Origin of the sequence: Pelagimonas sp. (genome assembly GCF_050633425.1) — a bacterium.
GTDB lineage: Bacteria > Pseudomonadota > Alphaproteobacteria > Rhodobacterales > Rhodobacteraceae > Pelagimonas.
Genome location: NZ_JBOEGM010000004.1, coordinates 293,784 through 520,147 on the forward strand (window position 1 = coordinate 293,784; position 226,364 = coordinate 520,147).

220 protein-coding genes, 2 tRNA genes, 1 pseudogene and 2 riboswitches (2 of these 225 cut by a window edge) are annotated in these 226,364 nt (G+C 55.4%); of the genes and pseudogenes, 123 read left to right on the top strand and 100 right to left on the bottom strand.

From position 1 onward, the window contains the following. A protein-coding gene (locus ACRBB0_RS03355) for an ABC transporter substrate-binding protein (RefSeq protein ID WP_431372981.1) crosses the window boundary here: on the top strand, positions 1-138 show its 3' portion. 1,404 nt of this gene lie to the left of the window's left edge; the window shows 138 of its 1,542 coding nt (coding positions 1,405-1,542); its start codon lies beyond the left edge, outside the window; it ends in the stop codon at positions 136-138. 67 nt (positions 139-205) lie between these two features. On the opposite strand, the gene ACRBB0_RS03360 is transcribed toward ACRBB0_RS03355, so the two are convergent. The 4 genes from ACRBB0_RS03360 to hslV all read right to left on the bottom strand — a co-directional run bounded on the left by ACRBB0_RS03360 (position 206) and on the right by hslV (position 3,920). Beyond that, positions 206-883: a D-lyxose/D-mannose family sugar isomerase gene (locus tag ACRBB0_RS03360; protein ID WP_431372982.1), complete on the bottom strand. Its 678-nt coding sequence runs from the start codon at positions 881-883 to the stop codon at positions 206-208. A 144-nt stretch (positions 884-1,027) separates the two neighbouring features. Then, complete coding sequence (hslU, locus tag ACRBB0_RS03365; protein WP_431372983.1) at positions 1,028-2,335, bottom strand: ATP-dependent protease ATPase subunit HslU; 1,308 nt, start codon at positions 2,333-2,335, stop codon at positions 1,028-1,030. Then, positions 2,332-3,366 carry an aldo/keto reductase gene (locus ACRBB0_RS03370; RefSeq protein WP_431372984.1) on the bottom strand — a complete coding sequence of 345 codons (1,035 nt, stop codon included), beginning with the start codon at positions 3,364-3,366 and terminating at the stop codon, positions 2,332-2,334. Before ACRBB0_RS03370 ends, hslU begins: the two co-directional genes overlap by 4 nt. Beyond that, positions 3,363-3,920 carry an ATP-dependent protease subunit HslV gene (hslV, locus tag ACRBB0_RS03375; RefSeq protein ID WP_431372985.1) on the bottom strand — a complete coding sequence of 186 codons (558 nt, stop codon included), beginning with the start codon at positions 3,918-3,920 and terminating at the stop codon, positions 3,363-3,365. Before hslV ends, ACRBB0_RS03370 begins: the two co-directional genes overlap by 4 nt. A 93-nt stretch (positions 3,921-4,013) precedes the next feature. Between hslV and ACRBB0_RS03380 the strand changes: the two genes are divergently transcribed. After that, a complete protein-coding gene (locus ACRBB0_RS03380; RefSeq protein ID WP_431372986.1) occupies positions 4,014-4,976 on the top strand; it encodes an aminoglycoside phosphotransferase family protein in 963 nt (320 codons plus the stop codon). A gap of 78 nt (positions 4,977-5,054) precedes the next feature. Here ACRBB0_RS03380 and trxA read toward each other — a convergent pair whose 3' ends face one another. From trxA to regB, 8 genes are all read right to left on the bottom strand, one after another. Further along, positions 5,055-5,375, bottom strand: a complete 321-nt coding sequence (trxA, locus tag ACRBB0_RS03385; protein ID WP_431372987.1) for a thioredoxin — start codon at positions 5,373-5,375, stop codon at positions 5,055-5,057. 75 nt (positions 5,376-5,450) lie between these two features. After that, on the bottom strand, positions 5,451-8,855 hold the full coding sequence (addA, locus tag ACRBB0_RS03390; RefSeq protein ID WP_431372988.1) for a double-strand break repair helicase AddA: 3,405 nt from the start codon (positions 8,853-8,855) through the stop codon (positions 5,451-5,453). After that, a complete protein-coding gene (gene addB, locus ACRBB0_RS03395; RefSeq protein WP_431372989.1) occupies positions 8,852-11,776 on the bottom strand; it encodes a double-strand break repair protein AddB in 2,925 nt (974 codons plus the stop codon). Before addB ends, addA begins: the two co-directional genes overlap by 4 nt. Next, complete coding sequence (locus ACRBB0_RS03400) at positions 11,769-12,440, bottom strand: nucleotidyltransferase family protein (protein WP_431372990.1); 672 nt, start codon at positions 12,438-12,440, stop codon at positions 11,769-11,771. The genes addB and ACRBB0_RS03400 overlap by 8 nt, the downstream gene beginning before the upstream one ends. Beyond that, positions 12,425-13,396 carry an aminoglycoside phosphotransferase family protein gene (locus tag ACRBB0_RS03405; RefSeq protein WP_431372991.1) on the bottom strand — a complete coding sequence of 324 codons (972 nt, stop codon included), beginning with the start codon at positions 13,394-13,396 and terminating at the stop codon, positions 12,425-12,427. The genes ACRBB0_RS03400 and ACRBB0_RS03405 overlap by 16 nt, the downstream gene beginning before the upstream one ends. Continuing rightward, a complete protein-coding gene (gene tsaE, locus ACRBB0_RS03410; RefSeq protein ID WP_431372992.1) occupies positions 13,393-13,866 on the bottom strand; it encodes a tRNA (adenosine(37)-N6)-threonylcarbamoyltransferase complex ATPase subunit type 1 TsaE in 474 nt (157 codons plus the stop codon). The genes ACRBB0_RS03405 and tsaE overlap by 4 nt, the downstream gene beginning before the upstream one ends. Positions 13,867-13,906: 40 nt before the next feature. Continuing rightward, positions 13,907-15,421: a PAS-domain containing protein gene (locus ACRBB0_RS03415; protein ID WP_431372993.1), complete on the bottom strand. Its 1,515-nt coding sequence runs from the start codon at positions 15,419-15,421 to the stop codon at positions 13,907-13,909. Positions 15,422-15,524: 103 nt separating this feature from the next. Beyond that, positions 15,525-16,922, bottom strand: coding sequence for a sensor histidine kinase RegB (regB, locus tag ACRBB0_RS03420; RefSeq protein WP_431372994.1), 1,398 nt, complete (start codon positions 16,920-16,922; stop codon positions 15,525-15,527). 75 nt (positions 16,923-16,997) lie between these two features. Here regB and ACRBB0_RS03425 point away from each other — a divergent pair, with 75 nt between their 5' ends. Both ACRBB0_RS03425 and ACRBB0_RS03430 read left to right on the top strand, forming a co-directional pair. Further along, positions 16,998-17,624 carry an SCO family protein gene (locus ACRBB0_RS03425; RefSeq protein WP_431372995.1) on the top strand — a complete coding sequence of 209 codons (627 nt, stop codon included), beginning with the start codon at positions 16,998-17,000 and terminating at the stop codon, positions 17,622-17,624. Positions 17,625-17,704: 80 nt separating this feature from the next. Next, positions 17,705-18,259, top strand: a complete 555-nt coding sequence (locus tag ACRBB0_RS03430) for an ActR/PrrA/RegA family redox response regulator transcription factor (RefSeq protein WP_431372996.1) — start codon at positions 17,705-17,707, stop codon at positions 18,257-18,259. Here the strand turns inward: ACRBB0_RS03430 and ACRBB0_RS03435 are convergent. The 4 genes from ACRBB0_RS03435 to ACRBB0_RS03450 all read right to left on the bottom strand — a co-directional run bounded on the left by ACRBB0_RS03435 (position 18,256) and on the right by ACRBB0_RS03450 (position 20,675). Further along, positions 18,256-18,717, bottom strand: coding sequence for a GNAT family N-acetyltransferase (locus ACRBB0_RS03435; protein WP_431372997.1), 462 nt, complete (start codon positions 18,715-18,717; stop codon positions 18,256-18,258). The two genes, ACRBB0_RS03430 and ACRBB0_RS03435, sit on opposite strands and share 4 nt — an antisense overlap. A 39-nt stretch (positions 18,718-18,756) precedes the next feature. After that, positions 18,757-19,470, bottom strand: a complete 714-nt coding sequence (locus tag ACRBB0_RS03440) for a hypothetical protein (protein ID WP_431372998.1) — start codon at positions 19,468-19,470, stop codon at positions 18,757-18,759. A 105-nt stretch (positions 19,471-19,575) separates the two neighbouring features. After that, positions 19,576-20,079: an N-acetyltransferase family protein gene (locus tag ACRBB0_RS03445; protein ID WP_431372999.1), complete on the bottom strand. Its 504-nt coding sequence runs from the start codon at positions 20,077-20,079 to the stop codon at positions 19,576-19,578. Beyond that, the gene (locus ACRBB0_RS03450; protein WP_431373000.1) at positions 20,076-20,675 is read right to left on the bottom strand and encodes a hypothetical protein; all 600 of its coding nucleotides are present in this window, start codon (positions 20,673-20,675) and stop codon (positions 20,076-20,078) included. The genes ACRBB0_RS03445 and ACRBB0_RS03450 overlap by 4 nt, the downstream gene beginning before the upstream one ends. A gap of 451 nt (positions 20,676-21,126) precedes the next feature. Here ACRBB0_RS03450 and ahcY point away from each other — a divergent pair, with 451 nt between their 5' ends. Then, positions 21,127-22,518: an adenosylhomocysteinase gene (ahcY, locus tag ACRBB0_RS03455; protein ID WP_431373001.1), complete on the top strand. Its 1,392-nt coding sequence runs from the start codon at positions 21,127-21,129 to the stop codon at positions 22,516-22,518. Here the strand turns inward: ahcY and ACRBB0_RS03460 are convergent. The 4 genes from ACRBB0_RS03460 to ACRBB0_RS03475 all read right to left on the bottom strand — a co-directional run bounded on the left by ACRBB0_RS03460 (position 22,515) and on the right by ACRBB0_RS03475 (position 27,413). After that, positions 22,515-24,683, bottom strand: a complete 2,169-nt coding sequence (locus tag ACRBB0_RS03460) for a response regulator (RefSeq protein ID WP_431373002.1) — start codon at positions 24,681-24,683, stop codon at positions 22,515-22,517. The genes ahcY and ACRBB0_RS03460 overlap by 4 nt on opposite strands. Before the next feature lie 257 nt (positions 24,684-24,940). Beyond that, the gene (trpB, locus tag ACRBB0_RS03465) at positions 24,941-26,146 is read right to left on the bottom strand and encodes a tryptophan synthase subunit beta (RefSeq protein WP_431373003.1); all 1,206 of its coding nucleotides are present in this window, start codon (positions 26,144-26,146) and stop codon (positions 24,941-24,943) included. Between the two features lie 164 nt (positions 26,147-26,310). Next, positions 26,311-26,715 carry a peptidoglycan-binding protein LysM gene (lysM, locus tag ACRBB0_RS03470; RefSeq protein WP_431373004.1) on the bottom strand — a complete coding sequence of 135 codons (405 nt, stop codon included), beginning with the start codon at positions 26,713-26,715 and terminating at the stop codon, positions 26,311-26,313. A 95-nt stretch (positions 26,716-26,810) separates the two neighbouring features. Next, the gene (locus ACRBB0_RS03475; protein ID WP_431373005.1) at positions 26,811-27,413 is read right to left on the bottom strand and encodes an HD domain-containing protein; all 603 of its coding nucleotides are present in this window, start codon (positions 27,411-27,413) and stop codon (positions 26,811-26,813) included. A gap of 213 nt (positions 27,414-27,626) precedes the next feature. Between ACRBB0_RS03475 and ACRBB0_RS03480 the strand changes: the two genes are divergently transcribed. Together ACRBB0_RS03480 and ACRBB0_RS03485 are read left to right on the top strand one after the other, a co-directional pair. Then, entirely contained in the window at positions 27,627-27,968 is a 342-nt protein-coding gene (locus tag ACRBB0_RS03480) for a DUF2853 family protein (RefSeq protein WP_431373006.1), read from the top strand. 66 nt (positions 27,969-28,034) lie between these two features. Continuing rightward, positions 28,035-28,385: a GFA family protein gene (locus tag ACRBB0_RS03485; RefSeq protein ID WP_431373007.1), complete on the top strand. Its 351-nt coding sequence runs from the start codon at positions 28,035-28,037 to the stop codon at positions 28,383-28,385. A gap of 192 nt (positions 28,386-28,577) precedes the next feature. On the opposite strand, the gene ACRBB0_RS03490 is transcribed toward ACRBB0_RS03485, so the two are convergent. The 5 genes from ACRBB0_RS03490 to tsaD all read right to left on the bottom strand — a co-directional run bounded on the left by ACRBB0_RS03490 (position 28,578) and on the right by tsaD (position 31,755). Beyond that, positions 28,578-28,976, bottom strand: coding sequence for a DUF1761 domain-containing protein (locus ACRBB0_RS03490; RefSeq protein ID WP_431373008.1), 399 nt, complete (start codon positions 28,974-28,976; stop codon positions 28,578-28,580). Between the two features lie 64 nt (positions 28,977-29,040). Further along, positions 29,041-29,460 (bottom strand): EVE domain-containing protein, encoded by a 420-nt coding sequence (locus ACRBB0_RS03495; RefSeq protein WP_431373009.1) that lies wholly within the window; start codon positions 29,458-29,460, stop codon positions 29,041-29,043. Next, on the bottom strand, positions 29,460-29,726 hold the full coding sequence (locus tag ACRBB0_RS03500; RefSeq protein ID WP_431373010.1) for a YciI family protein: 267 nt from the start codon (positions 29,724-29,726) through the stop codon (positions 29,460-29,462). The genes ACRBB0_RS03495 and ACRBB0_RS03500 overlap by 1 nt, the downstream gene beginning before the upstream one ends. A 2-nt stretch (positions 29,727-29,728) precedes the next feature. Then, positions 29,729-30,679 carry an NAD(P)H-dependent glycerol-3-phosphate dehydrogenase gene (locus ACRBB0_RS03505; protein WP_431373011.1) on the bottom strand — a complete coding sequence of 317 codons (951 nt, stop codon included), beginning with the start codon at positions 30,677-30,679 and terminating at the stop codon, positions 29,729-29,731. Next, positions 30,676-31,755 carry a tRNA (adenosine(37)-N6)-threonylcarbamoyltransferase complex transferase subunit TsaD gene (gene tsaD / locus ACRBB0_RS03510; protein WP_431373012.1) on the bottom strand — a complete coding sequence of 360 codons (1,080 nt, stop codon included), beginning with the start codon at positions 31,753-31,755 and terminating at the stop codon, positions 30,676-30,678. Before tsaD ends, ACRBB0_RS03505 begins: the two co-directional genes overlap by 4 nt. A 94-nt stretch (positions 31,756-31,849) precedes the next feature. Between tsaD and ACRBB0_RS03515 the strand changes: the two genes are divergently transcribed. The 3 genes from ACRBB0_RS03515 to ACRBB0_RS03525 are packed head-to-tail and all read left to right on the top strand — an operon-like array spanning position 31,850 to position 35,532. Then, positions 31,850-32,575 carry a uroporphyrinogen-III synthase gene (locus ACRBB0_RS03515; RefSeq protein ID WP_431373013.1) on the top strand — a complete coding sequence of 242 codons (726 nt, stop codon included), beginning with the start codon at positions 31,850-31,852 and terminating at the stop codon, positions 32,573-32,575. Positions 32,576-32,602: 27 nt separating this feature from the next. Continuing rightward, the gene (locus tag ACRBB0_RS03520; protein WP_431373014.1) at positions 32,603-34,003 is read left to right on the top strand and encodes a mitofilin family membrane protein; all 1,401 of its coding nucleotides are present in this window, start codon (positions 32,603-32,605) and stop codon (positions 34,001-34,003) included. An 11-nt stretch (positions 34,004-34,014) separates the two neighbouring features. Continuing rightward, on the top strand, positions 34,015-35,532 hold the full coding sequence (locus ACRBB0_RS03525) for a heme biosynthesis protein HemY (RefSeq protein ID WP_431373015.1): 1,518 nt from the start codon (positions 34,015-34,017) through the stop codon (positions 35,530-35,532). Between the two features lie 96 nt (positions 35,533-35,628). On the opposite strand, the gene ACRBB0_RS03530 is transcribed toward ACRBB0_RS03525, so the two are convergent. After that, positions 35,629-37,227 (bottom strand): choice-of-anchor L domain-containing protein, encoded by a 1,599-nt coding sequence (locus ACRBB0_RS03530; RefSeq protein ID WP_431373016.1) that lies wholly within the window; start codon positions 37,225-37,227, stop codon positions 35,629-35,631. A 270-nt stretch (positions 37,228-37,497) separates the two neighbouring features. Between ACRBB0_RS03530 and ACRBB0_RS03535 the strand changes: the two genes are divergently transcribed. The 5 genes from ACRBB0_RS03535 to ACRBB0_RS03555 all read left to right on the top strand — a co-directional run bounded on the left by ACRBB0_RS03535 (position 37,498) and on the right by ACRBB0_RS03555 (position 40,921). After that, positions 37,498-37,908, top strand: a complete 411-nt coding sequence (locus ACRBB0_RS03535; RefSeq protein ID WP_431373017.1) for a hypothetical protein — start codon at positions 37,498-37,500, stop codon at positions 37,906-37,908. After that, positions 37,901-38,506, top strand: coding sequence for a DedA family protein (locus ACRBB0_RS03540; RefSeq protein ID WP_431373018.1), 606 nt, complete (start codon positions 37,901-37,903; stop codon positions 38,504-38,506). The genes ACRBB0_RS03535 and ACRBB0_RS03540 overlap by 8 nt, the downstream gene beginning before the upstream one ends. Before the next feature lie 203 nt (positions 38,507-38,709). After that, positions 38,710-39,414: an ABC transporter permease gene (locus ACRBB0_RS03545; RefSeq protein WP_431373019.1), complete on the top strand. Its 705-nt coding sequence runs from the start codon at positions 38,710-38,712 to the stop codon at positions 39,412-39,414. Beyond that, positions 39,411-40,124, top strand: a complete 714-nt coding sequence (locus tag ACRBB0_RS03550) for an ATP-binding cassette domain-containing protein (RefSeq protein WP_431373020.1) — start codon at positions 39,411-39,413, stop codon at positions 40,122-40,124. The genes ACRBB0_RS03545 and ACRBB0_RS03550 overlap by 4 nt, the downstream gene beginning before the upstream one ends. After that, positions 40,121-40,921 (top strand): substrate-binding domain-containing protein, encoded by an 801-nt coding sequence (locus ACRBB0_RS03555; protein ID WP_431373021.1) that lies wholly within the window; start codon positions 40,121-40,123, stop codon positions 40,919-40,921. The genes ACRBB0_RS03550 and ACRBB0_RS03555 overlap by 4 nt, the downstream gene beginning before the upstream one ends. A 31-nt stretch (positions 40,922-40,952) precedes the next feature. Here the strand turns inward: ACRBB0_RS03555 and ACRBB0_RS03560 are convergent, their stop codons facing one another. From ACRBB0_RS03560 to ACRBB0_RS03575, 4 genes are read right to left on the bottom strand one after another with little or no spacing between them, the layout of a single operon-like run. Beyond that, the gene (locus tag ACRBB0_RS03560) at positions 40,953-41,435 is read right to left on the bottom strand and encodes a DUF6505 family protein (RefSeq protein ID WP_431373022.1); all 483 of its coding nucleotides are present in this window, start codon (positions 41,433-41,435) and stop codon (positions 40,953-40,955) included. Then, positions 41,432-42,139, bottom strand: a complete 708-nt coding sequence (locus ACRBB0_RS03565; RefSeq protein ID WP_431373023.1) for a DUF4444 domain-containing protein — start codon at positions 42,137-42,139, stop codon at positions 41,432-41,434. The genes ACRBB0_RS03560 and ACRBB0_RS03565 overlap by 4 nt, the downstream gene beginning before the upstream one ends. Then, complete coding sequence (locus ACRBB0_RS03570) at positions 42,136-43,197, bottom strand: Mrp/NBP35 family ATP-binding protein (RefSeq protein WP_431373024.1); 1,062 nt, start codon at positions 43,195-43,197, stop codon at positions 42,136-42,138. Before ACRBB0_RS03570 ends, ACRBB0_RS03565 begins: the two co-directional genes overlap by 4 nt. Before the next feature lie 3 nt (positions 43,198-43,200). After that, a complete protein-coding gene (locus ACRBB0_RS03575) occupies positions 43,201-43,404 on the bottom strand; it encodes a DUF6494 family protein (RefSeq protein WP_431373025.1) in 204 nt (67 codons plus the stop codon). A gap of 81 nt (positions 43,405-43,485) precedes the next feature. On the opposite strand from ACRBB0_RS03575, the gene ACRBB0_RS03580 reads away from it, so the two are divergent. After that, positions 43,486-44,202 carry a hypothetical protein gene (locus ACRBB0_RS03580; RefSeq protein ID WP_431373229.1) on the top strand — a complete coding sequence of 239 codons (717 nt, stop codon included), beginning with the start codon at positions 43,486-43,488 and terminating at the stop codon, positions 44,200-44,202. Between the two features lie 4 nt (positions 44,203-44,206). Here ACRBB0_RS03580 and ACRBB0_RS03585 read toward each other — a convergent pair whose 3' ends face one another. Further along, complete coding sequence (locus ACRBB0_RS03585; RefSeq protein ID WP_431373026.1) at positions 44,207-46,153, bottom strand: 4Fe-4S binding protein; 1,947 nt, start codon at positions 46,151-46,153, stop codon at positions 44,207-44,209. 373 nt (positions 46,154-46,526) lie between these two features. On the opposite strand from ACRBB0_RS03585, the gene ACRBB0_RS03590 reads away from it, so the two are divergent. The 10 genes from ACRBB0_RS03590 to ACRBB0_RS03635 all read left to right on the top strand — a co-directional run bounded on the left by ACRBB0_RS03590 (position 46,527) and on the right by ACRBB0_RS03635 (position 56,353). Further along, the gene (locus ACRBB0_RS03590; protein ID WP_431373230.1) at positions 46,527-47,063 is read left to right on the top strand and encodes a DUF3305 domain-containing protein; all 537 of its coding nucleotides are present in this window, start codon (positions 46,527-46,529) and stop codon (positions 47,061-47,063) included. Next, on the top strand, positions 47,060-47,707 hold the full coding sequence (locus ACRBB0_RS03595; RefSeq protein ID WP_431373027.1) for a DUF3306 domain-containing protein: 648 nt from the start codon (positions 47,060-47,062) through the stop codon (positions 47,705-47,707). The genes ACRBB0_RS03590 and ACRBB0_RS03595 overlap by 4 nt, the downstream gene beginning before the upstream one ends. After that, positions 47,704-48,312: a TorD/DmsD family molecular chaperone gene (locus ACRBB0_RS03600; protein WP_431373028.1), complete on the top strand. Its 609-nt coding sequence runs from the start codon at positions 47,704-47,706 to the stop codon at positions 48,310-48,312. Before ACRBB0_RS03595 ends, ACRBB0_RS03600 begins: the two co-directional genes overlap by 4 nt. 69 nt (positions 48,313-48,381) lie before the next feature. Continuing rightward, complete coding sequence (locus ACRBB0_RS03605) at positions 48,382-48,567, top strand: twin-arginine translocation signal domain-containing protein (protein WP_431373029.1); 186 nt, start codon at positions 48,382-48,384, stop codon at positions 48,565-48,567. 151 nt (positions 48,568-48,718) lie between these two features. Next, positions 48,719-51,616, top strand: a complete 2,898-nt coding sequence (locus tag ACRBB0_RS03610; RefSeq protein WP_431373030.1) for a formate dehydrogenase subunit alpha — start codon at positions 48,719-48,721, stop codon at positions 51,614-51,616. Positions 51,617-51,628: 12 nt separating this feature from the next. Then, complete coding sequence (gene fdh3B / locus ACRBB0_RS03615; protein WP_431373031.1) at positions 51,629-52,222, top strand: formate dehydrogenase FDH3 subunit beta; 594 nt, start codon at positions 51,629-51,631, stop codon at positions 52,220-52,222. A gap of 115 nt (positions 52,223-52,337) precedes the next feature. Beyond that, positions 52,338-53,555, top strand: a complete 1,218-nt coding sequence (locus ACRBB0_RS03620) for a formate dehydrogenase subunit gamma (protein ID WP_431373032.1) — start codon at positions 52,338-52,340, stop codon at positions 53,553-53,555. Then, positions 53,555-54,886, top strand: coding sequence for a c-type cytochrome (locus tag ACRBB0_RS03625; RefSeq protein WP_431373033.1), 1,332 nt, complete (start codon positions 53,555-53,557; stop codon positions 54,884-54,886). Before ACRBB0_RS03620 ends, ACRBB0_RS03625 begins: the two co-directional genes overlap by 1 nt. A 4-nt stretch (positions 54,887-54,890) precedes the next feature. After that, entirely contained in the window at positions 54,891-55,016 is a 126-nt protein-coding gene (locus ACRBB0_RS03630) for a hypothetical protein (protein ID WP_431373034.1), read from the top strand. An 8-nt stretch (positions 55,017-55,024) separates the two neighbouring features. Further along, entirely contained in the window at positions 55,025-56,353 is a 1,329-nt protein-coding gene (locus ACRBB0_RS03635; RefSeq protein WP_431373035.1) for a sigma-54-dependent transcriptional regulator, read from the top strand. Positions 56,354-56,362: 9 nt separating this feature from the next. On the opposite strand, the gene ACRBB0_RS03640 is transcribed toward ACRBB0_RS03635, so the two are convergent. Next, positions 56,363-58,312 carry a sensor histidine kinase gene (locus ACRBB0_RS03640; RefSeq protein WP_431373036.1) on the bottom strand — a complete coding sequence of 650 codons (1,950 nt, stop codon included), beginning with the start codon at positions 58,310-58,312 and terminating at the stop codon, positions 56,363-56,365. 158 nt (positions 58,313-58,470) lie between these two features. Continuing rightward, positions 58,471-59,922: an MORN repeat-containing protein gene (locus tag ACRBB0_RS03645; protein WP_431373037.1), complete on the bottom strand. Its 1,452-nt coding sequence runs from the start codon at positions 59,920-59,922 to the stop codon at positions 58,471-58,473. 151 nt (positions 59,923-60,073) lie between these two features. Between ACRBB0_RS03645 and ACRBB0_RS03650 the strand changes: the two genes are divergently transcribed. Beyond that, positions 60,074-61,732, top strand: a complete 1,659-nt coding sequence (locus tag ACRBB0_RS03650; RefSeq protein ID WP_431373038.1) for an NAD+ synthase — start codon at positions 60,074-60,076, stop codon at positions 61,730-61,732. Positions 61,733-61,739: 7 nt separating this feature from the next. Here the strand turns inward: ACRBB0_RS03650 and thpR are convergent, their stop codons facing one another. After that, positions 61,740-62,264 (bottom strand): RNA 2',3'-cyclic phosphodiesterase, encoded by a 525-nt coding sequence (thpR, locus tag ACRBB0_RS03655; RefSeq protein WP_431373039.1) that lies wholly within the window; start codon positions 62,262-62,264, stop codon positions 61,740-61,742. Between the two features lie 38 nt (positions 62,265-62,302). Continuing rightward, complete coding sequence (locus ACRBB0_RS03660; protein WP_431373040.1) at positions 62,303-63,247, bottom strand: 1-phosphofructokinase family hexose kinase; 945 nt, start codon at positions 63,245-63,247, stop codon at positions 62,303-62,305. Between the two features lie 161 nt (positions 63,248-63,408). Here ACRBB0_RS03660 and gltX point away from each other — a divergent pair, with 161 nt between their 5' ends. Beyond that, entirely contained in the window at positions 63,409-64,743 is a 1,335-nt protein-coding gene (gene gltX, locus ACRBB0_RS03665; RefSeq protein ID WP_431373041.1) for a glutamate--tRNA ligase, read from the top strand. Positions 64,744-64,811: 68 nt separating this feature from the next. Here the strand turns inward: gltX and ACRBB0_RS03670 are convergent, their stop codons facing one another. Continuing rightward, positions 64,812-65,381, bottom strand: coding sequence for a gamma-glutamylcyclotransferase family protein (locus tag ACRBB0_RS03670; protein WP_431373042.1), 570 nt, complete (start codon positions 65,379-65,381; stop codon positions 64,812-64,814). 94 nt (positions 65,382-65,475) lie between these two features. Between ACRBB0_RS03670 and ACRBB0_RS03675 the strand changes: the two genes are divergently transcribed. The 4 genes from ACRBB0_RS03675 (at position 65,476) to gcvP (ending at position 70,673) form a co-directional block, all read left to right on the top strand. Continuing rightward, on the top strand, positions 65,476-65,967 hold the full coding sequence (locus ACRBB0_RS03675; RefSeq protein ID WP_431373043.1) for an RrF2 family transcriptional regulator: 492 nt from the start codon (positions 65,476-65,478) through the stop codon (positions 65,965-65,967). Positions 65,968-65,973: 6 nt separating this feature from the next. Next, positions 65,974-66,066: riboswitch (glycine riboswitch) on the top strand. Next, positions 66,067-66,140: riboswitch (glycine riboswitch) on the top strand. It abuts the riboswitch before it with no gap. Positions 66,141-66,221: 81 nt separating this feature from the next. Continuing rightward, the gene (gene gcvT, locus ACRBB0_RS03680; RefSeq protein WP_431373044.1) at positions 66,222-67,343 is read left to right on the top strand and encodes a glycine cleavage system aminomethyltransferase GcvT; all 1,122 of its coding nucleotides are present in this window, start codon (positions 66,222-66,224) and stop codon (positions 67,341-67,343) included. 16 nt (positions 67,344-67,359) lie between these two features. Next, complete coding sequence (gene gcvH, locus ACRBB0_RS03685) at positions 67,360-67,719, top strand: glycine cleavage system protein GcvH (protein ID WP_431373045.1); 360 nt, start codon at positions 67,360-67,362, stop codon at positions 67,717-67,719. A gap of 110 nt (positions 67,720-67,829) precedes the next feature. Continuing rightward, positions 67,830-70,673, top strand: a complete 2,844-nt coding sequence (gene gcvP / locus ACRBB0_RS03690) for an aminomethyl-transferring glycine dehydrogenase (protein WP_431373046.1) — start codon at positions 67,830-67,832, stop codon at positions 70,671-70,673. Between the two features lie 41 nt (positions 70,674-70,714). Here the strand turns inward: gcvP and ACRBB0_RS03695 are convergent, their stop codons facing one another. The 3 genes from ACRBB0_RS03695 to ACRBB0_RS03705 all read right to left on the bottom strand — a co-directional run bounded on the left by ACRBB0_RS03695 (position 70,715) and on the right by ACRBB0_RS03705 (position 74,916). Next, positions 70,715-71,647, bottom strand: coding sequence for an inositol monophosphatase family protein (locus ACRBB0_RS03695; protein ID WP_431373047.1), 933 nt, complete (start codon positions 71,645-71,647; stop codon positions 70,715-70,717). A 66-nt stretch (positions 71,648-71,713) separates the two neighbouring features. Further along, positions 71,714-74,230, bottom strand: a complete 2,517-nt coding sequence (locus ACRBB0_RS03700) for an ABC transporter permease (protein ID WP_431373048.1) — start codon at positions 74,228-74,230, stop codon at positions 71,714-71,716. Continuing rightward, a complete protein-coding gene (locus ACRBB0_RS03705) occupies positions 74,227-74,916 on the bottom strand; it encodes an ABC transporter ATP-binding protein (protein ID WP_431373049.1) in 690 nt (229 codons plus the stop codon). The genes ACRBB0_RS03700 and ACRBB0_RS03705 overlap by 4 nt, the downstream gene beginning before the upstream one ends. A gap of 16 nt (positions 74,917-74,932) precedes the next feature. Between ACRBB0_RS03705 and ACRBB0_RS03710 the strand changes: the two genes are divergently transcribed. Then, positions 74,933-75,595 (top strand): arylesterase, encoded by a 663-nt coding sequence (locus ACRBB0_RS03710; protein WP_431373050.1) that lies wholly within the window; start codon positions 74,933-74,935, stop codon positions 75,593-75,595. A 10-nt stretch (positions 75,596-75,605) separates the two neighbouring features. On the opposite strand, the gene ACRBB0_RS03715 is transcribed toward ACRBB0_RS03710, so the two are convergent. The 5 genes from ACRBB0_RS03715 to ACRBB0_RS03735 all read right to left on the bottom strand — a co-directional run bounded on the left by ACRBB0_RS03715 (position 75,606) and on the right by ACRBB0_RS03735 (position 78,214). Beyond that, entirely contained in the window at positions 75,606-75,803 is a 198-nt protein-coding gene (locus ACRBB0_RS03715) for a hypothetical protein (RefSeq protein ID WP_431373051.1), read from the bottom strand. A 189-nt stretch (positions 75,804-75,992) separates the two neighbouring features. Then, the gene (locus ACRBB0_RS03720; protein WP_431373052.1) at positions 75,993-76,541 is read right to left on the bottom strand and encodes a L,D-transpeptidase; all 549 of its coding nucleotides are present in this window, start codon (positions 76,539-76,541) and stop codon (positions 75,993-75,995) included. Positions 76,542-76,675: 134 nt separating this feature from the next. Beyond that, entirely contained in the window at positions 76,676-77,320 is a 645-nt protein-coding gene (locus ACRBB0_RS03725) for a MotE family protein (RefSeq protein ID WP_431373053.1), read from the bottom strand. 8 nt (positions 77,321-77,328) lie between these two features. Beyond that, entirely contained in the window at positions 77,329-77,685 is a 357-nt protein-coding gene (locus ACRBB0_RS03730; protein ID WP_431373054.1) for a hypothetical protein, read from the bottom strand. Positions 77,686-77,698: 13 nt separating this feature from the next. Further along, a complete protein-coding gene (locus ACRBB0_RS03735; protein ID WP_431373055.1) occupies positions 77,699-78,214 on the bottom strand; it encodes a flagellar basal body-associated FliL family protein in 516 nt (171 codons plus the stop codon). A 116-nt stretch (positions 78,215-78,330) separates the two neighbouring features. On the opposite strand from ACRBB0_RS03735, the gene fliF reads away from it, so the two are divergent. From fliF to fliP, 4 genes are read left to right on the top strand one after another with little or no spacing between them, the layout of a single operon-like run. Continuing rightward, positions 78,331-79,968: a flagellar basal-body MS-ring/collar protein FliF gene (gene fliF / locus ACRBB0_RS03740; protein ID WP_431373056.1), complete on the top strand. Its 1,638-nt coding sequence runs from the start codon at positions 78,331-78,333 to the stop codon at positions 79,966-79,968. Beyond that, positions 79,965-80,573, top strand: coding sequence for an ABC transporter ATP-binding protein (locus ACRBB0_RS03745; RefSeq protein ID WP_431373057.1), 609 nt, complete (start codon positions 79,965-79,967; stop codon positions 80,571-80,573). The genes fliF and ACRBB0_RS03745 overlap by 4 nt, the downstream gene beginning before the upstream one ends. Beyond that, positions 80,566-80,853, top strand: a complete 288-nt coding sequence (locus tag ACRBB0_RS03750) for a FliM/FliN family flagellar motor switch protein (RefSeq protein WP_431373058.1) — start codon at positions 80,566-80,568, stop codon at positions 80,851-80,853. The genes ACRBB0_RS03745 and ACRBB0_RS03750 overlap by 8 nt, the downstream gene beginning before the upstream one ends. 9 nt (positions 80,854-80,862) lie before the next feature. Then, positions 80,863-81,597, top strand: a complete 735-nt coding sequence (fliP, locus tag ACRBB0_RS03755) for a flagellar type III secretion system pore protein FliP (protein WP_431373059.1) — start codon at positions 80,863-80,865, stop codon at positions 81,595-81,597. On the opposite strand, the gene ACRBB0_RS03760 is transcribed toward fliP, so the two are convergent. The 3 genes from ACRBB0_RS03760 to ACRBB0_RS03770 are packed head-to-tail and all read right to left on the bottom strand — an operon-like array spanning position 81,581 to position 84,804. Further along, positions 81,581-82,561, bottom strand: coding sequence for an aldose epimerase family protein (locus tag ACRBB0_RS03760; RefSeq protein ID WP_431373060.1), 981 nt, complete (start codon positions 82,559-82,561; stop codon positions 81,581-81,583). The two genes, fliP and ACRBB0_RS03760, sit on opposite strands and share 17 nt — an antisense overlap. Before the next feature lie 57 nt (positions 82,562-82,618). Then, positions 82,619-83,548, bottom strand: a complete 930-nt coding sequence (locus ACRBB0_RS03765) for a rhodanese-related sulfurtransferase (RefSeq protein ID WP_431373061.1) — start codon at positions 83,546-83,548, stop codon at positions 82,619-82,621. A 38-nt stretch (positions 83,549-83,586) separates the two neighbouring features. After that, positions 83,587-84,804 carry an Hsp70 family protein gene (locus tag ACRBB0_RS03770; RefSeq protein WP_431373062.1) on the bottom strand — a complete coding sequence of 406 codons (1,218 nt, stop codon included), beginning with the start codon at positions 84,802-84,804 and terminating at the stop codon, positions 83,587-83,589. Positions 84,805-84,911: 107 nt separating this feature from the next. Here ACRBB0_RS03770 and pncA point away from each other — a divergent pair, with 107 nt between their 5' ends. Together pncA and ACRBB0_RS03780 are read left to right on the top strand one after the other, a co-directional pair. Beyond that, complete coding sequence (gene pncA, locus ACRBB0_RS03775; RefSeq protein ID WP_431373063.1) at positions 84,912-85,505, top strand: bifunctional nicotinamidase/pyrazinamidase; 594 nt, start codon at positions 84,912-84,914, stop codon at positions 85,503-85,505. A 95-nt stretch (positions 85,506-85,600) separates the two neighbouring features. Beyond that, a complete protein-coding gene (locus ACRBB0_RS03780; protein ID WP_431373064.1) occupies positions 85,601-86,356 on the top strand; it encodes a metallophosphoesterase in 756 nt (251 codons plus the stop codon). Between the two features lie 15 nt (positions 86,357-86,371). Here ACRBB0_RS03780 and ACRBB0_RS03785 read toward each other — a convergent pair whose 3' ends face one another. The 3 genes from ACRBB0_RS03785 to ACRBB0_RS03795 form a co-directional block, all read right to left on the bottom strand. Next, positions 86,372-87,751, bottom strand: a complete 1,380-nt coding sequence (locus ACRBB0_RS03785) for a polysaccharide biosynthesis/export family protein (RefSeq protein ID WP_431373065.1) — start codon at positions 87,749-87,751, stop codon at positions 86,372-86,374. Between the two features lie 300 nt (positions 87,752-88,051). Then, positions 88,052-88,684: a sugar transferase gene (locus ACRBB0_RS03790; protein ID WP_431373066.1), complete on the bottom strand. Its 633-nt coding sequence runs from the start codon at positions 88,682-88,684 to the stop codon at positions 88,052-88,054. A 538-nt stretch (positions 88,685-89,222) separates the two neighbouring features. Next, on the bottom strand, positions 89,223-91,559 hold the full coding sequence (locus ACRBB0_RS03795; RefSeq protein ID WP_431373067.1) for a Tex family protein: 2,337 nt from the start codon (positions 91,557-91,559) through the stop codon (positions 89,223-89,225). Between the two features lie 231 nt (positions 91,560-91,790). Here ACRBB0_RS03795 and ACRBB0_RS03800 point away from each other — a divergent pair, with 231 nt between their 5' ends. Together ACRBB0_RS03800 and tdh are read left to right on the top strand one after the other, a co-directional pair. Next, positions 91,791-92,993: a glycine C-acetyltransferase gene (locus ACRBB0_RS03800; RefSeq protein ID WP_431373068.1), complete on the top strand. Its 1,203-nt coding sequence runs from the start codon at positions 91,791-91,793 to the stop codon at positions 92,991-92,993. Then, a complete protein-coding gene (gene tdh / locus ACRBB0_RS03805; protein WP_431373069.1) occupies positions 92,990-94,027 on the top strand; it encodes an L-threonine 3-dehydrogenase in 1,038 nt (345 codons plus the stop codon). The genes ACRBB0_RS03800 and tdh overlap by 4 nt, the downstream gene beginning before the upstream one ends. A 12-nt stretch (positions 94,028-94,039) precedes the next feature. On the opposite strand, the gene ACRBB0_RS03810 is transcribed toward tdh, so the two are convergent. Next, positions 94,040-94,582, bottom strand: coding sequence for a VOC family protein (locus ACRBB0_RS03810; protein ID WP_431373231.1), 543 nt, complete (start codon positions 94,580-94,582; stop codon positions 94,040-94,042). A 119-nt stretch (positions 94,583-94,701) separates the two neighbouring features. Between ACRBB0_RS03810 and ACRBB0_RS03815 the strand changes: the two genes are divergently transcribed. Both ACRBB0_RS03815 and ACRBB0_RS03820 read left to right on the top strand, forming a co-directional pair. Continuing rightward, a complete protein-coding gene (locus ACRBB0_RS03815) occupies positions 94,702-95,175 on the top strand; it encodes a MarR family winged helix-turn-helix transcriptional regulator (RefSeq protein ID WP_431373070.1) in 474 nt (157 codons plus the stop codon). A 57-nt stretch (positions 95,176-95,232) separates the two neighbouring features. Continuing rightward, positions 95,233-96,108: a sulfotransferase domain-containing protein gene (locus tag ACRBB0_RS03820; RefSeq protein ID WP_431373071.1), complete on the top strand. Its 876-nt coding sequence runs from the start codon at positions 95,233-95,235 to the stop codon at positions 96,106-96,108. On the opposite strand, the gene maiA is transcribed toward ACRBB0_RS03820, so the two are convergent. Both maiA and ACRBB0_RS03830 read right to left on the bottom strand, forming a co-directional pair. Beyond that, a complete protein-coding gene (gene maiA, locus ACRBB0_RS03825) occupies positions 96,105-96,722 on the bottom strand; it encodes a maleylacetoacetate isomerase (RefSeq protein WP_431373072.1) in 618 nt (205 codons plus the stop codon). The genes ACRBB0_RS03820 and maiA overlap by 4 nt on opposite strands. Then, complete coding sequence (locus ACRBB0_RS03830) at positions 96,719-97,162, bottom strand: MarR family winged helix-turn-helix transcriptional regulator (protein ID WP_431373073.1); 444 nt, start codon at positions 97,160-97,162, stop codon at positions 96,719-96,721. Before ACRBB0_RS03830 ends, maiA begins: the two co-directional genes overlap by 4 nt. 134 nt (positions 97,163-97,296) lie before the next feature. Here ACRBB0_RS03830 and hmgA point away from each other — a divergent pair, with 134 nt between their 5' ends. The 7 genes from hmgA (at position 97,297) to ACRBB0_RS03865 (ending at position 103,485) form a co-directional block, all read left to right on the top strand. Next, positions 97,297-98,655: a homogentisate 1,2-dioxygenase gene (gene hmgA / locus ACRBB0_RS03835; protein WP_431373074.1), complete on the top strand. Its 1,359-nt coding sequence runs from the start codon at positions 97,297-97,299 to the stop codon at positions 98,653-98,655. A gap of 87 nt (positions 98,656-98,742) precedes the next feature. Beyond that, positions 98,743-100,002 carry a fumarylacetoacetase gene (fahA, locus tag ACRBB0_RS03840; RefSeq protein WP_431373075.1) on the top strand — a complete coding sequence of 420 codons (1,260 nt, stop codon included), beginning with the start codon at positions 98,743-98,745 and terminating at the stop codon, positions 100,000-100,002. A gap of 75 nt (positions 100,003-100,077) precedes the next feature. Then, positions 100,078-101,028 (top strand): MBL fold metallo-hydrolase, encoded by a 951-nt coding sequence (locus ACRBB0_RS03845; RefSeq protein WP_431373076.1) that lies wholly within the window; start codon positions 100,078-100,080, stop codon positions 101,026-101,028. Continuing rightward, a complete protein-coding gene (locus tag ACRBB0_RS03850; RefSeq protein ID WP_431373077.1) occupies positions 101,028-101,294 on the top strand; it encodes a hypothetical protein in 267 nt (88 codons plus the stop codon). Before ACRBB0_RS03845 ends, ACRBB0_RS03850 begins: the two co-directional genes overlap by 1 nt. 32 nt (positions 101,295-101,326) lie before the next feature. Continuing rightward, positions 101,327-101,620, top strand: a complete 294-nt coding sequence (locus tag ACRBB0_RS03855) for a hypothetical protein (protein ID WP_431373078.1) — start codon at positions 101,327-101,329, stop codon at positions 101,618-101,620. 39 nt (positions 101,621-101,659) lie between these two features. Next, entirely contained in the window at positions 101,660-103,288 is a 1,629-nt protein-coding gene (locus ACRBB0_RS03860) for an FAD-dependent oxidoreductase (RefSeq protein WP_431373079.1), read from the top strand. Positions 103,289-103,290: 2 nt separating this feature from the next. Continuing rightward, positions 103,291-103,485 (top strand): DUF2783 domain-containing protein, encoded by a 195-nt coding sequence (locus ACRBB0_RS03865; RefSeq protein WP_431373080.1) that lies wholly within the window; start codon positions 103,291-103,293, stop codon positions 103,483-103,485. Here ACRBB0_RS03865 and ACRBB0_RS03870 read toward each other — a convergent pair. From ACRBB0_RS03870 to ACRBB0_RS03880, 3 genes are read right to left on the bottom strand one after another with little or no spacing between them, the layout of a single operon-like run. Continuing rightward, a complete protein-coding gene (locus tag ACRBB0_RS03870) occupies positions 103,482-104,438 on the bottom strand; it encodes a sensor histidine kinase (protein WP_431373081.1) in 957 nt (318 codons plus the stop codon). The two genes, ACRBB0_RS03865 and ACRBB0_RS03870, sit on opposite strands and share 4 nt — an antisense overlap. Then, positions 104,435-105,112, bottom strand: a complete 678-nt coding sequence (locus ACRBB0_RS03875) for a response regulator transcription factor (RefSeq protein ID WP_431373082.1) — start codon at positions 105,110-105,112, stop codon at positions 104,435-104,437. The genes ACRBB0_RS03870 and ACRBB0_RS03875 overlap by 4 nt, the downstream gene beginning before the upstream one ends. Next, positions 105,109-106,584, bottom strand: coding sequence for a DUF4153 domain-containing protein (locus ACRBB0_RS03880; protein WP_431373083.1), 1,476 nt, complete (start codon positions 106,582-106,584; stop codon positions 105,109-105,111). Before ACRBB0_RS03880 ends, ACRBB0_RS03875 begins: the two co-directional genes overlap by 4 nt. Positions 106,585-106,831: 247 nt before the next feature. On the opposite strand from ACRBB0_RS03880, the gene ACRBB0_RS03885 reads away from it, so the two are divergent. Genes ACRBB0_RS03885 through ACRBB0_RS03910 form a run of 6 tightly spaced genes read left to right on the top strand, consistent with a single transcriptional unit; the run spans position 106,832 to position 113,431 of the window. Then, the gene (locus ACRBB0_RS03885; protein ID WP_431373084.1) at positions 106,832-107,776 is read left to right on the top strand and encodes an ABC transporter permease; all 945 of its coding nucleotides are present in this window, start codon (positions 106,832-106,834) and stop codon (positions 107,774-107,776) included. Beyond that, positions 107,773-108,588 (top strand): ABC transporter permease, encoded by an 816-nt coding sequence (locus tag ACRBB0_RS03890; RefSeq protein ID WP_431373085.1) that lies wholly within the window; start codon positions 107,773-107,775, stop codon positions 108,586-108,588. The genes ACRBB0_RS03885 and ACRBB0_RS03890 overlap by 4 nt, the downstream gene beginning before the upstream one ends. Further along, positions 108,588-110,222: an ABC transporter ATP-binding protein gene (locus ACRBB0_RS03895; RefSeq protein ID WP_431373086.1), complete on the top strand. Its 1,635-nt coding sequence runs from the start codon at positions 108,588-108,590 to the stop codon at positions 110,220-110,222. The genes ACRBB0_RS03890 and ACRBB0_RS03895 overlap by 1 nt, the downstream gene beginning before the upstream one ends. Beyond that, positions 110,200-111,642 (top strand): aldehyde dehydrogenase family protein, encoded by a 1,443-nt coding sequence (locus ACRBB0_RS03900; RefSeq protein WP_431373087.1) that lies wholly within the window; start codon positions 110,200-110,202, stop codon positions 111,640-111,642. Before ACRBB0_RS03895 ends, ACRBB0_RS03900 begins: the two co-directional genes overlap by 23 nt. 9 nt (positions 111,643-111,651) lie before the next feature. Further along, entirely contained in the window at positions 111,652-112,392 is a 741-nt protein-coding gene (locus ACRBB0_RS03905; protein ID WP_431373088.1) for an SDR family oxidoreductase, read from the top strand. 34 nt (positions 112,393-112,426) lie between these two features. Next, positions 112,427-113,431 carry a P1 family peptidase gene (locus tag ACRBB0_RS03910; RefSeq protein WP_431373089.1) on the top strand — a complete coding sequence of 335 codons (1,005 nt, stop codon included), beginning with the start codon at positions 112,427-112,429 and terminating at the stop codon, positions 113,429-113,431. On the opposite strand, the gene ACRBB0_RS03915 is transcribed toward ACRBB0_RS03910, so the two are convergent. Next, positions 113,424-114,212 (bottom strand): SseB family protein, encoded by a 789-nt coding sequence (locus ACRBB0_RS03915; RefSeq protein ID WP_431373090.1) that lies wholly within the window; start codon positions 114,210-114,212, stop codon positions 113,424-113,426. The two genes, ACRBB0_RS03910 and ACRBB0_RS03915, sit on opposite strands and share 8 nt — an antisense overlap. Beyond that, entirely contained in the window at positions 114,205-114,789 is a 585-nt protein-coding gene (locus ACRBB0_RS03920; RefSeq protein WP_431373091.1) for a uracil-DNA glycosylase family protein, read from the bottom strand. Before ACRBB0_RS03920 ends, ACRBB0_RS03915 begins: the two co-directional genes overlap by 8 nt. 104 nt (positions 114,790-114,893) lie before the next feature. Between ACRBB0_RS03920 and ACRBB0_RS03925 the strand changes: the two genes are divergently transcribed. From ACRBB0_RS03925 to ACRBB0_RS03950, 6 genes are all read left to right on the top strand, one after another. Beyond that, positions 114,894-115,238 (top strand): ArsR/SmtB family transcription factor, encoded by a 345-nt coding sequence (locus tag ACRBB0_RS03925; RefSeq protein ID WP_431373092.1) that lies wholly within the window; start codon positions 114,894-114,896, stop codon positions 115,236-115,238. Then, a complete protein-coding gene (locus ACRBB0_RS03930) occupies positions 115,231-116,256 on the top strand; it encodes a permease (protein ID WP_431373093.1) in 1,026 nt (341 codons plus the stop codon). Before ACRBB0_RS03925 ends, ACRBB0_RS03930 begins: the two co-directional genes overlap by 8 nt. A gap of 152 nt (positions 116,257-116,408) precedes the next feature. Beyond that, positions 116,409-117,692 carry a Na+/H+ antiporter NhaA gene (locus ACRBB0_RS03935; protein WP_431373094.1) on the top strand — a complete coding sequence of 428 codons (1,284 nt, stop codon included), beginning with the start codon at positions 116,409-116,411 and terminating at the stop codon, positions 117,690-117,692. Positions 117,693-117,845: 153 nt separating this feature from the next. Beyond that, positions 117,846-118,505, top strand: coding sequence for an ABC transporter ATP-binding protein (locus tag ACRBB0_RS03940; protein ID WP_431373095.1), 660 nt, complete (start codon positions 117,846-117,848; stop codon positions 118,503-118,505). After that, positions 118,483-120,183, top strand: coding sequence for a capsule biosynthesis protein (locus ACRBB0_RS03945; protein ID WP_431373096.1), 1,701 nt, complete (start codon positions 118,483-118,485; stop codon positions 120,181-120,183). Before ACRBB0_RS03940 ends, ACRBB0_RS03945 begins: the two co-directional genes overlap by 23 nt. Before the next feature lie 73 nt (positions 120,184-120,256). After that, positions 120,257-120,346, top strand: a tRNA-Ser gene (locus tag ACRBB0_RS03950). A gap of 1 nt (position 120,347) precedes the next feature. On the opposite strand, the gene ACRBB0_RS03955 is transcribed toward ACRBB0_RS03950, so the two are convergent. The 4 genes from ACRBB0_RS03955 to ACRBB0_RS03970 form a co-directional block, all read right to left on the bottom strand. Then, complete coding sequence (locus ACRBB0_RS03955; protein WP_431373097.1) at positions 120,348-120,857, bottom strand: hypothetical protein; 510 nt, start codon at positions 120,855-120,857, stop codon at positions 120,348-120,350. Between the two features lie 87 nt (positions 120,858-120,944). Beyond that, positions 120,945-121,385 carry a recombinase family protein gene (locus ACRBB0_RS03960; RefSeq protein WP_431373098.1) on the bottom strand — a complete coding sequence of 147 codons (441 nt, stop codon included), beginning with the start codon at positions 121,383-121,385 and terminating at the stop codon, positions 120,945-120,947. 30 nt (positions 121,386-121,415) lie between these two features. Then, entirely contained in the window at positions 121,416-121,955 is a 540-nt protein-coding gene (locus ACRBB0_RS03965; RefSeq protein ID WP_431373099.1) for a hypothetical protein, read from the bottom strand. Between the two features lie 650 nt (positions 121,956-122,605). Further along, positions 122,606-123,538, bottom strand: coding sequence for a helix-turn-helix domain-containing protein (locus ACRBB0_RS03970; protein WP_431373100.1), 933 nt, complete (start codon positions 123,536-123,538; stop codon positions 122,606-122,608). Between the two features lie 222 nt (positions 123,539-123,760). On the opposite strand from ACRBB0_RS03970, the gene ACRBB0_RS03975 reads away from it, so the two are divergent. Further along, positions 123,761-124,819 carry an alpha/beta hydrolase family protein gene (locus tag ACRBB0_RS03975; RefSeq protein ID WP_431373101.1) on the top strand — a complete coding sequence of 353 codons (1,059 nt, stop codon included), beginning with the start codon at positions 123,761-123,763 and terminating at the stop codon, positions 124,817-124,819. Between the two features lie 183 nt (positions 124,820-125,002). On the opposite strand, the gene ACRBB0_RS03980 is transcribed toward ACRBB0_RS03975, so the two are convergent. Further along, complete coding sequence (locus tag ACRBB0_RS03980) at positions 125,003-125,830, bottom strand: MurR/RpiR family transcriptional regulator (protein ID WP_431373102.1); 828 nt, start codon at positions 125,828-125,830, stop codon at positions 125,003-125,005. A gap of 213 nt (positions 125,831-126,043) precedes the next feature. Between ACRBB0_RS03980 and ACRBB0_RS03985 the strand changes: the two genes are divergently transcribed. The 8 genes from ACRBB0_RS03985 (at position 126,044) to ACRBB0_RS04020 (ending at position 135,155) form a co-directional block, all read left to right on the top strand. Then, a complete protein-coding gene (locus tag ACRBB0_RS03985; protein WP_431373103.1) occupies positions 126,044-126,811 on the top strand; it encodes an amino acid ABC transporter ATP-binding protein in 768 nt (255 codons plus the stop codon). 9 nt (positions 126,812-126,820) lie between these two features. Then, positions 126,821-127,507, top strand: coding sequence for an amino acid ABC transporter permease (locus ACRBB0_RS03990; RefSeq protein ID WP_431373104.1), 687 nt, complete (start codon positions 126,821-126,823; stop codon positions 127,505-127,507). After that, positions 127,504-128,193: an amino acid ABC transporter permease gene (locus ACRBB0_RS03995; protein WP_431373105.1), complete on the top strand. Its 690-nt coding sequence runs from the start codon at positions 127,504-127,506 to the stop codon at positions 128,191-128,193. The genes ACRBB0_RS03990 and ACRBB0_RS03995 overlap by 4 nt, the downstream gene beginning before the upstream one ends. A 34-nt stretch (positions 128,194-128,227) precedes the next feature. Then, complete coding sequence (locus tag ACRBB0_RS04000; protein WP_431373106.1) at positions 128,228-129,022, top strand: transporter substrate-binding domain-containing protein; 795 nt, start codon at positions 128,228-128,230, stop codon at positions 129,020-129,022. A gap of 449 nt (positions 129,023-129,471) precedes the next feature. Beyond that, entirely contained in the window at positions 129,472-130,806 is a 1,335-nt protein-coding gene (locus ACRBB0_RS04005) for a M16 family metallopeptidase (protein ID WP_431373107.1), read from the top strand. A gap of 7 nt (positions 130,807-130,813) precedes the next feature. Continuing rightward, entirely contained in the window at positions 130,814-132,184 is a 1,371-nt protein-coding gene (locus ACRBB0_RS04010; RefSeq protein ID WP_431373108.1) for a M16 family metallopeptidase, read from the top strand. Next, positions 132,175-133,833, top strand: coding sequence for a peptidase domain-containing ABC transporter (locus ACRBB0_RS04015; protein WP_431373109.1), 1,659 nt, complete (start codon positions 132,175-132,177; stop codon positions 133,831-133,833). The genes ACRBB0_RS04010 and ACRBB0_RS04015 overlap by 10 nt, the downstream gene beginning before the upstream one ends. Continuing rightward, complete coding sequence (locus ACRBB0_RS04020) at positions 133,830-135,155, top strand: HlyD family type I secretion periplasmic adaptor subunit (RefSeq protein ID WP_431373110.1); 1,326 nt, start codon at positions 133,830-133,832, stop codon at positions 135,153-135,155. Before ACRBB0_RS04015 ends, ACRBB0_RS04020 begins: the two co-directional genes overlap by 4 nt. 7 nt (positions 135,156-135,162) lie before the next feature. On the opposite strand, the gene ACRBB0_RS04025 is transcribed toward ACRBB0_RS04020, so the two are convergent. From ACRBB0_RS04025 to ACRBB0_RS04045, 5 genes are all read right to left on the bottom strand, one after another. Further along, complete coding sequence (locus tag ACRBB0_RS04025; RefSeq protein WP_431373111.1) at positions 135,163-135,984, bottom strand: hypothetical protein; 822 nt, start codon at positions 135,982-135,984, stop codon at positions 135,163-135,165. Between the two features lie 59 nt (positions 135,985-136,043). Beyond that, the gene (locus tag ACRBB0_RS04030; RefSeq protein ID WP_431373112.1) at positions 136,044-136,340 is read right to left on the bottom strand and encodes a hypothetical protein; all 297 of its coding nucleotides are present in this window, start codon (positions 136,338-136,340) and stop codon (positions 136,044-136,046) included. Positions 136,341-136,519: 179 nt separating this feature from the next. After that, entirely contained in the window at positions 136,520-137,641 is a 1,122-nt protein-coding gene (locus tag ACRBB0_RS04035; RefSeq protein ID WP_431373113.1) for a cupin-like domain-containing protein, read from the bottom strand. After that, positions 137,638-138,090, bottom strand: coding sequence for a toxin-activating lysine-acyltransferase (locus tag ACRBB0_RS04040; protein ID WP_431373114.1), 453 nt, complete (start codon positions 138,088-138,090; stop codon positions 137,638-137,640). The genes ACRBB0_RS04035 and ACRBB0_RS04040 overlap by 4 nt, the downstream gene beginning before the upstream one ends. Then, positions 138,084-139,229: a hypothetical protein gene (locus tag ACRBB0_RS04045; protein ID WP_431373115.1), complete on the bottom strand. Its 1,146-nt coding sequence runs from the start codon at positions 139,227-139,229 to the stop codon at positions 138,084-138,086. Before ACRBB0_RS04045 ends, ACRBB0_RS04040 begins: the two co-directional genes overlap by 7 nt. 635 nt (positions 139,230-139,864) lie before the next feature. Between ACRBB0_RS04045 and ACRBB0_RS04050 the strand changes: the two genes are divergently transcribed. From ACRBB0_RS04050 to panC, 3 genes are all read left to right on the top strand, one after another. Beyond that, on the top strand, positions 139,865-144,178 hold the full coding sequence (locus tag ACRBB0_RS04050) for a beta-propeller fold lactonase family protein (protein WP_431373116.1): 4,314 nt from the start codon (positions 139,865-139,867) through the stop codon (positions 144,176-144,178). Positions 144,179-144,450: 272 nt separating this feature from the next. Further along, on the top strand, positions 144,451-145,317 hold the full coding sequence (gene panB / locus ACRBB0_RS04055) for a 3-methyl-2-oxobutanoate hydroxymethyltransferase (protein WP_431373117.1): 867 nt from the start codon (positions 144,451-144,453) through the stop codon (positions 145,315-145,317). Beyond that, positions 145,314-146,156, top strand: a complete 843-nt coding sequence (gene panC, locus ACRBB0_RS04060; RefSeq protein ID WP_431373118.1) for a pantoate--beta-alanine ligase — start codon at positions 145,314-145,316, stop codon at positions 146,154-146,156. Before panB ends, panC begins: the two co-directional genes overlap by 4 nt. A 70-nt stretch (positions 146,157-146,226) precedes the next feature. Here panC and ACRBB0_RS04065 read toward each other — a convergent pair whose 3' ends face one another. Further along, the gene (locus tag ACRBB0_RS04065; protein WP_431373119.1) at positions 146,227-147,504 is read right to left on the bottom strand and encodes an acetylornithine deacetylase/succinyl-diaminopimelate desuccinylase family protein; all 1,278 of its coding nucleotides are present in this window, start codon (positions 147,502-147,504) and stop codon (positions 146,227-146,229) included. Positions 147,505-147,555: 51 nt separating this feature from the next. Continuing rightward, positions 147,556-148,515 carry a DUF2125 domain-containing protein gene (locus ACRBB0_RS04070; RefSeq protein WP_431373120.1) on the bottom strand — a complete coding sequence of 320 codons (960 nt, stop codon included), beginning with the start codon at positions 148,513-148,515 and terminating at the stop codon, positions 147,556-147,558. A 65-nt stretch (positions 148,516-148,580) separates the two neighbouring features. Between ACRBB0_RS04070 and ACRBB0_RS04075 the strand changes: the two genes are divergently transcribed. From ACRBB0_RS04075 to ACRBB0_RS04085, 3 genes are all read left to right on the top strand, one after another. Further along, positions 148,581-149,111 (top strand): gamma-glutamylcyclotransferase, encoded by a 531-nt coding sequence (locus ACRBB0_RS04075; protein WP_431373121.1) that lies wholly within the window; start codon positions 148,581-148,583, stop codon positions 149,109-149,111. Between the two features lie 65 nt (positions 149,112-149,176). After that, positions 149,177-150,349, top strand: a complete 1,173-nt coding sequence (locus ACRBB0_RS04080) for a biopolymer transporter ExbB (protein ID WP_431373122.1) — start codon at positions 149,177-149,179, stop codon at positions 150,347-150,349. A 3-nt stretch (positions 150,350-150,352) separates the two neighbouring features. Continuing rightward, complete coding sequence (locus ACRBB0_RS04085; RefSeq protein WP_431373123.1) at positions 150,353-153,148, top strand: peptidoglycan -binding protein; 2,796 nt, start codon at positions 150,353-150,355, stop codon at positions 153,146-153,148. Between the two features lie 3 nt (positions 153,149-153,151). Here the strand turns inward: ACRBB0_RS04085 and ACRBB0_RS04090 are convergent, their stop codons facing one another. The 3 genes from ACRBB0_RS04090 to gloB all read right to left on the bottom strand — a co-directional run bounded on the left by ACRBB0_RS04090 (position 153,152) and on the right by gloB (position 157,352). After that, complete coding sequence (locus ACRBB0_RS04090) at positions 153,152-154,111, bottom strand: M23 family metallopeptidase (RefSeq protein ID WP_431373124.1); 960 nt, start codon at positions 154,109-154,111, stop codon at positions 153,152-153,154. After that, positions 154,111-156,441 carry an ATP-dependent Clp protease ATP-binding subunit ClpA gene (gene clpA, locus ACRBB0_RS04095; protein WP_431373125.1) on the bottom strand — a complete coding sequence of 777 codons (2,331 nt, stop codon included), beginning with the start codon at positions 156,439-156,441 and terminating at the stop codon, positions 154,111-154,113. The genes ACRBB0_RS04090 and clpA overlap by 1 nt, the downstream gene beginning before the upstream one ends. 149 nt (positions 156,442-156,590) lie before the next feature. Further along, positions 156,591-157,352, bottom strand: coding sequence for a hydroxyacylglutathione hydrolase (gloB, locus tag ACRBB0_RS04100; protein ID WP_431373126.1), 762 nt, complete (start codon positions 157,350-157,352; stop codon positions 156,591-156,593). Positions 157,353-157,425: 73 nt separating this feature from the next. Here gloB and ACRBB0_RS04105 point away from each other — a divergent pair, with 73 nt between their 5' ends. The 6 genes from ACRBB0_RS04105 (at position 157,426) to ACRBB0_RS04130 (ending at position 164,112) form a co-directional block, all read left to right on the top strand. After that, positions 157,426-158,175, top strand: a complete 750-nt coding sequence (locus tag ACRBB0_RS04105; protein ID WP_431373127.1) for a class I SAM-dependent methyltransferase — start codon at positions 157,426-157,428, stop codon at positions 158,173-158,175. A gap of 983 nt (positions 158,176-159,158) precedes the next feature. Further along, positions 159,159-159,725: a F0F1 ATP synthase subunit delta gene (locus tag ACRBB0_RS04110; protein WP_431373232.1), complete on the top strand. Its 567-nt coding sequence runs from the start codon at positions 159,159-159,161 to the stop codon at positions 159,723-159,725. Then, positions 159,726-161,264 (top strand): F0F1 ATP synthase subunit alpha, encoded by a 1,539-nt coding sequence (gene atpA, locus ACRBB0_RS04115; RefSeq protein ID WP_431373128.1) that lies wholly within the window; start codon positions 159,726-159,728, stop codon positions 161,262-161,264. A 12-nt stretch (positions 161,265-161,276) separates the two neighbouring features. Next, positions 161,277-162,155, top strand: coding sequence for a F0F1 ATP synthase subunit gamma (locus tag ACRBB0_RS04120; protein WP_431373129.1), 879 nt, complete (start codon positions 161,277-161,279; stop codon positions 162,153-162,155). Between the two features lie 16 nt (positions 162,156-162,171). Continuing rightward, the gene (gene atpD, locus ACRBB0_RS04125; protein ID WP_431373130.1) at positions 162,172-163,596 is read left to right on the top strand and encodes a F0F1 ATP synthase subunit beta; all 1,425 of its coding nucleotides are present in this window, start codon (positions 162,172-162,174) and stop codon (positions 163,594-163,596) included. 93 nt (positions 163,597-163,689) lie between these two features. Continuing rightward, positions 163,690-164,112, top strand: a complete 423-nt coding sequence (locus ACRBB0_RS04130; protein ID WP_431373131.1) for a F0F1 ATP synthase subunit epsilon — start codon at positions 163,690-163,692, stop codon at positions 164,110-164,112. 247 nt (positions 164,113-164,359) lie between these two features. Here ACRBB0_RS04130 and ACRBB0_RS04135 read toward each other — a convergent pair whose 3' ends face one another. After that, a complete protein-coding gene (locus ACRBB0_RS04135; protein WP_431373132.1) occupies positions 164,360-166,462 on the bottom strand; it encodes a DEAD/DEAH box helicase in 2,103 nt (700 codons plus the stop codon). Positions 166,463-166,659: 197 nt separating this feature from the next. Between ACRBB0_RS04135 and ACRBB0_RS04140 the strand changes: the two genes are divergently transcribed. Next, positions 166,660-167,010 carry an H-type lectin domain-containing protein gene (locus tag ACRBB0_RS04140; RefSeq protein WP_431373133.1) on the top strand — a complete coding sequence of 117 codons (351 nt, stop codon included), beginning with the start codon at positions 166,660-166,662 and terminating at the stop codon, positions 167,008-167,010. Continuing rightward, complete coding sequence (locus tag ACRBB0_RS04145; RefSeq protein WP_431373134.1) at positions 167,010-167,513, top strand: SMI1/KNR4 family protein; 504 nt, start codon at positions 167,010-167,012, stop codon at positions 167,511-167,513. Before ACRBB0_RS04140 ends, ACRBB0_RS04145 begins: the two co-directional genes overlap by 1 nt. 24 nt (positions 167,514-167,537) lie before the next feature. On the opposite strand, the gene ACRBB0_RS04150 is transcribed toward ACRBB0_RS04145, so the two are convergent. Continuing rightward, positions 167,538-168,548 (bottom strand): ribose-phosphate pyrophosphokinase, encoded by a 1,011-nt coding sequence (locus tag ACRBB0_RS04150; protein WP_431373135.1) that lies wholly within the window; start codon positions 168,546-168,548, stop codon positions 167,538-167,540. Between the two features lie 94 nt (positions 168,549-168,642). Between ACRBB0_RS04150 and ACRBB0_RS04155 the strand changes: the two genes are divergently transcribed. Both ACRBB0_RS04155 and ACRBB0_RS04160 read left to right on the top strand, forming a co-directional pair. Continuing rightward, complete coding sequence (locus tag ACRBB0_RS04155) at positions 168,643-169,242, top strand: 2-hydroxychromene-2-carboxylate isomerase (protein ID WP_431373136.1); 600 nt, start codon at positions 168,643-168,645, stop codon at positions 169,240-169,242. Continuing rightward, positions 169,239-169,883 carry an alpha/beta fold hydrolase gene (locus ACRBB0_RS04160; protein ID WP_431373137.1) on the top strand — a complete coding sequence of 215 codons (645 nt, stop codon included), beginning with the start codon at positions 169,239-169,241 and terminating at the stop codon, positions 169,881-169,883. Before ACRBB0_RS04155 ends, ACRBB0_RS04160 begins: the two co-directional genes overlap by 4 nt. 197 nt (positions 169,884-170,080) lie before the next feature. On the opposite strand, the gene plsY is transcribed toward ACRBB0_RS04160, so the two are convergent. Genes plsY through ACRBB0_RS04185 form a run of 5 tightly spaced genes read right to left on the bottom strand, consistent with a single transcriptional unit; the run spans position 170,081 to position 173,860 of the window. After that, positions 170,081-170,686: a glycerol-3-phosphate 1-O-acyltransferase PlsY gene (plsY, locus tag ACRBB0_RS04165; RefSeq protein ID WP_431373138.1), complete on the bottom strand. Its 606-nt coding sequence runs from the start codon at positions 170,684-170,686 to the stop codon at positions 170,081-170,083. Between the two features lie 15 nt (positions 170,687-170,701). Continuing rightward, the gene (gene pyrC, locus ACRBB0_RS04170; protein ID WP_431373139.1) at positions 170,702-171,982 is read right to left on the bottom strand and encodes a dihydroorotase; all 1,281 of its coding nucleotides are present in this window, start codon (positions 171,980-171,982) and stop codon (positions 170,702-170,704) included. Beyond that, positions 171,979-172,374, bottom strand: a complete 396-nt coding sequence (locus ACRBB0_RS04175) for a hypothetical protein (RefSeq protein WP_431373140.1) — start codon at positions 172,372-172,374, stop codon at positions 171,979-171,981. Before ACRBB0_RS04175 ends, pyrC begins: the two co-directional genes overlap by 4 nt. Then, a complete protein-coding gene (locus ACRBB0_RS04180; RefSeq protein WP_431373141.1) occupies positions 172,371-172,910 on the bottom strand; it encodes an aspartate carbamoyltransferase catalytic subunit in 540 nt (179 codons plus the stop codon). The genes ACRBB0_RS04175 and ACRBB0_RS04180 overlap by 4 nt, the downstream gene beginning before the upstream one ends. Next, a complete protein-coding gene (locus ACRBB0_RS04185) occupies positions 172,910-173,860 on the bottom strand; it encodes an aspartate carbamoyltransferase catalytic subunit (protein WP_431373142.1) in 951 nt (316 codons plus the stop codon). Before ACRBB0_RS04185 ends, ACRBB0_RS04180 begins: the two co-directional genes overlap by 1 nt. Before the next feature lie 179 nt (positions 173,861-174,039). On the opposite strand from ACRBB0_RS04185, the gene ACRBB0_RS04190 reads away from it, so the two are divergent. The 5 genes from ACRBB0_RS04190 to ACRBB0_RS04210 all read left to right on the top strand — a co-directional run bounded on the left by ACRBB0_RS04190 (position 174,040) and on the right by ACRBB0_RS04210 (position 181,068). After that, entirely contained in the window at positions 174,040-174,825 is a 786-nt protein-coding gene (locus tag ACRBB0_RS04190; protein ID WP_431373143.1) for a uracil-DNA glycosylase, read from the top strand. After that, positions 174,822-175,430 (top strand): LysE family translocator, encoded by a 609-nt coding sequence (locus ACRBB0_RS04195; protein ID WP_431373144.1) that lies wholly within the window; start codon positions 174,822-174,824, stop codon positions 175,428-175,430. Before ACRBB0_RS04190 ends, ACRBB0_RS04195 begins: the two co-directional genes overlap by 4 nt. Positions 175,431-175,589: 159 nt before the next feature. Beyond that, entirely contained in the window at positions 175,590-176,132 is a 543-nt protein-coding gene (moaB, locus tag ACRBB0_RS04200; protein WP_431373145.1) for a molybdenum cofactor biosynthesis protein B, read from the top strand. An 85-nt stretch (positions 176,133-176,217) separates the two neighbouring features. Beyond that, complete coding sequence (locus tag ACRBB0_RS04205) at positions 176,218-177,675, top strand: efflux RND transporter periplasmic adaptor subunit (protein ID WP_431373146.1); 1,458 nt, start codon at positions 176,218-176,220, stop codon at positions 177,673-177,675. 3 nt (positions 177,676-177,678) lie between these two features. Further along, the gene (locus ACRBB0_RS04210) at positions 177,679-181,068 is read left to right on the top strand and encodes an efflux RND transporter permease subunit (RefSeq protein ID WP_431373147.1); all 3,390 of its coding nucleotides are present in this window, start codon (positions 177,679-177,681) and stop codon (positions 181,066-181,068) included. A 9-nt stretch (positions 181,069-181,077) separates the two neighbouring features. Here the strand turns inward: ACRBB0_RS04210 and ACRBB0_RS04215 are convergent, their stop codons facing one another. Further along, positions 181,078-181,944, bottom strand: coding sequence for a protein-disulfide reductase DsbD domain-containing protein (locus tag ACRBB0_RS04215; RefSeq protein WP_431373148.1), 867 nt, complete (start codon positions 181,942-181,944; stop codon positions 181,078-181,080). Positions 181,945-182,106: 162 nt separating this feature from the next. On the opposite strand from ACRBB0_RS04215, the gene ACRBB0_RS04220 reads away from it, so the two are divergent. Next, complete coding sequence (locus ACRBB0_RS04220; protein ID WP_431373149.1) at positions 182,107-182,688, top strand: YqgE/AlgH family protein; 582 nt, start codon at positions 182,107-182,109, stop codon at positions 182,686-182,688. A gap of 64 nt (positions 182,689-182,752) precedes the next feature. Further along, entirely contained in the window at positions 182,753-183,097 is a 345-nt protein-coding gene (locus ACRBB0_RS04225; protein ID WP_431373150.1) for a hypothetical protein, read from the top strand. On the opposite strand, the gene ACRBB0_RS04230 is transcribed toward ACRBB0_RS04225, so the two are convergent. Further along, complete coding sequence (locus tag ACRBB0_RS04230) at positions 183,072-184,019, bottom strand: L-threonylcarbamoyladenylate synthase (RefSeq protein ID WP_431373151.1); 948 nt, start codon at positions 184,017-184,019, stop codon at positions 183,072-183,074. The genes ACRBB0_RS04225 and ACRBB0_RS04230 overlap by 26 nt on opposite strands. 123 nt (positions 184,020-184,142) lie before the next feature. Between ACRBB0_RS04230 and ACRBB0_RS04235 the strand changes: the two genes are divergently transcribed. The 5 genes from ACRBB0_RS04235 (at position 184,143) to ACRBB0_RS04255 (ending at position 188,361) form a co-directional block, all read left to right on the top strand. Beyond that, positions 184,143-185,843, top strand: coding sequence for an acyl-CoA dehydrogenase (locus tag ACRBB0_RS04235; RefSeq protein WP_431373152.1), 1,701 nt, complete (start codon positions 184,143-184,145; stop codon positions 185,841-185,843). A 9-nt stretch (positions 185,844-185,852) separates the two neighbouring features. Then, positions 185,853-186,884, top strand: coding sequence for an MBL fold metallo-hydrolase (locus tag ACRBB0_RS04240; protein ID WP_431373153.1), 1,032 nt, complete (start codon positions 185,853-185,855; stop codon positions 186,882-186,884). 116 nt (positions 186,885-187,000) lie between these two features. Next, positions 187,001-187,459, top strand: a complete 459-nt coding sequence (locus ACRBB0_RS04245) for a DUF6173 family protein (RefSeq protein ID WP_431373154.1) — start codon at positions 187,001-187,003, stop codon at positions 187,457-187,459. Between the two features lie 102 nt (positions 187,460-187,561). Continuing rightward, positions 187,562-187,696 carry an aa3-type cytochrome c oxidase subunit IV gene (locus tag ACRBB0_RS04250; protein WP_431373155.1) on the top strand — a complete coding sequence of 45 codons (135 nt, stop codon included), beginning with the start codon at positions 187,562-187,564 and terminating at the stop codon, positions 187,694-187,696. Between the two features lie 35 nt (positions 187,697-187,731). Further along, complete coding sequence (locus ACRBB0_RS04255) at positions 187,732-188,361, top strand: hypothetical protein (protein WP_431373156.1); 630 nt, start codon at positions 187,732-187,734, stop codon at positions 188,359-188,361. On the opposite strand, the gene ACRBB0_RS04260 is transcribed toward ACRBB0_RS04255, so the two are convergent. Next, the gene (locus ACRBB0_RS04260; RefSeq protein WP_431373157.1) at positions 188,346-188,672 is read right to left on the bottom strand and encodes an AzlD domain-containing protein; all 327 of its coding nucleotides are present in this window, start codon (positions 188,670-188,672) and stop codon (positions 188,346-188,348) included. The two genes, ACRBB0_RS04255 and ACRBB0_RS04260, sit on opposite strands and share 16 nt — an antisense overlap. Next, a complete protein-coding gene (locus tag ACRBB0_RS04265) occupies positions 188,669-189,385 on the bottom strand; it encodes an AzlC family ABC transporter permease (RefSeq protein ID WP_431373158.1) in 717 nt (238 codons plus the stop codon). Before ACRBB0_RS04265 ends, ACRBB0_RS04260 begins: the two co-directional genes overlap by 4 nt. Before the next feature lie 49 nt (positions 189,386-189,434). Between ACRBB0_RS04265 and ACRBB0_RS04270 the strand changes: the two genes are divergently transcribed. The 5 genes from ACRBB0_RS04270 to ACRBB0_RS04290 are packed head-to-tail and all read left to right on the top strand — an operon-like array spanning position 189,435 to position 194,163. Beyond that, positions 189,435-190,310 (top strand): formate dehydrogenase accessory sulfurtransferase FdhD, encoded by an 876-nt coding sequence (locus ACRBB0_RS04270; protein ID WP_299935931.1) that lies wholly within the window; start codon positions 189,435-189,437, stop codon positions 190,308-190,310. Next, positions 190,307-190,783 carry a hypothetical protein gene (locus tag ACRBB0_RS04275; RefSeq protein WP_431373159.1) on the top strand — a complete coding sequence of 159 codons (477 nt, stop codon included), beginning with the start codon at positions 190,307-190,309 and terminating at the stop codon, positions 190,781-190,783. Before ACRBB0_RS04270 ends, ACRBB0_RS04275 begins: the two co-directional genes overlap by 4 nt. Further along, positions 190,780-191,418 (top strand): molybdenum cofactor guanylyltransferase MobA, encoded by a 639-nt coding sequence (gene mobA, locus ACRBB0_RS04280; RefSeq protein ID WP_431373160.1) that lies wholly within the window; start codon positions 190,780-190,782, stop codon positions 191,416-191,418. The genes ACRBB0_RS04275 and mobA overlap by 4 nt, the downstream gene beginning before the upstream one ends. Then, positions 191,415-193,181, top strand: a complete 1,767-nt coding sequence (locus tag ACRBB0_RS04285; RefSeq protein WP_431373161.1) for a bifunctional molybdopterin-guanine dinucleotide biosynthesis adaptor protein MobB/molybdopterin molybdotransferase MoeA — start codon at positions 191,415-191,417, stop codon at positions 193,179-193,181. Before mobA ends, ACRBB0_RS04285 begins: the two co-directional genes overlap by 4 nt. A gap of 22 nt (positions 193,182-193,203) precedes the next feature. Further along, complete coding sequence (locus ACRBB0_RS04290) at positions 193,204-194,163, top strand: homocysteine S-methyltransferase family protein (protein WP_431373162.1); 960 nt, start codon at positions 193,204-193,206, stop codon at positions 194,161-194,163. Between the two features lie 9 nt (positions 194,164-194,172). Here ACRBB0_RS04290 and ACRBB0_RS04295 read toward each other — a convergent pair whose 3' ends face one another. The 4 genes from ACRBB0_RS04295 to ACRBB0_RS04310 form a co-directional block, all read right to left on the bottom strand. Next, positions 194,173-195,177, bottom strand: coding sequence for a hypothetical protein (locus ACRBB0_RS04295; protein WP_431373163.1), 1,005 nt, complete (start codon positions 195,175-195,177; stop codon positions 194,173-194,175). A 10-nt stretch (positions 195,178-195,187) separates the two neighbouring features. Then, complete coding sequence (gene greA, locus ACRBB0_RS04300; protein ID WP_431373164.1) at positions 195,188-195,658, bottom strand: transcription elongation factor GreA; 471 nt, start codon at positions 195,656-195,658, stop codon at positions 195,188-195,190. A 156-nt stretch (positions 195,659-195,814) separates the two neighbouring features. Then, positions 195,815-195,994, bottom strand: a complete 180-nt coding sequence (locus ACRBB0_RS04305) for a hypothetical protein (RefSeq protein WP_431373165.1) — start codon at positions 195,992-195,994, stop codon at positions 195,815-195,817. Then, positions 195,991-196,773: a DUF6502 family protein gene (locus ACRBB0_RS04310; RefSeq protein ID WP_431373166.1), complete on the bottom strand. Its 783-nt coding sequence runs from the start codon at positions 196,771-196,773 to the stop codon at positions 195,991-195,993. Before ACRBB0_RS04310 ends, ACRBB0_RS04305 begins: the two co-directional genes overlap by 4 nt. Positions 196,774-196,838: 65 nt before the next feature. Between ACRBB0_RS04310 and ACRBB0_RS04315 the strand changes: the two genes are divergently transcribed. From ACRBB0_RS04315 to ACRBB0_RS04340, 6 genes are all read left to right on the top strand, one after another. Then, entirely contained in the window at positions 196,839-198,164 is a 1,326-nt protein-coding gene (locus ACRBB0_RS04315; RefSeq protein WP_431373167.1) for a vWA domain-containing protein, read from the top strand. Between the two features lie 93 nt (positions 198,165-198,257). Continuing rightward, the gene (locus tag ACRBB0_RS04320; RefSeq protein WP_431373168.1) at positions 198,258-199,286 is read left to right on the top strand and encodes a hypothetical protein; all 1,029 of its coding nucleotides are present in this window, start codon (positions 198,258-198,260) and stop codon (positions 199,284-199,286) included. A gap of 261 nt (positions 199,287-199,547) precedes the next feature. Then, positions 199,548-201,197 (top strand): electron transfer flavoprotein-ubiquinone oxidoreductase, encoded by a 1,650-nt coding sequence (locus tag ACRBB0_RS04325; protein ID WP_431373169.1) that lies wholly within the window; start codon positions 199,548-199,550, stop codon positions 201,195-201,197. Between the two features lie 61 nt (positions 201,198-201,258). Continuing rightward, entirely contained in the window at positions 201,259-201,546 is a 288-nt protein-coding gene (locus ACRBB0_RS04330) for a hypothetical protein (RefSeq protein WP_431373170.1), read from the top strand. Between the two features lie 153 nt (positions 201,547-201,699). Next, positions 201,700-203,379 (top strand): tetratricopeptide repeat protein, encoded by a 1,680-nt coding sequence (locus ACRBB0_RS04335; RefSeq protein WP_431373233.1) that lies wholly within the window; start codon positions 201,700-201,702, stop codon positions 203,377-203,379. Further along, positions 203,369-204,184: a 4-(cytidine 5'-diphospho)-2-C-methyl-D-erythritol kinase gene (locus ACRBB0_RS04340; protein ID WP_431373171.1), complete on the top strand. Its 816-nt coding sequence runs from the start codon at positions 203,369-203,371 to the stop codon at positions 204,182-204,184. The genes ACRBB0_RS04335 and ACRBB0_RS04340 overlap by 11 nt, the downstream gene beginning before the upstream one ends. 37 nt (positions 204,185-204,221) lie before the next feature. Here ACRBB0_RS04340 and ACRBB0_RS04345 read toward each other — a convergent pair whose 3' ends face one another. Continuing rightward, positions 204,222-205,220, bottom strand: a complete 999-nt coding sequence (locus tag ACRBB0_RS04345; protein ID WP_431373172.1) for a polyprenyl synthetase family protein — start codon at positions 205,218-205,220, stop codon at positions 204,222-204,224. Between the two features lie 54 nt (positions 205,221-205,274). Between ACRBB0_RS04345 and ACRBB0_RS04350 the strand changes: the two genes are divergently transcribed. From ACRBB0_RS04350 to ACRBB0_RS04360, 3 genes are all read left to right on the top strand, one after another. After that, positions 205,275-205,490, top strand: a complete 216-nt coding sequence (locus tag ACRBB0_RS04350; RefSeq protein WP_431373173.1) for a DUF2007 domain-containing protein — start codon at positions 205,275-205,277, stop codon at positions 205,488-205,490. Beyond that, positions 205,480-206,253 (top strand): tRNA1(Val) (adenine(37)-N6)-methyltransferase, encoded by a 774-nt coding sequence (locus ACRBB0_RS04355; RefSeq protein ID WP_431373174.1) that lies wholly within the window; start codon positions 205,480-205,482, stop codon positions 206,251-206,253. Before ACRBB0_RS04350 ends, ACRBB0_RS04355 begins: the two co-directional genes overlap by 11 nt. 117 nt (positions 206,254-206,370) lie before the next feature. Continuing rightward, entirely contained in the window at positions 206,371-206,544 is a 174-nt protein-coding gene (locus ACRBB0_RS04360) for a YdcH family protein (protein ID WP_431373175.1), read from the top strand. A gap of 26 nt (positions 206,545-206,570) precedes the next feature. Here ACRBB0_RS04360 and gcvA read toward each other — a convergent pair whose 3' ends face one another. Beyond that, entirely contained in the window at positions 206,571-207,512 is a 942-nt protein-coding gene (gene gcvA / locus ACRBB0_RS04365; RefSeq protein ID WP_431373176.1) for a transcriptional regulator GcvA, read from the bottom strand. A 111-nt stretch (positions 207,513-207,623) separates the two neighbouring features. Here gcvA and ACRBB0_RS04370 point away from each other — a divergent pair, with 111 nt between their 5' ends. Beyond that, positions 207,624-207,779 carry a hypothetical protein gene (locus tag ACRBB0_RS04370; RefSeq protein ID WP_431373177.1) on the top strand — a complete coding sequence of 52 codons (156 nt, stop codon included), beginning with the start codon at positions 207,624-207,626 and terminating at the stop codon, positions 207,777-207,779. A gap of 108 nt (positions 207,780-207,887) precedes the next feature. Here ACRBB0_RS04370 and phbB read toward each other — a convergent pair whose 3' ends face one another. The 3 genes from phbB to ACRBB0_RS04385 form a co-directional block, all read right to left on the bottom strand. Then, positions 207,888-208,610 (bottom strand): acetoacetyl-CoA reductase, encoded by a 723-nt coding sequence (phbB, locus tag ACRBB0_RS04375; RefSeq protein ID WP_431373178.1) that lies wholly within the window; start codon positions 208,608-208,610, stop codon positions 207,888-207,890. Between the two features lie 152 nt (positions 208,611-208,762). After that, entirely contained in the window at positions 208,763-209,938 is a 1,176-nt protein-coding gene (locus ACRBB0_RS04380) for an acetyl-CoA C-acetyltransferase (RefSeq protein WP_431373179.1), read from the bottom strand. Between the two features lie 147 nt (positions 209,939-210,085). Beyond that, a complete protein-coding gene (locus tag ACRBB0_RS04385) occupies positions 210,086-210,913 on the bottom strand; it encodes an EAL domain-containing protein (protein WP_431373180.1) in 828 nt (275 codons plus the stop codon). Between the two features lie 242 nt (positions 210,914-211,155). On the opposite strand from ACRBB0_RS04385, the gene rpsD reads away from it, so the two are divergent. Beyond that, positions 211,156-211,776, top strand: a complete 621-nt coding sequence (gene rpsD / locus ACRBB0_RS04390; protein ID WP_431373181.1) for a 30S ribosomal protein S4 — start codon at positions 211,156-211,158, stop codon at positions 211,774-211,776. Positions 211,777-211,943: 167 nt separating this feature from the next. Here the strand turns inward: rpsD and ACRBB0_RS04395 are convergent, their stop codons facing one another. The 3 genes from ACRBB0_RS04395 to ACRBB0_RS04405 all read right to left on the bottom strand — a co-directional run bounded on the left by ACRBB0_RS04395 (position 211,944) and on the right by ACRBB0_RS04405 (position 214,844). After that, entirely contained in the window at positions 211,944-212,159 is a 216-nt protein-coding gene (locus tag ACRBB0_RS04395) for a DUF1127 domain-containing protein (protein WP_431373182.1), read from the bottom strand. Positions 212,160-212,619: 460 nt separating this feature from the next. Beyond that, on the bottom strand, positions 212,620-213,819 hold the full coding sequence (locus tag ACRBB0_RS04400) for a winged helix-turn-helix domain-containing protein (RefSeq protein ID WP_431373234.1): 1,200 nt from the start codon (positions 213,817-213,819) through the stop codon (positions 212,620-212,622). Beyond that, positions 213,819-214,844 carry a LacI family DNA-binding transcriptional regulator gene (locus ACRBB0_RS04405; RefSeq protein WP_431373183.1) on the bottom strand — a complete coding sequence of 342 codons (1,026 nt, stop codon included), beginning with the start codon at positions 214,842-214,844 and terminating at the stop codon, positions 213,819-213,821. The genes ACRBB0_RS04400 and ACRBB0_RS04405 overlap by 1 nt, the downstream gene beginning before the upstream one ends. Before the next feature lie 132 nt (positions 214,845-214,976). On the opposite strand from ACRBB0_RS04405, the gene ACRBB0_RS04410 reads away from it, so the two are divergent. Then, positions 214,977-215,053, top strand: a tRNA-Arg gene (locus ACRBB0_RS04410). A gap of 302 nt (positions 215,054-215,355) precedes the next feature. After that, positions 215,356-215,598, top strand: a complete 243-nt coding sequence (locus ACRBB0_RS04415; protein WP_431373184.1) for a hypothetical protein — start codon at positions 215,356-215,358, stop codon at positions 215,596-215,598. Between the two features lie 449 nt (positions 215,599-216,047). Here ACRBB0_RS04415 and ACRBB0_RS04420 read toward each other — a convergent pair whose 3' ends face one another. Next, positions 216,048-216,332 carry a hypothetical protein gene (locus ACRBB0_RS04420; RefSeq protein WP_431373185.1) on the bottom strand — a complete coding sequence of 95 codons (285 nt, stop codon included), beginning with the start codon at positions 216,330-216,332 and terminating at the stop codon, positions 216,048-216,050. 1,864 nt (positions 216,333-218,196) lie between these two features. Between ACRBB0_RS04420 and ACRBB0_RS04425 the strand changes: the two genes are divergently transcribed. Beyond that, positions 218,197-219,279 (top strand): Hint domain-containing protein, encoded by a 1,083-nt coding sequence (locus ACRBB0_RS04425; RefSeq protein WP_431373186.1) that lies wholly within the window; start codon positions 218,197-218,199, stop codon positions 219,277-219,279. A 341-nt stretch (positions 219,280-219,620) separates the two neighbouring features. Here the strand turns inward: ACRBB0_RS04425 and ACRBB0_RS04430 are convergent, their stop codons facing one another. The 3 genes from ACRBB0_RS04430 to ACRBB0_RS04440 form a co-directional block, all read right to left on the bottom strand. Beyond that, positions 219,621-219,992 (bottom strand): hypothetical protein, encoded by a 372-nt coding sequence (locus tag ACRBB0_RS04430; protein ID WP_431373187.1) that lies wholly within the window; start codon positions 219,990-219,992, stop codon positions 219,621-219,623. 175 nt (positions 219,993-220,167) lie between these two features. Continuing rightward, positions 220,168-220,869, bottom strand: coding sequence for a FadR/GntR family transcriptional regulator (locus ACRBB0_RS04435; RefSeq protein ID WP_431373188.1), 702 nt, complete (start codon positions 220,867-220,869; stop codon positions 220,168-220,170). Between the two features lie 20 nt (positions 220,870-220,889). Then, complete coding sequence (locus ACRBB0_RS04440) at positions 220,890-221,885, bottom strand: Gfo/Idh/MocA family protein (RefSeq protein ID WP_431373189.1); 996 nt, start codon at positions 221,883-221,885, stop codon at positions 220,890-220,892. A gap of 106 nt (positions 221,886-221,991) precedes the next feature. On the opposite strand from ACRBB0_RS04440, the gene ACRBB0_RS04445 reads away from it, so the two are divergent. From ACRBB0_RS04445 to ACRBB0_RS04465, 5 genes and pseudogenes are all read left to right on the top strand, one after another. After that, the gene (locus ACRBB0_RS04445) at positions 221,992-222,927 is read left to right on the top strand and encodes a dihydrodipicolinate synthase family protein (protein ID WP_431373190.1); all 936 of its coding nucleotides are present in this window, start codon (positions 221,992-221,994) and stop codon (positions 222,925-222,927) included. A gap of 34 nt (positions 222,928-222,961) precedes the next feature. Beyond that, positions 222,962-223,957, top strand: coding sequence for a tripartite tricarboxylate transporter substrate binding protein (locus tag ACRBB0_RS04450; protein ID WP_431373191.1), 996 nt, complete (start codon positions 222,962-222,964; stop codon positions 223,955-223,957). A 69-nt stretch (positions 223,958-224,026) separates the two neighbouring features. Then, positions 224,027-224,494: a tripartite tricarboxylate transporter TctB family protein gene (locus tag ACRBB0_RS04455; protein WP_431373192.1), complete on the top strand. Its 468-nt coding sequence runs from the start codon at positions 224,027-224,029 to the stop codon at positions 224,492-224,494. Continuing rightward, complete coding sequence (locus tag ACRBB0_RS04460) at positions 224,495-226,033, top strand: tripartite tricarboxylate transporter permease (RefSeq protein WP_431373193.1); 1,539 nt, start codon at positions 224,495-224,497, stop codon at positions 226,031-226,033. 1 nt (position 226,034) lies between these two features. Beyond that, a pseudogene (locus ACRBB0_RS04465) lies at positions 226,035-226,364 on the top strand (aldehyde dehydrogenase family protein) (its annotated part continues 105 nt past the right edge of the window); the annotation flags it as partial.

Here is a 226,364-nt window from a genome sequence, read left to right on the forward strand (position 1 = left end):
AAAGAGGGCGGCACGGTTATCCCAATGTACGCCAACTATGTTGATGCGCATTCAAACAAGCTGACCAATTCAGGCACCGTTGGTAACGTGTTCCAGATGGACAGCTCGCGTCTGATCGAACGCTGGTGGTTCGCGTAAATCACGTGCCCTAGAAACAAAGAAAGCCCCGCTGTTTTGGCGGGGCTTTTTCGTTTTTGGCGACGATTTACAGATGCGTATCGTAATCGGACACCAACAAATGCTGCGGGGTTTCGTCTTCGTCGATATTTGAAAACCGACCGATAGGTTGTTCAAAGATGTTGTCGGTCAGGTCGTCATTGACGGTCGACACTTCACCGATCAAGACATCACCGCCTTCGCCCCAAAACGCGTGCCAGGTGTTGGGAAACAGCGTGACGGATTCGCCGGGATCAAGTTTGAGCAAACCGCCCGCATCTAGCTTGCGCATCATGCCATCAACCATGACGTTCACTTCGGCTTGGCGATCAATTGCGCCGTCGCTGCCGGCGGTGAACAATTCCAACACCAGCTTGCCACCACCGCGATTGATGATGTCTTCAACCTTGACGTCATGCCGATGCATCGGACTAAGCTGCTTTTCGCGTGAAATCATGATCTTTTCCGCATATAGCATCGCGGATTTTTGCCCCAGATCCTCGTTCAACCCGTTGCGCGTGGTGAAGAGAAACAGGCCCATTTCGTCAAATTTTCCGGCACCGTAATCAGTGATGTCCCACCCCATTCTGCGGGCCTTGATCTGATCATGGTCAGCGGCGCGTAATTCTGCGGGAGACAGATAAGCAAAGGGCGGCATCACATAGCTGAACGAGCGAATAAAAGCGTCGCCTTCACGGAGGATTTCATTGATATGGGAGCGTTTCATGGAATTATCCCTTGGTTAAACGTTATATCACCCATAGCACAGGTTCGCTTGTCGCCCAGCCCCAAGATGACATCTTTGCAGCCGAGTCCGTCAGGTGCGCATGATTGAAAGTTTGGGGGGCGCTCTAGAATGCCCCCCGAAACCCTAGAGAACGTAGCGGCTCAAGTCTGTGGACTGCGTCAACTCACCCAAATGCTTCTCAACAAAGCTTGCATCGACAGTGACCTCTGCGCCAGCCTTGTCCGGGGCGTCAAAACTCAGTTCCTCAAACACCCGCTCCAACACCGTATAAAGCCGCCGGGCGCCGATGTTTTCAATCGATTGGTTTACATCAGCGGCAATTTTCGCGAGCGCCTTGATCCCCTCTTCTGTAAAGGTCACAGTCACCTCTTCGGTGGCCATCAGCGCGGTGTATTGCAAGGTCAGAGCGTTATCCGTTTCGGTCAAAATGCGGACGAAGTCTTCTTCTGTCAGGGCCCGTAGCGTGACCCGGATCGGCAGGCGACCTTGTAATTCTGGTAATAAATCCGACGGTTTAGCGATGTGAAACGCGCCTGACGCAATAAACAAAATGTGGTCGGTTTTCACCGCCCCATGTTTCGTGCTCACGGTGGTGCCTTCGATCAACGGCAATAAATCGCGCTGAACACCTTCACGGGAAACATCGCCGCCGCGCGCTTCTTGACGGGCGGCAACCTTGTCGATCTCATCAAGGAAAACGATCCCGTTTTGCTCAACCTCTTGCAGCGCGGCCAATTTGACCTGTTCATCATCCAAAAGCTTGTCAGCTTCTTCATTGATCAGCAATTCGTAGCTGTCGGCAACGGTCATCCGTTTGCGGGTTGTCCGCCCGCCCATGGCTTTCCCGAACAAATCGCCGAGGTTCATCATTCCCATTCCGCCGCCCGGCTGGCCGGGAATATCCATCATCGGGAAAGGAGAGGCGGTCTCAGCCACATCCAACTCGATTTCGGTATCATCCAGCTCCCCGGCTTTGAGCTTGCGGCGAAACATTTCGCGGGTCGCGTCGCGGGCGTCGGTTCCGGCGATGGCTTCAATCACGCGCTCTTCGGCGGCTTCGTGTGCGCGGGTTTTGACATCTTCTCGCATGAATTCACGGACCTGGATAATCGCTGCGTCAACCAGATCGCGAATGATCTGTTCCACGTCGCGGCCGACATAGCCAACTTCGGTGAATTTTGTGGCTTCAACCTTGATAAAAGGTGCCTTGGCCAATTTTGCCAAACGGCGGCTGATTTCGGTTTTGCCAACCCCGGTGGGCCCGATCATCAGGATGTTTTTGGGGTAAACTTCGTCGCGCAAGTCGTCAGAGAGCTGTTTACGGCGCCAGCGGTTGCGCAGGGCCACGGCAACGGCGCGTTTTGCGTCCGCTTGTCCGATGATAAAGCGATCCAGTTCCGATACGATTTCGCGTGGGGTCAAATCTGTCATGACAGGGCTTTCGTATAAATCTCGTCGGTCATCATGTCGTCGAACCATTCCGGGTAACGACGGGCAGGGGCTGCGGCGGTGTCAATTGCGGCGATTTCGTCATCGCTCAACGTCACACCGGTCGCGGCCAAGGATGTCTCTAATTGACTAAGTTTGCTCGCTCCTACGATCACCGTGTGATCGCGGCGTTTGTGCAAAATCCAGGCCAAGGCGATTTGGGCAGGGGTGACATCATGGGTGTTGGCCGCTGCGGTCAAGGCGGCCACGGCTGCGCCCCCTTGGTCTTTGGAAATTTGCAGGAAGTCCCCTTCGGCCAATCGGCCTTGGGTGCTGTCCAGTTTGCTCAGGTCATATTTTCCGGTCAACAATCCGCCCGCAAGCGGCGACCACGCCATCAGCCCAAGACCCATTTCCGCCGATAGTTTCAGCACATCACCTTCAATGTCACGGGCGACGGCGTTGTACAGGTATTGACCCGCGATGAACTGCTCAAACCCGTTTGAACGCTGCATTTGCACCGCCTGTGCAACTTTCCACGCGGGCCAGTTGGAAACACCGATATAGCGAACTTTGCCGCTCTCGATAACACGTTGCAGAGTGCTGAGTGTTTCCTCGAGCGGCGTGGTGAAATCCGTTTTGTGCAAGACAAGAAGGTCAATCCACTCGGTATCCAGCCGTTTCAAACAGCCCTCAACCGAGTTGAGGATATGCCCTCTGGACAGGCCCGCATCCGTGACGCGATCACTTTGACGAAACCCGAGTTTGGTGCAAATGATCGCGTCATTACGTTTATTTTTCAGCGCTTTGCCCAGAATATCTTCGGCGTCACCGCCGGAATAACCGTCAGCGGTGTCAAAGAAGTTCACACCGGCATCCAAGGCCATGTCGACCATCCGCTCAGCGTCCGCCAACCCCGTTTTGGCAACGCCTGGGATCCAATCGGACCCATGTGTAAACGTCATCGTCCCAAGCGCAAGGCGCGACACAACAAGGCCGGACTGGCCGAGCTGAGTGTAGCTCATGTCGCTCATGCTTTGATGCTCTCGACGGTCAGTTTTCCGTTTGTATAGACGCAAATATCAGCGGCAATTGCCATGGCAGCGCGGGCCACCTCTTCGGCAGATTTATCGCTGTCCATCATCGCTCGCGCGGCGGCGAGGGCAAAATTGCCGCCCGATCCGATGGCGGCAACGCTGTGTTCTGGCTCAAGCACATCACCGGCACCCGTAATCACCAGCAAATCGGTTCCGTCGGTGACGATCAGCATAGCTTCGAGCTTTTGCAGATACTTGTCGGTGCGCCAATCTTTGGCGAGCTCAACAGAGGCGCGCTGCAACTGACCCGGCGTGGCCTCAAGTTTGGCCTCAAGCCGTTCAAGCAAGGTAAAGGCATCAGCGGTCGACCCGGCAAAGCCGCAGACAACGTCGTAACCACCCGGGGACAGGCGGCGCACCTTGCGGGCTGTTCCCTTGATCACGGTTTGGCCCAGGCTGACTTGTCCGTCGCCTGCAATCACAACCTGACCGCCTTTGCGCACACCGATGATCGTTGTGCCGTGCCAGCCGGGAAATTCGTTGTCTGCCATTGTGTTTTCCTTTCGTGTCACGACCATATGGGGGCTGGACATATCCGCAGCAAGGCGGCCTATCTGAGATAGCGGAACGTTCGGGGAAATGGAATGGATCAGCTGAGCAAACAGGCGATGAAATATTGGCCGAAACTGGCCGAGCAAATGGGCATTGTGGGTGGCGCGTGGCAGATATCGCCATTGGCGCACCGCAAGGATGAGCGTGTGACGATGGTGGCGCTTAAGCTTGTGGGGGCCGACGGCCGTGCGCTGGTGCTAAAGCAGCAGGTCAAGCCGGTCGACCCCGATGGCTTTGCCCAAGCTATGCAGGGGCACATGGCGGCCCAGGAGGTCTTTGCGAGCGGGGTGCCGGAGCTGTTTGCCGTCGACCTTGAAGCGCAGGCCTGTGTGATGGCGTTTGTCTCTGGTGCGCCTTTGGCGACGCTGCTCGAAGATGCCACGATTGAAGAACAGGCCGAGATTATGCGCAAAGCCGGTCAATGGTTGGGCGAGTTTCACCAAGCTACTTTGGGCGCTCCACGGGTTTTTCAGCCAAAATATACGCTCAACTATTTGCGCGAAGTGATCCAAGAGGTGAAAGATCAAAAGCGTCAAGTCATTGACCCAAGGCGTTTTTTAACCTGTGCCGAGGCATTGTCAGGGCGGCAAACTCTCTTTGAAGGGCGCAAAACGGCGGGTGCGCAAACCCATGGCGATCTGCACATGCGCAACGTGTTGGTCGGCGAGAGCGTTCACGGAATCGACTTTTCAGCGTCCCGAGAGGTGCCCGTTGGGCATGACATCGGGCGGTTGCTGTCTGACTACGCGATACTGCGCGCGCCGCACCATGAGATACGCCCCGGTGAGGTCATCCCGATTTTGGTACGCAATGCGTTTTTCCAAGGATATGGCTTGGTTGGTCCCGAAGATCCGTCCGTGCAATTGTTGATGCGGCATCGGGTATTGGCGGAATGGTGGGGCTTGCCCGCGCAACAAGACCAGCGAAGCGTTGCGCAGGAAATGCGTTGGCAGGGTATTAAGTCACTCTCAGATAAGGTTTTTCCCGGCCGTTAAAGGCAGTTAAACGCAAGCCAATGCCCAACAAAAAGGGCCCCGCCAGATGGCGAGGCCCAAAATAGACGTGACAAAAGCTTAGATGCTTTCGTTGATCCAGCTTTGCAAAGCAGCCTTAGGGGCGGCACCTGCGCGGTTGGAAATTGGCGCGCCGTCTTTGAAGATGAACAGCGCCGGAATACCGCGCACGCCCATGGCGGCGGCGGTGTTTGGGTTGTTGTCTACGTCAACTTTGACGATTTTGACCTTGTCGCCGTATTCAGCGGACAATTCTTCCAGAGCGGGGCCGATTTGTTTGCATGGGCCACACCATTCGGCCCAGAAATCCACCACAACGGGGACATCTGAATTTTTAACTTCTGCATCGAAGGTAGCGTCGGTGACAGCGACGGTGGCCATGGGTCTCTCCTTGGATTTAGACGCCCGAAGCGGCGCCTGTCAGGTAGCGGAACCTAGGTAGGGTCGGGGCCGACGTCAAGGTGTGGAAGTGCGACCAAGTGCTTGTGTCACGAGATCGTGGGGTAGCGGCATGTAGTGGTTTGAGGCGGTCCAAAGCAACCCGGTTTCCACCTCATGATCTGGGAAAATCTCGGTCAAAGCAGCGGCATAGGCGCCCATTTGGCGCAGCAACCCTTCGGGTGTTTGGCCTGGGGTTTCGGGCACTATTCGGTTGGATTTAAAATCGACAGCGATGACTTTTTTATCACGCACAAGCAGCCTGTCGATGATCCCGTGGATTCGCCCAATGCCAGGAATTTCAGCAGAGATCGGAACCTCGGCCAAGGTCCCGGATGCAAAGAAGTGCGATAGATTCGGGGAGCTGAGGACCGAGAGCGCCTCGGACAAGATTGAGGGCAATATGTCCGAAACACCGCTTGTTTGGTAGAGATTGCCCTGCTGCTCCAACAGCAGTTTTCCCTGCGCGTCACGCAGCTCGGCAGGCAATGGTGCCAGATGTTCGAGTAGGAAATGCAAAATGGTGCCGCGGGTTTTGGCGATCTCTTCGGTGTCTCCGCGGGCACCGGGAAGGGCCTTGGCACCGCCAAGATCAGAGGGTGAGCGGGTTTCCTCATCCGTTGTGACGGCGGGCGCTGGCCTGTCAAAAACCGCTGGTAAATCTGGCTTGGAGATGACCGGTTTTTCGCTGCGGGTCAGGGTCAGATCGGACCAATCTGTTGTGCCGATTTGCCGGCCTGTGCCGCCACCATAGTCGCCAAACTGATAGTCGACATCAACCGCGCCAGAGGCCTCCATCCCGCGTTGCACCTGTTTGTACCAAACGTCTTCGCCTTTGCCCAAATCACCGGAGGCCGCGACGACCAGCCATTTTTCGGCTCGGGTCAGACCGACATAGAGCAACCGGTCACGCTCCTGGCGCTCCTTTTCCTGACGCGCTTCGATGGCATCGCGGTGTCGGGCGGGGCGGTCAGCGGCGCTTTGCTTCCACAACGCCCCGTGTTCATCGGTCAAAACCGCATCGCGCAGATCACGGCGGGGCGCGGCGCAGTCGGGGAGGATAACAATCGGGGCCTCAAGCCCTTTGGACCCATGGACCGTCATCACACGCAGGGTTTCACCGGCGCTGTCTGGCGCGCGCTTGATCTCAAGATTGTCGCTCTGCGCCCATTGCAAGAACCCGGTTAAGGACGGAACGGCGGATTGCTCATAGCTTAGGGCCTGACCTAACAGAGCGTTGACACCGTCTTCGGCCTCGGGACCAAGGCGGCCGATCAGACGGCGGCGGCCAATATGGCGGGTCAGGATTCGATCTATCAAATCATAGGGGCGCAAAAAGTCGGTTTGGCCGCGCATGTCATCGAGAATGGCCATGGTGTCGGGGAATTCATCGCGCCGATCGCGCAGGCTTTCCCAGAGATATTTTTGCCCGCGCCGATGGGCAAGATCAAAGAGCTGTTGCTCGGAAAACCCAAACAAAGGCGAGCGTAGAGCCGTGGCAAGGGCAAGGTCGTCTTCGGGCGTGGCAAGGTAGTTGAGCAAGGCCAAAATATCGCGCACCGCCAGTTCGGACATGACCTTGAGCCGATCAGACCCGGCAATGGGCAGGCCTTCTTGTTTACAGGCGCGGATGATTTCCTTGAACAAACGGGAGCGCCCACGCACGAGGATCAGAAAATCACCGGCATGAACAGGGCGCGCTTCGTAATCGCCACTAAAGCCCTTTTCGATTGGCAAAGGGGTTTCGGCTTCGATGGTGGTGCGAATAAAATGGGCGATGCGTTTGGCCAAAATCACCGAGTGATGGGTGCTTCCGATACGGTCGAGCGGCTCAAACCACGCGCCATCGGGGTCTTCTTTGATCTCTTCGACCAGCGGCCAGAGATCAACACGGCCCGGCATCCGATCTTTGAACGCAACGTGTTTTTGATCAGGGGTAAAGCCAGACGGAATCGCTCCATCAAAGGTATTGTCAGCCAGCCGTAAAATCGGTTCGGCCGAGCGAAAACTATGTTCCAGGATCATAGATTGCAGCGGGGCATCGGTGGCAAGAAGGCGCTGTTTAAAATCGTCGCGCATGCGGTCAAATTCAGAGGGATCAGCCCCTTGGAAGGAATAGATCGACTGCTTTTTGTCCCCAACCACAAAAATGGTGCGGCGCACATCGGTGCGGGCACCTTCGCCGCTGGTGAATTCCTGGGCGAGGCGTTCGATGACCTGCCATTGCACCGGGCTGGTGTCTTGGGCCTCGTCGACGAGGATATGATCAATGCCGCCATCGAGACGATAAAGAACCCAGGCCGCCACCGCAGGATCCGAGAGCAAATCACGAGCGCGGGTGATGAGATCGTCGAAATCAAGCCAGCCGCGCCGGGTCTTTTCAGCCTCGTAAGCGGGGAGGAAGCTTTGAGCGAAATTATGCAAAGCGATGTCGCGCTGGGCGGCGGCAAGAGCAAGACGTTTGTCGCGGGCATCCTCGACACGGCGCATCAAATCTTCGAGCTGATCCATACGTGGGAGCAGCACGCCTTCGCGGACGGCTTTGGTCGGAAAACTGCCTATTTTTGCGGTGAAGGGGGCCTTGGCGGAGGCACCGGTGAGCAGGGTTGTTTCCAAAACCTTTAGGGCACCAAGGCCCGTTTCGGTTATGGCCGCCAGCTTGATCGCGGCTTTTTCGTTGTTGCCGCCGGTGGGCATGAGGGCCGAGATGACGGTCGCCAGCAGCTCCATCTCGTTTCCGAGAAAGACGCTTGAGAGCAGAGCATCGACTGTCAGGTCAGGCGGGAGATCATAGGCGGTGCGAATGTTTTCCGGGCTGCACGCACCTGAAAATGCTTCGCGGTGACGGCAGAGTTCAGCGGTCAGCGTTTCGGTATCATCACCCGAAATAAACGGCACAATCCCCTGAACCAAATGCGCCTGAGGGCCATCTGACATGCGATCCAAGATTTCGGCACGGAGCAATTCGGCGGACCGGTCTTCCATTTCCTTGAACTGCGGGCTGACGCGGGCTTCGAGCGGGAAGCGACGCAAAAGTGAGGCGCAAAAGGAATGAATGGTTTGAATCCGCAACCCGCCGGGGGTTTCAATCGCGCGGGCAAAGAGCGTGCGGGCATCGCGTAGAAAGTCGTCTGAAAGGGTCGTTTCGACACCTAAGTTGTTCAATTCGTGACGCAATTTTTCGTCATTGAGCATGGCCCACCCACCAAGCCGTTTGAACAAACGGTTCTGCATTTCGGTCGCAGCGGCTTTGGTATAGGTCAGGCACAAAATATGCTCAGGCAAGACCCCATCCAGCAAGAGCCGCGCCACCCGATCGGTCAAAACGCGGGTTTTACCAGAGCCCGCATTGGCGGCGAGCCAAGTGGAATTGCCGGGATGGGCGGCGTCGACCTGACGCTGTGTGGCAAGATCGCGGATCATGTCAGCACCTCGTTCGTTGGCTCATCTGTGACGTCCCATTCGCCAAATCGCGACAGGTGATCGTAATCGGCAATGTCGGTGTCTTTCATCAGGGCGCGCCGGGCGGTAAAGCCTTTTTCAGCATCCAGATAGGTGCGGATCAGCTGTGAGAATTCTTCCCAAACCTTGTCGGTGTTGAGATCTTCGGATGGGGCCGAGACTTCCTTTGGGGCGCCGGGTTTGAGCGAAATGAAGGTCGCGCGTTCGACAAAACGGGGGTCGAGACCGTCAAAGCCGCCTTTGACCAACATCATCGCCTCAAGCAACAGTTGTTTGTCGAAATGCTCTTGTTCTTTGGGCGTTGGGGCCGCTCCGGTTTTATAATCGTAAATATGCGCGCCGCCCCGGTCGTCGATGTCGATCCGGTCGGCAGTGCCTTTGAGCGTGAACCCAAGATCGGCGATCTCGGCCTTGCCACGTACTTCGTATCTGGCAGGGCGGGCGGTGGATTGGCGGTCGTGTTCGGTTTCCACAAACCAATCGGCGATTTGCGCCATGCGCGACAGCCATAACTGGCGAATGGTTGGAAATGGCACCTCGTCGGGGTTGCCGATCAGCTCTTGGGCTTTGGCGTTTAGGGCCTCGGGCGTCATGAGCGACGGGTCACTGGTGCCGGTTTTGACGAATTGCTCCAAAACTTCATGTAAAAGGATGCCGCGCATCAAGGCGTCGGGTGCACGCATAAGCGGATCGAGGGCGCGTAATCGCAAGCTGTGGCGGGCGTAGATCGCATAGGGATCCCGGACCAAGCGCTTGATTTCCGTAACAGAAAGCTGGCGCGGGCGGGCTTCGATGGGCGGGGCGGGCGACGGGCGGGTGGCAGGCGGGCTTGGCAGAGGCGTTTCGGCGACTTGCGCCAATGCCAGCCAATGAACGCCGCGTGCGCGCATCGCCTTGAGCGCGTCGGGCCCATTGCGGTCCGGTAGGCCGGTCATCAAGTTGGTCAAACGGTTGATCCAGCGCGAAGGCACGGTTTCGGCCTCATCCGATTTGACCGACCGGGTCAGCCAGACCTCTTTGGCGGCGGCGGCCTGTTGGAAGTCATGCGCCGACAACCCAATGCGCCGTTCGGGCAGCAATAGACCCGCATCGGCCCTCATTTTGCGGTTAAGCCACGGGTCAGACCCAGGCAATTCCGGCCAGCTACCTTCGTTCAATCCGGCAAGGATGAGCAGATCGGCCCCCATCACGCGGGCCTCAAGCGTGCCCCAGATCAAGATGTGGGGATGTGGCTTGTCGCGGTCGCGTACCTCGGCCTTGGCAACAATCGCGCCGAAGAGATCGTTGTAATCGCGCGCATCCATATCGGTGCCATAGGGGGCCTCGGCGCGCAGTTCCTGGACAACTTCGGTCAGTTTGCGCCCGGCATTTTCCTGCCAGAGCGTCCCGGTTCCGTCGGCCTGCGACCCAGCAGCGAGGCCTTCAGCAAGCGCAATATGATCATCCACCCAATTGGAGAGGGCGCGTTTGCCCGATGTCTGACGGTCGCAAAACTGATTGGCCACCCATGTCGCCCACGGGGTTTGATCCACGGACGCCCCCCATGCGAGGATCAATTCAGCGCGCGGAAAGGGCCACCCCTTTTTGCGGATATGCAGTTCGAGATTGCGGGTGTTTTGCAAATGCTGGCCGCGACCATCCCCTGTATGGGTCAGAGGATGTTTCAGGAGAGTCAGCAAGGCTTCGGCGCTGAGCGGGCTGGAAAACAACGCCGCCACATGGCGTAAAAACCGGCCCGGCGGGGTGAGTTGCGCAGGGACGCCGGCACTGTCATCGGGGAGAATACCCCAGCGGTCCAAAGTCGAGGTCACTTGACGGCTGAGCATGCGATCCGGCGTGATCAGCGCGGCGGTGGTCCCGTCTTCTGCGGCTTGTCGCAGGCGCAGGGCAATAGCGATGGCTTCGTCGCGCAGGGCAGGGGCTTCGACCAAGGTGATGGCGTCTGTTGCGCCACATAGATCAGGTAGATTGGGGCCTTCGCTCATCCATTGGTGGGTCACTGGAGCAGGGCGTAACGCGAGTGAAATCAAATGGTTGCGTGCGGAATCGGGCGGCGGCGTTTGCTCCCAAAGCGCGACATCGTCGGGGGTAAGATCAAGCTGATGCATCAGCTTTGCAAACCGGAACTGCGGATGATCTTCGCCTGACAGGGGTTCATCGAGACGGTCCCACACCGCGGCAGGCATGTCGAAATCGAAGCCGGGGAGGATCACCGCGCCCTGAGGCAAGCGCGACACGGCGCGCATGAATTCCGCCGTGGTGCCGCGCGACCCGGTCGAGCCTGCGACAATTATAGGGTGTTGTGGCGGGGCGTCTTGCCACTGTGCGATCCGCATTTGCATCGCGAGGCGATTGAAGGCGGGTTTGTCAGGGGTGCCTTCGGCGTCGAAATAGTGTTGGACGATGTTAAGAAAGCTTAACGCACGTTGCCAATGGCCGGATTGATCGCTGACATCAAGATTGGCGATGGCATCAGGCGGCACGCCCTCGCCCTGCATCTCTTCCATCAAGCTCGAAAGGCTGTCGGCGAGATCAAAAAGTGCGCTTCGGGGGGCGAGATCGGGCTGGGAATCCAGCAGTTTTGAAACCAGCCCCGTGAGTTCGAGACGGCGACGCAGGCCTGGCTCTGGGCGGGGGAGCTGTGCCTTGGTCAGCGGGTCAGCAAGATCGGTGACCAGCCGGATTTGCGGAAGGAGGCTTGCCGATCCGGTGTCAAAAATACTGCGCAACCGACGGGCCATGCGTTCTGTACTGACATATAATTCAGTCTGCGCGAGATCGAGCTGAGAGGTCGCGCGCTGTTGCAGCCCCAAGACCAGCGATTGCGCAAAATCAACACCCGGTGGGAGGGCGAACAAACGGGGGCCAGAACCATTAAACACGCGCCAACATCTCCTCGGCCAAAGTGATGCCGTCTGGGTGGCCAACATCGCACCATTTTCCAGGATAAGTTAACCCGAACAAGCGCTTGTCTGCTGCCATTTGGTTCCAGAGAACATTGAGAGAAAAGACGGTTTCCTGGATATGAGCGAGACCACCGGTTTTGATGATTTGGGCACCGGTGTACACAAGATCACCTTTGCGGTGCAGCCGACCTTGGGGGTCGAGCGTAAAATCCCCACCGCCCTTGCGACCGATGGCATTTTGAAGCGGAACACAGAGCAAAAGCGCGTCCATTTCATCGGGGTTCCAAGCGGATTTGAGCAGCTCCAACCCGTTGGGACCAGCCCAAACTGCATCGGTGTTGAGAGTGAAAACAGGCCTGGTGCCAAGCCGGGGAAGCGCATTTTTGAGGCCGCCGCCAGTATCGAGAACGTCGGGATGTTCGAGAGAGACATCAAGAGATTTGCCTTGGGCGTAGGTTTCGATTTGATCGGCGTGATAATGGGCGTTGACGACGCGGGTCGGCACGTTTTCGGCTTGGATCAAGGCGTGTTCGAGCAGGGGTTTTCCCGCAACCGGGATGAGAGGCTTGGGGCGGGATTTGGTTAACGGACCCATGCGGGTGCCAAACCCTGCGGCAAACAGCATTACTGAGTTGGGCATGGGGTTTTTAACCTTTGAAGAATGTCGGCGCTGGGCGCGGGAAGGGCGCTGTCTAGGATCGATTTGATCGGGGCCAGAACAGGGTGCTGCAGATCGGTTTGCAAATGGTGCCAAACGCGCGGGATCATGTCGATATATTGCGGTTTTCCACGGGTTGCCGCCAGACGGGCAAAGACGCCGAGGATGCGCAAGTTACGCTGGGCGCCCAGCACGAAAAGCGAGGTGCGAAAGGCGGTTTCCTCGACGGACGCGTGCTGCAGGTAATGGGCGATACAGGCCTCGGATGTGGCTGGGCTGACGTCACGGCGGGCATCTTGGATTAACGACACGAGATCATAGGCCGGATGGCCGACAAGGGCATCCTGAAAATCAAGAAGGCCCGCGCGGGCGGGGCCGTCGCGATTGGGGAGCCAAAGGATGTTTTCGGCGTGATAATCGCGTAAAATCATGATGTTCTGGGCGGGCGCATAGCTCTCCAGAATCGGCGTAAAGGTTTGAATAGTTGCGTCTTTCGCATCGGATTCTTTGCAGCCAGCGCCATTCGCATAGCAATCAAACGCGACATCGATCATCTGCGCCAGAACGTCCGGTGAGGCGGTCGGAATATCTGCCGGGGCGGGATGTTGGTGCAGTTCTACCAGCGCATCAACGGCCGCAAGATAGAGCGGTTTTTCCTGCTGCGGTGCGGTGGATAACCGGGCGATGAGGCCATCGCCAAGGTCTTCAATCAGCAATAACCCCGGCGCTTGGGCATAGATTTTAGGAGCGCTAAGGCCCAGATCAAGCAGGTGATTTGACAGCCTTGCAAACAGCGCGACATCGCCGTCTGGATCTTCCATCAAAATCGCAGAGTCACCGTTTTGAGTGAGCCTTTTATAGCGCCGTGATGAGGCATCGCCGGCCAATGGAGTTTGAGTGGCTTGCCCCCAACCGGCCTGGTCCAAAAAGGCGGTCATGACGTCAGTCCATTGACCACATCGGTCCAACGCGGATCCGACCATGTGTAGATGAGGTCGCGCCGATCGTCTTGGTGGCTGTCGATCAGATGGAGGTGTAAGGCGTTTGGCGGTGTAAGGTCGGCAAGCTTGTCAGGCCATTCGACCAAGCAAATCGCGCTTTCAAATGCGTCGGTTAACCCAAGTTCCACACAGTCGTCAGCCGAGCCAATACGGTACAAATCGGTGTGCCAGACTTCGCCTTTTGGCGTGTCGTAAACCTGGACGAGAGTGAAGGTCGGAGAGGGGACATCTTCGGGCACATCCTGAAGCGATTGGATCAGACTGCGAGCGAAATGGGTTTTGCCCGCGCCGATCCCGCCTTCGAGCAAAAGAACATCGCCCGGCTTGAGGTGCTCAGCCATGGACTGGGCGGTTTTGGCCGTGGCGTCAGGAGAAGAAAGCGTGCTGCGGATGTGATGCGTGGTCATGGCGCGAAGATACCGTGCCCACACCTCGCTGCAAGGGAGATCAGCTGTTGGCGAGCTGGGAAATATTTTGAGCGGGGATGGCCTGCTGGTGGCTTGAGAATTTAACCATGGTTGCCCCGGCGGCGACGGGTTCAACGTGGCACTGAATTGCTTCGCCATTGGTTAAGGTCAGATCAACGGTCCAGGCGCTGCGATCCCTCAACGTCAGCACAAAATCCCGCAATTCAGACCAAATCGGGCTGGGGGTACAGGCGGCCTGCCAATCCTTGGTGGCATCCACAATGGTGACCTCAGCAAAGGCGCTGTCGGGGTCGCATTTCCACTGTGTCCGATAGGCGGAGTTGCTAAAGGTTAACACACCAAGCCGCGAGAAAACGGCGACAGAGTCTTCAAAACAATCAATTACGGATTGAGTAAGCTCGAGTTCAGACCGGAATCGTCGGGTCAGCGAAATTTCGGCACTGATGTCTTCGATCAAAAACGCGACGGCCCCGTCAGGATGCGGTCGTCCGGTGATTTTATAGGTCAGGCCCGATGGCAGGGTCCAGGTTTCGCAATAACGATCTTCGCGCGCGGCGGAGACGACGTTGGTTAATTTCTCTTTCCAAGTTGAGTAATTCTTGGGCTCGGGCATCATGCGATTTTCGCGCATGTGGTCAAAGAAACTAAGAAGATTTGGCTTGGAGCTTAGGAAATCCACCGGCAAATGGGTGAGGTCAACAAGCGCGGGATTGAACAAAACCAAGCGTCGCTCACGATCAAAAACCGCAAGGCCAATGGGCAAATGCGCAAAGGTCTTTGTCAGTGTCTGGACGAAATTGCGCTGGGCCATTTCCGCTTCGACAAGATTGTCGATACTGCAGGCAAAATGCATCCAGCCAAAATTGTAAGGTCGCGAACTGACTTCGTACCACCGGCGGCTGCCGTCGCCACAAGGCAGGCTCACCCGCGAAGAGCGCGGGCTGTTAGTCGTCGGGGGGGCAAGTTCAAATGGGCAATCGCGGCCAACAGTGTTGCCGGTGTCGGTGCAAATTTGCGCGTAAGCAGGGTTATGCCAAACCACTTCGCCCTTTTGATCCATCTCCCAAATTGGATTGGGCGATGTTTCAATGGCGGCTTCAAGCTTTTGATTTCTGGCGTCTTTTCGTCGGTATTCGAACGCCTTTTCAGAGGACAACGGTTTGCTATGGACCTCAAGCCGAGCGACGTCTTTGTTTTTGGTTAAGGTTAATGTTGTTTCGGTGTCATTCTCGGCGATGAAGTTCGACACGCCAGCTGGAATAACGTCGGGGAGATCGGGGAATTGATCAGACAAAGCTTCCTTGATCTCTGTCCAAGATGTGCCTTTTAGCTGGGTCTGCTCAAGGATATCAGATGCGCTCTCGGTGCTGTCGATGACAACATTTTCTTTGAAAAGGATCGCGATTTGAGGAGTGATAAGTCCGAACGTGGGTGTCGTTTTGGGCTTGAACTTGTACCATGACAGAATGGCAAATCCTGCCAACACGGCCAATCCTGCGCCGATCCCGACACCTATTGCCACAACTTCGTTCACGTTCTCCTGCCTTTCAAAAACTATTAACTCAACCTAGTTAATCAACACTGGTTAACAGTGGGTTAAGCGCGAGCCAGAATGTAGCACGCAATCTGTGGTTGAGTCAAGCTTTGAACGGTTGGTTTTCTCCAACACCGACGCCTTGAAGCGTTGGGGGCGGAACAATGAGGGCGCGCGGCCATACAACCTCGACAATTGCGCCCTTTCGATCGCCTGTGTTGCGGTCAGATTGATAGGGATCAGAGGCATTGGCAAAGCTGAGCTCGGCCCCGGTTCTTTCTAAGAGCGTTTTGGCGATAAATAGCCCCAAACCCATACCCTCATACTCCGGGCGCGCCTTTTTCTCAGAGTCACCCCGTCTGCGACGCACAAACGGATCGCCAATTCGTCCGATCAAATGCGGGGGAAAACCGCGCCCATCATCGAATATTCGAATGGAGATGACATCCTCGGTCCAAAGCGCTTCGACCCAGACAGAGGTGCGGGCAAAATCAACCGCGTTCTGGATCAGATTGCGCAACCCATGGATGATTTCCGGGCGTCTAAGTATCTGGGGTTGGGCGTTTTCACCCCCTGGACCGGGGCCATCTTCGATTAATATTTCTTTGCCGCGGTCTTGATGTGGCTCAGCCGCTTCGCGAATGACTTCGATTAGCGGAGCTTGGCGCATATGCAGATCATCTTTGCCCGCGCGCCCCATGGATCGAAGGATATCCCGGCAGCGGTCGGCCTGTTCGCGGATTAATTCCGCATCTTCCCTCAGCTCTGGTTTGTCCTCAAGCTCATCCACCAACTCGGAGGAGGTCAATTTAATTGTGGCCAGGGGGGTGCCCAACTCATGCGCAGCCGCGGCGACAACCCCGCCGAGATCATTGAGCTTTTGAGCACGAGAAAGCGCCATTTGCGTCGCGGCCAAGGCATCAGACATGGAGTGCATTTCAAGCGTAATTCTCCGCGAATACAAAGAGATAAACAACAGCGCAATGCAGATCGCGATCCATTGGCCAAAGACAAAGATATCAGGAATCCGCAGAATAAACCCATCTTCTGTCCGCAAGGGCAGGTGGAAATTGGCCATGAGCGTCACAAAAATCAGCGCTGTCGATCCCAAAATGAGTGTTGAGCGGAGCGTCAAAACCGATGCAGACACAGTGACAGGGCCCAAAACCAGCAATGAAAACGGGTTGTTTAACCCGCCCGTCAAATAGAGCAAGAAACAAAGTTGCAGCAGGTCAAACATGACCATGAGGAAGTTTTCAGTCTCGCTCAGGCGTTTGTTTTCTGGGAAAACAAAGATCGCGATCAGATTGCCAACAATCGAAACGCCAATCGCCAGATAGCACAGCCCCAATTCAAGCTGCAGATTGTACATCCTCTGCGCCACGGTGATCGCGGTGATCTGTCCGACAATCGCAACCCATCGCAGCAAGATCATCGTCCGCAGCCGAATCCAATTGCTGCGTTGGTCTTCGCTGATCAGGCCGAGTTCACTTTGTGTCATGTGCGTCCTTTCCCCTCTTGCATGGGGTGATCCAAGTGTTACCTGTGCCCAAGCTTGATTGAAAGGGAGAGAGCCATGTCGCGTCTGGCCGCCATATCCGCCTCTGTTGCCGTTGTCGCATTGATCGGGGTGACAGCCTACATGACATTGGGCGACTCTTCTGATGATCCGTTTGAGCAGTGCCGAACCGGTGCCGTTGCTGGCGGCGGGGCCACAATCGGCGGGCCGTTCACTTTGGTTAACGCCAAGGGCGACACAGTCACCGATACAGACGTGATCACAGAACCGTCGTTGGTCTATTTCGGCTATACGTTTTGCCCTGACGTTTGCCCGTTCGACACGGCGCGCAATTCAGAAGCCGTTGATCTTCTCGCTGAGCGGGGGATCAGCGCAACACCGATCTTTATCTCAATCGACCCGGAACGTGATACACCGGAAGCGGTGGGTGATTTTGCTTTCAACAACCACGAAAAGATGATTGGCCTGACGGGAACACCCGAGCAAGTCAAAGCGGCGTCCAAGGCGTACCGCACCTATTACAAAGCGCAGCCCGCCGAGGATGAATATTATCTGGTGGACCATTCGACCTTTACATATCTGGTGTTGCCGGAGGTCGGATTTGTCGAATTCTTCCGCCGCGAAACCACCCCGGAACAGATGGCAGATCAGGTCGCCTGTTTTGCCCAAGCGGCAGCAAAGTGACAAACCGGGTTTGACCATGCCAGATTGCGCATATAATACTTGGTGTTATTGGCGGGATTACGTCCGGGGAGGATAAGCATTTGGCAGAACGCAGCATCGAGGAACTCGGCGACGATAGATCTCTGCTACTTGTGGATGATGACGAACCCTTTTTGCGGCGATTGGCCAAAGCAATGGAAAAGCGCGGATTTGAGGTTGAGACGGCTGGATCCGTTGCAGCCGGTTCCGCCGTCGCCACAGCCCGCCCCCCGGCCTATGCAGTCGTCGATTTACGACTTGAGGATGGCAATGGTCTGGATGTTGTCGAAGTGCTGCGCGAAAAACGCCCCGACAGCCGTGTCGTGGTTTTGACAGGATATGGCGCGATTGCCACGGCGGTTGCTGCGGTCAAAATCGGTGCGACAGATTATCTTTCCAAACCTGCCGATGCCACTGACATCATGAATGCTTTGCTGGCCAAGGGCGATGACTTGCCGCCACCGCCAGAAAACCCGATGAGCGCGGATCGCGTGCGTTGGGAGCATATTCAACGGGTCTATGAACTGTGTGATCGCAACGTGTCGGAAACAGCGCGTCGGTTGAACATGCATCGTCGGACATTGCAGCGCATTTTGGCAAAACGCAGCCCGCGTTAAAGCGTAAATTTACGACAGATCGCACCGGGCCGGGTTTGGTAGACTTGGAACCCCATTGCTCCGTAATAGGCTTGGCCTTCGTCATTCCTATCGGCGATGGTTGCGTCTATCGCCGGGATTTTCGCGGCCTTGGCAGCGGTCAGTGTTTGTTGAAACAGGCCTCGCCCGATCCCACGGCCGCCCATGCCTTCGGCGACATATGACCCAATGATGCCCCATCCCGGTGTGACCCCATATTCGTTGTTTTCCACAGCCAAACGAAGGGATTGAAACCCGACGACTCTCTCCTGATCGAGTGCGACTGTGCACATCAGACTGTCACGGTGTTCGATATAATGGGCCAAAATGTGGTCAACGGAATAGGGTCTTGGACTATCCCATCGCTGCAAAATAGCATGTAAAAGCTGGCTCATACCAAGGGCATGGCCAGCGTTCGCGGTTTGAAAAACGATTGTCATGGCGTGAAACTAATACGTACAAGCCGAGAGGCAAGTCGATTAGAGCAAAGAGATCTGAGCCCGAGCCGATACGGCTTCTTCTTCCAGCTTGTTGGTCTCGGCGATGTACCAATCAATACCGGTTTGGCCTTGCGACTGGGCGGCAACCAACGCTTCTTTTGCTTGTCGTGCCTGTCCGGCACTCAGCGTCAGGGCTTGGGCCAATTCGCTCCGAACGGTGCGGATTTCCGATAGGCGCGCATCATATGCGGCCTGAGTCGTGGCACCATGTGTCAGGTCTGCCTTAAGCTGAGCGATCTCGGCATCTTGTTTTGCCATTAGGTTGGACACGCCACCCGCGACAACTTCCATCTGGTCGTTGGTTTTGCGCAGGCTTGGCAAAATACGGTTCAGTTCGACGAGCTCAACACGTCGATTCACCTGGGCCTTGCCAGCGGCGTTGCCCGCAACGCCACCCAAAACACCACCAACCAAAGCGGCCTGAGCGCATTTCGCTTTGGAGCCGCCAACGACCGCCAAACCGCAGCCCGCAACGGCACCAATTGCGGCGCCCTTGAACGTGGTTTTGCGCACCAAATCCTTGGACATGCGATCCAAGGCATGCGCTTGATTGGTTAACAGGCGTTCCTGATCAGATTGAACCGCAGGTAGAACATCGCGGTTCATAGACGACGCAAATGGCGTTTTGGTCTGGGCGCAACCGGCAATTGTCAAAACAAGTAGGGCGGCAAAGGCTGATTTCAGGCGAAACACAGGCGGTCTCCAATGGTGAGAGGCAGGGGAAATTCCCTTGTTGCCGTGTTTATGTCCGTCAATTGGGGCGAGATTGTGGAGAATTTGTTTCCAATGGGAGGAAAATTAACCTTTTAACGCTGATTGCAAAACATAGCGTTTGAGAATCTTGTCGACCGATTGCCCATCCGCCAAGGCCACACCCTTTTTGGTGCCGTAATCTTCAAATCCACGGCTTTGATAATAGGCGAGGCCACCATGGTTGTCGGCCCGGATATTGGCATTGATCCACGCATAGCCAAGCTGATGCGCGGCCGCTTTGGTTTTTTCGAAGAGCTTGGATCCGATGCCCATTTTGACTTTGCCAACCTTGGCAAAGGTGGCGATATCAACGGCTTGGGCGGGTAAGTCATCTTGGGGTGTGATAAGCTGAAACCCCAAAATGTCGCCTTTGTCATCCTCGGCGACATGCCACGCCGAGACCTCGGAATGGGTGGCCATCCAATCCTGAATGTCTTTGGCTGTGACGTGTTCCGTCAAAGCGGTCGTCCCGCCTTGGGCAATGATTTCATTCAATAATTCAGCCATCTGGCGGGTGTCTAAGACCCCGGCCCTTCGAACGGTTATCATGGCATTTGCCTAAGCAGAGCGTCATGGCGCGCGGTGAAATCCTGGCGGGCTTCGACCGGGGGGCGGAGACGAATATGCAGATCGGCGATGATGTCGAGGTTGGGGGCACCAAACAGTTTGTCCGCTTCTTCGCGGGTGAACCCGGCGATTTCAACCGCCTCCATCCATGCGCTGATCCGATCGGCGTTTTTGATCAGTTTTTTCAACCGAACCGGGGTCGCCGAACGCAGGCCAAACCGAATGTGAATGGCGGCGGTCAGGCGTTTGTCGAGCTCTTCGTAATCGGGGCCAACGGCGGCTTTGACGGGTGAGATCATGTCGCCAATCACATATTCGGGCGCATCGTGAAGCAGCGCGGTGAGCCGTTCTGCGGGCGTGGCTTTGGGGTGAATACGGCCAAAAAGCTCTTCGACCAACAGCGAATGTTCGGCGACGGAATAGGCAAAATCACCTTTTGTTTGCCCGTTCCAGCGCGCGACAAACGCAAGGCCATGGGCAATATCTTCGATCTCGATGTCAACCGGGGTCGGATCCAAGAGATCCAGTCGACGACCAGATAACATGCGTTGCCATGCCCGCGTTTGCTTTGTTGCCATTTCGCCACCCTCATCTTGTCGTGCTGCGACATTGCCGCCTAGCCTAAACCTTTGGGATCACATGCCGCCAACCAACACGAGACGACACGCATTTGGGTTTATGGCCGATCTGGTCCCATAACTGAACCGAGGGGGACACGGTCTTCTCCCGGCGTGCCCTCTTCTTTACCAAAGCAATAGAAAAGGCGCATGTCATGTTCAAGCGTCTGATAAAGTCGGCCCTTGATTTTTGGGACGACCGCAATGGCCCCGCACGGAACCAGGCGTTTTGAGGTCAAACCTGGTCAAACCGAAGAGGGCATTCCACGCCAGGTTTCTGATTTTGTAAGCCGAGAATTAGCCTTTATGACAGAAGTGTGAATAGCTCGCTTTGCAAGTTTATCCGCGTTGCTTGCGGGTCTTGGGAATGATAGGTCCGTCGCCAACCGACCAATCAACCGGAGATAGGCGCATGGCCGCAGATTACATTGTCAAAGACATTTCGCTGGCTGAGTTCGGCCGCAAAGAGCTCGACATTGCCGAAACCGAAATGCCGGGCCTGATGGCTCTGCGCGATGAATTTGGCGAAGCCAAGCCGCTGAGCGGATCGCGGATTGTTGGCTCATTGCACATGACCATCCAAACCGCAGTGTTGATTGAAACGCTTGTCGCCTTGGGTGCCGATGTGCGCTGGGCGTCGTGCAATATCTTTTCGACACAGGACCATGCCGCGGCTGCGATTGCCGAGGCAGGCGTTCCGGTCTTTGCAATCAAGGGGCAAAGCCTTGAAGAGCATTGGGATTATTTGGATAAATCGTTCATGTTCCCTGAGGGTGCCAACCTGATCCTGGACGATGGCGGCGACGCGACGCTGTATGTGTTGCTTGGCGCACGGGTCGAAGCCGGTGAGGTCGACTTGATCGAAGTCCCGACATCCGAAGAAGAGGAAGTGATCTTTAAGCAGATCAAAAAGCGGATGGCGGCGACCCCAGGCTGGTTCACCAAAACGCGCGAAGCGATCCTCGGTGTGTCGGAAGAAACCACCACAGGTGTGCACCGCCTCTATGACCTTGCGAAAAACGGTCAGCTGCCCTTCCCGGCAATCAACGTAAACGACAGCGTGACCAAGTCGAAATTCGACAACAAATACGGCTGTAAAGAATCGCTGGTCGACGGTATTCGCCGCGCCACTGACACGATGATGGCCGGCAAAGTGGCCGTTGTTTGCGGCTATGGCGATGTTGGCAAAGGCTCTGCTGCGTCTCTGTCGGGTGCCGGCGCGCGTGTCAAAGTGACCGAGGCCGATCCGATTTGCGCCTTGCAGGCCGCGATGGATGGGTTTGAGGTTGTTCTGCTCGAAGATGTGGTCGACAGCGCCGATGTCTTCATCACAACAACCGGCAACAAAGACGTCATCCGCATCGAGCATATGCGCGAGATGAAGAACATGGCGATCGTCGGCAACATTGGTCATTTCGACAACGAAATTCAGGTTGCCTCGCTCAAGAACCACAAGTGGACCAACATCAAAGATCAGGTCGACATGATCGAAATGCCGTCTGGCAACAAGATCATCCTGCTGTCCGAGGGGCGTTTGCTCAACCTTGGGAATGCGACAGGCCATCCATCCTTTGTGATGTCCGCCAGCTTTACCAATCAGGTGTTGGCGCAGATGGAGCTTTGGACAAATGGCGATGAATACCAGCCCGGTGTTTTCATCCTGCCAAAGCATTTGGACGAGAAGGTCGCACGCCTGCATTTGGGCCGTATCGGCGTCAAGCTGACAACGCTCTCAGACGAGCAAGCGGCTTACATCGGCGTCAAGCCAGAAGGCCCGTTCAAGCCTGAACATTACCGCTACTAAGCATTTGGGGCGGGCGTCTTGCCCGTCTCTTCAGGGCCAAGGTGAGAGACAATTGTGTCGATCAGTTTGGCCCTTTTCACTGGTTTTGCCAGAAAACCGTTCATACCCGAGGCGTGGCAGGCTTTGCGATCTTCCGGCATTGCATTTGCTGTCAACGCTAAGATCGGCGTATTGCCCGCGCTCTGGTTTTCTTCAATTCTTCGAATGATTTGCGTCGCCTCGTGCCCGTTCATTTCTGGCATGGCAATGTCCATCAAAACGAGATCGGGGTGCAAGCTTTCAAACATCTCAACGGCTTCTAGACCGTTGTTGGCCAGGTTGATCTTTACACCGGTGGTTTTGAGAAGTTTTTGGACGATCAGTTGATTGGTCAAATTGTCTTCTGCCAACAAAATTTGAATGTCTGACAAGTCGGGATCGTTGTGATTGACATTGGGTTTCTGCTCAATCGAAATTGCGGTTTTCGGATGGATCACCCTCCTGAGAATTGTCGTAAATTCCCTTAGGTTCACAGGTTTTCGAACAGATCCAGCGAAGCCCCGATCTTTAATGTCGCTGGCAGACAGGCACTGGGCGGCATGTTGCATGTAAATGCACGGGAAATCCGATTCCGGGCCCAGGGTTTTTATCAATGCCTCGCACTGTGCATCTTGCAATTCACTGTCCAGGAGACAGGCATCCGGTTTTATCCCTTGGTCACGTAATGTTTTCAGCCTTTGAACAGCATCCTTACCGCCTGAGCAGGAGACGGGCACAGCCCCCAACCGCTGCAAAGTCTTGCACAAGGATCGGTTCAAGCTTGGCCTGTCAGCGACAACCAAAACCTGTTTGCCGGTCAAGGCGCTGTGAGATTCGGCCCAGAATTCTTTACTGTCACGCGAACATTCAAGTGCCTTGAGTGGCAGGCAGATTTCGAATTCAGACCCCTTCCCAAGGTCAGACACCACGGACAGGCTTCCGTTCATAAGTTTGATCAGTTCGATTGTAATCGTTAGCCCAAGGCCGACACCGTCGAATTGCCGGGTGACCCCATTGTCAATTTGCGCAAAGGCTTCGAAAACCCGATCCAGTTGATCTTCGGCCAAACCGACGCCGGTATCGGACACGCAGATGGAAACGTCACCGTTGTCAGTTCGGCCCAGGGTCATGTTGACATGCCCGACCATCGTGAATTTGGCAGCGTTCCCCACGACGTTGAGCAGACATTGCCGAATACGCGCGGCATCCCCTTCAAAACAAAGGGTATCTGGCATGTCACTATCAATCGTTATCTCAATTGATTTGGCGGAGAGTTCCGGCGCACAAATGGCGGCAACATCTTCGCAGAGTTCACGCAAATTGAACGGCGCAGTGATCAGTTCCATTTTGCCCGAGTCGATTTTGGAGAAATCAAGAACGTCATTAATGATGCGCACAAGAGCATTGGAGCTTTGGGAGATTGTTCCCACAATCGAGCTTTGTTCAGGGCTCAAATCTGAACGCTCCAACAGGTCAAACATCCCAATAATGCCGTTCATCGGGGTCCGAAGTTCATGGCTCATCTGAGTTAAGAAAGCCGATTTGGCCTGTTCTGCGGTTTCGGCGCGGCGGCGTTCCTTGTTCAAATGTACGACCATGTTTCTCATGCGGAACCAAAGCGTTAGGACGAAGCCAAATGGAATAACCATTGCGGCAATGATCAACAAACCAACGGTGAGTATCAGTGCGGCGAACAGCGACCGCACGTCTGTCGCGGCCTCGCTGACATCAAGGTAGGCTTCGAAAACACCGATGAGCTGACCGTCCAATACAATAGGAATGTAGGCCTCTGCGTAGTGATCGGGGGCGTTAATATCATGTTGTCCATCACATATTTCGGTCGAGGGTTCACCGGTCGCCAGAACATGATTGAGGTGCGCATTGGTGCCGTCGTGATCATGATGCAAATGCGGCGCGACTTCGCCATCCCCTGATTCCAGAACCAGATGACCATGCGTGTTGTAAATTTTGAACCGAAAAACGTCGGACGAGTTCCGATAACTTGCAAACCTGGTTTGGTCCGCGGCGGAAAGGGGGGTGCCATTGATCCAGGACTGAAGCTTATCTTCTTCGATAGATAAAAACCGAAACCACATTTCTGCGGATTGCTGGGCCCGAGCCGTCATCTCACCCTTTGCAATGGACAAACTTGCCCGACTTCCCAGCCAAAGGCACAAGGAAAGCGCGGCGAAGGATACCAGAAAGACAGAGACAGTGCGTCGCATAGAGACAGTTACCTATTGGGCTTCTGTCGTTGTTAACGAAACATTCTTAATGGTCGTTGAAGCGCATCGATGGATTATCAATTTCGCGGTAAAAACTTTTTGCAATTTGTCTTTATCTAATACGGATGTGCATCAAGGTCCCCCGCGCCCGTTTGTAGGTAGGCGCGGGGAACTGTGCTTTAGAGGTCTTCGCCGAACCCAAAGGTTTCAGTGACATAATCAATGTCTTTGTCACCGCGACCGGACAGGTTGATCAAGATCGATTTGCCCGGATTTTTGGGCGCTTCGCGTTGGGCAAAAGCGACGGCATGGGCGCTTTCGAGTGCGGGAATAATGCCTTCGTGACGGCTCAGATCGTAGAAGGCTTTGAGCGCCTCTTTGTCATTTGCAGCGGTGTAATTGGCTTTGCCGGTGCGATAAAGATGCGCGTGTTCGGGCCCGACGCCGGGGTAATCAAGGCCGGAAGCGACGGTATGAACAGGCGCTGGTTCGCCGGATTCGTCCTTGAGAACCATGGTGCGGAAACCGTGAATATCGCCGTCTTCTCCGTAGGTTATGGTAGCGGCATGTTCGCCGAGCTTGGACGATGTGCCAAGCGGTTCAACGCCATAAAGCTGGACGTCATCATCAATAAAGCCCGCAAACAAGCCCATCGCATTAGACCCTCCGCCAACACAGGCGGCGACAATGTCAGGAAGCTCACCCGTCATTTCCATGAATTGCTCACGCGCTTCTATGCCGACGATATGCTGAAAATTGCGCACCATCATTGGGAAGGGGTGCGGGCCAACGACGGACCCGATCGCAAACAGTGCCTGGTCGGCCTGCGGAACATAGGCCTGAAAGGCGCTGTCGACCGCTTCTTTGAGAGAGCGACCGCCAAAACCAACAGGCACAACCGTCGCGCCAAGAAGTTTCATGCGGGTGACGTTGGGCGCTTCTTTTTCGATGTCGATCTCACCCATGTGGATCTCACATTCCATACCGAAATAGGCGGCCGCAGTGGCCAAGGCGACGCCGTGTTGACCGGCCCCGGTTTCGGCCATCAGCTTGGTTTTACCCATATGTTTGGCAAGCAACGCCTCGGCCATACAGTGGTTTAGCTTGTGCGCGCCGGTGTGGTTGAGGTCTTCGCGCTTGGCATAAATCTGGGCACCGCCGGCCAAGTTGGACAGGTTTTTCAGATGCGAAACAGGTGTTGGGCGGCCCTGAAAATGCTTGCGGATATAGCGCAGGTCGCGAATGAACTCCGACGATTTGGAGATCTTGTCATAGGCTTCACGAATTTCCTTGAAATGCGGCTCTAGCGGGGGTGGCAATTGTGCCCCGCCGTAGTCGCCAAAAAAACCGTCCTGGTTCGGTGTGTTCTTTAAATAAGACGTCATTTTGTGCCTCCCTCAAATCTGTGTCTTGTGTGCGTCTGGGGCAATACTGCGCAGGACGGCAGGCCGAACAAGCCGCGTTTTGGTCGCAGGGGGCGCGCATCGTGCAAGACAGCAAAAAGCCCTGCCAAAATGACAGGGCTGATCACGAGACATTTTTTGGGGATTTACGCAGGAATGCGCAGCACCTGACCGGGGTAGATTTTGTCAGGGTCGCTCAGCATGGGCTTGTTTGCCTCAAAAATCTCGGTGTAGCGGGCACCATTGCCAAGCGCTTTTTCCGCGACTTTCCAAAGGCTGTCGCCCTTTTCCACAGTGTGGAATTTTGGTTCTTCGCCGCCAAGGTTGTCTTCGACCTTGGTCACGCCGTCGACATTGCCCACTGCAAGGATGACTTTTTCCTTGGTTTCCTGATCGACATCGCCGGAGACGGTCACTGTTTCGCCGTCGACTTTGATCTCAACATTGTCGGCATCCAGACCAAGATCGGCGACTTCTTTTTTGAGATCGTCCGCTGTGGGGGCAACTGCGGCGACTTTCTTGCCACCTCTGAAAAAGTCAAAAAGACCCATAACCGTGTTCTCCTAATTGGTTAGCGGCTTTGTAGCGGTCGCATTGGGCGGCTTACAGGGGAAATTCGCGCCGGGTTGGTCATGCACTGGGGGCGTTACGCGGTGAGAGTGGACACAAACCCGTCGCGTAAGACGGCCGGATCATAGGCTTTGCGCGCAAAGACCTCGCGTAGCATAGGTTCAAAATGCTCTAGTGGCAGCATGTCGTAATCAGGGTCAAAGGAGGATTGATCCCAGCGCTCGCAAAAGGCGGCGCAATTGGCAAAACATGGATGATCTTTGAACTGATCGCGGGCGTTTTCATCCCAGTTATAGTGGTGCGCATAATACAGCATCTGAAAAATGCCGTGATGTTCGACCACCCAAGCCACATCCCAGCGCACAAATGGCCGGATCACTTCGGCGCTGAAACGGTCATGGTTTTGCGGCGCAAGGCCATCACCGATGTCATGCAACAACGCGCCAATGATCCAATCGATATCCGCGCCATCATTCTGGGCGCGGGTTGCGGCCTGGAGCCCGTGTTGCAAACGGTTGATCTTGTACCCTTCAAGCGAGGCAGACCCCTGTCGGCGCAATTCGTCGAGAATGCGATCTGCGGTCAGGTTCAGGTAGGGTTTTTCAAGCTCCTGCAAGAGCAGGTATTCTTCCTTTGTGCCGTCTTTCATCTGGGTGAAAGAGACTGTTTTTTTGTCCATGCCAGTGCCCCTTGTTTGGGTCAGGGTATCAGGGTTGGCCAAGGGCTGCTTGTTTTGTTGCGACCCGGTGATGGCGTAGATTGACCGGTGGGAAACCTGCGCGCTTTTCCCATTACAACGGCGCTTGGGATGATTACCCTTGATTCGGTGGGGCTTTGCAGCCATCAATTTAGAATATTTAGGGCAGAACGCCGGAAGACGAGGGAGTTACCAATGGGCAAGCGTGACGAGCTGATCGCAAAATACGCCGATGATCTGAAAAACAAATGCGGCATGGAGCCAGATATGGACCTGCTGACCAAAGTGACCATCGGTTGCGGGCCAGCGATCTATAACGACGATGCGTCAACGGTTGCCGGGTCTCAGGAATCGGAGCTGGAAACTGTAAAAAACAATTTCCTGATCAAGAAGCTGGGCCTTGCTGATGGTCCTGAGCTGATGGAAGCAATCAATCAAGCGATTGAAACATACGGAAAATCCGAGCGGAACAAATACCGCGCGGTGTTCTACTATCTGTTGGTCAAGCAGTTCGGAAAAGAGTCGGTTTACGGCTAATCTGACGTTTTTACGACTGCCTAAGGCCTCCGATGCTCGGGGGCCTTTTTCGTTTGGAGCGCTGCGATGATCAAAACGGCCTGCCATTGCGGCGCTGTTCAACTTGAATTCGATGACACGCCTGAATTTGCGGTGTCCTGCAATTGTTCGATTTGTCACCGGCTTGGGGCGCACTGGATTTATGCACAGACGTCGAATGTCACCATTCAGGGGCAGACGCAGGCCTATGCGCATGGGGATAAAAACATCGCATTTCATAGGTGTCAGACTTGCGGATGCACAACCCATTGGTCCAATTTGAATGACCCGAAAGAGGGGCGCATGGCGGTGAACATCCGGCTCGCGGATCGCGATTTAGCCTCCAAAATTCCGCTGCGGTTATTTGATGGCGCTGAGAGTTGGACGTTTTTGGATTGAACGCGGTTAACAGTTTCCATGCATAATTGCTTGAAATTGCAGATATTCGGAGTTTGCCAGAAAGCTGTGGCGCGGCTATGGTGATAAAGAACCGGCTAGAAGGCTGGGACCAAGATTCAGCTACACGTGTGGTGCGTAGGGAGCACGTGGGTGAGCGGAGGGTTCCGGTATGCTGGAATCCTCCGTACTTTTTTAAAACAGCGTCAAAACCAAGCCCATGACCGCGCAGGCAATTGTCGCATAGCCGCCATCAATCAGAGTGAGTTTGATGGGACGGCCGACATAGGCGTTGTTGATACCGATCCATGGGCTGATGAAAAACAGACCAATACCGAGCCCGGCAACAAGGCCTTTGCCCAGTGTGTCGATGTTGGCCAGTTCAAAAACATGGCGCATCATGCCCGCGACAATCAACTGAAGCAAAAATGTTGAGACATAGAGCATTGGGTTTGCGGCATTGGCGGGTTGTCCGTCGTCTCCGCGCTCTACACCTGATGCGTCCATCCATGGCTTGGACAATTTCATATAATACGCAGCGCCAACCGCAAAAGAGGCGACGGCTGCCACTAAGACATTGATGACTTCGAGCATTCTGCCCTCCTGTTCGTCACAAGACGTTCCACAAGGTCAGTTTGCCGCACAACTGTGGATGCGCCTAGGGGGAAATCCCGGCCATGGCGCAGATCACTTGCCATTCTGCGTCGGTGACTGGCTGCACAGACAATCTTGAGCTTTTGACCAAGGCCATTTCGGACAATTCGGGGTGGGCTTTGACCTGTTCAAGTGTCACAGGCGTTTTGACCGGCGCCACGGCGCGAATGTCGACACACTCCCAACGATCATCGTCGGTGGTGCTGTCAGGATGGGCCTCGGCGCAGATTTCGACCACACCAACCACGGCTTTTTCTTTTTGCGAATGATAGAAAAATCCGCGGTCGCCTATGGCCATGTCCCGCATGAAATTGCGGGCCTGATAATTGCGCACGCCGTCCCATTCTTCGCCCACATCGCCTTTGGCGACTTGCATGTCCCACGACCATGTGGACGGCTCGGATTTGAACAGCCAGTAGCGCATCAGATCACCTTGTTCCACGCAATCAGTTCGGATGAGGCAAACAGCCCAGCTTTGGTATAGGGATCATGGGCCACCCAATCTTGTGCGGCGGCCATATCGTGCAGGTCCAAAATAACCAGCGATCCACACATTTCGCCGTCATCATCCAAAAGCGGACCGGCTTGGGCAACATTGGTGGCCTTGAGGTATTCCACATGCGCCGGGCGGTGTTCGAGACGAATAGAAAGCGCGCCGGGTTTGTCTTTGGCGATAAAGGCGATGAGCATGGTTATTCTTCCTTAAGTGGGCGGTTGAGCAATTGGGTCATGATCTGATCTACGGTGACGCGCCCAAGGGTCAAGGCGGCCACTGCGCGGCAGATCGGTAAGGACATGCCGGTATCCATTGCGATGCGGTCCATCGCTTGGGCTGTGGCCGCACCTTCGACGGTGACATTTGGATCAAAGGCCTGTTTTCGGCCCAGAGCGAGGCCGAGTTTATAGTTGCGCGACAAATCTGACGTGCAGGTCAGTGCCAAATCACCCAAGCCCGACAGGCCAGCCATTGTTTCGGGTTTCGCCCCGCGCGCGGCTGCAAATCGGGTCATCTCGGCAAAGCCACGGGTCATCAGCGCCGCACGGGCACTATCGCCAAGACCCGCGCCAATCGCTGCGCCACAGGCAATGGCCATGACGTTTTTCAACGCGCCGCCAAGTTCGGCACCAACGGTATCGGTGCTGCGATAGAGACGAAGGGTCGGGGTGGACAGTTGGTGTTGAACATCCTTGCCCACGGCGTCATCACAACAGGCAAGCGTGAGAGCAGTGGGCAGACCGCGCGCAATGTCGGCCGCAAAGCTGGGGCCGGTTAGAATGGCCGAAGTGGCCTCGGGTTTGGCCGATGAAAGAATGCCAACGGGGCCCAGACCTGTGCGCAAATCGACACCTTTGCAACAGGCGACCAGCGCTTTGCCCTCCAAAGACGCCGGGACTCGATTCAACAGGCCCGACAGGCTTTGCATCGGGGTCGAGAACAGCAAGATGTCCTGCGCCAAGGCTTGGTCCAGATCGGCCGTGATGGTGATATTGTCTGGCAACACGTGGTCGGGAAGTCGCGGGCTTTGGCGGGTTTTTTCCAAGGTGGAAACATCCCGCGCCCAAAGAGCCACCGGGCCGTTTTGAGCCAAGGAAATAGCCAACGCCGTGCCGAATGCCCCGGCACCGAGCACAGAAACGCTCATGCTTTGGCCCCCTTTTTGCCTGATCCAAGCAGAGGCGCGGCGTTCTGGTCAAGCGGCCAGCGCGGGCGGGCGGACAATGTCATGTCGTTGATGTGACCTGCGTCAAACAATTCGGACCCAGCATAGGCAATCATCGCGGCATTATCGGTACAAAGCGCCAAGGGCGGCGCAGTAAATGCAAGGCCCGTTTGAGCGCAAACAGTCTCTAATGCGGCCCGAAGCGGCATATTTGCGGCGACGCCGCCAGCAACGGCAAGGGCGGGCTCAGCCGGGTTTTCCTTGAGGTATTCCATGATTGCGCGCCGTGTTTTCTTGGCCAGGACATCGCGGATCGCCGCCTGAAAACCGGCGCAAAGGTCGTTTTGATCTTGGACGGACAAACCGCCTTTTTCTGCGATCAACTGATCGCGCTGACGGAGGAGTGCTGTCTTGAGCCCCGAAAAAGACAGGTCACAGCCGGGCCGATCCAACAAGGGGCGGGGAAAGCGAAAGCGCTTTTCGTCACCCGACTTGGCGGCGGTTTCAACAGACGGGCCACCGGGCTGGGGCAGGCCCAGCAATCGGGCGGTCTTGTCAAAGGCTTCACCGGGCGCATCGTCAATCGTCCCGCCAAGGCGGGTAAATTCCTGAACGCTGCGCACGATCAAAAACTGGCAATGCCCCCCAGAGACCAAGAGCATCAAGTAGGGGTATTGCAGGCCATCCGTTAGGCGCGGGGTCAAGGCATGCCCGGCTAAATGGTTGACGCCAATCAAAGGTTTGCCAAGCCCTGCAGACAGCCCTTTGGCCATCATAACGCCCGACAACACGCCGCCAATCAGCCCCGGTCCGGCGGTGACCGCAATTGCATCGACCTCGCCGAGCGTCACATCTGCCTCGTCCAGAGCCTGTTTGATGGCACCATCCAAGCGTTCGGCATGGGCCCGCGCGGCGATTTCTGGAACGACTCCGCCGAATTGCGCATGCAACTGCGCCTGTCCCAAAACAACTGACGACAACACCGCGCGCCCACGCAAAAGCGCTGCTGCGGTATCGTCACAGCTGCTTTCCAGCCCTAGAATGAGGGGAGATTTCATCGGGTCTTTCCACTGTGTTGTCTGTGTGGGCCGTTGCCTTGTGTGAGGGCAGGGAGTACCACCCACAAAGGCGCGCGACAATCCCGGAGCGAGAATGCGAGACGCTAAGCCCATATTGCTGATGACGCGCCCAACGGCGCGGTCTGAGGCATTTCTTGCTCAGCTGCCGGACCGCTCTGCGTTTACCGCAATCATGTCCCCGGCAATGGGCATAGAGTTTATGGGCGACTTGCCCGACATGACCCGGTTTAAAGGTGTCATTTTCACATCTGTGAATGGCGTAACGGCGTATGCCCGCCAAAATGGCCCGTGTTTGCAGGCGTTTGCAGTGGGTGGCGCGACCGCCTTGGCCGCGCAAGATGCTGGGCTGGCGGTGCAGAGCGCAGACGGGAATGCCGATGATCTGGTGAATTTGCTGACTGAGCAACAGAACCCCGGCCCGTTTTTGCATGTCCGCGGGACGCACAGCACCGGCGATGTGGCCAAACGCCTAACCGACGCCGGGATCGTGACAATTGAAGCGATTTTGTACGATCAGCCGAAATTGCCGCTGTCATCGCAAGCTTGTGATGCTTTGATCGGAGAAATCCCCGTGATCGCGCCGGTTTTTTCGCCCAGAACAGCAGCACTGCTGGCAAAAAATCGCATTAAAGCGCCGCTTCTTGTCGCGGCTATGAGCGAAGCGGTGGTCAAGCCGCTTTTGGGGCTTCATATAACAGAGTTGAAAATTGCAGCACGACCTGAGTCGATTCATATGGCGAATCTGGTCACCGATCTGCTGGAATCGGTACGTGCAAGAGATTATGGGTCCGGGCAATGACCGGGTGTGTTGAAAGGGTGGCGGAACGTGGCAAAGTCCAAAAAAGGCAAAACTGACAACGTGCAGTCAAAAGCCGAAGAGATCGTTGAAGCGGTAGAAACCGAAGCGGAGGCCGTTGTTGATGACACGGTTTCGGATGCGACTGACACGGTCGAAGAGGCCGTTGAGGTTGTAGAAGAGGTCGCATCTGAAGATCCGGTTGAGGATGTCGTCGCAGAGGATGAGCCTGTGGATGCTGATGGCACGCAGGTGGATGAGCCGCTGACCGAGCCTGAGCCAGAATCAGAGATCGAGGCGGAAGACACTGTCGATGAACTCATCGAGGCTGTGGATGACGCGCTGCCAGACGAGGGGCCCACGTCAGAGCCTGACGCAGCTAGTGAACCTCAGGTCATTCGTGAAACCACCATCGAAAAGAAAAGCGGATTTATGTCGACCGCTTTGGGCGGTGTTGTCGCGGCGGCGATTGGTTTTGGCGCGGCACAATTCACCGATGGGCAGCTGCCGTTTATGGGAAAACCAGCGCCAAACCCGTTCGAAGAAGAAGCGCGCGGCGCGCTCACCGCGCAGGGCGAACAGCTTACGACATTGGCCACGCAGGTTGAAACCACCAAGAAGGCCGTCGAGATCATTGATCTGACACCGATCACCAATTCGGTGGCCGGGATCGAAGATAAAATCGCTGGAACCGAGGCGACGCTCAAGGCGATTGGTGATGAGTTGGCTGGGTTTGACAGCCGCCTGACAGCGATTGAAAAAGCGCCGCTTTCTGACGCGGTGTCACCTGAATCAATCGCAGCCTATGAGCGCGAATTGGATGCGCTGCGCAAATCAATCACTGATCAACAAGCCGCTCTTGAAGCGCAAAAAGTTGAAATTCAGTCGATGGCTGCTGATGCGGTTGAGGCCGAGTCAAACGCCGAAGAAAAAGCAAAACTGGCTGCGAGCCGCGCGGCTTTGGCTGAAGTTGTTACCCTGGCTCAGACCGGTAAGCCGTTTGCGGCACCACTTGGCATTTTGAGCGGCAACGGTGTCGCCATTCCCGATGCTCTGAGCACAGCGGCGGCTGATGGTGTCCCAACATTGGCGGCATTGACGTCTGACTTTCCGGGTTTGGCGCGCAAAGCGCTTGACGCTGCTCGCAAAACGGCCACCGGCGAAGACGGCGGCGGCGGACTTGCCGGCTTTTTGCAAACCCAGCTTGGCGCGCGTTCGGTCACACCCAGAGAGGGCGATGACCCCGATGCGGTTTTGTCACGCGCCGAAGCCGCCGTTAAGGCGGGTGATTTAGAAACAGCAACTTCCGAGATCGCCGCGCTGCCCGAAGCAGCTCAGGCGGAACTGGGTGATTGGTTGGCACAGGCCGGGATGCGCAAAGACGCATTGGCGGCGGCGGCCACGCTCGCTCAAGAATTGAACAAACAGTAAGGGTCACGAAAATGCTTTGGTCACTTATCAAAATTATCGTGTTCGCCGGCCTTGTGGCGGCGCTGACCTTTGGTACCGGCTACCTGATGGAGAGCGAAGGCGGCATCATGCTTCAAGTCGCCGGAAAGGAATATACCCTTGGTCCGGTTCTGTCCGTTTTGGCGGCGGTCGTTCTTGTGGTTGTTCTTTATGTTCTCTTTAAACTCGCGGGTTTTCTGGTCGCGCTGTTGCGGTTCATCAACGGCGACGAAACTGCCTTCAGCCGGTATTTTGATCGCAACCGCGAGCGCAAAGGATATCAGGCTTTGTCCGAAGGGATGATGGCGCTGGCATCAGGCGAAGGTCAGTTGGCCATTGCCAAGGCGAAAAAGGCAAACAAATACCTCAATAAACCCGAGCTGACGGATCTTTTGACCGCGCAGGGTGCCGAGATGGTTGGTGATAGCCAAAAGGCAGAGGAAGTTTTCAAACGCCTGCTGAGCAACGAACAAACCCGTTTTGTCGGTGTGCGTGGCCTGATGAAGCAAAAGCTTGAGGCCGGTGACACGGAAACGGCGCTGAAACTTGCTGAGCGTGCATTTGTGATCAAACCCAAGCATGGTGAAGTTGGCGATACATTGCTGCGGCTGCAGGCTGAATCCAAGGATTGGTCCGGCGCGCGCAAAACCCTGTCGACCAAGCTGAAGAATGGCGCCTTGCCGCGTGACGTGTTCAAACGGCGCGATGCTGTTTTGTCCTTGTCCAATGCGATTGAAATCAAGGACAGCGATGAAAGCGCCGCTGCTGCCGAAGCGGCCATTGCTGCGAACAAAGCGTCGCCTGATTTGGTGCCCGCTGCGGCGATGGCTGCGCGTGGTTTCATTGAGCAGGGCCGCAAAGGAAATGCGCTTAAGGTGATCAAGAAAGCTTGGGCTGTGCACCCGCACCCCGATCTCGCTGCGGCCTTTGCCGAAATCGAACCTTCTGAGACACCTGACGCCCGGCTGAAACGGTTTGGTCCTTTGCTGAAAATTCTCCCTGAGGATCGCGAAGCAAAATTGCTGAATGCCGAGCTGCATCTCGCCGCTGAAGATTTTCCTGGTGCACGCCGCGCCATGGGTGATCTGATTGAGGACGATCCAGATGCCCGCGTTTTGGCGATTATGGCGGCGGTTGAGCGAGGCGAAGGCGCGCCTGATGCGGTGGTGCGTGGCTGGTTGGCCAAGGCGGTGACGGCGCCACGTGGTCCGCAATGGGTTTGCGAAAACTGTAACACAATCCACGCCGAATGGGCCCCGCTGTGCACGGGCTGCTCGGCCTTTGACACGCTGACATGGACAAGCCCGCCTCAGTCTGAGGTGGTTCTGCCTGCTGGTGCCGATATGTTGCCGCTGATTGTGGGCGCGCTTGAGGACAAGTCAGAGGAAGAGCCCGGTGACATTATCGTTGCCAATCCTGACAGCGGCGATGCCGCCGTGGAGACCGTCGAGGCAGAGGTGATCGAAGACGCGGTGACCGTCGACGACACAGAGACTGCGGCGCAAAAGTAACCTATATTTCGGGCGGTTAGGCACATGCCCTGCCGCCCGAAATCCACAGGAAACCCCGTTGTGTTTGGTTAAGTTGTGTTTGGATAACGTGACAGCTCAGGAATGTTGATCGCCGTTTAGCCCGCTGCCTGAGATCACCATTTTCGCTTCATAGGATTTGAGCACAGGCCGCGCGGATGCCATCACGGATGCGCGCAGGTGTTGTAAATCTGGCATCACCTCAAACAACGACATTTCGGTCGATGGATCAAAGTTTCGGGCGGTTTCAGGACCGGCCTGATAGCTTTCGCTGTGCAAGCCGTCCCCGGTGATGATCTCGTGTCGGGCAAAGAGCAGGTGGTAATACGCCACCTCACCGCCAGTGGCATGTTTGGTGACCTTGACGCCGTCAACCAAATCGGTGGCCCGTGCCAACACCTCTTTCTCAAAAAACATCAACTGAGTGTTCTGGCTTTTAATGAGTATTCGATGATTGGGTGAAACCAATGTCGCGCGCCGGTTGCCAAACGCACCGGCCGCAATACGGACCGGCGCATTGATCCCCACAGCCTGACGAATAGAACGTCCAACCCAAAGAAGCGGCTGTGGACCGCTGTCATGGGTTTCAACAAGATCGCCGGCTTTCAACAGTTCAATCGGAACACCGCCCCAAGGTGTCTTGATCCGCGTCCCGTGCGTAAAACAGGGCGCGGTTGTGATCAGGTCGACAAACGCGACATCTGTATTGCCGTTGTCGTCTGCGACCGTATAGGTGAAGAAGTTATCACCAACGGTCGAGGCGGACCCGACCAAAACCACCCCTTCGGATGTGACTTCGATGTCTTCGCCAGTGGGCAGGGTGATCGTGTCGCCGACAAAGACCGGTTGGCCGTTGATATGGGTGATCCGAAGTTCTGCGCCTGTAGTGGAAACATCGTTTGTCAGGATGTCGTGGTTGACCTCTTCGCCAATGCGGACATGAATTTCGTCATCCATGGCGACAAGTTCGGTTTGCAATGAATCCGCTGCGATCAAAAGGTTACTGTCAAACTCCGCATCCCCAGAATCTGCGATTCCGATTTTGATAGAGTTGGTTACACCGGGTGTCACCGGCGCCTTGAGGGTTAGAGTGACGGTAAACCCGTCCATTTCGGTATTGTACGTGTCATCGATGGCGGCATTGTCGATATAAAGGTTGGAGTTATCAGCCGCGTTGATTTCATCGATGGAAACTTCGCCTGTTCCAACCGTCAATTCGGCCTGAACCCCGTTGACCCAAATGCCAACGGCGTCATTGTACCCGCTGTCGACGAAATCAAGATACTCCTCTGAGGAGAAGACGATTTGCATCGAAAGCGTGCTGCCCTCGGGTACAAAATCAGCCTCAAAAATGGCGGCGTCAAACGTTGCACCGCCAGCAATTCCATCAAGATCTGCATCGCCAGCGGTTCCATGAATGGTCGTTGTATTATTGAAGATATTTACATCACCAGAACTATTGGTGATGTTGGCGGCGGCCCCCGTTGATAGTATGACACCAGTATCAGAAGGCGTAATCCCCGGAGCGACGCTATCGCCATTGGAATAAACACCAGAGGCCGAAGCGGCCCCGGTATAAGTTGCTGAAACAATCGAGACACCTTCACCAAACATGGTGTTCGCCATATCCATGGCGGTCGCGGAACTGTCGATGGGCAGCTCACTTGCGGTTGGCATCGTGGTTACTCTTTATAAATTGTTCATCCTGAGTGTCGCAAAACCGACTTAAGAATTGGACAACAAACGACACCTGAAAAAGGTGCATTTCAAATACTTGTTCTAGGGCGGAATGCGCTGATATCCATTGTAAAAAAGGGATCTTTAAGGCCGGAGGCGAGAGAACCGCCAAGACGGAATGTTTCGGATAACAGTTAGTGGTTTCCCACTTGTTCTTTGGTGAAAAACCGGTCCAATGGGACGTATCCGAGCGGATTGCAGGACATTGCGATGTTGACCAAGCCAATTGCCTTTCTAAAGAAGATTTGGGCCGCCGCGCCTTTTGCAACCGTGATTTTGATCCTGGCACTGACCGCCAGTTTGGTCTTTGGCGTCAGAACGACGGTTTTTTGGATCAAACGCCCCCCGCTTGCGGAACGGTTTTTACCTGTCGCGGGTTGGATGACCCCCCGGTATATCGCCCGATCTTGGCAAGTGCCGCCTCATGAAATTATGCGGGCTATTCAAGCACCAATGCCGCCCCCCGATGGGCCGATGAGCCTTGCAGAGCTGGCTAAGTTTCGGGGCGTTGATTTGGAGCAAGTCATAGCAGAGGTGGAAGCGGCGATTGCCAAGGTGAAAATCGAGCGCGGTGATCCCGATCCGTTTGCCGCCAAGCCTTCCGAGCAATCGCATGACTGAGACAATTTTCGGGCTCGTGGCGCAATACGGTGTCTACGTGATTTTTGCGTCGGCTTTTCTATCCTGCCTGGCGCTTCCGATCCCGACATCATTGATGATGCTCACTGGCGGGGCGTTTGTGGCATCTGGGGATCTCAGCTTTTGGTCGGTTGGATTTTCGGCCTATCTCGGCGCGGTTTTGGGGGATCAGGCCGGGTATTTTATCGGCCGCACGGGCGGAGCTCCTTTGGTGAGCCGATTGTCTCGGGCCCCGTCGCGTGCGGCGGTTGTGAAACAAGCCCAAGCTCTTGTTGATCGGCGTGGAGGGCTTGGTGTCTTTTTGTCGACATGGGCCCTTGCCCCGCTTGGTCCCTGGGTCAATTTCATCGCTGGGGCGACGGGGTTACAATGGTGGCGGTTCGCGGTCTGGGACGTGCTCGGTGAAACGGTTTGGGTGACGGTCTATGTCGGCCTTGGCTATGTGTTCATGGATCAAGTCGCAACGGTTGCCGAGATCATGGGGGATGTCATTGGCCTTCTGGTGGCATTGGTTCTGGCTTTGGCTGCGGGGATGTGGATTCGGGCTGTGCTCAAGAGCCGACATAAAGCCCGCGCCTAGCAGTGCCGACTCAGTGGGAAAACATTGATTAGGTCAGTTCTTCCCAACCGCGCTAGGGCCGATGGAAAGAGATGGACATTTTGTCTGGCCAAGGAAAAACGGCGCCGGAAAACTTGAGAGCTTGCCGATTTATCAAGGCGCAAACGCTGTAACCCGTTGCGCAAGTTTGTAATACTGCCGCCATAAGAGGGGGAGTGTCTGCAATGATCGACCTGTGGGACGGGTTGTCTCGCGCGTTTTGGCTTGTGGTGACGTTGGATGCTGAACTGGTTGAGATCGCGCTGCGGTCGCTGCAAGTCACGCTCGGCGCGCTGCTGGTGGCATCAGCCCTATCCCTGCCTTTGGCGGCCTTGTTGGCGGTGCGCAGGTTCCGTGCACGTCGGGCGGTGATTGCCATTCTGAACGCGTTGATGGGCCTGCCTCCGGTTGTGGTTGGCCTTGTTGTCTATGTGATGTTGTCGCGCTCAGGGCCGTTTGGAGTCTTGGGTCTGCTCTTTACTCCGACGGCCATGGTCATCGCGCAGGTCATTATCATTGTCCCACTGATTGCGAGCATCGCGCATCAGTCATTGCGTGATCTTTGGGCCGAATACCACGACCTGTTAATTTCGATGAACGTGACGCAGACCCAGAAAATAACCACCTTGCTATGGGATGCGCGCCGCGCGCTTTTGACGGCGTCGCTGGCCGGGTTTGGCCGCGCCATTGGTGAGGTCGGGGCGATTATGATTGTTGGCGGCAATATTGACCATTCGACACGGGTCTTGACCACCGCCATTGCGCTTGAAACCGGCAAGGGGGATTTTGCTTTGGCGCTTGGGCTTGGATTTATCTTGATAGGTCTGGCGGTCTTTGTGAACCTTACGATCCACTGGCTTGGACGCACAGAACGGGAGGGCCGCTGGTGAGCGATTTATTCCCACTTTCGGTCAAAGATGCGTCGACCTCGCGGCGCGGGAAAACCTTAGTTGGGCCGGTTGATCTTGAGCTGGACGGCACGGGGACATGCGTTGTTGTCGGGCCAAACGGCGCGGGCAAGACCACCTTATTGCGACTGTTGCATGGCGCTGCGCGGCTCAATTCCGGCTCAATCACATGGGCCTGTCCCACGGAAGAAGCGCGCCACGAACAAGTGTTTGTTTTTCAGCGCCCCGTGATGCTTCGCCGATCAGTTGAGGAAAACCTGATCTATCCGCTGCGAATGCGCGGGATGCCCAAGGCTGAGGCCCGCGATCAGGCGCAGGCCTGGGCCGAGCGGGTCGGCTTGCAAGACATGCTGCCCCGCTCCGCCCCGGTTTTGTCTGGTGGAGAGCAGCAAAAGCTCGCCTTGGCCCGAGCGCTGATTGTGAAGCCCAAATTGGTGTTTCTGGACGAACCTTGTGCGTCGCTTGACGGGCGCGCAATGCGGGAAATCGAAGATGTGTTGCAAGAGGTACGTGGATCTGGGACTCGGCTTATTATGTCTACACATGACATGGGACAAGCCAGACGTTTGGCAGATAGCGTAGTGTTTATGTTCAAGGGGCGTGTCCATGAACATAGCGCCTCGCAGAGGTTTTTTACTGCGCCTGAAACATCTCAGGCGATGGCGTTCCTAAGAGGGGATATTGTGGAATGAAACGAGTGTTTGCGACCTTGGCCGCCGTATTTATCGGGACCACAGCTTGTGCTGACGACGTTATCAAAATGGCCGTCACCACGTCTTTTAACAATTCGGGTCTTGCCGATGTTCTGTTGCCGGAAATCCAAAAAGATTTGGGTCTCGAGCTTCAGCTTTTGGTGGTCGGGACTGGTCAAGCGCTCAAGCTTGGGCGGGCCGGTGATGTGGATGCCATTTTGGTTCACAGTCGCAAAGCCGAGGATGCGTTTCTGGCTGAGGGATATGGAACCCATCGCCGAGAGATCATGTACAACGATTTTGTTTTCATTGGCCCAAAGGATGATCCTGCGGTGATCAAAGGTGTGCCAACGGCGGTCAATGCCCTGCAAAATATCGCTGAGGTCAGCGCCCTGTTTGTAAGTCGTGGCGATGACAGCGGCACCCACAAAAAGGAGCTAAGCCTTTGGGGGTCTGCTGAGCTGAATGCCGATGAATTTGGTGCTTGGTATAGGGCTGTTGGGGCCGGAATGGGCGCGTCTCTGAATACGGCTGCCGGAATGGGGGCTTATATCATGTCGGACCGGGCCAGTTGGCTGAATTTTGGCAACAAAGGTGATCTTGAGCTGCTGTATTCCGGTGACCCGGTCTTGTTCAATCAATACGCCTATCTTCCGGTGAACCCGGAAAAGCACGGCCATGTTAAGGCTGATTTGGCCGCCAAGGTCGAAGGTTGGCTGGTGTCAGACAAGGCCGAAAACCTGATCAACACCTATAAAATCAACGGCGAAACGCTGTTTGTTTTTAACGCCAAATAGTCAGCTTCGCCATGATTGGGCGGTCGGCGATCTAATGTTCGTCGATCGACCCATGTATGGCAAATTGCTCAAGCCCGGCATCTTGTTGTTCGATCACGCGAAAAGCTTCGTTCACGCCGGCTTCGGTCAGTTCCCGCGAAACGGTTAGCAATGTGTTGGGCGGATGATCTTCGCTCAACTCACGCATATGGGCCAGTTCTTCGGACGCCACCGGGCGCGCGGCCTCGATAGAGGGGGCACCGTAATAGGTGACAAAATGCTGAGCGAGAATGTCGGTCAACTGCGCGAGCTCGGCCTCGGTGATCTCCGTCACGGCGACAAAGGTCACACGCCCAGCCGTTTCCAACCCGAACCAGCCATTGGCAAACGCCTGACGGGCTTTGCCGGTTAGGTCTGCCTCGGACCAGTTGGAAAATTCAAACCCACCTGGGATACACCATTCGCCGGTTCGTGCCGGGGAATGAAAGACCCGTTGGTCGGATTCGTCAAAATGGATCGCACGGGCGAGTTTCATGAGGCGTTCTCCAACAAACGTGTAAGGGGGATCAAATGGGTATCGGCGTCATCGCGCAAGAGCATGCCGAAATCTTCGTCGACACCCAGAAAAGTACCTGTGTGACCATCTTGCGCGGCGTCTTCTCCGACGCCATGGGCCAACCCGCGCCATTCGGCATGAAGCGGACGTGTGCCCTCTTCTTCCCAGCGGGAAATCCAGTTGAGCGTGTGACGCGACCAAGCCTCAAGAAGGGCCGGGGCCTGAACGTCGGCGCAACCTTCGGAGTAGAGCGCCGTTTGATCGGGATGATCGCCGGGCGTATCACTTTGCGGCCAAAGTGGCAGGGTAAAGCCCACGACCAGCCATTCGGGAATGGCGTCGGGGGCGTCATCCGAGGCCATGGTCCGAAACGCGCCGCATGAGGCCCCGTTGACCTGGATACCGCCGGCCCATTCCAAATGCACCGCGACTTCGGGCGGAGCCAAAGCACCAAGCGCGTTTTGGAACCCAATCCCGCACAGTGGCAACATGGCCATGGCTTTGCGCAATGGCACTTCGGGGGCAAAAACAAGGGCTGCTTCAAGCGTGCTGTTGCCCAAATGGTAACAGATCAACCCAGCGTCACAGCCCATGATTGCGCGCTGGCATGCAGTTTCAAACGCATCGCTGTCGCAGGCTTCGCCCGACAAAAGCGGTGGGAATTGCAGCTCTGCTTCCGTCATGCTTTGTCCCAAGCGACCAGGGCGTTGGCGATGTCGTTAAACGATCGGGCCTGAGCGCTGTCCGGGGCGCTTACGGTGATGGGCGCGCCGCCGTCTGCTGCAAGGCGAATGTCGAGGTGCAAAGGCACCTCTGCCAACAAGGGAACCCCCAGTTTCGCCGCCTCTGCCGCCACTCCGCCATGGCCAAAGACATGCTCTTCGTGACCGCATTTTGAACAGACATGCGTCGACATGTTTTCAATCATTCCGATGATGGGAACGTTTAATTGTTTAAACATATCAATACCTTTGCGGGCATCAATCAAGGCGACGTCCTGCGGTGTCGACACCACAATCGCGCCGTCGATATGGGCCTTTTGGGCAAGGGTCATTTGCACATCACCGGTGCCGGGGGGCAGGTCAACAATCAGCACATCCAAAGCGCCCCATTGCACCTGTGTCAGCATTTGCTGCAAAGCCCCCATCAACATCGGCCCCCGCCAGACAACCGCCTGATCGTCGTTGGTCATCAAGCCAATCGACATCATCGTCACGCCGTGATTGCGCATTGGCAAGATAGTCTTGCCATCCGGCGAAGAGGGGCGCCCGCTTACCCCAAGCATCCGGGGCTGACTGGGGCCATACACGTCGGCATCCAGCAGGCCAACTTTGCGACCCTGCGCCGCCAAGGCACAGGCCAGGTTGGCCGAAACGGTGGATTTGCCAACGCCGCCCTTGCCCGAGGCAACTGCGATTATTCGCGCCACACCTGGCACACGCTGGGGGCCGGATGGTTCGGCCGGTTTGGACGGTTTCAGATCCGGCGGCGCGGCGTTGGAATGGCCGGTCAAAACAATCGAAACGCTGTCGACACCTTCCAACGCTTTGATGCGTTTTTCGGCGTCGGCCTGCACCGGTTCATACAGTTTGGCATGTTCCGGCGCGATTTCGATGACAAAGCGCACAATGCCATCGCCAACATTCAGCGCCCGCATCGCGCCACTGGTGACAATATCACTTCCCGCGACGGGATCAGTGATGGATTTCAGAACCTCAAGAACGGCTTCTCTGTTTGCCACGGATCAATCCTGCCCTTTGGTTTCGCCAGAAAGCGACCCGGTGACCTCATGGGTCATGTCCAGCTCTTCGATGGTGACAACGGCTTTGACGGCATAGGTTTTTCCAGTGCTATCAGCGTCGCGCAACGCGTCTTGGATTGCCTGTTGGGAGGTCACCCCAACCTGCTTGAGAAACTTGCGCATGGACATGTTGAAATCGTCGCTCATTGTCTACTCCTATCGGACCCGTTGACGGATCATCCCACACCTGCCTACCTTATAGGCATGCATAGGGTTTTGTTCATATTGATGTTGCTTGCGCTGCCGCTGGGTGCGGCAGCAGAAGATCGTTTGGTTCGGTTGTATGCGCCTGACGGCTTGGTGGAAACCGGCTTGTTCAAGCACATCTTGCCGCGCTTTTCGCTGAAAACCCAGATCAAGGTTGAGCTCGTTGCCGGTGCCGATAAGGCGGATATGGAATTTGGCCGCAAGGGCCGCGTTTTGGTTCAGGGTGCGGGACAGCTTTGGCATATCCAGCGCCGCCGCGAAGGGCATAATGGCACGGATCGCTTGGCGAAATGGCTGCATTCCGATGTGGGCCTGCGCACGATCACCGGATTTGCCCCCGATGGTGCTGCCCTCTTTACTTTGCCGCCCGAAGAGATCGACGAGGTTGAAGACCTGTCGCTGAGCGGTGACGTGGTTTTGGGGCTCAGCCTGTCGAAAACAAAATGTGCGCGATGCCATGCGGTTGATGATGCCACGCGGCTGACCACAATTGGATCGACACCAAGCTTTTTTGTGCTGCGCAGCCTGTCTGATTGGCAGGAGCGGTTTGCGACCTTCTACGATCTCAACCCCCATCCCGCTTTTACCCAAGTTGCTGATTTGACGGACCCTTTTCCAGACGATCGACCGTCGCCAATCGTCCCCGTCTTGATGACGATTGACGAAATTTCGGCGATTTTGGCCTATGTGTCGGGGCTTCAGGCCGCTGATTTGGGAAGTCCTTTGGTGCATCAATAGGGCCTTAGTGGTCACGCCGTTTTGACAGGTAATCTTCGGTCATGCGTGGCTTGGGCCGATCCTTGCCAGCAAAGGGATTATCCGTTGAATGGAACTGAGCACTGACACGGCAATCGTCGCACATCTGGATCATCTTGAGCGCCTCAGGGCGCTGGAACATGCTGTGAGATTCGAGCTTGTCGGTGATCTTCTCGATGGTGGATTTCACCCCAAACAGCGACCCGCATTCGATGCAGGCAAAGGGCTCCTCCTCGTTCAGAACCTGCTGCGTCAATGCTGCTTCGGTCAGGTCCAGTTGCGGTAGGTAGCTGATCGCGTTTTCTGGGCAGACATGGGAACACAGCCCGCATTGCAAACAGGCGTCTTCTTGGAACCGCAGCTGTGGCAGATCAGGATTGTCACCCAAGGCCCCCGACGGACACAGCGACACACAAGACAGACACAGTGTGCAACTGTCTGTGTCGACCACCACCGCACCATAGGGGGCGTTTTCCGGCAATGGCAGCGTTTCTGACGATGGGTTCAGCGCGCGTGCTGCTTGTCTGGTGATTTGACGCCGGGTGCCCATTGGACGAACCGGAGAGGCCACAGAACGTGGGGCAACTTCGGCATATAGGCTCTCGGACATGGCATCAGGGTCGGTTGTGTCGAGCAAAGAAACACTGCCCGCGCCGCCGATCGCCAAAGCCAGGCTGATCTGCGTTTCCAGTGCAGCCGTGTCGGTTGCTGGCCCCGGCAAGAGCGTGACCGAGGCAAAACCTGCCGCTAGGGCGGCCACCGCTTCGGCATGGCCAAAGAGGTTCAGCGCAGGGACTTCCATCGGGATCACATCAGCAGGAAGGCCGCGTCCGTGACGTGCTGACAGTTGCACCATTTCGGCCCCATGGGCATCGCTGACCAAAAGGCGCGGCGCGGTTCCGCCAGCTTCGAGATATGCTTTGGCCAAGGTCTGAACCCGCTGCATGGTCAGATCGACAGGCGGGGCGTCATAGGAGATGGCCCCGGATGGGCAAGCCGCCGAACAGGCCCCGCAACCGGCGCAAACCATCGGGTCAATGCTGACATGGTCTCCGGCTGGGGAAATTGCGCCGGTCGGACACAGGTCAAGGCAATTTGTACAGCCGGTTTGTTCAGCGCGTGAATGGGCACAAAGCAGAGGCTCGGCTTTGACATACATGGGTTTTTCGAAGGTCCCGACCATGTGAGAGGCGGCCAGGATCGCCGCCGAAACTGAGGGCGCATGGCTCGGGTCGGCGCGCAGATATCCGTCGCGCTTTTCCGGTGCAGGGAACAGCGGAGTGTCCCCCGTCAAATCCAGTAAGATATCGCATTGCGTCCGCCCACCGTCGCGCGGTTCAGAGAGACCTGGCCCGCGACCACCCGGCTGAGGTATTTGCAGCGCGTCTATTGTCAGGTCAAATTGTCCAAAAGCGCCATTTGCCATGCGCAAATGCCCGACAACCACATCAAAATCGGCCGTATCGGGTAGCTCATCGCTGCTGGTCAATAGAACTGTAACGCTCAGATATTCCTTGAGCTTTTCAGCCACAGGGAGAGTGACCGACGCCTGACCCGTAATCAGACACAGCCCCTCAGAGACCACGTCTCGGGTCTTGGCGGGGGCCGCAGGAAGCAGGGCCTCGGCGATGAGGGCGGACATTTTGGGTAGTTTGGATGCGGTATCTTCGCTCCATCCGGCCCGATCACGCAGGTCGAGGAGTGGGGCATCAGGCAGGCCCGTTTCTTCGGCCAAGGCCTCAAAAACCCGGGCCTCCTGGGTGCAACAAATAATTGCGTCGCCAGCTTCTAACGCTGCCGCCGCGCGGTCAATTTGGGTGGTGCACAGCGTTGAACATGGTTTGGAGACGTCCAAACCGGTTGATTGGCGCAACCCTTCAATGTCCAACTGCATGCTTCCCATACAATCACACGTAATCAGTGACTTAGACATGTTTTCTCCACCGTTTTTTGGGCAACAACCGGCCCAAAATATCCCCCGTCCGAGCCAGATCGTAGGCATGATTCGATGCCCTCGACAACCGATTTTCTGTGTGCGGTGGCTTTGTAAGATGCCTGTTTCCTGGGCGATTCGATTGGGTGATTCGCCAAAAAATGGCCGTGTTGAGTTTCAGATGATTTTTGTCGGATTAGACAATTCGTCCAACTTGCAGTTCGGGGCCATGCACCCCTACCCAAATTGACCCTGAATACCAAAGAATACCGTTTTCAACCAATCAGCACTTTGAACAACGGCTGGTGTAACGCAAGGTTAGGTCAACGGGAGGACTTCTGGGTTGATCCACAATCCTAAAATGTATTGGACGATGCCTCTGGGGATCGTTCTTCGAAAGACGCCGGGCGTGACGCGCTGGGTTCCTTGGGTGTGGAAAGCTGTTGCGGTGTTGCCGGGCGCTGGCCCTGCTGATTTCCGTGAGATGCGCCGCGAAGGTGAATCCATCGAATATCACGCTGCAACTCTGACGCTGGAACTTCATGGTGCGGAGACCGAAGCCTATCTGCACGGGCTGACGGCCCAGGTTCCAAGCATCTATGTTGTCATGCGTGACGGCGAGGGGGACTGCCCGCTTGATATGCTGCTGGCGACGGCCTCGCCCTATGAGGCGCAGGATTACACCGACAGTGGTGAAGAACTGGTCGAAAAGGTGCCGATGCCTGCCGGGCTTGAGTCTTGGGTGCGCGATTTCGTTGAAGAATTCCACGAGGACGAGGTGTTTATCAAACGTCGCCGGGACAAAAAACGCACCGATTTGGTCGAGGATGGCATCGGTGATGCGCGGATTACGCAGGTCGCGGATGTCTACCGGTCGCCGACGGGCCGCAAGAAAGCGAGGCTGCAATGATGGATTTGTGGTCCCGCCGAAAGGCCGCTGTTGAAGCGGAAGCCGAGGCAGAAGTCAAAGCCGAAGAGGCTGCGGTTCAGGCCGACGTTGAGGCGGTTCAAGCCGAGAAAACCGACGAGGAGCTTTTGCAGGAGCTGGGCCTGCCCGATCCTGACAGCCTTGCTGAGGGTGATGATTTCAAAGCCTTTATGGGCAAGGCGATACCGGCCCGTCTGAAAACACGCGCGCTGCGTCGGCTTTGGACGGTGAACCCATTGCTCGCCAATGTTGACGGGCTGGTGGACTATGGCGAAGACTTCACCGACGCAGCTATGTGTATTGAGAACATGCAAAGCGCCTATCAGATCGGCAAGGGCATGACCGCCCATGTGGAGGAGCTGGCACGCCAAGCGGAAGAGGAAGAGGCCGCCTCAGAGGAGGTCGATGCCGTTGCTGAGGTGGAAGCCGAAGACCCTCGGATCAACTCTGTCCGTCCGCCCGAACCGCAAGACAAAGAAGCAGTGCTGGCATTTGCCGCGCAAGCCGCCGAAGATGAAGCACCGTATGAACCCGAATGGGAAGACGGTGCCGAGGATGCGGTAGAGGCTCCGACACCGGGATCACGCCGCATGACATTCACATTTGACGACCAGAGGACAGGATGACCGCAGCCGTGGACACCACCCAGATTGCTACAGAAGATCGGCTGCGCGCCGACCTTTATAACTTTGTCGGTTTGATCCTTTCGGGTCCGCCGGACGAAATGCTGCTGGCCCAAACCGCCAGCCTAAGCGGAGATGACAGCGACTTGGGACGTGCCATCAGCACGCTGGCCAAAGTCGCCAAGATCACCAAACCCAAAGCGGTAGAGAGCGAGTATAACAAGCTGTTTATCGGATTGGGGCGGGGCGAGTTGCTGCCTTATGCGTCGTATTATCTGACTGGGTTTTTGAACGAAAAACCGCTGGCTCAGCTGCGCAAGGATATGGTCGCACGCGGTTTGGAACGGGCGCAAAACGTGTTTGAACCCGAAGACAACATCGCCAGTCTCATGGAAATGATGGGTGCGCTGGTTGTGGGCCGTTTTGGCACACCGGCGACGCTCGAGGATCAAAAAACCTTTTTCAATCGGCATATCGGCCCGTGGGCATCGCATTTCTTTGCGGATCTCGAAGGGGCCAAGAATTCGATTTTCTATGCATCGGTCGGCACAGTTGGCCGGGCGTTCATGGAGATTGAAGCCGAAGGCTTTCGTTTGAGTAGTGAGTAATCAGCCCGACGTGCGGGCAATTCGAGTGGCGGGTCACCGTCAGAACACATCAAGGGGGGAGTTCCCAAGATGACAAAAGAAACCAAAGCTTCGCGCCGCGATTTCTTGAAGATGGCCGGAACAACGGCGCCGGTTGCGGCGCTGGCTGTTGCAGCCGGAACAGGCGAAGCCGAAGCGGCCGAACCTGATTTGGCATCGAACAAGATGCAGGACACGGCGCATACCCGCGCCTATTTCGACAGCGCTCGTTTCTGAACCTGTCTTAACACCGACTGCGCCCGGCCCACCCGGACGTGATCACCCCGCCTTTCGGCAACTGGTTGCGTGACGCCCGACTGTCCGAGAGATCATTCGCAATACCAAGCAAGCAGGGGCGAAACCCCATGCAAGCAAGGGAGAGAGAAACATGCTTAGGAAAAAGACCAACGGGGTTGCGCGACGCCCCCAGCGGACCAGTATCCTGTCTGAAGCGGCAAACGCTTCGGTAGACCGCCGTGCCTTTTTGCGCGGGTCCGGTCTGGCGATTGGCGGCTTGGCCGCGATTGCAGCCACCGGCGGTACAGTACAGCAGGCTTCGGCCGCGACTGCAGCGACCGGTTCGGTGGAAATCAAGAAATCCATCTGCACGCATTGTTCAGTTGGCTGTACTGTTGTGGCAGAGGTGTCCAACGGCGTTTGGGTTGGGCAAGAGCCCGGCTGGGACAGCCCGTTCAACCTTGGCGCTCATTGTGCCAAAGGGGCCTCGGTGCGTGAACACGCCCACGGTGAACGCCGCCTGAAATACCCTATGAAAAAAGAGGGTGGAGAGTGGAAGCGCATCAGCTGGGAACAGGCGATTAATGAGATCGGCGACGGCATGATGAACATCCGGGAAGAAAGTGGCCCGGATAGCGTTTATTGGCTGGGTTCGGCCAAGCACTCCAACGAACAAGCCTATTTGTTCCGCAAGTTTGCTGCCTATTGGGGCACCAACAACGTGGACCATCAGGCGCGTATTTGTCACTCAACCACAGTTGCCGGTGTTGCGAACACCTGGGGCTATGGTGCGATGACGAACTCGTACAATGACATCCACAATTCCAAAGCGATCTTTATCATTGGTGGTAACCCAGCCGAAGCGCACCCCGTTTCGCTGCTCCACGTTTTGAAGGCGAAAGAGCAAAACAACGCTCCGTTGATCGTTTGTGACCCACGTTTCACCCGCACAGCGGCTCATGCGGACGAATACGTTCGCTTCCGTCCCGGTACGGATGTGGCGTTGATCTGGGGCATTTTGTGGCACATGTTCGAAAACGGTTGGGAGGACAAAGAGTTCATCCGCACCCGTGTTTGGGGCATGGATCAGATCAAAGAAGAAGTGGCCAAGTGGACACCTGAAGAAGTCGAACGTGTCACAGGCACGCCCGGTTCTCAGCTGAAACGCGTTGCCCGTACCATGGCAAACAACCGTCCCGGCACCGTGATCTGGTGTATGGGTGGTACACAGCACACCAACGGCAACAACAACACCCGTGCATATTGCGTGCTTCAGCTGGCGCTGGGCAACATGGGCGCATCGGGTGGTGGTACCAACATCTTCCGCGGCCATGACAACGTTCAGGGTGCAACCGACCTTGGTGTTCTGAGCCACACTTTGCCGGGCTATTATGGCCTGTCCAAAGGCGCTTGGGCCCATTGGGCGCGCGTTTGGGAAGAAGACGCCGAATGGCTGGGCAATCAGTTTGCCACAACCACGGGTGCCGACGGCAAGGATAAGTCGCTTCAGAACCTCACCGGTATTCCGGTGTCACGCTGGATTGACGGTGTTCTTGAAGACCCGGAAAACATGGACAACCCGGACAAAGTCCGTGCCATGGTTCTTTGGGGTCACGCGCCGAACTCTCAGACACGCGGGCCGGAAATGAAAACGGCAATGGAAAAGCTGGATATGTTGGTCGTCATTGACCCATTCCCAACTGTTTCCGCTGTTTTGCATGACCGCACCGATGGCTGTTATCTGCTGCCGGCTGCGACGCAGTTCGAGACATATGGCTCGGTCACCGCGTCCAACCGGTCGTTCCAGTGGCGCGAAAAGATCATGGACCCGCTCTTTGAATCAAAAACAGACCATGAAATCATTGGCCTGTTCTCAAAGAAATTCGGCTTCCATGATCGGATCTTCCGCAACATTGCGATTGAAGAAGATGGCATCACGCCAAATGTCGAAGACACGCTGCGTGAAATCAACCGCGGCATGTGGACCATTGGCTATACCGGCCAGTCGCCCGAACGTCTCAAACTGCACATGGCCAACCAGCACACGTTCGACAGAACCACGCTTCAAGCGATTGGTGGTCCGGCGGATGGCGATTACTATGGTCTGCCATGGCCGTGCTGGGGCACCGCAGAAATGGGTCACCCTGGTACGCCGAACCTCTATGATATGTCCAAGCCGGTTTCTGAAGGTGGTCTCACCTTCCGGGCGCGCTTTGGCGTTGAGCGGGATGGCGACAACCTGTTGGCCGATGGTGTCTATAGTGTGAATTCCGAAATCCAGGACGGCTATCCTGAATTCACCATGCAGATGCTGATGGATCTGGGTTGGGACGGTGATCTTACCGACGAAGAGCGCGCCTCGATCGAGGGTGTTGCCGGTGCCAAGACCAACTGGAAAACCGACCTTTCGGGTGGTATCCAACGCGTCGCGATCAAGCACGAATGTGCGCCGTTCGGGAACGCTAAGGCCCGTGCTGTAGTGTGGACATTCCCGGATCCGGTTCCTGTGCACCGCGAACCTTTGTACACACCGCGTCGCGATCTGGTTGCGGATTACCCGACATACGAAGACCGCAAGTTCTATCGCTTGCCGACAATGTATGCGTCGATCCAAAAGAACGACTTCTCCAAAGACTTCCCAATCATTTTGACCTCTGGTCGCTTGGTTGAATACGAAGGCGGCGGTGAAGAAACCCGTTCGAACCCATGGCTGGCTGAGCTTCAGCAAGACATGTTCGTCGAGATCAACCCACGTGACGCCAACAACCTTGGCATCCGCGAGGGCTCTCAGGTTTGGGTCGAAGGCCCAGAAGGCGGCAAGGTCAAAGTCATGGCGATGATCACCGAACGGGTCGGCGAAGGCGTTGCCTTTATGCCGTTCCACTTTGGCGGTCATTACCAAGGTGCGGATTTAAGGGATAAATATCCCGATGGCGCTGATCCCTATGTATTGGGTGAAAGCTGTAACACCGCGCAGACTTACGGGTACGACTCGGTCACTCAGATGCAGGAGACAAAATGTACTCTCTGCAAAATCTCAGCAGCTTAAGGAGACCCAGATATGGCACGATCTAAGTTCCTATGTGACGCCGAACGCTGCATTGAGTGCAACGCCTGCGTTACCGCATGTAAGAACGAGCACGAAGTTCCTTGGGGGATCAACCGCCGCCGCGTGGTAACCCTCAATGACGGTAAAGCCGGTGAGCGTTCTATCTCGGTGGCCTGTATGCATTGTTCGGACGCGCCCTGTATGGCCGTTTGTCCAGTGGATTGCTTCTACCAAAACGAAGAAGGTGTGGTTCTGCACTCCAAGGACCTGTGCATCGGTTGTGGTTATTGCTTCTACGCCTGCCCATTTGGCGCGCCGCAATATCCACAGGCTGGCAACTTTGGCAGCCGCGGCAAGATGGACAAATGTACCTTCTGTGCTGGCGGTCCTGAGGAAAACCACTCGACTGCGGAATTCGCCAAATACGGTCGTAACCGTATTGCCGAAGGCAAACTGCCGATCTGCGCAGAGATGTGTTCTACCAAGGCCCTGTTGGCGGGGGATGGCGACGTTGTGTCGGCGATCTACCGTGAACGTGTGGTTGCACGCGGCTTTGGCGCGGGCGCTTGGGGTTGGGGCACTGCCTACGAGCAAAAAGGCGGCTGACGCTTTGGGTGGGCGGGGGATCCTCGCCCATCAACCAATCACGCGGGTCGGCCCTGTATCCCTTCGGGCTGGCCCGCACCTTATTCGAATTCAAATTCTCCAAGGAGGGTGACACATGCTACGCATGGCACTCGCACTTGTCTTTTCACTGCTGCTGACTGGTGTCGCGCAGGCCGAAGATGTGACCGGGTCACCAGCACCCGACCGATCCGCAACGGGCGGGGCGCAAACGCTTGAAGATATCATGGCCCGCCAACGCGGAGAGCCTGTGGATGACGCGTTTCGCCGTGACAATATCGGCGATCCAGAGGCCGCGCCTGGTGCCGCTCAGCTTGCCCCGTTGGGGGGGGCTTCGGACCCTGAACTGTGGCGCGCGATGCGATATGGCTCGGCTGATTTGTCGACTTCAGCCCGCGGTAGCGGGTCAGCGATGTTGATGCAGGATGGCGGGATGTGGTGGCTGAATTTCCGCCAAGGGCCGTTGATCACCTATGGTGGCTGGCTGCTCCTTGGAACGCTTGGCGCTCTGATCCTTTTCTATCTGCTCCGCGGTAAAATCGGCATTGATGAGCCGATGACCGGCCGCACCGTCACCCGTTTCAAATTCATCGAACGCCTTGCGCATTGGATGCTTGGCGGGTCCTTTATCCTTCTCGGTTTTACGGGTCTGTTTGTGTTGCTGGGTCGAAAATTCATCGCGCCGTATCTTGGGCATGAGTTTAACTCGACCTTGTTGACCGTGTCGAAACTGGTCCACAATAACGTCGCTTGGGCGTTTATACTCGGGCTGTTTATGGTGTTCGTCATGTGGGTTTGGCACAATATTCCCGACCGAACCGACATCAAATGGTTTGCCCAGTTTGGCGGAATCATCGGTAAAAATCACCCGCCTGCCAAAAAGTTCAATGGCGGTCAAAAGATCATCTTTTGGTCGGTCATCCTGTTTGGCGGGTCGATTGCAGTGTCTGGCGTGTCGCTTCTGTTCCCATATGAATTGCCTCTTATGGCGAAAACCTTTGTTTTGTTGAATGACATCGGTGCGCCGGGTTGGGTTGGTATGGCCCCCTTGCCGACTGAGTTGTCCCCGCAAGAGGAAATGCAGTTCACCCAGCTTTGGCACGCGATCATGGCCTTTGTGCTGATGGCGATCGTGTTGGCGCATATCTATATCGGCTCGGTCGGGATGGCTGGGGCGTCAGACGCGATGACCACCGGTGAGGTTGACGAGGCCTGGGCGCATCAACACCATTCCATTTGGCTTGATGAGGTTCTGGCGGCCGAAGGCAAAGAACCACGTGACGCAAAGCCAAAAGACGCCACTCCGGCCGAATAATGCGATTTCTTGCGCCGCTCATAAGCTTGGTCGCCCTTTGGGTAATGCCGGCCGTGGCGCAAGAGTTTACCACGCTCAAAGGGCATGGCGGCCCGATCATGGACATCGCTGTCGCCCCAGATGGAACCGTTGTAACGGCGAGTTTTGATAACTCGGTAGGGGTTTGGCGTGATGGGGTGCCGACATGGCTTGAGGGGCATGAGGCTGCGGTGGTTGCAATTGATGCCAGTTCACAACCAGGGGTTCTGTCTGGAGGGGACGACTTCCGCGTGCTGAGCTTGCATCCAGAGATTTCGACTGAAGATTTGGGTGTAATCACAAAGCACATGGGAAAAGTAAGTGACGTTGCCTACTCTCCTGAGACGACGTACTTCGCCAGCGCCAGTTGGGACGGTACGATACACCTTGTGTCAGTAGGTGAGTACTTGCTTAACCGATCAAACCATGGGGTGCCTTACGAAGCAAGGGTTCTCACCGGTCATTCGTCCGGTGTAACCTCGATAGGCTTTCTGCGCGACGATGTGCTTTTCTCAGCATCATCAGATGGTACCGTGCGAATTTGGGAGCGAAAGAACGACTCATTCGAAAGCCGCCCCATCGTCAAACAGGGTTTTGGTATAAACGAGTTGATCGTTTCCGATGACTGGCTCGCCTATGGCGCTGTTGACGGCGGGACTCGCATCGTTCATCCCGTAACCGGAGAGCAGATCGCGGATTTCACACTTGATCGCCGCCCGATCCTGTCGATGGCCTATCACGCCGACACCGATCAACTCGCGGTTGGTGATGGGCATGGCTACATCATGATGATCGACACCACCGCATGGAAAATCACCCGTGATTTCCGCGCCACACGCAAAGGGCCGGTCTGGGCTTTGGCGTTTTCCAATGACGGCAAAACCATTTGGGCTGGGGGGCTGGATGATGTTGCCTATGGCTGGCCGGTGGACAGCCTGGACAAATTTGACCCGGCCATGGGCCAAGACCGCAGCTTTCTGAAGGCCGCCGATACGATGCCCAACGGAGAGCGTCAGTTCATGCGCAAATGTTCCATCTGCCATGCGTTAGAAGAGGGCCCGTCGCGCAAAGCCGGGCCGACGATGCATGGCATTTTCGGGCGTCGCGCTGGGACTGTGCCGGGCTATAGCTATTCTGACATTCTGGATGGGTCCGACATCATCTGGGATGAAACCACCATTGATGCCCTGTTTGATCAGGGGCCTGACCACTATATTCCGGGTAGTAAAATGCCCATGCAGGTGATCGCGAAGCCACAAGATCGCGCTGATCTGATCACCTTTCTCAAAGACACCACCGTTCAAGGAGACTAACCCAATGAAAGCCATGTGGGCCGGGTTCGCCGCAACCGTAATCATCGCTATCGCCGCCAATTTCGCACTGGCACAGATAGGCTTTTCCTCCGAAGACCGCTATTCAGGTGCCAGTGTAAGGTTAAACTGAGGCGCGGCGTGGCAGACGAATATGGGACGAGCCTAAGAGGTGCGTCGATCCTTGTTTTGGACGACGAACCGGGCATGCGTAATTTCTTGACCAAAATCTTGGAACCGCGCTGCAAGCGGGTGGAGCAAGCCGGTTCGCCTGATGAGGCAACGGCGATGCTTGATCGCGCGCATTTTGATTTGGTCATTCTTGACAATATCATGCCTGGCAAGACCGGTCTGGAATGGGTGAGCGAGCAAAGCCGTTTGGGGCTGTTCGCCGACACGATCCTGATCACCGCCTATGCCGATTTGGAAACCGCGATAACCGCCCTGCGCGCCGGGGTTTCGGACTTTGTTCTGAAACCGTTTCGGGCCAATCAAATATTGAATGCGGTGTCGCGGACGTTGGATCGCAAATACCTGCGGCGCGATAATACACTGCTGCGCCATGAGCTGTCTTCGGACAATGCGCGCGGGCAATTGCTTGGAACGTCTGATGCCTTGGCGGAAGTGCGGGCAATGTTGCACAAATTGGCACCTTTGCCGACACCGGTCCTGTTCACCGGTGCCAGCGGCACGGGCAAAGAGGTTGCTGCGCGAACCATGCACCAACTGTCTGATCGGGCAGAAAAACCCTTTGTTGCCGTCAACTGTGCCGCGCTTGCGCCGGATCGAATTTCCCAAGAGCTCTTCGGTGTTGTCGAAGGGGCAGACCAACGCAAAGCTGGGCTGTTTTTGCTGGCTGATGGTGGGACACTCTTCCTCGACGAAGTTGCGCAAATGACCGACGCGTTGCAAGCGGCGCTCTTGCGGGTGCTTGAAGACCAACGAGTACGACCAGTGGGCGGTGAACGCGACATTCCGCTAAACCTACGCCTGTGTTTTGCCACCAATGTAGATCTGGAACGGGCCGTCGAAGACGGGCGGTTTCGCACCGACCTTTATCACCGTATCAACATCGTTAATATTGATATGCCGTTGCTCAAAGACCGGTCCGAAGACATCGTTGAGCTGGCAAGCATGTTCATGACGCATTTTTCGACGGCTTTGGGCATGCCTGCCTTGGATTTGGACGACGAAACCTTGCTCAAGCTGCGTCGCTACGATTGGCCTGGAAATGTGCGTGAATTGCGCAATCTGATCGAACGGTCAGTGATTTTGGGTGAATTTCCAGATGAATTTGCCGGGAATGGTCAGGTTACCGGATCGCAGGCCGTTGAAACGTTGGACTACGTCATGCAGCGCCATATTCTGCACGTGTTGGATCAATGTGACGGCAATCGCGCCGAAGCGTCCCGCCGGTTGGGCGTGTCTCGCAAAACGGTTGATCGCAAATGCGCGGCTTGGGGCGAATAATCCTGCCTATCAATACTCAGCAGCGGGAAGCCAGATCGAAAATTCGGCCCCTTGTTCTGTATTTTGAGCGGAAATAATCCCCCCGGCCCGTTGGATCAGGGTTTGGCTGATTGATAGGCCAAGCCCGGTTCCTTCGGCCTGTTTGGTGGTAAAAAACGGGTCAAAAACAGTGTTAAGCTTGTCTTGGGGAATACCGGGGCCGGTGTCTCGTATGATCAGTTCAGCACCGTGGGTTTCATCGCGCCTTTGCGTTCGCAAACTGATGGACAAATTTCCTTTGTCTCCCATTGCCTGCACTGCGTTAACAATCAAGTTGATCACCACTTGCTGCATCTCGCCGGGGTCGATTTTGACGGCAGGGGCCTCGCCGAAATCCAGCGCGATGGTGATGTCGCGCCTGCTTATCAGGTGATCAACCAAGACCAGGCAATCGGAAACAACAGGTTGTAATAACGTGGTTTCTTCGAAACCCGAAAATTCACCGGGGCGGGCGAATTGCAGAAGCTTTCCAACAATTGCGTCAATGCGTGACACTTGTTGATCAACCAAATCCAGCTCAGTTTTCACCTCGGCCGCATGAGGGCCGAGTGTTTCACGCATGACGTCGACATTGCCTTGAATCACCGCGACCGGGTTGTTGATTTCATGCGCCACACCAGCCGTGATTTCCCCAATAGAGGCGAGCTTTTCCGACATCACCAATTGCTTGAAGGTTTGTTCGAGCTTGGCATTTGCATCGCTGAGCTCGGATGTGCGTTGATCAACGCGTTGATTAAGCTCATCTGCCCAGGCGCGTAGCTTTTGATCGCGATCCTGCACCTGATTGAGCAGACTGTCCAAATGCGCGGCCACTTGCCCGATTTCATCGGTGGTCCCGATATTGCCATTTCGCGCCGAGAGATCACCTTTCTCCACACGTTTCATGGTGTGGCTCATGCGTTCGAGCGGCGCAAAAATACCCTTGGCAAGGCCAAGGAAAACCGGGCCGGACAAGGCCAAAACAGCGCCAAACGCGACCATCATCCAAATGTAGGCTGACCGTTTTGCCGCCGAAAACGGAGCCTCGAGAAATCCGACGTAAAGCATGCCGACACGGCGGCCAAAGCTATCCTTGAGCGGCAAATACCCGGAAATATACCAATCATTCACCACAAATGCGCGCGCCAGCCACGTCTGTCCCTCATCCAGAACCTTGTTGCGAACCGCGCCGGAAACACGCGTGCCCAGCGCGCGAACATCTTCGAACAGTCGCACATTGGTCGAGACGCGCACGTCATCCAAAAACAGCGTCGCAGTTCCCTGTCGCTCACCGCCGGTGATGGCGTTGAGGTAAACCAGAGCATTAATCGTGTCGATGAACTGTAGGTTACGGTTCAACAAAATGCCGCCCACCAAAACGCCGGTATGGCCGGGGATCATCACGGGTGAGGCGCTGTGTACCACCATGCCGCGGTCTTCAATCGTGCGATCGGTCGGGCTGGCGGCTTCGGTGTCGATCAGATCAATGCGGGCCTGAGTGGCCAATCCGCTGGAAAACGCATCGAGGTCAGACCCCGTGAATATGTCGATCTGGGTGTTGGCCATCCCGTTCAACGCGGCGCGGATGACGGGCCATTTGCTAGCGGCGTCTTCTGTTTCGGCGCGGGGGATAAAGTACAGAAAATCCAACTCCAAAGCATCGCGCTTGGCGTTGAAATAGGCGTTTTGGGCGGTGATTTTACGGTCAAGCAGGGTTGAAAACTCAGTCGATTCCGCCACGCTCAGCAGATCAGTGCCGGTTTCGGTCATCAGTCGTGCCAGATATTGTTCCGCAATTCGTAGATCGCTTTCAACATTGGCAATCAAAACCTTGTCGTAATCCGCGCTCCATCGAGTCATGCCCAGCAGCAAAAGCAACGGCATAAGCACGATCAACGGCAAGAGCGCCAGGATCAACAGGCGTAGACGGACAGAGGACATTAAGGCTCCGGTCATGGATTGCCGGGTAGCCTAGCGATGCGATGTGTTCGGCGCAAATGGGACTTTGTCACGAGGGTCGTTTGTTGTTGAAATAATGCGGGTGCGCCCAAGCCGTGCTGGCCAAGGCACCCTGTTTTGCAAACATTGGGTACGACGGGTTATTCAGACGCGGCTGGGGTTTCGGCCTCTTCTGGGGTGGCGTCGGCTTGTTCTTCCGGTTTGCCAGTCAGCGCACCGTTCACCCAATCGCCATTGGCCTCTTCGCCGGTCGCATAGCGCATGGTACCCACGCCCTGGCGTTTGCCGTTTTTGAACATGCCGGTATAGACGTCACCATTGGCATAGGTCGCAACACCTTCACCGTTGATTTCACCGCGATCCCAATTGCCATCATAAACAAAACCACCGGCCATGGTAATCACGCCTTCGCCATGGCGCTGCCCATCACGAAACTGGCCTTCGTACAAGGTGCCGTCGGGATACGTCGCCTTACCTTCGCCGTGACGCTGACCATCTTTCCAGTCGCCTTCATACCGGTATCCATCAGGATAGGTCATAATGCCAAATCCGTGGTTCCGGGCGTTGGACCATTCACCAGTATACACAAGACCGTTGGTATAGGTGGCGACACCGCGCCCCTCGATCACACCCTCTTTCCAATCGCCATCAAATGTCGACCCGTCCGGATAGGTGATTTTACCTTTCCCATTGGCCAGGTCGCCGCTAAATGCGCCCTCATAGACCGAGCCATCAGGGTAGGTCACTTTGCCCTGACCTTCGATCTGGCCGCTGACCCAGTTGCCTTCGTATTTGTAACCGTCTTTGCCAATAAACGTGCCTTGACCATGGCGCTGGTCGTTGTTGAACTCACCCTCGTAGGTGTCTTCATTGGCATAGGTGACCTTGCCGGCACCTTCGCGGCGGCCGTCAACCAACTGGCCCTCATAGATATCGCCATTGGGTTGAACGAGCTTGCCCGACCCGTCAATTTGGCCATCGCGCCAGGTGCCTTCGTAAATCAAACCGTCTGGCATGGTCAGCTTGCCCTGACCTTCGCGTTCACCGTCAGCAACGCGACCATCGTAGACCGAGCTGTCGGGATAGGTGATCTTGGCACCACCTTCTTTGACCCCATTCACCCAATCGCCATCATAAAGATAGCCGTTGGGCGAGGTCATAATGCCTTTGCCGTGGTGCAGCGCATTGCGGAACGATCCCTCATAGCGCACGCCATTTGCATAGATCGCAACACCGCTCCCGGTGATTTTGCCGTCGCGCCATGTGCCTTCGTAAGTGCCGCCATCGGCAAAGGTGATCTTGCCCACGCCTTCGGGTTTGCCCTTGGCGAATTGGCCATCATAGACCGAGCCATTCGGGAACCGGGCGACGCCATTGCCTTTGATTTCACCTTCGAACCAGTCGCCGGTGAATTCATAACCATTGGGTAATCGGTATGTGCCGGTTCCGTGCTGCAGCCCGTCCTGAAACGTGCCGACATATTCGCCGCCGTCATCATATTGCTTGGTAACAACTTCGCTATCTTGCGCGCTGATTGGCAGTGCCAAAGCCAGTGCCGCGACAAAAAAGGTGGTGATCCCTGCGGTCTTCATGCTCGTCCCGTCCCCGTTTCGGGTATTCCCCAATTGACCAAAACGTAACCAAGGCGGGGCTTAGGGGCAATCTCTTTTGCCCATTACGCTTTTCCTCAGGCGAGCATCTGCTATTTCAGGTGCGAACCGCGAAGAAATAAGGGCAGGCCCGATGAGTGATCGTTTTCGTCTGACGCTGGCACAGTTGAACCCAACCGTTGGGGATTTGCATGGCAATGCCGCCAAAGCACGGGATGCTTGGCAGCAGGGCAAAGAAGCTGGTGCCGATATGGTGGCGCTGCCTGAGATGTTCATCACCGGATACAACGCCCAGGATTTGGTGATGAAACCGGCTTTTCACGCTGAGGCCATTGAGGTGGTCAAGCAGTTGGCCGTTGACTGTGCCGATGGGCCGACGCTTGCCATTGGTGGGCCTTGGGTCGAAGGGACCGAGCTATATAACGCGTATCACATCTGTACCGGTGGCCAGATCGTGCGCAGTGTTCTCAAGCATCATTTGCCCAACGAAACCGTGTTTGACGAAGTGCGGATTTTCGACAGCGGACCGATGGCCGGGCCTTATAACGTGAATGGGGTGCGTGTCGGATCCCCGATATGCGAAGATGCGTGGCACTCTGATGTGGCTGAAACCCTAGAGGAAACCGGTGCCGAGTTCCTGTTGGTGCCCAACGGGTCCCCTTATTACCGCAACAAGTTTGAGACGCGGCTCAATCATATGGTGGGCCGGGTCGTCGAAACAGAACTGCCGTTGATTTATCTGAACATGACCGGCGGTCAGGATGATCAGGTGTTTGACGGGGGAACGTTTGTCCTGAACCCCGGTGGGAAAATCGTGCTGCAACTGCCGGTATTCGACGAGATTGTCGCTCAAGTCGATCTTGAGCGCGGGCCAGATGGTTGGCGCGCCTTGGATGGGCCATTCACCAAGCACCCCGATGCCTGGGAACAAGATTACCGGGTGATGGTCGAATCCTTGCGGGACTATTTGTACAAAACTGGGTTCAAAAAGGTCTTATTGGGTCTGTCTGGTGGCATCGATTCCGCCATCGTCGCGACCATTGCCGTTGACGCAATTGGTGCCGAGAATGTCCGTTGTGTGATGCTTCCGTCGGAATACACCTCGCCTGAATCGCTGGAAGACGCCAAGGAACTGGCTGAAAATCTTGGCTGTCGCTATGATTATGTCCCGATTGCCGAAGGGCGCGAGGCGATCACAAACACGCTTGCGCCGCTGTTTGCCGGAACCCAGGCAGACCTGACAGAAGAAAACATCCAATCGCGTTTGCGCGGTTTGTTGTTGATGGCGCTGTCGAACAAGTTTGGCGAAATGCTGTTGACCACCGGAAATAAGTCTGAGGTCGCAGTGGGTTATGCTACGATCTATGGCGACATGGCCGGTGGCTATAACCCGATCAAAGATATGTATAAAACCCGCGTGTTTGAGCAATGCCGCTGGCGCAACAGCAATCACCGCGCCTGGATGCAAGGCCCATCCGGCGAGGTTATTCCAGATCGGATAATCACCAAACCCCCCTCGGCTGAGCTTCGCGATGATCAAAAAGACAGCGATTCATTGCCCGATTACCCGGTTCTGGACGCGATTTTGCAGATTTTGGTGGATAAAGAGGGCTCAATCGCTGATTGCGTTGCCGCGGGGTTCGACCGGGCGGATGCCAAAAAGGTCGAACACCTGCTCTATATCAGCGAATATAAACGGTTTCAGTCCGCGCCCGGTCCTCGCCTGACGCCGCGTGCCTTTTGGCTTGATCGGCGTTATCCAATTGTGAACCGGTGGCGCGACACGTCTTAGGCCTGTCTTAGCTCAACGGATAGCTGGACAGGGTGTCGTAATAGGCCCCCTGATCATGCAAGGTGGATTGATACAGCCCAAAGGACGTGAGCGTCATCGGTCCGGCTTTTGCGCCGATCAAGGCGTTTAAGACCGGGGCCGGATCGGTTTTACCCGATAGGCGCGACAGGGTCACATGCGGACGAAACCGACGGCGTTCGAGATGAATGCCTGCACCGTGCAAACGTGATCTGATCCTGGATTGCAGGTCAAGAAGAGCGGGGCCACCCTCTGCGGCGAGGCCAATGGCTTGGCCAAACCGACCGCCAAAATCAGCAACGCCTGACAGGGTCAAGGTGATGGGGGCGGCGCGTAAGGTCAGCAGGGCGTCGTGCAAGGGACCCAAAATCGCCTCGTCCTGATCACCCAGAAACACCAAGGTCAGATGTAGGTTTTCTGGTGGAACGGCGCGGCCATCAGGCAGGCGGGATTGGATGGTTTCAATGTCTGAGACGGCGTGATCAGGTAACGGTAGGGCAAGAAATAAACGCATGTCTTAGGATCGCATGAATCCGACCACAAAACCAGATATCAGAGCTTGGTCAGGACGGTTTGAGGCAAAAGACGATCCCAATCGTCGCGGCGGCACAGCTGGGTGCCCGGGCTGATCACGGCGGCAGAGGCTGCAGCGGCACCATAGCGAAGCGCTTCTGGCGCGGGCTGCCCCTGGGCGAGACCCATGACAAAACCACCGACAAAACTGTCACCGGCCCCGATGGCGCTTACAACCGTTTCGTTCGAGGCGTTGACATGCCACAGCCCGTCGGCATCTGCCATGACGGACCCATCCTTGCCCCGTGCAATAATCACCAATTTCCCGGCACCGCGCTGGCGTAGCTCTTGGGCATATCTGGCGCTTTCCTCTTGTGTCGCCAACGTGCGGCCGGACAAGGTCTCAGCCTCATGACTGTCCATGCGCAACACGGCCGGGGCGGGTTGCGGCCCGTTGGCCTGAGCTTCCAGATGGGCACCAGAGGTATCGACAACCAATTGTCGCCGCGCACCGAGACGTGCGCAGGTTTGGGGGATGAAGCCCGGTTTGGCACCGGGGGGCATGCTACCCGACAGGACGACAAAGGCATCTGGGGCGGCGATATTGTCAAGCTGATTCAACATGATATCAAGTTGTTCATCCGTCCAGCTTGGGCCAGACAGGACAAACCGAAATTGTTCACCGCTGCTCTGATCGGTGACCGCAAAACTGTGCCGGGTTTCGGCAGGGGCTTCGATCCGAACGGTCTCGAGACCTTGGGAGATCAGTAAATCCTGCAATGTTCTGCCGGTGTTGCCCCCCAGCGCAACCAGTGCCTGAGCCGCGCCCCCAAGTTGCATGACTGCGCGGGCCACATTGACACCGCCGCCCCCCGGTTCGGCGGTTTCAGGACCGCAGCGCAGCTTGAGATTTGGCACCACTTGGCCAACCGATGTTGCCAAATCCAAGGCTGGGTTCAGAGTCACAGTAAGAATCGGTGTCATGGTAACCTCTTTGTTAACGCCAACATGCCAAGAGGGGCGCGCGCAGGAAAGGCCAGAATGGCGGACAATCCCGCGCGCGGCTGGACAAACCGGCGTGCGTATGAAAACACACGCGCCTGAAACTATGCCCCTGAAACCACGCCCCTGACAGGAGGCCGCTTATGACCGTTACCAGATTTGCTCCATCGCCCACGGGTTACATCCACGTTGGCAACCTGCGCACTGCGCTGTTCAACTATTTGATCGCCCGCAAAACCGGCGGCGAATTCATCCTACGTATTGATGACACCGACCCAGAGCGGTCGAAGGAAGAATATGTCGATGCGATCAAGCAGGATTTGGAATGGCTTGGCCTGACTTGGGATCGGATTGAGCGTCAGTCGACACGGCTAGACCGGTACGCAGACGCGGCGGATAAGCTGCGCGAGATGGGCCGGTTCTATGAAGCGTTTGAGACGCCAACCGAACTTGATCTCAAGCGAAAGAAGCTTTTGAACATGCATAAGCCGCCGGTTTATGACCGGTCGGCTTTGAACCTGTCGGATGCCGAGAAAGATGCTTTGCGTGCCGAGCGCGGCGATGGTGTTTGGCGGTTCAAGCTCGATCAGGAGCGGATCGAATGGACCGACGGTATCTTGGGCGATGTCTCAATTGATGCGGCGTCTGTGTCGGACCCGGTTTTGATCCGCGCGGATGGTCAGGTTTTGTACACGATCGCGTCGGTTTGCGACGATATGGATATGGGTGTGACCAATGTGGTGCGCGGCAATGACCACGTCACAAATACCGCGACGCAGATTCAGATGATCCGCGCGCTGGGCGGCACCCCGCCTGAATTTGCGCACCACTCATTGCTGACCGGTCCACAGGGCGAATCGCTGTCCAAGCGGTTGGGCACTTTGGCGTTGCGTGATTTGCGTGAGCAAGGGATTGAGCCAGAAGCATTGCTGAGCCTAATGGCGCGTCTTGGGTCGAGCCAGCCGGTTGAGCTACGCATGTCGCTCGAAGAGATTGCGGAGGGGTTTGAGACCACTCAGTTTGGCTCGTCTCCAACTAAATTTGATGTCCAAGACTTGTTCCCGTTGACCGCGCGCAAGCTGCATGGGTTGTCTTTGACCGATGTAGCCGAGGATGTGGCCGCTGCGGGTGTGCCCGACGACAAAGCAGAGCTGTTTTGGAAAGTTTGCCGCGAGAATATCACCGTGCGCGGTGATCTGGCCGGTTGGTGGACCCTGTTCCGCGACGGTGCAGAGCCAATGGTCGCGGACGAAGACAAAGAGTTTGTCGCACAGGCGATGGCGCTTTTGCCCGAAGGTCCTTTTGATGCGGAGACATGGGGCAACTGGACCAAGGCCGTCAAAGAGGCGACAGGTCGCAAAGGCAAGGGCCTGTTTATGCCTCTGCGCAAAGCGATGACAGGTCAGGAACGTGGGCCGGATATGTCGGATGTGATGCAATTGCTGCAAAGCGTGCCGGCCAGGTCGTTGGCCCAGTGATTTTGGACCAGTAATTTTGGACCAGCAATTTTGGCACGGAAGTTCTGGCACAGTCATACGGGGCTAGGTCAGGGGCGTTCAAAGATAATGGTGCTGCCCAATTGGCGCAGCGCCGCATCGACAGTCTCACGCGTTTCGCCTGAGAGTTTTTGGGCGCGCGAATAGATTGGTTTGGCCCGGTCATTCAGGATGGGGGCTTCCCATCCTTGCGTTGTCTCAAAGAAATGCCTGGCCCCGTCAGGGCCAAATTCGGTGAGATACCCATGGATCACCACATCTAGGTAAGACAAGAGAATCGGGTTTTTGGCGGTTGGCGCGGCGCGGCGATGGCCAGCGACGGAATATATTGCAACCGATGTCGATTCGCCCGGATGGTCAATGTCGTCGTTGGCGTCGTGTCGCTCATAGGCGCGTTCACGTTCGTCCAAAACAGTCCAATCGAGGCCGGGAACCGGGGCCACCAGCCCCAAAATCGACGCCTGTTCATCGCGAATCGCTGTCAAAAAGCACAAGTCCCGTTCAGGTGTCGCGCACCATATGCGCCGCCATCCTGTTGCCTTGGCAGGCTGCGCAGGGGTGTAGTCATGGGTGCGTTGGTCGACCAAGCTGCCGTAACCAAAGAAATGTGCATGTGTCATATCGCAAATATTTCCGCTGATTGACGTAAGTCAAACACATCTTTTCATGGGGCTGTCATAAGACGGGTAACCGAAGCAGCCCGGAGTGTTCGTCGTGCGCGTAACCAAAAGAACAAATATTGCCATGCGGGTACTGATGTATTGCGCAGCTAACATGGGGCGACTCGTGACAAAGTCTGAGATCGCAGCGCGATGTAACGCGTCCGAAAACCATTTGGCGCAGGTGATCAATCAGCTCGCGCAGATGGGGTATTTGCATACGCAACGTGGCCGCAATGGCGGGCTTGAGCTTGGGCGTCCGGCGACCGAGATCGTGATCGGTGACATCTTCCGCGCCTTGGAGGCCCCGGTTCCAATCGCGGAATGCTTTGCTGATGTCGATAACACCTGTCCGTTGACCGATGCTTGTCGGTTGCGCAGCGCTTTGCATGATGCGTCAAACGCCTTTTACGAAACGCTGGATCCGATCACATTAGATGCTTTGGTGTGCGACAATAGCAGCCTGCTTGAGATCATCGCGCCGCAAATTAAGTGTAATGTGACGCATTCTGACGACTCTGTTGCGAAGGCAGAAGCAATCCTCTAAGAGATACCCACCATGACGGGAGAACTGGCCTTTTGCGAGGTCAGTGCCGAAGGAGCAACCGCCCCGGAAACTCTCAGGCTTCAGGACCGCCATGGGGTACACACTCTGGAGAGAGGTGCGTTGGCACCCGCCGAAGGGATAGCGATCTCAGGCGTCAGGACAGAGGGGGCATGAGCGGCACGGATGATCCGTGTCGGTGATGCCCGGCCACGCGCGTTGGTTTGGGAAAACCAATGGGGGCGCTTGGCGACGTTATGAACGACGATTTAAAAACAACCGTGCTGAATGATTTGCATGTTGGCCTTGGGGCCAAGATGGTGCCGTTTGCGGGCTATTCGATGCCTGTTCAATACAAGGCCGGTGTTCTCAAGGAACATCTGCACACCCGCGCGGCGTCGGGCCTTTTTGATGTGAGCCATATGGGGCAGGTGATTTTGCGCGGCCCTGATGTGGCTTTGGCTCTTGAAACGCTTGTGCCTGTCAGCGTCGCCGGCTTGGCCGAAAACCGTCAGCGTTACGGCTTTTTTACAAATGATGCCGGTGGGATAGAAGATGACTTGATGGTCGCCAATCGCGGCGATCATTTGTTTGTTGTGGTCAATGCGGCCTGCAAAGATGCCGACATTGCACATTTACGCGGCGCACTTGAGCCACGCGGTATCGCCGTCGAAGAGATCGAAGACCGCGCATTGCTTGCCCTGCAAGGCCCTCAGTCCGAGGAAGTTTTGGCAAGGCTGAATCCGGCTGTGGCCGAGATGAAGTTTATGGATGTCGCTACGGTCGAGTTGTCGGGCGTGGACTGCTGGATTTCGCGGTCGGGCTATACCGGGGAAGATGGTTACGAGATTTCTGTACCAAATGAAGCGGCCCTGGCTCTGGCCGAGGCTCTTTTGTCAGATGACAGGGTTGAGGCAATCGGCCTTGGCGCGCGTGATAGCCTGCGTTTGGAAGCCGGGCTGTGCCTGTATGGTCATGACATTGATAGCAAAACCACGCCGATGGCGGCGCGTCTGCAATGGGCTATTCAAAAGGTGCGTCGCACAGATGGGGAGCGCGCAGGCGGCTTTCCCGGTGCTGACGTCATTTTGCCCGAGCTAAGTGACGGCGCTGGGATGGCCCGCGTTGGTTTGCGCCCCGAAGGTCGCGCACCTATGCGCGAAGGGGTTGAGCTGTTTGCCGCCTCTGAGGGTGGTGCGCCGATTGGGAAAGTCACGTCAGGCGGCTTTGGCCCAACCGTGGGTGGCCCGGTGGCAATGGGCTATATCCCAACAGAAACTGCGGAACCGGGAACGGTTTTGTACGGAGAATTGCGCGGTAAGCGTCAACCGGTTCAGGTTGCTGCGCTGCCGTTTGTAAAACCAGGCTTCAAACGCTGATATCAGGGAGAGCGTGATGAAATTTACCGAAGAACATGAGTGGTTGCGTGTCGAAGGTGACGTTGTGGTTGTGGGGATCACCACCCATGCCGCCGAACAATTGGGCGACGTCGTTTTTGTGGAACTGCCCGAGGCAGGCACCGAAGTTAGCGCCGACGAAGAGGTTGTTGTGATCGAATCCGTCAAAGCGGCATCCGACATTCTGGCCCCGCTGGATGGCGAAATCGTCGAAGTGAATTCGCCGATTGTCGATGAGCCAAGCAAGGTGAACGAAGACCCAGAAGGCGAAGCCTGGTTCTTTAAGATGAAGTTGGAAGACATGAGCGCGATGGACGAGCTGATGGACGAAGCTGCGTATAAGAATTTCATCGGTTGATGTGACGTGAAGGGGGCAGGGGGCGCTGCCCCCAACGCCAGACGGTGTTCCCCCGTGATATTTAGGCCAAGAAGAAACCAGGGGTTTGCGGCCCACTGGAGGAGGAAGCTATGAGCTACGATCCGATTGATTATTTGCCATATGACTTTGCCAATCGGCGTCATATCGGCCCGTCGCCGGCTGAAATGAAGTCGATGTGTAACGAGCTTGGCGTGTCTGGGCTGGACGAGTTGATCGCGCAGACGGTGCCCGAAGGCATTCGCCAAAAGGAACCTTTGGATTTCGGACGGCCGTTGTCTGAACGCGAGTTGATCCGGCGTATGCGGGTGACCGCATCCAAGAACAAAGTTCTGACATCTCTGATTGGTCAAGGCTATCATGGGACGGTGACGCCCCCGGCGATTCAGCGCAATATCTGGGAAAACCCCGCGTGGTATACGGCGTATACACCGTATCAACCCGAGATATCGCAGGGACGGCTAGAAGCCCTGCTGAATTATCAGACCATGGTCAGCGATCTGACCGGTCTTGAAGTTGCCAACGCGTCTTTGCTCGACGAAGCCACGGCCTGTGCCGAAGCTATGACCATGTCGCAACGGGTTGCCAAATCCAAATCCAAGGCCTTTTTCATCGACGAAAACTGCCATCCGCAAAACATCGCGGTGATGCAGACAAGGGCAGAGCCGCTTGGGATTGAGGTGATTGTCGGCGCGCCCGAAGACATGGATGCAAGCGCCGTTTTTGCCGCGATCTTCCAATATCCAGGCACCCACGGCCATGTCCGTGATTTCACCGCTGAAATGGACGCCCTGCATGCCAACAAAGCGGTTGGGATTGTCACCGCTGACCCGCTCGCGTTGTGTTTGCTCAAGGAGCCGGGCGCGATGGGGGCAGATATTGCCGTTGGATCGACCCAGCGCTTTGGCGTGCCGGTTGGCTATGGCGGGCCGCACGCGGCCTATATGGCCTGTCGTGACGCGTTCAAACGGGCGATGCCGGGGCGCATCGTTGGTGTGTCGGTGGATAGCCATGGCAACCGCGCCTATCGGTTGTCCCTGCAAACCCGCGAGCAACACATCCGCCGCGAAAAAGCGACGTCGAATGTGTGTACAGCGCAAGCTTTGCTGGCGGTTATGGCCGGATTTTACGCAGTGTTTCATGGCCCTAAGGGGCTCCGTGCGATTGCACAGCGTATCCATCGTAAAACCGTGCGCTTGGCCAAAGGGCTGGAGGCCGCGGGGTTTGCAGTCGAACCCAAAGGCTTCTTTGACACAATTACCGTGGATGTTGGGCTTTTGCAGCGCGGTGTTTTGCAAGCCGCCGTGCGTGAAGGGCTGAACCTGCGTCGCGTTGGTAAGACCAAAGTGGGCATCACGCTTGATGAGCGGTCCCGGCCTGAAACGGTTGAGGCGGTTTGGCGGGCCTTTGGCCTTGTTCAACAGGACAATGATTTCACTGCTGAGTACATGCTGCCCGAGGGAATGGTGCGGACATCTGAATACCTTCAGCATGACGTGTTCCACATGAACCGGGCCGAGACCGAGATGATGCGCTATATGCGTCGCTTGGCGGACCGCGATTTGGCGTTGGATCGGGCGATGATTCCGCTTGGGTCTTGTACGATGAAGCTCAACTCTGCTGCTGAAATGATCCCGGTGAGCTGGCGAGAGTTTTCGATGATCCACCCCTATGTGCCCAAAGATCAGGCGCAGGGTTATGCAGAGCTGATCAGCGATCTGAGTGACAAGCTGTGCCAGATCACGGGCTACGACGAATTCTCGATGCAGCCCAATTCGGGTGCACAGGGTGAATATGCCGGCCTTTTGACCATTCGCGATTGGCAAACCGCCCGAGGCCAAGCCCATCGCAATGTGTGTCTGATCCCGGTGAATGCCCATGGCACCAACCCGGCATCTGCCCATATGGTGAACTGGAAGGTTGTTGCGGTTGCATGCGACGAAAATGGGTCGATCGACATTGCCGATTTCCGGACCAAGGCGGAGAAGCATTCAGATAACCTTGCCGCCTGTATGATCACCTACCCATCCACGCATGGCGTATTCGAAGAAACCGTCAAAGAGGTTTGCGCGATCACCCATGAACATGGAGGTCAGGTCTATATCGACGGGGCCAATATGAACGCGATGGTTGGTCTGTCGCGTCCGGGCGATTTGGGGGGCGATGTGAGCCACCTGAACTTGCACAAAACGTTTTGCATTCCGCATGGTGGTGGTGGCCCCGGCATGGGTCCGATTGGTGTCAAATCGCATCTGATCCCTCATCTGCCCAAAGACCCGAAGGAAGAGCAATCTGGGGCGGTGAGCGCGGCGGCATTCGGGTCGCCTTCGCTATTGCCGATCTCTTGGGCCTATGTGTTGATGATGGGCGGTGAAGGGTTAACCCAAGCGACGCGGGTGGCGATTCTGAACGCCAACTACATCGCGAAGCGGCTCGAGGGGGCTTATGACGTGCTGTATCGCGGCACGGAAGGGCGTGTAGCGCATGAGTGCATTCTTGATGTGCGTCCCTTTGCCGAAAGTGCGGGAGTGACGGTTGAGGATATTGCCAAACGGTTGATGGATTGCGGCTTTCACGCGCCGACAATGAGCTGGCCTGTTGCCGGGACGTTGATGGTTGAACCGACCGAGTCCGAGACACAAGCCGAGCTGGATCGCTTTTGTGACGCCATGTTGGCAATCCGTGAGGAAATTCGCGCGATTGAAGACGGCAAAATGGATGCGGAAGCCAATCCGCTGAAATTTGCGCCGCATACGATGGAAGATCTCGTTCGCGATTGGGATCGGCCCTATAGCCGCGAACAGGGTTGCTTCCCGCCCGGTGCGTTCCGGGTCGACAAGTATTGGCCACCAGTCAACCGAGTCGACAACGCCTATGGGGATCGAAACTTGGTTTGTACCTGTCCACCAATGACCGACATTGACGAGACAGAATAAAACAAAGCCGCCGCTCTTATCATTAGGGCGGCGGCTTTTTCTTATGCGTCTTCGGACTCTGTTGCGGGCTCTTGAGTCGCGTCTGTTTGGTCTTGGGTGTCGTCCTGAGGGGTGTCGATCAGGAAATCAAAGACGTCGCGCACCCGGTTCCATGTTTCGGCGTTACAGGCGGATAGCAAATAGCCGTCGCGGGTATCTCCGCGATACTCGCTGCCATCCAGCATCGCCACATGTGCGCCCGCGCGCCGAGCGGCCACGACACCGGCGGGTTGGTCCCATGGGGTCAGTTTCCCAGACAGGATAAAGTCGACATTTCCTTGGGTCAGCATCCGAAATTCATGCAGGGCGCAGCGCAGCGAATTGATACGCTGAAACTTTGGAAAGGTCGCGGCCATTTGCGCCTGTTTGTCTTTGGCAATCAAGGACAGCGGGATGTAGCCGTCGAGGGTATCAACCGGCCCACCGCTTGACGTCTTGAGCTTGCGTTTGACACCGCGCGGTTGGATCAACATCGCCGGGCTTTCTTCGTCGGCTATGATAACATCGTTCATCACCGGGTCGTACATCAGGCCAAACACCGGATGCCCGAAGCGCAAAATCGCGACGTAAACCCCAAAACAGGTCAGGCCATTGGCGTAGTTCCAAGTGCCATCGACGGGATCAATGGTGAAACACAATTCGGCGTCGGCGATCTTGTCGATAATATCGGGGTTGTCCGAAGCATGCTCTTCTCCGACCACCAAGGCGTGGGGGAACATGCCCAAAATGCCGCGCGTGATCATGGCTTCGGCGGCCTTGTCGGCATCGGTCACAAGATCCTGAGGGCCGGTTTTTTGGTTGATCTGATGTGCACCCAATTGGCGAAAGCGCGGCATGATTTCGGCCTTGGCGGCACGGCGCACTAGGTTCAAAAGCTGCGTGCGCTGGGCTTTGGTCAGGGGGGCGGTAATCGGCATTGGCAAGGAATCGGTCATGTATCCGTCCAGTAATTGCTGCAGTTGCAAACTGATTGCCAGCCTGCGCGGTTGTATTCAAGGTGACTATTCGCGCGAACGAAGCACTTGTGCAGGCCGTCGGGCCAAGGGGCGCCATGCAAACCCCAGTCCTGCAAGCAAAGTTGCGAAAATACCGCCTGCGATGACACCGAATGCGGACCCCCAAATAACAACAAATTCAGTTTCCATCACAAAGGTCAGCACGGCCCAACCGCCCAAAATGCCCGCCCCCAACGAAACCAGCCCTGCTGATGCACCAAGAAGAGCAGAACGCAATGTGAAGCTCGCCAAAATACGTCCGCGTGATGCGCCCAGAGTTTTAAGGACTGCGGCTTCGTAGGTGCGCGCGCTTTCGCCGGCGGCGGCGGCACCGATCAAGACAAGGAAGCCCGTGAGCAAGCTGGCACCTGCGCCCCAGCGCACGGCATCGGAAATACCTGCAAGCATTTCAGACACCCGATCAATCGCATCGCGGACACGAATGGCGGTGATGTTGGGGAAGGTGTTGGCGAGATCGCGCAGAATTTGCGCCTCGGCTTGCTCCTCGGCATAGACCGTCGAGATAAACGAATGCGGGGCACCCTGTAAGGCAGAGGGGTTGAGGGTCATGACAAACCCAATCCCGGCGGTCGAAAAATCAACCTCACGGAAGCTGGTGATGGTCGCGGTGATGTCGCGGCCCAGAATGTTGAGCGTGAGAGTATCGCCCAGTTTCAGGCCAAGCTCTTCACCCTCTTCAGCGGCAAAGCTGATCTGCGGTGGACCAGAGTAGTCTTTCGGCCACCATTCGCCTTGGGTGATGGTGAACCTTTCATCAGGTTCGGCAGCATAGGTGATTCCGCGATCCCCGCGAACCACCCAATGCTCACCCGCAACGTCGACGGCATCCTGACCGTTGATTTTCGAAATAATGCCGCGCAACATCGGGGCACTGTCGATGCGTGAGACGGCAGGATCGCTCTCCAACCGTTCCAGGTAACCGGGCATTTGATCCCGCTGAATATCCACAAAGAAATAAGACGGCGCTACGTCAGGCAGATCACGGGCAATCGCACCACGCAGATTGCCATCAATCTGCCCGACAGCGGCGAGTACGGAAAGTCCAAGCCCCAGAGAAATAACGACGGCACCGGCGCTTTCACCGGGGCCCCCAATGGCCGCAAGCGCCCAACGCCAGATAGGCCTGCCGCGCACTCTTCGCGATGACCGGCGTGCCGTTGCCCGAATGAGCTGAGCCGCAAATGTCAAAATCAAGAGTGCTGCAAGGATGCCGCCCGCGGTCCAGATCGTCAAAAACGCATTTCCCGAGAACAGCATTGCGGTGCCGACAAGCATGCCAAGAAGCAGCAAAGTCGCCAGGATATATCTGGCGGCAGGCAGTCGTTTGGCCCCTTCAAGCGCGTCGCGCATCAAGGTCGCTGCACGGACTTCTTCGGCGCGGGCCAGCGGCCATAGGGTGAAAACCAAAGCGGTTAAAACGCCGTATAGGGCGGCCTCGGCCAGTGGGCCGGGGTGCAAGGTGAACACGGCGGGTATGGGCAGGGCGGCTCCGATCAATGGCCCAAGCAGGATTGGAACCAACCCGCCTAGAATTAAGCCGATGGCGATACCAACAAGACTAAGAACGCCGATTTGGATGAAATAGGTCTGAAAGATAACCGCCCTTGTTGCCCCAAGTGTGCGCAACGTCGCAATCACAGCCGTTTTGCGTGCCAGATAGGCGCGCACGGCTGCGGATACACCGACACCGCCAACCGCAAGGCCGGACAAGCCGATCAGCACGAGAAAGCTTCCCAAACGATCAACGAACCGGGCGACACCCGGAGCGCCATTCCGGGCATCGCGCCACTTCAAACCGCTGCGTTCAAATTCCGACTTTGCACGATCTGCTAGGGCGTCAAGGTCTGTTCCGGCGGGAAGTGTGAGCCGATATTCGGTGTCAAACAAAGACCCGGGAGCCAACAGGCCTGATCCTTCCAGAGCCGATGTTTTGACGATGGTGCGTGGCCCAAGGCCAAAACCATCGCCTGCGTCGTCCGGTTCACGTGTCAAAATGGCGCTCAGCGTGAATTCTTGTGTGCCGAGCCGGAAACGATCGCCGGGTGACAGGCCCAATCGATTTGCCAAAGCGGGTGCCATAAGGGCCCCTTGCCCTTGCAAGGCCTGTGAAATGGGCAAGGGGGGATCGGTGATGACGTTCCCGACCAACGGATAGGCGTCATCAACTGATTTAACCTGAGTGAGCGCGCGTTCGGTTGTGCCATTGCTCTCAACGGTGGCCATTGACCGAAAATCAGTCACTTCGGACATGGAATCGGATATGCCATTGAGCCAAGTCAGTTCGTCTTCGTTGGCGAAACGGTAGGTAAACTCGGCCTTGGCATCGCCACCTAACAACACAGCGCCTTGTTCGGTAAGGCCCAATTGGATGGCCGATCTAACGGAGCCAACACCCGCAATTGCAGCCACGCCAAGTGCAAGGCACGCAATAAAAATCCTGAACCCCTGCAACCCGCCGCGCAATTCGCGTCTGGCAAAGCGGGTGGAAATGCGCCAGCTCATTCTGCAGCCTTCTGGCTTTGATCAATCAATCCGTCGTTCAGTCGTATGGTTCGATCGCACCGAGCCGCGAGTTCTGGCGCATGGGTCACAAGCACCAAGGTCGCGCCGTGCTGTTCCGATAGGCCGAAAATTAGGTCCATGATAGCCTGACCGTTTTGACCATCCAAGTTTCCGGTTGGTTCATCCGCCAGCAATATATCCGGGCGCGGTGCCAACGCTCGGGCAAGGGCCACCCTTTGCTGTTCACCACCTGACATTTGCGCGGGATAGTGATCGCTTCGGTGGCTAAGACCCACGGCCTCAAGTTCCTGCTCTGCGCGGGCGAAAGCGTCTTTTTTGCCAGCTAATTCCAAAGGTGTCGCGACATTTTCCAAGGCTGTCATGGTCGGAATCAGGTGAAAAGATTGAAAGACCACGCCCATGTGATCGCGACGAAACCGCGCCAAGAGGTCTTCATCCATGTTTGTTAAGTCTTGTCCAAGCGCCAAAATCTGACCGGAGGATGCTTTTTCCAGCCCGCCCATAACCATCAACAAAGATGATTTGCCGGATCCCGAAGGGCCAATGAGCCCCAAACTCTCTCCTTTTCCGACATTTAAACTGATTCCATGCAGAATTTCGACATCTCCGGCATTGCCACGCAGGCTTAAAGTGACATCTTGGAGAGAAAGAACTGGATCAGGCATTTGGAAAGGTCCGACAATGAAGCATTCAGTGAGATATGGTACGTGGTTGGCGCGCTGCAAGATAGCGATAGTGGGAGTTTTTCTCTCAGTGGTCCCGGTAAAGGCCGAAACAGTCGAAATCTTGGCTCTTGGAGACAGTTTGACACAGGGCTATGGGCTATTTGAGCAAGATGGATTTGTGCCTCAACTTCAAGGTTGGTTGGTTGATCGAGGTCAAGACGTGCGGATCGTCAATGCCGGCGTCTCAGGCGACACATCTGCGGGTGGTTTTGCGCGGGTTGAGTGGTCATTGACGCCAGAAATTAGTGCGATGATCGTGACCCTCGGTGGGAATGATCTGCTCCGCGGCCTTGCTCCAGAAGAAACGCGTCGGAATATCGAAGGCATTTTAAAAGTGGCGCAGGCACGGGAGCTTGCGGTCTTGTTGATCGGGATGGAAGCCCCGGGGAATTTCGGAATTGAGTACAAAGAAGAGTTCGATGCGCTGTATCCTGACTTGGCGACAAAGTATGGTGCCACGTATTTGAACACCTTCTTTGCTGGACTGGGGGAAGACCGAACGCCGTCATCGGTCGCTCAGTTTATGCAAAAGGACGGGATTCACCCCAACCCCGAGGGTGTAGAACGAATAGTTCAGGTTGTTGGACCAAAAGTCGAAGAGCTATTGTCCAAACACTGAATTTGGATGTTTACGCCGGTGAAAAATGTGTTCTGGTCATGAGAATGCAGCGGATCACCGTGTAGCTGGCTGTGAGTGCGCCCATTCCGACACCACAGATCAAATAAAGCGCTATGGCTGTTACGAGGGGCAGTCCAAAAAACAGGAAGCCGATCAAGCCAGCGAAAAACCCAAGTACACTTCCGATCAAAATTGCCACGAACGCCATATCCTCATCTCCTTCCTGAGGTGAGGGTATCGCCGCAGGTCTTTCCAAAAGATTAAGAAGGATGACTTGGGCGAGAATGTGGCGGGGGCCGGAAAGATCTCTACCCCAGGCGAAAAAATTCGTGCCCCAACAAAAAAGCCAGGTCAGAGAATGACCTAGCCTATGCAATTCAACGTCTGAAAACGATGTTCAGAGAACAGTCACCTTGGCCCCAATTGGCACGCGGTCATAGAGGTCCTCAACATGTTCATTTAGCATGCGGATACAGCCATTTGAGACCGAACGGCCAATTGATTTAGGAGCCGTCGTTCCGTGAATCCGGAAAAAAGTATCGCGGCCGTTTTGGAACAGGTAAAGGGCACGAGCCCCAAGTGGGTTGCCTGGGCCACCTGGCTGCACATAGTCAGTTCCAGAAAATTTGCCGTAAAGATGTGGGTCGCGTTCAATCATTTCGTTGGTTGGTCTCCAGGTCGGCCACTCTTTCTTGGCTCCGATCTTGGCGGTACCAGTAAATTCTAAACCAGCCTTGCCAACGCCCACGCCGTAGCGCCTCGCTTGCCCGAAATCAGTTACGTAGTAAAGAAAATGCGCGCGCGGAAGAATCAGGATTTGCCCTGGTTCCAAGTCTTTCTTGATGCCAACAGATTGAGGGCGAAAAACCGGATCAACTTCGAATGCCAGCGCCGGCATGGCGATGGACGACGCAGCTGCAGCGACAAAGGTTCGACGAGTGATCATGGCGGCACAATTCCTAATTTGGTAAACGCGGATTATGTTGCGCAAATTCGGGCGAAAATCAATCCTATGATCGGGGTGACGAGTGTCACAACCTTGTGTGTAAGCAAACTTTAGCCATTCCGACCGACAACTGACTATTCCTTGGGGACGCTGGCATTTCGACCGGCCAGAACGACGCTTATCGTATAGGCGGTCGAAGGGCTAAGCCCCGCCATGATTCCAGCGGCGGTGTCAGGCCGCATTCGAGCCAAAAAACCAGCTGAAAATTCTGGATCCATTTCTTCAAATAGAGCGGCAGCTTGCTTGGGTTTCATATTCGCGTAAACGTCTGTGAGCCTCGTGATGTCATCCTCGGCGGCCGTTTGGGCCAATGACATTGTATCACGCAGACGTTCTTCTGCGGTTTTGAGGGCCACGAGCTTGCGCTCAATTTCTTGTTCGGCGACCGAAAGAGCCTGCATGCGAACAGCGATGCCTTCTTCGCGCTTCGCAATTCTCTCCTCCCTGTCATTCAAAGCCTTGAGAAGAGGCATTACATCTTCATCTGCGATGTCTGTTTGAGCAGAGTGAACAGGTTGCCCCACCTCTGCAACTTCGGTCATTGCTGGGGCTTCAATCTCTTCGCCGCCTTCCCTAGCCAAGGCTTCTCCGGCTCCCACCCCAATTCGCAAGGCTGCGGACGCCAATAGCAGCGCTCCAATAGCAGACAAGGCCCCCTTCGCCTTGCGACGAGGCCGTTTTTTTGCGCGTTTTGATGCTGTTTTTTTCAACAATGGCATAGTTCACCTCAATTTCGCGGATGACGGACGAAAACCGGGTCGGCATTATCAGGAGCGGTAGATGGTGGTGCCGTGCTTGCCTGTGGCAAGTCATGCATTGATGCCACCAAAAGTTCTAGTCGGCGCGCCACATCTTCGGCTCGTTCGGTCAACTCGCCCAGTGACTTTGATGAGTCGCCAGCGCTCTGCTGTGCTTGCGTTAGCGTCTTGCTCAGATCATCGACTTGCGCCGACAAGACCGCGACTGCGCCTCCAACGCCATTTTCTAAGTCGGTAAACCGTGTCAAACGGCGTGCCAGAATGAAGCAATAGAAGCCAGCGCCCAATGCGCCCGCTACAAGCAATATATCAGCGATCATTTCCATTCCCGTCCCCTTTTTAATTCAGTACAAATTCAAGCACTAACAAGTCGCGTACACGTCCCTCACCCGCGACAAGTCTGACTCTGCGAAGCATTTGACCGCGCAGTTTTATGAGAGCGCCGGCTGCCTCAAGATCCCGAGGTTCCAATGCGCGAAGGTAGCTGTTCAACACGTCTTGAACGCGAGGTAATATCCCTTCAACTTCGACGGCATGCTGTTTGGGCACCTCCAAACTGGCGCGAAAACGCAAGTGGTTGGCCTGCGCCCGAGACCCCAATGAAATCACCAGTGGAGGCACTTCAATAAATGACACATCCGGCAATGGAGCTGTTTCGACGACTTCTTCTGAATCGTGTACTTCATCTGCCGAATCATGGGCCACTTCACCACCGGAGCCGCCCAGCAGCCCAGATTGAGCCGCATAAAAACCACCGCTGCCACCAGCCAAAGCCAATACAATCCCAATGATTAGTGGGAGTTTGGACGGTTTCGCATCTTCGACGTTTTCTTCGTCTACGGTGGCATCAGACATATTAAACCTCTTTTCTTGCCGTGAAACAGTTTTGACAGAAATGGGCTAACTGATTGTTAAGCTGAATGCGCGAAACTCAATTCAACCGAACAGAATGTTTGGAGCGGAGGTTCGTCTTGCAGCAAGTTGTTTCAGTCTGGAGTACGTTGGGTGCCCGGCAGAGGATCGTGGTCTTAGGGGCTACTTTGGCGATGATTCTCGCCGTTTTGGGGCTGACGCGATTAGCTTCGGCACCGAATATGTCACTATTATACGCGGGTTTGGAAAACGGAGCCGCTGGCGACGTTGTCAAAGCTCTCGAGGGGCGAGGGGTCCAATTTGACGTGAGAGGTGGAGCAATTTTTGTTCCTGATTCTGAACGTGATGCCCTGCGACTCACTTTGGCGAGCGAAGGCTTACCAGCCAATAGTGGCCAGGGATATGAATTGTTGGATGGGCTATCGGGTTTCGGTACCACATCCCAAATGTTTGATGCCGCTTATTGGCGCGCCAAGGAGGGGGAACTCGCCCGAACTATTGTTGCCAACCCGGCAGTTGCGAATGCACGGGTTCATATCGCCAATAGTAGCGCGAATCCCTTTCAACGTGATGTCACTCCAACGGCGTCGATTTCTGTCACACCCAGCGCTGGTGCGATAACGCCGCAACAGGCACGAGCCCTAAAATATCTGGTTTCCTCGGCCGTTCCAGGGCTGGTTCCTGAAAGTGTTGCTGTTATCGACGGAAAAGGTGGGTTGATTGGAGCGGACGCAGATAGCCCCGCCGGCCCTACCGCCGACGATAAAGCACTGCAATTGCGTGACCGTGTACAAAGGCTGATGGAAGCGCGGGTTGGCGTCGGAAACGCAGTGGTTGAAGTGAGCGTTGATACAGTCACTGAAAGCGAGTTGATCCGGGAGAGAAGTTTTGACCCCGAAGGGCGGGTCGTGGTTTCGACGGACTCGGAAGAGCGCAATGACAAAGCCGACAGCAGCGGTGGAGGCGACGTAAGCGTGGCGTCCAATTTACCGGAAGGCAACGGTGGCGGCGCGGATGCGACATCTTCGTCCAAAGCCGAAACACGTGAGCGTGTTAACTACGAAGTGTCTGAAACAACACGTGAAATTACAAGGGTCCCCGGTGCGATTCGCAGATTGACCGTGGCAGTTTTGGTAAACGGGACCTACGAACCCGCAGAGGATGGATCACAGACATTTGTGCCATTGCCGGAGCCAGAGATTCAGGCATTGAACGATTTGGTGTCATCTGCAGTCGGCTTCGAAGAGGCACGAGGCGACCAAATTACAATTCGGTCTCTGCCCTTCGAGCGCCCCGAAGGATTGGGCACAGGTCCGATTGAGCCGAGTATGTTTGTTGGCAATATTGATACAATGCGTTTGCTTCAAATGGGTGTTTTAGCGGTTGTCGCGCTTATCTTGGGGCTATTTGTTGTTCGTCCGGTTCTGGCATCTTCGAGCGAGTCTTCAACGGCTCTGACAGCAGGGGTTTCCAATGCGTTGCCGTCGCCTCTAGATGATTCATCACCGGCTTTAGATGGTGAAATTGAACCAGCCGGAGGATTCGAAGATTTGCCAATGGCTGGCGATGGTGGTGGCTTCGGTGGCATGGGAATGGTCGATTTCGACATGCCTGGAGCGGATAGCGGTGGTGAAGATCCTGTAGATCGTCTGCGCAACCTAATCGAAGAACGAAAAACTGAAACCGTTGAGATCTTGCGAAGCTGGCTCGAGGAAGACAAGGAGGAGGCGCGATGAGTGCATTGCACCAATTTCTAGATGACTTTTCTCAAGTTGTGCAACCGACTATCGAAACTGAGGCTCCGTCGTTTAGCGAATCTGATCTTGAGGGGCAAAAGCTGGAAGCTTTTGAAAACGGCTACCGCGCGGGTTGGGATGATGCCGTAAAAGCCCAGTCAGATGATCGCAGCCGGATTTCAAGTGCATTTGGCCAACACCTTCAAGATCTGTCGTTTACCTATCATGAGGCCTACAGTCAGGTCATGAATGCGATGACACCCTTGCTTGATGAGATGGTGGCAGCGCTTTTGCCAGAAATTGCGCGGGCAACATTAGGTCACCATATTGTCGAACAATTGCAAAGCATGGCGCAAGAAATTGGGTCATTGGAAGTCGTGGTGGCTGTATCGCCCTCTAATACCGAAATGGTAGCGCCACTTTTGGAAGGGGAATTTAGCTTTCCTATACAATTAGTTGAAGATGATACGCTCGCCAATGAGCAAGCCGACATACGCTTGGGGCAAACAGAAAAACAAATTGATCTAGGTGATCTGATTGCGTCGGTCTCCGAGGCCGTTGACGGGTTTGCCCATGACAATCGAAGGAAATTGGCCAATGGATAATTCACAATCTACACCACGGGGCGAGGCAGCAACGGCATTCACATCCGTTCCAATAGAAATCACCGTTTCCGTCGGCAAGGCAAGGCCCTTGGTGCGTGATCTTTTGCAGCTCGCTGCCGGTTCAGTTTTGAGCTTAGACAAGCAACTTGATGATCCTGTTGAATTATATGTTGGTGAGAAGTTGATTGGCATAGGGGTTCTCGAAGTGATGGAGGGGGACGGGCAGGGGCAACTGGCAGTTCGTCTAACCGAAGTTTCCGAACTGAATAATCCTTCCTGAGGCAAGAATATGCGTTTCGCCCTTTTGCCTATATTGATAGCACTCATCGGGGCTTTCGTCGGCACAGACGTTGCCGCGCAATCGCTCGAGCTTAATTTGGGCGATGGCGGATCGGTAACCGGCACCAGCATACAGTTGATCATTTTGATAACCTTACTGAGCATTGCGCCCGGTATTGCGATCATGATCACCTGTTTTCCATTTATGGTTACTGTGCTGGCAATACTTCGTCAGGCTGTCGGTCTACAGCAATCACCGCCCAATATGCTCATTGTCAGCCTTGCTTTGTTTCTGACCTACTTTGTGATGGAACCGGTTTTCACGGAGGCTTGGGACTCTGGTGTTCAACCTCTCTTAAACGAAGAAGTTGATGTGGAAGCGGCAGCAATTGAAATACTTAAGCCGTTTCGCGTCTTTATGGCAAACCGGGCCGACCCAGAAACATACCGTGCCATGGCGGATCTAAGGCCAGATGCAGCTCAGACGACTCTCCAACCAGAGGCACCACTTTCTGTTCTTATTCCGAGTTTTATGCTTTCAGAAGTGGCGCGTGCTTTCCAAGTCGGGTTCCTGATCTTCTTACCATTCCTCATTATCGACTTGGTGGTTGCGGCTGTTTTGATGTCGATGGGTATGATGATGGTCCCACCTGCAATTGTATCTCTTCCGTTTAAGTTGGCATTTTTCGTGATAGCGGACGGATGGGCATTGATTGCGAGCAGCTTGGTCAGGGGTTATTTCTAGAACTTTCTTGAATTTCGATTGTTGTCGTCTGCCGATACGGGGAATCCGGAGTGCACAAAATTGATCCAAAGGCTGGTTGGTTGATGGCATTTGGGAACTTCTGGGCCTCAACGCAAAATCCACAGTTGGGGTGATGCGATGCTCCAGCATTTTTTGCGCCCAGCGGAGTCAGGTGTTGAGAGGAATAAAATTGCAAGCCAGGCTGATCGGTCCATAAACGCAACTTCGTACCATCAGGGGATGTGACAATTGCCTGAGGATCAGAGCTTTTGTTCAATACAAAGTTCAGATCGTAGCCGCGATTTTCAGGATCTTGTTTGGCAATTCTGATTGGCTTTTGAAAGTCAAATCGGCTGTTCTTGGTCTCCAAAAACTGGCCGGTTGGGATCAGATCAACGTCAGTTGGTGTTACCTTTTCGGCATCAATTTGAACCGAATGATTGAGCACATCACCGGCACCCGCGAGATTGAAATAGACATGCTGGGCTAAGTTTAAGGGGGTTTCGCGATCCGGAGTACCCGTCATATCCCATGTCAAAGCACCGCCCCTAAGCGTAAGATGTACCGAAAAATCGACAGCACCGGGATAGCCTTGATCAAGATGTGCTGAATGAAGTGTGAGCGTTGCTGATGTATCGTCGTGTTGAACCAAGTCCCAGTTGCGCCAAGCCAATCCACCAGGACCGCCATGAATATGGTTTGGCCCCTCGTTCGCAGGCAGGGTCCAAAGTGCATTGTCGAATTCAAACGCAGCGCCCGCGGTTCGATTGGCAATACGACCAACAATGCTACCCAGAACGCAGGGATTTGATCGGTACATCTCAGGATCAGAGTACCCCAAGACCACATGGCGTCCGTTGACTTGCCAATCTTGAATGGAACAGCCCATGGACAAAACTGTTATTTTGGTAATGTCATTTTGTAGAACGGCGGACGTGATTTGATCGGACATAGGACTTCTCATTGTGTTGAAGCAGACCTATCAGAGGACGTCAGAAAAACCCAGAGTTACCGCCAACGACTAATTCTTAGATGGGTCGTCTAAAACATCTGCGTGCATGTGCCGATCGCCTCGGGCCTTGGCTAAGGAAATCTGTTTTTGCCGCTCGCGAAAACGCGCTTTGTCATCTTCTGACGTCTCGTCGATGCATAGGTGGCAAGATACACCGTGTTCATAAGCCGGATTGGATTTGTCTGATGGCAAAATCGGTTTTCTGCAGGCGTGGCAAAGCGCATGAGGGCCTTCTTGCAGGCCATGCCCGACGGACACCCGGCCATCAAAAACAAAGCATTCGCCATTCCACGTACTATCTTCCGGCGCGGTTTCTTCGAGGTACTTCAGAATGCCGCCCTTTAGGTGATAGACATCTTCGACACCCTGCTGCTTTAGCCAATTGGTTGATTTTTCACACCGAATTCCGCCTGTGCAAAACATTGCGATACGCTTGTTGTGAAAGCGGTCTTTGTTCTCCTCCCACCACTGCGGAAACTCCCGAAAGGTGGCGGTTTGGGGATCAATGGCACCGTCAAACGTTCCGATTGAGACTTCATAATCGTTGCGAGTGTCAATAACCGCGACGTCCGGGCTTTGAATTAGCTCATTCCAATCTGCAGGATCAACATAGTTGCCCACGTCAGATGTTGGGTCGACATTGGGTTGGCCCATTGTCACAATTTCGCGCTTGAGACGCACCTTCATCCGCGCAAACGGACGGTCCTGAGCAGAGGATAGTTTCCACTCAAGATTGTCGCAGCCGGGAAGGTTTTGAATATGTGCCAATACCGCATCGATTCCGGATTTGGGACCGGCAATTGTTCCGTTGATTCCTTCGTTTGCCAAAAGCAACGTTCCGGTAATGCTTTGCTCGCGGCAAAGCTGCAACAGAGGGTCCCGCAAATTGGCGGGGTCGTCGAAGCGGGTGAAGTGATAGAGAGCGCATACAGTAAACATGGCTACCGGATAAGCATTTGTTGGGCGTCGGGCAAGCGCTACGCTGCGGCGATTGCCAAGCCATTCACCACAGCAGTGAAGACTTCGGCATCTTCCTGCCGGGCGTTGGGAAGGCATTGCGCGAGTTTTTCGCGAACCATTGCCATGAGGCTGGAGCCGCCAACAAACACCACCATGTCAACGGAATCCGCCGCGCAGCCAGCATCATCCAGCGTACCCATTGCATGCGCCCCGATGTCGTCGGCGAACCCAGCTAGGGCCGATTGCATCGCGTCGCGTTGAAGCTCAACACTGAGGCCACGTTCGACGATGTCCAACAAGATTTCGCCTGAGGTCGATCCGTTGGCTGCGATTTTTCCGGCTTCAACGGCATAGGCAATGTCATGACCCAGATGCGCCTCTAGAACTTCGCCAAGCCGTTCAAACAAATGTGGTTCCTTGGCGACCCGTTCCCAGCGCCGCACTTCCCTTAACAACGCCGGGTCGTAGACAAAGGCGATTTTTTCCCAACTGGCCAAATCGTAGAAGAGCGCGCGTGGCGCGGTATGGGTTTTGCTGCTGAGCTCTGCACCGATTTGGGCACCATGACCCAAAAGAGGCATAGCATTTTCAAGACTAAGAATGCGGTCAAAATCGGTTCCGCCGATGCGCACACCGCGGCTCGCTAACACATGCGTCTTATCTCCGACACGGTCGCAAAGGGTGAAATCAGACGTGCCACCTCCGATATCGACGATGAGCATACGCCCTTGGCCGGCAACAGCGAGAGCAGCGGCCTCTGGCTCGGGCAAAAAGCTGACATCTTTGAAACCCGCAAGCAAATAGGCGTCGCGCAAGTCCTGTTCAGCCTGGGCATCACGTTCCGCCGAGGCCGAGTGGAAATGCACCGGGCGCCCGGATAACGCGGTTTCAAACGGCATCCCTGTAAAGCTCTCTGACCGGGTACGAATTTCCGACAAGAACCGGGCGATAATCTCAATGAGTGAGATTCGTTCATTTAGAAAGCTGCGCTGTTCCCGTGCGAGCGGCGTGCCAAGAATGCTTTTAAGAGCGCGCAAAAACCGCCCTTCGGCACCATCCATCATGGCCCTTGCTGCCGAAGATCCGTAAATGTAACGCCGTTCTGCAAAGTCGATGAACACGGCCGTGGGTAGGGTCGTGGCATCAGGCTCCAGCGGAATCGCAAACGGTTTGCCGCCCGCCAAAACTCCGGCAGCCGTGTTTGATGTCCCGAAATCCAATCCCAATCTGGCCATGGTCAACCCCTTCCGAAAGCACGTTCAAATAGACAAGCAAAGAGCACATGGCAATTCCTTTTCCTGGCTCCTAAACTGTTCCTGAATTGGAAAAGGGAGCATGTGCGATGCAGGCTTTGATTGTGATCGACCTACAAAACGATTTCTGCCCAGGCGGATCGTTGGCGGTAACCGAGGGTGATGAAATTGTTGCACCGATCAATGCGCTGATGGATGCGTTTGACGCCGTCATTTTGACCCAAGACTGGCACCCGGTCGGGCACAGTTCATTTGCGTCCTCGCATAGGTCACAGGCACCTTTTGATGTGATCGACATGCCCTATGGCCCACAGGTGTTGTGGCCCGATCATTGTGTTCAAGGCACGTCGGGGGCGGATTTTCATGCGGACCTGAATATAGATAAGGCTGACATCATTGTTCGTAAGGGCTTTCGGCCCGAGATCGACAGCTATTCGGCCTTTTTCGAAAACGACCACAAAACGCCGACCGGTTTGGAAGGGTATCTTCGCACGCGCGGCATAGTTGATTTAACGTTTGTGGGATTGGCGACAGATTTTTGCGTAAACTTTTCTGCGGTCGACGCCGCAAAACTTGGGTTTGACGTTTCTGTTCGGCAAGACCTATGTCGAGCGATTGATCTGGACGGCTCTTTGACGGGTGCCAAAGAGGGTATGAAAACCGCTGGCGTGAGACTTGTGTAGCTCATTCCGACGGTTTTCGACAGGAGAGGCGAGTTTGCTCAAACCCGGCCGATTTTCTCCTTGGCGGAAAGTACTAGCGCGCCTAGATAGGTGGTATGATGTTCTTTAAAAAACGCAAGAAGGCGCTGCCTTCTTTCGAGGCTGAATTGGCCCCGGATGTTCCATTTTTCGCTGTTGGTGACATTCACGGAAGTGACCAGTTGCTGCAAAATCTGCTGGTTAAGCTCACCGATGTGGCACATCCAGATGCAATGCTGATTTGTGTCGGTGATTACGTTGATCGCGGAGAAGATAGCGCGGCGGTGTTACAGCGTTTGTATGAGATGCATTCCCAGTCCGGCGGCTTGATGGAATGTCTGATGGGTAATCATGAGCATATGATGCTTAACTTTTTGGACGATCCGGTTCGGCACGGGTCGCGATGGCTGCGCTATGGAGGCTTGCAAACACTGGCGAGTTTCAAAATAGCGGCACCCAGAGGGTCATCCGTTGCTGACGCTGAATGGATGCAAGTGCGCGACGCCTTTAAGGGTGCGCTGGGGGCTGACCTTGAAGACTGGCTCAGAAACCTGCCTTCACAATGGATAACTGGAAATGTCGCGGTCGTTCACGCGGCTGCGGACCCTGAATTGCCGATTGACGGGCAAGATCGGTCAACGTTGCTCTGGGGGCACCCGGAATTCGATAAGAAACCAAGGCGCGATGGAACATGGGTTGTGCATGGACACACGATTGTCGACTCTGCCGTATCGGTTGATGGCAGAATTTCAGTTGATACCGGTGCCTACGCGACGGGGAAACTGACCGCTGCACTGGTTGAAAAAGCCAAGGTGACTTTCATAACCGCGTAGCGGGCCATTTCGGTTTTAAGGTAGCAACGAACCCTCAACCGTTCTCAGCAAGGATGGGAACAGTTGTTGAAGAGCGCGGCTCCATTTGGTGATCTGCTGCTCTTCGATAAAGACCACATCATTTGGACGCATTTGAAGCCGCGTCGCGATGATCAGGTCGGCGGCATTGCGCGCGTTCAAGTGGTAGGCCGTAATTGAACCAGACGCATCGGATTTGTCATCCGCCCTTAAGACATAAATCTGGGTCGGATCGCCGGTCGTGTTGTCGAACCCGCCCTCACCATACAGCACGTCAGCCAAAGTTGCATGTTGCTGGTAGGGCAAGGCAAAACGGCTTTGAGAGTCAACTTCGCCCGTTAAGTAAACATAGTCCCGCTTTTCAGCACCCAGTTTTTGACGGAGGTCGAACAAATGGCGACGCTCATCCAGGGAGGCTCTTTGCAGAGAAATCTCTGTATCAAGAGCCTGCAAAGCTGTGCTGCGCGCAGAGGTTCTCAGGGAAATGACGTCAATTTTCGCTTTGAAAAACTCAACGGCGCGGTCAAGGTCGTAGCTTGTGTCCACAAACACCGCGTCGCCGTTCAGCAAGACCTTTTTCTGCAAGTCTTGCCGATCCAAGTACAAGCTTACAGGAATCTGATAGAGGTTCCCGTCCCGGTAAATACGGATAAGCGCGAATTCTTTGTCGCGAACGGAAATGTCGCCCGCGGCGGTGATGGCCTCGGACAAAGTCAACGTGTTCAGCGTAATAGGGACCAGTTTCGCGGTCTTTACGGCACCACCGACAGCCACACGCTTGGAGTGAAACTCAGCAACCTCAAGGCTGAACGATGGGTCAATTTGGTTTTCAACCAAAACCTGAAATAGACGATCCTCAGCTTGTTGAATGGTCAAACCCGAGAGCTGAACTGGCCCAACTTCAGGAATCGCAATGGAGCCGTCATCACGGACTGTATATCCTTCGCGCTGATTTTGAGCGGCCAGTAGTCCGGACAGTTGTTCGACTGTTGTGCCTGTCCCGCGTGTTGCCAGAAGCAAAATGTCACCTACGCCAATGCGATAGGCTTCTGGTGCAACATCTGGAAGCGGGCGAAACTGTTGCTGTTGAGGGTTGGCCGACGGCAAATAGGGAGAGGCCGGAATTGCCCCGACACCGTTGCCTGGGCTGCCATTGCCGGCCGTCGCGTAAAACACAGATGGCAACGCGCGCGGCGTGTATGGCGCTGAGTTGGCGCGCGCAACTGTTTCGGTCGAAAGTGGAACCACCGTGACAGGTGATCCGTCCTCGCGTTCAGTCACATTTGGGCTTTGGTATAGGACACCGCATGCGGATGTTGCGAAGAACGTCGAAAATGCAAACGCCCGCAAGATTTTGTTTTTGTTCAAGAGTTTCATGCCTACTTCTTTGCAGGTTCTCTTACCTATCGCCGAAATGACCAAGGTGAACTCTCCCCAATGTGGCGTTGAATGTAACCGAATGAACGATACAAGGCCCCAAAAGGGCCGTAAATTACCAAATAACTACAGGTTCAAGAGGCGAGCCACGAGAATCAGTGTGTTTGCTAAGGTGAATTGATTTTTTTAGGGGTAAATGTGCAACAGATACGGGCAAAGTTGTCATTGGATTGGAGAGTGGACGGTATCAGATGTGACGCCCCAGCGATCCAATAAGTCAAATCGCTGGTGTCTGTTTCGTTATGCTCCGGCGCGCAGTGCGACGACCGACAGTGTCCGCCAGAAAATCCATGCTTCCAAAGCAAAGCTGCGATGCGTGATGTAATACAGATCGGCCTTAACCTTGCGACGTGTGGCGTCTGTTCCTTCGATGTAACCAAGCTCGGTCTGAGCAAGACCGCTAATCCCTGGGCGAACGACATGGCGCTCACGGTAACCAGGAATTGAACTCATGTATTCTACTGCGTGGTCGAGGTAGTCGGGACGCGGCCCGATTAAGCTCATGTGACCCATAAGAACGTTAAGGATTTGCGGTAGCTCATCCAAACGACTTTTGCGCAAAAAGTGCCCGAGAGGCGTGATCCGATCCACTTCCAGCGGATCATCCGCTGAACGTGTTATGTGCTCGGCTGCTGTCATCGACCGAAATTTGATCGCTTTGAAGCTTTTGCAGTCACGGCCCATACGGGACTGAACAAAAAAGATAGACCCACGGTTCAAGAACGGGTTGAGCACCAGCAGTACGATAATCGCACCAACAAGGCCCGGCAATAAAACCAGGCTAACCGAAACGTCGAATATGCGTTTGGTAAACCCGAATAGGAAATTGGAGACTGAGGACCGATTTCTGGAAACGTATGTTTGCGTATCCATCGGGCTCTCAATAGTAGAAATGTCAAACATTCTTTGGGCGCTCCCAGAAAAACTCTAAAAATCGAATTGTCAGTTGAAAAAAGTCCCTGATCACAGGCAATGGATACCGGGGCGGAACCTCTCAAGTCAATTAATAATCTGTTAACTATGAGGCGCGCCAAGTCGTTTTGGTTGTTAATTTTTTTCAGATTTGGGGCCTGCAATCTGAAGGTGTTTCTTGTTCAATCTTTTAGGCCTGCGCGGTTTTTCGTCTAAATATTTGAAAATTATTGATAAATTTTGAGATGTCGAAATATTGGGTTTTTTGCCCGCATTCCGAAAGTTGCGCTGTGGGTGCCAAAATCGACATCTTAGGAGGCGATTAAATATTGTGCGCCGCTGCTGGGAATGGTCAATCCGTAACCGTCTGTGTTGAGGGTGAATCTTGGGATTCAACCTTTCGACGAATACCCCCGATTCCTTCCCGCCCAACACCGTGCGTCAGCACGTGATCTTATTGAATCACGCTTGCTTCGACCCTCCTGATTACTCACCTCGCTTACGTGGTCTTACGATTAAGCGCGTCCTTCAAGGCTGCACCCAAAGCACTGTTTTCCGGCTGCGGCTTCGACCCCCGCGGCTGTTTTTGCTGGTGCGACGGTTGGCGATGGTGTTTTGGCTGAGCTGCTCGCTTGGATTGGACAGTTTTTTCGGACCTTGAGCCCGAGCCACTGTCTTTTCGCATCGACAGGCCGATACGCTTGCGCGGAACGTCGACTTCGGTGACACGTACTTTGACGACGTCGCCAGCTTTGACAATCTCATGCGGATCTTTGACGAAACGGTCAGCAAGCTGGCTGACGTGGACAAGCCCATCCTGATGGACACCAATATCAACAAAGGCCCCAAAGGCCGCGACATTTGTCACCGTCCCTTCCAAAGACATGCCGGACCTCAGGTCTTTGATATCCTCGATTCCGTCAGTAAAGCTTGCCGTTTTGAAGCTTGGACGCGGGTCGCGGCCGGGCTTTTCCAATTCCTGAAAAATATCTTGAACGGTCGGAAGACCAAACCGGTCATCGACAAATTGCTCGGCCCTCATTGACTTGAGCGCCGTGTTGTCACCCGCAATTGATCGCAGATCGCGACCGCATGATTTAACGATCTTTCGCGCCAAATCATAGGCTTCCGGGTGCACGGATGAGCTATCCAGAGGCTCAACCCCGTCGCGAATCCGCAAAAATCCGGCGCATTGTTCAAAAGCCTTTGGCCCAAGCCCTGAAACCTTGAGCAGGGCCTTGCGTGACGCGAATGCGCCATGTCCGTCGCGGTGATCCACAATGGCCTGGGCAAGCGACGGCCCCAAACCGGCGATATGTGCCAAAAGAGGAGCCGACGCCGTGTTGAGGTCAACACCGACCGCGTTCACCGCATCTTCAACGACTGCTTCCAGCGATTTGGCAAGCCGACGTTGATCAACATCGTGCTGATATTGTCCAACCCCAATGGATTGCGGTTCGATCTTGACCAGTTCGGCCAGAGGATCCTGAAGGCGCCGCGCAATAGAAACGGCACCGCGTAGCGACACATCCAGATCGGGAAATTCGCGTGCGGCGAGTTCGGACGCCGAATAAACCGATGCCCCTGCTTCTGAAACGACCACTTTGGTAGGCTTTTTGACAGCAGGCGGTAGCAATTTGAGCGTCTCACCAACCAGTTTTTCGGTTTCGCGGCTGGCCGTTCCGTTCCCAATCGCAACAAGGTCGATTTGATGGCGTTGAATGAGCTCGATCAGCTTTGCTTCTGATCCCCGCACATCCATTTTTGGCTGGAACGGATAGATTGTTGCAGTGTCCAGAACCTTGCCTGTGGCATCTACAACCGCGACTTTGACACCGGTTCGAATGCCGGGATCGAGACCAAGTGTTGCGCGTGGACCCGCGGGCGCGGCGAGCAAAAGGTCTTTTAGATTGCGGGCGAAAACATTGATGGCTTCTTCGTGGGCGCGTTGGCGTAAATCCGTAAGCAAATCCATATACATTGATAGGCTCAGCTTGATCCGCCACGTCCAGCTCACGGACTTGCGCAGCCAGGCGTCACCGGGACCATCGCCACGTATACCAATTGCCGCCCCGATAATGGCTTCGGCCCGCGCTACGCCGGTGTCGGCAGGTGGGGCGATGTCTATGGTGACAATCTCTTCCTTCGAGGCCCGCAGAATCGCCAAAGCGCGGTGCGACGCGATCTTGTGCCATTGTTCAGAGTGATCAAAATAGTCGCTGAACTTGGCCCCGGCCTGTTCTTTTCCTTCCACGACCCGCGACGCAATGACGGCATCTTGTTTCATGAACTCTCGCAGGCGACCAAGAAGGTCAGCATTTTCAGAGAGTTGTTCGGCAAGAATGTCGCGCGCGCCGTTTAGTGCAGATTTCACATCGGTAACGGTTTCGGTCACATAGGCCTGCGCAAGGGTTTCTGGCTCTGCTGATCGATCCGCGATAATCGCCTGCAACAATGGCTCTAGCCCGTTTTCACGGGCGATCATCGCTTTGGTGCGGCGTTTGGGTTTGTAGGGAAGGTAAATGTCTTCGAGCGTCGATTTGGTATCGGCAGCGGTAATAGATTTGGTCAGTGCGTCCGTTAGTTTGCCCTGATCCTTGATAGATTGAAGGATAGTTGCACGGCGCGATTCCAGATCCCGCAGATAGGTCAACCGGTCAGACAGGCTCCGCAGTTGCGTATCATCCAAGCCGCCAGTGACTTCTTTACGATACCGCGCCACAAACGGAACGGTCGCCCCCCCATCGAGCAACTCGACCGCGGCATTAACCTGATTGGCTCCGGCCCCGATTTCGGTGGCGATGGTGCGGGCGATGCGTGTTGCGGTCTGATCCAAAACTCATTCTCCAACTCTGGGCAGCCTGATGTCAGGCCGGAAGAGAGTGATACCCGTGCTGGCGCGCGGCTCCAAGAGGGAAATTGCTGATGGGGATAATCACAGAATGTCATTAAAGTGACCCGTGCAAGGATGATTTCATTCTTGCTTAATTTTTGGGCTAAGGACATCACGCAAGTGACCTGCGATCAGAACGGCGTGGGCTGTATCAATACACACGGAGAGACGACGATGACCAACGAATTCATTGACCATATGACCCGTGAGTTAGACATGTTGATGCAATCCGGGCTGTACAAATCCGAACGCGTGATAACGTCGAAACAGGCGGGCACTGTTGAATTGGAAACTGGCAAGGAGGTGATCAACCTGTGTGCCAACAACTATCTAGGTCTGTCGGATCATCCCGCGTTGATCGAAGCAGGCCGTGAGGCGCTGAGCCGATATGGCTACGGTATGTCGTCGGTCCGATTTATCTGTGGCACCCAAGAGGAGCACAAAGAGCTCGAAGCGCGGATATCTCGCTTCCTCGGTTTCGAAGACACGATCCTGTATTCGAGCTGTTTTGACGCCAATACCGGCCTGTTTGAAACCCTGTTAGGCCCGGATGATGCCATCATTTCCGATGCGCTGAACCACGCTTCAATCATTGATGGCGTGCGTTTGTGCAAAGCGAAACGGTTTCGCTACGCCAATTCTGATATGGCCGATCTCGAAGCGCAATTACAGGCGGCCGAGGGCACGCGTTTTAAACTGATCGCGACGGACGGTGTATTTTCCATGGACGGGTTTATCGCCAAGCTCAAAGATATCTGCGATCTGGCTGACAAATACGGCGCGATGGTGATGGTCGATGACAGTCATGCGGTTGGGTTTGTTGGTGCCACCGGGCGCGGATCGATTGAGCATTGTGATGTAATGGGCCGGGTCGACATTGTGACAGGCACGTTGGGCAAGGCACTTGGCGGTGCGTCTGGCGGGTACACCTGTGCCAAACGCGAAGTTGTCGATTGGCTTCGGCAGCGGTCGCGCCCCTACTTGTTCTCCAACACCTTGGCACCGGTGATTGCGCAAACGTCGATCAAGGTACTCGACATGTTGGAAGCGTCGACCGAACGGCGGGATCGTTTGATGGAACACGCGGTCCATTTTCGTGCTCGGATGTCCGAGGCGGGGTTTGATCTCTTGCCAGGAGAGCATCCGATTATTCCGGTGATGTTGCGCGACCCAAAGCTGGCGCAAGACATGGCCAAGCGGCTTGATGCCAAGGGGGTCTATGTTGCCCCGTTTAGTTTTCCTGTGGTGCCAAAAGGGCAGGATCGCATTCGCACCCAAATGTCAGCTGCGCTGAGCCTGTCCGAGTTGGACCGCGCTATTGACGCCTTTATCGACGTTGGCCGGGATATGAAAATCATCGGGGAGGGTGCGCAATGAGCAATGAAATGAAAGCTTTGGTCAAAGCCAAATCCGAACCGGGCCTGTGGATGGAGCGAGTGCCCGTACCTGAACCTGGGCCGGACGAGGTCCTGATCAAAGTCAAAAAGTCGGCAATCTGTGGCACAGATGTTCACATCTGGAAGTGGGATGAATGGTCCGCCAAAACCGTGCCCGTGCCGATGGTGGTCGGCCATGAGTTTTGCGGCGAGATCGTTGATTGCGGTGCGGCGGCGTTGAAATATCAGATCGGCCAACGAGTTTCCGGCGAAGGGCATGTGGTTTGCGGAACCTGTCGGAACTGCCGCGCAGGTCGTGGGCAGCTGTGCCGCAACACGCTTGGTGTTGGGGTCAATCGCCCCGGTTCCTTTGCCGAATATCTTTGTATTCCAGAAAGCAACGTCGTTCCTATTCCTGACGATATTTCCGATGAAATCGCGGCCATTTTTGACCCGTTCGGGAATGCAGTGCACACGGCACTGTCGTTTGATTTGGTCGGCGAAGATGTCCTTGTAACCGGGGCTGGGCCAATCGGGATTATGGGGGCTTTGGTGGCGCAAAAGGTTGGTGCGCGCAAAGTGGTGATCACCGATATCGCGCCCTATCGGCTTGATCTGGCGCGACGGTTGGGGGTTCAACATGTTGTCGATGTTAGCTCTGAAACGCTCCAAGACTTGATGCCACAGATCGGCATGACCGAAGGGTTCGATGTTGGGCTGGAAATGTCGGGCGCGGCCCCGGCGATGCGCCAAATGATCAACCGAATGAACAATGGCGGCAAGATTGCATTGCTGGGGATCGCCCCAACAGAATTTGCTGTGGATTGGAATGAGATCATCTTTAAGATGCTGACAGTAAAGGGAATTTATGGTCGGGAAATGTACGAAACATGGTACAAAATGATTGCCTTGGTGCAATCTGGTCTCGACCTCACCGACCTCATCACGCACCGTATGTCGATAGACGATTTCGACGTTGGATTTGCGGCAATGATGTCTGGTGAGGCAGGTAAGGTGGTGATGGATTGGGGCTAACGCCCCGTCTCCTTATTCTTTTTCAAGCTCCTTGGCATGCAGCCACGCTGCATGTTGAGGCGCTCTCTTGGTCCGTGACCATTCGTCGAGCATGTCCCATTTAACGGCGTCAAGCTTGGCCAGCATCTCTTCTTCTTTGGGGTCCGGGCAGGCCAGTTCAACCCGGTGCCCGTTTGGATCAAAGAAATAGATCGAATGGAAAATCGAATGGTCAGTCACGCCCAAAACCTCAACGCCGTTCGCTTCCAGGTGATCCTTGAAGGCGACCAGTGTGTCGCGGTCCTTCACCTTAAATGCGATATGTTGCACCCAGATCGGCGTGTTGGGATCACGGCCCATTTCGGGTTTGGTTGGCAGTTCAAAGAAGGCCAGTACGTTACCGTTTCCAGCATCCAGAAACAAATGCATATAGGGGTCAGGTTCGTGCGTTGAGGGGACATGATCCTCTGCAATCGCCAAGACGAAGTCCATGTTGAGCATTTTTGTGTAGAACTCGACGGTCTCTTTGGCATCCTTACAGCGATAGGCCACATGGTGGATTTGGTCGACTTTCAATTGCACTGACATCTTTCCCTCCCGAAATTCGTTGCAATTGCAATGATTGACGATTGGTGCCATTCTGTATTTGACTTGGATCAAGTTGTTGCAAATGAAACGATGTCATGGACCCAGAGATGACAGATGCTTTAAGCCAAATAGAAGCTTTCTTTCCCTATCGGTTTGCGGTTGCCGCAGAGCGGTTTTCGCGCAATCTGATGGACGTGTATGGCAAGTCTTATGGCCTGAGCCGAGAAGAGTGGCGCTTGTTGTTCTTGCTGTCGCAAGCGGACGAGATAGCGTCAAATGAGCTTGTACAGAGAACGACACTGGACAAGGTTCAGCTTTCTCGGGCCGCACAGAAATTGGTTGATAAGGGTTTGATTACGCGCGAAATCTCACCCCTGGATCGGAGGGTCAAGGTTTATAAAAGCACCCAAAAAGGGCGCGATTTGTTCCAAGAGATTAAACCTCAGGTTGACGCGCGCGCCCTGGAAATCCTTGGAGCCATGGATGAGACCTCTCGTCAGTCGTTGCAAGACGGAATGAATTCATTGCTCAAAGCATTGAATGCGCCAGAGCGCCTGACAGAAGATCCGGGCGCAGCCTAGCCTATGAATACACGCGAAACTGGGGCACGTTACCGGCATTCATAAAAGGAATAAGTCATGTCGCCTCAGGTTGAACCACCCGTTCGAACGCATGCGGACTTCATTTCAAATTCATCGCGATGGGCACATGTCAAGCTACGGTCCGGCGACATCATCGTTACGACGCCGCCGAAATCAGGAACGACATGGCTCCAAGGCATATTGGCCTTGTTGCTCTCGGGCGATCCCAACGTCACGGCCGATATTTCAATGAAAGCGCCTTGGATCGATATGGAGTTTCGCGACATCAAGGATGTAACTGCGCGGATCGACGCCCAAGACCACCGCCGCCATCTCAAAAGTCATGCGCCTCTGGATTGTCTGCCGTCTTGTAATGAGGTGTCTTATATCACGGTCTATCGCCACCCGCTTGACGTCTATTTTTCCTACATGCGCCACTACGACAATATTCAGGTCGATTTGAAAGACCCTTTGGCGCAAGGACCCTTGCAAGAAAGGTTTGAGCGGTTTTTGGAGGCGGATGCAGGGCACGTTTGCCTGAGAAGCATCGTGAGCCATTTCAAAAGCACGGTTCAACTCGAACCACGGGCCAACGTTTTGCGATTGCACTACAAGGATATGCTCCGAGATCTGCCGCATGCGTTTGGACAGATCACCAAGCTGATTGACGTCGATCATGACGCTGGCGTGATGAATACGCTGATCGAGGCCGCCCGCTTTGACAAAATGCGCGCCAACTCAGACCGTTTTGCACCATCGGCAGGACAGGGGTTTTGGAAAAACGACAAGAATTTTTTCGACAGCGCCACGTCCAATAAATGGGATGGCAAGCTGACTGACGCCGAGCTGGCGGCCTATGACTTTCACATGTCCCAACTGCTTCATCCGGTTGAGCGGCGCTGGCTTGAATGGGGCAGCGATCCAGTAGCCTAATGGGGTGTATTATCGGGATGCGCGGCCTCAAAGGCCGGGATGCTGGCAAGATGCGCCCCGATCCGCCGCAGTTTGGGCATTGGATCAAGATCAACGCCCCAGCGGTTTGCGTTGTACAACTGCGGCATCAAGCACAGATCAGCGAGCGAAAGACGGTCTCCGTGACAGAATTCGCCATCCCCAACCATGTGTTCTAGGGCAGTAAGGCCGGGGGCGATGAACTGCTGCATCCAGTCTTGCATGGTTAGATTGCCATTGGATTGACTGCAGGCGAATTTGGCGACGCCGAGGTTACAGACCGGATGAATTTCCATGGAAATAGCATGCGCAATTGCCCGAACACGGGCGCGGCCAACCGGGTCCGACGGCAAAAGGCCCAAGCCCCGCGTTTCATCCAAATACTCTATAATCGCCAAAGATTGGGTCATCTGTATGCCATCGATGTCCAGCGCGGGCACGAGCCCCTGAGGATTGCGGGCCAGATGGGTGTCGGATTTGTGCTCTGCCTCCAGAAGGTTGACCGAGTGGCTTTGCCATGCTTCGCCCGTTAGCCCCAAGGCAATCCGAACCCGGTAACTGGCCGAGGAGCGCCAATAATCATAAAGCGTGATCATACTTCGGCGTCCTTCATGAGCTCATCCAGTGCGGCCTGAAGTTCGGGCACTTTTTCCTGCAGCTTGGCTTCCAACTCATCCTGATAGGCTTGTGCCAGCGGGATGAGGTCGCGGACCATATCCGTCCCCTTCGGGGTGAGTTCTAGGTGCAAAAGCCGCCGGTCGTTGTCATCAATCGCCTTGGTCAGGTGCCCTGTTTCCTCAAGGCGGCTAACGGCCCGGCTAACTTTGGACTTTTCCATGCTGACGCGTTTTTCGATATCGCGCACCGACGTGCTATCGGAATAGGCGAGGTTCACCAGCACCCGCCACTCTGCAATCGAAATACCGTATTTTTCCCGGTATTGTGCGGACAGTTCGGTACTGAGTCGCGTCGCAATAACGGCAAAACGGTAAGGCAGATAGCGATCCAGATCGAAATCGGGCAGGGGGCGAGACATATAATGGGCCTTCAAACGCGTGTATTTTTCTGAGTTTGAGCTGAAAATCGTTTCAGTTGCAACAAATTTGTTGACATCGTTGCATTCGCAACGAATTATGACGTCAAATGACCTGCTCATGGGGGAGGATGAACATGACCCGCCACGAACTTCCAAACGGTTTGATCCGCGCAACCGACACAACTGGCACAACCGACGGTTATATGCCGGGGTTCGGCAATGACTTTGAAACCGAAGCACTGCCCGGTGCCTTGCCGCAAGGGATGAACTCCCCCCAGCGTTGCAATTATGGTCTTTATGGCGAGCAGCTTTCCGGTACGGCGTTCACCGCGCCAAGCCATCAGAACGAGCGGACATGGTGTTATCGTATTCGCCCATCGGTCAAACACTCGTCGCGTTATACCAAGATCGATATGCCCTATTGGAAGTCGGCACCCTGCGTTGATCCTGATGTGATTTCTCTGGGCCAGTATCGCTGGGATCCAGTGCCGCATGGCGAAGGTCTGACGTGGCTGACGGGCATGCGGACCATGACCACAGCCGGTGATGTAAACACTCAGGTTGGCATGGCCACGCATATCTATCTTGTTAACGAAAGCATGGTCGATAGCTATTTCTTTTCGGCTGACTCTGAGTTGTTGGTTGTTCCACAAGAAGGCAAGTTACGGTTTTGCACCGAATTGGGTGTGATCGACGTCGAACCTCAAGAAATTGCAATTATCCCGCGTGGTTTGGTGTATCGGGTCGAAGTCCTTGAAGGGCCGTGCCGCGGCTTTGTCTGTGAAAACTATGGTCAGAAATTCGACCTGCCCGGCCGTGGGCCGATTGGTGCCAACTGTATGGCCAACCGCCGCGATTTTAAGACGCCGGTTGCCGCCTTTGAAGACCGTGAAGTGCGCTCAACCATGACCATCAAATGGGCTGGGCAATTCCACAGCTGCGAGATTGATCAATCTCCTTTGGATGTGGTCGCATGGCATGGCAATTACTGTCCGGTTAAATACGACCTCAAAACCTATTGCCCGGTCGGGTCGATCCTGTTTGACCACCCTGATCCGTCGATATTCACTGTTTTGACCGCGCCATCGGGCGTTGAGGGCACGGCTAATATCGACTTTGTTCTGTTCCGGGAGCGGTGGATGGTGATGGAAGATACTTTCCGTCCGCCTTGGTATCACAAAAACATCATGTCCGAGCTGATGGGCAACATTTATGGTCAGTACGATGCGAAACCACAGGGGTTCATTCCTGGCGGTGTTTCCTTGCACAACATGATGTTGCCGCATGGGCCAGATCGCGATGCCTTTGACAAAGCGTCTTATTCTGAGCTGAAACCAGAGAAGCTCGACAACACCATGTCCTTCATGTTCGAAACCCGGTTTCCACAGCATTTGACGGCGTTTGCTGCCAATGAGGCCCCGCTTCAAGATGAATACATTGATTGTTGGTCGACCATCGAAAAGAAATTCGACGGCACGCCCGGTAAGAAGTAATCAGATATGGGGGCGCTGCCCCCAAACCCCCGGGATATTTCTGGAAAGAAGAAGCCGGGACGTTCCACGTTATTCGAAAGGTCGATCATGCCTCTTCTCAAATCCTGGGTCGAAAGCGCCAACACGCCCGACACCGATTTCCCGCTCAACAATCTGCCCTATGGCGCATTTAAAACCGAAGATGACGAAGTCCATTGCGGTGTTGCGATTGGCGACATGATCCTTGATGTCACCGCCTTGGAAGAGGCCGGGGTATTGATGGCGTCGGACGAGGAAGACGAAGTGTTCTTTTTCGGCGATTGGACCGAGTTTATGGGCATGGGCCCCGCTGTCTGGACGGCATTTCGCGCCAACCTGACGGCTCTTTTGTCTGATGAGAATGGGGACGCGCCCGAACTGGTGCCGTTTCTTGTCCCTCAGATCGGCACCCAGTTGGTGATGCCGTTTGCCGTTAGCGAATACACCGATTTCTACGCCGGAAAACATCACGCTACAAACGTGGGAACCATGTTTCGGGGTGCCGAAAATGCGCTTCCGCCGAATTGGTTGTCGATCCCGATCGGTTACAACGGTCGCGCGTCTTCTGTTGTTGTTTCCGGCACCGATGTTCGTCGCCCCTGGGGGCAGCTCAAGGGACCAAATGACGACATGCCGCGTTTTGCGCCTTGTGCGCGCTTTGACCTTGAGCTTGAGATGGGCGCGATTGTTGGCACCTCCTCCGAAGGTATGGTCAATGTCCAACAGGCGGATGACATGATCTTTGGCTACGTGCTGCTCAACGATTGGTCGGCACGCGATATCCAGGCGTGGGAATATCAGCCGCTTGGCCCATTTCAGGCCAAAGCCACAGCAACGACGGTCAGCCCATGGATCGTGACCAAGGCCGCTCTGGAATCCTTCCGCACGTCGACGCCAGAGCGCGAGCGCGAATTGCTGCCTTATCTGCAAGAGCCGGGCCCGATGCTTTATGATATTGAGCTGGAAGTCACCCTTGCCCCTGAAGGCAAAGACGCCACCACCATCGCGCGCACCAACTACAATGAAATGTACTATTCTGCCGCGCAACAGCTCTGCCATCACAGCACCTCGGGATGTTCCATGAACACCGGCGATCTGCTCGGGTCCGGGACCATCTCTGGCCCCGAAAAAGAAAACCGTGGCTCTTTGCTTGAACTCAGCTGGGGGGGCAAGGAACCCCTGACCCTCGACACCGGCGAGACACGCAATTTCCTTGAAGACGGCGACACGCTAACGCTCAAGGGCCATGCACAAGGCGATGGTTTTCGCATCGGCTTTGGCAACTGCGAAGGTAAAATCCTTCCCGCTAACGAAAAACCACACGCCTGATTTTCATCTCGCCAAATAAACTCCCGCCGGAGGCCGCGCACGTGCCTCTGGCCCCGACAGTCAAAAGGACATCCCATGGCCAAAGCATTCGCATCCGCAGGCGATATGGAAGAAAAGAAAACCTCCTTTACCAAAATCGGTGATGGCCTCTACGCTTTCACTGCTGAAGGCGATCCAAACACAGGCGTGATCATTGGTGACGACAGCGTCATGATCATCGAAGCCCAAGCCACGCCGCGCCTTGCGCGCAAGGTTATGGAATGTGTGCGTGAGGTCACCGACAAGCCGATCAGCCACCTGGTTTTGACCCATTACCACGCGGTGCGCGTGCTTGGGGCAAGTGCTTATGGTGCCAAAGAAATCATCATGTCCGACACCGCGCGCTCGATGGTGGCCGAGCGTGGTCAAGAAGATTGGGATAGTGAATTTGACCGCTTTCCACGCCTGTTCCAAGGGCACGAAGAAATCCCCGGTCTGACATGGCCAACCACGACTTTCAGCGACAGCATGACAGTTTATCTTGGCAATCGCCGCGTTGACATCATGCATCTTGGCCGTGCTCATACCGCCGGTGACGCCGTGGTTTGGGTTCCTGATCAAGAGGTCATGTTCACCGGTGACATCGTCGAATATCACTCGGCCTGCTATTGCGGCGACGGGCACTTTGCCGATTGGGAAGACACCCTGATGAACATCGCCGATTTCGAACCCAAAAGCATCGCGCCGGGTCGTGGCGACGCGCTTGTTGGCGAAGAAATGGTCGAGAAAGCCATCGCGGCGACGGCGGATTTTGTGCGCTCAACTTACAAACCTATCGCCAAGGTGGTGGCGCGTGGCGGGTCGCTCAAGGAAGCATGGGATGCGTGCCGCGCCGAATGCGACCCCAAGTTCAAAGACTACGCGATCTACGAACACTGCCTGCCTTTCAACGTCGCCCGCGCCTATGACGAAGCGCGCGGCATCGACACCCCCCGCGTCTGGACCGCGCAGCGCGACAAAGACATGTGGGATGCTTTGCAGGGCTGATGTCCTGGCTTGAGATACAAAACAAGCTGGTCCAAGGGTTCCTTTGGGCCAGCGGAATAGAGGCGCTTAGCGCACGGCTTGCCTATCAAAAGAAGCTGGACGCGGCCCAGACAGGTTGGCGAAACCTGCCAAAAGCCCAACGTCATCTGGTGATCGGTTTGGACCCGGAGTTGCAGCGGCTCAAAAAACGAGCGGACAAGGCCAGCTGGGTCGCGGGGATTGTCGGTTTAGTTGTGATCGTGGGGGTCGTTTTCGCAACACGCTAGGTGCCAAAGAGAAAGCCGGGACGGGGGAAGACATGGGGGACACAATGCAGGGTGCGACCTTAATCGAAACCATCGGTTTTGCGACGTTCGGCGTGGGTACCTTTGGCTTTTTTCTTTTTCTGATCAAAGCGGTGCAAACTGCTCTCGCCGCTGGATTGGATGCCTCTGACACAAGGTCAATCCATGATCGTGGGTTGGTAGGAAATGCTGCAATTAAAGAGCTGTTTACTTGGCTCAAAACGAGCAAAGTCGGGTTCCTTAGCGCCATATTGATGGGGCTTGGGTTCGGGACATTCTTAGGATTGGTGATTTTTCTGAGCAACTAGGGAAACCACCGACGCTGACATCGAACAAGGGAGGACACCATGTTCCAAGATCGCTATTCATTAGCCTTCAAGCTTTACCCATATGAACGCAGCGCCGATCAGGACGCCGCAAGCCCGGTGCGTCATCCGGTTGTGATCATGGGCGGTGGGCCAATTGGCGTTGCGACTGCGCTTGATCTGGGCTTGCAGGGCATTCCGGTCATTGTCTTGGATGACCACGAAGGCATCGGCATGGGGTCGCGCGCAATCTGTTTTGCGAAGCGCTGTCTTGAGGTTGCCGACCGTTACGGGTGTGGCGAGCCGATGCTGGACAAGGGTGTCGTGTGGAACGTTGGCAAGGTGTTCCACAAAGAGGGGCAGGTTTATGAATTTAACCTGCTGCCGGAAGAGGGCCACAAATACCCCGCCTTCATCAACCTCCAACAACCCTATTTCGAAAAGTTCATCGTTGATCGGGTCCGCGAAGCGCAAGCCGCTGGTGCGCCAATTGAGTTGCGCGGCAAAAACCGCGTCGATGGTATCACCGAATTTGATGACTATATCGAGCTGGACATCACCACCCCGGATGGAAGCTATAAAATCCAAGCCGATTGGCTGATTGGCGCCGATGGGGCATCAAGCCCGCTGCGGGGCATGATGGGGCTTGATTTTGAAGGCCGCGTTTTCCAAGACAGTTTCCTGATTGCCGACATCAAGATGAAGGGCGATTTGGAATTTCCAACCGAACGTTGGTTCTGGTTTGAACCATCGCATGGGTCGGGTGCATCCACATTGCTGCACAAACAGCCCGATGATACCTGGCGGATCGATTTCCAAATTGGCTGGGATGTGGATCGCAAAGAAGAGATGAAAGAGGAAAACATCCGCCGCCGTCTCGATGCGTTTTTAGGCGATGTTGAGTATGACATGGTTTGGTCGTCGATCTACACGTTCCAATGCAAACGCATGGATCAGTTCCGCCATGGTCGCGTTATGTTTGCAGGTGACGCTGCGCATCAGGTGTCGCCATTCGGGGCACGCGGGGCCAATTCCGGCATGCAGGATGTTGATAACCTGGGTTGGAAGCTCGGAATGGTGATCCGGGGTGATGCGCCGGAAGCCTTGCTTGATACATATTCCGAAGAGCGCGTGCACGGCGCGGATGAAAACATCCTGAATTCAACGCGGGCGACTGATTTTATCACGCCGAAATCCAAGGTTAGCCACATGTTCCGCAACGCGGTTTTGTCACTGGCCGGAGACTATGAATTTGCCCGTCCCTTGGTGAATTCCGGCCGCTTGTCCGTGCCTTGCACCTATGATGGGTTGTCGTTGAACGGACCAGACGCATTAACCGATGGGCCGGTGCGCAGTCGCGTGGGCAGTGCCTGTCCAGATGCGCCAGTTGCGGACGGGTTCTTGCTCTCGCAGCTGGGGGGGGCGTTTCAGATCGTCACCATCGACGCAGAGGCTCCCGAGAGCGTGACCGAAGGCCAAGTGACCGCGAAACGGTTGGCTATATCCACCAAGGATGACCCAACAGGTGCCTTGGCGGCGCGCTATCTCGGCGGAGCTACATCAGCGGTGTATTTGATCCGGCCCGACCAACATGTCGCGGCACGTTGGGACAGCTTTGACGAAACAGCGGTTCGTGCCGCCATCCGCACAGCCTGCGCATTAGGAGCCTGATGATGAGCAATGTGACCACCACGCCAAATATCGCAGATCCTGACGGGTTTTATGCCAAACTGATCAACCTGCATGACGGGCTTTCGGAAGATGATAGCGCGGCGTTGAACGCGCGCCTTGTTCTGATCCTCGCCAATCACGTTGGTGATCGCGCGGTTTTGGACGACGCGTTGGAAATGGCCGCCAAATCGGGTTAATTCTTATTGAAAGTAATCTCGAACCGGGCCCCTGTGGGACTTGGTTCGAGGTGGATGTTGGCATCATGGGCTTGCAAGATGTTGCGAACCACAGATAGGCCCATGCCTGTGCCACCGCTTTCCCGTTTGGTCGTAAAAAACGGCTCAAATATTCGCGGTGCATTTCCGTCTGATATGCCGCTGCCGTTGTCTTGTAGGGCAATCACATTGCCGGTTGCCGTGATTTTGAGCGAACTGGCCTGATGGTCTTGTGCGTTTCTAAGCAATTGCGTCAGAACGATTTTCAGCCCGTCCTTGGCCATTGGAAAAACGATGTCGCCGCTAAGAATCTCAACATCGAGAGCCGGGTGACCGACGATGATGTCCTCAGCGATCTCATTCAAAGTGCATTGCCCAAGGTAGCGTGTTTCGCGGGCTTGGGCGGCCTGTCGCAAGGCGGCCAGCTGGGCCTCTAGCTGGAGACGAGCGCCATCTATCTGTTTCAGAAGGGCCCGGTCATCGCCGATCAAATCCGGACTGTCACCCAGTAATTCGGTTGCGGCGCGGATCGCGGAGACCGGGGTTTTTAATTCATGGGTCACGTGATCGGTATAGGCGCGAATGGTTGCTTCCCGGTCTCGCAAGGCTCTGGCCATTGCGATCACACCCCGCCCGGTCGCGTCGATTTCTTTGGTTCCAAAATGCTGAGGTGGCGGCGCATCCTGACCAGATTCTTGGGCTGCGGCAAAGGCTTCGAGCTCGTAAATTGGTCGCACCAACAGGCGCACCAAAAGCCAGCCGGGAATCGCTGTGATGATGGCGATTAAAATGGCCAAAGACAGCGCCGCCTGCCGAAATCCGATTTCAGGGCCCAAGTAGCGCAACGCAACCAAGCCTATCAGCGACAAAATCAGCGTACCCGCAAGCGCGCCGCCGATGACGCCCCCAAGGCTTGGGCGCCATTTCCCGGTCATGTGCAGGCTCCAAGACGGATGCCTTGACCGTGTACCGTTTCAATCGCATTGGGGCAGCCTGCATCGCTCAGTTTGCGACGTAAATTGCGCAGATGACTATCAAGCGTTCGGTCAGACACATCACTGCGCGCGCCCCAAATCGCGCCGATCAAATGATGACGAGAAACAAGCCGGGCCGGGGTTTGAATAAACTGATCAAGCAGCGAGAATTCCGTCCCCGTTAAGGCAACATCCAACCCGCTGACCGAGCATTGCCTGGCTTCCCGGTCCAAGGTCAACTTGCCGTGCTGCATCGTGGCGTTCACTGTCTTGGGGCCATTGGTTCGTTTCAAAATGGCGCGAACGCGGGCGACCAATTCGCGTGGGCTAAACGGTTTGGTGACATAGTCATCTGCCCCAAGTTCCAGCCCCAAAATCCGATCAATCTCATCATCTCGGGCCGTCAAAAACAGTATTGGCACCTCGGACACGGCCCGAATTTTTCGGCAGACCTCAAACCCGTCCATTTCCGGCAATCCGATGTCCAAAACGATCAACTCAGGCTTTTCACGTGCGGCATGGGTCAGCGCGAGCTGCCCATCACAAGCGGTCAGCACGTCATAACCGGCGCGTTCAAGCGCGATACGCACCAGGTCGCGCAATCGGGTATCGTCATCCACTACCAAGATGCTCATTTGTCTGTCTCCGCCATCACCAGCCTGCTGTTATCATAAAGACCTGAGCGCCAATTGCGAAAGCCCCATTCCTGCCAGTTATCGAGTGTGTTCAACTGGTTGATTGGGCAGCTCGGTTTCAATCCATTAGCCGCGGGATGTCCAAGCGCACCGCGAGCTGTCGGATTAAGGGTGCAGATATAGTCAAAATCGGGATCGGTCATGGTTAGGTTCTGGCGCACGATGTGTTCGGCAAAATTGACAAAACAACACAGGTACAAAACCACGGTCAGAGCAGAGAGCCAGACGCCCGTTAGCCAAAAATTGGATTTTTCGAAACGGGTTTGCAAAGCGATTAAAACCAATCCCGTGGCGACCAAGCCAATCCAAATTACGGCATACAGGCGCAAATAAGTCAGCCCATAGGCACCAACGTAGAGATCCAATCGCAGAGCCGCCGACAGGCACATAATCACATTCTGAGCCAGCCAGAGGTACATCAGGGGTTTTAACGCACGGTGTTCATTCAATAGAGGACGAGCGGCCAGCGCGAAACCACCGGCCAATAGCGCCGTCGCAACCAAAGGGTATGATCCGCGATGCGCGTAGCTTGCATAGGTCATGCCCGTCGGAAGTTCAGCTCCACCGATGAAGATCGACATATCCACTAAGGTTTGAAGCCCAATGAGCGCATTGAACACCCATAACGCACGCAGGCAGGAATCGGGGTTAAGTCCGATGTTTCCGAATGTCAGGGTGTCGGACTGCATCTCTATAGCAGGGAATGATTTTCTTGCGTCCACGGGAAACAGAAAGGGCGTGCAAAGAAAGGTAAGGCCAAGCCCGAACGCAAGCCGCGCAATCAGATCGTCGGGGAGACGAAATGAGAAAGCTTGAAGCAACACGGGATTGGCCATCAGAATTAGGGCGCCGAAAACCAACGCGCCTCCGATTGGAAAGCCCCATTGGCGCATAACCCTCGCAAAAAAACCCTTGGGGCCAGATTGTTTTGGCAACGAAAAACATAGCGATGCCACCGGGCGTATAAGGCGATCCAAATAGTGACCAGGAAGTGCCCAGAGCCCTTGGGCAATGTCCTCGAGGCTCTTTACATCTGCGCGGGCCCAAACAAGGGCGACACAGAAACTGGCAACCAAAAACACGCTGGATAAGATTTGTACAAATTCAATAATGGGCAAACTGCCCGCCATGACCAACAAAAGCGGCCCTGCGATGCGTTTTCTCGGGGTTATGTCGTTGGTTGCGATCAATAAGGTCGCGATGGAAAACAGGGCCAGCGAAACCCCGGGTTCGACATCCCAAAACAATAGATCAGCTGTCAAAAACAGCAGCAGTATTCCAAGCGCCAGTGGCGGGTTTTCCCGGCTGCTTTGTTCTTGTGGGCTTGGGGGCAAATCGTGGTTGGAGCAGAGCCACCAGGCGTCTTGTTTCAAAACACGCGGAATGCCTCGCAATTTCAGTCGGTTGGTCATGGTGTGTCCCTCTTTTTATGGGGATACGAGTAAGGCCATGCCCGTGCAGTTCAGTCGCGGGAGATGTGCAGGTTTTGCGCAGTTTGGGACATTGTCTCAGGTTGGGCTGATCTGATCTGGTGAAAAGATCATATTTAACGACCAAAAATTCGACAAATCAGCCGAGGGAAGCGTGGGTCGTGCCTGAGTTTTTCCGAGGGGGTAAACAGCGCTGGACCAAAGGCATTTGCCCGCCTAACCTGTACATATGTTTGCTTATTTGACCCGCCGTTTGATCGCATTGTGCCTGAGCTTGGCCGTGGCATCTTTGGTGATCTTTTTGGTGGTTGAAGTCGCGCCGGGCGATCCGGCAAGCTATATGCTTGGGATCAACGCGCAGCCCGACACCATCGCCGCATTGCGTGCCGAGCTTGGGCTAGATGTGCCCAAATACCAGCGCTATTTGAACTGGATTTCAGGCATGCTGCACGGGGATTTTGGAACCTCTTACACCTATCGCAGCCCAGTGTCTGAGATGGTCGCGGACCGGCTCTGGATTTCGCTGCCCTTGGCGTCGATGGCATTGGTGTTGTCCACGTTAATCGCCATTCCCGCCGGTGTGCTGGCTGCCTCGCGCAGGGGCAAAGTCTCAGACGCCAGCGTTATGGCGGCCACGCAATTGGGCGTCGCCATTCCCAACTTTTGGTTTGCCATGCTGTTGGTCGCACTGTTCGCGATCAAATTGCGCTGGTTTCCGTCGGGCGGGTTTCCGGGCTGGGATGATCCTGCCAAGGCGCTGATCGCGCTGACGCTTCCGGCCATTGCTCTTGCCCTGCCACAAGCGGCGATTTTGACCCGTGTCATGCGATCGTCCCTGATCGACATTCTGGGAGAGGATTTTATGCGCACCGCTCGCGCCAAGGGCCTGTCGCAAAGGCAAGCGCTTTGGCGGCACGGATTGCGCAACGCACTGATCCCGGTGCTGACTATCATTGGTCTGCAATTTTCGTTTCTCTTGGCGGGGGCCATCATTATTGAACAAGTGTTCTATCTACCCGGTCTTGGTCGACTTGTGTTCCAAAGCATCTCGCAGCGCGATTTGATTGTGGTTGAAAGCGTGGTCATGCTGTTGGTTTTCTCGGTCATCATGGTCAATTTCATCGTTGATTTGACCTATGCGCTCGCGGATCCAAGATTGAGGCAACCCGCATGAACCGAAGTCTGCTATTTGGCCTTTGCCTTACCAGCGTTTTTATTGTTGCGGCCTGTCTGTCCTATTTCTGGACACCTGCCGACACTGAAACGATGAACATCTCCGCGCGTTTGCGCCCACCGGACGGGTTGAATTGGCTGGGGACGGATCATTTTGGGCGTGATCTCTTGTCGATGATTATGGTGGGGGCGCGCACATCAATTGCCGTTGCTCTGGTGGCTGTTGGGATCGGTATGGGTGTCGGTGTTCCCTTGGGATTGGCTGCGGCCGCGGCGCAGGGCGGTTTGTTGGATGAGCTGATTTCGCGCCTAAACGATCTGATCTTTGCCTTTCCATCGCTGGTCATCGCGATATTGATCACCGCAGTTTTTGGAGCCGGGGCCATCAACGCCATCATCGCGATTGGCATTTTTAATATCCCGGTTTTTGCACGCCTGTCGCGCGGGGCGGCGCTTAGCCTGTGGAAGCGCGAATTCATTTTGGCGGCGCGGACAGCGGGCAAATCCTCTTCGCGGATTAGCATCGAACACATCCTGCCAAACATCACCAACCTTTTGATCGTACAGGGTACAATTCAGTTCTCGCTCGGCATTCTTGCCGAGGCGGGGCTATCCTATGTCGGGCTGGGTGCGCAGCCGCCGTTGCCGTCTTGGGGGCGTATGCTGGCAGATGCGCAGACGATGGTAATGCTGGCTCCTCATGTGGCGATTGTTCCGGGAATGGCGATTGTTTTTATGGTCTTAGGTTTGAACCTCCTTGGCGATGGGTTGCGGGATGCGCTTGATCCCCGCCTCAAAGCGAGGCGCGCATGATGTCTCAGAGCAACTTGGACGAAACGCTGCTTGATATTCGTGATGTGACCGTGTCGATTCACGGGAAAACCATATTGGATCGGGTGTCGGTAACGGTTGCACCGGGTGAGATCGTTGCGCTAACCGGCGAATCCGGGTCAGGGAAATCGATGACCGCGCTTGCGACGATTGGTTTGTTACCGGGGGCGGCTCGGGTCAGCGGAACGATCGCTTTTGAATCCCAAGATCTGATCGCTCTGTCCGATCCAGAACTCTGCGACATACGTGGCCGCAAAATTGGGATGATTTTTCAGGAACCAATGACGGCCCTGAACCCAGTCAAAACCATCGGGTCTCAGGTCGCAGAAACCATTCTTGTTCATACCAAAACCTCTCCTGCGGATGCCCAGAAACGAGCGGCCCAGGTTTTGACCCGTGTTGGGTTGCCGGAGGATCGTTTTCCGCTAACCCGCTATCCGCATGAACTTTCAGGTGGTCAACGTCAGCGTGTTGTCATTGCCATGGCCATCGCGTTGCGCCCCCGTTTGTTGATCGCGGACGAACCCACCACGGCGCTTGACGTTACCACACAGGCGCAAATTCTTGATTTGCTGCGTGACCTGAGCCAGACCGAAGGCATGGCGGTTCTGATGATCACCCACGATTTGGCCGTGGTATCCGACATGGCGGATAAGATTGCTGTGATGAAATCAGGTGAGATTGTCGAACAGGCTCCGACACGGCAGTTGTTTGCGCAGATGTCGCACCCCTACACCCGCGATCTGTTTGAAGCCTCTCGTCACCAAGCCAACATGCCCGCGCCAGTCGAGGCTCCGCCGCTGTTACAGGTGCAAAATGTGTCTTGTGACTATCCGATGCCACGGCCGCATCCCTTTGCCAAACGCCCGTTTTTTCGGGCTGTGCGGGATGTCAGTTTTGACATCGCACAGGGTGAACGCGTCGGGCTTGTCGGAGAGTCGGGTTGTGGAAAATCTACTCTGACCCGCGCCTTACTGGGGCTGAATTCCGTTAGCGCGGGGTCTGTTCAACTAGATGGCAACCCCGTGTTTACTCATGGCCACCCAAACCTCGAGGTGCAGCGCCAAGTGCAGGTGGTTTTTCAGGATCCATACGGAAGCTTTAACCCAAGGCATCGGGTGCGACGGCTGATAACCGAACCGTTTCATTTGCTGCCCAATCCCCCCCAAGGCGCTGAACGGGAAGCGGCAATTGCCAAGGCGCTCACAGATGTGGGGCTTTCTGCGGCAGATGCTGACAAGTATCCGCATGCGTTTTCCGGCGGGCAACGCCAGCGCCTTGCTATTGCACGCGCTTTGATTATCCGTCCGAAACTGATTGTCTTTGATGAAGCGGTGTCGGCATTGGATGTGCGTGTTCGGGCGCAAATCCTTGATCTCATGGCGGATATCTGTAGCCAATATGGGTTGGCTTATCTGTTTATTTCTCATGACTTAAGCGTGGTTCGCTCGATCACGGATCGGGTATTGGTTATGCAGCGTGGTGAAATTGTTGAACACGGTCCAACCGAAGCCGTTTTTAGCGCACCCGCGCATCCCTATACCCAGACCCTGATTGCAGCGGCCCCGCGCCTGCCTACTCTAGGAGACCCAAATGCTGCCCAACCTGCCCTTTGATCCAAGCAATCTCTTGATTGCGGGCCGCTGGCGACCGGCGGACGATACGCTGCCTTTGACCAACCCGTCGGACGGGCTTGATCTGACAAAAATTGCCCGTGGGACCGCGCAGGATGTTGATGATGCAGTTGCCGCAGCACAGGCAGCTTTGGACGGCGAGTGGGGTGAGTACACCGCAGCGGAACGGGGCCGGGTCTTGACGCGGATTGGGCAATTGGTTCTCGAAAATGTTGATTTGCTCACGAGGCTGGAGTCGCTGGATGTTGGTAAGCCAGTAACCCAAGCACGGGCCGACGCGCTGGCCTTGGCCCGGTATTGCGAGTTTTACGGCGGAGCGGTTGACAAATTACATGGGCAAACCATTCCGTATTTGAATGGTTACACTGTTTACACGCTGCGCGAGCCGCATGGTGTCACCGGGCATATCGTGCCGTGGAATTACCCAATGCAGATCATCGGGCGCTCGGTTGGGGCGGCTTTGGCGATGGGCAATGCCTGTGTGTTGAAACCCGCCGAAGACGCGTGTTTGACGGCGCTGATGTTTGCGCATTTGGCTCGGGACGCTGGTCTTCCAGATGGGGCGCTTAATGTGGTTCCGGGGCTTGGGTCCGAGGCAGGTGCTGCGCTTTCGGCACATCCGGGGGTGCAACATTTAAGCTTTACGGGGTCAGTGGCCACGGGGGCCGCGGTGCAGCAGGCCGCGGGTGGCAATGTTGTTCCGGTGACGCTTGAATTGGGCGGTAAATCTCCGCAGATCGTGTTTGAAGACGCTGATTTAGAGACAGCGCTTCCGTTCCTTGTGAATGCGGGTTTGCAAAATGCCGGGCAGACCTGTTCTGCTTCTTCGCGTATTTTGGTGCATCACTCCCGGTTTGACGAAGTCGCCACCAAAATGGCTGATGCCTATCGCGCGAAACGCATTGGACCAGCAGAGAGTGATCCAGATATCGGCCCATTGATCAATGCAAAGCAGCGTGACCGGGTCATGGCGTTTCTTGACCGCGCGACGGATGTACCGATTTTGGCGGAAGCAAGCGTTTCCGACGATCTGCCGGCGGGGCATTATGTGCCTGCACGGCTTTATGGTCCCGCCGCCGCGGATCACCCAATCGCTCAGCAAGAAATTTTCGGACCGGTTCAGGTTATCATTCCGTTTGAGACCGAAGAGCAGGCGATTTCGATCGCCAACGGAACGGAATATGGTTTGGTGGCAGGCATTTGGACAAGGGACGGGGCACGCCAAATGCGCTTGGCCAAGAAACTGAAATCGGGTCAGGTTTTCATCAATAATTATGGCGCTGGCGGCGGTGTTGAGCTTCCGTTTGGTGGCGTCGGGAAATCGGGGCATGGTCGCGAAAAAGGGTTTGAGGCGCTTTATGGGTTTTCAACACTCAAGACCGTTGCGGCCTTTCATGGGTAGGAGAGACAGATGAGATTGCAAGGCAAACGCGCGATTGTAACAGGCGCGGCATCCGGGTTTGGTGCCGGGATTGCACAGCGCTTTTTGGTGGAAGGTGCGCAGGTTGTTATCGCTGATATCAACGGGGCTGCGGCGCAAAGCTTTGTTGCTGACCATGGTGGGGTCGCCTGTACCGTTGACGTGTCTGACAAAACCAGCGTTGAGGCTATGGTTGCTTTGGCAAATGACGCGATGGGTGGTGTTGACATCTTGGTGAACAATGCCGGGATCACCCATTTGCCTACCCCGCTTGAAGACGTGTCCGAAGAGGAGTTTGATCGTGTTTTCGCGGTCAATTGCAAATCGGTTTTCTTGACCGCGCAGGCATTGGTCCCGCAATTCAAAACCCAAGGTGGCGGAGCGGTTTTAAACGTCGCTTCAACGGCAGGCGTGTCACCCCGGCCTCGCCTGAATTGGTATAACGCGTCTAAGGGTTGGATGATCACGGCGACCCGAACGATGGCGGTCGAACTGGCACCCGATGGCATTCGCGTCAATGCGCTTAACCCCGTGGCGGGTGAAACACCCCTGCTCAAAAGTTTTATGGGCGAAGACACCCCGGAAATACGCGCCAAATTCCTATCGACGATCCCATTGGGGCGTTTCTCGACCCCCGAAGATCTCGCCAATGCTGCGCTGTATCTGTGTTCGGACGAAGCGGGCATGGTCACAGGTGTGTGCATGGAAGTCGACGGCGGCCGGTGCATCTAACTCTTTCAAACCAATGTAATATTTGAGGCCAAACATGACCCCCGGCGCACGTAACTTGATCACTGATATTCCTGGCTTACGGGTGGGGAACGCTCAGGACCCGACACTGAATTCCGGGACAACGGTATTGGTCTCAGATGCGCCATTCACCACATCGGTTGCCGTCCATGGCGGGGCCCCCGGTACGCGCGAAACCGACTTGCTGGCACCCGACAAATCGGCACCTGGTGCTGATGCCTTGGTTTTGTCGGGCGGAAGCGCCTTTGGCTTGGCCTCGGCACAGGGGGTCATGGACGCTTTGCATGAAGAGGGGCGGGGTTTTCCGGTTTTGTCGGCGCGGATTCCGATCGTTCCCGCTGCGATCATCTTTGATTTGCTCAATGGTGGCGACAAAGACTGGCGGGAAAATCCGTATCCGGGGCTGGGTCGTGCCGCATTGGCAAATGCACGCCCAGATTTTGAGATAGGCACATATGGCGCAGGGGCAGGGGCGCAAACGGCGATGCACAAGGGCGGGCTTGGCTCGGCCAGTTTGGTTTTACCGGGGGGCGTGACTGTCGGGGCGTTGGTGGCGGTTAATCCGATGGGCAGTGTCACCACTCCGTCGGGAGGTCACTTTTGGGCTGCCCCGTTTGAGATCGAGGATGAATTTGGCGGGCTTGGGGTTGATCCAATGCCCAGCATCCTTTTGCCGCCCAGTCGCAAAGTTCCCGCGATGGCGAGCTTGGGGAACACGACCATCGCAATTGTTGCGACCGACGCCGCTTTGGACAAAGCGCAATGTCACAGAATGGCGGTTGCAGCGCATGACGGTATGGGGCGGGCAATTGTCCCTGCGCATACGCCGATGGACGGCGATCTTGTATTTGCCTCATCCACAGGGGCGGTTGAGCTTGAAGATCCTGCTTTGCAATTGGCCGGAATTGGGCATGCCGCAAGCGTGTGCTTGGCGCGCGCCATTGCCCGGGCGGTTTGGGAGGCCGAGCCAGAACCCGGTGATACTCTTCCGACGCTCAAACGAGACCTGGGTCTTACTTAAGGATCGGTGGGCTGTCTGGGTCAGAGCCGGGTGCGATTTGCTCAACCTTTTTGGGCTGGGCCGGTTCTGGCAGATCAAACCGCAAGGCAACGCGCGCCAGTTCTGCGGCAAGGATATCGCTGTCATCGACAAAAGTGACGTCTAGAACCCCGGCTTCTAAGCCCGAGAACACCAGTGCTTCGTTGACCGCCCCGGCCAAAGCGCGCTGGGCTTCGGGGATCGCCCCGGTGATGCCAAGGAGATGCCCTTGGGATCCATCATCATAGGCGACTTCGGCCAAATAAGCGCTGCGGGCCAATCCTGCGGCGCTGGCCAGTTTTGCATCCAAGGCAGTGATCAAACTGTCTGGCAATCCGCGCGGTGCCGAAAGGCGTTCCGGTCGCGCCTCTCGTTCTTCTGGCCCGTGATCCAACGTACCCGATAGCCACGCCAAGGCGTCAGGCGGCATGAGAAATTCGGAAGGGGCCACTTCTGGGTTCAAGGCCAACCCAATGTTTTGACCGTTTAACATTTGCGCCAATGCGCGTCCGGGGAGCGCGGCATAGGGTACGGCGCGCCCGGCGAATTCGGAAATGCGATCTTCGCGATCAAATACGAGAACAAAAGATGCATCCTGTAGTTCGAACACTTCCGGTGAAATGCTGTCCCCTTCGGGTTCTTTCGTCAGCATCAGGAACAACTCCGAACTCGCCAAAGCGTCGTAAAATCGCAAACGCGCAGCATCATCCTGAGGAGCAGCAGTCATGGCGGCAAAAGCCGTGTCGATGGGAGTTTCAGTCATCCAGAACCTCTTGGATGCGGGATCGAAGTACGGGTAACACCTCAGCTTCGAACCATAGATTGCGTTTGAGCCAAGCGGTATTGCGCCAGGACGGATGGGGCAAGGGGATCGTTGCGGGCAGAAAGTCGCGCCAGCGTTCAACAGTGGCATTTACCCCCTGTGCATCCGGCAAATGCCACTTTTGTGCATGGCCGCCAATGAGTAGGGTCAATTTGATGTCTGGCATTGCCGCAAGAACATCCAAACGCCATGTTTTCGCGCAAATGGCCGGGGGTGGTAAATCAGAACCATTGCGGTAACCCGGAAAACAAAACCCCATCGGTAGAATGCCAATTTTGGATGAGTCATAAAAGGTGTCCTCATCAACACCCATCCATGCGCGGAGCCGATCACCGGATGGGTCGGTAAAGGGCTTGCCCGAGAGGTGTACTTTCATTCCGGGGGCTTGCCCGGCCACCAGAATTTTCGCTGTTGGGGACACACGCAAAACCGGCCTTGGGCTATGACCGGTTTCGGTTTTCCCAAACCGTTCGCTGCACAATGTGCAGGCACGTATTTTGCCAAGCAGTGCGTCCATACAGGCGATGTAGCGCGATTGGAGGCAAACATCACCCCTCCTTCATTTCGATATTTGTCGAAATAAAACTTGCGCTGCCTTATCGTTTCGAGAATACTAGAAATATGAAAATGATCGACTCACCCGCCCTCACCCTCGAAACCGCAGCGTCAAAGTTTGCGGCGCTCGGATCGGAGCAACGTTTGCAAGTGCTGCATTGTATGGTGCGCGCCGGACCTGATGGTCTTTCTATTGGCGCGTTGGGAGAGCGAACCGGGATCACCGGGTCAACACTGACCCACCACTTGAAAATTCTTTCCGCCGCTGGATTGGTCAAGCAGCAAAAGCAAGGGCGCAGTACAATTTGTGCCGGGGCCGATTATGCCGAAGTCGAAGCTCTTTCGGAGTATTTGCTACGCCAGTGTTGCGCGGATTGTGACACACCGAACAAGGATCACCGTCATGGCTGATATTGCACAATCTCAACGGCCGCGTTGGCCCAAGATTTCCAAGGCTTGGCTTGCATCGGCGCTCATTCTGCTTGCTGTTGCGATTTTTGAAGCGCCTCAGTTTTGGCCAACTGTTGAGTTCACCGCCAGTGCCTTGCTGAACACCGCGCCGTTCATCGTCTTTGCGGTGCTTGCGGTGGCGTATCTCAAGGCAACAGGGGCTGAAAACCTATTGGCCAAAGCCTTTGAGGGCCGCGAGTTACGGATGATCGGCCTTGCCGCCTTGCTGGGCGGGATTTCACCGTTTTGTTCCTGCGAAGTGATCCCCTTTATCGCGGCGCTCTTGGCCGTTGGCGCGCCACTTAGCGCAGTTATGGCGTTTTGGATCGCATCGCCTTTGATGGATCCGGCAATGTATTCTATCACCGCTGGCGGGCTTGGCTTGGAGTTCGCGTCTGCCAAAGTGGTTGCGGCGATTGGCATGGGGCTTTTGGGCGGGGTTGGCACAATGGCGCTTAAAAAGACCGCTGTCTTCACCGATCCGCTGCGCGAAAAGCCCCAAGTTGGAGGCTGCTGCGGGGTCAAAAAGCCATTCTCAGGCAAGCCGGTTTGGAAATTCTGGGGTGATAACGATCGCATCGAAATATTCCGCAAAACCGCGATCGAAAACGCTCTTTTCTTGTTCAAATGGCTGTTTTTGGCCTATCTCATCGAAGCGATCATGATCCGCCACGTTCCGGCCTCTCTCGTGGCTCAGGTCTTGGGCGGTGAAGGTATCCAGCCTGTTTTACTTGGGGCGTTTGTTGGAATGCCTGCATACTTGAATGGCTACGCCGCTGTGCCTTTGGTCAAGGAGCTGCTCGACATGGGCATGGCCGACGGCGCTGCGATGAGCTTCATGTTGGCCGGTGGCGTGAGCTGCATTCCGGCAGCCATTGCGGTCTGGGCTTTGGTCAAACCCAAGGTTTTCGCAGCGTATCTTGGGTTCGCTTTGGTCGGCTCGGTGCTTGCGGGCCTGACATGGGGTGCAATCGCCTAACAGAATGTCGCCACACCTGCTTTTGCCGCGCCTCACCTTCGCTGAGGCGCGGCATTTTGTACTGTGAAGAAGACCGGCTTCTCGTTGCCCTTAGGTCAACAGTCCGTTAAATCCGCCCGAAATCTACGGTATTCGGCCTTTGAGGAGACCTTATGTATCGCGTCTGGAACTTCCTGACCAACTACTCGCTGCTTTTGATCTTTGGTGCGCTCATCGCTCTGGTTTGGGCGAACTTAGATGCTCTGGCACCTGTCGCGGGCCAGCCACATTATTGGGCAGACACGTATCACCACTTTGTTGAGTTTGTGATCTGGGATCATGCGCCTATTGGGCACTTGCATGACGGACATCGCACCCTGACCTTGCACTATCTTGTCAATGACGTGCTGATGGCCTTGTTCTTTGCCATTGCGGCAAAAGAAGTCTGGGAAGCTGTGATCCTCGAAAACGGGAGCCTGCGTGGAAAAAAGGCGGCGACGCCATTGTTTGCCACGGCTGGCGGAATGTTCGGGCCGATCGCAGTGTATCTCGGATTGGCGGTTTTCATGGGATCAGACACCTACAACGCAGTTGCCAATGGTTGGGCGATCCCAACGGCCACGGACATCGCGTTTAGCTATCTGGTCGGGCGTTTGGTTTTTGGTGCCGGTCATCCGGCTGTGCGGTTCCTTTTGCTGTTGGCGATTGCCGACGATGCGGCGGGTTTGATTATCCTCGCCATCTTTTACCCCTCTGGCGAACTGGCACCTGAATGGCTGGGCCTGTCACTCTTTGCGGCGCTTGCAGTGTTTGTATTGGCCAATTGGCTTCCGCGCCGTATGGATCGTGGTAACCAAGACCGCCCAATTTCCACTTGGGTTCGTAAATATCTGTCGTTTTGGCCCTATCTTTTGGCGGCCTGTGCAAGCTGGTACGGTTTTATGATGTCTGGCCTGCACCCGGCCTTGGGTCTCTTGCCCATCGTTCCGACATTGCCACATGCGGATCGCGCTTTTGGCATTTTTGCCGCCGCCGAAGAGCACCTATCCGACCTTCTGAACATGGTCGAACATGCGCTCAAATACCCGGTTGAGATCATCCTTTTCTTCTTTGGCCTGTTAAATGCTGGCGTTGAATTCTCGTCCATGGGGGATGCGACCTGGTTGGTTCTGGCCGGTCTGTTGATTGGAAAACCTGTGGGTATCTTGCTGTTTGGATGGGTCGCCGCGGTTCCACTGCGCCTTGGCATTCCGCAAGGCATGCGGATCATTGACCTTGTGGTCATTGGTTTTGTGGCTGCGATTGGCTTTACCGTTTCGCTCTTTGTGGCGTCGGTGGCATTTGACGCGGGTCCGGTTCAGGACGCGGCGAAAATGGGTGCTTTGTTTAGCTTTGCAGCTGCGATTGTTGCTATAATCGCGGGTAAAGTGACCCGCGTTCAGAAGCAAGAAATCTAAAACGCGACGGAAAATTGTTGCTCAGGCAGGCCCCGATTTGGGGCTTGCGTTGTTTTTGTTTCCAATTCTGGTCATAATGTGGCCCTAGTCTGCACCTAGAGGTTAGGAAAGCCCGCTAAAAGGGCCGCAATGAGCAGAGTCGGGGCAACCCAGATGTTAGAATTTGACATGGTTAGCAAGTCCTTTTGGACTGGAACGCAGCGCAAGGTGATCCTTGATCGCGCGTCTTTCCGTGTGAATATCGGAGAATCTCTGGGGATTCTCGCCCCGAACGGCACCGGCAAAACCACGTTGATCAAAATGATGGCGGGCTTGGAAAAGCCCGACGAAGGCGAAGTGCGCCGCAGTTGCCGTGTCTCGTTTCCGCTGGGGTTCATGGGGGGTGTGGTTTCTAAAATCTCGGCCCGCGAAAATGCTCGTTTTATCGCCCGCATGTATGGTCTCGATCCCGATTACGTCGAATCTTTTTGCCGTTGGCTGTGCGGGTTGGAAGAGTATTTTGACCAACCAATCGGCACTTACTCATCTGGTATGCGATCGCGCTTTACCTTCTCTTTGATGCTTGCGCTCGACTTTGATATTTATCTGATCGACGAAGGCATGCCGAATTCTACGGATGTAGAGTTCAACCAAAAGGCCGGTGAAATCCTCGCCGATCGGTTGCGTACGACAACGATTATCATCGTGTCACACCAGCCGAAAATTTTGGAAAAATTCGCACGCAAAGCTGCCGTTTTGATGGACGGTAAATTGCATATGTTTGAAACCTTGGAAGAAGCGAAACAGTTGTATGACTACGAAACCCAAGGCTAAAAAGTTCCGCATTCGTCGTTCCGAAGCGCCCGACGCGCCTATTGAGCGGACACAGCCGCAGACGGTTGCAAAACCAGATTCTCAACCACGCCCGCCCGCTGCGCGCGGCGGTGCCGCACAGGCGATTGCGGAGCAAGTTACTCCACATTCTCAACCCGGTCCGGCTCCGAGGCCGAGTGCGCCACAATCACCAGGCGCAGCCCCTATGGCGGGCCAGGTTTCGTCAGCGGCGCAGGTGTCATCCGAAACTGACATCGATGCCATTCGACAAGAGGGGCTGACAGGGCGCCAGTTGCGAATGGCCCGACGGGTTGCGCAAAAACATGGCTTGGCCCCGACGTCTGATTTCGATGCGGTGCGTTTGCTGCGGGTTAAGGGAATTGATCCGTTTCAGCGCACGAATATGCTCGAACTTGTGAAACCCCAAGAGGGCGATGTTGCTCCGCAAAATGGTGATGGCAAAGTGCAATTGCCACAAACCGTTCAGCTCGAGAAAAAGCAATTGCCGTCGACCGAAATGGCGAACCCGGCCGAGCGGCGCGCCAATGAAATCATGAAGATCCAGAAGGAACTGGCGGCACGGCGGCGCAAAAAGCAGATGTTGCTTTTGTCCCGTCTGGCTGCCTTTGTCCTCCTCCCGACCTTGCTGGCGGGCTACTATTTTTATGCTGTCGCAACGCCAATGTTCTCGACAAAATCTGAGTTTTTGATTCTCAAGAACGATGGTGGTGGCGCAACGCCGGGGTTCCTCGCCGGATCACCTTTCGCCACGGCACAGGATGCGATTGCGGTCCAAAGCTATCTTCAATCCAAAGACGCGATGCTGCGCCTTGATGCCGATGTTGGCTTCAAATCGCATTTTTCTGCGACTGATATAGACCCGATCCAGCGTCTCGAAGAAAACCCTTCGAATGAAGAAGCGTACAAATTGTACAAGCGCCACGTTGAGATTGGTTTTGACCCGACCGAGGGTGTCATCAAGATGGAAATCATGGCGGCTGACCCGCAGGTGGCGACCGAATTCAGCGAAGCATTGATTGGATATGCTGAAGAACGTGTCGATAACTTGTCCCTGCGCAAGCGTTCAAACGCCGTGCGTGATGCCGAGCAAGGGTTGATTGATGCCGAACAATCCCGCCGTGATGCACAGGAAAAGCTTGTTCGTTTACAACAGGATACAAACGCCGTTGACCCTGATGCCCAAATCGCAGCATTGCGTTCGCAGATCAATACTTATGAGCTGCAATTGCAGGAGAAAAAGCTGCAGCTTCAGGCGCTGCTTGACAATACGCGTCCCAACCGCGCCAAAGTTGACGGCGCGCGTGGCGATATCAGGCGTCTAGAAGCTTTGTTGGTTGAGTTAAACTCCAAGATGGTGTCTGCCACCACCGGCGAAAACTCTCTGGCCGAAAAGGCTGCACAAATTAAGCTTGCTCAGGCTGATCTTGCGACTCGGGATTTGATGCTTCAAACCTCATTGCAGACTCTGGAACAGGCCCGTCGTGATGCGTCGAGCCAGGCGCGTTACCTGACGACATCCGTTAAACCGGTTGCGTCCGAAGACCCGTCGTATCCGCGCAAGTTTGAAAACACGGCACTCGCGTTCCTGATCTTTGGCGGCATCTATTTGATGATTTCCCTAACGGCTTCGATCCTGCGCGAACAGGTTTCGAGTTAAGATCAAAAAACACACAGGGGGCTGCAAGAAATCGACTTGCAGCCCCCCCCACCTTTCCGCTAAACGGGTCGACGGAGAGGTGGCCGAGTGGTCGAAGGCGCACGCCTGGAAAGTGTGTAGGCGGGAGACCGTCTCGAGGGTTCGAATCCCTTCCTCTCCGCCATTTAACCTTCTTTGTCATCTAAAAAACTGCCCAAGGCCTTGAAGCGTAAGGTGGTTTTGGCGGTTCGAAATCCTTTTTCACGATGGTATGGGATTGGAGCTTCGAAAACTAGTTTCAGGACGGTTTGACGGTCGTCATCGCGCCCTGTTTCCCAGAGTTTCCAAGGGTTTGAGAGAAAACCCTGAGCGGTTCGAAAACTTGTGCCGAAGTCCTTTTGCTTTGGCTTGGTGTTGGCGAGATTTTCGGAGATCAGCGCGGCTTGGGCTTCCAGCTTTTCGATTTTGGCTTCGAGGGCGCGCGCCGTGGCGATGCTGTCTGTCTCGATCAGGATGTCGGAAGCTTTGCTGGTGTCGGATTCGATTTTGCGCAATGACGCCTTCTGTTCCTTCCGACGGATTTCGAAGTCACCGATGCGGGCTTCCCAGATGTCAATAAACATAGCAGACGCAACGGAAAACTGACTGCGTGGCGGGCGCAGGGATTGTAGCACGCCTTCGACTGCGTCTTCCATATCGGCGCGGCGGATCGACTTTCTGCGTGCGTCGCGACCTTTTTGAAAGCGTTCGTTGTAAGGATAGCGCTTGTTGCGGCCTTTCGCCTAATAGGCGGTCATGGGATGGCCGCAGCCGCCGCGGGCCACGTAGCCCCGCAATGGGAAGTCTTCGTTGGCCACCTTCTTCTGCGGCGCAGAGGTGTCGCCGTTCTGGCGGGGTTGAATGCGTTGAAAGGTTTCCCATAAGGTAATCGTGGGATGATTGCCCTTGGTCAGGCCAACACCCCACGGCTTGTATTTGTAATGGCCTGCGTAGATTTTGTTGGTGAGCATGTTTTTGATGCGTTGCGGGTGGATGTCACCCTTGGCATCGCGGGCAAAAATCACATGGGGGCGCAGGAAACGCGCAACTTGGCTTGGCTGACAAAACGACCTGAAGCGTAACCCTCCAGCGCCTCTTGCAAAAGGCCTGCGATTGGTTCGTCGCGTTCCAGCACTTTGCCACCCCGCTCCCCTTTGACGTATTTGAAACCTATCGGAGCCCAAAAGCAGAAATACCCTGCTTGAACCGCGCGGTCATGCGGTGGCGCACCTGCTCTGCGCTTTCCAAAGGGTGACTGGCGCTCGCTGCTGTAACTGTTCGTGAAACAGGTCACCGAGCCGCAGAAATTCATCTTGTCTCTTTTCGTGGTAGTGTTTGTAGTTTTGGTCATTTGCGAACAGGACTTCTCCAGCTTTGGAAAACAAGTCCGCTGTTTGACTTTTTTCGCCACTCAGAATGTTGGGAGCGCCTCTTGTCCTCTCGTTTGATGTATACGTCTTCAGCCTCCTAGCTCTGTTTTGTATGCTAACTTGGAATTCGGAGAGCGATGCTTCGTGTTTCTGGTTGATCTTTTGGGCTAGCTGCACGTCTTTATCGAGGCCTTCAATCTGCGCATTGGCAGATTTCAACGCCCCTGCAAGTTTCTGTGACGAAAACTGATTGAAAGGAATTGCAGCCGCCGAATGTGCGACCATGGTTGGGTCACGACCATGCTCAAGCCTAGAAGACAAACTTTGATCATTCTGCGACAAGCCCTTGGCGGTAAACATGATCTGTGACGGGTATACTGCCATGGCACCTCAACCGAGAAATTCTTGCGATCAGTCTATCAGTGACCATTGAAGCAGAGTTCAAATTGGCTGAATTTGGATCGTCCTGCACAACGCTAGAAGAGACGAGTTGCATCAGGTAAAGCCCGTCTCCCGATCGCTTCTAAAGAGTTCTTACTAGGATAATTCTGCGCAACTATGAGCCTGTTCAGGGCTGACATCGGAACCTTGGTTAGCTCCATCGCGCACATCAAGGTAAAATCATCTTATTTTGTGCTATGACGTCAAGAAAATGAATGCTTTGGACATTTTGCATAGGTGAGTCGAATTGATGGATTGGTCGGTGAATGAAACCGTAATCCTGTTTGCTTGAGTAGCTTCCATTCGCGCAAACGCCGAAGACCATTTTCTCGGTGGAAGGGGTTAGTCTGCAAGACAAAAATCGTTTCTAGGCTCGTGCAAGAGCGACTCCTTGATGTCGGGCACGCTTTGGACTGACAACCGAGCGTATTCCCAAATCGGCGAACGGCAGGAAGCCGCTCAGTAGCCTTCGCATATGGAATTTGCAGTTTTTCCTGACCGATGTTGTCAGATGATGGGTTTGTGTCCAAAGCACATTTTACTGCGATCACCAAGTTTGGCTTCTGTCCTGCTGTCAGCTCAACACTTTATTCTCAGTTCGACCTATTTTCTTTGCGCCATTGTGATGGCGTTTGGCCGATCACACGCAAAAATTCACGGTTGAAATTGGATTTTGTGGCGAACCCTGCAGCCAAAGAGACTTCCATGATTGTCTTTTTTGATGTGCTCAACTGGGTACAGGCTTCCCGAATTCGAAAATCATTTACGAATTGAGAAACGCTCATTCCTCGCACCCTGTTTATTGCGTTTGAAACCTGTCGGTCTGGCAGGCCAAGTTTTCGGGCAAGGCGTCGCAAACTAAGGTCTTCGTCTCGGTGCAGCTCGTCTTGGACAAACAATCGTTCAAGGCGGTCCACAATTTCGCTGTCTTTTTCAGTTACCTCTGGGGCAAGCGAGACAGTTTCGCTTTCTGGCTCGGTCATGTCCGCCGCACGGCCGAAAGAGGCAGAGACACCAATCACAACAACAAACGCGGTTTGCACGAATGTCAGGATCAAGCCGGCGTTTCTCCCGTCGTTTTGTATAAAATCGATAATCAAGTAGATGTCAGTCAACCCTGACAACACCAAAGCTGCTCCCGTCAGAACCATGGCAAACCGGATCTCACGTTCGTCATTGATAGGCGATAAAGAGAGTGCATCTGTGCCCTTCCACCAAAGCCGAAGAAGCAAAAAGCCAAAACCCAAATAGGTCATCAGAATGAGCGGATCAGGGATCACGGGCAGCGCAGCAAAGGCCAACCAGTTCAGAGCAATAACGCCAACTGGCCAAAGGTGTTGAAATGTTTGGCGCCGAGCGAGCGCGGCATAAGACATATAGGCCACGGCAGGCAAAACGGGGGCCAAGAGGATCAAGTACGTCGAAAAGCCGTCTATTTCGTAGCCCCACCGCAGCGATACCAAAAGCGATTGCACTGCGTAAAGTGCAATGAGGCTTGCAAAAAATTGATGCGCCCTCAGTGTCATGTCGCGGCTCACCAAGATGCGGCAGACCAAAAACAGGAGAAACAAGGTGGCAAATAAAGGGAGCGGGACAAACAGCATCAGCAGGGGACTTTTTCAAAAATTTTGACTGCGTTTATCCTGAAACATATTTCAGGACGACCTCAAACGCGTTTTAGGACGATTGATCGACGCGTTCACGTCAATCCAAGGGCATCACTCTTTTGGCGCATGAGGAAAAGCCCAATGTCACTCCTAAAAATGATCGCGAAATCCACAGCCTTTGCTACTGTTCTTGGCCTGTCTGGGTGGATCGGCTATGATTTGACGCGTCCACCTTACGATGGAGCTGTAGGTATCACCTATGGATCAGCCTATGCGCCCATTCGTGGCTCTGATGTTGACTTCAATATTTGGTATCCAGCGGTACCCGGCGGCAAAAGCGTTACAGTTGGCGGCAATGGCGTTTTCTATGGCACGCCAGCAGGTCGCGATGCACCGCGACAGGATGGGCGATTTCCAATGATCGTCATCTCTCATGGGTCGGGTGGCAATGCGGGGCAATTCGGCTGGATCGCGTCAGAACTGGCACAAGCAGGGTATGTTGTTGTTTTGCCCAATCATCCAGGCACCACAACCGGAAATGCGTCTGCCAAAGCCGCCGTGCGCGTTTGGGAACGTCCGGCTGATGTGTCCGCTGTACTGGATGAAATCACCGCGAATGCGGGTGTGTACCCCTACATTGATGCGGATCGGATCTCTATTTTGGGGTTCTCTGCAGGAGGGTACACAGCAATGGCAACATCCGGCGCGCGTGTTGATCCCGCCCTGTTACAAAGCTTCTGCGATGACAGCGATCATGGCATGTCCGATTGTGCCTTCTTGGCGCACTTTGGCATTGATCTGCATGCGTTTGATTTGACCCCAGCAGCACAAGACCTGCGCGATCCGCGGATCAAGACAGCCTTGATTATCGACCCAGGTATCGTGGAAACCCTGACCGTGGAAAGTTTGGAACAAATCGATATCCCGATGCTGATCATCAACTTGGGCGATGAGGATGAAATTCCAGTGGGAGTTCACGCCCGCAATGCCGCTGACGCGATCCCCAACGCGACCTATTTAATTATCAACGACGCAACCCACTTTAGCTTTCTGGCGCGGTGCAAACCAAAAGGTGCGCAGATCCTAATCAATGAGGGTGAGCTTGATCCGCTCTGTGATGACGCTGGTGGACGTGCGCGTTCGGACATTCATGACGCGCTCTCAAGTCAGATTGTCACCTACCTACACGAGCACCTGTAAAACACGCCACAGCCGTTCGCATCTTAGACGTAGACGGCTGTTTCGTCCTGTGCTCCCGGTCTCCGCAATTGCAAACCGTAATTTCTACGGACTGATGTTGTCGGATAACCGTTTTGCGCCCAAACCTTTTGCATGTTGTGATTTCGGGGGAGGTCCGTTTCGTCGTTACCCAAAAGGCAATGGTCATAGTTCGTTCAGTCTGCCATGATGGTCCTCAATTGCCGCCATATAGGCGAGGCCTTCATTTCCTGTCTTTTGCAAAGCTGTAAAGGCAAGAAGGCGCAAGACGCCCAATACGCCCGAATAGCTATCAAAAACATGCTCGTTTTCAATCGGGCAAACGATTGTCCATCGCGCGCGATGCGCCAAACTGAGTGAACTGGAATCGACGATCAGGAGAATATCGACGCCCGAGTCGGCAAGTATGTCGATACAGGCGCGCAGCTTGCTGACGATCCGTCGTATACCGACGATCACCACCACATCGCCTTGACTAAACCCGGCGAGATGCTCGGCGCTGGTTTCCCCCGAGCCAGAGATCAAGCGCGTGCCGGGGCGGAATTGCACAAATTGCCAATGCGCGTAAGACGCAAAAAAGTGGCTGTTGCGCATCCCAAGGAACCCGATCTGCGGTGCTGTGACCAGGCCATCCGCGGCGCTTTCGATGGTCGTCCTGTCGAGATTGCTGAAGGTGTTTTCGATGATCTCGGTTTCTTGACGGGCAAAGCGTGCAATCACATCGGAGGGCGGCTGGGGCTCCCTTTGTCCGATCAGGTTCAGGGGCGAGCCTTGGCCGAACTGATCCCGAGACTCGCGGCGCATAGCGTCATATGTTTCAAACCCCAGGCTTTTGACAAAGCGTGTCACCGTGGAATTGGAAACATTGGCCATGCGGGCAAGGTCAGAAGCCGAGTTTAGCAAAGTCAGAACCGGCTTATCTAGTAGCAGATCTGCAATTTGGCGCTCTCGCCGGGTGAGGCCGTCATAGGCCGAAATCATCTGTTGTCTCAAACTGGTCATCCCTAAGCCGCAGCATCCAGCGGCGCGACTGTCAAGCAGAGCAGGCTAAAAATTTCTAAACCGCCCAATGTTTACACTCCCGTTTCCAAAATCGCGCAAATTTTGACGGATATTTTTTCTTTTTGAGTTTTTATTGGAAATTAATTTCCAGAAAATCGGACCTCTCGTTACACGCCAAAGTGTTCACCAAGAAAGGCGTTTCGCATGAACACGACGACACCTGCAGCCCAACCAGCACGCGATGATGTTGCGATCACGCTGAGCGGCGTAAACAAATGGTATGATGAATTTCACGTTCTAAAGGACGTCAATCTGACGGTGAAACGCGGTGAGAGGATCGTGATTTGCGGTCCATCCGGGTCGGGCAAATCCACATTGATCCGCTGCATCAACCATCTGGAAACACATCAGAAGGGCTCAATCAATGTCGATGGGGTCGAATTGTCGGACACTATGAAAGATCCCGAAAAGCTGCGGCGCGACGCGGGCATGGTGTTCCAGAATTTCAACCTGTTTCCGCATCTGACCGTGCTTGATAACTGCGTTCTGCCCCAGCGTCGCGTGCTCAAGCGCAGCAAGGAAGAGGCGCGCGAGATTGGAATGAAGTTCCTCGACCGCGTGCGCATCCCCGAGCAGGCGGATAAATATCCCGGTCAACTCTCAGGGGGTCAACAGCAGCGCGTTGCGATTGCCCGTGCGTTGTGCATGGAGCCGAGCCTGATGCTCTTTGATGAGCCGACGTCGGCGCTTGACCCTGAAATGGTGGGCGAGGTGCTCGACACCATGGTGGAGCTGGCAAAGACTGGCATGACAATGCTGTGCGTAACGCATGAGATGGGCTTTGCCCGCGAGGTCGCGGATCGGGTGATTTTTATGGATGCCGGGCAGATCGTTGAGGAAAACACACCCGACGCATTTTTCGATAACCCACAGAGTGAACGCACCAAGACGTTCCTCAACCAGATACTCTGAGGGCCGGGGATGTTTGATTTTAGGTTTTATGAACTCTGGCGCTCGCCGGAGTATGTCCAGACGCTTTTGATGGGCGTTGGGAACAGTTTTTGGCTCACTTTGGTCGGGTCGGTCTTTGGAATCGTTTTTGGGGTGCTGTTGGCCTTGGCGCAGGGGCGCGGGATGCCCTTTGGCCTGCGCTTCGCAAGCATGTCTTACGTGGAATTCGTGCGCAACACGCCATTCATCGTACAGCTGTTTTTCGTGGTCTTCGGACTGCCCTTGCTGCTTGGCTATACCTGGTCGCTGGAGGCCTCGGTGGTATTGGCGATCACGCTGAACTTTGCCGCTTACTACGGAGAGGTGATCCGGGCCGGCATTCAGTCAGTGCCGCAAGGCCAGGTCGAGGGCGCGATGGCTCTGGGGATGTCTCGATGGCAGACGATCTTTGACGTGGTTCTGCCGCAGGCCATCGCCAAAGTGTACCCGTCCATGGTCAGCCAGTTTGTCTTTTTGTTTCTGACCACCGGTCTTGTTTCGGAAATCGGGGTCAAGGATCTGACATGGGCAGGCCGCTTTGTCGCCGGGCGGACCTTCCGCGACTTTGAGGTCTTTATCGTGCTGACCATCCTCTACATGCTGTTGGTTTATATCTTCAAGGGAGGCTTCGCGATCCTGTTCAGAACCGCCTTTCCATGGTGGGGGAAAAGCAGATGACCGATTTCTTGCAATCCATCTTCGGCGATTTCTACGGCAAGATGATCTTCATCCTGCTCGATGCGACGCAATACACGATCTACCTGTCCCTGGTGGCCTTTATTGGCGGCGGCCTGATTGGCCTTGTCATGACGGTGTTAAAGATTTTGCCCAACAAAGGTGCGCGGATTGTCGCGACCTCATATATCTGGCTGTTCCAGTCGATCCCTTTGCTGATGCTCTTGTTCCTGATTGGTCTGGGCGTGCCGTCTTTCTTCCTGATCGAAGTTTCTCCTTGGATGGCGGCGGGTATCTCGCTGACGCTCTTTACCAGCGCCTATATGGCAGAGGTCTGGCGTGGAGCTTTGGAAAGCGTTCCGACTGGCCAATGGGAGGGAAGCAAGGCCCTTGGCATGACCTTTCGGCAAACCCTGACCGACATCATCGCACCACAGGCCCTGCGCATCGCCATCGCGCCCACGGTGGGGTTCATGGTCCAAGTGATCAAAGGCACGTCTATGGCCTATATCATTGATTTCACTGACCTTATGCGCTGGGGCAAAAAGATCGCCAACAGCCAGGTCCCGGGGGCAGAGCCGTTTATCGTCTTCCCCATTGTTGCGCTGATCTATTTCGCACTCTGCTTTCCTCTTTCTCAGTGGGCCAAATCTTTGGAACGGAAACAAGCTCTGGGAAAATCCCGCTGAACGAACCCTTATTATCCAACAGAAAGGACTAAACATGTTTGGTACATTCAAATCTGCCCTCTTTGCGGGCATTCTCGGTGCCATGGCGCTGGCTCCGGTCGCGGCAACAGCAGATCAGCTCACCGAGATTCTGGACAAAGGAACCATCGTGATCGGCGTGCCGGAAAACTTTCCGCCCTTCGGTTCCGTCGGTGCCAGCTTTGAGCATGAAGGCTATGATGTCGACATCGCAAAACTGATTGCCGAAGATCTTGGTGTCGAACTTGAGCTCAAGCCGATCACCTCAAAGCAACGTATTCCGTTCCTGACCTCCGGCACCGTTGATCTGGTGGTTTCGTCGATGGGTGCCAACCCCGAGCGCGCCAAATCTGTCTGGTTCTCCTCGGCCTATGCGCCGTTCTTTTCGGGCGCATTTGCAGCGCCGGATGTCGACGTTTCCTCGCCCAAGGATTTGGCCGGTCTGAAAGCTGGCGTTACAGGCGGCACAATCGAAGATCTGGAGCTGTCCAAAGCGCTGCCCGAAGGTGCGGAACTCATTCGTTTTGGCGACAATGCTGCGACGCTGTCGGCCTATTTGGCCGGGCAGGTCGATGTGCTGGTCACCGGCAACACAGTCGCCGCCAAGCTCGCGGCCAATAACCCGGACCAGTCGCTTGAGACAAAATTCGTCGTGCGTCAGTCTCCGGCGTTCATTGGAGTGAAATCCGGTGAAGCAAACATGCTGCAGTGGGTGAACGTGTTCGTCTTGCACAAAAAACTGGGCGGCGTTCTGAATGAGCTGTCTCTCAAATGGTTGGGCCAGGAACTGCCCGATCTGCCGAGCCTCTAAGCTCCATTGCTCCTGACCACGAGCAGCCGATTGAAAATGGCTGCTCGTTTTTCTGGTAACGGCCTTCTCTGAAGTTAGACTGAACGAAAGCTATTTCCTTTGCTTGAAAATAGTCTGTGATCATGCGGGATTGCCCGTCGTCAGACATCTTTTCATGGGCCAGTTCATGGGCCAGTTTTTTATGCTTCGGCCACATGCTTGGGTCTTGGACGCTGAGATGGGCTGATCCTTTTGGCAGTTGGGCGCAAACGTGTTTTTCTCCTGCGCCCTTGAGTATGCCGGGCCCCGCCTCTGTTTGGATGCGACACCAAAAACGAGTGGCGGCTTTCGGATAAATGACCAATCCTGCCCCAACCCTTACATGACTTGAAAAAGGTTTTTGCAACTGCGCATTGTGGTTGTTGGCGAGGCGTAGTATTGCGGCTTTAGTTGTGCCGTTGGGTCATTGAATGAAAAAGTTTTTCTATATTTTTCTGCTGCTTGGCGCGGTTTTCACACTGTGCCTGCTAATGGATAAGAAAATTTCCCTCATCACAACAACCAAAATATACCAGCACAAATCTGCGCCGTTCGAGAAAGTTGTCTTGGTTCCGAGCCCCGATGCAGAAGGCGTTTTCTTATATTTGGTTTTTCCATCAGGCGAGGCGTCACATACATTCGACGAAGGCTTGGCCCATTACGTTGAACATCTTGCTTGGTTAAGCGCCTTTGGCGGGGATCAAGATGAAAGAGCGCTCCATTCCAACGCTTGGACCAACCACTTCAGCACAGGGTATTGGCGAAAGACCTCAAAAGAGGACTTACACCATGCAATGCAAACCCTGATTTCAGTTGCGAACCCGCTGAAGGTGGACGCGGATTTTGCTTTAGAAGAACGGAAAATCGTCTTACGGGAACACGATTTTCGGGTGACAGAACGCCCTTTGTACAACGTTTTTCGCGACATGGATCGCGCACTTTATGGCGACGGAACCTTGGCGCGCTCCGTCATTGGGCAACCGCCGGTTATTGCCAGCTACGCGCTGGACGCTGCTGCTACGCTGCACAAGGAAACCCATATTCTGGCGGAAGCGACCCTGTTGGTCTACGGCAACATAAGCCAAGCACGATTGGACGCCGTCCTTTCGTCTTTGTCTTTTGAGGGGGCTTCGGCGCCTAAAGTGAACCCCGTGTTGCCCAAGATGGTTTCGAAGGACGTCATGCAAGATCGGGCCGCTGTGACGGTGTCTCGATTGAATGATGATACGTTCCTGTATCGCAAATTGGTGCGGCTTGGCCCATGTGATAGCCCTGCACATTGCGCAACGGTTGTCCGGCTTGCTGAAAACGCGCTGGAGTCGGCATTGCCAGGGGGGCTTGCCGGTCCGCTCCGGTTCGATCAATTTGTGGCGCGCAGCTTCTCGTTCGACATACAAGTGATCGGAACCGACTATGTGGAAGTCTATTTCAGCGCGCATCCCGACAATGGTGTTTCGCTGAAAACGCTTGAAACGGCCTTTCACGCGACCCTTCAAAACACGCTAAAAAACGGCCTTCATCAGGGGACCTTTGATCGTGTGAAGTCCAGGCTCCAAGATCAGCTCAATAATGTCTTGGAGCGCGATCGCCCCAATGACAACCGTGGCTTGCTTCTTGACCAGCTCATGTTCGCAAAGCCGATTTTTTCACTGGAAGATCAGATAAATGCGGTTGAGGGTGTTCGCCTAAAAGATGTAAACAGTTTCTTGAAAACCCTATTGGGTGAAGGGCGTGACGTGACCCGCCTTGTGACCGTTGAAAGGTGATTTAGTCGTGAAAAGAGTTCTGTTTCTGGCCGCTTTGGTGCTGTGTTTGGTCGGGTGTAACAAGGAAACCAGTCGAGAGGTTGTTTTAGCCGAGACGCCCGAGGGTCGTCCGTTTCATTTTATGCCCATCTATGAAGACGGCGTGACGGACATCACGATAACAGTCGCTTGGCCAACGGGCTGGGCATATCGGCCGGAGCTCAATCCAGCAGTGCCCTATGTTGCCGCAGAAGCCATTCTGAGCGGTGGCACAAAACAACTGGCGCCCCAAGATGTCATGGAACTTTTCAACGACAAGAATTCGCGCGGCCATTTCTATGTGCGTGCCAATCACGCCATTGGCGAATTGAGCTTTCCAAAAGAGCATATCGACGATGTTGTTTCGATTGCTAGTGAGATGCTTGCATCGCCCCAGTTCGATCAGGCGTGGGTTGATCGGGTCAAACGGGGGATCTTTGCCAATCAGACCCAGTCACAGACGCAAACAGCGCATCAAATGTGGGCGCTGGCCAGACAAACGGTTCTGGGCCAAGGGCCCCTCAACAATTATCTTAGCCTTCCGAACCTTGATGATATCAACGCTGTAAGTGTTGATGATCTTCGCCGCTGGCACGCTGAAACGGTTGTCCAAGATGCGGCGGCTATTGCCGTCACTGGGGCCATCAGCCGGGAGGACGCCGGCAAAGTCATTGACCAATTGGTTTCCTCTTTGCAGGCAGATCAACCAAAGAGCGTTCCTGATGTGGATGCAAATTTTGCCCCCAAAACGATCCTACTGCATCTGCCCGAGGCAGAGAAAACAACGCTTGGTCTTCTGGGGCAATTGCCATCGACATCTCAAGGGGGTGACTTGGTCGATTTGCTGGCGCTGGGCTTCTTTGAACGGTCGGGAAGCGGCCCGCTCTTTGATGCGGTTCGCACGGACCTGCGGGCAAGCTATGGGTTTCAGGCTGGCTACTCAAACTATGATCGCGCGAACAGGGTCATGTTTGTTGCGGGAGAGGTTGAGACAGCAAAACTGGCACAGGCCACGGATGTGATCCGAACCACGTATGAATCCTATCGCACAGCCCCCGATTTCACCGGGTTCGATGAATTTCGTCGTGGAATTGCGGGCGGGTTTCGGAAAAACGTATTGTATGTGGATGTCGCTGCTAGAACGATACTAGAGTTCGCGTTAGATGCGCGCGACCCCAGCGGTGCGCCCGATTTGGGTGACTATTTGGACAGTATAACAGCACAAACGGTCCAGGAACGCCTCGCCTCGGTTTACCCTTCGGGGGATGACCTCATTGTTGTTGCAGCAAGTCCAGATGCCTCGGCGCTTCCGGGGGCATGTGTTGTCACGGCAATTGAACAGGTGGCGCAGTGTCCGTAAACAACAATGGGGGCGAAATCCCGCTCTCTTGGTTCACACGGTCGCTATGGAAATACACGCCGCTCTATATTGAGTTGGTCTTTCTTGCGATCTGCCTGCGCCTGATCGGGCTGGTTGAGCCATTCATCTTTCAAGTCATTATTGATCGTATCCTCCCGTTTCAGCGAGAGGCCTCGCTTATCGTGGTTGTCGCTATTTTTGTGGCCGTAAGCCTGTTCCAAATGGGATTTGAGGTGTTGTCGAGCCTTCTGGGCATTCTGACCGCCAATAAGGTCACGCGCGAGTTTGGATCGCGAATATTCGACCACCTGTTCAAGCTACCCTTTAGCCATTTCCGCAAGTGGTCCATTGGTGAAACCATCGCGCGGGTCAGCGAAACCGATACGATCCGTCACTTTCTGGTTGGAACCACAACGGGTGTGTTTCTCGATCTGCTGTTTGTGGTGATTTATATCGGGGTTTTGCTGTCCTTGTCCGCTCCTCTGACGATGATTGTGCTCATCGCTCTGCCATTGCAGGCATTGGTCTATTTTGCGTTCGGCCCGGTCTTGCGCACTCGGTTGCGCGCCCAGTTTGATGCGGGTGCTGAGCACCAAACACAAATGGTTGAGAACATTTCAGGCATCGCAGCGGTAAAGGCCCTGAGCGCAGAAACCAAAATGCTGGAACGGCTCGACCAAACCCTGGGCAAAAGCCTTTTCGCCAGCTACCGCGTTGGTGTTTTGAACATCTTCAGTGACAAACTAACCTTTGTAATTGAACGCGGTGTGACGATCTCGATCATCTATGTTGGTGCCAACCTGGTCTTCGCCGGGGAAATCACCCTTGGACAGTTGATTGCCTTCCACTTGCTTGCCGAAAAGGTAACCGACCCAATCGCCAATTTCTCCAAGCTTTGGGAAGGCTGGCAGAATATCAAGGTCTCCCGTCAAAGGCTCGGGGATATTGTGAACTCGGACAAAGAGCCGTTTAACGAACGCCCAAAGTTACCACCAGAAATCGAGTCTCGCCTGTCGTTTCAAAACGTGGACTTCACGTATGTGGAAGGAAGCCCAATTCTCAAGGCGTTCAATTTTGAAGCTGCCCCGCATTCCATGACCCTAATCATAGGCCCGTCCGGCATCGGTAAATCGACCTTTGGGCGCTTGGCATCCGGGATTGATGTGCCATCGGAGGGCAAAGTTCTGTTGGGCGGCGAGAATATTGCCAAGTATGACCCGCATGATGTGCGCTCGAAAATAGCGTACATTCCCCAAGAGCCATATCTGTTTTCAGGCACGCTTCGGGAAAATCTGCTCATTGGTGAAGAAAATGCCACCGAAGCCGATATAGAAGAGGCGCTCAGAATATCGGCGGCTGATACAGTGGTCGCTCGAATGCCGATGGGTCTTGAGACCCATGTCGGAGAGAGAGGCTCTGCTTTGTCGGGCGGACAACGGCAACGGATTGCGATTGCGCGGTCGCTTCTCAAAAAACCAAAGGTCATCATTCTGGATGAACCAACAAGCGCTCTTGATGATGTGGCCCAGCGAAAGATGGCTGAAGAGCTTAAGCGACTAAAGGCCACCACGACGCTGATTATCATCACGCACCGGCCCGATGTGTTCGGCCAGCCAGATCAAATCATTGATTTTGAGAAACTGTCATGACCGCATCTTCGGAGCCGATAAAGATCACCTCCCCAACGCTTCATGCGACGATCTGGTTCACGATTTCGGTCTTCGCGGCCATTGTGATCATGGCCTGCATCTTCAAAGTCGAGGTAGTTGCGCGCGGGCAGGGCAAGGTTGTTCCCGTTAGCCGGGTGCAAGTTGTGCAGCCTGAATTCGACGGCAAAATCACCGCGATCCAGGTGCGCAATGGTGCAGAGGTCCGCAAGGGCGAGGTGCTCATCAAACTGGACACGACCGATGCAGAAGCGGAATTGAACACCATCACTGCGGAAATGACGCAGTTGCGGATTGAGCGTGCACGCATCACGGCCTTGGCTTTGGGCATTGACGAGGGCGACATTCAAACGGGCTCGTTTTCGGCCGATACGCTGCGCGATTTTGCGGAAAGTGCTGATACGACGCATGATTTCTACGCCGAACAATCCCGGTTGCTGTTGGCCGAAATTGACGATCTTCAGGCCGCCATGTCACAGATTGCAGCAAGGATTGCAGCGAATGATCAATCGGTATCGGTGACACAGGCAAATATTGCGCGGATTGAGGCGGTTATTGCGATCCAAACGGAACGGTTGGAAGTCGCCCAAGGGCTGCTTAACCGCGGTACATCCAGCAGGTCAGCGTTTCTGGACGTTCAGGAAGCGTTTACCACCCTGGAGAAGGAGCGAGACGTATACCTGCGCGAGTTAGAGCAGAAACGCAGCCAGGAAACCGCACTTCATGCCGAACAGCGCAGTACAATTACCTCGCAGCGCAATCAGCTCTTGCAACGTCGATCAGAGATCGAAGCACGTCTGGCAACTCTGGAAGAACAACTGCGCACCGCGGAACGCCGGATGACTGCGGCGCAACTGACGGCGCCCATGGATGGGGTTGTTGATCAACTGGAAGTCTTCACGATCGGTGCCGTGGCAAAAGGCGGAGAGCAACTGTTGCGTGTCGTTCCCAATGATCAGAGTGTCGAGATAGAGGCCGCTTTTTCAAATAACGACATTGGGTTTGTCGAGATCGGACAACAAGCCAACATCAATCTTGATGCCTATCCATCGGAGCGTTTTGGATTTGCAACCGGTGAAGTGTCTATCGTGGCAGCGGATTCAACCAAAGCTGAGGAGGGGGTTTGGACCTTTGAAGTGCGTATCACGCCACAAGAGAACAAGCTCACCTCTGGCTCTGAGCAATTCGCTCTTCGTCCTGGGATGACGGCTTCCGTTGATATCACGACAGACAAGCGGCGGCTCATCAGCTACTTCTTTGCGCCTATTGTTGCCGTAATCCAGGAGGCTCTTGGAGAGCGGTAACATGTGACTACCGCACAGCCGCTTTTCTTTGAAAAGCCCTGGTCAGAACGCGATTGGGATAGCTAAAGATTTGCCAGAGCGTGCGCAACAGAACCGCCATAGGTCTGGGGAGGCGATGGAAATCTCGAAGTAGGCTCTTGGGGTAAGACGTGCGGCCGAAGGCCAAGAAGCAGGACAGGAAGAAAACCAAATAGTGAAACTCAGCGCTCTGTGGGAGGACAAAATTCCACACAGCGTGTACGGCAATGCCCATCCATAGGTTTTTCTCGGAGACTGTGTAAATCCAAAGATTTACCATCAAAAGTGTCCCCAGTATGCGACCTTGAGAGAAAACAAGAGGGTGCAGAATGATGAAAACCACCAGAGCAACAGTTGCCCCTGGGAGAACCCCCTTGCCCTGTTTCGCAAACCACTCTTGCGTAAAGAAAAACAGGTGTTCACGCGATAGCATTAGAATAATTGAAGCATAGCTGAGAAGCGCATAAATGTACTTGTCGCCGTTATCACTTGCATTGTTGAGGTAAAAAAATACAGCGCAAAGTATCAAAACTGGAAGGATCTTGATTCTGAAATAGCGGGACACGCGTGATGGTTGAGATTTGTTCAATAGCAACGCGGGTATTAAAATAACACACGACGTGCCGACTCCTAATAGTGATCGGAAAACAGAATTTCCGAAAGCTTCAGTCGCAAAGATGGATTGATCTTCAAAAACTATTTCTAATAAAGAGAGAGCGCCATCGCGTAGTGGAATAGTGTTGAAAGTTAAAAACACTTCGACCCCCACCGCAAAGAGCAGGCACAGAGCGTAAACTTTCCAGGTTTGCATTTTGACGGAACTCCAGGGCTCATAGGTGAGCTCGAAGGCCCACCTATGACGTTATCCCGTTACCAACGTGAAATTGTGGTTTTCGCAGCGCAGCCGATTACACTGTCGGTCGCTGGGGTTTCTGAACCATGCCACGTGTCATCGGTACGGATGCAGTTTGAGAAATCATCTCCCCAAGTTGGCCCTTGCTCTGCTTGGCGCGCTTCGGCGGCTGCCCGTTGACGCGCGCGTGCTTCGTTGGCACGTTGGCGATTGGCACTGTTGCCACCGCCACCACCACCGCCGCCGCCGCCGCCACCGAAGGATGCGGTTCCGAACAGGTCATCTGATGAGGCGTTTTTGTATACGCTTGACATTTTCGTGTCTCACTTTGGATTTTGGCCAAGTCATGATAAGAATGGCCTTGCTTGATGTTGCCGGGATTGATCCCAGCGGCTCATTTGGGCGGTGGGTTGGTCAAGAACCTGCCGCCCTACTTACGAGTGCAAATCTGTTGGGACATGCAGCCGTAATCTCTAGGTGACGCAACGTGTTCTCAGTAGCGCCAAAAATAACTTACCGACATATTCGGACTATCGAGGGCATAGACCTGATGGAACCAGCCAGCGGGCTGCACAATCATCTCGCCTGGGTTCAGTGTGACCGAAATGCATTTGGCACTTTCGGCCTTTGGATAGACCGAAAAGTCAGGGTCATCAGGACGGAACCAACATGGTTGATAATTGTTATAGGCCTTGTGCGGATAGACTAGGTCTTCTTGATCTGCAGAATACAGATCGAGGCGCTTGCGCCCGATAACCTGCAATAAAAACCCGCAATGCGGGTCACGGTGCAAGCTGGATGTCGGGATATGCGTTGGCACCGCGCCAAGCCAAAGCTGTGGCGGGATAAAATCTTCGCGGTCGAAAAACAGAGGCCCAAAGTCAGGCCACATCTCCTCGGGCAATTTTGCGCCTTCGGTGTATGGTTTTACGAAGCCTTCAACCATATCGTCATGCGGGTTCGCCATGAAACCTTTGAGCTCTTGGACAAACTCTCGCATGGTTTGTTTCTGAGTGGCTGAGCGCACCCTCACAACCGCATCGCCGTATTTTTCGACAAGTTTATCGAGTGTCCAATCCCTGCAAGGCGGCGATGGTTCGAGACCGGTGATGACAACCGGACGCCCCTGGGACATCACCTCAAGGATTTGCCGCTGTGTCGGTTGATGAAGGTATTCGACCTCATCAAGATCGCGATAACCTTTGTCGCGATGCAGATCCCCAACGGATTTGAAACGCTCAAGCGTGAAGTTGCTGGGGCGGAGGCATGATTTCGCGAGGTGGTTGGCGTAGTGCAGGTTGCCGGAAAACTCCATCGTCCCAATGATACTGGGGTCACGGAAATCCAGATACTCAAACTCCCGGAAAATGCGTTTGATTGTCTCAATCGGCATGCTGACCAAGGTATCCGTCTCACGATCCAGATCATGCCTCTCGATGTGCAACTCATCGGCATAACGTGCGATGAAGCCGTGCTCGGGCATTTCAGGGATATGCAGTTTGACCGTGCCACGAATGCCCTCGGGGTTTTGAAACCCTGTCCTCAAGAGGTCGGCAAAGCCAGCGATGGCAGCCAGATCCGTTTCGAAATCCTGCTGTGGATAGGTGACGTTCATGCCACGGCCTCCGCACCGGTTTGTCGAAGGTTAACGCCTGTCCAGCGGTTGATGCGGCGCACAGTGCCGTCCTGATTGCGCCTTAGGCTGGTGGCAACCTGATCCGGGAAAATGTTGTGCGTCATATCGTGCAAGATGGCACGGGTGTTGTTGTAGGGCGTGATCCAGTCGTTGAAAAACAACCTGTCCCCGCAATTCCACTCATCATGGGCCAAAGCCCGGCCCGTTGTGTGAACCTCTTGCTCGACCTCTTCGGTCAGCCAGGCCCAAGTGACCATAGCGCTGGGAAGGCTATCCTTGGTCAAATAGAACCGCGCTTGATTCGCCCACAAAGCAGGAAGAATTTCAGACCAAAAGTAGCCTCCCAATTCGTGTTGCTTGTGATACGACGATTGCGCCAACAATTCTAGGGCGAAGCCAGCGCTTGCATATTGGTCCAGGTTTACCATGCGATCTGCTCCTCCCGAGCACTCCCGAAATGGTGGGACAATACCGTGGCGTTTTCAGGAAGCCGCGCTTGCAGTTTTTTCTGTAGCTCTAAATGATCACCGAAGGGGGCAGATTGTCGTTTTAAGCGGACTTTATTTGCATCGCGTTGATCGACGTCCCAAATGGCGTATCCAAACGGCCGACGTTCTTCGTCAATAGCCACAAAAGCGGTTTGAGTCTGCATATGACCAAGGCGTGTTGAATAATATTCCCCGATACTCTTTTCGGATTCGCCCTGCGAATATTCGATATCGAGCAAAGTCATCATTCCCAAGCAGCGATATGCGTTTATGGCATCACAATCGTCTTCAGCTTCGGTCATAATAGGAAGGTAATTATTCACATTCACTGCCTCAATTTGAGTCATTTGTTTAGAAAGACACTCTGAAACGGAAAAGGTGCCTTGAAAAATTTCCGATAATCTATCTTGCAAGAGGGGCTCAAACGCCTCGTCCACGATGTGCCGCGCAATAGGATAGTTCATCCTGTAGGTGTATGGTGTAGATGGTAATTTCAAAGCATCACGCAATTGCTCCGCATCGGTGCCGAGATAGATATAATTATCCTTCTGCCAAGCCGCGTGCAAAGGGGTGAATATCTGAGGTTTGTTTTTCCGAATGAAATCCAGAAAGATTCTTTCGGAAACAAAGGCTGCAAGTTCCCTCGCAACTGGTGGAACAAAACGGCCTCTGGCAAGGTGGTACTGTAATGCATGCCCAAACTCATGCGCTACACAAAGCATGTCGGCGGGCGTTCCTTGATAACACATAGAAACTAATGGCATTTTTCCTGAGTCACGATCCATGGTTACAGGCGGGTCCGTCAAGGGCGCATCGAATTTCTTTTCGGTGAAATCGCATGTTGCCAATACGTCATCCAAATGTGCGGGCAATGCCGGCGCAAGGGCTTGGGATGTAAGTGACCAAGCTTCCTGAGCGGACATATTTGGAAATGGAGTGGTGCAGGTGTTCCGCGACTTTTTTGTCTTTAGCCGAATATTACTTGCGATGAATTCAACTATATATGTGTCAAAATCATGAATATTCACCCAATCGGAAATTGTGTAACCGTCTTTTAAGTCAGGCCGGACTACTGTCATAAAAAACACCAAAAAGAGTTACCGACGAAACATCTCGCGTTAAGGTTTAGTGATTTCTGGTGGGTCCGCAACCCCAAAATCTACCTAAACGCGACAATATTTCACCCTCTGGAACAGATACCCGATGAGGGTTGAGACAGACGGGATAAACCGGGTCACAGAGCGAATCTCATGACGGCTTTTTGATGTTCACCCTGTCGGCGGTTCGGTCGCTGCTATGACCATGAAATCGCGCAATATCGTTTTTCTTCAAGTCCTTACATGCCTCAATCAACCGCACGCGCTGATACTGGTCTTCGCGTTCAAGTCAGGGTGTCGGAAAGCCGTCTCGGGAAAATAAGTATCCTGTCCCAAGCGAGGTCTCCCGGAGGGGGCGTCGGTCATCGCTCATCTGAGGATGTTGACATTGAAGGCGTCCCAAGACCTTGAAAATCGTTAACAGAGCAGTTGCTAGGCGGCGTATTTCACAGTCGAAGATTGTGCAAAAGTAGTTGGTAAAACTTTGAAAGCGAAGCTCGTCGATTGGGCGGGCGGATTTGAAAAACCGGGGCTGTCTGCCAGCTTGACAACACCAAGCGGGCAAGAAACTATCTTTGTAGTTTCGCCCAACCACATTTATCTAATCGAGGTAACCCGTGCCCCAGTCGACACTTTCCCTACAGCATACTGAATCTACAACCGGCACCTCTTTGAATGGTGCGCGCGGGCTTGAAACGATCCACATAGGAGAGCGAACTTTCCTATATATTGCGGGTGTTTACGCGGATTCGATCAGTGTTTATGAAATGTTTTCCGACGGCACCACAGATTTGGTAACGACGGTCGCAAACGATAGTACAAATGCGCTAAACGGGGTTAGCGGCTTTGCTTCGATTGAGATATCGGGCACGAATTACCTTTATGCCGTTTCCGAATCTGACGACTCGCTTTCTGTATTTGAAGTTCAGCAGGACGGAACCTTATCTCTGTCTCAAACCATTATTGACGATGCAACTTTGGAACTTGATTTGCCTTTTGGTGAATTGAGCATCGTCCAATCGGGGGCGAACCAATTCTTGATCGTCCACGGTTACTATGATGACGGGCTGAGTGTCTTTCAGATCGGTGTTGACGGTACTTTGACCAACACAGCCAATATTGATGACACCCTCCAGCCCGAGTTTGGGATGAACGCCGCTTCGGACACAGCCGTTGTGACGATGGGGGCAAACACGTTCGTCTATGTCACTGGCCGCGATGATGATGCGATCACCGTTTTTGAGCTCACCTCGTCTGGTTTGCTGATGTATGTCGCGACCGTCAACGATGTCTCGACACTGTTGCTGAACGGGGCGCTTGGTATTGAAGCCGCGACGATTGGTGCGAACACCTTTTTGTATGTCGCAGGTCTCAACGACGACGGCATCTCGGTGTTTCAAGTGGCGGCCAACGGCACGCTGACGAACGTCTTTAATTACTCAGATACCACGGAGCTTGCCTTAAATGGCGCTACAGATATTGAGGTTTTTGAGTTTGAAGGCGGCTCTTATCTTGCGGCCACCGGAGCCTATGACGATGGGGTTTCACTATTTGAAATAGATGCCACGGGCGCGTTGACCGAAGTCGAAACGCTGTTTGACTCCGCCGATCCATCCCTTGCCCTCAACGGAACCCTCGCTGTTGAGTTCGTTGACGTGGATGGTGTGGGGTTCTTGGTAGCCAGCGGGCTAGATGACGATGGATTCTCGGTGTTCCGTCTAAACGGCGATGCACCGGCAATTGATGGCACGCAATCCGATAATCTTTTGATCGGAAACCCAGAAGGCGACGAAATCAATGGGTTGGGCGGTGATGATCTTATTATCGCTCAGGGCGGAGATGACACCGTTGATGCGGGCCAAGGCGACGACATTGTCAACGGTGGCGCGGGCGATGATTTGATCCTGGGGGATGACGATTTGGTGCAAACCGAATCCAATGTCACAACGATTACCGAAACAGGCCAGGACTTGGCACTAACAGTTACTCTGCCAGATGCCTCGGACGGATCAACGCTTGATATTTCAGGTCTGATCAACAGGCAGCCCTTGGATACGGGAACCTTCAATATCGTCTACGTCATTGATGTTTCGCCATCCATGAACGACGCTTTTTTGGGGGCCGAGACCATAGGTGATCTCAATCAAGATGGGGCCGCCAATACACTTCTTGACGGGACGATTGCCGCCTATGAAGCTTTGACAGCCTCAATTGTATCCGCCGGGTTCACCAGCTCAAATGTAACAATCGTTGCTTTTGATGGCTCGGCACAGACTGTCTATTCCGGGTCCGTTATTGGTGGCGTGGTGTCTGCGCTTGAAGCTTTGGATTTTGGGAGCAGCACCAATTTTGAAGCGGCCTTGCAGGAAACCATCGCAGCTTTGTCCACGGCAGGGCCCGGTCAGAACCGGGTGTTCTTTATGTCAGACGGTGAGAACATTTCAGGCGGCAATTTCCTAGATGAAGTTGCGACGCTAATCGACCCAAACGGGCTGAACGCAAATGTTTCCGCCGTTGGCCTGGGCAACGACGCAAGTCTGGCTGATCTTGATCTTGTGGATGATGGGCTGGCCAACAACAGCGCAGTTCGCGTGATTGAGCCGAGCTCTTTGACAGCCAATTTAACCGGCTCTCCGGTCGCCAATAGTGAAGTGGATCGGTTGGAAATTCACGTGAACGGGACTTTACGCAGAACACTAAACGACAATGAATTCACCGTGACGCCGTTGGGATTACAATACAATGTGTCGGTCGAAGGGTTGTCGACATCCGCGGGCGATGTGATCGAAGTTATTTTGGTGGCTTCGGACAGCGCCGCGACCCAAGTTGCGGTTAGTTTGACCGTGCCCAATATGGCGTTGGACATCGGAGATGACACTCTGGTCGGCGGCATTGGTGACGATACCTTGCATGGGAATGGTGGTAATGATCAGCTGTTTGGTGGTGATGGTATGGATGCGTTGATCGGTGGATCTGGCAACGATCTTCTCGACGGGGGGCTTGGTGGCGATCTGCTGATCGGCGGATCTGGCAACGACACCTTGATTGGTGGCGGTGATCTTGACACCCTGCAAGGCGGTCTGGGCGATGATGTGTATTACATTGATCGCATCGATATCGTGGACGAGCTAAGCGCGGGCGGGTCTGGTTACGATCACATCTTCACCCATCAAAGTATTGATTTGTCGTGGAGCCAGTTCCTTGGCGTGTTTGAGGCCGTGACCCTTGAGGGTGAAAACAATGTTTTTGCGACGGGCACGAATTTGAACGATGTTTTGCGCGGAAATGTCGGTGACAATGTGCTGCGTGGGATGGGCGGCGCGGATTCTTTGTCCGGTGGTCAAGGCGAGGACACGATCCGGGGGGGAACCGGAGGTGACTCTTTGTATGGCGGCGACGGGGCCGACACCATTTATGGTGAGGATGGCCGGGATTTGATCTTTGGTGGAAACCAGGGCGATTTCTTGGTTGGCGGCGACAGCAACGATACGCTCAGTGGTGGTGACGGACGAGACACCTTGCTTGGCGGCGGTGGCGCAGACAGCCTCTTGGGTGGGCGCGGCATGGATGATCTTCGTGGCGGTGATGGGCACGATACGCTGTTTGGCGGAGACAGCGAAGATCTCTTGTCGGGTGCCCAAGGCAATGATGACATGCGCGGTGGCAATGGCCACGATACCCTGATTGGCAATACCGGCCTTGATACCCTTGCGGGTGGGGCAGGTAATGACAGTCTTTCGGGCGGTGACGATGAAGACACGCTTGTTGGCAATGGCGGAAACGACACGCTTTTGGGCGGCAACCAAAACGACAATCTGTCCGGCGGTGACAACAGTGACTCCTTGTATGGTGAAAATGGTTCCGACCTGTTGGATGGCGGCAATCAGAGCGATTATTTGGATGGCGGCGACAACAACGACACCTTGCTCGGTGGTGAAGGGAATGACACTGCGGTCGGTGGCATTGGTTACGACAGCATTGACGGCGGTGCCGGTAACGACAGTCTGCGTGGCAACGAAGGGAGCGACACTCTCGAGGGTGATGCAGGGCTAGACACGTTGTTCGGCGGAAGCGGTCACGATGAAATGCAGGGCGGCGACGATGATGATGTTTTGTACGGCAACCAAGGCAACGACACTTTAGAAGGTGGTGACGGAGATGATCTGTTGTCAGCCGGCGACAACAACGACACTGCGATTGGCGGTGACGGTTATGACACTATTTCCGGGGGCAGTGGTGCGGATGAGCTGCGGGGCGGCGCACAAAACGACACGCTAAATGGCGATGCTGGGAATGACCTGCTTTATGGCGGCACGGGCCGTGACAGCTTGCTGGGTGGCGACAATAACGACAGCCTGTTTGGCAATGAAGGCCAAGATACGCTGCGCGGCGGCGACGGTGCCGATAGCCTGTCTGGCGGGAACAACAACGACGTCCTGTATGGAAATTCCGGTGACGACACCCTGGCAGGCGGGGACGGAAGCGACAGCCTTCTTGGCGGTGACGATGCTGACGTCTTGTTTGGAAATGGCGGCCGCGACACGCTGTTGGGGGGCACCGGAGCCGACACATTAACAGGTGGCTTGGACGCGGATGTTCTGACCGGGGGGCTGGGTGCCGATGAGTTCGACTTCAATTCAATTGCTGAAATTGGGACATCAGGCGGCGTCAATGATCTGATAACAGATTTCGATCAAGGCACTGATGTCATTGATCTATCAGATATTGATGCGCTGACCACAGTGGGCGGCGACCAGAGCTTTCAATTTGTTGGCACCCTTGCCCATTCCGGGGCTGGCGCGACGTTGCGCTATGTTACGACAGCCACTCAAACCCATATCTACGGAGATGTTGATGGGGACGGTGCCGGTGATTTCAGGCTCACTTTGGACGGGGTTTATGTGCTGACAGCCAGCGACTTTATTCTCTAAAACGGTTTAGTTGGAAAACGGTATTGGGCGGGGATCATTGTACCCGTCCAAGTGATGGGATGTTGATGCATAGGCATTTGCGCCCTCTCTTTGTCAAACCGCCCAAATTGTCCGGGTGTGCCCACAGCTGCCGCCTCGGGTTTCGGCACAATGGCCCGGCTTGTTTTGTGCCCGTCAGTGCTGACGTTGCGGGGCAACGCAATTCTTTGCTGGTTCTGCAATGCAGCAAATGATACACCGCCGCGAAATATTCTTGCGTGGAGGACGCGGATATGAGCGCGACAGCAAAGAAACGGGCCCCGATGCCTGACGACATCCGGGCCCGCAAGAGCGGCGAGCCGCTGGTCAGTTTGACAGCATACACCACCCAAATGGCTGAGTTGATGGATGCCCATTGCGATTTCGTTTTGGTCGGCGATAGTGTTGGGATGGTTTTGCACGGATTGCCATCGACACTTGGCGTGACGATGGAGATGATGATCCTGCACGGCCAGGCTGTGGCACGCGGACTCAGCTCGGCGATGATGGTCGTCGACATGCCGTTTGGCTCTTATGAAGAAAGCCCGCAACAGGCGTTTCGGAATGCGGCTCGGATCATGTCCGAAACCGGGGCCGCAGCGGTCAAGCTTGAGGGCGGTGTCACCATGGCCGAAACCATCGCGTTCCTGGTAGCGCGCGGGGTTCCGGTGATGGCGCATGTTGGGTTAACACCGCAGTCGATCAACACGCTGGGTGGCTACAAAGTACAAGGGCGCGGTGAGGCCGGTGACGCTCTGATGGCGGACAGCAAGGCGGTGGAACAAGCCGGGGCATTTGCGGTCGTCTTGGAAAAAGTACCGGCGTCATTGGCCGATAGCGTCACGGCGGAAATCGACATTCCAACCATAGGGATTGGCGCGTCGGCGGGGTGTGACGGACAAATCTTGGTTGTCGATGATATGATTGGCCTCTTTACGGCCTTCAAGGCAAAATTCGTCAAGCGCTATGCGAATTTGGGTGAACAGGCAGAAGCCGCCTTTGCACAATACGCGGCTGAGGTTCGGGCTCGGACATTCCCGGCGCAAGAACATCTGTTTGCCGACGAAGCGCCCAAGAAGAACCCGAAAACAGGCCCGGAAACAGGTGGGAAGTCAAAATGATCCCGCCAATTATTCGAACCAAAAATGAGCTGCGCGCACAGGTCGCCGCGTGGAAAGCCTCCGGGGAAACAGTGGGTGTTGTGCCAACAATGGGCGCGCTGCATCAAGGGCATTTGAGCCTGGTGCGTGCCGCAGAAGAGGCGTGCAACCGGGTCATCGTGACGATTTTTGTGAATCCGAAGCAGTTCAACAATCCTGAAGACTTGGAGAACTATCCACGCACGGAAGAAGACGACGCCAAGAAGCTGTCCCACCATCGGGTTGACGCCATTTACTGCCCCAATCCAGAGGAGATTTACCCCGACGGTTTTGCCACGACTGTGTCGGTGTCGGGACTGACGAATGTGCTTTGCGGGGCCCACCGGCCGGGGCACTTTGATGGTGTTGCGACTGTGGTTACCAAGTTGTTCACGCAAACACGCGCAGATCAGGCGTTTTTTGGTGAAAAGGATTTCCAACAGTTGCAAGTGGTTAAGCGGCTAGCAATCGATCTGGATCTGATGACGGAAGTCGTAGGGTGCCCGACCATTCGTGAAGAAGACGGGTTGGCGATGTCGTCGCGCAATCTGCTCTTGTCGGATCGCGCGCGGATCAAAGCCCCGGTTCTGAACGAGGCCATGGAAGATATGGCAGCCGGATTGCGGGCTGGGGGCACTGCGTCTGAGTTGCGGATTGAGGCGCGCAAACGGATTTTGGCCGCAGGTTTTACGGAGGTCGAGTATCTAGATTTACGGGCGTGCGATGATTTGGCGACTTTGGATGCACCCGAGAGACCCGCACGGCTTTTGGCTGCGGCGTGGTTGGCAGGTGTTCGGTTGATCGACAATATTGCCGTTTAACGAGAATGGCGGGCACGCTGTTTCAGCAAGCTGAAAGACGCCCCGCCCGCCATCCCGCAAACCGCTGCGATCAATCAGACAGCAAAAGCGTTTGCAGGCTACGTGCCATGACGCGGGCACTGTCGAGCATTTCTGTGACCGCGATATATTCATCCGGTTTATGCGCCATTTCCAATTCGCCCGGCCCATAAGCGATGCAGTTTTTCAGGGTTCCGATCCGGTCAATGTGCTTTTGGTCATAGCTGCCCGGCGACGCGACATATGCCGGGTCTTGGCCCAAGACATCCCGGATCGCGTCATGAACCGTGGTGACAATGGGGGCATCCTTGGCCGTCATCGACGGGATCACCCGGTTGATTTCGCGCAACTCATAGTCAAATCCGGGGCGGTTGGCTTTGATATCGTCCAAAAGATCAACGACTTCGGCCTGTGTTGCATCAATCCCCTCTTCGATCAGAAAACGCCGATCAATGACGATTTTACAACTGTCTGGCACGCAATGTGCAGGCAGGCCGGTATAGTCGGCGGGTTGTTCAGGCTGTCCTCCGTGAATGGAGTTGATGTTCATCGTCGATTGGCGCGCTCCATCCGGGATCACCGGCATTTCGGTAAACCGCTTGGCCATGGCCGGATACAGCTTTTCCTCAAACGCGTCTAGAACGGCCCCCATGTGGCGCACGGCACAATCGCCTAAAAACGGCATACATCCGTGGGCGATTTCCCCCTTGGTTTCGATTTCGGCCCACCATCCGCCGCGATGGCCCAGACAAATCCGATCATGGCCCAAGGGCTCAGGAATAATCACATGCTGAACGCGTTTGGGGTCAAAATAGCCTTGTTCCGCAAGGTAGGCGACGCCGCCATAGCCGCCAGACTCTTCGTCAGCAGTGCCGCTGATTTCTATCGCGCCGCAATAATCCGGGTGCTCTTCGACAAAGGCTTCCGCTGCGATAATCGACGCAGCAAGCCCCCCTTTCATATCGCACGCGCCGCGTCCGTAAATCAGATCACCTTCCAAGGCACCGCCAAACGGATCGCGTGTCCAGCCTTGGCCGACTTCGACCACGTCAGTGTGAGAGTTGAAATGAACGCAATCGCCAGCCCGAGACCCGTCGCGCCGTGCAACGATGTTCCAACGTGGATACCGATCGCTATCGCCGGGGGCACCTTTGGCACGGATCAAGGTGCAGGTGTAGCCACGCGGTTCAAGGCGTTTGGCAAGAAACTCACAAATTTCGCGGTAATTTTCGCCCGGTGGGTTCAGGGTTGGTATGCGAATCAAATCTTGGGTCAGCGCGATCAATTCGCCCCGCTTTTCTTCGATCCGCTTGAAAATACTGTCGGTCATATGTCTCTCCACGCGCAGAGTTTTCACCCATTGCGTGTATTGTGCAAGCCCTTAAGGGACTTGCAACAAAGGCGCGGGGCCAAGAGGTATCAAACCAAGCGACATCTGCCCATTATCCAGACGTAAAGGTAAATCAAGCGTATCGGATCGCCCCTTTAATCCGGCAACCACGGACAGCCCTTGAATCAGTTTTTGGGTCACGCCATCTGGTAATTGTTGCCCAACGCGTGCCTTCTCCAATGCATCCTGCCAGTTCACAGCGCGCAAGGTCAGCTCGCCGTTTGCGCGGCCTTGGGCATCGACTTGCAGGTCTCCGGCAAGGTTTAGGTTCAGCTCGGCAAGCTGATAGGACATCAGAGACACATCAATATTGCGGGGCTGAGGCCGGCCTTGGAGAAGCGAAGACATGGCCCAGTCTTTGTCAAATGTGATGGTTGTGTTGATCTGCGTGTCGTTGACGCGCCCTTCGGCCAAAGGCGTCAATCGCCCCTCGGCGCGGGCAATGGAATTCGCAACAAAGGCAAATTGATACTGGGCATCATCTAGTCTTAATAGGGCAGCATTGGTGTCTGCCATCGCGGTGCCGTCCCAATTCAAAACCGTGGCCTCGGCATTGATCCGTTCGATACGTTCCCCCTCAGCATAGACGACACTGGCGCGAAGCCCTTCGCTGGTGATTTCGTGGTATCCAGAGGGCAGGGTCACGGTCTGCAATTCAGGAAAAATCAGGATGTGATGATCCCGTTTGTAGCTGAGCATAAGGACTTGAAAAAAGGGCGCTTCCCATAGGATGTTGGTGTCGGGATTTGCCAAAGACAGGTCTTCAAACGACATGTCTAAACGGTTCGGAAACCCGCCAATTGAAAAATCCGCATAAGAGGCAATCCAGCCTTCGGAACGCCGGTCTTCAAACCACGCTTCAACCTCTGTGCGCAGGGAATGCGCCTGATAGAACCACCAACCAGCCCATGCAAAAGCCGCTAAAACCACCACCAAGATCAGCCGTTTCATCGGTGCCCCCCTTTTCCTGACGTGTCGGATGGTGTTTACAGCGCCCAAGGGATAAGGACCAGACCATGACACTTTGGGTTTTCGGCTATGCGTCGCTTTTGTGGAACCCGGGCTTTAAGGTGGCAGAGAGCCAGCCGGCCCGTCTTTCTGGCTATGCGCGCAGTTTTTGCATGTACTCAATCCACCACCGCGGGAGCGAGGAAAAACCTGGCCTCGTCTTGGCACTTGATGAACATGACGGGACGGCGTGCGACGGATTGGCCTTGCGTGCCGAGCCGGGAACCGAAGACGCCGCATTGGAATATTTGCGCGAACGGGAATTGGTTTCGGCCGCGTATCTTGAGCGCGTTTTGCAAGTTGAGCTGGCGAGTGGCGAAAAGGTTGAGGCCGTGTCCTACGTCATTGATCCACACCACGTCCAATACACGGGCGAGCTTACGCTGGAAGAACAGGCGCAAATTATTGCGCAGGCCCATGGTGGGCGCGGTCCTAACTGTGACTATTTGTACAATACTGCCGCACATTTGGACGAATTGGGTGTCCCAGATGCAGATTTGCACTGGCTTACAGACCGGGTCAAAGCTCTGCGTGCATAAGAGCTTGGCGAACGGCGTCTAAAGCCTTAGGTTCACCCTAAGTATAACAACGTGTCAGGTGTCCGATGGACCAGCCCGACCTCGAGGCCGAGCCGCATTTTTCTCAACCCGTCCGTCAGGTCTTTTTGATGCTGATGGTTCTGGGGCTTTCCATTGCCGGTGCCTTTTTGGCGCTGCCTCGGGTGTTGCCGGTCTTTGAATCGAACCCCTACCTAAACGGTTTTATCTTTTTCGTCTTTGTGATCGGTGTGCTGGCCTGTTTCTGGCAGGTTGCGCAATTGATGACGTCAGTTCGGTGGATTCTGAACTTTGCCCGTCCCGGTGATCAGGGGACGCGTGCCAAGGCTCCGCAATTGTTAGCCCCTCTGGCGACGCTGCTTGGCCGTCATGATCGGCGCATGCAGATCAACACAACGTCTACTCGCTCCATTCTGGATTCTGTCGCAACGCGGATTGATGAAGCCCGCGAAATCACCCGATACATCGTGTCGCTGCTGATTTTCTTGGGCCTTTTGGGAACATTCTATGGCCTTGCGACTACTGTCCCGGCGCTCGTTGACACCATTCGCGGCCTTGCTCCGCAAGAAGGCGAAGAAGGCGTAGCGGTCTTCAATCGCTTGATGACAGGGTTGGAGAGCCAACTTGGTGGTATGGGCGTTGCCTTTGCATCGTCTTTGCTTGGGCTGGCCTGTTCGTTGATCGTCGGTCTGTTAGAGCTTTTTGCCGGACACGGACAAAACCGGTTCTATCGCGAATTGGAAGAATGGCTCAGCTCAATCACCAAGCTGGGATTTTCTTCTGGCGAAGGTGAGGGGCCTGATCTTGGCGCTGCTGGCATAGTTCTTGATCAGATGGCGGAACAGATGGAACGCTTGCAGCTGTTGTTTGCACGATCTGAACAAGGGCGCGCCGATGTCGATAACCGTTTGGCACAACTGGCGGATTCGCTGGAACGCCTGACAGAACGTATTGAAGCCACGGCCCCGACGGCGAACTCGATGGCGCGTATCGCCGAAGGTCAGGAATTGCTGGCCGAGGCGATCCGCGAAAAAGAGAGTAGCGAAGGCCTTGATGCTGAAAGCCGGATGCGTTTGCGGTCTATTGACGTTCAAATGCTTCGCATCTTGGAAGAAATCGCGGCCGGGCGCCAAGAAAGCATGGCCGAGTTGCGCACAGATCTTGCCGCGTTGGGGCGCAAGCTAAGCCAGACCCCGCGCAGCCGTCTGGGCGAGGATTAAGCCATGGCGCTGTCCCGCCGCACCGGTGCCAGGCTTCAGGCCTCGATCTGGCCGGGATTTGTCGACGCGATGACCGGGCTTTTGCTGGTGCTCACTTTTGTTTTGTCGATCTTTATGGCGGTGCAATTTGTGCTGCGTGAAACGATCACCGGGCAAGAAACCGAGCTGGATTCTCTGTCATCAGAGGTCGCCGCCTTGGCGCAGGCACTTGGCTTGCAAGAGCGTCGCAACACGGCGCTCACCAATGAAGTTGGCGAATTGCAGGCGACGTTAAACGACAACCAAACCCGACTGACTGAACAGGCCGGGATTATTGCCTCGCTGTCTGCGACCCGCGACAGGCAGGCCGCTGAAATAGCCGCTGCCTCTGACCGGATTGCCAGTTTCGAGGATCAGGTCGCAGCGCTTTTGATTGAGCGGGATGATCTCAGCAAAGACTTAAACCAAGCACGCACCGAAATTGATAGCCAAGCCGAAGCAGCAAAGCTGGCGGCTGCAAAACGTGAGGCGCTGGAAGCTGTCTTGGCGGACTTGCAGTCGAAAAACGCCGATCAAGAGCTTCAAATCGGTGCATTGTCGAGCGAGCTAGGCGAAACCCAAGCTGCCCTGAGTGACGAAGAGGCGCAAAGGTTGGCCGAAGCCAAGGCCGCCGAGTTGCTGCGAAACCGTTTAGAAAATGCTGATGCCGAGCTAACGGCCATGACCTTGGCGCTGGAAGACGAGCGTAAGAAAGCCGAAGAGACGCTGACTTTGTTGGCGGCGGCGCGCAAGGCTGAAGCTAATTTGAATGCCCAACTTGCGGCGGCGCTTGTCACGGGGCAAAGCGAGACACAGCTTTTGCAAACCCAGTTGGATAATGCCGAAGCCGAGATGGCCCGGCTCAAGGCTGAGCTTGCCACCTCACGGGCACAGGGGGTGGATGCGAGCGAGCGTCTTGCGACCCTGCGCAGCGCATTGGAAACTGAACGCGCCGGGCGCGAACTGGCCGAAACCGCGCTTGGCGATGAGCAAGCGGCCCGGACCGCGGCCGAAGCTGGCCTCAGCGGTGAACAGCGCGCCTTGCAAGAGGCCACGTCGGCGCTCAGAGAAGAGCAAACTGCCTTGGCAAGTGCCCAAGCGGATTTGGCTGTGGAAAAAGCCGCGCGCTCCGAGGCCGAAGTTGCGCTGAGCGAAGAAAAATCAGCACGCGAGGAGGCCGAAAGCGCGTTGGCCCAAGCGCAACTGGCCGTCAACGAAAGCGGGACACAGCTTTCGGATTTGTCGGCGAAACTGGCTGCTGCGCTGGCTCGTTTGACCGAGGCGGACAGTTTACAAGCCGAGCTGGGAGCAATGCGTGACCGAAATATCGAACTGGTCTCGGCGCTTTCGGTAGCAAAGCAGCAGACGCAAGACGCGTCATCGGCACTAGAGACAGCGCAAACTGAAAGGGTGGCTCTGGAAGCTGCTGCTGATGATGCGCAAAGGCAGCTTGCAGCAGCGCAGACTGAGCTTGAGAACCTGAACGCGTCCTCGGCTGATTTGACCGCCCGGTTGGACGCAGCGCAATCCGCAGGGGAGTTGGGGGACCAACGTTTGGCCGATTTGCAGGGGCAAACCGCGCAGTTACAAACCCAACTTGATGCGTCGGAAAAACGATCCGGCGACCGGCAATTGCGAATTGATGCTCTGATCTCGGAAAACGCAGAACTGACGGCGCAATTGACGTCTTTGAGCAGTCAGGCGGCGGATCAAGCCGAATTGATCGCGGCCCGTAATCGGGCGGATCGGCTGGCCGCAGAACTGGCGGCTGCAAAGACGCGTGATGATGACCGCGATGGGCTTATTGTCCAATTGCGTCAATCTCTTGCCGTGGCCGAAGCGAAAGTTCTGGAGCAGGCCGACGACAGCCGGTCACTTGAAGAACGTCTGGCGGCAGCATTGGCAGCACGGCTTGAAGCTCAGGGATCTGCCGAAGACGTGCGGGCCAAGTTGATTTCGGCACTGGCGGCTCAGAAGGCCGCCGAGACTGAACTGGACACTCAGTTGACTGAGGCCGAGCAGAAACAGGCGCTTTTGTCGGAAGCGCATCAAGAACTGGCGGTGAATAAGGAACGCGCGAGCGTTGCCGAGAAACAGTCAGAATTGTTGAACCAGCAAGTTGCGGCCTTGCGTCAACAATTGGGTGAGCTGCAAGCGCTCTTGGACGATGCCAAAGTCCGGGACATTGAGGCGCAAGTGCAACTGCAAAGCCTTGGATCGGATTTGAACGCGGCGGTTGCCCGTTTGGCGGCAGAAGAGCGCAAGCGTCGCAAGTTGGAAGAAGCGGAGCGTAAACGTCTCGAAGAGGAAAAGAAGGACCTTGAACGCTACCGGTCTGAATTCTTTGGCAGGCTGCGCGATGTTGTCGGTGCCCGCGAAGGTGTTCGTATCGAAGGTGACAGGTTTGTGTTCTCGTCGGAAGTGCTTTTCCCACCGGGAGAGACGGAACTATCCGCGCTTGGGAAACGTGAAATTTCCAAAGTCGCCAACATCTTGCGCGCAATCGTCAGCGACATCCCTGATGGGATAGATTGGGTGATCCGCGTCGATGGCCATACGGACAATGTTAAGGTTCGCCCTGGTGCCGCTTTTGCCGACAACTGGGAGCTAAGCCAAGCGCGCGCGCTGTCTGTCGTGCGGGTTTTGATCGATTCCTATGGTATTCCACCGCAGCGATTGGCCGCCAACGGATTTGGCGAATTCCAACCCGTCAATTCTGAAAACTCGGCCGAAGCAAGGGCGCAAAACCGCCGGATTGAGTTGAAGCTGACAGAACGCTGACCGCTATTTGACTGTAATATGTGCAAACCGATGCGCGATTATTTCACCTTTTCGCGACAAGGTCGCTTCTCCAACGTAGTGGCCCATTTCCCAACCTTGCTCAGGGGCTTTTCGGCCATACGCCTGCATTTGGCTGGCCTTGGGCGACTTCAACACCATCGAATGATCAAAGATTTCGCCACTTGGACCGGTGGCGGTCAATCGAAGTACATCACCGTGTTCCGCATGAGCGGCATGCATATACAATACAATTGGTTGGTTTGGAGCATTGCTGGTTAAGCGGGCGGCGCCGGTTCGGACAGAGTCGAGATCGGGAACATGATCCGTTATTCCAGCTGTTAGAATACCAGTCCGGTGATACACAATGGGATTGACCCAGAGCCCTTCGGTCTCATCGGTGCAGCTGTTCAATGGACCGGGTTGAAACGGGTCGATCAAATTTGAGTCGTGGTATACCGAAAAATGTAGATGCGGGTGGTTGGTTTGACCTGAAAGCCCGACCAGCCCCAATGCTGTTCCAGTCTGTACCAGGTCGCCGGGTTTAACCGCGACGGATCCTTGCTTGAGATGGCAATATTGAGTGACCCAGCCGTTGTCGTGTTTGACGATAACAGCGTTTCCGCACGCGGTTTCCGGAGTGACATCGCGCATCAACCGGTCATCTGGCATGTTGTCACGAGTCCGAAACACGATGCCTGGGGCCGCTGAAAAGACGTCGACGCCTTTGGTTACAGCGTCAAAAGTGAGGAGCGCGAAATCAGTTCCCTTGTGTGCATCGCGAGAATTCAAACCGCAACGGTAGTCTGTTTGTCTGTTTGGATTGGGGTCGTGGTCGACGTAATCCTCAATAAAGCAGGTTTTTCCGATGTCGCAGTCTAAAGGAAAGCCCAAGCGGATGTCCTCCGCTTGGGCCAAATCAGTTACCAAAGCCAATGCCGCGGCAAGTCCGAGGCCGAACCGCATCAGTCGGCCGTCAGCAGTGGCGGCTTCTTTTTGCTGCTGATCTTAGGCTTGGATGGACCTTCCAGGTTCAAAACCAACTCGCCGTCCTTAACCGAAACTTTGACCAATCCGCCCTTCATTAATTTACCGAACAACAACTCTTCTGCGAGTGGCTTTTTGATGTGCTCTTGAATGACGCGTCCCAACGGGCGCGCACCCATTTTGTCGTCATATCCTTTGTTTGCAAGCCATTCTGCGGCCGGACGGGTGAGCTCAATACTGACACCGCGATCCATCAGTTGTGCTTCGAGTTGAAGCACGAACTTTTCAACAACTTGCAAGATCACATCTTTGGGCAGTGGTTGGAAGCTAATAACGGCGTCCAAACGGTTGCGGAATTCGGGGGTAAAGGTGCGTTCAATAGCAGCGGTATCTTCACCTTCGCGACGATCACGCCCAAATCCGATGGCGGATTTTGCCTGTTCCGTTGCGCCAGCATTGGATGTCATGATCAAGATCACATTACGGAAATCCACGGTTCGACCGTTATGATCCGTCAAGGATCCGTGGTCCATTACCTGCAGAAGTATATTGTAGACATCCGGATGCGCTTTTTCCATTTCGTCCAAAAGCAAAACGCAATGAGGGTGCTGATCAACACCATCCGTCAACTGACCACCCTGATCAAATCCGACATAGCCGGGAGGGGCACCAATCAAGCGTGATACAGCGTGTTTTTCCATGTACTCAGACATGTCAAACCGCAGCAGCTCGACGCCAAGGTTGTCGGCCAATTGCTTGGCGACCTCGGTTTTCCCAACACCGGTCGGGCCTGCGAAGAGATAGTTCCCAATCGGTTTTTCAGGTTCACGCAACCCGGCGCGCGCAAGTTTGATTGCCGAAGCAAGCGCATCAATGGCGTCGTTCTGACCAAAGACCACACGCTTAAGCGTTTTCTCCAAGTCTTTGAGCATCTCGGCATCGTCTTTGGAGACGTTTTTCGGAGGAATGCGGGCAATTTTTGCCACAACGGCTTCAATTTCCTTAGTGCCGATGGTCTTGCGACGTTTGCTTTCGGCAACCAAGTGCTGTGCGGCACCGGCTTCGTCGATGACATCAATCGCCTTGTCGGGCAGTTTGCGGTCATTGATATAGCGCGCGGCCAGCTCAACGGCTGATTTGATCGCATCCGCCGTGTATTTAACGCTGTGATGCTCTTCGAAATAGGGTTTCAGACCCTTGAGGATTTTCACGGCATCATCGACCGACGGCTCATTCACGTCAATTTTCTGGAACCGACGGCTTAGGGCGCGGTCCTTTTCAAAGTGCTGACGGAATTCTTTGTAGGTGGTTGAGCCCATGGTGCGGAGTTTACCGCCCTGAAGGGCCGGTTTCAGTAGGTTGGAGGCATCCATTGCCCCGCCTGAGGTCGCACCTGCACCAATAACGGTATGAATTTCGTCGATAAACAGTACCGCGTCAGGGTGATCTTCAAGTTCGGTCACGACGGCCTTGAGGCGCTCTTCGAAATCACCGCGGTAGCGTGTTCCAGCAAGCAACGCCCCCATATCGAGCGAATAAATCGTGGTGTTTGACAAGACCTCGGGTGTTTCGCCAGACACGATTTTGCGTGCCAATCCTTCTGCGATGGCAGTTTTGCCAACGCCCGGATCACCAACCAGCAACGGGTTGTTTTTACGACGGCGACAGAGAACCTGAATACAACGTTCGACTTCGGAATCGCGGCCAATCAGCGGGTCGATATCGCCTTCGCCAGCCTTGACGTTCAAATCAACGCAGTATTTTGCCAAGGCGCTTTCTTTTTCGGCGCTGGTTTGTTGCGGCTCAACGTGAGGGGCTTCTTCCTCTTCTTCAGAGCCGGAAATCGGGCGGCTTTCGCCATATGCGGGGTTTTTGGCAACGCCATGGGCAATGAAATTCACGGCATCATAGCGGGTCATTTCCTGTTCTTGCAGGAAATAGGCGGCGTTTGATTCCCGCTCGGCAAAGATCGCGACCAAAACATTGGCCCCGGTCACTTCGGTCCGGCCGGAAGATTGCACATGGATCGCGGCGCGTTGAATCACGCGTTGGAAGGCGGCTGTTGGAACCGCCTCGGACCCTTCGATATCAGTGACGAGATTCGACAAATCCTCATCAACGAATTCAACCAAAGTTGTCCGGAGTTCTTCTGTATCAACTGAACACGCCTTCATCACGCGTGCGGCGTCGGGTTCGTCGATTAACGCCAGCAACAGGTGTTCCAGCGTGGCAAATTCGTGACTACGTGAGTTGGCCAGAGCCAAAGCCGCGTGGATTGCCTGCTCAAGGGTATTCGAGAATGAAGGCACGAGCGTGCTCCTCTTGCTTATGCGCTGTCGTTGACCGCCAGCATGTCTTCTTAAAGTTAAAGTTTGGTCGATTAACGCCAAGCTTCAAGTTTTTTCTGCCAAAATGCGCTTCACTTTCCGCGCATTTCCGTAACAGGACGTGATTTCCGCTAAAAATTGTCCTTACGGGCGCGGATTTCGGCAAAGACCTCCGCATCGGTGTTGTCGTCCATGTTTAGCCCTTTGCGGATGCTTGGATCAGCGGGTCGCAAAAACGGGTTCGTGGCCAATTCCAGCGACAAAGGCACTTGCGCCGTCGGTTTGTTTTCGGCTCGGGCCTCAGTGATGTCTTGGACTCGGGAGATAAGCTGCGCATTCTCAGGGTCAATAGAGAGCGCGAATTTTGCATTGGATTCGGTGTATTCATGACCGGAATAAACCATGGTGTCTGGCGGGAGAGAGGCCAGCTTTGACAGGCTGTCCCACATCATATCCGCGCTGCCCTCGAACAATCGCCCACAGCCCAAGGCCATCAAACTGTCCGCGGTGAACACCGCACCGCCTTTGGGATAATAGAACGCAACATGTCCAAGGGTGTGACCAGGAACAGAAATTACCTCGCACTTGCCTTCCTCGGAGCCTCCCGAAAACCCATCGGTCAAGGCAAAGTCAAGTTTGGGCAGTTTGTCTTCTTCTTCCTTGGGGCCCATGACCATGCAGCCATATTTGGCCTTTAACTCATCCACGGCTTGTACGTGATCCCAATGGTGATGGGTCAGCATGATCACACCGGGTTTCCAGTCGCGCGCCTCAAGCGCTGCAATAATTGGGGCGGCTTCGGGGGCGTCAATGATGGCCACACCATCGGGACCGTTGACCAAATAGGCATAGTTGTCTTCAAGGCAGGGGATCGTGACAACTTCAAAGGGCATGGTCTTTCCTCGCGGGCAATGACAAACTAACCCCAGAGTGACGCATCTGCCAAAGGGCTGCAATGGGGCTGCAATGCATCTAGACGTACAAGTATTGCGGGATTTCTATTATCGCAACGCGCTGGGGCGTGCGGCGCAAAAGATTATTCGTAATCAAGTGCTCAGCTTTTGGCCCGAAGCCAAGGGGCAATCCGTTGCGGGATATGGCTTTGCTGTCCCGATGCTGCGGCCGTACTTGCCAGACGCACGGCGGGTTGTTGGGTTGATGCCGGGGCCGCAAGGTGTGATGCCCTGGCCCGCTGGTATGCAAAATGTCAGCGTTTTATGCGAAGAAACGCTGTGGCCCTTGGAAACCGGTCATGTTGATAAGTTGATTTTGATGCACGGGCTGGAAACATCGCAAAATCCGACCGAGGTTCTGGAAGAAGCCTATCGCGTTCTTGGCCCGGGCGGGCAGGCGTTGTTTATTGTCCCAAATCGGACCGGGCTTTGGGCGCGTGCAGATCAAACACCGTTTGGGTTTGGGCGTCCCTACACGTCTGGTCAGCTTGAAGCGCAGCTCAAAAAGCACGATTTTGTCCCCGAGGCGCATGTGTCGGTTCTTTACCAACCGCCATCAACCCGGCGCTTCTGGATGAAAACCGGGCCGTTTTGGGAAAAGACAGGCCGCGCCATTCCTGCCGTTATGGCCGGTGGGGTGATGATGGTTTTGGCATCCAAACGCCATCCACCGCGCCACCGGGGCGTTGGTGAAGCAGCACGTGTTCTCAGCCCATTGGATGTGCTTGCGCCGAAACCCGGAAAGGTCGCCGAGCCTGCCTGAATCAGCAGGGGCGATCTTTGCCATAGTCACATTCAAGTCAGCCATGTGCGTTTCTGGCGTTTCGTCTGCGTTTCAGGCGTTTCGTCAAATACATAGGGGCCAGAAACCAAACAGAACGTTCCGATCGCCAATCGAAAATCACCGGCACCCGCGACAGCTTCCATGCCTGAAGGGTGGTTTTGCGCTGTCACGAGGACTTGTAACGTTACGGACACCAGAAAATGCTGTAGTTGCCTTTTGTAACCGGAGGCGAGTCTTCGCTCTCTCATAGGGGGACGTAATGGGGTGAACCAAACGTCGTTGGTCGATCTGACGTGAATTCGCCTGTTTCGATAATCAGGCGGCGCATACCCGCTTGAAAGGTCCGACCTCTGGTCGGATCGTCGCGAAGCCACGCCAAACATGATGCGCCAGTCGCGTCTGTTTCCCGGCCACCACCAACGACTCCAACGGAGTTATTTCGATCCGTTTGGGTGTCATTATCCAAGCCTTCGCGCTTTAAAAACAGCCCCAAACGAGCGGCCAAACTGATTGCCGGCGAACCCAGACGGCAAATACCCCCGAGGACTGTGTCGACTTGAGGGGAAGCTGTTGTTTGCCAAGGGCTTGGTTAACGGTCGCGCGGATCGTAGCGCGATTGGGAATCAGTCACAGAATTTTGGCGAAAATGCCCGGCCTGGGTGTCGGTTGTGGGCCTCGTAATCTTGGGACCGAACAGGGAAAAATCGGGCCCAAAGGGGGGATTCTCTCGAAAAAGTCAAAAATAGATGCATCTTGTAAACGCGCACAAAGTCGCACTTTTGTCCAAGTCCCTGATTTCCATGGGTTTAGCCCTAAAGTTAAATATGCCTTAGTATGTTGCTAGGTTTGATTAGCTCTGTTACATCCGCGTCGATTTATGTCTCTTGGTACAAATCAAGGGGTCGAAATGCCCTCGGATGCGTCGGATCCCCGCCGCGTCACGGGGGCTGAATATCGAAAGGGTGGACGTGTCAGAATCTGCATCGATTTCCTCCGGCATCGCCGTGCGCTATGCCACCGCCATCTTCGAGATTGTTCAGGAGTCGAAAGATCTCCCCAAGCTCGAAGCCAACCTTGATGATCTGTCGGCAACGCTGGACGACAGCGCTGACCTGCGCGAATTGATTTCGTCGCCGGTTTACAGCCGTGAAGAACAAGGTCAGGCCGTGGCGGCGATTGCCAACAAGATGGGCCTTATCCCGGCCGTCGCCAACGCGCTGAGCCTGATGGCTGAAAAGCGCCGCTTGTTTGTTCTGCCGCATTTGATCGCAAACCTGCGTGACATGCTGGCCGAAGAAAAAGGCGAAGTGACTGCAGACGTCGCATCAGCAACTGCGCTGTCCGATGCTCAGGCAACCAAACTCGCCGCCACGCTTACAGCCAGCGTCGGTAAAGACGTTAAAATCAATGCGACCGTCGATGAAAGCCTCATTGGCGGTCTTGTCGTTAAGGTGGGCTCGAAGATGATCGACACGTCGATCCGCTCCAAGCTCAACTCCCTCCAGAATGCAATGAAAGAGGTCGGATAAATGGGTATCCAAGCAGCAGAAATTTCTGCGATCCTAAAGGACCAGATCAAGAACTTTGGCCAAGATGCCGAAGTTGCTGAGGTTGGTCGTGTGCTTTCCGTGGGGGACGGTATTGCCCGTGTCCACGGTCTGGACAACATCCAGGCCGGTGAAATGGTCGAATTCCCCGGTGGTATCATGGGCATGGCCCTGAACCTCGAAACCGACAACGTCGGTATCGTTATCTTCGGGTCTGACCGTGACATTAAAGAAGGCGACACCGTTAAGCGTACGAACTCCATCGTGGACGTTCCTGCCGGTGACGAACTTCTGGGTCGCGTTGTTGACGGTCTGGGTAACCCGATCGACGGCAAAGGTCCGATCAAAACTGAAAAGCGTTTGATTGCTGACCAAAAAGCACCGGGCATCATCCCGCGTAAATCGGTTCACGAACCGATGGCGACTGGCCTCAAAGCCGTTGACGCGATGATCCCAATTGGCCGTGGCCAGCGTGAGCTGATCATTGGTGACCGTCAGACCGGTAAAACTGCCGTTGCTCTGGACGCGATCCTGAACCAGAAATCCTACAACGAAGCCGCTGGCGACGACGAAAACAAGAAGCTTTACTGCATCTATGTTGCCGTTGGCCAAAAGCGTTCGACTGTTGCTCAGCTGGTTAAAAAGCTCGAAGAAACAGGCGCGATTGACTATTCGATCGTTGTTGCCGCGACCGCTTCTGACCCTGCGCCTATGCAGTTCCTGGCACCCTACGCCGCGACCGCGATGGCCGAGCACTTCCGTGACAATGGCCGCCACGCGCTGATCATCTATGATGACCTGTCCAAACAGGCTGTGTCTTATCGCCAGATGTCGCTGCTTCTGCGTCGTCCACCCGGCCGTGAAGCTTACCCTGGTGACGTTTTCTATCTCCACTCGCGCCTGCTGGAACGTTCGGCCAAGCTGAACGAAGACAACGGTTCCGGTTCTTTGACCGCTCTGCCGATCATTGAAACCCAAGGTGGTGACGTTTCCGCGTTTATTCCAACCAACGTGATTTCGATCACCGACGGTCAGATCTTCCTGGAAACCGAACTGTTCTACCAAGGTATCCGCCCTGCTGTGAACACCGGTCTGTCGGTTTCGCGCGTTGGCTCCTCGGCTCAGACCAAAGCGATGTCTTCGGTTGCTGGTCCGGTTAAACTGGGTCTTGCTCAGTATCGCGAAATGGCTGCGTTTGCGCAGTTTGGTTCCGACCTTGACGCCGCAACCCAGCAGCTGCTGGCACGTGGTGCACGTCTGACCGAGCTGATGAAGCAGGCTCAGTACTCGCCACTGACCAACGCTGAAATCGTCTGCGCCATTTTCGCCGGTACCAATGGGTATCTGGACAAAGTGGACGTAAGCGACGTTGGCCGCTACGAAGCTGGCATGTTGGCGCATCTGCGCGGCAAGCACGCTGATTTGCTGGCCGACATCACCGACAACGACCGCAAGGTCAAAGGTGAGCTCGCTGACAAGGTCAAAGCTGCGCTGGACGAATTCGCCGCAGATTTCTCGTAAGGAGATCAGGCGATGCCCAGTCTCAAGGACCTAAAAACCAGGATCGAGTCGGTCAAATCGACCCGCAAGATCACAAAGGCCATGCAAATGGTGGCCGCCGCAAAATTGCGGCGGGCCCAGGAAGCAGCCGAGCAGGCGCGCCCTTATGCCGCCCGCTTTAACGCCGTGATGGGATCGCTGGCTGCTGGTGTTGGTACCAGCGACAGCGCGCCGCGCCTTTTGGCCGGCACAGGCAAAAACGATGTGCAACTGCTGGTGGTCATGACCTCCGAACGCGGTTTGTGCGGGGGCTTTAACAGCTCCATCGTTAAACTTGCCCGTACCCGCATTGCACAGCTGCTGGCCGAAGGTAAAACAGTGAAAATTCTCACTGTTGGCAAAAAAGGCCGCGAACAGTTGAAGCGTGACTATGAGGCGAATTTCGTCGGTCACGTCGACCTGTCCGAGGTCAAGCGTCTTGGCTATTCCAACGCTCAGGACATCGCTCGCGATGTGTTGGCGCGTTTTGATGCTGATGAATTTGATGTGGCGACGATCTTCTTCTCGAAGTTCAACTCCGTCATCAGCCAAGACCCAACTGCGCTGCAGATCATCCCGGCCGCTTACGAAAGCGACGGGGAAGAGGCCGCTGAATCGACGCTCTATGACTATGAGCCCGACGAAGAAGCCATTCTTGCTGACCTGCTGCCACGTGGTGTGGCGACACAAATCTTCTCGGGCTTGCTCGAGAATGGTGCCTCGGAACAGGGCGCCCGGATGTCGGCTATGGACAACGCAACGCGCAACGCTGGTGACATGATCGACAACCTCACGATCCAGTACAACCGTTCGCGTCAGGCCGTCATCACGAACGAACTGATCGAAATTATCTCGGGCGCCGAGGCGCTCTAAGAATCGGAGAATAGAAATGGCTAACGCACAAGGCAAAATCACTCAGGTGATTGGCGCCGTGGTTGACGTCCAATTTGGCGACCACCTGCCTGAAATTCTGAACGCGCTGACAACCGAAAACAACGGCAAGAAACTGGTTCTGGAAGTTTCCCAGCACCTCGGCGAAGGTACTGTTCGCTGCATTGCTATGGACGCGTCTGAAGGGCTCGTTCGTGGTCAGGCAGTCGAAGACACCGGCGGCCCAATCACCGTTCCAGTTGGCGAAGCCACACTGGGCCGGATCCTGAACGTTATCGGCGAGCCGGTTGACGAAAAAGGCGACGTTGGCGCAACCGAATTCCGCGCCATCCACCAGCCTGCTCCTGAATTCGAAGACCAGGCGACAGAAGCCGAAGTCCTCGTGACAGGTATCAAAGTTATCGACCTGCTGGCTCCTTATGCCAAGGGTGGTAAAATTGGTCTGTTCGGCGGTGCCGGCGTGGGCAAAACCGTTCTGATCATGGAACTGATCAACAACATCGCCAAAGTGCACTCGGGTCTGTCCGTGTTCGCGGGTGTTGGTGAGCGGACCCGTGAAGGGAACGACCTGTACTACGAAATGATCGAATCTTCGGTTATCACCCCTGATAACCTCACAGACTCGAAAATTGCTCTGGTTTATGGCCAGATGAACGAGCCTCCCGGTGCGCGTATGCGTATTGCTCTGACAGGTCTGACCCTGGCGGAACAGTTCCGTGACGCAACTGGTACAGACGTTCTGTTCTTCGTGGACAACATCTTCCGCTTTACCCAAGCGGGCTCCGAAGTTTCGGCTCTGCTCGGCCGTATTCCTTCGGCGGTTGGCTACCAGCCAACTCTGGCCACTGACATGGGTGCGATGCAGGAACGTATTACGTCGACAAAGAACGGCTCGATCACCTCGATCCAAGCGGTTTACGTTCCGGCGGATGACCTTACCGACCCTGCACCTGCAACAACCTTTGCGCACCTTGACGCGCAGACCGTTCTGAACCGTGCGATCTCCGAACTGGGTATCTACCCAGCGGTTGACCCGCTCGATTCATCTTCGCGTCTGATGGACCCACAGATCGTTGGTCAGGAGCACTATGATGTTGCTCGTGACGTTCAGGGTATCTTGCAGCGCTACAAGTCGCTTCAGGACATCATCGCGATCCTCGGCATGGACGAACTGTCAGAAGAAGACAAACTGACCGTTGCCCGTGCCCGTAAGATTCAGCGTTTCCTCTCGCAGCCCTTCGACGTTGCGAAAGTATTCACTGGCTCTGACGGTGTTCAGGTTCCTTTGGAAGACACCATCAGCTCGTTCAAAGCTGTTGTGGCCGGTGAATATGACCATCTGCCAGAAGGTGCCTTCTATATGGTTGGCGGCATTGACGAAGTGCTGGCCAAGGCCGAGAAGCTGGCTGCGGAAGCTGCCTAAGTGGCGGTGGGGTTTAACCCCACCCTACATCTTTCCTTAACCGACGGGGCCGGCGGTGCCCGCACCGCCACCCCGGAGACGGAGACATAAAACATGGCAGACACGATGCAATTCGATCTGGTCAGCCCCGAACGTAGCCTGCTCACTGCGCAGGTCACATCGGTGCAGATCCCAGGTGCCGATGGCGACCTGACCGCGATGCCGAACCACGCTCCGCTGATCACCACCCTACGCCCCGGCGTCCTGACTGTGGACACCGACAAAGGCGTTCAGGAGTTTGTGGTCACTGGTGGCTTTGCCGAAATCGGTGAAAGCTTGTCGGTGCTGGCTGAGAAGGCGCTGCCCAAGGGCGACGTTGATCAGGCAACTTATGACGCATTGGTGGAAGAGGCCCAGGCCGTTTACACCCAGACCAAAGAAGCCGGTGCTTCCGTGGATGACGCAGCCAAGCTGCTGAATGACATGGTTGCCATTGCTGGCGCTGTTGGCCTGACGGAAAAACAAGCCGCTCTCTAAAGCTGGCGATTCCAAAACAAAGCCCCGGATGCCAAATCGGCAACCGGGGCTTTTTCTATTTTTCAAACGCACGACGCTGATATTCACTCGTCAAAACAGCATCGAGACGCATTTGCTTTTGCACATAGGTTTTGGCGCGCGGATCGAATTTTCGCCGAAAATTCGTTTTGCACAGTGAGTGCTCCTACCGACCTCTTAGCCATGTCTCAGGGCTTGCAGTGTTTTGTGCGCCACAAGCCCCGAAAGATCACTTGCGCCGCGTTGGGCGCGCATCGCCGCCTTTGCGCGGTGGGCCGAGTCTCTTGCTCGCCGACGCAGCACCGGGCTTGCCTTTGGGCTTACCAGCTGGCTTTCCAGACGGTTTCCCACCGGGCCCTTTCGCAAACGGCTTGCCACCGGGGCGGCCTCCGGGCTTCTTATCATGTTTGTCAAAAGGACGCCCGCCTTCTTTGCGCGCACCTTTGTTGTCGCTGCGGGGCTCAGCGCGGGTATCGTCGCGCGGTGCGCGTGATTTTCGAAACTCCGCTTCGCCGGCCTGCGCCTCTCCACCCCAAACAGCCTTGCCGCTAGACTTTACATGCGGTTTCTCGCGTGGCTTTTCGTCTTCACGACGCGGTTTATAGTCGGATTTGGGTTTGGCTGGACGGTCATCAAAGTCACGCTTTGGCTTGCCCTTGTACTCACCCCTTGGCCCGTCATCACGTCCACGAAACGGTTTGCCTCCGCCGGGCTTGGGCTTGGGGCCACGCGGGCCGCCGCGCTCTAGATCAGGGGCTTTGTCGAGCTTGCGAATGGTCATGCCTTCTTCAAGTTCACCACCATCGCCAACCTTGTCCAAGAACCCAGCCACGGCTGGCTGAGCCAATTCGACATAGGTTTCCTTTTGCTGAACGCGAATGGCACCGATCGAATCCTTGGTGATATCACCGGCACGGCAAACCAACGGCAGCAACCAACGCGCTTCGGCGCGATCATTACGACCAACAGACACTGCAAACCACGTGCTAGGGCCAAAGGGTGCGCGTTCCTTGCGCTCCTTACGCTCGGGCCGCGCACTGGGGTCAGCAAGCTCTTCCGGGGCGGATTTCCGGGCCTGATACAGCTTCAAATAGGCCGCTGCGATTATTTCGGGCGAATGCTGCTCCAAAAGCTTGGCAGCAAACTCCTTTTGTTCATCTGTGGTCTCTTCGGTCCAAACCGGATCGGTCAAAAGGCGTTCTTCATCCTTGCGCATGATCTCTTCTGCGCTTGGCGCTTCGACCCACTCCGCGTTCAGTTTGGCCCACTTGAGCAAGCGCTCAGCCTTTTTGGCGATCTTTGGCGGCACGATCAGTGCCGAGATCCCTTTTTGGCCCGCGCGACCTGTTCGGCCAGATCGGTGCAAAAGCGCTTCGGTATTTGTGGGCAAATCTGCGTGAATAACCAACTCTAACTTGGGCAGGTCAATACCGCGCGCAGCAACGTCAGTGGCCACACAGACGCGCGCACGACCGTCGCGCATCGCTTGAAGCGCATGGGTCCGCTCATTTTGAGACAGCTCACCAGAGAGGCTCACTACAGCGAAGCCACGGTTGGAAAAGCGCGCGGTCAGACGATTGACCGCAGCGCGAGTATTGGCAAACACAATTGCCTTTTCCGCCTCATGGTAGCGCAACAGGTTGATGATCGCATGTTCGGTATCTTGCTGGGCAACGCGCACCGCCTGATAGGTGATATCGGCGTGCTGTTGTTTGCCCGAAACGGTGGAAATCCGTTCGGCATTGTTTTGGAAGTTCTGCGCCAGCTTGGCAATCATCGGCGAAACAGTCGCCGAGAACATCAAGGTACGGCGATCCTCGGGGGCCTCGCCAAGCATGAATTCCAGATCTTCGCGAAAACCAAGATCAAGCATTTCATCGGCTTCATCCAAAACCACGGCCTTGAGGCCATCCATCTGCAACGATCCGCGTTCAATATGGTCGCGCAGACGCCCCGGTGTGCCGACCACAATATGCGCCCCGCGCGACAGTGCCCGGCGTTCATCGCGCATATCCATGCCCCCAACACAGGACGCGATCCAGGCTCCGGTTTTGGCATATAGCCAAGTCAATTCGCGTTTGACCTGCAGGGCCAATTCACGTGTAGGAGCGATGACCAAAGCCACCGGTGCTTCGGCCCGGCCCATATGTACGGCGTCACCCAAAAGCGTCGGCGCAATTGCCAAACCAAAGCCCACTGTCTTGCCCGATCCGGTTTGTGCGGACACCAACAGGTCTTTGCCCGCAAGTTCAGGGTTTGAACAGGCGGTTTGCACATCTGTGAGGGTGTCATAACCGCGTTCGGTTAAGGCGTCTTGCAATGGGGCAATCATCAGAGAATCTTTCGGCGGAGGAGGGGGTAAGGGCTGGCCTATATAGCGCAAAGGCCCAGATGTATATGCCAAAAGCGCCACAAGGCTAATGGCAACGCTTTTGAAACCTCTGTTTGGCATTCCCTTTTAGGTCAGAAGGGCGATATACCCGTATGGCGGGAAACGCGAAGGCCCGTTAGAAAGATAAGAGAACGATCATGCGTAAATATGTGGGCTCGCTCATCGGGGTGGATCAGGGCAACGAAGAAGTGTTTTCCGACTTTGCCACCGGAGGAGACATGTGGACAGGCCATGGGTCTCGTGAACGGCGCAAAAAGGTCAAATTCTCAGAGCCCTTTCGCAGCATTCCAACCGTTCAAGTGAGCCTGTCTTTGTGGGACATGGATCAGGGGGCCAATGTTCGTGCGGATATTACGGCGGACAAGATCACCGAAAAGGGCTGTGATCTGGTGTTTCGGACCTGGTCAGATACGCGCATCGCCCGCGTCCGCATGAGCTGGACCGCGATAGGAGAAGTCGCGTCGGACGATGATTGGGACCTATACTAGTGACCTCAGCACTAAAGAGGTTATCAGATCGGTGGGGAAGCGCCCCGGATTATCCCAATACAGTTGTTGAAGCTAAATCCCTGGATTGGGTGGAAACCGAGCTTAACGTTAAGCTCCCCGATGACTATCGCGATCAAGTCCTGGAAATTGGTTTGCCAAGAATTAGATTGGTTTTGCTTTCGGCCATCGTGGATAATGTTTTGCCGCTCTATGATCTCTGGGCACTTCTAACGCCAGAAGAGATTATCGTTGAAACCGAAGATTGGCGACACATCGGTATGCCCAATGATCTTGTTGTTTTTGGCAGGGATTCTTTGGGCAACAAGTTTTGCTTTTCGAACAAAGATATTGCGACCAGCGTACCATCAGCCAACGTGAGCTTTTGGGATCATGATTTTCAAGCCACGACCGTTATCGCTACGAGTTTTACGTCTCTGTTAAATGACTACACCAACGTGGGAACGCGAAATCTGTGGCAGAAAACATTTGGTGGGCACTACTAGAGCGCCCACCGTTTTGCGAGATATTTAGAGGATGCCTTCGTAAATCGGCCCGAGCACGTCGGTTTCAAACAGCGAAGATACCGACGTACCGTTCCAGATGTTCAGGATAGATTGCGCGAACAAGGGTGCAGTTGGCAGGACGCGGATGTTTGCGGCTGCGCGCACGGCTTCGGTGGGCTGAATCGAATCGGTCAGGACCAAGGTTTTCAAAACCGAGTTCGTCACCCGTTCGACCGCTGGGCCAGACATCACACCGTGCGAGATATAGGCGTGAACCTCGGTGGCGCCGTGCTCAAGGATCACTTCAGCCGCTTTGCACAGGGTTCCGGCGGTGTCGCACATGTCATCAACGATGATACATTTCTTGCCTTCGACATTGCCGATCACGGTCATTTCGGCAATCTCGCCGGGTTTCTCGCGGCGTTTGTCGACGATGGACAACGGGGCATTGATCCGTTTGGCCAATTCACGGGCACGGGCCACGCCACCAACATCGGGCGAGACAACCATCACGTCATCCAGGTCACCATCAAACTGGTTGAGGATATCCAGCGCAAAAATCGGTGAGGCATAGAGGTTATCAACTGGAATGTCGAAAAAGCCCTGAATCTGGGCGGCGTGCAGGTCCATGGTCAAGACCCGCTCGATCCCGGCTTCGGCGATCATATTGGCGACCAGCTTGGCCGTAATCGGCGTGCGGGCCTTGGTGCGGCGATCCTGACGGGCATAGCCGAAATAGGGCATCACGGCAGTGATCCGCGCCGCAGATGACCGACGCAGCGCATCGGCCATGACCAACAACTCCATGAGGTTGTCATTGGCAGGGTTCGACGTGCTTTGCATGATATACATGTCTTCGCCACGGACGTTTTCAAACACTTCGACGAAAACTTCGCCGTCGTTAAAACGTTCGATGCGGGCATCGACCAGATTGACGCCTCTGCCGCGATAGAGCGACATACGGCGGGCGACCGCTTCCCCAAGGGGGCGGTTGGCATTGCCTGAGATGATTTTGGGTTCAACGACAGTGGGCATGTGTGGGGCTCCGGAAGATGACGGATTCGTGACGTTGCGGTCGCCTTAACATGTGCCTAGCATTCGTACCAGTAACACCATCAGGAGAAGAGCATTGGCTCATATCGACTATTATTTCACGACTCTGTCACCGTTTGCCTATCTGTCAGGCATGCGGATGGAAGAGGTCGCAGCCAAGCACGGGGCAACGGTTACCTATAAACCCCTTGATATTATGGCTTTGTTCGCCCGAACTGGTGGCACTGCGCCCAAAGAACGCCATGCCAGCCGCCTAGAGTATCGCATTCAGGAGCTGGAACGCGCGCGGAAAAAGACCGGCCTGCCAATTAACCTTAAACCGATGTTTTGGCCCACAAATGCCGCACCTTCATCCTACGCGATCATCGCGGCGCAGGCCGCGGGCGGAGGTGACGTTGGGGCACTTGTGCATAGCGTGCTGCGCGCCTGTCACGTTGAAGACAAGGACATCTCTCAGGATGATGTGATCAAGGCTTGTCTTGAGGCGGCTGGATTTGATCCATCTTTGGCTGACAGTGGCCTTTTGGCCGGGGCCGAAACCTATGGTCGCAACCTTGAAGACGCGGTGGAGAAGGGCGTGTTTGGGTCGCCTTTCTATCTGGTCGATAGCGGCCAGCGGTTTTGGGGGCATGATCGGTTGGAGGATCTGGACGCGCATTTGGCGGGTGATCTTTGAACAGCGTAAACGTTCGGCGGTTCGGGTCAGGCCCGGACCGCGCCTTGTTGCTACATTGTTCGCTGGCGCACGGCGGGGTTTGGAAGACCGTTGTTGCGCCTCTGGCCGATCGGATGAGTTGTGTTGCCCCCGATATGCCGGGTCATGGCAAGACCCCAGCCTGGGATGGTCGTGGCGAAGTCCATGACGCTGTCACGGCCGGTGCCCGCCCGCTCTTGGATCGGCCAAGCCATATTGTCGGCCACAGCTTTGGCGCGACTGTGGCGATGCGTTTGGGGATGGAGCAGCCTGAATTGGTGTTGTCCTTGACCCTGATCGAGCCTGTGATTGTTGCCGCAGCGCGCGGCACCGATGTGTTTGATCGCTACCGAGAGCAATTGCAGCCCTATCTGGAGGCGCGCGGCTCCTCGGATTGGCCTGCTATGGCACGGGCCTTTCACCAAGCATGGGGGGGCGGCACACCGTGGGAAACCCTACCGAACCAAATGCGCGTTTCAATTGTGAATCTCATGCCGATGATTGCGGCGTCGGAGGCCTGTTTGTCGGAAGATTCATGTCATCTATTGGGCGAGGGGCAGCTTGAGAAACTCACCATGCCGGTGGCTTTTTTGCGCGGCGGTGACACGCAAAAGGTTGTTTAAGTCACCCATCAAAAGTTGATGGCGCGGATACCGCAGGCCACTGAAATTGTTGTGGAGGGAGCTGGGCATATGCTGCCCATCACGCATCCCGCCCCGGTGACACAAGTCATCGCGGCGCATTTGGATGCAGTTGTGAAATCATAAGGGGTAGGCCCGGTGCTGCGCCCGGAGCAGTGGGGGCGAACGCCCGGTCGCCCTTATTTCTTTTTCCCGACCTTGGGCTCGGTTCCGGCTTTGATCCGTGCGATGTTTTCGCGGTGCCGCCAATAGATCAAAAGCGTGAGCAAAAACCCCATCAACAGCAGATCACCACGGCCCATGACAAACATCCAGATGGTGGTCGACATGGCCGCAGTCAGGGCGCCTACGGATGAAATACGGGTGATTGCAAAAGCCGCAGCCCATGTGGCGCAGCACAGCAACCCAACCGGAAAACTAACGGCCAGCACAACACCAAGATAGGTTGCAACCCCTTTGCCGCCCTTGAATTTGAGCCAAATCGGGTAACAATGACCGACAAAGGCGAAAAAACCTGCGATCTGCATGGCAGAGGTGTCACCGGTTACGGCCTTGGCGATCAAAACCGCAATGGCCCCTTTGGAAGAATCCAGGATCAACGTGGCCAATGCCGCCGGTTTGTTGCCGGTGCGCAAAACATTGGTTGCGCCAATATTCCCCGATCCGATTTTGCGTAGATCGCCCAGGCCAAACAGCCGGGTGATGACAATGCCAAACGGGACAGAGCCAAGCAGATACCCCAAAAGCGCCCAAATCACGATGGTGGTCGGGTCTGTGTTAAACATCACGGTATCCTTTGTTTAGGCCTCATAGACCCGCTGGCCGCTGACCCATGTGCCCAGCACTTTGCCCTGAAGACGCGCGCTATCAAAGGGGGTGTTTTTGGATTTTGACCTGAGTTTGAACCGATCAAGAACAAAAGGTTTGTCAGCATCAAACAGCACGAGATCCGCAGGGGCCCCTTTGGCCAACCGACCGGCCGCAAGCCCAAGCCGCTTGGCCGGGTTCAATGACAGGGCGCGGAACAGGGTTGGCAGCTCCAATTCACCGGAATGATAGAGGCGCAACAGAACGGGTAGCATGGTCTCAAGCCCGACAGCACCGCTCGCGGCTTCTTCATAGGGAAGCCGCTTGCTTTCCTCATCCTGTGGTGTGTGAAAGGAGCCAATAATATCGATCAGCCCGTCGCGGACCGCGGCCACAATCGCCTGACGATCTTCCTCGGATCGTAGCGGCGGCTTGACCTTAAAGAAGGTGCGGTAGTCGGCGACGTCCAATTCATTCAATGTCAGGTGATGCATCGACGTCCCCGCCGTGACATCAAAGCCGTTGCGCTTGGCGCGTTCCAGCGACGGCAAAGCGCGTGCGGCGGTGATTACATCGGCATGGTATCGCGTGCCGGTCATCTCAACCAAAGCAATATCGCGATCCAATCCCATCCGCTCTGCCATCGGCGACACGGCAGGCAAGCCCCGCAACGTTGCGAATTTACCTGAGCTGACAGCAGCCCCTTTGGACAATGTCGGCTCTTGCGGGTGGCCCATGACAAGCGCATCAAGGCTCCGGGCATAGGTGAAGGCACGGGCCAACACTTTGGTATCGCGCACCACGTTGTCGCAATCGGTGAATGCAACCGCCCCGGCATCCATCAAGAACCCGAATTCGGTCATCTCGCGGCCTTCGCGACCTTTGGTCAGCGCGGCCATTGGCAACACATGCACAGGCGCGGCTTCGTTGGCGCGGCGGCGGATAAATTCAAGCGCTTCGGGCGTGTCGATACAGGGCATCGTGTCAGGGCGGGTCACAATCGTGGTGACACCCCCGGCTGCGGCGGCCTCGCCCGCGGTGCCATAACTCTCTTTGTGGCGCTCGCCGGGTTCGCCGACCTTGACCCCGATATCAACAATACCGGGCGCAAGGCATTTGCCCTTGGCATCCACAATATCTGCATCGGAAACGCTTGGGTCTGGCGTGTCAAACCGTTCAGAAATCACACCATTTTCGATCAGAAGCGCGCCGAGCGCGACACTGTCCCCTTCGGGGTCGATTAATTTGGCGTTGGTTATCAGGGTCTTGGTCATGTCGTCTCTCCCGAGGCGGAGCGGGCGGCGTTGATGGCGTTGATCGTGGCCTGCGGGTCTTCTTGGAATTTGATCAGATGTTTGTCACCGGCGGTGGTGATCAGCTGTACGGCAGATCCGATGGATTTGACTTTGACCACATCGGATAGGAAAATCCGGCGTTCCGCTGGGCCGCTTAAAACGCCGTTTTCCATGACCCATCTATGGCCAAGCTCTTCGTCGCTGAGGTACCAGCCGCGCAATGCAACTGCGGCGGCACCACCCACCAAACCTGTCCAGGCATGGGGGTTCCCGGCAATCCACAGCACGCCAAAGCCAAGTGCCATGGCTACGACGCCCATTATCTTGTGCGTTTTGATATAGGTGGCGCGGTCGGCTGAAAAAACTGTCATCGCAAGATCGCCGCCAGAATGAGAAGGGCCAAAATACCCAGACCAACTAGCGCAAGTTTCAAAAACGGAGACGTGCTGCGGTCTGGCAAATCGGCGGACCCTTGTCCCAACAATCCCTTGACCCCGTCGCTGCGCAGCTTGGGCCCACGCGGTTTGGGCGCGGTTTCATTATAGGTGCCGATCAGGCGCAATTGCGGGGCAATGGTCAGGGTTTGAGACGTGTTGTCAAAGGCTTGGGCAGGCAGAATAACCAAGTGCCCCGTAAGCGCGTCGAGCTGATTGCGCTCTGCTTTGAAGTCCGAACCGGCCAGACCATAGGCATCGGCCAAATACTGCGACAGGCGCATTTTTTCCAGATCGCGCAGATCAACAACATCGACAAATCCATTGCGCAGGGTTGTCGCTCCCAGTGCATATTTTAGCGGCCATTCCCCAGTGCCAGCCTGAACGGTAAACCGCTCAATCGCTTCGGCAGGGAGGTCCAGTTTGAACACACGCAAGGTCGTGTTGTCTGATCCATTTACCTCGATTTGCATCAGGCCATGACCTCCTTGGGATTGGCCCGCAGATTGCGCGCCAAGAGGTCCATCGCGGCCATACGGACGGCGACACCCATTTCGACCTGATCCTGAATCACAGAGCGGTTGATGTCGTCAGCCAGCGTGCCGTCAATCTCGACACCGCGATTCATCGGGCCGGGATGCATGACAATGGCATCCTCCTTGGCGACGGAAAGTTTTTCCGCATCAAGACCATAGCGGTGATAATACTCACGCTCCGACGGGATGAAGCCACCATCCATGCGCTCACGCTGCAGACGGAGCATCATGACAACGTCAACACCATCGAGGCCCTTGCGCATGTCGTCGTAGACCTCGACACCAAAATGTTCGATCCCCGAGGGCATCAGGGTCGACGGGCCGACCAGACGGATGCGGTTTTCCATTTTATGCAACAGCAAGATGTTGGACCGGGCCACGCGACTATGGGCAATATCGCCGCAAATGGCGATGTTGAGCCGGTGCAGGCGGCCCTTGGCGCGGCGGATGGTGAGGGCATCCAAAAGCGCTTGAGTCGGGTGTTCATGTTTGCCGTCACCCGCATTGAGCACGGCGCAATTCACCTTTTGCGACAAAAGATCGACCGCGCCGGAATGTGGGTGCCGCACGACCAAAAGATCGGGGTGCATGGCGTTTAGGGTCATGGCGGTGTCGATCAGGGTTTCGCCCTTTTTGATCGAACTGGCCTGCATCGCCATGTTCATAACATCCGCACCAAGCCGTTTACCCGCGATTTCAAAGCTCGCTTGGGTGCGGGTCGAGTTTTCGAAGAACATGTTGATCTGCGTCAGGCCCGCAAGGGAATGGGCGTGTTTGTCACGGCTTCTGTTAAAGGTGACGTATTGGTCGGCCAGATCGAGGATCGTGGTGATCTCGTCGGGGCGAAGAGGCTCAATGCCGAGAAGGTGGCGTTGATCGAAACGCATATGGTGGCTCCTGACGGTTTGAGCCTTCATAGAAAGGGCAGCGGGCTTGGGCAAGGGTTTGGACAAGAGCGAATAAGCACTGTGACACTCGGCCCACCTGTCCTTGCCCCGATCCTCCTTTGCACGTCGCAGCATTTCTTGCCGTTCCCTCTGCGGCCTAGGGGGGTTAGAGTGGCGCGATGGATTCGGCGATTGATTGGCATACGGCGCGCGCCATGTTGGAGTGGCAGGCGGAAATGGGTGTGGATGAGGCAATCCTCTCCGCGCCCGTAGATCGTTTTGCAGCCGAGGAAGAGGCGCGTGCCAAGGCAGAGGCTGCGGCGGCGATGCCCAAACCGGGGCAGGCCCCTGTCCGTGTGGCCGAGCCCAAGATCGACCCCATCGAAGACGCTGTAAAGGCTGCGAAAAATGCCGCTGACCTGCCAGCCTTGCAACAGGCGATGGCCGACTATCCGCATTGCCCGCTCAAGAAAGGCGCGCGCAATCTGGTGTTTGCTGACGGGGTGGCGGGGGCCAAAGTCATGCTGATAGGAGAGGCACCGGGGCGGGACGAGGATTTGCAAGGCAAACCTTTTGTTGGCCGAGCCGGGCAGCTCTTGGACAAGATGCTGGCCGCGATTGATCTGTCGCGGGACACGAATGCCTATATCACCAATGTGTTGCCATGGCGCCCGCCGCAAAACCGCGATCCAAAACCCGAAGAGATTGCGATGATGTTGCCGTTTTTACAGCGCCACATCGCCTTGGCAAATCCGGAACTTATTGTGATCGTTGGAAATATTTCCTGTCAGGCCCTAATGGGTAAACGCGGGATCAGCCGTTTGCGGGGGCAATGGGCGCAAGCCGAAGGCCGGCCTGCAATGCCGATGTTTCATCCGGCTTATTTGTTGCGCAATCAGGCGGCCAAGCGTGAAAGCTGGTCTGACCTGTTAGAGATAAAGGCCAAGCTGGAGGGGCTGGGATGATCATTGATCCTATTGTTTTGATTGCATTTATTCCGGCTGGCCTCGCGCTTAACATCACGCCCGGAGCGGATATGATGTTTTGCTTGGCGCAAGGGCTTCGGGGCGGCGCGCGGCCGGGCTGGGCCGCCTCTGCGGGCGTGTCGGCGGGGGCCTTTGCGCACACGTTTTTGGCGGGGATAGGCCTTGGCGCATTGGTCAATGCAAATCCGAGCGCTTTTGAGGTAATCCGGTGGGCCGGTGTCGGCTATCTTCTTTATATTGCTTGGAAAACCCTCCGCACGCCGATTGGGTCATCCGACGCCAAACCGTTAACCCCGAGCCGCGCGGCTTGGCAGGGCTTTATGGTTAACCTAACGAATCCAAAGGTTATTTTGTTCATTCTCGCCTTTGTCCCGCAATTTGTTGACCCAAGCCGCCCCGTGCTGCCGCAGTTCTTGATCTTTGGCACATTGCTGGCGATTGGCGGGCTTGTTGTGAATGGGTTGGTTGGGCAATTTGCCGGGCAGATGCGGCACCGTTTGACCCAAGGCAGCACCACCGAACGCGTGACCCGATGGATCACTGCAACCTTGTTCGGGGGGCTGGCGGTTCGGCTGGCGCTCTAGGCAATATGTACAAAACGCTGCTTGTTTGGGGGATATTGCCCCCAGACCAAATCGCCACTTGGATCGTTACATTTGGTTAACACGTCGCATTGAAGCCATGGCGATCTGGGTCAAGACTTTGATCAGAACAGTCGCCCAAACATCCGCTAAGGAACCCCCATGTCGCGCATTGACGAAAGCAAAGAATTTATCCCGGTCCGCATCGCAGTCTTGACCGTGAGCGATACCCGGAAATTGGCCGAGGATCGTTCGGGCGATACGCTGGTGGCGCGACTGGAAGAGGCGGGGCATAGCCTTGCTGATCGTAGAATCGTGCAAGATGAGCGCGATGTGATTTCGGCCCAATTGCGCGAATGGATCGCCGATTCAGAGATAGATGTGATCATCTCAACCGGCGGCACAGGGTTGACCGGGCGCGACGTGACGGTTGAGGCGCATCGTGATGTCTATGAAAAGGAGATTGAGGCGTTTGGCACGGTCTTCACCATCGTTTCGATGCAAAAAATAGGCACTTCGGCGGTTCAAAGCCGGGCAACGGGGGGTGTTGCCGGTGGCACGTATCTTTTTGCTTTGCCGGGCAGTCCGGGCGCATGCAAGGATGCTTGGGACGAGATTTTAAAGGCTCAGCTCGATTATCGGCACCGCCCTTGCAATTTCGTCGAAATTTTTCCGCGTTTGGACGAACATCAGCGACGGAAATAATGCGGGGCCGCGTTTAACCCTGCGTGACTTGGATTTTTACGTCTGACCGCTACATTTATAGAAACCGCCTAAAGCGAGGGTAGCCATGCGTTTTTTGCGCAAAAGCCTGACTGGCCTGTTCTTAGTGTCGATGGCACTGGGACTTCTTGCCTATGCAGGGATCATGGTGCGTGACGCCGTTCAAGCCTATTTGGACGAGGAACCTCGCTCGCGCCCGGCGCGCGAACGGGTTTTTGCGGTGAATATGGTGCCTGTGGAATTCGGACCCGTGGTGCCGGAACTGTCGGCCTTTGGTGAGATTCACAGCCGCCGCACATTGGAATTGCGCGCGGCAGCAGGCGGGGCCTTGTTGTCACTGGATCCGGTTTTTGTTGAGGGTGGGCGTGTCGAGGCGGGGCAATTGTTGGCGCAGGTTGATCCGGCCCACGCGCAATCGACGCTTGACCGGGCCGAAAGCGATGTGCTGGACGCGCAGGCCGAACAGCGGGATGCGACGCGGGCGCTCGACATTGCCAAGGATGAGTTGAAGGCGGCGCAAGAGCAGGTTGGCCTGCGGGAACAGGCGCTTAAGCGGCAAAATGATCTCAAGGACCGTCGGGTCGGTACTGCGGCGGCGGTTGAAACGGCGGAGCTGGCGTTGTCATCTGCGACCCAGGCGGTGTTGACGCATCGCCGCGCGGTGGCCACAGCGGAATCGCGGATTGATCAGGCGGTGACCCGATTGCGCCGGGCCGATATTGCCAAGGAAGAGGCCGAGCGCCTATTGGTTGATACCGAAATTCGGGCCAAGTTTGCCGGGACATTGTCGGATGTGACGGTGGTGGCCGGACGGTTGGTGTCGGCGAATGAGCGTCTGGCACAACTGGTTGACCCGGAGCTGCTCGAGGTCGCATTTCGGGTGTCGACCCAGCAATATGCGCGGCTTTTGGACGAGAACGGCCGCTTGCGCGAGGCACCGGTGACGGTGACGTTGGATGTGTTTGGCACCAATATTTCGACCAGCGGTCAGCTGAGCCGCGAAGGTGCGGCGGTGGGCGAAGGGCAGACCGGGCGGCTTTTGTTTGCCGATCTGGAAGCGCCGCGCGGGTTTAAACCCGGTGATTTTGTGACGGTGAAGTTGCAAGAGCCCGAGCTGCGGCGCGTGGCGCGATTGCCGTCATCGGCGCTGAATGCGGCATCTGAGGTGCTGGCGATTAACGATGATAGCCGGTTGGAAGTGGTTCCGGTGACCTTGCTGAGGCGACAAGGCGATGATGTGTTGATCCGTTCGCGTGATTTAACGGGGCGCGAAGTTGTGGCGGAGCGCACGCCGCTTTTGGGGGCGGGGATTCGTGTCAAACCCATTCGTCGTGATGCCGATGCGGCAGATGCGGGCCCCGAAATGGTTGAACTCACGGATGAACGGCGCGCCAAAATCCGCGCTTTTGTTGAGGCCAATCAACGGATGCCAGCCGAAGCCAAGTCGCGGATCTTGGGCCAGCTCGAAAAACCGTCGGTGCCGATGCAGATGGTGGAACGCATTGAATCGCGGATGGGGGGCTAAGCCATGGCGCGACGGGTCACCAAGGCCGCGGGCGGCATTTTAAGCTACTTTACCCGTCACCCCACACTGGCCAATTTGGTGCTTGTGGTGCTGATCGCCGCCGGTCTGATGGCCGCGCCGAATATGCGGGCGCAGTTCTTTCCTGATGTGGTTCTGGATGATGTGACGGTGCGCGTCACGTGGGACGGTGCGGGTGCCGAGGATGTGGACGCTGCGATTGTGCAGGTGCTTGAGCCTGCGCTTTTGGCGGTCGAAGGGGTTGAACAATCGGGCGCGTCGTCAAGCGAAGGCAGTGCCGTTATTGCGCTGGAGTTTGAGCCTGGCTGGGACATGGCCCGTGCAGCGGATGATGTGCAATCAGCGGTCGATGCGGTGACAACATTGCCCGAAGACGCCGATGACCCCAAGGTTCGGCGGGCGGCCTGGCGCGACAGGGTCACCGATCTGGTGATCACCGGGCCAGTCGGCGTAGACCAATTGGCGCGGTTCTCGGATGAATTGGTGGTTCGGTTGTTTGCCGAAGGGGTGACCCGGACAACGATCCGGGGCCTTGCTGCGCCCGAAACCGTGATCGAGGTGCCATCGGCCAACTTGATCGCCTTTGACATAACGATGCGTGACATCGCAACGGCCATCGCCGCCGAGGTGGATACCGATCCGGCGGGCGATGTGGGCAGCGCAGGGGCACGGGTGCGCACCGGCGTCGAAAAACGCACAGCGCGCGATATTGGCGGGATTGCGTTACGCTCCTACGCGGATGGGTCCAAATTGACTGTGGCCGATGTGGCCCGGATTGAGGTCGAAGGAATCGACCGCCAGCGTAGTTATTTTGTCGGGAACAATCCGGCGATTTCGATCCGTGTCGACCGCACCGCCCAAGGTGACGCTATCGGAATTCAGCATGCGGTTCAGGACGTGGCGGATGAGTTCGAAGCCTCTCTGCCCGATGGCGTCCGCATTGATCTGATCCGCACGCGGGCTGAGGCGATTTCGGGGCGGCTTGATATCTTGCTCGATAATGGGTTGACCGGGTTGGCCATGGTTGTTGCGCTGTTGTTCTTGTTCCTCAATGCGCGCACCGCTCTTTGGGTCGCGGCGGGCATTCCCACCGCGATGCTGGCGGCCTTGGCGTTGATGTATCTGTCGGGGCTGACGATCAACATGATCTCTCTCTTTGCGCTGATTATCACGCTTGGGATTGTCGTGGATGACGCGATTGTGGTGGGCGAGCATTCCGACCATCTGTCGAAACGTGGCCTGAGCCCCTACGAAGCGGCGGAAACTGCGGCGCGGCGCATGGCGTTGCCGGTGTTTTCCGCAACCCTGACCACGGTGATTGCGTTTTTCGGGCTGACGGCGATTGGTGGTCGGTTTGGCGATATGATCGCCGATATTCCCTTTACCGTGATTGTGGTCTTGCTGGCTTCGCTGGTCGAATGCTTTTTGATTTTGCCGCATCACATGGCCCAAGCTCTCAAACATTCGGCGCAAGAGCATTGGTATGATTGGCCGTCACGGATTGTGGATCGTGGATTTTGTTTTGTGCGCGACCGGTTGTTCCGCCCGTTTATGCGTGTGATTGTGGCGGCCCGTTATGTGGTGATTGCCGGGGCGGTTGTTGCCTTGGCGAGCCAAGTGGTTTTGCTCATTAGCGGAGATGTGCAATGGCGCTTTTTCAACGCGCCTGAACGCGCTTCGGTCACCGGGAACTTTGCCATGGCTCCGGGGGCGACACGGGCGGATTCGCTGGAACAAATGCGGATGTTCCAAGTGGCGACAGAAGAGCTTGCTGCGGAATACGAAGAGAAACACGGCCGCAACCCGCTGCTTTATGTCGTGGCAGAAGTTGGTGGTAATTCGGGGCGCGGATTGCGTGGGGCGGACACCAAGGATTTGGATCAGCTGGGCGGCATTTCGATAGAATTGATTGATGCAGACCTGCGCCCCTATTCAAGCTTTTCCTTTGTCGGAGAGCTGCAAGACCGCGTGCCGCGCCATCCGCTTGTTGAAACGCTGACATTTCGCGGTTGGCGATCCGGGCCCGGTGGCGACGCGCTGGATGTTGAGTTTTATGGTGCGTCTTCAGAGGTGCTCAAGGCGGCGTCAGAGGATTTACAAACCGCCGTCGCACAGTTTTCCGAGATTTCGGCGGTCGAAGACAATCTGGCCTATGACAAAGAAGAGCTGATCCTTGAGCTGACCGCACAAGGCAAGGCGCTTGGTTTTGAAATTGATGGGCTGGGGCGGGTGTTGCGCGACCGGCTGGGCGGGATCGAAGCGGCGACATATCCAGACGGGCCGCGCAGTGCTGCGATCCGGGTGGAACTTCCGACCGGTGAGCTCACGGCGGATTTTCTGGAGAGATCTCGGATGCGGACGCCCGAAGGTGCCTATGTGCCGCTGGCCGATATTGTCAGTGTTGAACGGCGCACCGGGTTTTCGACGGTCCGGCGTGAAAATGGCATTCGGGTGATTTCTGTCACCGGGGATTTGTCAGAAGACGATCCGGCCCGCGCGACCGAGATCATAACGATTTTACAAGACGAAATCCTGCCCGCCATCGCGACAGAGCGACAGGTTGAATACAATATTTCGGGTCTGAGCGAGCAGGAAAACGATTTTCTCAATGATGCCAGAAACGGCCTGATCTTGGTTCTTTTGGGGATTTATCTGGTTTTGTCCTGGGTCTTTGCCAGCTGGACGCGGCCTTTGGTGGTGATGGCGATTATTCCGTTTGGACTGGTTGGCACCATCTATGGGCACGCCTATTGGGATGTCCCGCTCAGCATGTTTACCGTGGTTGGGTTGTTGGGAATGACCGGGATTATTATCAACGATTCCATTGTTTTGGTGACCCAGATTGATGAATACGCCGCCGATCGCGGCCTTGTTCCGTCAATCATTGACGGCGTGGCAGACCGCTTGAGACCGGTGTTTTTGACCACCGCCACAACGGTTTTGGGCCTTGCGCCGCTTTTGACGGAACGTTCGGCGCAGGCGCAGTTTTTGAAACCGACGGTGATCACCTTGGTTTATGGCTTGGGCTTTGGGATGATTTTGGTTTTGTTGGTGGTGCCGGCCTTGGTGGCGATCCAGCATGATGTGGCCCGCTATGTGGCGGCGCTGAAACGCGGGCTGCGGTTTCGCGGCATGGCGATTCGGCTTTGGATGCTGTTGGGGATGGCCGGGGTGCTGGCCTGGTTGGCCGCAACATTGGGGCACACGGCGGTGTATGGCGGATTGCCTGCGCAGCTGGCGCAAGGGCCGCTGGCTCAGATGGCCCCGAACATTGCGGCCTTTGGCTTGTTTGTGCTCGGGGTTGGGGTGCTGAGCCTGGTGTTTTACGTGTTGGGTGGTGTTGGCATCGGCGTCAAACGGATGATGCGCAGCTAAGGTCGCGCCCTAGCCGTCACAGCCGCGAATATCGACCGGCATGGAGCCACCCAAAACCGTGATTCTCAAACGTGAGCGATCCAGCGCAAAAGCGTCGCCGTTCATATGGGCCATTTGCGCCTCGGCCATAAGGCGGCTGCCTTCCCACCATGTTTTTGGTTCACCGACCCAGATTTCGGGGTTGGCGGTTTCGATCACGGTTTCTTCGCGGCCTGTTCCCTTGGGCATGGCGATTTGTGCCCGGACTGTCAGCCCGCTGGTCGCGGGGGAGACCGAACAAGACACGTTCGAAACGCCCGCATCTTCGGCACCATAGGGCTCATCCGCGAGGGCGGCGGCGATGGTTGGGTCTGGTTTGGTTTGGGCGGCAGGCAAGACAGCTTCGACGCGGACACGGTGCGGCAAGCAGACCTCTTTGCAGATGCCAATGTCGATGACGCCTTTCAGACGAGTGTCGCCAGACTTGTTCAGCTGAACGCGCAGAGGCAATGTGACTGAGCCGGAATAGCCGACCGAGCGCATGCCAGATTGGTGAAACACCTCGGGGGCGGGCCAATGCACACGGACACTTTGGGTGCCTTTGGCGCGTTTCCAGCGGAATTGTGGCGGAATGCCCGCGTCACCCGGCGCACGCCAGTAGGTTTTCCAACCGGGGGCGAGCTCAAGATGAAGCGCGGCCATATGGGAACCATCGGCCATACGCCAGCCGGGGCGCAGCTCAGCCCGGATGACATTTTCATAGCTTTCCGCAGCTGTGAGCGACGGCGTGATCATTGCCGCCATCATGGGGGCCATCATGGGGGCGATCAGGCCGGCAAGTGTGCGACCACAGGAGTGAAAATTGGGGCGGGCAATGGACAAGGCAGAGGTTTTCATTCCTTTGACATGGGGGTTTTTGCGGCGAAATGAAAGTCACATTCCAGCGATAGGATGCGTGATGCGCCTGATGGTTGTAAGGGGTGCATGCGGCACCTGTTCCCCTTGCGCCGTGGCCGTTGTCGGGCCATGCTGAGGGATATCTACTTGGAAAGGCCCGCGATGACGTTGAAAGACGTGACATCCCCGACGAACCTGACCGGGCATATGCTTATCGCGATGCCAGGCATGGGAGACCCCCGTTTCGATCTTAGCGTTGTGTTTATGTGTGATCATTCTGACGACGGCGCGATGGGGTTGATCATCAACAAATCCAGCGATGAGTTGGACATGCCGACTCTGCTGTCGCAGTTGTCGATTGATATGAAGGCCGATCTTGCGGACCATCAGGTGCACTTTGGTGGACCGGTCGAGATGGGGCGCGGATTTGTGCTTCATACGCCTGATTACAAATCGCTGGTGACCACCGTCGAGGTGCGTGACGATATCCATATGACCGCCACGCAAGACATCCTTGAGGATTTGGGTGCTGGCGAGGGGCCGAACAAGTGGATAATGGCGCTGGGCTATGCGGGTTGGGGGCCGGGGCAGCTTGAGGGCGAAATCGCCGCAAATGGTTGGCTGGTTTGCGAATCCGAGCCGAGCATCGTGTTTGATCGGCCAGATGGTGAGAAATGGAGTGCTGCGCTTGAGACATTGGGCGTTGGGGCCTTGGCCCTATCGGCCGAGGGTGGCCGTGCATGAGTGTTCACAAGGGTGCCGTGCCACGCCAAAACAAACGTCTCAACGTCAAGGGCTTATGAAATCTATGACACTTCCTGACATTTGGTCGAGCATCCGTATCGCTTGGAACCCGGACAATGCACCGTCTGATACGGCCATCGAAAACGCGACGCGCTTGCTTGGGATGATCAAGGGGGCCGGCAAGGGAGGCGGGCCGGATTGGGCCGGGCGCGGAGATTGGCCCACTGTGTGCCTGAATTGGACAGAGGCCAAGGTTGAGATCGAAGTCTATGACGACATGTTTCAGCTTTGCCAGTTCGATCCTGAGGATCATGCGTCAATCCGGGTGATCGACTATGAGGCAACGCCGGATGGCATGGTTGATCTGGTCGCAGCGCTTCGCTTTAGCGATCAGCTGCAGCCCGGTTAAGCCGGTCATTTATCGCGGTGCCCATGCCGGTGTCGGGAATGGGCGACACGGCGATTGTCGGGGTGCCGCGTGCATCCAACTGGTGCAGATATTCAAACAGATTGGCCGCCGCTTCGGTCAAATCGGCGCTGGGTGACAGGTTGAGATCGCATTCAACAGTGCCAAAACCAAGACGGGACTCGCCGTCACGCCATTCGGTTGCATTGAGACGCACCTGAGCGCGCGGCGCGTAATGCGATTTGATCTGACCGGGGGCCGAGATGGCGGCGGCTTCGTCGCGGGTGGCAACGGGTTTGCCAAGCACTTGGGCCAGTTCGGCGCGGGTCACGCCGCCCGGCCGCAGCAAGATGGGCGCGCCGACAAGGCCAAGGATCGTTGATTCGAGACCGACCGAGCACGCGCCGCCATCCAGCACCGCGTCGATTCGGCCCGTTAGGTCATTTTGGACATGGACGGCACGGGTCGGGCTGATGTGACCTGACGTATTTGCCGAGGGTGCCGCCACCGGGCCACCAAATTCCGCCAAAAGATCTTGCGCCAAAGGCGCGGCTGGAATGCGCACGGCCAAGGTCTCAAGACCGGCTGTGACCAGTTTGGACACGCCAGCATCGGGGCGGATCGGCAGAACCAAGGTTAAAGGGCCGGTCCAAAACGCGCGGGCGACCAGATCGGCGGCATCGGACCATATAACAAGGCGTTTGACCGCCTCGACCGAGGGCAAATGCACAATCAAAGGGTTGAAACTTGGGCGGCCCTTGGCCTCGTAAATGCGGGCGACGGCACGGTCATTGCACGCATCCGCACCCAGACCATAAACCGTCTCAGTCGGAAAGGCGACAAGGCCACCCTGAGCGAGGATTTCGGCGGCGCGGCTCAGGTCTTGGGCGCTTTGGCCAAGCCGCTCGGTGGGGATATTTGCCATCGTGGCCCTCATGTCCGTGACGCCGCGTTTCGGTTGAAGGCGGCGGCAGGCCAATTCATTTTGATTGTCGACACCTTTAGCTACAAGAGCGCTTGGCCAATGCCAAGCCATACGGGAGGCCCCATGACATACCGTGCCCCGCTGGATGATTTTCGTCTGCTGCTCAACCACGTTGTTGGTTTTGATGCGGTGGCTGGAACCGACCGTTTTGCAGATGCCACCACGGAGACGGTTGAGGCGATTCTGACCGAAGCGGCCAAGATGTGCGAAGAGGTGCTGGCCCCGTTGAATGCCAACGGTGATCTGGACCCGGCGGTGTTGGAGAACGGCAAATTGCGTTCGTCCAAAGGTTTTGCCGAAGGGTATGGTGCGATTGCGGATGGTGGCTGGGTCGCGGTGTCGGCTGACCCGGAATATGGCGGCATGGGCCTTCCAATGACGGTGACCAGCGCGGTGAATGACATGATGGTGTCGTCCTGCATGGCGCTGCATCTGAACCCGCTGATGACACAGGGCCAGATCGAAGCGCTGGAGCATCATGCCAGTGATGAAATCAAGGCGCTGTATCTGCCCAAGCTGGTGACAGGCGAATGGGCCGGGACAATGAACCTGACCGAACCGCAGGCCGGATCTGATGTTGGGGCCTTGTCGTCGAAGGCCGAGCCAAACGGCGACGGCACCTATAACGTCACCGGGCAAAAGATTTTCATCAGCTGGGGTGACAATGATTTCACCGAGAATGTGTGCCATCTGGTGCTGGCGCGCTTGCCCGATGGGGTGCCGGGAACCAAGGGGATCAGCCTGTTTTTGGTGCCGCGCCATATTCCCGATGCGGATGGCAAACCGGGTGTCGCCAATAGCCTCAAGGTGGTGAGCCTTGAGCATAAGCTGGGCCTGCATGGCAGCCCGACCTGTGTGATGTCTTTTGAAGGTGCAAAAGGCTGGCTGATTGGCCACGAGCATGACGGGATGCGGGCAATGTTCACGATGATGAACAACGCGCGTCTGGGTGTTGGGGTGCAGGGCGTCGGTATCGCCGAGCGCGCCTATCAGCAGGCGTTGGCCTATGCCAATGAACGCAAACAAGGCCGCAGCGCTGAGGGCACGATTATCGGTCATGCGGATGTGCGCCGGATGCTGGCGACGATGAAGGCCGATACATTCGCAGCGCGTGCGATTGCGCTGTCATTGGCGGTGGCGATTGACATGGGCAACGCAACCGGTGACGCGGAATGGCAGGCGCGAGCGGCGTTTTTGACCCCGATCGCCAAGGCCTTTGGCACTGATACCGGGAGTGCAGTGGCCAATATGGGGCTGCAAGTGCATGGCGGCATGGGATTTATTGAGGAAACCGGCGCGGCGCAATATGTGCGCGACGTGCGGGTGACGTCGATCTACGAAGGTACCAACGGCATTCAGGCGATGGATTTGGTTGGCCGCAAATTGATGGATGGCGGAGAGGCGGCATATCGTTTGCTTGATGAAATCGAAGCCTTTGCCGAAGGCGCGCGGGCGGCGATGCCAGAACTGGCCGAACCGGTTTGGCAGGCGTCCGAGAACCTGCGCGAAACCACTGAGGCCCTGGTTGCGCGCGACATGACGGATAGGTTCGCGGTTGCGGTGCCTTTCCTGAGCGGGTTTGCGCGGGTTTTGGGCGGGTATTTCCACCTATGTGCCGCGATGGCCAAACCGGACGGGGCCGAAGCGAAATTGGCACGGTTCTATATCACTCGGATGTTGCCAGAGCACGGCGGATTGCTGGCGCATGCCCGCGAAGGGGCAACCGATCTGATGGCTATTTCGCCCAGCGATCTGGCGGTGTAAGGGAGCAGTATGACAGATGTGATCCGCTACCCGTTTGAAACGCCGCCCGCACCGGGTGAGGCCATTGAAGTTGCTGACGGGGTGTTGTGGCTGCGCCAGCCGCTGCCGATGAAGCTTGATCACGTTAATCTCTATGCGCTGGATGATGGCGACGGCTGGACCATTGTCGACACGGGGTTCAGCACCCGCAAATCACGCCAGATTTGGCAAGATACGCTGGCTGGGCCGCTTAAGGGCAAGCCGGTGCGCCGGGTCATTGGCACGCATCATCACCCGGATCACATCGGGCTAGCCGGATGGTTCCAAAAGGAACATGGGGCCGAGTTGGTGATGACACGCACCGGGTGGTTGATGGCGCGGATGTTGCAACTGGATGTCCAGGAGTTACCGACCGAAGAGACCGTAACCTATTGGAAATGCTGCGGTATGGAGGCCGGGGAGCTGGCTGAACGACAGGCGGGGCGACCGTTCAACTTTGCCGATTGCGTCTATGAGATGCCGCTGGGTTTTACCCGGATCAAGCAGGATGACGTGATCCGGGTGGGCGGGCGCGACTGGGACGTGCACATTGGCAATGGTCACGCACCTGAGCACGCAACGCTGTGGTCGCGTGATTGCGACCTGGTCTTGGCGGGGGATCAAATCCTACCGTCGATCAGCTCTAATCTCGGGGTCTATGCCACACAACCCGAGGCCGATCCGGTGGGCGAATGGCTCGAGTCTTGTGAACGATTGTCGAAACTGGCGCGGCCCGAGCATCTGGCGCTGGGCGGGCATAAATTGCCCTTTACCGGCGTGCCGCAGCGGATGCGGCAGCTTATTGACAACCATCATGGTGCGCTGGACCGGCTGGTGACACATCTGGACACGCCGAAATCGGCGGGTGAGTGTTTTATTCCGCTGTTTAGGCGCAATATCAGCGGCGGTGAATATGGGTTGGCCTTGGTCGAAGCCATGGCACATTGCCTGCATCTTTGGCACGACGGCCGGGCGACACGCAGCCTTAGAGAGGATGGGGCTTGGGTCTTTGAGGCCACTTAACCTGCATCTGATACTTACAAAAAGTTGATCGGGTCTGGCATCTATTGTGATTCTTTGCCACTCAGGGATGTGAGACAGTTTCCGAGCGGTGTCTTTGCCGCCAGTGAGGGGATTTTATGACCGACCCAATTGCCACCGCAGCCGAAGCCCATGAGGCCGATGCCATACCACGCCGGATAGAGGTTCATACCGAAGGCGGGGCCATGCAGACGGATGATCTTCCCGATGCGGTGACGCAAAAACCGGTCAAACAGAAAAGCCCGGCGGAATGGGCCTATGAACGGCTGATTCTCTATATTCAGAACTTCGAAAAGCAGCTCGACAATGAACATGAAGTTGCCATGGGCTTTGCGGGCGGCGATGCCGGTGTTTTGCGGATCGAAGGCCTGGGCTTTTTCGACCCCGACATCGTGACTTTTTATGGAACTGATCCGACCGGCGCACGGACGCAGCTGATCCAACATGTAAGCCAGCTTAGCGTTATTTTGCGGGCGCTGCCCAAATCCGCCAAAGAAGACAACAGCCCACCGCGGCGGATCGGATTTCAATTGGCAAGCGAGTTGGGCAACAAGTGAGCCGCGACAACTGCGCAGTTTTGCACCGGTGACAGATCGGCAAAAATGCGCTAACTCCGGCTGGAAACGCTTAGAATACACGACAAGAATAGGACGACACACATGGCCGAACATAAGCATGGCAGCATGGATATCTCTGTGCAGGAAAAAACCTTTGATGGTTTCATCAATTTCACCATTCGCAGCTTGATGGCGATCTTTGTGATTGTTGTCATTTTGATCTTGTTTGGTGCCTAAGGCGCATTTTGTTCAATAGTATGAGGGAGAAGCTAATGGGACTGCGTTCCTTGGCATTGATTGTATTGGCCGCGCTGTCGCTCGCAGGCTGTGCGACTGATAAGGGGTTTCCTGACGCCTCTCCTGAACAAGCGTCCAAGGCGGCCTATGTGCATAATGGCCCGCCCGCGCTAACGCTTTATACGATGATTTCCAACAGTTCTGGGTCAGGGGCGCATACCAGCCTGATGATCAACGGAAATCAGCGGGTCGTTTTTGATCCGGCTGGATCTGTGCGCATGGCGCATATGCCCGAGATCAATGACGTGCTGTATGGAATTACGCCGCGCATCAAGGATTTCTACGAACGTGCCCACGCGCGCAACACCTATCACGTGCGCATTCAGCGCATTGAGGTCTCTGCTGAGGTTGCGCAAAAGGCCATTCGGCTCGCGCAAGCGGCAGGTCCGGTTCCATCTGCACAATGCGCCGCATCGACAGCGCGGATTTTGTCGCAATTGCCGGGCTTTGAGAGCATCAAAGGTACGTGGTTTCCAAACAACCTAGCGGACCAATTGGCGACTATTCCGGGTGTCAGCGAACGCATTTTGCGTGAAAATGATGCCGATGACAAAGCGATCGCCATTCGTGAGTTTGAAGAAGAGCTGGCTCAGGAAGGCCAGTAAGCTGCAGCGATCATCACGGCGGCCCCGGTTGCGAGGGCCCCGTAAACGCTTTTGCTAAAGTACCCCACAAGAACAGCTGACACGGCCGCGATCAGGCGGATCGGGTCGGTGTGTCCGCCGGTGGCAGCGGGCCAAACCACCAGAGGTGTGACCAAAGCCGTCAACACGGCCACAGCGGTATAGCGCAGGTGACGGGTGATCCAATCGGGCATGACACGATCACCAACCAACCCCAAAAACAAGAAGCGTAGCCCAAAGGAACCAATGGCCAGCGCGATGATGACAATCCACAACTCGGTTTTGTCGATCATGCCAGCCCCTCTTGCTTGTCTTGTCGGCGTTCCAGCTCAGCCCCGGTGATCATGCCGCCGAGCGCTGCAAAAATCAGGCCAAGGTTAAACGGCACCCAAACCAGCGCCAAAGCAAGCAGGCAGGACACCAGCGCCGCACCTTTGTGCGCCTGTGTTTTGAGGGTCGGCGCGATCATGGCGATAAAGGCAATGGGCAGCGCGAAGTCGAGGCCGTTCTCAGACGGGATTGATGCGCCCAGCCAAGCCCCCAACCCGGCGCACAGATACCAGAGCGGGCAGACTGGGGTCATGACACCAAGGAAATATGCGAATTTCTGATCGACGGTTTCTTTGGGGTGCTTTTCGTAATCCAGAGCGGAGGCCGCATAGGTTACGTCGACGATGAAATAGGCGGCGATGACCCGTTTCCAAAGCGGCAAAGGCCCCAAATAGGGCACCAAAGCCGCCGAATACATCGCCATGCGCAGATTGACGATGAGCGCCGAGGCGATGACCACCACCAAGGGTGCGTTTTCGTTCATCAATTGCAGCGCGGCAAACTGGGCGGTTCCTGCGATCACCGCGATCGAAAATGCGACGGTTTCAAACACTGACAGGCCCGATTCCGTTGCCAATACCCCGAACAGCGTCGCGAATGGCGCGATCATTAGGAAGAAGGGCAATCCGTCACGAAAGCCTCTCCAATAGCTTGACATCACATCGCTCTGCGCCATGACTTACCCCCAGCCCTAGACCCATAGCCGTAGCCAAGGCCCGAGACATATGCAATTGCCCAAAAACGATTATCTCATCGCGCCAGATCCCAGCGCCGCGCGTTTGACGCGGGCTGTGTCGGGGACAGATCACACCGGCGCGCCGGTCGATGTGTCGGTGGTCGAAGAACGCCCCTTGACGATCTACCTGAACCGGCAAGAGATCGTGACGGCGATGACGATTGGCGACTACCCCGAATATCTGGCGCTGGGGTTTTTGCGCAATCAGGGGATGCTTGGCGATAGCGAGGACATCACCGGCGTTGATTATGACGAAGAGCTTGAGGTTGTTGTGGTGCGCACGGCGTCCGAAACGACCTACGAAGAAAAACTTCAGAAAAAGACCCGCACAAGTGGCTGCGCGGTTGGCACGGTGTTTGGCGATATGATGGAAGGGTTGGATCAGGTTGAACTGCCTGCATCCGAGCTCCGGACCTCGTGGCTGTATGCACTGGCGCAGCGGATCAACACCACGCCGTCTTTGTACCTTGAGGCCGGGGCGATCCATGGCACGGTGCTCTGTCAGGGTGATAGGCCCTTGGTCTATATGGAAGATGTCGGGCGCCATAACGCGGTTGATAAGATCGCCGGTTGGATGCTGTCCGAAGGCGTCTTAGGCGGTGACAAGATGCTTTATACCACCGGGCGGCTGACCTCGGAGATGGTGATCAAAGCGGCGCTGATGGGCATTCCGGTGCTGGCGTCCCGGTCTGGCTTTACCGCATGGGGCGTTGAAATCGCCCGTCAAGTCGGCATGACCTGCATCGGCCGGATGCGCGGCAAACGCTTTGTGTGTTTGAGCGGAGAGGAACGCCTTGTCCGCGATATCGACCCTGATAGCGTTCCTGAAGAGGCCAAGAAGTCACGGCGGAAGGCGTCGGAATGAACCCCGAAGCCGTAAAATGGGTTCTTGTTGGGTTTTCACTCTTTGTTGGGGTGATGGTGTGGGGCCTTACCTGCTTTTGGAGATCATGGTCCGGTTTGTCACGTTACTTCATCGAAATGCAAAACACCCCGTTGGAAAAGCTGCGGGTTTTGGGTTGGATCGATGCTAACCCGATGAACATCTACCATAGCGGGCGTTTGAGTGGTGTCGGAAACGGATGGGCATTTCGGGTGCTTTTGCTGCGACTCTTGATTTGGGGCCATCCACCGGCGGTGCCTCACAGCCCTGCGGCAACAGGCGCATTGCGACAGTTTCGACTCTGGTCCTTTCTTAGAACCCTTCCGGTTTTGACTTTTCTCATTGTCATCATTGCCGCAATTGGCATCAGTGGTAATTGGTTGGCACTGCCATTTTTCATTGGCTGCCTTGTCTCATTGATTGTCGCATCCCCTTGGCCGAAGGAAATTGAATGAAACAACCCGTTGGAATGATCCTTGCTGGTGGTCAGGCGACCCGGATGGGTGGTGGTGACAAGGGGTTGCTGCCACTTGGTGGGCAGACGCTTTTGGATCGGGTGATTGAGCGGATTGAACCACAGGTGGCGGGGTTGGCGTTGAATGCCAATGGCGATGCGGTGCGGTTTGATCGCTTCCGATTGCCGGTTGTGCCCGATAGCATCGCCGAATTTCCCGGCCCTCTTGCCGGGGTTCTGGCCGGGATGGATTGGGCCGCGTCGCGCGGGGCCGATACGGTTGTGACGGTCGCCGCCGACACGCCGTTTTTCCCCGGTGATCTGGTGCCGCAATTGTTGCTGGCCGCGGATGGGCAAGAGCACCCGTTGGTTATGGCCACCACTCCGCGCGGCGAAGGTAAAGTGCTAAAATCCGGCGGTGGGCGCAAGGTAAACCGGCACCCGACCTTTGGCATTTGGCCGGTTGCACTGCGCGATGATCTGCGCGCAGCGTTAAACGATGGGCTGCGCAAAGTGGTGCTTTGGACCGACAAACATGATGGCCGCGAGGCGCTGTTTCCGGTGCACAGATTTGATCCGTTTTTCAACGTCAATACGCCCGAAGATTTGGCGGTGGCCGAAGGGTTTTTGACATGAGAGTGTTTGGCGTCACCGGATGGAAGAATGCGGGCAAGACCGGGTTGATGGAGCGGCTGGTGTCCGAGATCACAGCACGCGGGTTTTCGGTAAGCACGGTCAAGCATGCCCATCACGCCTTTGACGTCGATCACGAGGGGCGCGACAGTTACCGGCACCGCGCGGCGGGCGCGCAGGAGGTGATGCTGGCCTCGGGCGTGCGTGTGGCGCAGATGACCGAATTGCGTGGCGATGCAGAACCGCCCTTGGATGCGCTTTTGGCGCGGCTCAAACCCGTCGATCTGGTGTTGATCGAAGGGTATAAACGCGAGGGGCATCCCAAGATTGAGGCGTTTCGAGAGGTAGCGGGACATGATTTGATTGCGCCCAAGGATGCGACGATCAAGGCGGTGGCGTCGGATGTCACGTTGGACGTGGACCGACCGGTTTTTGATTTAGATGACACAGCGGCGATTGCGGATTTTGTTTTGCGCTCTGTTGGGTTGATCGAGGATACGCCGCAACCGACATCCGCTTTAAAACCTCCGCCGTTGAAAAACGACTGTTTTGCGCTGCCTCCCGGTGTGAATTGGACGCCGGTTGATGAAGCGTTGGAGGCACTGCGGGATCGGTTGAAACCCGTTGTTGGGCAAGAGGTTGTGCCACTGATGCAGGCTGCTGGCCGAGTTTTGGCCGTGGATTTGGTGGCGAAACGATCCAACCCGCCGCTGCCAAATACCGCCGTGGATGGCTATGGCTTTGCCGGTGGGGTCCCGGGTGAGGCGGTCTTTCCCTTGGTCGAAGGCCGGGCTGCGGCGGGAGTGCCGTTTCAAGGCATAGTGCCTGCTGGTCATGCCATCCGCGTGTTGACCGGCGCGGCACTTCCCGACGGCGTGGACACCGTTGTGCTCGAGGAAGATTGCGCGATCAGCGATACGCAAATTGCGTTCAACGGCCCGGTCAAACAGGGGGCGAACACCCGCAAGGCAGGTGAGGACATGGCCGAGGGTGACATCGCGTTGCCCATTGGCCGGGTGTTGACCCCAGCGGATTTGGCCTTGGCCGCGGCAATTGGGTTTGGCGCGTTGCCGGTATATCGCCCGCTGCGCGTTGGGGTTTTGTCGACCGGGGATGAATTGGTTGAACCGGGACAAGAGGCCCAACCGGGGCAAATCTTTGATGCCAATCGCCCGATGCTTTTGGCGGCGATTGCGCGATTTGGCTATGAGGCCGTTGATCTTGGTCGGGTGGCTGATAGCCGGGAGGCTTTGCGGGGTCAGTTGGACGACGCAGCGGCCAAGGTGGACGTTATCTTGACCTCCGGCGGGGCATCCGCGGGCGATGAGGATCATGTTTCGGCGTTGTTGCGAGAAAGCGGAGCCTTGGCGGAATGGCGGATTGCATTGAAGCCGGGTCGGCCTTTGGCGCTTGGGATATGGGGCGGGGTGCCGGTGTTTGGCCTGCCGGGGAACCCGGTTGCCGCCTTTGTCTGTACCTTGATATTTGCACGCCCGTCGTTGTCTGTTTTGGCCGGGAGCGGTTGGCGCAAGCCTGCGTATTTTGATCTGCCAGCGGCGTTTGCCAAGCGCAAGAAACCGGGGCGGCGTGAGTATCTGCGCGCGCGTATGCGGGATGGCCGGGCCGAAGTGTTCAAGTCTGAGGGATCGGGGCGCGTGTCTGGCCTGAGCTGGGGCGAAGGGTTGGTCGAGCTTGGCGATGAGGCGCGTGATATAGCCGAGGGCGACTTGGTTCGGTTCTATCCATATGGTAGCTTTAGCCTGTAAACTTGTGAGTGGAGAGTAGTCGGTGACCCATGTTTTACCGTCGCAGCGGCGTAGTTTTCTGACGTATACCGGCATGGAAACCTATCTGCTGTATTCCAAAGGGCTTGATCTTCCGGGGTTTGCGATCTTCCCGCTGTTGGAAACCGACGAAGGGCGCAGCCAATTGCGCCAGATTTATAGCCGCCAGTTGTTGATCACCAGTTCGCTTGGGCTTGGCTCGATCCTCGAGGCCCCAACGTGGACGGCACATCGGGATCGTGGCGGCGCGCTTGGCTATTCACCGCAAAGATTGCGCGAGCTGAGCATTCAGGCGATTGGCCTGATTGAGGATATTCGCAGCGCCTATCAGGACGAAGATCACCAAGATCGGTTCGACACGCCCTGTTTGCTCAGTGCGAATATCGGGCCGCGCGGTGATGCCTATGCCCCCAGCGATCAAATGAGCGCGAAAGCCGCTGAGTTTTATCACCTTGAGCAGATTTCGGCTTTGTCCCAGACAAATCTGGATTTGGTGACGGCCTATACAATCGGCTATCCGAACGAGGCCGTCGGTATCGTTAACGCCGCCATGTCGTTGGATCTGCCGGTGGTGATTTCGTTTACTGTTGAGCTTGATGGAAAGTTGCTTTGCGGCATGTCTTTGGCGGATGCCATTGCCGAGGTGGACAAGCAAACCAACAGCTATGCCAGCTATTTTATGGTGAATTGCGCCCATCCCGACCATTTTGGAGATGTGCTGCGCGCTGGGGTTTGCCCGGAGCGGCTTCAAGGGATTGTCGCCAATGCGTCGCGCTGTAGCCACGCCGAGCTTGAGACCGCTGAAACGCTTGATTCCGGCGATCCGACTGAATTGGCGCGGCAGTTGTCGGCGTTTAAGCTCGCCAATGATCAGATCACCGTTTTAGGCGGCTGTTGTGGCACCGATATGAGCCATCTGATTGATATAGGAATGCGAATGCGGTCGATCGACAATAGCGCTTGAGCGCGCAGGTCAGTCAAACGTGCCAGCAACACGTCCCAAAAGCATAAAGGCGCGCGAGGTGCGGGTGCCTGCCAGTTCCTGAAGTTCGGCGTCACTGGCATGTTGTTCGAATTGAACGATATTTTGATCGTATCGGCGCAGGAAATGATGCGCGGCATCGCGGAAAATCGGATCTTGTTTCATGCGCCCGGCAGTGAGGGCCAGCGATGAACGATCACGGACGCCCCCCAAGGCGGCAACTTCGCGGCCCCGTTTGCCATGGGCAAAGGCGCGCCACACTTCAGGGCGGGCGAGATCGGGGCGCAGGTCATCCATGTAGATGCCGTCTTGGCTCATCAGGGTCAAAACATCCTGCGCGGCTTGGATCAGCTGCGCGGCCTGACGATCTTTGAGAGCACGACGCAGGGCGGCAAAACCTTCGGTATCATCGGCGGTTTCGGGGAAGTGCAGGGCGCGGATGAAGTCTTCGTTCGAAAGCGGAGGACGGTGCGCTTCGGCAGGGGTGCCAAGCGACAGGGCGGGCTGATCTTCTTCGACAGGCGGGTTTGGCTCGGGCGCGATTTGCTGAACAGGATCGGCCTGACGCATGCCGACAAGCATCGCCAGAGTGGTTTCCTGGTTCTTCTGAGTGCTGGCGATTTCGTCGAGGCGTTTCAGCACCGCAGGGTGGGGCGTTTCGTTGCGGCCGGTCTGGGCTTGGTTGACATAGGCCTGACGGATCGCATCAATCGCGGCGGCCAAACGGGCGCTTTCTTCGCGCATCACACGGGTTGAGCGGACCGTCATCGCGGCGACCCAAATCAAGGCAACCGGCATCATAATGACCATTGCCTTGAGCAAAAAGCTCATGCCTTGGGATTCGCTTGGTTCGCCGGTCAGGAAATAGCTGCCCGACAAGAGCAGCCACACGATAGTGGCCGCCAGCGCCGCCATTTCGATCGAGGTGATCCCCGATACGGCGGTGCGGTCATACAGACCAGCAGGGGTCGGGCGGGCTTCTTTACGGTCGGCCATGCTGCTTTGGCTACTTAAAAACGACGTCGAGGATTTCGTAGGACTTGACCCCACCGGGGGTGCGCACTTCGACGCTGTCGCCTTCTTCTTTGCCGATCAGGCCGCGCGCGATAGGAGATTTGACGTTGAGCAAGCTCTTTTCAATATTGGCCTCGTGTTCGCCCACGATCTGCCACGTCTTTTCTTCGTCGGTGTCTTCGTCAACCAAGGTCACGGTTGCCCCAAATTTGATCGAGCCGGACAAGGTGGTGGGATCAATCACTTCGGCAAGCGAGATCACGCCTTCAAGTTCTTTGATGCGGCCTTCGATAAAGCCCTGCTTTTCCCGCGCAGAATGGTATTCGGCATTTTCTTTCAGATCGCCCAGCTCACGTGCTTCGGCGATGGCCTGAATGATGGTCGGGCGCTCAACGGATTTGAGCTGTTTGAGTTCGGTTTCCAAATCGGTGAAACCGGCGCGGGTCATCGGGAACTTGTCCATCTCGTACTATCCGTTCTTCTTATTCGTGTTGGGCGGGCGGTCCCATGGGCCCATCCCCGTATCGGCCACAATGTGCGTATGCCCCGGTGCATTGCAACAGGACAATGATAAAGTCCAGCAAAAGGCGGCGTTTTACTGCCCGTCGGCGTTTGTTGGCTAGAGTTCCGGGCAGCCGGTGCCGCCAATTCCATCTTCGCCTGACTGACACGGATCAATAGATTCCATCACAACGGGTTCAGCTTGGGGGGCAGGCGAGGGCGCTTTGAGCTGATCTAATGGCGCGGAACAGGCCGCCAGGCCAAGCGCCAAGAGGAACGCAAAAAAGAGTCGGGTCATTGGCGGGCAACCTTGGTTGAGAAGAAATAGGCCCCGGCGCGAAAGCGATGAGTGCCGGTGTTGTCGTTTTGGGCTTTCATCGCGCTGGCCTGGGTGTTGAGGTCGGTCAAGAGCGCGGTTTGACCCGTCTGGTAGGCTGTATCAAGCGCGTCGATCTGTGTTTGGGTGAGGCCGGTGTAATGCACTGCCCGTTCAAAATGGGCCGGGTCAGCGCCCAGCACGTTTTCGCAGGCGGCCATCAGGTGATCCCCGGTGTTTTCGGACAGGTATGACATTTGTTCGTCGCTGCCGCGCAACGGAACATAGGCGGCTTCGATCAGCGTAATGTCCTGGCCCACCGCAACGGTTCCCGCCGCTTGCAATGTGTCAAGCATGGTGCGGGGGTGGATATCTTGCCGGATGTCGCGCGCCAGTGCTTCAAAGGATGGGGCCGGGCCATTGCGGGGCAGGGCGATGGGCAAGCCGTTTTGGGTGAGATCCGGGTCGCTTTGCCATTTGGCCACAAGCCGACTGAGCGGATTGGCGCGGGGTGCCTTGCGTTCAAAAGCCCGCAGGCGCGCAATATCGCGGCGTTGCAAGCCGGTCATGACAGACAGACGGCTGTCGGTGATTTTTCCACCGATTTTCTCGCGGGCTGCCTGTTCTTGCGCCGCTTGGACGTAGTGGCCCTTTAGTCTTTCTGACAGTTCAGAAAAGGCGACACCGCGTGCTACCATCAGGCGGGCCAAAGCGGCGAGGATTGAGTCGAACATGGCTGGCATAATGTGCAGATTGCACATTTTGGTTGCCAGAAGCAATGGCTTTGAGTTAATGTGCATTTAGCACATTTTCAGGAGGTGTGGTGATGACAGGCGCTTTGATGATTGCAAGACGGCATAAAACAAAGGGGCGTTTGCTGGCCTTGATTGCCTGCGCAGGGGTTCTGGCCGGTTGTTCCGCCCCTGACAGCCTGTCCGATTTTGACGCAGGAACAAGCTCTGCACGAAAATCTGCCGACGCGGCGATGGTAGAGCCGGCTTTGGCAGAGGTCGCAGCTGAACCGATGATGGCTCCTGAAGCACCAGCCATCGGAACGTCGCCCCGCGCCCGCCGAGGTGTTGTGACTGCTGGTGACATTGATGATGCGCTGAACCTGCCTGCGTTCAAGCGTTACCAAGCGCGGGCGGCCAAGGAGCTTGACCTGCCCCGCGCCAATTTGCTCACGCCGATCCAAATCCAGATGGTTGGTCCAAATGGCAAGCCTGCGCCGGGGGTATCTTATAGCCTGCGCACCGTGGGGACACCGGACCCGTTTCACAAAGGCTATTCTGGTGTTGATGGGCGGATTTCGGTCTTTCCGGCCTCGCTCGGGGCGGGGCGGCAAAACAAGGTTGAGTTGCGCGCCTTTGACAATGGTGAAGAGGTTCTGCGCGAGGTGATTGGCGCGGGCGGATGGAGCCAGGTGACGGTTCCGGCGACGGATGGTTGGAACCCGGATTTTCTCGACCTGGTGTTTGTCTTTGATACAACGGGCAGCATGGGCGATGAGCTGGCTTGGTTGACCAAGGAATTTTCAGGCATCGTTCGGCAAGCGCGCCGTGCTGCGCCGGGTGTGAATATTCGCTATGGGTTGGTCGCCTATCGCGATGAGGGCGATGCCTATGACGTGCAAAATTATGGGTTTACCGACCAGAAGCGGCAGATGCAGAGCTGGCTCAAACGGCTGATCGCCGATGGCGGTGGCGATTACCCTGAGGCGGCAGATCGCGCTATGCAAGCAGCGGTGAATCTCGATTGGCGGCGTGGCAAGGGCGAGCGGATCATCTTTCACATCGCGGATGCACCGCCACATAAACAAGACGCCCTGTCCTATATCCGCGCCGCGCAAGTTGCCGCTGGCCAACAGGTACAGATCTTTGGGCTTGGGGCCAGTGGGGTGGGTGCCGAGAGCGAATACCTGATGCGACAGGCGTCAGTTTTGTCTGGGGGGCGTTACATGTTCCTGACCGATGATTCAGGGGTTGGATATAGCCACGCAGAGCCCAAAATCGCCTGTTATCAGGTGACGACGCTCAAGGATTTGCTGGTGCGGGTTCTGGCCTCAGAACTTAGCGGCCAACGTCAGGAAGCCGCGAGCCAAGCGGTGATCCGAGAGGTGGGCAATTACAAAAACGGGCAATGCGCGCAATAGATCAGGGCGGTACAGAGCCTGTCATTCCTGACATTTGACTTGCTTGGTGGCTGTCTTACGCTGTCGGCATTATTGCCAAAAGTGAGAATTGCCATGATCTGTTTCAAACCTGCCCTTGCGGGACTGTTGTTGTTTGCCGGAATGACCCATGCGCAGGGTATCGAAAGCATGAGCGTGTCGCCTGATGGGCAAACCGTTTTGATAAGCGCTGCGAACCGTGTGGTTTATACGGTTGGGGCTGACACGCTTGAGGTATCGAGCCGCCGCTATATTCCTGAAATGGTGCGACAGATCATTCACAGTGACGATGGCGCGTTGGTCTATCTGCGGGACGAAGAAGAACAGCTGATCGCGTATAATAGTGCCGATATGGCGCAAGTCTGGCGGATCGAGGGGGCCGATGAGGTCGTTTATGATGGTGTAAACGGTGTTCTTGCGGTGCTGGATGAACATTGGAAAGACGATTCCATTCGTTTGGTGGCGGCCGACACTGGCAACCAGATGACGCGCGTGGCGCTGGGCAAGATCAAATCAGACATGCTGGCGCTTGGGCCGGACGCGAAATCGGCGCTGATCCTGACGCAAAGCTCCAAAAGCGATGTGGAGACCAGCCAAGAACAGCCCGCAGACCTGAACAAACTGCAAAAGGCTGAGTTTAAGCAAAAGACCGATGGCTATGTCTCGACGGTGATCACTGTCGATTTTGATCTTGGCGAATTCACCACATCCGAGAGCCATTACCGCGTTTCTTATCCGCATCAGGTTCGGATGATGGGCGACAAGATGATGGTCCTGCGTTCGAATATTGATAGTGCGCTGGTCGGGGCGGATGGTTCGGCCAAATTGATTGATCTGGGAGAGGATTATTTCAATGCCGCGATGGTTGATAATGCCGGCAAGACCTTTGTTCTGACCAATGGCGTCGATCTGCGCTTTGTTCCTGTGGATGGCGGATCGGCCGAAGGTTTGTTGACGGCGCAGCGTTTGCCCGGTGGACCCGCAGAATGGGTGACGGCGACCGCCGAGGGCAAAGACGGCACGCTGTATTTTGGGACAAACGCATCGCGCCTGTTCAAAGTTTCGGCGGATCGCGGTTCGGTGCAAGCGGTGGCGGTCTACTAATCCCAAGCAAATGAAGGAGTTTGTTAGCGCTGACGGTTCGCCGCAGCGCGCGAATCTTTGGTTGCGATGCCCAGAGCGTTCCCCGGCGCCTTCGTCCCTGCTCCAAGGCACCGGGCAAGGAAATTACGTGAAAACGTCGTTTTTCTTTAACATTCTGTTGCATTCGTTCAAACCGACGCCGTGTTCTGATTGACCAATGCTGCGCTGCCGCGCTACCTCTGCACCGGAAGAAAAATAGCCAATTCCCGGGAGGACACCGGCATGAGCGACGTGCAACGCGAGTCGATGGAATATGATGTTGTGATCGTAGGCGGCGGGCCAGCAGGCCTGTCTGCGGCGATCCGTCTAAAGCAATTAAATGCCGACCTTGAGGTCGTGTTGCTTGAGAAGGGCTCAGAAGTGGGCGCGCATATTCTGTCTGGTGCCGTTCTTGACCCGTCGGGCCTTGATGCGCTGATCCCGGATTGGAAAGAAAAGGGCGCGCCGCTCAATACGCCGGTGACCGAAGACAATTTTTACATGCTGGGTGAAGCGGGCCAGATCCGTGTGCCGAATGCACCTATGCCACCGTTGATGAACAACCACGGCAACTACATCGTTTCGATGGCCAATGTGTGCCGTTGGATGGCCGAACAAGCCGAAGCGCTGGGCGTCGAAATCTTTCCCGGCATGGCCTGTTCCGAGCTGATCTACGGTGACAATGGCGAAGTACGCGGTGTTGTTGCCGGGGAATTTGGCATCGAAGCCGATGGCAGCAAGGGCCCAAATTACGAGCCGGGCATGGAGCTGTTGGGCAAGTACGTGTTCCTGGGCGAAGGCGTGCGCGGTTCCCTGTCCAAAGAAGTGATCGAGAAATATGACCTGCAGGCCGGTAAAGAGCCGCAGAAATTCGGTCTGGGTATGAAAGAGATCTGGGAAATTGACCCAGCCAAGCACAAAGAAGGCACCGTGACCCACACGATGGGCTGGCCTTTGGGCGGCAATGCCGGTGGCGGTTCCTTTATCTATCATATTGAAAACAATCAGGTCTATGTTGGGTTTGTGGTTCACTTGAACTACAAAAACCCGCATCTGTACCCCTATATGGAATTCCAGCGCTTTAAGCACCATCCGATGGTTGAAAAGCTTCTCGAAGGGGGCAAACGGGTGGCCTATGGTGCGCGGGCGATCTCTGAAGGTGGCTATCAGTCGATGCCGAAAATGGTTGCTCCGGGTGTTGCGCTGTTGGGCTGTTCGGTAGGCATGGTCAACGTGCCGCGCATCAAGGGCAACCACAACGCTATGCTGTCCGGCAAAGCGGCGGCCGAAGCGGCATTTGCCGCGATTGGCGCAGAACGTCAGGGTGACGAGCTCAGCGATTATGAGACCGAAGTGCGTGAGGGCGCTATCGGGGCTGACCTTAAAAAGGTACGTAACGTCAAACCGTTGTGGTCGAAATGGGGCCTGACGGCATCGTTGGCTCTGGGCGGTTTCGATATGTGGACCAACACCTTTGGGTTCTCGCTCTTTGGGACGATTGGGCATGGCAAAAATGACGCTGAAAGCACCGGCGCAGCAGCGGCGTATGAGCCGATTGATTACCCCAAACCCGATGGCAAGCTGAGCTTTGACCGGCTGACCAACGTGTCGTTCTCCTTTACCAACCACGAAGAGAGCCAGCCTGCGCATCTAAAGCTAACCGACGAGAATACGCCGGTGATGGTGAACTTGCGCCAGTATGACGAACCTGCACAGCGCTATTGTCCGGCGGGTGTGTATGAAATTGTGAAGGAAGACGGGAAAGATCCGCGCTTTGTGATCAATTTCCAAAACTGCGTGCATTGCAAAACCTGCGATATCAAAGACCCGAGCCAGAACATCACCTGGACGGTGCCGCAGGGGGGCGACGGGCCGAACTATCCAAATATGTAAGCGTTAAACCCACCTTCATCTTTGACTGCGACACTTCCGACAGGGAATGCATGGTTGAAAGATGAAGGTACGGGATTCTCGCTGGCCCAGTTCTTGGGCGTTTGAGCTTCACACGCGCGAAGAGGCCTTTCTTGCGCGTGTCACAAATGTAAGCGCGTCAGGCTTGCGATTTGACGGTCAAGTTGGGGCCAGACCCGGCCAAACTGTAAAGTTTAAGGTCTTGGGCGAGGTCATCACTGGCCGGATTATTCGCGTCAGCCTAAGCGGCGGAGCACTTGCGTTTCGTAAGAAACTAGACGCACGGCAACTGTCGATCATGCGGCAAGTACGGGCTTTTCACGATCTTTGACAGGCAAATCGCCCCCCTATGGTCTGGAATGACAGCCTTGTCACTGCTGTGTGATTGCTTTGGCCTTGCGGTGGCCTTAGGCTTGAGTCGACAGTGCTTATAACAAAGGGGCGCATAGTGGCATTTTGGGCAAACACAATTCGTGCAGCAGTGATGGCAGCTGGAGTTTGGCTGCCGGTTAGCGCCGGAGCCAACGGGATTTCCGGTGACTACCTTGCCGCCCGGCAAGCCAGTTTCATGGGCGATTTCAAGACGGCGGCGCATTATTACGGCCGTGCCATAATGTTCGACCCTGACCGCCCCGAACTGTTGGAGCGCGGTGTCTTGGCCAATCTCGCATTGGGGCAGGTTGAAACGGCCTCGGGTTTAGCCCAACACATGGCTGATTTGGGTCTCACCAGCCAGATCGCGCAAATGGCGACCGTGGCTCGTGATGCGAAATCCGAAAACTATGCTGCTGTCTTGCAGGCAATCACCGAAAAACGCGCCCTTGGTCCGCTTGCGGATGGCTTGGTTCAAGCCTGGGCGCAGCTTGGTCAAGGCGACATGAGCGCGGCCATTGTCGGATTTGATGACGTCAAAAAGATCCAGGGTTTGGGTGGGTTTGCAGTCTACCACAAGGCGCTTGCGCTGGCGTCGGTGGGCGATTTCGAAAACGCTGAATCGATTTTTGCGGCGGATGGTGCCGGTGGCTTGGGGCTGACCCGGCGCGGGGTGATGGCGCATTGTGAAATTCTAAGCCAACTTGATCGCAACGACGATGCCATCGCTTTGCTCGGACGGGCTTTCGGACGTGATCTTGACCCGGAGTTGGACGCAATGCGCTCGGCATTGGAAGCGGGGGAACAGCTTACCTTTACGCATATCAAATCGCCCCGCGATGGTATTGCTGAGGTGTTTTATTCGCTCGGCGGTGCGCTCTCGAACGAAAATAATGATGAGTTGACGCTGATTTACACTCAAATCGCTGAATATCTGCGCCCTGATCACGTCGATGCGATTCTGCTAACGGCCGAAGTTTTGGATGCGATGGAGCGGTATGAGCTGGCTGTCACAACCTATGCCCGCGTTCCCGAAGAGGACAGTTCGCATCACGCGGCGGAACTGGGGCGCGCCGCAGCCTTGCGGGCGCAAGATAAGAACGATGAGGCCATTGCGGTTCTGCAAAGCCTAAGTCAAAGCCACAGTGACTTGCCGGTTGTGCATTCGACATTGGGCGACATGTATCGAGCGGATGAAAAATTTGTAGAAGCCAGCGCGGCTTACACCAAGGCGATTGATCTCTACGAAGAGGTCACGGATCGCCAGTGGTTCTTGTTCTATACGCGCGGAATTGCAAATGAGCGTCAAGACAATTGGGATGCGGCGGAAGTCGATTTCCGCAAAGCGCTTGAGCTGAATCCAGAACAGCCGCAGGTTTTGAACTATCTCGGCTATTCTCTGGTGGAAAAGCAGATGAAGCTGGATGAGGCGCTTGAAATGATTCAACGCGCCGTCGCCAAGCAGCCCAATGCTGGCTACATTGTCGATTCGCTCGGCTGGGTGTTGTACCGTCTGGGCCGATACGAGGAAGCGGTGCCGCATATGGAACGGGCCGCTGAACTGATGCCAATCGACCCTATTGTAAATGACCATCTGGGCGATGTGTATTGGGCCGTTGGCCGGGTGCGGGAGGCTGAGTTTATGTGGAAACGCGCGCTAAGCTTTGCTGATTGGGAAGAGGCGGCCGAAGAAGCCGATGTTGATCGTATTCGCCGCAAACTTGAGGTTGGGCTTGATCAAGTTCTATCCGAAGAGGGTGCGGAGCCGTTAAAGGTGGCGAATGGCGATTGAGGTTTTTGCGCCTGCAAAAATCAACCTGACTTTACACGTGACTGGCCAGCGGGATGATGGATATCACCTGCTGGATTCACTGGTTAGTTTTGCAGATATCGGCGATCGTTTGACTGTTGCCAAGGCAGACGAGATGCGTATCGACGTTACGGGCCCTTTTGCAAAAGGGGTGCCGACGGATCGGCGAAACCTGTGCTGGCAGGCGGCGGAACTGTTCGGTGAAACTGTTGCTATCACGCTTGAAAAAAACCTGCCCCATGCGGCCGGGATCGGTGGCGGATCTTCTGACGCAGCGGCGGTGTTAAAGGCGATGGAGCAGTTGTTTGACCGGCCATTCGACGGTGATGCGCTTTTGCTCGGCGCGGATATCCCTGTCTGCCAGATTGCCAGCGCCACGCGAATGCAAGGTATCGGCGAGGTTTTGAGCCCGATAAAAATTCCACCTCTTGAGGCGATTTTGGTTAATCCGGGCGTTTCGGTCCCGACGCCTAGAGTATTTAAGGGTTTAGAAAGAAAGAATAATTCGGAAATGGATATGATGCCGAAAACCCATCGTTCTTCTGACTTTTGGACGTGGCTAGCAGATCAGCGCAATGACCTTGAAGCGCCAGCAATAGCCGCCCAACCCATCATTGCGGATGTTTTGCGTGAGTTGTCGTTTCTAGGCGCACGAATTGTACGCATGTCAGGATCAGGTGCCACGTGTTTTGGGTTATTTGAAGCGCGCGGGCACCACGAGGCGGTCTATCGCGATCTGAAACAACGCCGCCCAGAGTGGTGGGTGGAATATGCGACGCTGACGTGACTTTGGGTGGCGCGTTTGCCTCGGCGAGCCGACCAGATCAGCTCACCCGAGACACGACAAAGTCGTTCAGTTCGATCAACAAGTCGCGCAATTCGCTTTGCGGCAGAACGGCCATGGCCTTTTTGGCCTTTTCAGCCCAAGCCAACGCCTCTTGGCGGGTCTCTTCCAAGGCACCGTGCTTGTTGAGCAACTCAATCGCATGTTCGAGATCGCCATCGCGCTGATCACCTTTTTCGATGACCCGTTTCCAAAAGGCGCGCTCTTCGTCATTGCCTTTGCCGATCGCCTTGATCAGAGGCAACGTCAGTTTGCGCTCGCGAAAATCATCCCCGACGTTTTTGCCGGTGGCGTCAGAGCCCCAATAATCGAGCAGGTCATCGACGATCTGAAACGCAATGCCCAATGCGTCGCCGTAATCAAACAGGGCTTTGATTTCATCCTCGGGGCGGCCAGCGATAACTCCGCCGACTTCGGTCGCTGCCGAGAACAGCGCAGCGGTTTTGCCGCGGACAACCTGTAGATACGTCGCTTCGGTGGTCGAGAGGTCCTGGGCGGCGGTCAGTTGCAAGACTTCGCCCTCGGCAATGGTTGCTGCCGCATTGGATAGAATGCGCAACACATCCAGATTGCCGGTCTCTGTCATCAGCTGGAACGATCGGGCAAACAGGTAATCGCCGACCAGAACGCTTGATTTGTTGTCCCACAAAAGGTTGGCGGTCGGGCGGCCGCGTCGTTTATCGCTTTCGTCGACGACGTCATCATGCAGCAGCGTTGCGGTGTGAATAAATTCAACAGTGGCGGCCAGATGCACATGGTAGGGGCCTGTGTAGCCGCACATGCGCGCCGCGGCTAAGGTCAACAGGGGGCGCAGACGTTTGCCGCCTGCCTCAACCAAATGGGCTGTGACCTCGGGGATGCGCGGCGCGTGTTCCGATGCCATTCGCGTGCGGATCAACGTGTTCACGTCGGCCATATCGTCGTCGAGCATCGCTGCCAGACGCTCATGCGGTTTTAGTGGTGTTTGCTCCACGCTCATCACACTCCCGTGCAAGGGTCGACATTTGCCGCGCCTTGTCCTTACATCCTAGTCATGGAAGAGCTTTTACGAACCACCGACATCACGCTGATCCCGCTGGCGAAAACCCTTCTGGACGAGATGGGTATAGACAGCTTTGAATTGGACGTAAACATGAGCATACTCGAAGGGAGCATAGGCATACTGCCGCGCCGCCTGATGGTCCGCCGCGATGAGCTTGATCAGGCGCGGCGCGTGTTACGCGAAAATGGAGTGACTTTTGAAGGTTGAAACCTTTGAAACAGACGGGTTGACCACCGACGCCTTTTTGGGCGGCAAGGTGATGTTACAGCAACCGCGCGATGGGTATCGGGCGGGGGTTGATCCGGTTTTGTTGGCGGCATCCATTGACGCTCAAGCGGGCCAAACGGTGCTTGATCTGGGCTGTGGGGCCGCGCCAGCCCTGTGTTGCTTGGGCGCGCGGGTTCCCGGCCTGCAGCTGTATGGGTTGGAAATTCAACCGGGGTATGCTGCGCTGGGGCAGAGAAATCTGGTTTCCAACGGGTTGACCGGCAAGATTTGGCAAGGCGATGTGAGTGATCCACCGGCGGAAATGAAGGCGCAAAGCTTTCATCACGTGATTGCAAACCCCCCGTATTTTGAATCTGACGGGCGTATTAAGGCGACGGACGGGGGGCGGGAGATCGCGCTTGCCGGCGAGACGGCCTTGGAAAAGTGGGTCGAGACTGCGACAAAACGCCTTAGGCCGCGTGGGTATGCGACTTTCATACAAAGGTCAGACAGGCTGCCTGAATTGATTGACGCTATGCGGCGTCACATCGGCGCGCTCGAATTGTTGCCCTTGCTGCCGCGTGAAGGCAGGCCGCCAAGGCTTGTTTTGTTGCGGGGGCGAAAAGATGGGCGGGCGGCGTTTCAATTCCACGCGCCGCAAATCATGCATGAAGGGCTTGTGCATGTTGAACCCGGCAACCGATACACAGACAGGTTTGACGCTATATTGAGTCAGGGTGCCGCGCTGCACTTTTCGGCCTGAATTTGCTCAATAACGCCGCAATTGTCACAAATCTGAAGCAAGACTGTGCATCTGCAGCGTGACAACGGGTTCTGATTGTGCTGGACTGCTTATGTTACCCATCAAAAGGAGGAAACTATGAGCTTGAGTTCACACCTGCAGGAACTGAAGAAGAAACATCAGTCGCTTTCCGATGCCGTCGAACATGCGCAACGCGCTCCGGGGGTGGATGACCTGCAAATCGTGGACATGAAAAGGCAAAAGCTGAAGATCAAAGAAGAGATCGAACGGCTCAGCGCGCCAGTCGCGTAAGGACTTTTCACCTCATGACCTGCTGGTCACAGCAGGTCTTCGATAGGGATTTGGGTTTTCCCAAGTGTTCCATCTGGTAATTTTCCAATCTCGGAAAACAACCATTCTTTAAAGGCCGCAATTTGCGGCCTTTTTTCATTGCCGGAAACGCAAAGAAATCGGAACCGAGTAGGCACTTTCAATGCAACTTTGAAGGGTGCTACAAGTTGCCCGCTACCCAAATACCGCGATGCCAAGGCGGACCGCCCCAAAACAACTCCGTCGCCTGCCAAGGTCGCATCCAGCGCATGATCGGGTTGCGAAAACTGGGCCGCCAAAGTTGGGTCGTGTTCGATCCCATTGGCGCGAAACCAATGCTTCCAGTTGGCATTGGCATGCAACAAGGGAAGCGGATCACCGTAAATCAGCGGCGCATTTATCAAGCATTTGGGCGAGGTGTAGCGCTCAGCAAGATCGGGGCGCATCATCGGCATAACCGCGTCATTTTGCAGGGTCCGGCTGTAAAGCCCGGTATCCGGCCCGTCGCCATAGCGCACAGCCACGTCAATTTCATCACGGTTAAAGTCCATGGTGCGCAGGCTGGCGGCAAAGCGCAATTCAATCTCGGGATGGGCCCGAGCAAAATCATACAAGCGTGGCGCAAGAATCTTGGCGGTAAAGGCCGGGCCCGCAGTGACGGACAGCGCTTTGGTGTCTTGCAATCTACGCGTCGCTCTCCAAGCGGTTTCAAGCCGTATGAAGGCCTCGCTTGTGCCAGGAGCCAGAGCATGCCCGGCCTCGGTGAGCTCGACAGCCCGGTTGAGGCGATGAAACACCGGCTGGCCCAGATGCTCTTCGAGGTTTTTTATCTGAAACGAGAGAGCTGCCGGTGTGACATGCAGCTCATCAGCGGCCTTGGCGAAAGACATGTGGCGGGCAGCGGCTTCAAATGCCCGGAGGGCTGTCAACGGGGGAAGGCGATCATTCATGGATTAGTTTTTCTTAACTGACGGCTGAAATAGTCTCGTTTGTTGTTTTTATTCGTGAGGCATACGTTGAGGACAGTCAAGAGATGCTAACCCAAACCCCAGGAGGACACTATGATTGAGATTGCTCACAGCCGTGAAATGGAACGTGCCATCAAAGTGGCCCATGCCGAACGCAGCGCGGCCTTTGCCGCGTTCTGGACTGGATTGTTTTCGTTCCGTCCCAATGTTTCCCTGAGCCCAAAACCGCAGGCCGCGCCCGCCGGTTAAGCCGATAAACTTACGGTCCGAACATAAAACGCCCCCGAACCTTATGGCTCCGGGGGCGTTTTTTCTTATTCAAAAGGCTAAGACCTGATGCCCAGGTGGCACCGGCCGTTAGACGAAGAACTGTGCGCCGTTGGCAGAAATGGTCGAGCCGTTGATGAAGCCCGCATCGTCCGAAGCCAGGAAGGCTACGCAGCGTGCAATTTCTTCTGGCTCACCCAAGCGACCGGCTGGGATCTGGCCGATGATCGATTCGCGAACCTTCTCAGGAACCGCCATCACCATTTCGGTGGCGATATAGCCGGGGCAGATGGCGTTGGCGGTGATGCCAGCGCGAGCGCCTTCTTGGGCCAAGGATTTAACGATACCAAGATCACCGGCTTTGGTTGCAGCATAGTTCACCTGAGCAAACTGGCCTTTTTGACCATTGATCGAGCTGATCACAATGACACGGCCGAACTTGCGCTCGCGCATGCCGGGCCAGATCGGGTGAACAGTGTTGAAAACACCGGTCAGGTTGGTGTCGATGACTTCGCTCCACTGTTCCGGTGTCATCTTGTGGAATGGCGCGTCACGGGTGATCCCCGCATTGGCGACTACAACGTCGATTGGACCAAGATCGGCTTCGACCTGTGCCAGACCAGCTTTGGAGGCCTCGTAGTCGGCGACGTTCCATTTATAAGTTTTGATGCCTGTGGCTTCGGTAAAGGCAGCGGCCTTTTCGTCGTTGCCCGCATATGTTGCGGCAACGTCGTAACCTTCTGCTTTCAGCTTTTTTGAAATCGCTTCACCAATACCGCGGCTACCGCCGGTGACGAGTGCAACTCTTGCCATTGTCTTCTCCAAAATGTGACTACCCTCTGGGTAAGGTTGTTATTGAATTTGATCGATGTGCGCAAGAATATTGCGCAAACTTATTGCCGCACCGCGGCGCTTACATAAAAAAGGGGCACCCGAAGGCGCCCCTTATTTCGGAAATCCGAAATTTATGGGCGCTCAACGCAGAGTGCGACACCCATGCCGCCGCCGATGCACAACGTGGCGAGACCTTTCTTGGCGTCGCGGCGCTTCATTTCGAAGAGCAGAGTGTTGAGAACGCGGCAGCCCGAGGCCCCGATGGGGTGACCAATGGCGATTGCGCCGCCGTTGACGTTCACAATGGCCGGATCCCAGCCCATGTCTTTGTTCACGGCACAGGCCTGAGCGGCGAAGGCTTCGTTGGCTTCGACGAGATCAAGATCGCCAACCGACCAACCTGCTTTGTCCAAGGCTTTGCGGGAAGCGTAGATCGGGCCAACACCCATAATTGATGGGTCGAGACCGGCAGTGGCATAGGACGCGATGCGGGCCAAAGGCTCAATTCCGCGCTTTTCAGCTTCATCCGCGCTCATCAACAAGGCACCTGCGGCCCCATCGTTCAAGCCAGACGCGTTGGCCGCCGTCACTGTGCCGTCTTTGATAAAGGCGGGGCGCAGTTTTTGCATGGCCGCCATTGTTGCGCCGTGACGAATGTATTCGTCTTTGTCGACAATGATGTCGCCCTTGCGGTTTTTGACGGTGAAGGGGATCACTTCGTCGTCAAATTTACCTGCATTTTGAGCGGCTTCAGCTTTATTTTGCGATGAAACGGCGAATTCATCCTGCATATCGCGGGTGATGTCCCACTTAGCAGCGACGTTTTCGGCGGTTTGGCCCATGTGGTAACCGTTGAAAGCATCCCAGAGGCCGTCACGAATCATCGTGTCGATGTATTTCATGTCGCCCATTTTTGTGCCGGCACGCAGATGCGCAGCATGTGTGGACAATGACATGTTTTCCTGACCGCCCGCGCAAACGATCGACGCATCACCTAACATGATGTGTTGGGCGCCCAATGCGACAGCCCGCAGACCCGAGCCACACACTTGGTTGATACCCCAGGCTGCGCTTTCTTGCGGCAGGCCAGCATTGATATGGGCCTGACGTGCGGGGTTTTGGCCCTGAGCAGCGGTCAATACTTGACCAAGGATAGTCTCTGAGACCTCACCTTTTTCGATGCCGGCGCGTTCTACCAGTGCTTCTAGCACGGCAGAGCCAAGATCATGTGCAGGGGTGTTTGCAAAAGAACCGCTGAAACTGCCCACGGCTGTCCGTGCTGCAGATGCGATAACGACATTGGTCATATGAATTCCTCCGGCCAAGCGTACGAGGCAATACTTAGCGCGGTTTCGCGTTGTGCAAAACCTTGTATTGCTCGCCTATCAGAGGAAAGGAATAGATGAAGCTGCGGTGCAGCAAAAGAGACAGTGTGTCTCAGGCCTTCCGCAAGGTCACGCGGTGCGTTTGTTTTCTTCGTCACGCCACGGCGGGGTGACGGTGGGCGCTGCGAAATAGTAACCTTGTAGGCAGGTGACACCAAGGTCTACGAGACATTGGGCATCCGCCAGATTTTCAACGTATTCGGCCACAGTAAACATATCAAATTGCTCAGCAATTGAGACCATTGCCCCAACAAGAACCTGATTGTCTGCGTCCTCGGCAATTCCAACCGCAAACTCGCCGTCAATCTTGAGGATATCGAAATCGAACTCCTTGAAATGACGAAGAGCCGTATACCCCGATCCGAAGTCATCAATGGCAAAGGAAATCCCCTTGCCGCGCAGTTCTGTCATGAAGTTGATCACCAATTCCGGTATCAGCATGGCGGAATGTTCGGTGATTTCGAGAATCAGTCGTTCCGCGACAGTCGGATCCTGAGACAGCCCTTTGTTCAGTGTGCGCATCCATTTTTTATAGCCAATGGAGCGCGCCGACATATTTATCGACAGACGCAAATCCGGGACGCGACTTAGTTCAGCGATTCCTTTTTCCAAAGCAATGCAATCAAGCAATCGACCGTATTCGGTTTCCTCAACTGTGTTGATGAAGTCCCCGGCGGGGATAATTCGGCCAGTTTCATCGAGAACGCGGATCAGCCCTTCGTGAAAGGCGACCTGGTTCATTGCTTGTGATTGTACAACTGGTTGGAAGGCAAGCATAACCTGACGGTGCTTGATCGCCCGTTTGACCATATCCAGTATGCCTGCATCCCGTGTACTAAGGGCGTGTTCCAGCGCATTGCGCGTACCGCCAGGGATGTTCGTGTGGTCGCGTGTCAAATCCGCCTCCGTTTCGAACCTGCCACATTTGTGACGTGAAGGGCTTAAGTGACTCTTAATGCTCGGGTTTGCATCGAATTGTAGCGAACGTGGCCGTGTCAAAGGTGGTTGACACGGCCGCATGCTGGCGTATAAGCGCGCCTTCATTGGTGTTGGTGGCCCCCGCAAGGGGATCCCTGTCATTTCGGCAAAATCCGGAAAGAGGACAACGCCCTTCAAAACCTAACTGAAGGATATCAGCTGTGACCAAACGCACATCTGCCAAGTACAAAATCGACCGCCGCATGGGCGAAAACATCTGGGGCCGTCCAAAGTCACCAGTAAACCGCCGCGAATATGGCCCCGGTCAGCACGGTCAGCGCCGCAAAGGCAAAATGTCCGACTTCGGCCTGCAGCTGCGCGCCAAGCAGAAGCTGAAAGGCTACTACGGCGATCTGACTGAAAAGCAATTCCGCCGCATCTACGGTGAAGCTGAGCGTGTCAAAGGCGACACCGGCGAAAACCTGATCGCATTGCTGGAGCGCCGCCTGGACGCGGTTGTTTACCGCGCCAAGTTCGTTGCAACTGTGTTTGCTGCGCGTCAGTTCGTAAACCACGGCCACGTTCTGGTGAACGGCAAGCGCGTCAACATTCCTTCTTACCGCGTTAAAGAAGGTGACGTTGTTGAAGTTCGTGAAAAGTCGCGCCAGATGGCGGCTTTGATCGAAGCGACTCAGCTGCCTGAGCGTGATGTTCCTGACTATATCGAAGCGGATCACTCCAAAATGTCCGCCACGTTTGTGCGTTCCCCTGGTCTGGCCGATGTGCCTTACCCAGTTGTTATGGAACCGAACCTGGTGATCGAATACTACGCTCAGAACTAAGCGTCGTCTTCAATTTTATCGAAAGGCCGTTCCATGTGGGGCGGCCTTTTGCGTTTCCGTGATGCGGGTGAGATGCCGTTTCCAGGGGGGCGGTAGACAACAAAAAAACGCGTCCAAAAGGACGCGTTTTTTGATGTTGTCGCGCGCAGAACGCGCTGACCACGTGATTAGATATACAGAATATCGCGAAAGACGTGACGTGCGATATCGCTGCGTTTCAGGCCTTTGGCGGCGAGTTGTTCGTCGGTCATACGCTGGAGGTTTTCGATTTGGGCCACACGCGCATTTGCTTCTGCGATGTGGACGAGCCAAGAGAAAAAGCCTTCAAAGAACCCCGAAAACGGGCTGGCCTTGACGGGAACGGATGTCGATACATGTGCCATGGAGTGCGCCTCGTGAATTGATAACGTGTTTCTGAAACCAACTTATGCTGCGTCGCAGCGATGAGGTAGTAGGGCGCTAACATATCCGCCAACACCATTATGCATGGCTCAAGTTGGGCCTCAGGGCGCGTAACACAAGAAAAAGGGGGCGGCCCAAGAGCCACCCCCACTTTGATGAAATGCATCGTTACACAAGATTAAAAGCCGTTCCGAAGCTAAATCACATCGCTAAGGTTGCGGTCACACTCACAGTCCCATTATAGCGCCAAATTTGAAGATTTCGCAAAAAAACTGACGCCTGATAGCGCCAAAGTTGGGGGTTTTGGATTTTGAGTCACGAAACAGGATGGTAAAAGGGCAGATTTTCGTGAGATCGCCTATTTTTTGAGCGAAGGTTGCGGCGCTGTCACGGCCAGCTTCCATTGTTGCGAATCTGTTGGTCTGAGGAAATTTGCCCCACTTACTTTGCGGAACGCATCCAGCCGTCTGCAAAACTTACACCACTTTGACCACAAAAACGGGCCATCCGAGCCAGCTCGGCTTCCAACTTTGTCTGGCGCCCGCGCCCCCATGCGACGCCCCGTTCCGGCCAAACCGCAGTGACACGCAAAGAATCGTCGGTCTTGTCTGTTGCGGCATCGATTCGACCGACAAGCCTGTCCCCTTCGAGGATCGGAAAAACGTAGTACCCATATTGCCGTTTGGCGGCGGGCGTGAATATTTCGATCCGATAGTGAAAGCCAAACAGATGCTCAGCGCGTTTTCGATCCCGCAAGGCGGGGTCAAACGGGCTCAGAATTCGGAGGCGATTTGGCGGTTGAGGAGCCTCCGTGGCTTGCGTCTCGACATCTGGGCGAGCAAAGAATTTGCGCACTGTCCCGTCATGCTGCTCGATGCCGATCTGAATGATGCGGCCCGATGTTAGCTCTGTCTCACACCATGCGCGCGCTTCGGCCGCCGAGATTGTCGCCCAGAACGCTGCGATCTGACCGCTGGTGGCAAAGCCGAGGCGATCCAGAGCAGCGTTGCACAACCAATTTATGCTCTCTGTTTCAGGGGGCGTTGTCTGCGCAAGCTGTTCAGGAATAACCCTGTTGGTCAGGTCAAAAACTTTGCGAAACTGCTCACGGCGCGACACCGCAAGCTGGCCAGTTTGCCAAAGAAATTCCAGGGCCGTTTTGGAGGGATGCCAATCCCACCAACCGCCGGACCCGCGCTTTTCTTCGTCGCCGACATCTCCAGACCCGCATCCGCCTTGCAACGTGATTTGGTCCAATACCGCTTGTAGCTTGTCTTCAAACCCGCCGCGCCGCCAAACGCTCCAACGTTTGCGCAAGAGCGCATCGTTGCGTTTGAACCGAATGTGCCAATGCGGATAGAATTCCGTTGGTATGACCGAGGCGTCATGGGTCCAATGTTCAAAGGCGCTGCGATCTTGTTCTAGCAGAGTGTCCAGATTTTGAGGCCGATAAGCCGGTCGGCGCGAGAATAAAATCATGTGATGCGCCCGCTCAATCGTGCGAACGCTATCGACCTGCACAAAGCCCAAGCGCGTGATCAAGTCGAGCAAATCCGCGCCTTTTCCAGAACCCGTCGGGGGTTCGGCCAAGGCGTGTTTGTGCAAGAACAGGCGCCGCGCATCGGAATTGGAAAGCGTGATCACCGGCGTTTGAGCGTGTCGCCATAGGCAATTTTCGGGGTCAGCTCGACAAGTTTGTCCAATTCAGCGTCAGGGTTTTCGACACGGGTTGCGATAATTTGCGCCGCGCGCGTGCCGATTTCGGTGCGACAGGCATCCATTGTCGCCAATTGGCGCGGCAACCCTTGCAGCAATTCGACTCCATTGAACCCGGCGAGACCAACTTGGCCGGGAATGTCGATGCCTTGATCGAGCAGATGCAACAACCCACCCGCGGCGATCATGTCGTTGGAGTAATAGAGGAAATCAATGTCAGGGTCGCGAGACAGCATAGCATCGGTCATTTCGCGGCCTTTGGCCAAAGCGGAGCCGCCAGAATAGAATTCCTGATCGACAACTTCGACACCTTCCTTGGCAAGCGCTTCGGTGAAGCCTTCAAACCGTTTGCGCGCCCGGTGGTCGAGCGGCATCTTGGTGCCCATAAAGCCGATGCGTTCGTAGCCCTGTTTGATAATGGCCTTGGCCATTTCGCGCCCGGCTCGGCGATGGGAAATGCCGACCGCGCTGTCAATAGCCTTGCCATCGGTGTCCATAATTTCAACAACTGGAATGCCACTGGCCTGCAACATGGCGCGGGCGGCGTCGGTATGCTCAAGACCCGCGATGATAACGCCCGACGGACGCCATGACAGCATTTCATACAGCACCCGCTCTTCTTTTTCGGGCATGTAATCGGTGACACCGACAACGGGTTGTAGCTCGGTTTCTTCAAGAACACTTGAGATCCCCGACATAACCTCAGGAAAGACCATATTGCGCAAAGATGGAATGATCACAGCGACGAGATTGACCCGCTGGCTGGCCAAGGCTCCGGCGATCTTGTTGGGGACGTAGCCAAGGGTTTTGGCGGCCTCAAGAACCTTTTCGCGCGTGGCTTGGCTCACGTCACCACGGTTGCGCAACACCCGACTGACCGTCATTTCAGAAACCCCCGAAGCTTCGGAGACATCACGAAGGGTCAACGGGCGGGAAGCATCATTGGTCACGGGCGAATTCCTTTTGGTTTAGGAAAACGTTACCGCAAACGTGGCGCAGGGCACAAGATGGCCAATATGACGCGGTGGTAACGTGACAAGCTAATGACAAGGCCGGGTCGACGCGGTATTGAACGGGTGCGTGGCCCCGTGGCTCAACTGGATAGAGCAGCCCCCTCCTAAGGGGCAGGTTGCAGGTTCGAATCCTGCCGGGGTCGCCATTTTCTGGAAATGCCGTCAAAAAAAGCAAATGCTTGCGTAAAACAAAGCAGTAACGTGCGCCAAAGCATTGATGAAGTCCTTCCTGATTATTCTATTTAAATACAGCATACTAAAGACGTGATGCGTCAATTTCAGCATGTACATGAAAGCGCACTTTCATCGACGATTTGACAGTTCTTACCTAATCACATTTCCAAAGGCCGAGCAGGTTCCGGAACCTTTCATAACACATATCCCCGACGTTCATTGATCGTACGGGCGACAGCCCGAGGCCATCCTTGCGCTATGAAAGGACCCCGACATGACCCGATCACAGACCACCATCCCGTTTCATAACCTGACCTTCCTCGACGACCTACCCAAACTGCGGGATGTCCAGAAGCGGCTGACGAATTTCCAGAAGACAACCCGTGAGAAAACTCAGCGCGCCGAGATTGAGGCGGGTCGTATGACGGATGATGATCGCGTGTATCCTTACGACTTGGTCGATGACGCCGACAAGCAACGCATTAAGGGACGTGCCATTTGGGTCTTCGAGAGATAGCAAGCTGCTTCTGGCATGCAACATCCTTCTGAAGAGAACTGCGTTAGGCTAACTGCCCTCAGGGGTGGGTTGTCGGTTTCCCGTATCGCCAAAGAGCATGAGGCTGACGAGATAGCCGCTGCGCTGCGCTTCAACCCTCTCGTCTTGGTCGGCTCACCGGGGATGGCAAGAGCCACTGGGCACGTCGCGTCGCACCCCACCTCTCGGTGCCCGCGGCAATGATTAACGCGACCGGTGAACCCGCGGAATTTACTCTCGTCTGGTCTCAACGCGGCTGGTCCAACACGACGCCGGGCAAGTTGATGCAGGCGGTTCCACGAGAGCAACATGGCGGGCCATTCGTCAGCAGGCGATGTCCATTCAAGCAGAGGGAGCCGTCACAGGCTCACGGAGGCGCTCCTGCCGTTGTTGGAATGCATGACAGCGGCGACTTTGGGATGCGCGTCCTTTCAGATCAAATGCGATATGACCCATGTGAAATGGGTGATAATAGCCAACGGCCGCGTCGGGATTTGCCAGATCCGGCAATGGCCGCACTGATGGATGTCTTCGACTGCGATGCGATTGCGAACGCTGGTTTGAGTTGGCGGACCGTCAGCCGAATGCTCGACCGCGCTCAGACGCTGACTTGCCAGCCGGTGCTGAATTGAAATCGCATCATGACCTACAAAACCATTCCATTTCATAGTGGAGACATCGTCGTTCTGACCGACTTGCACTACGACAGGTTTCACCGCTGATATCTGACCCCAATCGAAATTTGGGCGTTGCAAGATATCGTCTGAAACGCCGAAGCCCTGGTTCTCGCCGGTGACTTAACAAACGGTTCGGCTGATCAATGGAGGCAGGTGTTTCAGTACTTGGAAGAGTTCATCCTACCTGAATGGATTTATGCGTTGCCTGGGACCCACGATTATTACTCGGGCCATCTGAGTGACGATCCAGTACTGGAGACAGTGACGCGGAATGCTGGCGCGCACTTCGTGCAAACGCAGACTCTCCTGCATGGGGATAAGAGAGTTTTTTGCTGAACTTTTGGGTCGGATTTCAACCTGTCCGGCGAACCATCCATTGCGATGCGTAACGCCGACTTGCTGCTGGCATACTATGACATGATCGGAGCACGAATAGATCCCAGCAGGCCCGCTGTAGATACCCCAATTTTGCGCCGGGAGCGCCGGTTGAAGCCCGATAAATTCTTCGCGTTCATAATGATCATCGCGCTTGGATGGCTGAGGGTTTTGGCTGCTCGCATCCTTCTGGACGCAATGGCCGAATACTAATCGTCACACACCACAGCCCGCAGTTTCCGGCGAAATTGATACGCTGTCTGTCGCGTTCCATTCGGACATGAGTGATTTTCCCATTCAGCACAGGTTAAACGCTTGGTTCAGTGACCATTCCCGTCGACGGTTTCGCGCGGAGGTCCAAGGCAATGACATCCGGAATGTGTCCGTAGGATATGCCGGTGAACTGAGTGATGAGACGGTTTCATATTTACGGGAAGCTTGTCTGTGGAAAAGCTAGGTACCGCTTGTGATGTGTCGACCGATATTCAGTTGGGGTCATTGCAGCTATCTGAAGATGGGCGGAGAGCTGCTGTTCGTTACGCCTGCTCAGACATCGAGCCCATCTCAGAAAAGCAGACACTTATGGCGCGAAAAAAGCACCAGCCTACCTACCGCGCCAATCATCAAGGTCAGCAATGCGGTAGAAGTGGAGTTGGCAAAATCTTAGATCGCTGGACCGCAGCACTCCGACAACGGCCCAGAGCTACCGTTAACCATGAGAGCTCAATGCTGCGGTTGCAGCCCGCTTAGCAGCCCTTCGTGTTGTGGCCCATTTGTGGACAAGATGTCTTGTTTCCAGAACCCGAGAAATGCGAAGGGGAACTGCTAAGCAATTCTCCCCAATCTTGAGCGAACCAAATCGACTATTTTAGGGCGAGGAGTAGCGATATGAATCTTCCGTCAGAAGTAGCACAAACTCTTCATCCGAATGAAATGGTTAGGCTACACTGCCATCGCTGGTGTCCTGAGGCGAAAACTTGCACGGGTCTTGAGGCACATCTCCTGAGAAATCTTCAGCTTCTGGAAGCATCCCGCTTTGGGTTGGCTCTTACCCATCTTGGGACCGCCGTTGCAAAACAATGTTTGACTTCATGTGACGAAACATCCGTCCCCAAACTGTTGGGTGGATCTACGGCAATCGGCCCAAAGCTGCCGATCAGATAAGTCATGAAGCCTGCGAAGCGCCTATTCTCTGCTAGCGTTTATGTGTCGCGCAGAGTTCTTGTCGCCAGTAGGGTCGCTTCGTGGGATTACTCCTCAAACCGCCACTCTTTCGATATAACCAACCGATTTTTAAGGCATCAGACTTTCGTTGCGATGTATATGAATGCCCCCGCCCTCCATTTGACGTTGCAATAATGGCATCAAAGCTGAATTCGCTCCATTGGGGCCAACTGATTGCGCGAGATATACCCAACATCAAAGAACGCATTTTGGTCAAAACGTAGCAATATCGTTTTGTTTCATAAGATAACTGAAATTTTTGACGGTTATCGATGTAACGGACAATAAATCAAGTGCGGTATCCATGGCGACGACTTTCAAAGTATTCTACCTCGGTACGGGGCCTGAAATCGACCCAGTCGAAGGCAACGCGACCGCCGAAAACGCCAGTGCGCTGGTCGGCAATACCTATGGCAGCATAGGCGACCCTCTCGTCAATCATATACAAACCTTGGCCCCAGCTGGCGCTGGGTACAGCGGCGGGGTGTTTGATGGGTATGATGATGATAACTTTGTCTCAAACGATCAGTTTTCAATTGACGGCGGGGCGGCGCAAACCTTTGACGGGATTACGGTTTATAACGCGACGATCACCTATACTGACGGCACAACGGATGCGATCACGGCAGTTTTGGTTCAAGACACGGCTGGCAAAATTTACCTGGCTCCTGAAATAAGCGCAAATACCGATCAAGCCGCACTCGAAGCGGGCCCAATCCGCTCTTTGACAATTGACAGTGTTCTGCTCGACACTGCGAATTTCGCTGCCAGCCGAGCCGATGGCAACTATGCTGTTTGCTTTACGCCAGGAACAGCGATCCTGACCCCGACCGGAGAGGTGCTGATTGATGATCTTTGTGTCGGCGATCTTGTCACCACTATGGACAACGGCCCACAACCGATCCGCTGGATTGGAAAAAAACATTTGGATCAGCCTGCGCTCTCGGCCAACCCAAATCTGCGCCCGATCTTGATCCGCAAACAATTGTTGGGCGCGAAACGCGACTTGCTGGTCTCTCCGCAACACGGCATGTTGCTGGGGCGTGACCACCTTGTACGCGCCAAGCATCTTGTCTCGGTCCCGAAATCACGTGTTCGCGTCGCCTGCGGGAAGCAATCCGTTACCTATATTCATCTGATGTTCGACGCTCATCAAATCATCTTTGCAGAAGGCGCGCCGTCGGAAAGCTATTTTCCAGGCGCAATGGCGCAGCGCATGATCGATCCAGTCGCTTTTTCCGAATTGAGGGCGATATTTCCGGAAGTGATCACAAGAAAACCCAACCCCAGTGTCATCCGGCAAAGCTACGGCGACACTGCGCGGACATTTCTGGCCGAAAAATCTGTTGCGGTTCATGCCAAGCAGTTTGCACATTCCATGGTCTGACTGGAGGGCGAGCAAGTCAAGCAAGCGACCAGGTACCAAAGCAACATTGCTATCGAAGACTTAACGCTTGCGGGCAGAACGCGTTGCCAAACATAGAGGCGATGCAAAAGGTTTTTGGTCGCGCTTTGATTGAACCTCGCTGTTTTGCCAGAGATTTTGCCAGAGATTTTGCCAGAGATTTTGCCAGAGATTTTGCCGGAGACTGTTGAGTTTGTATTTCTCCTCAGCTTCGATTGCGTGATGTATCCCAGTGCCGCGGACGATGGCGATCTTCTCGCGCTTGGTCGCGTGCCAAAGCCTGCGTGCGCCATAGACTGACCGGTTTCTCGTCCAAACGTCCTTCATATCTTCGCGCGGATACGCGTCTCGCTTGGCTCGACCCCATTCTCCGCCCGCTGCCTCCAACCTTCTGATAAATCGACAATATCGCTGCCGATCTGTCTGCATCGTCGCCCTGGTGATCCAAAACCTTCCGCACCGCTCTGCTGAGCAGGTCTGCTGGATAACGTGTGCCGTTCTTCTTCTTTGCCATAACCCTGTATCTTTACCTCTGGGACGCCGGCGAAAACCGGATCGGGCTGTAAATCCACATCTGACGCTGTCGGATATACGATCAGCGAGAAGGCACGTTTAATCCAAGGTGAAATCTGGGGCATCGTCATCAGATCGGCCAAATTAACGGCGTCATTGGAATTCATTTTGACGAAGTTCAACATATCTTCCGTAAGAAGAGCGACGTAGATCGCTTAGCTGTCCTCGACGCATTCAAATCCTGAATGAAACCTCATAAATGGCCCCTGATGTTGATTTTGATAAGGTCGTTCAACCAGCGAAATAGGTGGGTTTCCCTTTTGCACATGCGTTCCCGTTCTCGGGCATGCATACGGGTTAGTTTCCGCCGACGAACATCCGTTCGCGGGCGCCTTGCAGGTGTTTGAGCATGGCATCGTGGGCCCGGTCGGGTTCTCGTGCTTTGATCGCGTTGAAAATCTCTTCGTGCTCGGCTTCGACAAGGTCGTTGCGCAAGGGAGAGGCGCGTAGGGTCAAACTGCGTGACAGGTTCATCCCAAAGACGATTTGGCTGGCAATCGATTCCAGCGCCGCCAGATGGAACGGGTTTCCTGTGCTGCGTGCGATGGCAAGATGCACTTCCATATCGGCTTCGGTGCCGGTTTCTTGCATTTGGTAGGTTTTGTTGAAATGCGCGATTGCGGCGGCCAATTTATCAAGTTGTTCATCCGTGCGTCGCATCGCCGCCAAGCGGGCCAGAATGGGTTCGAAATCCATACGGAATTCATAGCACCGCTGGATGTCGGAGATTGAGCTGAGGGGGACAATGGAGCTGACGGAGCTTTCGGGGCGGCGTTGAACAAAGTTGCCCGACCCCTGTCGGGTTGCAACGATTCCGTCTTTGCGCAACTGGGCCAAAGCCTGACGCAAGACCGGCCGGGACACGCCACAAGCTTTTGCAAGCGCGTCTTCTGATGGCAGCCGCGTCGCAATTGGGTAGGTGCCGTCTATGATCTCTTGCAAAAGGCGATCATAGACTTGCTCGGAAAGACTGCGACTTTGGGATTGTCGGTCTTGCATCAAAATTGCTCCTATCGGGACTAAAGAGGATTGCCCGCTTTTTCGTAAACAGATGACATTAGGCGCAGTGTTTTCAGGTTGTCCAGCCTGTCGGTGGCAAAAGGAGCCCCGGTCCGCAAGCCGTTTGCGAACTCGCGCACGGCACCGGAAAAGCACGCTTGATAGTTGGCCTGCAGATCATGGATCGTGACCGGCTCGTTTCTTGAAAGCAAGCTGATCGTTTCGCGGTCCAGAACCAAAGTATCGGCCTCGCCCAGTACTTCCAGCCGATCCGTTGGCAGAGGTGGATAGCCAAGCGCCGAGATATTTGCGTCAATAACAATCAAAACACCATCTTCGCTGCGCAAGGTGATGACGGCGGCGTCTTCGCCGTTGAGAACGGGATTTATGCGATCCAGCGCGGCCGCCACAACTGTCATTTCGCCAAAGATCGAGCGCAAGGCGTCTAGATGGTGGATCAGAACCTCAAATACCAAAAGATGGGTAAACACGCCAAAATAGGGCTGCCGACCCAACAGAAACGGTGTTTTGTCCCCGTAGTCAAAGACGGAAGACGACCGCACGGTTAAACGGGCATGTCGGACCTTGCCAAGCTCGCCGTTTTGGATGCGGTTGCCGACTTCGGCATAATGCGGGCGGAACCGATAGTTTTCGTGAACCATAAAGCGCACGCGGTCGCCGACGTATTCGATCAGGGCCTCGGCCTCGGGAACTGTGGGGGTCATTGGCTTTTGGCACATGACGTCGATCCCCAAATCAGCGCAAAGGCGCACCAACGGGGCGTGGGTGTTGACCGGCGTTATGATATCCACCGCGTCTGGGCGTGTTTTGAGCAACATGGTTTCGGTGTCGGCGAACACGTTACGAATCCCAAATTCATCGGCCCGCGCCTGTGCGCGCTTTGGGTCAGGATCGCAGATCGCACAGAGCTCGATGCCGTCCTGTTCCCGCCAGCCTTTCAGGTGAAATTCCGAGATCGCGCCCGCTCCGGCAATCGCAATTTTTAGCGTTTTCATATGGTTAACCATCCATCGAAGTGTAGAAACTTTGGGAAAAATACACCTATTGACGTATTTTACAAGTTGCATTACGAATCTGATGAATTCAAGTTTGGGATCGAAAATGCGTACTAATTTGTCCGAAGGTGTTTTGTCTGAATCTGTTATGGCCGTGCCGCCGCTCGCGTTGGCGCAGGATGGGACGTTCGACGACGCTGCGAATAAGGCCATCATCCAGCATCTAGAAGCGGGCGGTGTGTCGACCATTCTGTATGGCGGCAACGCAATGGCCCAACATTGGCCGATGGCAAACTATGCCGATTGGCTGGATCGCCTGGCCGCACTTAGCGCGGATGGAACCTGGCTTTTGCCATCGATCGGGCCGGATGCGGGCAAAATGAAAGATCAAGCCAAGGTCCTTTCATCCCGGTCCTTTCCGGTGGCCCTGTTGTTGCCGGTTGTGGCGCCGATGACCCAACAAGGGGTCGCCGATGCGATCCGGCAGTTCCACGCCGAAGCGGGCGTTCAGGTTCTGGTTTATATCAAGACCGACAACTATCTGGCCGCAGACATTCTGGAGGCTCTCTTTCGTGAGGGCGCGGTGTTTGGCGTCAAATACGCCGTGCCGCGTACAGGGCAGGGGCGAGACAGCTATCTTGATCAGATTATTGCGGCTGTGGGTGTTGACCGGGTGATTTCCGGTTTTGGCGAGCCACCGGCCGTGCGCCACATGCTTGACTATGCATTACCAGGCTACACGGCGGGCTGTGTCTGCATTGCCCCGGCCCTGTCCACGGCGCTGCTGACCGCGTTGCGGCTTAAGCGCGAGGGCGAGGCCAAACGGCTGTTAGAGCCCTTTGCCGATCTGGAAAACCTGCGCAACGAGATCAGCGAAATTCGGGTGTTGCACGAAGCCGTCGCCCTGTCGGGTCTGGCGGATACAGGGCCGATCCAACTGCCCGCTCATGGTTTGACCGACGAGCAGAGAGCCCGGGTCGCCGACGCTGCATCAAAACTAATGAACGTGGAACAGGAGTTCGCCAAGTCGCGCAAGCTCTGACGCCAATTCTGTGGACACAATGGGAGGAAACACAATGTCCAAATCCATCAAGGTAAATCGTCGCTCAGTCTTGGCTGGCTCAGCCGCACTTGGGGCCGCCGCTGTATTGCCGGGCGCGGTGTTCGCGGCGGGCTATCCGAGCCGCCCTGTAACTGTGGTTGTGCCATGGGGTGCCGGGGGCGGTACGGATGCAACAGGTCGCATGATCGCGGCGTTGCTTGAAAAGAAACTGGGCGGCAGCTTCAACGTTGTGAACCGCACCGGAGGATCCGGCGTTGTAGGGCATTCGGCCATCGCGAACGCAAAGCCGGACGGCTATACCATCGGTCTGGTCACGGTTGAGATCACGATGATGCACCATGTCGGGCTGACTGACCTCACGGCAGAAGACTATACGCCGCTGGGTCTGATGAACGCCGACAGTCCGGGTGTGACCGTGTCGTCCAAGAGTGATTACCAAGACATCGCGAGCCTTGCCGAAGCGATCAAGGCTTCGGAGCCGGGCACATTCAAAGCGTCGGGAACCGGGCAGGGCGGCATCTGGCATCTGGCGTTGATCGGTTGGCTGCTTTCGATGGGTTTGGCACCTAACCACGTCACTTGGGTGCCATCCGAGGGGGCCGCGCCTGCGCTGCAGGATTTGGTTGCCGGTGGCATCGATCTGGTCACCGTGTCCTTGGCAGAAACCAAAGCCATGGTTGACGCTGGCCGTGCCGTAAACCTGGGGTTGATGGCGGACGAGCGTGTTGGCTCTCATCCTGATGTGCCGACGCTCAAGGAAGCAGGCGAAGAATTCTCGCTTGCAACATGGCGGGGTGTTTGCGGACCCAAAGACATGGATGCGGCTGCTGCTGCTGCTGTTTCCGCGGCGTTGTCCGAAATTTCGACCGATCCCGAATTTGTCGAGTTCATGAACGGCCGTGGTTTCGGCATCAAGTATCTGGCCCCTGATGCGCATGCGCAAATGATGGCGCAAACGGATTCCGTGATGGCTGACGCGCTTGCGGCCGCGGGGCTGGCAAAAGGGTAATCCCTTGAGTGCAGAAAACTGTGGCGGGGCGCAGCTTGGTGCATCCCGCCCAGACGTTGAGGGATAATAATGACACTCCGTGATACAATATTTGGCGCGCTTTTCATCTTGCTGGGCGGGTTTTTTATGATTCAGGCCGCCGGGTTTCCGACCTTTCCGGGGCAACCCTATGGCGCGTCGCTGCTGCCCAATATTCTTGGCGGTGCCTTTGTGATTTGCGGTACGCTGCTGATCCTGCGCGATCTTCCAAAGGGCCGCGGAAACTGGGTTCTTATTGGCGCGGAACTCAGAACCAAGCCCGGAGCGGTTGCGGCGCTTTTTGTGGTTGGAACGGCGCTGTCTCATATCCTTTTGGGGCCCATCGTGGGTTTTTTGCCAGTCTGTTTGGTTAGTCTTATGACGCTGTTCATGTGGTTCGGGATGTCGTTGGTCTCCAGCCTTTTGATCGCGTTGGCAGGCACTGCACTGTGTTGGATTATGTTCGCCATGGTTCTCGAAGTGCCGCTTCCGCGCGGCGTGTTTGAGGGGGTGCTTTAGATGGTCTCTCTCGACGTGTTGGCCCAAGCCGCGGCCCTAGCTTTCTCATTCGAAACGCTGATTGTGGTGCTATGCGCCGGGGCGTTCGGCATGTTTGTGGGGGCCATGCCGGGCCTGACCGCAACAATGGCGACGGCCCTGTTGGTTCCGGTGACCTTCTTCATGGATCCCATCCCGGCGATTTCCGCCATTGTGACGGCCAGCGGTATGGCGATCTTTGCCGGAGATATTCCCGGCGCCTTGTTGCGGATGCCGGGAACGCCCGCCTCGGCGGCCTATGTCGAGGACAGCCACAAGCTGGCGCTCGCCGGAAAATTGAACCTGAGCCTTGGGACCAGCCTGTTGGTGTCGGCCATTGGCGGGTTGTTTGGCGTGCTTGTCTTGATCATTGCGGCCCCCGTGCTGGCGGAATTTGCGCTGCAATTCACCTCATTTGAATATTTCTGGCTTGTGCTTCTGGGCCTGTCCTGCGCGATCTTCATAAGTTCAAGCGATCCGCTGAAGGCCGCTTTGGCGCTGTTGCTTGGCTTGGCGCTGTCGACGGTAGGTCTTGACCCGGCCTCGGGCACGCCGCGCTTTACCTTCGGCAACATCAACCTGCTGGCCGGCGTTGAATTCGTGCCCGCCATGATTGGATTGTTCGCAATGGGTGAAATCTTGCGCGGTGCCATTCGTATGAACAGCACGGCCCCTTTGCCTCAGGTTCCGCCAACCAAGGGGCCTTTGTTTGCTGGGTTGGGGGCGCTGATCAAAAAGCATCCTTGGAATATTTTGCGCAGCTCGACCTTGGGAACATTGGTCGGATCATTGCCGGGCGCAGGGGCCGATATCGCGGCGTGGATGGCCTATGCCGTATCAAAACGGTTCTCAAAGAATTCCGACCGCTACGGCGAGGGCGAGGTAGAAGGGCTGGTCGATGCGTCGGCCGCCAACAACGCGGCTGTCGGCGGATCGTGGATTCCGGCTTTGGTGTTTGGAATTCCCGGCGACAGCGTGACGGCCATCGTGATCGGTGTGCTTTACATGAAGGGGATCAACCCCGGGCCGACCGTGTTCCTGCAAACCCCGCACATTATTTATGCCGTATTCATGATCTTCCTGCTGGCGGTGGTCTGCATGGTGCCCCTGGGATGGATGACGGTGAAACTGGCCCGATACCTGTTGATCGTTCCGCGGCGCGTTCTCCTGCCTTTGATCCTGACGTTTTGCATCGTGGGATCGTTCGCCTTGACGAACTCGGGCTATGGAATCGCCCTTATGTTGGTGATCGGCCTATTGGGGTGGGTTCTGGAGGACAACGGCTTTCCGATCGCGCCGATCATTCTGGGGCTTGTTCTCGGGGGCATGCTTGAACGCACTTTCCTGACCTCAATGATCAAGTCCGGGGGGGCCTTTTCGGGGTTCTTTGATCGCCCGATAGCATCGGTCCTTGGGGTGATTGTGCTGCTGGTCTGGGCCAGTGTTCTTGGAAAGCTAGTTTGGCGAAAGGCGTCTCAAGGACGCGGTGTTGCGTCGCGTGAAACCCCTGAGGAGAGTTAACATAGGGTATTCTCTAAGTGGGCGGCAGTTGATTGCCGGCAAGTGGATTGCAGGTGAAACCACGTTTCAATCGGCCCCGGCGCAAGGTCCGGCGTATGAATTTGCCGATGGCACGGCTGCATTGGTCGATCAGGCCTGCGAAGTGGCCGAGGATGCGTTTGGACATTTGGATACATGCCCCGCGAAACCCGCGCCGCGTTCCTAGACCAAATCGCCGATCAGATCGAGGCGCGCACCAGTCACATCACCCGGATCGGATCCGCCGAAACAGGCCTGCCGAGGCGCGGCTTTTGGCAGAGCCGGGGGGCGGACAATCGGCCAGTTGCGGTTG

Excerpts from the sequence above, each read along its gene's own strand:
- ACRBB0_RS03915 (WP_431373090.1), bottom strand. The coding sequence starts at position 114,212 with ATGACTGAAACTCCCATCGACACGGCTTTTGCCGCCATGACTGCTGCT.
- ACRBB0_RS03720 (WP_431373052.1), bottom strand. The coding sequence starts at position 76,541 with ATGATCACTCGTCGAACCTTTGTCGCTGCAGCTGCGTCGTCCATCGCC.
- ACRBB0_RS03800 (WP_431373068.1), top strand. The coding sequence starts at position 91,791 with ATGACCAACGAATTCATTGACCATATGACCCGTGAGTTAGACATGTTG.
- ACRBB0_RS04330 (WP_431373170.1), top strand. The coding sequence starts at position 201,259 with ATGAAGGTACGGGATTCTCGCTGGCCCAGTTCTTGGGCGTTTGAGCTT.
- tsaD (WP_431373012.1), bottom strand. The coding sequence starts at position 31,755 with ATGAAATCTCCCCTCATTCTAGGGCTGGAAAGCAGCTGTGACGATACC.
- ACRBB0_RS03660 (WP_431373040.1), bottom strand. The coding sequence starts at position 63,247 with ATGACACCGATTCTTACTGTGACTCTGAACCCAGCCTTGGATTTGGCA.
- ahcY (WP_431373001.1), top strand. The coding sequence starts at position 21,127 with ATGGCCGCAGATTACATTGTCAAAGACATTTCGCTGGCTGAGTTCGGC.
- ACRBB0_RS04245 (WP_431373154.1), top strand. The coding sequence starts at position 187,001 with ATGACCGACCCAATTGCCACCGCAGCCGAAGCCCATGAGGCCGATGCC.
- ACRBB0_RS03905 (WP_431373088.1), top strand. The coding sequence starts at position 111,652 with ATGAGATTGCAAGGCAAACGCGCGATTGTAACAGGCGCGGCATCCGGG.
- ACRBB0_RS04440 (WP_431373189.1), bottom strand. The coding sequence starts at position 221,885 with ATGAAAACGCTAAAAATTGCGATTGCCGGAGCGGGCGCGATCTCGGAA.
- ACRBB0_RS03560 (WP_431373022.1), bottom strand. The coding sequence starts at position 41,435 with ATGAAACTCGCCCGTGCGATCCATTTTGACGAATCCGACCAACGGGTC.
- ACRBB0_RS04090 (WP_431373124.1), bottom strand. The coding sequence starts at position 154,111 with ATGCGGTTCGGCCTCGGACTTGCCGCGGCATTGGCTTTGGTAACTGAT.
- ACRBB0_RS03530 (WP_431373016.1), bottom strand. The coding sequence starts at position 37,227 with ATGCCAACCGCAAGTGAGCTGCCCATCGACAGTTCCGCGACCGCCATG.
- ACRBB0_RS03845 (WP_431373076.1), top strand. The coding sequence starts at position 100,078 with ATGGCCAAAGCATTCGCATCCGCAGGCGATATGGAAGAAAAGAAAACC.
- gltX (WP_431373041.1), top strand. The coding sequence starts at position 63,409 with ATGACCGTTACCAGATTTGCTCCATCGCCCACGGGTTACATCCACGTT.
- ACRBB0_RS03400 (WP_431372990.1), bottom strand. The coding sequence starts at position 12,440 with ATGCCCAACTCAGTAATGCTGTTTGCCGCAGGGTTTGGCACCCGCATG.
- atpA (WP_431373128.1), top strand. The coding sequence starts at position 159,726 with ATGGGTATCCAAGCAGCAGAAATTTCTGCGATCCTAAAGGACCAGATC.
- fdh3B (WP_431373031.1), top strand. The coding sequence starts at position 51,629 with ATGGCACGATCTAAGTTCCTATGTGACGCCGAACGCTGCATTGAGTGC.
- ACRBB0_RS03495 (WP_431373009.1), bottom strand. The coding sequence starts at position 29,460 with ATGCGCTACTGGCTGTTCAAATCCGAGCCGTCCACATGGTCGTGGGAC.
- ACRBB0_RS04455 (WP_431373192.1), top strand. The coding sequence starts at position 224,027 with ATGACACTCCGTGATACAATATTTGGCGCGCTTTTCATCTTGCTGGGC.
- gcvT (WP_431373044.1), top strand. The coding sequence starts at position 66,222 with ATGAACGACGATTTAAAAACAACCGTGCTGAATGATTTGCATGTTGGC.
- ACRBB0_RS04445 (WP_431373190.1), top strand. The coding sequence starts at position 221,992 with ATGCGTACTAATTTGTCCGAAGGTGTTTTGTCTGAATCTGTTATGGCC.
- ACRBB0_RS03670 (WP_431373042.1), bottom strand. The coding sequence starts at position 65,381 with ATGACACATGCACATTTCTTTGGTTACGGCAGCTTGGTCGACCAACGC.
- ACRBB0_RS04000 (WP_431373106.1), top strand. The coding sequence starts at position 128,228 with ATGTTTGGTACATTCAAATCTGCCCTCTTTGCGGGCATTCTCGGTGCC.
- ACRBB0_RS03975 (WP_431373101.1), top strand. The coding sequence starts at position 123,761 with ATGTCACTCCTAAAAATGATCGCGAAATCCACAGCCTTTGCTACTGTT.
- ACRBB0_RS04350 (WP_431373173.1), top strand. The coding sequence starts at position 205,275 with ATGGAAGAGCTTTTACGAACCACCGACATCACGCTGATCCCGCTGGCG.
- ACRBB0_RS03620 (WP_431373032.1), top strand. The coding sequence starts at position 52,338 with ATGCTACGCATGGCACTCGCACTTGTCTTTTCACTGCTGCTGACTGGT.
- ACRBB0_RS04325 (WP_431373169.1), top strand. The coding sequence starts at position 199,548 with ATGAGCGACGTGCAACGCGAGTCGATGGAATATGATGTTGTGATCGTA.
- ACRBB0_RS04360 (WP_431373175.1), top strand. The coding sequence starts at position 206,371 with ATGAGCTTGAGTTCACACCTGCAGGAACTGAAGAAGAAACATCAGTCG.
- ACRBB0_RS04305 (WP_431373165.1), bottom strand. The coding sequence starts at position 195,994 with ATGACCCGACTCTTTTTTGCGTTCCTCTTGGCGCTTGGCCTGGCGGCC.
- ACRBB0_RS03695 (WP_431373047.1), bottom strand. The coding sequence starts at position 71,647 with ATGACCGATTCCTTGCCAATGCCGATTACCGCCCCCCTGACCAAAGCC.
- ACRBB0_RS03895 (WP_431373086.1), top strand. The coding sequence starts at position 108,588 with ATGTCTCAGAGCAACTTGGACGAAACGCTGCTTGATATTCGTGATGTG.
- ACRBB0_RS03750 (WP_431373058.1), top strand. The coding sequence starts at position 80,566 with ATGGATAATTCACAATCTACACCACGGGGCGAGGCAGCAACGGCATTC.
- ACRBB0_RS03535 (WP_431373017.1), top strand. The coding sequence starts at position 37,498 with ATGTTGACCAAGCCAATTGCCTTTCTAAAGAAGATTTGGGCCGCCGCG.
- ACRBB0_RS04205 (WP_431373146.1), top strand. The coding sequence starts at position 176,218 with ATGCGTTTTTTGCGCAAAAGCCTGACTGGCCTGTTCTTAGTGTCGATG.
- ACRBB0_RS03540 (WP_431373018.1), top strand. The coding sequence starts at position 37,901 with ATGACTGAGACAATTTTCGGGCTCGTGGCGCAATACGGTGTCTACGTG.
- maiA (WP_431373072.1), bottom strand. The coding sequence starts at position 96,722 with ATGATCACGCTTTATGATTATTGGCGCTCCTCGGCCAGTTACCGGGTT.
- ACRBB0_RS03935 (WP_431373094.1), top strand. The coding sequence starts at position 116,409 with ATGTATCGCGTCTGGAACTTCCTGACCAACTACTCGCTGCTTTTGATC.
- ACRBB0_RS03490 (WP_431373008.1), bottom strand. The coding sequence starts at position 28,976 with ATGCTCGAAGTCATCAATGTCTTAGTGGCAGCCGTCGCCTCTTTTGCG.
- moaB (WP_431373145.1), top strand. The coding sequence starts at position 175,590 with ATGTCGCGCATTGACGAAAGCAAAGAATTTATCCCGGTCCGCATCGCA.
- ACRBB0_RS03770 (WP_431373062.1), bottom strand. The coding sequence starts at position 84,804 with ATGGCCAGATTGGGATTGGATTTCGGGACATCAAACACGGCTGCCGGA.
- ACRBB0_RS03595 (WP_431373027.1), top strand. The coding sequence starts at position 47,060 with ATGATGGATTTGTGGTCCCGCCGAAAGGCCGCTGTTGAAGCGGAAGCC.
- ACRBB0_RS04265 (WP_431373158.1), bottom strand. The coding sequence starts at position 189,385 with ATGGCGCAGAGCGATGTGATGTCAAGCTATTGGAGAGGCTTTCGTGAC.
- ACRBB0_RS03425 (WP_431372995.1), top strand. The coding sequence starts at position 16,998 with ATGTCGCGTCTGGCCGCCATATCCGCCTCTGTTGCCGTTGTCGCATTG.
- ACRBB0_RS03610 (WP_431373030.1), top strand. The coding sequence starts at position 48,719 with ATGCTTAGGAAAAAGACCAACGGGGTTGCGCGACGCCCCCAGCGGACC.
- greA (WP_431373164.1), bottom strand. The coding sequence starts at position 195,658 with ATGGACAAGTTCCCGATGACCCGCGCCGGTTTCACCGATTTGGAAACC.
- ACRBB0_RS03600 (WP_431373028.1), top strand. The coding sequence starts at position 47,704 with ATGACCGCAGCCGTGGACACCACCCAGATTGCTACAGAAGATCGGCTG.
- ACRBB0_RS03860 (WP_431373079.1), top strand. The coding sequence starts at position 101,660 with ATGTTCCAAGATCGCTATTCATTAGCCTTCAAGCTTTACCCATATGAA.
- ACRBB0_RS03995 (WP_431373105.1), top strand. The coding sequence starts at position 127,504 with ATGACCGATTTCTTGCAATCCATCTTCGGCGATTTCTACGGCAAGATG.
- hmgA (WP_431373074.1), top strand. The coding sequence starts at position 97,297 with ATGACCCGCCACGAACTTCCAAACGGTTTGATCCGCGCAACCGACACA.
- ACRBB0_RS03645 (WP_431373037.1), bottom strand. The coding sequence starts at position 59,922 with ATGAAGACCGCAGGGATCACCACCTTTTTTGTCGCGGCACTGGCTTTG.
- ACRBB0_RS04210 (WP_431373147.1), top strand. The coding sequence starts at position 177,679 with ATGGCGCGACGGGTCACCAAGGCCGCGGGCGGCATTTTAAGCTACTTT.
- ACRBB0_RS03480 (WP_431373006.1), top strand. The coding sequence starts at position 27,627 with ATGGGCAAGCGTGACGAGCTGATCGCAAAATACGCCGATGATCTGAAA.
- ACRBB0_RS04380 (WP_431373179.1), bottom strand. The coding sequence starts at position 209,938 with ATGACCAATGTCGTTATCGCATCTGCAGCACGGACAGCCGTGGGCAGT.
- ACRBB0_RS04025 (WP_431373111.1), bottom strand. The coding sequence starts at position 135,984 with ATGCAAACCTGGAAAGTTTACGCTCTGTGCCTGCTCTTTGCGGTGGGG.
- tsaE (WP_431372992.1), bottom strand. The coding sequence starts at position 13,866 with ATGACCACGCATCACATCCGCAGCACGCTTTCTTCTCCTGACGCCACG.
- ACRBB0_RS04260 (WP_431373157.1), bottom strand. The coding sequence starts at position 188,672 with ATGATCGACAAAACCGAGTTGTGGATTGTCATCATCGCGCTGGCCATT.
- regB (WP_431372994.1), bottom strand. The coding sequence starts at position 16,922 with ATGACACAAAGTGAACTCGGCCTGATCAGCGAAGACCAACGCAGCAAT.
- ACRBB0_RS03880 (WP_431373083.1), bottom strand. The coding sequence starts at position 106,584 with ATGACCAACCGACTGAAATTGCGAGGCATTCCGCGTGTTTTGAAACAA.
- ACRBB0_RS03870 (WP_431373081.1), bottom strand. The coding sequence starts at position 104,438 with ATGACCGGGAAATGGCGCCCAAGCCTTGGGGGCGTCATCGGCGGCGCG.
- ACRBB0_RS04285 (WP_431373161.1), top strand. The coding sequence starts at position 191,415 with ATGAGAGTGTTTGGCGTCACCGGATGGAAGAATGCGGGCAAGACCGGG.
- ACRBB0_RS03380 (WP_431372986.1), top strand. The coding sequence starts at position 4,014 with ATGGATCAGCTGAGCAAACAGGCGATGAAATATTGGCCGAAACTGGCC.
- ACRBB0_RS03830 (WP_431373073.1), bottom strand. The coding sequence starts at position 97,162 with ATGTCTCGCCCCCTGCCCGATTTCGATCTGGATCGCTATCTGCCTTAC.
- ACRBB0_RS04070 (WP_431373120.1), bottom strand. The coding sequence starts at position 148,515 with ATGAAACGGCTGATCTTGGTGGTGGTTTTAGCGGCTTTTGCATGGGCT.
- ACRBB0_RS03745 (WP_431373057.1), top strand. The coding sequence starts at position 79,965 with ATGAGTGCATTGCACCAATTTCTAGATGACTTTTCTCAAGTTGTGCAA.
- ACRBB0_RS03910 (WP_431373089.1), top strand. The coding sequence starts at position 112,427 with ATGACCCCCGGCGCACGTAACTTGATCACTGATATTCCTGGCTTACGG.
- ACRBB0_RS04275 (WP_431373159.1), top strand. The coding sequence starts at position 190,307 with ATGAACCCCGAAGCCGTAAAATGGGTTCTTGTTGGGTTTTCACTCTTT.
- ACRBB0_RS03730 (WP_431373054.1), bottom strand. The coding sequence starts at position 77,685 with ATGGAAATGATCGCTGATATATTGCTTGTAGCGGGCGCATTGGGCGCT.
- ACRBB0_RS04315 (WP_431373167.1), top strand. The coding sequence starts at position 196,839 with ATGACAGGCGCTTTGATGATTGCAAGACGGCATAAAACAAAGGGGCGT.
- ACRBB0_RS03370 (WP_431372984.1), bottom strand. The coding sequence starts at position 3,366 with ATGAGCGACATGAGCTACACTCAGCTCGGCCAGTCCGGCCTTGTTGTG.
- ACRBB0_RS04395 (WP_431373182.1), bottom strand. The coding sequence starts at position 212,159 with ATGGCACATGTATCGACATCCGTTCCCGTCAAGGCCAGCCCGTTTTCG.
- ACRBB0_RS04040 (WP_431373114.1), bottom strand. The coding sequence starts at position 138,090 with ATGGTAAACCTGGACCAATATGCAAGCGCTGGCTTCGCCCTAGAATTG.
- ACRBB0_RS04320 (WP_431373168.1), top strand. The coding sequence starts at position 198,258 with ATGATCTGTTTCAAACCTGCCCTTGCGGGACTGTTGTTGTTTGCCGGA.
- ACRBB0_RS04450 (WP_431373191.1), top strand. The coding sequence starts at position 222,962 with ATGTCCAAATCCATCAAGGTAAATCGTCGCTCAGTCTTGGCTGGCTCA.
- ACRBB0_RS04220 (WP_431373149.1), top strand. The coding sequence starts at position 182,107 with ATGACGTTGAAAGACGTGACATCCCCGACGAACCTGACCGGGCATATG.
- ACRBB0_RS03450 (WP_431373000.1), bottom strand. The coding sequence starts at position 20,675 with ATGGCAACAAAGCAAACGCGGGCATGGCAACGCATGTTATCTGGTCGT.
- pncA (WP_431373063.1), top strand. The coding sequence starts at position 84,912 with ATGCAGGCTTTGATTGTGATCGACCTACAAAACGATTTCTGCCCAGGC.
- ACRBB0_RS03625 (WP_431373033.1), top strand. The coding sequence starts at position 53,555 with ATGCGATTTCTTGCGCCGCTCATAAGCTTGGTCGCCCTTTGGGTAATG.
- ACRBB0_RS04150 (WP_431373135.1), bottom strand. The coding sequence starts at position 168,548 with ATGCCCACTGTCGTTGAACCCAAAATCATCTCAGGCAATGCCAACCGC.
- panB (WP_431373117.1), top strand. The coding sequence starts at position 144,451 with ATGAGCGCGACAGCAAAGAAACGGGCCCCGATGCCTGACGACATCCGG.
- ACRBB0_RS04370 (WP_431373177.1), top strand. The coding sequence starts at position 207,624 with ATGATTGAGATTGCTCACAGCCGTGAAATGGAACGTGCCATCAAAGTG.
- gcvH (WP_431373045.1), top strand. The coding sequence starts at position 67,360 with ATGAAATTTACCGAAGAACATGAGTGGTTGCGTGTCGAAGGTGACGTT.
- ACRBB0_RS03700 (WP_431373048.1), bottom strand. The coding sequence starts at position 74,230 with ATGAGCTGGCGCATTTCCACCCGCTTTGCCAGACGCGAATTGCGCGGC.
- ACRBB0_RS03920 (WP_431373091.1), bottom strand. The coding sequence starts at position 114,789 with ATGGACGCACTGCTTGGCAAAATACGTGCCTGCACATTGTGCAGCGAA.
- ACRBB0_RS03405 (WP_431372991.1), bottom strand. The coding sequence starts at position 13,396 with ATGACCGCCTTTTTGGACCAGGCCGGTTGGGGGCAAGCCACTCAAACT.
- ACRBB0_RS03970 (WP_431373100.1), bottom strand. The coding sequence starts at position 123,538 with ATGACACTGAGGGCGCATCAATTTTTTGCAAGCCTCATTGCACTTTAC.
- ACRBB0_RS03640 (WP_431373036.1), bottom strand. The coding sequence starts at position 58,312 with ATGTCCTCTGTCCGTCTACGCCTGTTGATCCTGGCGCTCTTGCCGTTG.
- panC (WP_431373118.1), top strand. The coding sequence starts at position 145,314 with ATGATCCCGCCAATTATTCGAACCAAAAATGAGCTGCGCGCACAGGTC.
- ACRBB0_RS03485 (WP_431373007.1), top strand. The coding sequence starts at position 28,035 with ATGATCAAAACGGCCTGCCATTGCGGCGCTGTTCAACTTGAATTCGAT.
- ACRBB0_RS04415 (WP_431373184.1), top strand. The coding sequence starts at position 215,356 with ATGACCCGATCACAGACCACCATCCCGTTTCATAACCTGACCTTCCTC.
- ACRBB0_RS03445 (WP_431372999.1), bottom strand. The coding sequence starts at position 20,079 with ATGATAACCGTTCGAAGGGCCGGGGTCTTAGACACCCGCCAGATGGCT.
- ACRBB0_RS03875 (WP_431373082.1), bottom strand. The coding sequence starts at position 105,112 with ATGAGCATCTTGGTAGTGGATGACGATACCCGATTGCGCGACCTGGTG.
- addA (WP_431372988.1), bottom strand. The coding sequence starts at position 8,855 with ATGATCCGCGATCTTGCCACACAGCGTCAGGTCGACGCCGCCCATCCC.
- gcvP (WP_431373046.1), top strand. The coding sequence starts at position 67,830 with ATGAGCTACGATCCGATTGATTATTTGCCATATGACTTTGCCAATCGG.
- ACRBB0_RS03575 (WP_431373025.1), bottom strand. The coding sequence starts at position 43,404 with ATGAGCGACGATTTCAACATGTCCATGCGCAAGTTTCTCAAGCAGGTT.
- plsY (WP_431373138.1), bottom strand. The coding sequence starts at position 170,686 with ATGTTTAACACAGACCCGACCACCATCGTGATTTGGGCGCTTTTGGGG.
- ACRBB0_RS04460 (WP_431373193.1), top strand. The coding sequence starts at position 224,495 with ATGGTCTCTCTCGACGTGTTGGCCCAAGCCGCGGCCCTAGCTTTCTCA.
- ACRBB0_RS04005 (WP_431373107.1), top strand. The coding sequence starts at position 129,472 with ATGAAAAAGTTTTTCTATATTTTTCTGCTGCTTGGCGCGGTTTTCACA.
- ACRBB0_RS04185 (WP_431373142.1), bottom strand. The coding sequence starts at position 173,860 with ATGCGTTTCGATCAACGCCACCTTCTCGGCATTGAGCCTCTTCGCCCC.
- ACRBB0_RS04295 (WP_431373163.1), bottom strand. The coding sequence starts at position 195,177 with ATGGCCGACCGTAAAGAAGCCCGCCCGACCCCTGCTGGTCTGTATGAC.
- pyrC (WP_431373139.1), bottom strand. The coding sequence starts at position 171,982 with ATGACCAAGACCCTGATAACCAACGCCAAATTAATCGACCCCGAAGGG.
- ACRBB0_RS03945 (WP_431373096.1), top strand. The coding sequence starts at position 118,483 with ATGACTACGAAACCCAAGGCTAAAAAGTTCCGCATTCGTCGTTCCGAA.
- ACRBB0_RS04065 (WP_431373119.1), bottom strand. The coding sequence starts at position 147,504 with ATGACCGACAGTATTTTCAAGCGGATCGAAGAAAAGCGGGGCGAATTG.
- ACRBB0_RS03605 (WP_431373029.1), top strand. The coding sequence starts at position 48,382 with ATGACAAAAGAAACCAAAGCTTCGCGCCGCGATTTCTTGAAGATGGCC.
- ACRBB0_RS04250 (WP_431373155.1), top strand. The coding sequence starts at position 187,562 with ATGGCCGAACATAAGCATGGCAGCATGGATATCTCTGTGCAGGAAAAA.
- ACRBB0_RS03885 (WP_431373084.1), top strand. The coding sequence starts at position 106,832 with ATGTTTGCTTATTTGACCCGCCGTTTGATCGCATTGTGCCTGAGCTTG.
- ACRBB0_RS03985 (WP_431373103.1), top strand. The coding sequence starts at position 126,044 with ATGAACACGACGACACCTGCAGCCCAACCAGCACGCGATGATGTTGCG.
- ACRBB0_RS04195 (WP_431373144.1), top strand. The coding sequence starts at position 174,822 with ATGATCATTGATCCTATTGTTTTGATTGCATTTATTCCGGCTGGCCTC.
- ACRBB0_RS04270 (WP_299935931.1), top strand. The coding sequence starts at position 189,435 with ATGCAATTGCCCAAAAACGATTATCTCATCGCGCCAGATCCCAGCGCC.
- ACRBB0_RS03585 (WP_431373026.1), bottom strand. The coding sequence starts at position 46,153 with ATGTCTAAGTCACTGATTACGTGTGATTGTATGGGAAGCATGCAGTTG.
- ACRBB0_RS03545 (WP_431373019.1), top strand. The coding sequence starts at position 38,710 with ATGATCGACCTGTGGGACGGGTTGTCTCGCGCGTTTTGGCTTGTGGTG.
- ACRBB0_RS03735 (WP_431373055.1), bottom strand. The coding sequence starts at position 78,214 with ATGTCTGATGCCACCGTAGACGAAGAAAACGTCGAAGATGCGAAACCG.
- ACRBB0_RS03815 (WP_431373070.1), top strand. The coding sequence starts at position 94,702 with ATGACAGATGCTTTAAGCCAAATAGAAGCTTTCTTTCCCTATCGGTTT.
- ACRBB0_RS03515 (WP_431373013.1), top strand. The coding sequence starts at position 31,850 with ATGCGAGACGCTAAGCCCATATTGCTGATGACGCGCCCAACGGCGCGG.
- ACRBB0_RS04035 (WP_431373113.1), bottom strand. The coding sequence starts at position 137,641 with ATGAACGTCACCTATCCACAGCAGGATTTCGAAACGGATCTGGCTGCC.
- lysM (WP_431373004.1), bottom strand. The coding sequence starts at position 26,715 with ATGGGTCTTTTTGACTTTTTCAGAGGTGGCAAGAAAGTCGCCGCAGTT.
- ACRBB0_RS04230 (WP_431373151.1), bottom strand. The coding sequence starts at position 184,019 with ATGGCAAATATCCCCACCGAGCGGCTTGGCCAAAGCGCCCAAGACCTG.
- ACRBB0_RS04105 (WP_431373127.1), top strand. The coding sequence starts at position 157,426 with ATGCATCTAGACGTACAAGTATTGCGGGATTTCTATTATCGCAACGCG.
- ACRBB0_RS03965 (WP_431373099.1), bottom strand. The coding sequence starts at position 121,955 with ATGGCAGTATACCCGTCACAGATCATGTTTACCGCCAAGGGCTTGTCG.
- ACRBB0_RS04310 (WP_431373166.1), bottom strand. The coding sequence starts at position 196,773 with ATGTGCAATCTGCACATTATGCCAGCCATGTTCGACTCAATCCTCGCC.
- ACRBB0_RS04075 (WP_431373121.1), top strand. The coding sequence starts at position 148,581 with ATGACACTTTGGGTTTTCGGCTATGCGTCGCTTTTGTGGAACCCGGGC.
- ACRBB0_RS03710 (WP_431373050.1), top strand. The coding sequence starts at position 74,933 with ATGAAGCATTCAGTGAGATATGGTACGTGGTTGGCGCGCTGCAAGATA.
- ACRBB0_RS04045 (WP_431373115.1), bottom strand. The coding sequence starts at position 139,229 with ATGACAGTAGTCCGGCCTGACTTAAAAGACGGTTACACAATTTCCGAT.
- ACRBB0_RS03715 (WP_431373051.1), bottom strand. The coding sequence starts at position 75,803 with ATGGCGTTCGTGGCAATTTTGATCGGAAGTGTACTTGGGTTTTTCGCT.
- mobA (WP_431373160.1), top strand. The coding sequence starts at position 190,780 with ATGAAACAACCCGTTGGAATGATCCTTGCTGGTGGTCAGGCGACCCGG.
- ACRBB0_RS04435 (WP_431373188.1), bottom strand. The coding sequence starts at position 220,869 with ATGCAAGACCGACAATCCCAAAGTCGCAGTCTTTCCGAGCAAGTCTAT.
- ACRBB0_RS04120 (WP_431373129.1), top strand. The coding sequence starts at position 161,277 with ATGCCCAGTCTCAAGGACCTAAAAACCAGGATCGAGTCGGTCAAATCG.
- fliP (WP_431373059.1), top strand. The coding sequence starts at position 80,863 with ATGCGTTTCGCCCTTTTGCCTATATTGATAGCACTCATCGGGGCTTTC.
- ACRBB0_RS03780 (WP_431373064.1), top strand. The coding sequence starts at position 85,601 with ATGATGTTCTTTAAAAAACGCAAGAAGGCGCTGCCTTCTTTCGAGGCT.
- ACRBB0_RS04085 (WP_431373123.1), top strand. The coding sequence starts at position 150,353 with ATGGCGCTGTCCCGCCGCACCGGTGCCAGGCTTCAGGCCTCGATCTGG.
- ACRBB0_RS03705 (WP_431373049.1), bottom strand. The coding sequence starts at position 74,916 with ATGCCTGATCCAGTTCTTTCTCTCCAAGATGTCACTTTAAGCCTGCGT.
- ACRBB0_RS03855 (WP_431373078.1), top strand. The coding sequence starts at position 101,327 with ATGGGGGACACAATGCAGGGTGCGACCTTAATCGAAACCATCGGTTTT.
- ACRBB0_RS04235 (WP_431373152.1), top strand. The coding sequence starts at position 184,143 with ATGACATACCGTGCCCCGCTGGATGATTTTCGTCTGCTGCTCAACCAC.
- ACRBB0_RS03865 (WP_431373080.1), top strand. The coding sequence starts at position 103,291 with ATGAGCAATGTGACCACCACGCCAAATATCGCAGATCCTGACGGGTTT.
- ACRBB0_RS03925 (WP_431373092.1), top strand. The coding sequence starts at position 114,894 with ATGAAAATGATCGACTCACCCGCCCTCACCCTCGAAACCGCAGCGTCA.
- ACRBB0_RS03525 (WP_431373015.1), top strand. The coding sequence starts at position 34,015 with ATGCTTTGGTCACTTATCAAAATTATCGTGTTCGCCGGCCTTGTGGCG.
- ACRBB0_RS04335 (WP_431373233.1), top strand. The coding sequence starts at position 201,700 with ATGGCAGCTGGAGTTTGGCTGCCGGTTAGCGCCGGAGCCAACGGGATT.
- ACRBB0_RS03565 (WP_431373023.1), bottom strand. The coding sequence starts at position 42,139 with ATGACGGAAGCAGAGCTGCAATTCCCACCGCTTTTGTCGGGCGAAGCC.
- ACRBB0_RS04080 (WP_431373122.1), top strand. The coding sequence starts at position 149,177 with ATGGACCAGCCCGACCTCGAGGCCGAGCCGCATTTTTCTCAACCCGTC.
- ACRBB0_RS04140 (WP_431373133.1), top strand. The coding sequence starts at position 166,660 with ATGCGTAAATATGTGGGCTCGCTCATCGGGGTGGATCAGGGCAACGAA.
- ACRBB0_RS03900 (WP_431373087.1), top strand. The coding sequence starts at position 110,200 with ATGCTGCCCAACCTGCCCTTTGATCCAAGCAATCTCTTGATTGCGGGC.
- ACRBB0_RS03725 (WP_431373053.1), bottom strand. The coding sequence starts at position 77,320 with ATGCCATTGTTGAAAAAAACAGCATCAAAACGCGCAAAAAAACGGCCT.
- ACRBB0_RS04255 (WP_431373156.1), top strand. The coding sequence starts at position 187,732 with ATGGGACTGCGTTCCTTGGCATTGATTGTATTGGCCGCGCTGTCGCTC.
- ACRBB0_RS03850 (WP_431373077.1), top strand. The coding sequence starts at position 101,028 with ATGTCCTGGCTTGAGATACAAAACAAGCTGGTCCAAGGGTTCCTTTGG.
- fahA (WP_431373075.1), top strand. The coding sequence starts at position 98,743 with ATGCCTCTTCTCAAATCCTGGGTCGAAAGCGCCAACACGCCCGACACC.
- trxA (WP_431372987.1), bottom strand. The coding sequence starts at position 5,375 with ATGGCCACCGTCGCTGTCACCGACGCTACCTTCGATGCAGAAGTTAAA.
- gloB (WP_431373126.1), bottom strand. The coding sequence starts at position 157,352 with ATGCCCTTTGAAGTTGTCACGATCCCCTGCCTTGAAGACAACTATGCC.
- ACRBB0_RS04190 (WP_431373143.1), top strand. The coding sequence starts at position 174,040 with ATGGATTCGGCGATTGATTGGCATACGGCGCGCGCCATGTTGGAGTGG.
- trpB (WP_431373003.1), bottom strand. The coding sequence starts at position 26,146 with ATGACGTCTTATTTAAAGAACACACCGAACCAGGACGGTTTTTTTGGC.
- ACRBB0_RS04135 (WP_431373132.1), bottom strand. The coding sequence starts at position 166,462 with ATGATTGCCCCATTGCAAGACGCCTTAACCGAACGCGGTTATGACACC.
- ACRBB0_RS04240 (WP_431373153.1), top strand. The coding sequence starts at position 185,853 with ATGACAGATGTGATCCGCTACCCGTTTGAAACGCCGCCCGCACCGGGT.
- ACRBB0_RS03630 (WP_431373034.1), top strand. The coding sequence starts at position 54,891 with ATGAAAGCCATGTGGGCCGGGTTCGCCGCAACCGTAATCATCGCTATC.
- ACRBB0_RS03785 (WP_431373065.1), bottom strand. The coding sequence starts at position 87,751 with ATGAAACTCTTGAACAAAAACAAAATCTTGCGGGCGTTTGCATTTTCG.
- ACRBB0_RS03555 (WP_431373021.1), top strand. The coding sequence starts at position 40,121 with ATGAAACGAGTGTTTGCGACCTTGGCCGCCGTATTTATCGGGACCACA.
- gcvA (WP_431373176.1), bottom strand. The coding sequence starts at position 207,512 with ATGAATGATCGCCTTCCCCCGTTGACAGCCCTCCGGGCATTTGAAGCC.
- ACRBB0_RS04345 (WP_431373172.1), bottom strand. The coding sequence starts at position 205,220 with ATGAGCGTGGAGCAAACACCACTAAAACCGCATGAGCGTCTGGCAGCG.
- ACRBB0_RS04215 (WP_431373148.1), bottom strand. The coding sequence starts at position 181,944 with ATGAAAACCTCTGCCTTGTCCATTGCCCGCCCCAATTTTCACTCCTGT.
- ACRBB0_RS03820 (WP_431373071.1), top strand. The coding sequence starts at position 95,233 with ATGTCGCCTCAGGTTGAACCACCCGTTCGAACGCATGCGGACTTCATT.
- hslV (WP_431372985.1), bottom strand. The coding sequence starts at position 3,920 with ATGGCAGACAACGAATTTCCCGGCTGGCACGGCACAACGATCATCGGT.
- ACRBB0_RS03590 (WP_431373230.1), top strand. The coding sequence starts at position 46,527 with ATGCCTCTGGGGATCGTTCTTCGAAAGACGCCGGGCGTGACGCGCTGG.
- ACRBB0_RS04030 (WP_431373112.1), bottom strand. The coding sequence starts at position 136,340 with ATGTCAAGCGTATACAAAAACGCCTCATCAGATGACCTGTTCGGAACC.
- ACRBB0_RS03930 (WP_431373093.1), top strand. The coding sequence starts at position 115,231 with ATGGCTGATATTGCACAATCTCAACGGCCGCGTTGGCCCAAGATTTCC.
- ACRBB0_RS03760 (WP_431373060.1), bottom strand. The coding sequence starts at position 82,561 with ATGAGAAGTCCTATGTCCGATCAAATCACGTCCGCCGTTCTACAAAAT.
- ACRBB0_RS04020 (WP_431373110.1), top strand. The coding sequence starts at position 133,830 with ATGACCGCATCTTCGGAGCCGATAAAGATCACCTCCCCAACGCTTCAT.
- ACRBB0_RS03765 (WP_431373061.1), bottom strand. The coding sequence starts at position 83,548 with ATGTTTACTGTATGCGCTCTCTATCACTTCACCCGCTTCGACGACCCC.
- ACRBB0_RS03580 (WP_431373229.1), top strand. The coding sequence starts at position 43,486 with ATGTTGCTTGCGCTGCCGCTGGGTGCGGCAGCAGAAGATCGTTTGGTT.
- hslU (WP_431372983.1), bottom strand. The coding sequence starts at position 2,335 with ATGACAGATTTGACCCCACGCGAAATCGTATCGGAACTGGATCGCTTT.
- ACRBB0_RS03500 (WP_431373010.1), bottom strand. The coding sequence starts at position 29,726 with ATGCTCATCGCCTTTATCGCCAAAGACAAACCCGGCGCGCTTTCTATT.
- ACRBB0_RS03360 (WP_431372982.1), bottom strand. The coding sequence starts at position 883 with ATGAAACGCTCCCATATCAATGAAATCCTCCGTGAAGGCGACGCTTTT.
- ACRBB0_RS03790 (WP_431373066.1), bottom strand. The coding sequence starts at position 88,684 with ATGGATACGCAAACATACGTTTCCAGAAATCGGTCCTCAGTCTCCAAT.
- tdh (WP_431373069.1), top strand. The coding sequence starts at position 92,990 with ATGAGCAATGAAATGAAAGCTTTGGTCAAAGCCAAATCCGAACCGGGC.
- ACRBB0_RS03990 (WP_431373104.1), top strand. The coding sequence starts at position 126,821 with ATGTTTGATTTTAGGTTTTATGAACTCTGGCGCTCGCCGGAGTATGTC.
- ACRBB0_RS04175 (WP_431373140.1), bottom strand. The coding sequence starts at position 172,374 with ATGACAGTTTTTTCAGCCGACCGCGCCACCTATATCAAAACGCACAAG.
- ACRBB0_RS04225 (WP_431373150.1), top strand. The coding sequence starts at position 182,753 with ATGACACTTCCTGACATTTGGTCGAGCATCCGTATCGCTTGGAACCCG.
- ACRBB0_RS03890 (WP_431373085.1), top strand. The coding sequence starts at position 107,773 with ATGAACCGAAGTCTGCTATTTGGCCTTTGCCTTACCAGCGTTTTTATT.
- ACRBB0_RS03940 (WP_431373095.1), top strand. The coding sequence starts at position 117,846 with ATGTTAGAATTTGACATGGTTAGCAAGTCCTTTTGGACTGGAACGCAG.
- ACRBB0_RS03955 (WP_431373097.1), bottom strand. The coding sequence starts at position 120,857 with ATGGAAGACGCAGTCGAAGGCGTGCTACAATCCCTGCGCCCGCCACGC.
- thpR (WP_431373039.1), bottom strand. The coding sequence starts at position 62,264 with ATGCGTTTATTTCTTGCCCTACCGTTACCTGATCACGCCGTCTCAGAC.
- phbB (WP_431373178.1), bottom strand. The coding sequence starts at position 208,610 with ATGGCAAGAGTTGCACTCGTCACCGGCGGTAGCCGCGGTATTGGTGAA.
- atpD (WP_431373130.1), top strand. The coding sequence starts at position 162,172 with ATGGCTAACGCACAAGGCAAAATCACTCAGGTGATTGGCGCCGTGGTT.
- ACRBB0_RS04425 (WP_431373186.1), top strand. The coding sequence starts at position 218,197 with ATGGCGACGACTTTCAAAGTATTCTACCTCGGTACGGGGCCTGAAATC.
- ACRBB0_RS03505 (WP_431373011.1), bottom strand. The coding sequence starts at position 30,679 with ATGAGCGTTTCTGTGCTCGGTGCCGGGGCATTCGGCACGGCGTTGGCT.
- ACRBB0_RS03650 (WP_431373038.1), top strand. The coding sequence starts at position 60,074 with ATGAGTGATCGTTTTCGTCTGACGCTGGCACAGTTGAACCCAACCGTT.
- ACRBB0_RS04130 (WP_431373131.1), top strand. The coding sequence starts at position 163,690 with ATGGCAGACACGATGCAATTCGATCTGGTCAGCCCCGAACGTAGCCTG.
- ACRBB0_RS04340 (WP_431373171.1), top strand. The coding sequence starts at position 203,369 with ATGGCGATTGAGGTTTTTGCGCCTGCAAAAATCAACCTGACTTTACAC.
- ACRBB0_RS03435 (WP_431372997.1), bottom strand. The coding sequence starts at position 18,717 with ATGACAATCGTTTTTCAAACCGCGAACGCTGGCCATGCCCTTGGTATG.
- ACRBB0_RS03475 (WP_431373005.1), bottom strand. The coding sequence starts at position 27,413 with ATGGACAAAAAAACAGTCTCTTTCACCCAGATGAAAGACGGCACAAAG.
- ACRBB0_RS04180 (WP_431373141.1), bottom strand. The coding sequence starts at position 172,910 with ATGCAAATCGAGGTAAATGGATCAGACAACACGACCTTGCGTGTGTTC.